Source organism: Pedobacter sp. GSP4 (assembly GCF_051857575.1).
Classification (GTDB): domain Bacteria; phylum Bacteroidota; class Bacteroidia; order Sphingobacteriales; family Sphingobacteriaceae; genus Pedobacter.
Genome location: NZ_JBPZIR010000011.1, coordinates 1 through 206,895, shown reverse-complemented (window position 1 = coordinate 206,895; position 206,895 = coordinate 1). Strand labels below are relative to the sequence as shown.

Here is a 206,895-nt window from a genome sequence, read left to right as displayed (position 1 = left end):
AGCGCTCAGAGTTGCAGCAGTTATAAAAAACCAGGAGAGCTATAAAAACAATTATAATATAGCTGCTTAAAATTTGTTTTTATCATAACAATCATTTCGAGCGGACCCGATAGCTATCGGGTGCAACGTAGTCGAGAAATCTGTAACTATTGATTTCTCCATTTCGCCGCCAATGAAAAATTGGCTGGCTGCATCCGATATCTACCGCATCGAAATCACGAGCCTTGTATGCACGCTGTCAATGGTAGCAGTAGTGAAGCGAACGCTACAAAGTAAATTTATTTCGGGATCCATCTTGTAGAAAAGAAGCTGATCCAGAACAGCATGATGATAGCACTAATAATTTAAAATGGCCCATGCTGGGCACGGGCCATGAAACGAATATTTACACCCGATTATTTTCAATCAGCTGCTTTGTTTTCAGTTCGCGCTGCGTTTTATCTTTCCTGATGAAATACCTTACTGCAAAAAACACCCCAAAGCTCGCCAGTATCAGCATCCACAGGTTAGAAATAGCAATAATGATTTCCTTAAAAATGGTCCAGCCATTTACTACCTCTAACCACAGCCTGTTTACAAATGCCGGGCGGTAATCGTACAGGTTATCATTGGCCACAATCAAAGTTTTAACGGTATTATCCTGATAAAAATTAAGCGTGATGGTGCTAAATTTTACCCGGCTATCAATCTGCATATTCTCCATTTTCTTATCTACATAATCATCTTTGATGTAAAGCGAAGATTCGACATTTGCGCTCTTCTTGGATGCTACTTTATTGATTTTGGCAATTGCATCTACCCTGTTCTGTGCTTTTAGCTTATTGGCCAGGTAAGCAATGCTCTGATCGTCCATCTTCATGGATTGGTTATCTACAAATACCGCCATTTTTGCAATGGTATTGGTAAACTCATCCAATTTCTCGGACGGGACCTTGGCCACCAGATAACCTTCGGTACGGTAAGAAGTGATTTCTTTTAACGAATCGGTAGATTGTTTAACCTTATCGGTTTCTTGGATAGCACTTTGTATAGAAAACTCGGCAACGGTACCGCCCTCGGCTTTAATGGTTTTACTGAGCGCTTCTTTGGTATGCTGCACGTTTTTTACGCGGAAGCGCATATCGGCAGTTTTAATGATTTTTTCGGCAGCTGCAGGTAATCCTACCGCTGTACTATCGGCCAAAACCTCGTTACTGGTACTGGCGTAGTCTTTTTTCTCAGCATTACAGCCGAAGATTGCCAAAATTATGGCCATAGCAATGATATTCCTTTTCATGATTGTGTGGTTCTAAATAAATAATCATTTTAAATATTTGCTTCAAATGGCCATGAGAAGTTTAGCGCTTTGGTTAGTATGTAACGCTGTATTTCTCCTTAATACCACAATCTTATTTAGGTAACCCAATGCCCCGTTTGGAGCTGAGCGAGGGCGGTTTGGAGCAAATCTGGATCGACTGATAGCCAAGGCTTCTAAAGTTTGAAAGGCCAAAGCACAGCGGAACTTCAAAAGTCTGTTGGGAAGTAAACCCCGCTGATCAGGAAAAAACTTAAAGCCGAAAACTGTAAAACGATAACTGTAAACTGATCTGGGCGTTACCTCAATCCCGATGAAAATCGGGAAAAGGTCGGGCTTTTCAGGGCTGCGCTGCGCTCCGGTACCGATGAAGGATCGGTACTGAACCCTTACAATCCCTAACGCAAAATCAACCGGTTTAAAAAAGACCTCGAAGGTTTTTAAACAGCGTAGCACTCAATGAGGCCTTTAAAAACAAGATTAACATCGAATTAAACCTTCGAGGTCTGATCGGATTCTTTCGCGTCCCAAAAACCTCTGGCTTTGTTAATAAACCTGATAGAACGGAAAGCCCACAGCGAGGCACGAGCGAGGACTTGGAGGGATAGCAGGGCTGCACTATGCGATCAACGTAGAACCGCTCATTTTCAAAAAAATTGAGGCTTAAAATTTCTATTTTAAACCACGCAGGTTTTCGAAACCTGCGTGGCTTGGACGGGATAAAACAAAAAAGCCGCTCCGATTAACATCGGAACGGCTTTATATCTTGATTAGCAAATGGCTTATGCGTCTAAAATTTTGAATACACCTTTGATGGCAATAATTGCACCGATGAACAAAACAATCCATGATGCCAATGATACCTGCCAAGAATCGTAAGCGAAACGTGCATAAGTACCCACCATACAAACCAGTACACCAAAAATCATTAATTTATAAATTCCTGGCTGGTTAGCCGTTTGCATACTTTCTGTATTGTGCTTTAATTCGTTGTTCTCCATAATGTTTATTTTTATGATGCAGCAAAAGTAATACTTATTGCTGAATAATGATAAAAACTTAGTAACTTTTTAATCGTTCTAATCTTTGTTTTGCTTTATCCTTATCGCTCAGCTTTTCTCCTTGATACAAAGGCTTTTCCCAATCGCCATACATAGGGTTTGGCAATACAATATATTTTACGCCAAATAGATACTGGTTTCCGTTTACCTGCTCAAAGGTATTCTTCTGTTCGCGGTAAAAAACATTGCTAAAATCGCTCAGATTATCTCCGCAGAGCATTAAAATATTGTGCGTTTCTGCAATTTTCTGTCTACGGGGTTCTTTATTCGATGTGCCCTTCGCAACCACCAAATGGGCATCGTCGGCATAAGGAAAACCAAACTTCTGCAGGTTTTTAAGTGTAGCGGCATAATCTTTTTCATCGCGGTTACTTACATAGAAAGTTTCGATATTTTTGGAAGCCGCAAATTTTAAAAAAGATAAAGCACCCGGAACGGTATCTGCCTGCGCTAAACTGGTCCATTCGGTCCAGTCTGCCGGCGCATAACTTAAACCTTTTTTAATTTCGTGTCCCTGAAAAGCTGAATTATCCAGAACTGTTTCATCAATATCAACAATTACACAGTTCGGTTTCTTGCTGGTATCGGCCCACAAAGCTTCTTTTAATGATAAACGGGCAAAATTGTAAGCCTGAAAACATAACGCCCTGTACTCGCCCGAAGTTTGCTGCCAAAGCACCGCATTGGTATAATCGCGTGCAGGATTTTGCGCAGCAGCCAGAAAGGGAATGAGCGATAAAAAGATCAGGATGTGTTTTTTCATGTTATGAAATTATACCGCAAAGATATTAAAAGAAGGTGATTAACCTGAGTAGAAAGGGTGATGTAAAATGTAAGCTATAAAACGGTATTAGCATGCCTTTTTTATCAATTAAGTTTTTAGTTATACAAATTTGATTAGTTTTGGGTACACACAAATAAAATCAATTTAATATGAACACCAAAAGATTACTTGGGCTAGCTATAGCCTTGTTTTTCTTTGCGGCCTGCAAGAAGAACGATCCCGTTACCGAGCCACCAATTAAGCCTCCGGTAGAAAAACCCGATCCCTTAGAACTGTTAAAAGACTCTGCTTCTTATACATTAGATGGGCAAAAAATTATCTTAACAACAACTATTACCAGGGGCGTATTAAATGGACAGGCAAATAAAAAACTAGACTCTGTTGTTAAAAACGTGGAGTATATATCGGATGATAAGAACACCGTGATGTTTGGGCGCTTTTATACTTTAAGTAACGATAACAGAAACGGTATCACGATCACTTTTTTGAAGAAATACAATAAAAGTTTAACAAGCCCCACCCCCTCAGCCATACTATTTGAGCCCATAGATAAACTCGATCTATTTTCTACAGGCGAACGAAAATTTGCAATGGACTTTACCAGGAACAATTCTCAGAACGGTATTGCCTTAGAGTTAATTGGGAGTGATTATGGATTACAAACATACGGTTACAGTAGCCTGGTTTATCACCCACTTCTTGATCCTGAGTTGCAAAAGCAATCTAAATTTGAAATAACAAGCTTACAAAAACTAAAATCTGGCAAATATCTAGTTGAGGCTAAGTTTAATGCATCCGTATATCGTGGAGACGGGACCCATATTAAAAAGATTGAAAACGGTTACCTAAGATTGAGGATAAATACAGAAAGTATCTATTTTTAACACGAAGAAGCCCATTTCAAACAAAATGGGCTTCTTTTAACTAATATATTAAATATCCAAAAACCTAGCCCTATCCGTTTTTGATAAGATCAATGTTTCAGCTTCGGGATATGCTTGTGTAAAAGTAATGGGGATTTTATTTGTAGCTCTTAAAACATAATAATTTTGGATTACGAATATTGAGATCAATAAAAAAGCCTATCTCAATTAAGAAATAGGCTCTATATTATCTCACTAAAGACTTGCGACTCTAAGCTTACACTTATCCGTTCAATGCTGCTGCACCACTTACAATCTCGGTTAACTCAGTTGTAATTGCTGCCTGACGTGCTTGGTTATATGAAAGTTTTAAGGCTTTTAATAACTCTCCAGCATTTTCAGTTGCCTTATCCATTGATGTCATACGTGCACCGTGCTCAGAAGCGTGCGAATCTAAAACGGCTTTATACAACTGAATTTTAATTGATTTAGGAATTAGCTGTTCAACAATCTCTTCTTGAGAAGGCTCTAAAATATAATCAACGTTGGTTGTTTTCTTATCTGTTTTCACCTCTGCTGCCTGTTCTGCTTTAGGCAGCGGCAACAACTGTTCGGTAGTAATAAACTGTACAGCTGCGTTTCTGAAACGGTTATACACAACCTCTACCTTATCAAACTCACCTTTAACAAAGCCTGCCATAATCGCATCCGTAATTTGAGTTACGTTTTCGAAAGTCAGTGCTGAGTATACTTCATTATTGTTGCCAATAACATTGTATTTGCGTTTTTCGTAAAAATCCTGAGTTTTCTTACCGATAGAAATAATGCTCACATTTCCGTTTTTCAACTGTTCGCTATATTTTTCAGCAATTAAATTGTTGGCCGCTTTAATTACGTTCATGTTAAAAGCACCAGCCAAACCACGGTTTGATGATACAGTAACAATTAAAACCTTATTGGGTTCACGCTCTTGGATAAAAGGTGATGACGATCCCTCTAAACTGGCAGATAGATTACCTAAAATCTCTTTCAGTTTAGTTGCATAAGGACGTAAAGCGATAATTGCATTTGTAGCACGTTTCAACTTTGCTGCCGAAACCATTTTCATAGCTTTGGTAATCTGCTGGGTTGATTGTACCGACGCAATCCGGTTTCTTACTTCTTTTAAATTAGCCATTCTTATTAAGGGAAAAGTATAAAGCTAAAAGCAAAAAGCTTTGAACTTTCTGCTTTTAGCTTTCAACTCTATTAGTATTTACTTGAAATCTCTTTTGCTACTGTATCTAAAACACCAGTAATGGTATCATCGAATTTACCAGCTTTTAATGCTGCTAAAGTTTCTGGATGACGCAATTCCAATTGAGTTAAGAATTCAGTTTCAAATTCTTTAACCTTGTTAACCGGAACACTACGCATTAAGTTTTTAGTACCAGCGTAAACAATTGCAACTTGTTTCTCTACAGTGAACGGAGAGAATTGCGCTTGTTTCAACATTTCCACGTTACGTGCACCTTTATCCAATACAGATTTAGTTGCAGCATCTAAGTCAGATCCGAATTTAGAGAAAGCCTCTAACTCGCGGTATTGAGCCTGATCTAACTTTAAAGTACCTGCTACTTTTTTCATCGATTTAATCTGCGCGTTACCACCTACACGTGATACCGAGATACCTACGTTAATAGCCGGACGTATACCAGAGTTGAACAAGTTCGACTCTAAGAAAATCTGACCATCGGTAATCGAAATTACGTTAGTTGGGATATATGCAGATACGTCGCCCGCTTGGGTTTCGATAATTGGAAGTGCTGTTAATGAACCGCCACCTTTAACGATATGTTTAATCGACTCTGGTAAATCGTTCATGTTTTTAGCGATATCATCGTTAGCGTTGATTTTCGCAGCTCTTTCTAACAAACGGCTGTGTAAGTAGAAAACGTCACCTGGATATGCCTCACGGCCTGGTGGACGACGAAGTAGTAGAGATACCTCACGGTAAGCTACAGCTTGTTTAGATAAATCATCATAAACAATTAAAGCTGGTTTACCTGTATCACGGAAAAACTCACCAATTGCAGCACCTGCAAACGGAGCATAAAACTGCATTGGAGCAGGATCTGCAGCCGAAGCAGCAACAACAACTGTATATGGTAAAGCGCCGTTTTCTTCAAGTGTACGTACAATGTTCGCTACAGTAGAGTTTTTCTGACCGATAGCTACATAAATACAGAACACAGGCTGGCCTGCTTCATAAAATTCTTTTTGGTTGATAATGGTATCGATACAAACGGCAGTTTTACCAATCTGACGGTCGCCAATAACCAACTCACGTTGACCACGACCGATTGGAATCATTGCATCAATTGCTTTAATACCAGTTTGTAAAGGCTCATTTACCGGCTGACGATAAATTACACCTGGTGCTTTACGCTCTAAAGGCATTTCGTAAGTTTCACCTAAGATTGGTCCTTTACCATCTAAAGGCTCTCCTAATGTGTTAACTACACGGCCAAGCATACCTTCACCAACTTTAATAGAGGCAATTTTTTTGGTACGTTTAATTGTATCTCCTTCTTTGATCTCGTCTGAAGCACCCAAAAGTACCACACCAACGTTATCTTCTTCAAGGTTTAATACAATACCTTGCAAGCCGTTTGCAAATTCAACTAATTCTCCCGATTGAACTTTAGTTAAACCGTAAACACGGGCAATACCGTCGCCTACTTGCAACACGGTACCAACTTCTTCCAGTTCGGTTTCTGATTTGAAGCCCGCCAATTGCTGTCTGATAATTGCCGATACTTCGTCTGGTCTTACCTCTACCATAATTTTACTTTATATCTTTTTATAAATGTTTAGTGCTTAGCGCATGGCGCTTGGCATTTATTCGCCACCCGCTTATCGCAATACTCTTTGTGTTTGGCGGTTTGCGTTTGGCGTTTTACCGCTATACGCTTATCGCCTAGCGCTTACTGCGCAAATTCTTTTTTAAGTTTACTTAAACCGCTGGCAATACTCGCATCAAATTGCTTATCGCCAACTTTTAATATAAAACCACCAATCAGTTTATCATTAACTTTTTCGTTAACAATTACTTCATTGGCGCCTAGTTCTCTTTTTACAATGGCAACAATCTGTTCTTTTGCAGCTGCACTTAAAGCAGTAGCTGTAGTAACATCAGCAGTAACAATACCTTTAATCTGGTTGTATTGTTGCACAAACTGTTTTGCAGTAGCAAACAAAATGGCCGAACGGCCCTTGTTAACTACAATTTTGAAAAAAGCAAGCGTTAATTTCCCTACTTTATCAGCGAAGATACCGTTCAGGATACCAGTTTTTTTATCTAAAGGTACAATCGGGTTTTTCAATATCGCTTCCAGCTCAGGGGTTTCATCAACCACTTTCTCAAACAATACCATATCATTATAAGATTCGGCTAATCCGTTATTTTCAACGGCTAGATCGATTAATGATTTGGCGTATCTGCTTGCAACTTTAATTTCTGACATATTTATTCGGGTTGGCGCTTAGCGTTTGGCGTTTTGCACGCTTACCGCTTTACGCAATACGCTTAGTTTAATTCAACGTCTTTTAACAAGTTCGCTACTAAAGCTTCCTGTTTAGTTTTATCATCTAATTGAGTACGTAAAACACGCTCAGCAATTTCTAATGATAAAGAAGAAACCTGGTCTTTAACTTCTGCTAAAGCTGCTTTCTTTTGGTTCTCGATTTCGATTTTAGCTTTCTCGATTAATTTAGCACCTTCTACCTGAGCTTGTTTTTTAGCTTCGTTTAAGATACCATCTTTTAAGGTTTTAGCTTCCTTCAAAATTTCATCACGTTCTGCACGTGCCTGTTGCATTAAATCTTGATTTTGGCTGGTTAAACGGGCCATTTCCTGTTTGGCTAATTCCGCTTTGTTAAGGGCCTCATCAATGCTTTGCTCACGTTCGTGAATAGCACCTAAAATAGGTTTCCATGCAAATTTTCTAAGTAATATCAATAAGCAGATGAATGCTAAAGCGGTCCAAAAAACCAATCCTATGCTTGGGGTTACTAAATCCATTTTATCTAATTTTTCTTATTCTTAATCTTTTTAATAAGGCAAGGTAAATAACCAACCGTTAAATACCTTACCTAAATTTTTCAGCTTGAATTATTGAGGATTGTTACCTAATAATGCAACTACCACACCGAATAAAGCAGCACCCTCGATAAGGGCAGCAGCGATAATCATTGCAGTCTGAATTTTTGATGCAGCTTCTGGTTGACGAGCAATACCTTCCATTGCTTTACCACCTACTTGACCGATACCGATACCTGCACCGATTACTGCTAAACCGGCACCAATTGCCGCGATTGAACCTACCATAACTAATTTAATTTATATTAATTTGTAAAAAATAGTTTTCTATTAATGATGCTCTTCTACTGCCATACCAATAAACAAGGCAGTAAGTAATGTAAAAATAAAGGCCTGTAAAAATGCCACCAGCAACTCAAGCACATCCATAAACAATACGAATGCAACTGAAACCGGAGCGATAGCCAATGTTTCGAAAATAAAAATTAACGATATTAAACTTAATACAATAATGTGCCCAGCTGTGATGTTCGCAAATAAACGGATCATTAATGCGAAAGGTTTAGAAACAATACCGATTAACTCTACAGGAATCATAATTGGATACAACCACCAAGGCACATCTGGTCTGAAAATATGTTTCCAGTAATATTTATTACCGTTGAGATTAACAATAATCATAGTACCGAAAGCCATTACAAAAGTTAAGGCAATATTACCCGTAACGTTAGCGCCACCAGGAAAAATAGGAACTAATCCTAATAAGTTATTAAACCAGATAAAGAAAAATACGGTTAATAGATATGGCATAAATTTAGCGTATTTATGACCTATGTTCGGCTTAGCAATATCATCCCTAACAAACACAATAATCGGCTCTATTAGTGACTGCAAGCCTTTAGGCGCCTTACCAACACGCTTTTTATAAGCTCCTGCTACAGAAATAAACACGATAAGGATTACAAAAATCGCAACGAACATGGCCGCAACGTTTTTGGTAATAGAAAAATCAAGAACAGATTTACTTGCTTCTTCATCAATTTTACCATCAGCACCAACCACTTTAACGTGATCTTCTTCTAAACGGTAATTGTTGTATTTACCATTATAATCGTGCTCACCATGGTGAAAATTACCAGAAGAGAAAACCTCCAAACCTTGAGAAGTGTACAAAATTACCGGAAGAGGCAATGAAGTATGCCCCCAAAGGTGCCACATATGCGAATCGGCAATGTGCTCCATAATCACTTTGGTTGGCTCAAATTTCTCTTCACCGTGTTTAGCTTCAGCGCCGTGCTCACCAGAAACCGCATGAGCAGATTCGGCAACAGCACTATCAACAGGTACAACAGCGCTATCAACTTGAGCGAAAGTATCAATTTTGATAGATAAAAACGCGATTAAAAGCGTAAAAACAATAGTTAGCCTTTTAACTTTAGACACAAAAACTCGGTTACAATCCATTTATTGGCAGTTTTTTACTTTAAATTTTGGTGGCGCAAGTTACGTAACAAACAGTAAATTTCAAAGGCCGTAAACAATAAATATAAAGAAAAAAAATTAAGCAGAAATACAAGCCCAATTCCCTTTGCTTTTATACTGTAAATCAGCACAAAAGCCATACAAAAAATCATCTTCACTGCAATTGATCCCATAATAGCCATTACACCTACCTCTGGATCACGTTTTATACCAATATCAACAAGCATATAAGCCACATAGGTTATGCCTGCCAAAAAGCCAAACATTACCCAAAAATTAGTTATAAATAACTGTTTATCGGGAAATATTAAGGGCAAAACGGCAATAACACCTATTAATAAGCCTACAAAAATGAAATAGATACTGGTAAATTTGGCTAGAGTCAATTTATATTTTTCTTAGCAGATAAAAACTTTTGCAAAGATAAGGTTTTTAAAATCAAGTAACTAGTGGGAAAGAGAAATTATTGGTTGAGTGGTTTATTTGTTCATTGGTATTGGAAACTGTAGAATGGTTAATCGGTTAAATGTTGAAATTGGTTAACTGGTTCCAAACTCCAACTAATTGGTTCATTGGTCATTTGTTCATTGGTTGCTAACTGTACAAGGCTTAATGTTCTTAACTCCTTACTGGTAAAAAATATTATGGTTAATTGGTAACTGAGTTCTATAAGAATAATCGAAAACTTAATGTTCTTATTCCTTAATGGGTCACGTGAGAATGTAAGCTGCCCATTGCAAACTGTAAATGGTTAATCGGTTAATTGTTGAAATTGGTTAACTGGTTCCAAACTCCAAACTAATTGGTTCATTGGTCATTTGTTCATTGGTTGCTAACTGTACAAGGGTTAATCGGTTAACTGTTTAAACTGATTAACTGCTGAGCGAAGAGTAACTTAATGTTCTTAACTCCTTAATGGTAAAAAATATGGTTAATTGGTAACTGAGTTCTATAAGAATAATCGAAAACTTAATGTTCTTAATTCCTTAATGATCATTATAAATGTAAACTGTAGAATGGTTAATCGGCTAATTGTTTTTAGCAACTGAGAACTGTCAACTGAAAACTAATTCCTGGTAACCTGCCTAATAGCCTGGTAAAGGGCAATGCCTACCCCAGCTAGGGCGAAAGCGGCCGTAATTAAATTAGTCTTACTGTCCCTGTGCTCATCAATCTTGTAGCCAATAAAGGTAAGCAGGCCAATGGTTGCAATCATCTGAAAGCCTATGGCCGAATATTTGGCAGCGGCATTTACCTTTTTCTTTGTATCTTCCTCTTTCGGATTTTCCATTTTTTAATGCAATAATTAGATTAACTTTGAATAATTAAAATTTGTTTCCAATAAAATATTTTGGCTTACAATTTGTTTATATGTTGTACTAAACAGATCTACCATACTTGAAAAATTACGCTAGCAGAAACTCATATACTCTCCTCTTCATTTTCGGCCTGCTTTTTATATGCGGCTGCGTGGCCAATAAGGATACGGCCGTAGATAGAAGGTTTCAAAACTTAACGGCAAGATATAACTATATATATAACTCAAATGTTTTATTAACTGAATATAACGAGAGTTTATTACAAAGTTATGCAGATAATTATGAAAAAACACTTCCTGTTTATTTAGACCCCGAACCTCAGGTAAACCTGGTTTTAATCACCGGGGCTCCCAATAAACAGCTTGATGAAGTAATAACCAAAAGCCAGACCATAATCAACGATAAAAGTTTCAGTAACTATATCGACGATGCCTATATGCTTTTGGGCAAGGCTAATTACTTAAAGGGAAATTATTTTATTGCATCAGAATATTTCGATTATACAGCAAAAACCTACAGTAAAGACCTGAAAACGTTTATCATGGCCATGAACTGGAAAGCCAGGAGCCAGATGGAGCTGAACAACATGGCTTTGGCAGATAAGATTCTCGATACCATGCTGCGCGCTTCTGATGAACTGAAAAAAGACCTTGCAGAGCCGTTGGCCACCGCGGCCCAGATGCGCATCTATCAAAAGCGGAATAAAGAAGCCATTCTTTTTTTGGAATCGGCCATTGCCCTGCCAACCGAACAGCAGCAGCGCATACGCTGGCGCTTTATTCTTGCCCAGCTACAGGAAAAAGAAAACAATATTCAGGATGCTTATGCCAATTTTACCAAGGTAGAAAAAAGCAATGCACCATTTGAAATGTATTTCCATGCCAATTTAAACCGCATTAAACTGCGTGCCTTACTAAGTGGCGAAAAACTGAATAAGGAGCAACAACTGCTTGCCCTACTAAAAGACGACAAAAACTTTGATTATACTGACCAGATTTATTATCAGGTAGGTGAACTTTTTTCGGCAGAGGGCAACTTTGTAAAGGCTGAAGAAAATTACCATAAATCTGTTGCCAAAAGCACCAGGAACCAAAACCAAAAGGCATTATCTTATTTAAAGATTGCTGATTTAAATTTTAAAGAATTCAACAACTATATCAAAGCCAAACTGTATTATGATAGTACAGTAATGATTTTGCCAAAGAATTTTCCCGATTACGAAAACATTGTTAAAAAAGCCGATAACCTGAAATACTTAACCGATAGGTACACCATTATCGCTAAAGAAGATACAGCACAAGCCATTGCCAAACTCCCTGCAAGCGAGCGCGAAGCAAAGGTAAAAGCCTACTTAACCCCAAAAGTTGAAGTGGCCAATACGGGTGGCGTTATTAACAATCAATATTTAAACGACCCCGATTTCCCAAATCAATCGTTAAATTCATCGAATAAAACGGCTGGAAATACTTTCTATTTTAGTAATAATGCAGCTATCAGCAATGGTTTTGGCGATTTTAGAAAACGTTGGGGCAATAGGCAGCTGGAAGATAACTGGCGTCAGAGTGTACGTTCATCAGCACAGGAAACCAGTCAGGTTTTAGCCGGTGGAAATATAGCAACTGGAATAACACCCGCCAATGGCACAAACACACAGGCCTCAACCGACCAGACCTCTATAGAAAAACAGTTTTTAGATGGGCTGCCAACTACCCCTGCCCTTCTGGCCACATCCGATCAGAAAATTATCGATGCCTATTTTGAAATTGCGAGTTTCTATCAACAGGAACTTAACGATAAAACAGAAGCCAATAAAATATACCTCGAACTGTTAAAAAGATACCCGGAAAACAACCATCTGGTAGCTATTTATTATAGTTTATACCTCAACTACAAAGGTGTTGAGGAAGCAAAATCAGATCAGTATAAACAACTGGTGATTACGAAATTTCCGGAATCTAATTTTGCCAAGAATATTTTAGATCCGTCTTATTCAGCCAAGCAGAGCCAAATGGAAAACATTGCCATTAATAACTACAATGTAGCTTTTGATGCTTATGCCAAAAAAGATTATCCAGCTGTGGTAAAACAGGCTGATGATAACATTTCAGCTTTCCCAAATAATGATCTTGCCCCCCAATATGCTTATTTAAAAGCAATTGCCGTGGGCCGAACAGCAAAGGTTGACGCACTGCTCACCGAATTTAACCTGATTACAAGCCTTTATCCGAACGATAAGATTATTACCCCGCTGGTGCGCGACCATTTAAAATATATTGAAGCCAATTTAGAAGAGTTTAAACAAAGGCCATTGGCACTTGTTGATTTCGATGCAAACGAACCACGTTTCGTGAGTCAAGCTACTGCCATTCCTGTAGCTGCAAAGCCTTTGGCAACAGAGAACAACACTGTTAAAACAGCTGAACCAGTTGCAGCAAAACCCGTTGAAGTTAAACCGGCTGATGCGGCCAAGACTGTCAGCATTTTCAGTGCAGCAAAATCTGAAGAATATTATTACGTTATCGATGTGGCTGATGCCAGCTTAACCCTCAGTTCATCGCGCTTTGGGATAGGCCAGTTTAACCGCGGCAACTACCCTGACAATGATCTGGTACATAAATTGGTAGAACTGGATAACGATCAGCTGATTTATGTAACAAGTTTTATCGATCTGGAAGATGCTAAAATTTACGAGGCCAGCATTACAGGACAATTAAAGAACATTATGAAGGTGCCGGCTAACTTATATAAAGGTTTTATCATCAGTAAAGAAAATTTCGAAAAGCTAACAGACCGATCGCGTATTAACGAATACTTGGAGTTTTTAAAAGACAATTATAAATAGAAGAAGGTGAAAGCTGAAAGCTAAGGTGTGCTTAGACGAAAAAAGTAAAGCTGAATGCTACGATGATCTTAGATGACTTAGGTGGTGAAAAAGCGGAGAGCTATGCTGCGCTTAGTTATTTGAGGTGTTAGGTTGGCCAAAGTTGAACCCAAAATTTGATTCTATAAAAAATTAATAAATTTGCACCAATAATCACCTATCCCGGCGGTTATTGGAAAATAACAACAAAATGAATAAATCCCTTTCTGCACAAGAAATAAAAAGATACAGTTTAATCATCTGGAAAATATTGATCGGGGGAATTGCCCTCTTTGCCATTTTCATTTCGATGATCGGCTTAGGCCTTTTTGGGGCGCTTCCATCTTTCAGAGATATCGAACACCCTAAAAGTAACCAGGCTTCAGAAATTATTGCCGAAGATGGCCGCCCTTTAGGTACCTACTTTGTGCAGAACAGATCGAACGTTACCTATAAGGATATTTCAGAAAATGTAATCAATGGTTTAATTGCAACTGAAGATACCCGTTTTAAAGAGCACTCTGGAATAGATTTTAAACGTACTTTTACCATTATCGGCTACAATTTAATCGGTAAAAAACAAGGAGCCAGTACCATTACACAACAATTGGCCAAAAACCTGTTCCCAAGAGAATCGAACCTTAATTTCTTCTCACTGGTATTAACCAAGTTTAAAGAGTGGATTGTAGCGGTTAAACTAGAACGCAATTACACCAAAGAAGAAATCATTACCATGTATTTAAATACGGTTGATTTTGGCAACCAGGCTTATGGCATTAAATCGGCAGCACGTGTTTATTTCAATACCACACCAGATAAGTTAAGCTTAACCGAGGCGGCAACATTGGTAGGCATGCAGAAAGGCATTACCATGTACTCGCCTACCCGCCACCCAGAGCGTTCAAGAGACCGCAGAAATACCGTAATGGCCATGATGGTAAAATCAGAGCTGTTAAGCCAACAGGAGTTTGAAGCACAAAAAGACAAACCCTTAAACCTGCATTTTAATGCCGCAACAGTTAACGATGGTATTGCCCCTTATTTCCGTTCGGTATTGAAGAATGACATCAAAAATATTTTTCAGGAACAATCTATCCTTAAACCTGACGGAACACCATACGATTTAGACCGCGATGGATTAAAAATATATACTACGCTTAATTACGACATGCAGATTTATGCAGAAGAAGCACAAAAAGAATATATGAAGATTCTGCAGGCCCAGTTTATCAACAGCTGGAAAGGCCGCAATCCGTTTAAAGATAAAAGCTTACAGATTGAACAGGGTATTAAACGTTCAGACCGCTACAAATCGCTTAAACTCGAAGGTAAATCTGACGATGAGATTAAGGAAGATTTTAATACCAAAACAGAGATGACCATTTTTACATGGAAAGGCAATATCGATACGGTAATGAAACCTATCGACTCTGTACGTTATTATAAAATGCTTTTGCGCAATGCCATGATGGCTATGGACCCCACCAATGGCCATGTGAAAGCTTGGGTGGGCGGCATCAATTACGAACACTTTAAATACGATCAGGTAAAAATGGGAACCAGACAGGTGGGTTCAACAGCGAAACCATTTACTTATGCTGTTGCTATCGAAAACGGTTATTCGCCTTGCTATACAGTTCCTAACGTTCCGGTAACCATTGAAGGTTATGGCGACCCATGGACACCACGAAACTCGGGCAAACCCTTACCGGGAAGTATTACACTGCAAAAAGCCCTGGCTTACTCGCAAAACTTTGTTACCGCTTATTTAATGAAACAGGTTGGTCCGGTAGCCGTATCTACATTGGCTACCAAAATGGGTATTCCCAATGTTCCGGCATTTCCATCTATCTGTTTGGGTACTTTTGATTCGTCTGTATACAATATGGTTGGGGCTTATGGGGCTTTTGCCAACAAAGGAACCTACACCAAGCCAATTTATTTATTGAGGATTGAAGATAAAAATGGCGTAGTGCTATTTTCGCAAAAGGAAATACCTAAGCCCATTATGAGCGAAGAGGTAGCCTATGTAATGACGCGGATGCTGAAAGGTGTGGTTACCAACGGAACGGGATCAAGGTTAAACTACAAGTATAAAGTGAATGCACCGATCGGGGCAAAAACAGGAACAACCCAAAATAACTCTGACGGTTGGTTTATGGCCATTACCCCACAACTGGTAACAGGCATATGGACCGGCTGCGAGGATAGGGCTTTTCACTTTATCAGTACCAACCAGGGTGAAGGTGCCAATACGGCCTTACCTATTTTTGCAGGCTTTATTAAACGGGTGTACGCCAATCCGGCCTTAAAAATTAGCCATGCTGATTTTGAAGCGCCAAAATCGGGGGTATCGATTACCTACGATTGTAACCAATACCAGCAGCAAGAGGAAGGCACAACAGAACTGGATGAAAAGTTGGGATTTTAATCACCAGCTCCTGCGTGAAGGATAGTAGCGGAAATCCTTTTGTTGCCATTTGAACGCAGTGGAAATGCAACAAAAGATTGTAGCGGATAGCCTGACCCTTTGCGCAGCTTAGGGGCACGCCCAAATCATAAAGGCTGTAAATCGGATCATTTAAATCAGAATTTTCCATCTCGAATCTTATTTTTGTAAATAATGAGCAGTTTCGACCATAAAACAGCATTAACGGCAATTCCGCATAAGCCTGGCGTTTACCAATATTGGGATGCGGACGGGAAGTTAATGTACATTGGTAAAGCGAAAGACCTGCGCAACCGTGTGGGCTCTTATTTTAACACCGATAGGAACCAGTTTAATGGTAAAACCCGCGTACTGGTTTCAAAGATCCGCAAAATTACCTTTACCATTGTTGATACCGAAATTGATGCGTGGCTGCTTGAAAACAGCTTGATCAAAAAGCATCAGCCTAAATTTAACATCAATTTAAAGGATGATAAAACCTATCCATGGATTATTGTTAAGAACGAAAATTACCCACGCATATACTGGACAAGAAAAGTAATTAAGGATGGTTCTACCTATTTCGGCCCCTATGGTTCGATAGGGATGATGCACACCATTTTAGACCTGATTAAAGAAACCTACCCTTTGCGCACCTGCAGTTTACCCCTAACGGAAAAAAACATAGCCGAAGGAAAGTTTAAGGTTTGTTTAGAATATCAGATTGGCAACTGTAAAGGGCCATGTCAAAATTACCAATCCGAGCCAGATTACGATAAAAATATTGGGGAAATCAAGGAGATCCTGAACGGTAAGATCGGGAATGTAATACGCGATGTTAAAAATATTATCAAATCAGCTTCTGAAGACTTAAATTTTGAGCTGGCGCACCAATATTCCCGCAGGTTACAGGTTTTGGAGAAATACCAGAGTAAATCGACCGTAGTAAACAGCGCCATTACCAATGTGGATGTGGTAAGCATTGCCTCGGATGAACGTTATGCTTTTGTAAACTACCTAAAGGTAATGAATGGAACAATTATCCAAACGCAGACCATTGAGGTGAAGAAGCAATTGGATGAAAGTGATGATGAAATTTTAACCTTGGCCATGCTCGATTTCAGGACCAAGTTTAGCAGTACATCGAAAGAAATTATTGTTCCTTTTGAGCCATCGCTGGAAGATGAAAGTTTAAAATTTACGGTGCCAAAACTGGGTGAAAAGAAAAAGCTCTTGGAGCTTTCGCAAAAAAATGTGCTCTTTTTAAAAAAAGAAAAATTAAACCAGTACGAAAAGTTAAATCCGGACCTGCGCACCGACCGGATTTTAACTACCATGCAGAAAGATCTGCGCTTAACGCAGCTGCCCAAACATATTGAATGCTTTGATAACTCTAACTTTCAGGGCAAATATCCGGTTTCGGCCATTGTGGTATTTAAAGATGCTAAACCATCCAAAAAAGATTACCGCCATTTTAATGTTAAAACTGTAGAAGGGCCTAACGATTTTGCCACCATGGAAGAGGCCGTTTTCCGCCGCTACAGGCGCATGTTGGACGAAGACCAGCCTTTGCCTCAACTTATCATTATTGACGGCGGTAAAGGGCAGCTTTCATCGGCAGTTAAGAGCTTAAAATTACTGGGTATAGAAAACAAGGTAACTGTAATCGGTATTGCCAAGCGTTTGGAAGAACTTTTCTACCCTGGCGATTCCTTTCCACTGTATCTGGATAAGAAATCGGAAACCTTGAAAGTTATACAACAACTGCGAGATGAGGCACACCGTTTCGGGATCACCTTTCACCGTAAAAAACGCGATCAGGGCACACTTAAAACCGAACTGGAGCAGATTGAAGGCATAGGTAAAACAACAGCTGATAAATTGCTGACCCATTTTAAATCAGTTAAAAAGATTAAAGAAGCCACAGAGAAAGAATTGGCCGTGGTGCTGAATAAAAAACAGATGGTAACGTTGCAGGAATACTTTAAAAATGCATAGTTCCCTCTATCAAGTTTTTGATACAGGAGTATTTTTCCGTAATTGATAATAGCCGAAAGAGAAGATTCAAACTATACCAACAGTACCAAAATCTTTTAAACCAAAAAAGGCTCCGATTTTCATCGAAGCCTTTTTGATATTTTAGTATTCCCAAAGTCCTTGCTCGTAATCAAGAACAGATTTTTTGATTCTTTCTGATTCGTAAAGTCTTTCTCTAGGATCTGTTATGATATCCCTGATTTTGTTATCTCCAGGATTAGATTCTTTTACAATATAGCTACTGAATAACCTACGGATAAAGAAATCATCAAAACTTAAAGTAGATGCATCATTATTCGTATTGATTAAGCGTTTCTTGGTTAAAAGTTCACGTGCTTCTGGATAATATACCCAAAATACCGGTTGCCATTGTTTAGAAACTTCATTGTATTTTAAAGGAGCAATACCAACAATCCTAGGTTCAAAAATAGAACGTTTGGTATCAAAAATCCAATCCTCCTTAATTCTGAATTTTAAGAAAAGTTCAGGATTAAAATCATTAACTACTGTAGTAACCGTGCCTGTTTTGTTGTTCGAAACCTCAGCTGTTCCCAATGCCGATTTTGCTGCAGAATCTGCCGACATCGGATTAAGGAAAGCATCATCTTCATTTAACGCACTATCAATTGGGGAGTACGCTGTTAATTCTTCTGTCTTGATTGCCGCAATTAAAACATCGATCAATCTCGATTTAGGAGATTTTAATGCCGAATTAACGGTATCACGCAGATCAATTTCTCTCCAGATGCGTTTAGCATAAAAAACGTCCTCTTCGCGTACATCAGCCAAAGGAACCATTTCCGTACTATCAATATCCTTACGGGCATAGAAACCATCTTTTGGTGGTACCTTAAGTTTTTTCTTAGCTGTTTTAACAGGAGCTTTAACCGTATCCACTACAGGAGCAGCAACAACTGGCGCAGCTTTTTTCGGAGCTAACTTGGTTGGCTTTTTTTGTGCAAAAGCGAACGTGGTTAACAAAACTAAAATAGCAATACTTAAAATCCTTTTCATCTTTTTCTTATTTAACACTAAATGCTAATGAAGGTAAAATTTTCTGACGGCCATCTGGACCAATAGAAACGATATCTTCAAAAAATACCCTTGTACCAGGGGTAATTGAGTTGATAGCACCCTTAACAGCACCAGCAAAACTTCCACCTGTACCAGGGATGGTAACGGCATCAGAACGTGGCTTGATAATGGTTAACTTATAACGCTGTATTTTAAACTTCACATCGAAAGGGAAATCATCAAGATCTGCCTCAATTTCCGATTCGCTTTTTAATTGTACCGATGCGATATCGCCTCCAGCACGGCCACCAACTTTAGCCACTGGAGCCGGAATACCTTTAACCCTGAATTTTTGCGAGCCCAGGCTTACGGTTTTACCTGCATTGTTTGCAGAAACATTGATTGATACATCCTGACCAACCATACTTCCCGGAACGTTAACGGTGAAGTTTCCATTGCTACCACTCATTGAACCACCAGAAATAGAAGCACGAACGCTCTCTAACGGGAAACCTGCAGCCGATACAGTAAACGGATTTGGAATACCAGCATAAATTACATTCAGTTTTGTTGAAGAAACAGATGCTGATGGTTTCGCAACCTGGTAAGTTTGTGGCTGGGTTTTGTATTCCTTAATCTGCCCATCTGTTTGACGGACCCTAACTGTACCTACCCAGGTAAACTGACCAACGCTACCAGTACCACCGGTATAAGTTCCTTTACCATCTTTTACAGATAATTTGCTTCCGTTAACGGTAATATCAGGTGTTGATCTCGAATCGCTGGCTGTTAAAAATACTTCAGCAGTATAAGGCTGACCCTGAATTACATAAGAAGTAGGTGCAACAGCAACAGCCGCAAACTGATCTAGGTTTACCTGTGCTTTATCCATGTTTCCGAATAACTTTTTAACCACCTCTGCTTCAGCATTTTTTGTATCTGTTTGCAATTTGGTTAAAATAGTCATTGCAGCGGTTAATGGCGTTCCCTCACCGAAGTAAGTTTCCTGCCAGTTTCCCTTTCTTTTTCTAGCAGGATCTTTAGCTTCAAGGGAGAATGAAACATTGGCCCTATCCGCAGGATCTAATAAAGAGATTAATTTTTCGCGTGTAGCGTTAATTCTCTTCTTTAATTCGTCTGCTTTCTTTTGATTGATCATGATATTCTGAGCAATATCCTGATTTGATCTATTTACCAGATCGTCGGTTTCCGGATCAATTCCATCGCCTGCCTGGGTAAATTCTTTTTTAATGCCATCAATGTAATTATTCAATTCATCGGCTGCCTTTTGCGCTTGCTTGGCTCTATCATAAATAGGTTGTGCACGTGCCGGCTCCTCTTTCAACTTTGAGTTTTCAAAGGCAGAAAATAATTGATTAATACTGGTATTTACATTGTTTTTAGAAGTATCCAAACTATCGTTGATATTTTTGAATGCATCTAAAATAGTATCTGATACGTTTAAGGCAAGCATGGCCAACAATACCAAATACATGATATTGATCATCCGCTGCCTTGTTGTTTCTTTTCCGCCTGCCATGTGTGATGTAGCTTTTCTTTAAAAATTAAAAACTAAACAGATTATACACGTGGGCTATTCATAGCCGATAACATATTGCCATAAATTGCATTAAGCGATGATAAGTTTTTAGCCAACTTGTTCACCTCTTCTTTAAACTGCTTCGAATCTTCCATCGATTCGTTAAAGTTCTGCATGGTTAAAGATAAGTTTGAATAGAATTTATTCATTGATTTCAAATGCGCGCTCGAATCCTGTAATTCCAATTCATAAACTGCATTTAATGCCGATAAATTCTTAGCTAGGTTATTCACCTGATCGTGATAAGCCTGCGAATCTACATTACTCTCGCCCATGGCTTTCAAATTAGCCGTAGCTTTTTCGAAAGAAGCACTTAAACTATCAAAACCTGCCGATGCAGTTTTAACTTTTCCGGTAAACTCATTGGTTGCTGTAGAGGCATCTGCAACATTAGAAATAGTTGCAACTTTATCGCCAAAAGTACGTAAGCCAGTACCTAAGCTTTCAATTAATTCAGGACCAATTTTAGCATCAGATAACATTTTATCTAAAGCTGCTGTATTTGACGATCCTACCGCTGCTACTGGTCTGGCCGAAGCTGTTGGCAATTGGCCTTTAAAATCTTCTTTAAGTTCTGGATAAACTCTTTCCCATGCTGGTTCTGGTTCTGGTGGGAAAAATCCGGTTAAAAAGAACAAAAATGCTTCTACTCCAAGACCAAGCCCAATCATGTAGTTACCCACAATTCCACCAATGTGTAGAATCTTAAATAACGCTCCGATAATTACAATACTTGCTCCCCATGAAATCGCTACGTGTAACCAGCTTGGTTGTTTCTTTGCTGCCATAAAATTTTGATGTTTTTCTTTAGTTTTTAGTTGTTTGGTTTATCTTCTTAAATCGGTACCAGGGTAAGATGAAACGCATCTGAAACCGATATAGGATCTTTGTGTATCTTGGTATTCGTATGTAGCTACCGCATTCTGTAAAAAGTAGCCTGTATCTTTCCACGAACCTCCTTTTACTACTTTTCGTTTTTTATACTTGCTATCCGTAGCGCTGGCCACATAAGTAAAGTTAGGGTTCAAATCGTGCAACAATGGAGAAGCACCTTTATTATAAGCAGTTAAAGTCCATTCTGCAACGTTACCGGCCATATTGTAAAGCCCATAATCATTCGGGAAATAAGACCTAACGCCAACAGTATAAATACCACCATCGCTTGAGTAATCTCCACGGCCCGGTTTAAAGTTGGCCTGTAAACAACCTTTTGTATTGCGGATATAAGGACCGCCCCAAGGGTATTTTGTTTTGGTATTGCCACCCCTTGCTGCATATTCAAACTCAGTTTCAGCTGGTAATCTATAATCAGAGCGCGATCCTACAGGTAATTTTCTTGCCGTAGCTACTCCATCATACAATCTAGTTCTCCAATGAGAGAAAGCTTTCGCCTGCTCCCAGCTTACACCAACTACCGGATAATCATCATAAGAAGGGTGGTTGTAATAACCGCGCACCATCGGATCGTTTTGAGAGTAAGAATAATCTGTTTTCCAAACCATAGTATCAGGATAAATAGCAATGGTATAGCGGTCTATGTAGTCTTGACGTTTACTGTTAGGGTCTTTATGGCCCAATGCAGCTTTATCCATGTTCAGTTCGGCGTAAGTATATTCAAATTTACGTACATCAAATTCTTTTTTTCCCGGAAGCGCATCTAAGCCAGAGTAATACATCCCATCTAACTGGCTCGCCTGTGCACCAGCACCGCCTTTGCCTTTATTGCGCCAAATGTTTGCACCATTAGGCCCAACCGCTTTCCAGTTAATATATTTTTCTCCACCAACAGCTGCAGCAGCATTTCCTTTCGGCGTGATCATAAACTGCTGAGGATTACCCATCATAGCGATCGCAATCGAATCGCGCACCCAATTGGTAAACTGACGATATTCGGCATTGGAAATTTCAGTCTGATCCATGAAGAATGCGCTGATTGTTGTCATCCTGCTCGGACCATTCTGAGAGAAGGTAATATCTTCATCAGAGCCACCCAGTGGGGTATGGCCCGGCGGTATGTATACCATTCCCAACGGGATTCTATCGTTTTTGAATTTTCGGTTATAAGCACCCACTAGCTCGCCTTGGCCACCATGACCACAGCTTGCCAGCATTAATGTTATACCTACAATAGCTAGAAGGTAAATTTTCTTCATATTTTTTATAGTGTGCAAAGCACGATAAGGAGCAATTTTATCAAAAATCACTGAAATTATCAACAAAAGCAAATATTTTACATTAAATCATTATGCAAAGCAAATTAAAGTTAGATTAACGGTTATTTAACCCACCATTACTGTACAATAATAAATGCGTAACTTTCTTAATAACAGCAAAGTTACACATTTATTGTTATGACATAAAATAAATTATTGATCGTATTATTTATTAGATATTTTGATGTAATTCTCTATGGCCATCGTCATAGAAGGCACGCCAGGGGTTGGCGCAGCAATATCAACAATCAGATCCATATCGGTACAGGCCTTGCTGGTATTAATGCCAAAGGCTGCGATACGGGTATTGTTCTGCTTAAAATCAGGGAAATTTTTAAACAGCGACTGAATACTTGAAGGGCTAAAAAATGCGATAACATCGTAAAACACTTCAGCTAAATCAGATAAATCGCTCACAACTGTTCTAAACAATACAGCTGGAGTGAAATTATATCCGCTTTTTTCAAGGAATTTCATGGTATCCTCTGTAGCCACATCAGAACATGGGTACAAGAACTTCTCTCCGGCATGTTTTTTAAGCACTTCGGCCAAATCTGCCGCAGTTTGCTTGCCGAAGAAGATTTTACGTTTCCTATACTGGATATATTTTTGAAGATATAATGCAATTGTTTCAGAAAGGCAGAAATATTTTAATTCGGCCGGCACTTCGTAACGCATTTCTTCACAGATCCTAAAGAAATGATCTGCTGCATTACGGCTGGTAAAAATAACCGCAGTAAAATCCGCCAGGTTAATTTTATCCTTTCTAAAGTCTCTTGCGGGTACACCCTCCACATGGATGAAAGACCTAAAATCAACCTTTAAGTTGTGTTTTTTGGCCAAATCGTAGTAAGGAGATTTTTCAGTTTCAGGTTTTGGTAAAGTAACCAAAATACTTTTTACTTTGCGGATTCTAGAGTCGTTCTTTTCTTGCATTTTCCTTTTTCCTGCTACAGCCCTATCGTTTTAATTAGTATTAGGATAGGACATATTTCGAGGGCGCAAAAGTACAAAATTAAATGCATTTTAGAAAACTTATTATTAGAAAGTATAGTAATACCTGCCCTTAATAGCTGAAAAGTAAAAATAACACCTAACAGCAAGAATGCCAATGTGATATATACAGCGCCATATTTGAGCGGTGTAAAGGCAAAAGCAACCACCAGGGGAATAAAAAGCAGTGATGCATTAAAGTAACTGAGGTATAATATGGAGATATATTCGCCCACAGGTTTCTGAACGTTGAACAAATATCCCAAGAACCTTAAAATAATCAGTTTCAAGGCATAAAACACAATTATGGTAATAGAAATACTGAAGAAAAACTTAAAACCATCTTTGGCCTGATACATATCATTCCATTGTGCCACTAGGAAAAAAAACATCCCAAATACAAAACCAAACTGCACAAAAAGGAGCAGGAAAGGCCAAGAGCTGAACAGGTTATCTTCTTTATTGATGTTATTCAATATCCTATTGCTAAAAAATGACTGTACAATAGCCGACAGCTGCTTCGAAAACGCATTTTTTAAAATCGCAAAAATAACGAGCATACCGAAAATAAAACCTAGCAGACCAACATTTCCCTTGGGTATTTTTGTGCCCAATTGGTAAGGATTTGCCTTTTTCTTTAAATGCTGGTATTTCTTTTGCCAGGCCAGTAAATCCAACTTTGGAAAAAGGTATTCTTTCTCAATGGTATCCAGCAGTGCATTTTTATCAATTAAACTATCTGCAAGCACCCAGGTGTGGTGCACAATTGAATCGGTTACAAATTTTTGCCGGGCCAGGGTTGCCGAATCGGGGCGGTACCTTCTGTACTGAAATTGATTTACAACAGCGCTATCGGTTTGAACTGGAATTTGTTGAGCTGCCAAAAAACCGGCAGACAATAAAAACGCAAACAGGATAAAAATGAATTTCGGCATGCTGTAAATCAAAACTTAAGAATACAAAAGTAACCGAATAATCATTGTTTACCTAAAGAAAAAAATGGATTTAGAATATGCTGATCTGTTACGATCTCGCAAATAAAACAAGCGCAGTATAATCTCCCTTGTCTGCCAGTTTCAACGAATCAAGATACCTAGTTCTACTTTCGCATTCCTTTGAAAGATTTCCAGCGCCCCAGGTAAATACAGGTCCATCAAATAATTTTTCAACAATAATATCTGCCAATAAGCGGCTATGCCTTCCATTTCCGTTAGAGAAACAGTGTATACTTACTATCCGATACTTGAAGCGGATGGCTATTTCATCAGGAGGAAAAGTATCATTCTCTATCCAGAACCAAGTATCTGCCAATAAAACCTTTAACTCAACCGCAACCCGCCATCTATCTACCCCGATATTTTTATTTGTTTTACGGAATGTACCGGCCCATTGCCAAACATCCTTGTACATGCGTTTATGCATATCTTTAATAAATGCTTCGGTTAATAATTTTTCAGATTTAAATTTCCTGCCCAAAGTCCATTGTATAGCGTCTTCGATATTCTGTTGCTCAAATTCATCAAGTTCTTCTCTTGTTGCTATAGTAGGGATAAGTAGACCTTCTTTCTCATCTTCATCCAAAGGGGTTTGTCCATCAATATAAATTAAATCTAATCCCATAAAATTTTAGGCATTTCTCTTTTAATTTCCTCAGCCCTTTCTTTTATAGCCATTTCAATCCTTTCTTTAGAATTTTCTTGATCTTCTAGTTTCATACTATTCGATGTACGGAGTACAATTTTCGTTGCCAGTTCGTTCGCTTTTTTTTCAACCATAGCTTCCAATGATCCATCATTAGGTACAAAACCATAAACCAATTCCATATCTAAAACCCTACCTAATTCCCTTAGCGATTTTATAGTAATTGAACCATCCGCCTCTCTTTTTTCCATAGCCAAAACAGCTTGCTTACTTATTGATAATTTATCTGCCAATTGCTTCATAGACATACCAAGTCCATTCCGGATTGCTTTAATCCAACCACTTGCAGGAATAGCAACATTGTTTAATGTAGCGAAACTTAAAAGCCTCCTGTTTAATTGCTGAAACAATAATGATTTCTTTCCCATGACACCAAAAGTAAACTTATTTGTTTACTATATAATATCAAAAGTAAACTAATAAGTTTACAAAAACAACTACAAAGTAAATCTATTAATTTACTTTAAATAGAAATAAATTGTTTCTTCACTCATATTTTATGACAATAAAGCAAAATTATCTTCCCTATCTTTGCAGCAATGTCTGGCATCTATATCCATATTCCCTTCTGTAAAAAGGCCTGTCACTATTGTGATTTCCATTTCAGTACCTCATTAAAATATGCCGACGAAATGGTTGAGGCTATATGCAACGAAATTAAACTGAAAAAGGACCGGATTACCGGGCAGGTTGGCAGCATCTATTTTGGCGGTGGCACGCCTTCCATCCTACCGCAGGCCGCTTTGCAGCAGATTTTCGATACCATTAACCATACTTTTTCGGTTAATGCAGATGCTGAAATCACCATCGAAACCAACCCGGATGATTTAACCGGACAAAAATTAAAGGAACTAAAGCAACTTCCTGTTAACCGCTTTAGTGTGGGTATTCAATCTTTTTATGATGAAGATCTGATCTGGATGAACCGGGCCCACCAGGCCATGGAAGCCGAAGATTGCATCAGGAGAAGCCAAGATGCCGGTTTTGAAAACCTTACACTCGACCTGATTTATGGCTATCCGCTTTTAACAGATCAGAAATGGCTTAACAATATCCAAAAAGCAATAGAACTGCAAGTGCCGCATATTTCTGCCTACGCTTTAACTGTTGAGCCACGCACCGCCTTGGCCCATGCCATTAAAGTTAAAAAGCAGCCCCCTGTAAGCGACAACCAAAGTGCAGCGCAATTTGTAATACTGATGAATAAGCTGGTTGAAGCTGGTTTTGAGCATTACGAAATATCTAATTTTGCCAAACCGGGCCATTATGCCATACACAATACCAATTACTGGAAAGGCATAAATTATATCGGTATTGGCCCATCGGCACATGGTTTTGATGGACGAAACAGGTATATGAACCCCGCCAATAATGCAATGTACATAGAAACGCTGGCACAGCACAAACTTCCGGAAATTGTTGAGGAACTGAGTTTGAATGATAGGTTTAATGAGTATATTATGACCTCTTTAAGAACCATGTGGGGAACTGATCTGGAAAAAATAAATGCTGATTTTGGTAAAGATTTTTTAGATGAAACGAAGCATAACCTTAAAAATTTTGAAGATAAGGATTGGCTGATTACCGAAGCCAACAAAATCCGATTAAGCGAAAACGGAAAGTTATTTGCCGATCATATTGCTTCAGAATTGTTTATAGTAGAGAACGATTGAATGAGAGAATAATTGAATGGTAGATGACCATCTTATGTGATAGAACATTCAATCATTCAAAACTCAATCATTCTCTCATTCAATCATTCAATAATTAAAAATATATGTCGAAAATTGTATGGATTACGGGCGCTTCATCTGGCATTGGCGAAGCCTTGGTTTACGAATATTTTAAAGCTGGCCATAAACTGATTATTTCTGGCAGAAACCGCGATGAGTTATTCAGGGTAAAAGGAAACTGCCAAAACTCTTTCAATGTGCACGTTTTACCTTTCGATTTAAACGAGATAGCAACACTCGAAAGCAAATCAACAGATGCCATCCGGATTTTCGGGAAAATAGATCTGCTCATCAATAGCGGTGGTGTGAGCCAAAGGAGTTTAGCTTTAGAAACCAGTAATGAAACTGAACAGCAGATTATAAATACCAATTTTTGGGGAACAGTAGTGCTTAGCAAAGCTGTTCTGCCTTTAATGATTGACAACGGCGGAGGGCAGATTGTTGTAATTAGCAGTTTGGTGGGTAAGTTCGGCACAAAACTGCGCTCTGCCTATTCGGCATCTAAACATGCCCTGCATGGCTATTTCGATTCGCTACGCTCGGAAGTTTACGATAAAAATATCGACATCACCATCATCTGCCCAGGTTTTATCAAAACCAATGTTACCTATAATGCTTTAACCGGCAACGGAAATCCATTAAACATGATGGGTGATGCACATGAAAATGCCATGACCCCGGCCGAATGTGCCAAACAAATTGTACAGGCTGTAAAAGGTAAAAAAGAAGAGGTTTACATCGGCGGAAAAGAGACAAAAGCTGTGCTGCTGAAGCGCTTTTTCCCAAATATTTTTTCAAAAAAAATTAGGACTGCCAAGGTGAATTAGACCAGTGTTTTTCGGTACCTGTTAAATCTTAACCTGCATCAATTTTATCGTCATGTTGAAGGTAGCAAAATAGCTATTAAATGATGCCATGAAATCGGGATCATGTTTTCAAGAGGGTATATTTTTTTAAAACAAAAATTAAACAACTCATAATCAACGTTTTAAATATTAATTTTCATTTCTAAAAACCAAGCATCTGTAAGTCGTCGTAAATGGAATCAAACAACAGAAACTTAAAAATTAGAAATAATGAAAAAATTAATCTTATCTGTATTTGCCGTAGTTACCATGGCATTTACCACTCAAGTTTACGCTCAAAAAAACCCTATGGTTGGTGGAGCTGCAATGTATCCTACTAAAGATATTGTAGACAACGCCGTAAACTCAAAAGACCACACCACACTGGTAGCAGCGGTTAAGGCAGCAGGCTTGGTAGAAACCTTAAAAAGCGCTGGACCATTTACTGTTTTTGCACCAACAAATGCAGCTTTTGATAAACTTCCTGCCGGAACAGTAGATAACCTGGTGAAACCAGAAAACAAAGCCACCCTTACCAAAATTTTAACTTACCATGTTGTTGCCGGCAAAATGGATAGCAAAGCAATTGCGGCAGCCATTAAAGCTGGTGGCGGCAAAGCAGAACTAACCACAGTACAGGGAGGTAAATTATGGGCTTGGATGGAAGGCAAAAAATTAGTGTTGAAAGATGAAAAAGGTGGTATGAGCACGGTAACCATTGCCAATGTGTATCAAAAAAATGGCGTTATCCATGTTGTAGATACCGTTTTAATGCCTAAATAACATTACATCAAACTACTTTGATAAAACATAAAACGTTCTGGTTTTACCAGGGCGTTTTTATTTTTTTTAAAAAAAATCATTTAATCAAAAACCAAGGTTAATTTTTTCCCGTACATACACACATAACAAGAAAATATCCTTATTAAAAACATATATCATGTTCCCGTGTGATTATTTTATTAACGCTCTTTCCTAACGGTAAGGGCGTTTTTTTATTCCATTAAATCATACTTTCTGACTTTTTTTGATGAATTGTCAGCCATTTTTAATCTTTTCTGATTTGTAATGCTTACAGCTTTTTAACTATTTAATTTTGCTTTATTAATAGTTATTTAACATGAAATTCAATTTATCTCCGATAGATGTAGTTGAAGACATATCTAAATCAGATTTTGAGCTGAACTACCTCAAACCACGCAGGCCATTGGTTATAAAAAACATGGCGAAAAAGTGGCCAGCATATCAAAAATGGACAATGGAGTATATGAAAGATGTTGTTGGCGATAAAGTTGTTCCACTGTATGATAGCGCAAAGGCAGATCCCTCTAAACCTATAAATGCATCGGTTGCAGAAATGAAGTTTAGCGATTATATAAACCTGATCAAAGAAACACCGACCGACCTGCGTATTTTTTTATTCGATCCGATAAAGTTTGCGCCAGAATTGCTGGACGATTATATTGCACCCAAAGATTTAATGGGTGGTTTTTTAGATCGTTATCCGAATATGTTTTTTGGCGGAAAAGGCTCTGTTACATTTTTGCACTACGATATTGATCTGGCACATATTTTCCATACCCATTTTAATGGCCGCAAACACGTAATCCTTTTTGATTATAAATGGAAAGAGCGTTTATACCAAATTCCGTATGCCACATATGCACTTGAAGATTATGATGTAGAAAATCCTGATTTTGATAAATTTCCGGCTTTAAAGGGCATACAGGGTGTTGAAGCTTATTTAGAACACGGCGACACCTTATTTATGCCAACCGGTTACTGGCATTGGATGAAATATCTGGACGGATCTTTCTCTATCAGCCTAAGAGCTTGGGATAAAAGCTGGGCTGTAAAAGCAAAAAGCTTGTATAACTTAACTTTACAGCGTAAATTTGACGACTTTATGAAAGCAAATTACCGCGAGCGCTACATGAAGTGGAAAGAAGAACTTGCGGTTAAAAGAGCAAATAAAGCATTGGAAAGAAATTTACCAAAATAAATAATTGATAGCATGAATAAGCTTTAAGCATCATGCCAATCTACTAAATCAATCATCCATATAAGTACTCGATCGTCCCTTCATTCAATCATTCCCTCATTCAATCATTCAATCATTCAATATGCACCCTAACATTATAAAAATCCAAGATGAAATTGAGCTGCTCAGGCAAGAAATCATTAACCATAAAGTGTATTCGGCCATTAGCGAGTTAGCAGATCTCCAGATTTTTATGGAGCACCACATTTTTGCCGTATGGGATTTTATGTCGCTGCTTAAAGCCTTACAGATTAACCTAACCTGTACAACATTACCTTGGTTTCCGGTGGGTGATGCCGTTACCCGGCAATTAATTAATGAAATTGTTGCCGGTGAGGAATCGGATGTGGATGCAGATGGAAATATTAAAAGCCATTTTGAACTGTATTTAGATGCAATGGATCAATGTGGGGCAGATACAAAACCGATTAATGATTTTTTAAATGCCTTAAAAAACGGTAAAAGTTTTAATGAAGCGTTTGATGTTGCAAATGTACCTGCAGCTGCCAAAGATTTCGTGAATGCTACATTCGAAACCATTAATAGCGGCAAACCACATTTACAGGCTTCAAGCTTTACGTTTGGCCGCGAAGATCTGATCCCGAACATGTTTTTTAGCATGGTTAACGATTTAAACAGTACCCAACCAGATCAGGTTTCTATCTTTAAATACTACTTAGAAAGACATATTGAAGTAGACGGCGACCACCATAGCCACCTGGCACTGGCCATGACAGAAAAACTTTGCGAAAAAGATGAAGGTTTTTGGGCCGAGGCAGAAAAGATCACAAAAGAGGCGCTGGAGAAAAGAATAGCGCTTTGGGATGCCGCTTACAGCGAAATTGTTAAAAACAAAACAGAAGCCCAGTTATTAAATTGTTAACTATTTACTAATTTTAGATTACGTGATTTTAGTCACATTTACCTGTTAACTTCAATTTTGTAAAATAAAATTTACACATTTGTTGTTCGGCACAAATAACCGATTTAAGCGCATGAGTTTCATTTTAAAACCTGTTGATATTGTCGAGAATATCACTCCCGAAGATTTTAAGAAAAATTATCTGAAAACTAAACGTCCGTTGGTAATCAGGGGCCTTACCAAAGATTGGCCTGCAAGAGAAAAATGGACAACTGAATATTTGAAAGAAATTGGCGGCGAGCTCGAAGTTCCACTTTACGATAACTCGAAAGCCGATCCGTCAAAGCCCATTAACGCGGCTACAGCACATATGAAATTTGGCGATTACCTTGACTTGATTAAGCGCGAGCCAACTGAGTTGAGAATATTCTTTTTTAACCTGTTTAAGAAAGTGCCAAGCTTAATCAACGATGTAAAAATCCCTAAAGATTTAATGGGCGGTTTTATCGAAAGTATGCCTGCTATGTTTTTTGGCGGTTCGAACTCGGTAACCTTTTTACATTACGATATTGATCTGCCCCATATTTTCCATACGCATTTTGGTGGCAGAAAGCACATTGTGCTGTTCGACAATAAATGGAAAGACAGGTTATATTGCTTACCAAATGCAACCTATGCTTTAGAAGATTATGACGTTGCCAACCCCGATTTTGAAAAATTCCCAGCATTAAATGGTGTAGAAGGTTACGAAGTCTTCTTAGAGCACGGCGATACCTTGTTTATGCCTACCGGAATGTGGCACTGGATGAAATATCTGGACGGTTCGTTCTCATTAAGCTTAAGGGCATGGGATCAATCGATTAGCCGTAAAGTAGCCAGTGTTTGGAGTTTATTTACACACGGTGCGATTGACAGCTTGATTAAAATGACCTTTAAAGAAAAATATGCAAACTGGAGAGAGAAAAAAGCAGTTAAAATTGCAGAAAGAGCTTTAGCTAAAGGCAGACCATAAATTGGTTAACCAGTTAACTGTTTGAACTGGTTAATTGCCACAAATAGTGACTGAATTGATCAGCTAAACATGAAATAAAATGGGACATCGGTAACGATAGTCCCGTTTTTGTTATTATTGTGCTGTAAGCCTAAATGGTTTGCCTTAAGTTTTAATAATTGTACTAGAAAAATGGATCGAAACATAGTTACCGAAAAACAAAAGATGCTGGCCGGCAAAGCTTACCAGGCCGGCGATGCAGAACTGGCTAAAGAAAGACTAAAAGCACGCGAAATTGTTTTTGAGTTTAACAACCTGGCGCCAAAATTTATCAAACAACGGAAAGAGTTACTAAAAAGGCTTTTTGGTAAAACCGAAAAGATGTTTTATATAGAACCGCCGTTTAGGTGCGATTATGGTTACAACATTGAAATTGGCGATAACTTTTATGCAAACTTTAACCTTGTTATTTTAGATTGTGCAAAGGTTAGCATCGGCAATAATGTTTTTATTGCACCCAATGTTGCCATTTACACTGCTGGGCATCCTATACATTCGCACCTGCGCGATCAGGAATATGAATGGGCACAGGAAATTACCATTGGCAATAGCGTTTGGATTGGCGGCAACGTGGTGGTTAACCCAGGGGTAAAAATCGGTTCGAATGTGGTAATTGGCTCGGGCAGTGTAGTTACCAGGGATATTCCGGATAATGTTTTTGCAGCCGGAAATCCGTGCAGGGTAATCCGCCAACTCACAGATGAAGATAAAGACTATTACTATAAGGATTTTAAACTGGGAGAGTAAACTAGAATTAATTTTCAGGCCAATCACCGTCCCGATTTGCAATCGGGATGGATGAGAAAGGCGATTTTATCTCCATTGATCTGTTTAGAACAATACGTCATCTTACATTTTCCATCTCACTTTCTCCATCTTACCTTCCACATCTCACCTTCTCCATCTTATCTTACCCCTTTTCCATCTTTAACTGCTATGATCGGCAACTACTTTCCATTCCCCTTTAATTTTTTTGATTAGAAGCGTAAAATATCCTTTCAGTTCGTCCTTTTCCCGTTTAACATTCCAACTGCCCAGCACAAAAGCCAGATCAGGATTTAAAAAATCGACCTTTTTAATTCCGAACACGAGAAAGCCCATGGCCGATTTATCGGGATAGTTCTTTTTGTAATTATCGAGCGTTTTCTGCCAACCATAAGTTGCACCGTTTTTACCCACAAATAATAAACTGTCTGACTTTTCGTAACCCTGCATAAAAGCTACAACATCGCCCTTGTTCCAATCCGTGCGCTGTTTTTCGAGCAGATCGAGTATAGCTTGTTTATCGGTGCTTGTTTGCGCAAATGCGGCAACAGAAATAAATAGGAATGCGATGGTTAGTAGTTTTTTCATGATGTTTTTATAAAGCTTAAAATAAAGGTAAGAAACAAATTATTTTGTTCGACCAGTAAAAATCCTTTATTTACATTTTTATTTAATCTACATGCAAAATAAAGTTATCACAATTGGCGAAATACTTTGGGATGTTTTCCCAGAGGGCAAGAAAGCTGGCGGTTCGAGTATGAACGTTGCCCTCAATCTGCATAAACAGAATATTGAAAGTAATTTCATCAGCGCCGTTGGCGACGATGATAATGGCAGGGAACTATTGTCTTTTTTAAAGGATAACCATTTTGATAGCGCACTGATTCAGACAAACAGCGAACTGCCCACCAGTACAGTTGTGGTTCAGCTCGATCAAAACCATCAGGCCACCTACACCATTAAACAGCCGGTAGCCTGGGATGATATTAAAATAACCGACCAGAATGCAGAAGCTGTAAAACAAGCAGATGCCCTGGTATACTGCAGTTTAACCTGTAGAAACGAAGCCTCAAAAAAAACAGTTTTGGCCTTATTGGAAAATGCCAAAACAAAAATTTTCGACATTAACCTACGTGCTCCTTTTTATGAGAAAGAACTGATTGGAGAGCTTTTGGCTAAGGCTGATATCTTAAAAATAAATGAAGATGAAATTGTGTGGGTTAAAGAGTCGTTCGGTTTAACAGGCAATACCGATGAGCAATTGCTAAAACAGCTTTCCAGCCAGTTTAATATTGAAATGATCTGCCTAACCCTTGGTGATAAAGGGGCCTGTGTATTAAAAGATGGTAAACTGTATAAGCATAAGGGTTATAAAGTACAGGTTGCCGATACCGTTGGTGCCGGCGATGCCTTTTTGGCCACATTTATTGCTTGCTATCTCCAAGGCTTCCCTATGGAAACTACACTTGATAACGCCTGCAAAGTGGGCGCATTTGTAGCTTCGCAGGTGGGTGCCAACCCGGAGTACAACAAAAAGATTTACCATATGGCGCTTTAACACCTTAAAGGTTTTCTAAACCTACAAGATATGATCTAAAACGGTGGGTTTTGCGTTAGGGATTGAAAGGGTTCAGTACCGGTTTTTCACCGGTACCGGAGCGCAGCGCAGCCCTGAAAAGCCCGCCCCTTTTTCCCGATTTCATCGGGATTAAGGGAACGCCCAAATCAGTTTACAGTTGGCAGTTTGCAGTTAGCAGTTGGTAGTATCAGTTAACAGTTTAACGACGCTTTGATCTTTCTGCTTATCCCCAAATATGACACCGCGCTTAAATTAATCCAAAGCGAAACTTTTATCTTCGGTAATCCGTTTATAAAAGCACATGAGAGGTTTTCGTTTTTCTGATTATAAGCCTGGCGATACGCCAAAAGGTGGGTTTGATGAGTTGCTGAAATTGTTTAGCGAACTGCTCAATTATACGGCTGGCGATGCTGCCGAAGCATTAAGCTGGCTAAATGAGCTTGATAAGCAATATAAGCTCACCAATAACGATTATGGTATCGGTAATTTTATCGACGATTTGAAGGATAAGGGCTACCTGACAGAAGACAACCAATCGGGAGAGTTTAAGATTACAGCCAAAACCGAACAAACTATCCGCAAATCGGCCCTGGATGAAATTTTCGGGAAACTAAAGAAATCTGGCAGGGGTAACCACAACAGTAACCAATCGGGCATTGGCGAAGAAAAAAATGCAGATCGGCGTGAGTATAATTTTGGCGATAGCCTGGATCAGATCGATATGACGGCTTCGATCCAAAACGCACAGATTAACCATGGCATTGGCGATTTTACCTTAACCGACCGTGATTTGGAGGTGGAAGAAAAGGATTTCAAAACCCTAACTTCTACCGTGCTGATGATTGACATTTCGCACTCCATGATTTTATATGGAGAGGACAGGATTACGCCTGCAAAAAAAGTGGCTATGGCACTGGCAGAACTGATTAAAACCAAATATCCGAAGGACACGCTTGACATTGTAGTTTTTGGTAATGATGCCTGGCCAATTACTTTAAAAGACTTGCCTTATTTACAGGTAGGCCCTTACCATACCAACACCTACGCCGGGCTAGAGCTGGCTGCCGACCTGCTGCGCCGCAGGAAAACGCATAACAAGCAGATTTTTATGATTACGGATGGAAAACCAACCTGCCTGAAAGAAAATGGCAAATACTACAAAAACAGTATGGGTTTGGATAGAAAGGTAATTAATAAAACCTTAAACATGGCCGCACAGTGTAAGCGGTTAAAAATTCCGATTACCACATTTATGATTGCCAAAGACCCTTACCTACAGCAGTTTGTTAGGCAGTTTACCGAAATTAATGGCGGAAGGGCTTTTTATAGCTCATTAAATGGCCTAGGCGAATACATTTTTGAGGATTACATTAAAAATAGAAGAAAAACAGTTAAATAAGGTTGAAGGTAAAAGGCGTAAGGTAGAAGGCTCCAACACATGTGGGAAAAAGCTAATCTTAAAAACTAAGTGTAGCAGTATTCAACCTTGCTTTATATCTTAAAACCGATTAAAAAGGAACAGTTTATAAAATAGGTTTGTGCATTTTGAAAACGTTACACCTTAAACCCTAAGCCTTAAACCCAATTTAAAAGATGCAAAATATAACATTAGGCCAGTTAAAGGCTACAAATTATACTTCAAGAAGCGTTAAAGAAGAGCTTAGAGAAAACCTGATTAAGGTTCTCCGTGATAAAAAAACTGAATTTGAAGGCATTATCGGATACGATGAAACAGTAATTCCCGAACTTCAGACTGCTATTTTATCGCGCCACAATATTTTACTTTTGGGCTTACGCGGTCAGGCAAAAACACGTATTGCCCGCCTAATGGTTAACTTATTGGATGAGTACGTGCCCTATGTTGCCGGTAGTGAGATTTTTGACGACCCGTTAAATCCAATTTCGTGGTTTGCCAAAAATGAAATAGCCACCAAAGGCGATGCTACAGAAATTGCCTGGCTCCACCGCAGCGAACGTTATACCGAAAAACTGGCTACACCCGATGTTACGGTTGCCGATTTAATCGGTGATGTTGACCCTATTAAGGCCGCCACGCTAAAGCTGACATATAATGATGAACGTGTAATCCATTTTGGACTTATTCCGCGTGCACACCGCAGCATTTTCGTAATTAACGAGCTTCCGGATTTACAGGCCCGCATACAGGTGGCCCTGTTTAATATGCTGCAGGAAAAAGATATCCAGATCCGTGGTTTCAAACTGCGCCTGCCTTTGGATATCCAATTTGTATTTACAGCAAACCCTGAAGATTATACCAACCGCGGGAGCATTGTTACGCCTTTAAAAGACAGGATTGAAAGTCAGATTTTAACGCACTATCCAAAAAGCATAGAAATTTCGCGCAAAATAACCTTTCAGGAAGCCAGGTTAACAACCGAGCAAAGAACCAATATAGAAGCCGATGGCCTGGTAAAAGACCTGATAGAGCAGATTGCTTTTGAAGCGCGCAAGAGCGAATATATCGATCAAAAATCGGGCGTTTCGGCCAGGCTAACTATCTCTGCATTCGAAAATCTTATCAGTACTGCTGAAAGAAGGATGCTGATTTCGGGCGAAAAGAACACCTTTGTGCGCTTATCTGATTTTGCAGGGGTTATCCCAGCCATAACCGGTAAAATAGAACTGGTTTACGAAGGCGAGCTTGAGGGGCCGGCGCATGTAGCCACAACCTTAATCGGTAAAGCGGTTAAAACTTTGTTTGCGCGCTACTTCCCTGATCCTGAAAAGGCCAAGAAAAGTAAAACCGCTAATCCTTATACCGAAATAACCGGATGGTTTACCGATGGCAACAATGTTGATGTAACGGATACGCTAAGCAATGCCCAGTATAAAAAAGCATTGATGCTTGTGCCAAGTTTATACGATACCGTAAAAAAATTCCACCCTAAATTAAGTGAAAACCAGACCTTGCTTTTAATGGAATTTGTATTGCATGGTTTGGCCGAGTATTCGCAACTGAGCAAAAACTTTTTAAATGGGGGCTTCGGTTTCTCTGATATGTTTGGCAGCTTATTCAACGCCGAATTTGATGAAGAGGAAGACGAAGACGATTTCAGATAATAGCTATAATATTTTTTTTAATTTAGGCAGGGCTAAAAAACCTGCCTTATTTATTTTACCACATTAACATCCTACCCATGGGAAGATTACCATTTATAATTGCTGCCTGCGTTTTCATCATCGCTTTTGATATTTATTGTTTTAAGGCAATTGTTTCGGTATTTAAAAAATGGAAGCCCTCCACTAAAAAAGTATTTGGCATTTTATATTGGAGCTATAGCTTCCTCTTAATTCTTGGTGTTTTTTGCGGCATTTACCTCAACCTCTTTCTTACGTTAAGGGCCATTATACTCGTAGCTTTCTTTTTAACCGTTGCCTGCAAGCTGGCCATGTTGCCATTTTTGGTACTGGATGATTTACGCAGACTGTTCATCAAAGTTTTTAGAAAAAAACAGGAAGCAACCACAGCGGTACCTCAGGATTCCACTAACGGAGCAGATCAGATTTCGCGTTCAGAGTTTTTGGTTAAGGCCGGCCTGGTGGCTGCTGCTGTTCCGTTAACCTCTTTAAGCTGGGGTATTATTTCTGGCGCTTACGATTATCAGGTTAGAAAGGTTAATTTAATCCTCCCAAACCTGCCAAAGGCTTTCGATGGCATTACCATGGCACAGATTTCGGACATCCACTCTGGCAGTTTCTACAATAAAACAGCAGTAAAAGGCGGTGTAGAAATGCTTTTGGCCGAGAAACCTGATTTTGTATTCTTTACCGGTGATTTAGTAAACAACCTAACCAACGAGGTGAGAGATTACCAGGATATATTTGCAAAGGTTAAAGCGCCATTGGGCGTATATTCATCGTTAGGTAACCATGATTATGGTGATTATTATTTTGGCAAGGAATCTTCTCCGGCCAAGGTAAAAAACCTAAAAGATATGGTTGATGTACATAAAATAATGGGCTACGATCTGCTCATGAACGAAAACCGCCGTTTAAAAGTAGATGGCGAGGAAATCGGGATTTTAGGTATCGAAAACTGGGGTATGGGCCGTTTTCCGAAGTATGGAAAAATGGAACTGGCGGTTAAAAACACAGATGATCTACCTGTAAAGTTGTTGTTAAGTCACGATCCATCGCACTGGCGCGGAGAGGTTTTACAAAAATACCCCCAAATAGATGCCATGTTTAGCGGACATACCCATGGGATGCAGTTTGGCGTGCGCCTTAAAGAATACCAGTGGAGCCCTGTACAATACATTTACAAAGAATGGGCCGGTTTATACCAAGAAAAACAGCAGCAGCTGTACGTAAATGTTGGCTATGGCTTCCTGGGTTATCCTGGCAGGGTAGGTGTTTTACCAGAGATTACGCTATTTACCTTGAAGAGGGCTTAAATAAAAATGATTGAGTTTGGAATGATTGAATGAGAGAATATCGGCATTACGCCTAAACACCCACTAATTCAATCATTCTTTCATTCAACCATTCTTTCATTCAATAATTATTTCTACCCCGCATTAAACCTATACCCCACGCCCCTAACGGTTTGTAACAGCTGTGGATTATCAGGATTGAGTTCTATCTTCTTACGCAAGCGTACAATGTGCATATCGAGCGTACGGGTATTTACATCAGAATTATAGCCCCAAACTACAAGCATCAATTCATCGCGGTTAATTACCTTGCCCGGGTTACGCAAGAAATAAAGCAGAATACGGTTCTCCAATATAGTCAACTCAATTTTCTTACCATCTCTAAACAAAGTGTGGATATTCGGATGGTGCTCCATATTGCCAAAACGGTGTATTTCGGCGGTATCTTTATTTACAATAAATTTTACTTTACTCTCTAACATGGCCACTAACACATCCATATTAAATGGCTTGGTAATGTAATCAGATGCGCCAAAGTTGTAAGCATCAATTTTATCTACATCCTGGGCCTTGGCGGTCATCATAATAACCAGGTTTTCGAAACCCTGTTTGCGTACATTCTCGCAAACTTCGGCACCTTGTTTACCCGGCATCATCCAATCCAATAAAACGATATCGGGCTGATCGGCCAAAATCATTCTTTCGCCAGCTTCGCCATCATTGGCCTCGAGTACAATATAACCCTCGGCTTTTAAACGGTGAGCCACAAGAAAGCGAAGATTTTCATCATCTTCTACGATTAATATTTTTACTTCTTTAGACATTTATGTGTGTATTAATTCAGTTGTAAGGTTGAAAGGTTATAAAGTTGAAAGGTTTAACATTTTAACCATTTTAAATTTAATTATTATATGGCAGTACAATTTTAAACTCTGTACCATTGCCTACTTTACTCTTTACAGAGATTTCTCCATCCATAAAGTTAACCAGTTCTTTGCAGAATGCCAAACCTAAGCCAACGCTTCCCATCTGGTTATATTCATTCTGGATGCGGAAAAACTTTTTAAATATATTGTTTAATTCTGATGCAGCTATGCCAATCCCTTTATCGGCAAACCTGAACACCAAAACCCCTTTAATAAGCTTTGCACTAATGTGCAGTTTCTTTTGGTCAGGCTTGGAGTATTTATAGGCATTTTCGGCCAGGTTATCGAACAAACTCCCCAATAACACCGGGTCGGTAATAAAGGTTTTAAAGCCCACCACCTCGTAACTGATATTAAAATCGGGGTGTTTTAATGTGTGCGATTCGATGGTACTTTCAATAAAATCGACAATATTAACTTCTTCCTGATTAAGCTTAATGGCTTTGTTTTCGATCTGGGTAAATGCCAGCAGTTTATTCATTAAACCATTCAGCTTATCGGCTTCTTCATCCAGTATTTTACCATAAAGCTGCTGCTCGCGCTGGCTTAGCGCTGTTGCGCTCTTAATGTTGTTTCCAGCAATTTTAATTACGCTAACCGGTGTTTTAAACTCGTGTGTGAGGTTATTTACAAAATCGTACTGTAGCTTAAACATTTTACTGTTGATGTTCAGGTTACGGTAAATTAAAAAGGCCACCAATAAAAGCACGCCGTACACCAGTAAGAGTACCAGTGCAATGGGCATAAAGTAAATGAATATTTCCTTTTTGATGTAAGATTTAGAAGAAACGAAGTAGAGTTTAAAGTCGGAAAAAGCACCCGGAAGCGCTATTTCGGTATTCATATTTTCTTCCGAATTATCAATCGGATCGTAGGTAAGCGGCTCAATACGGATGTGCTGGTAGAGCAAAGGCCTTGTATTTACGATTTTGATGTGGTGCGCATCGAGCTTAAAAACCAGTACATCCTGCTGGTAAACCGGAGAGGGATTTAACTTGCGCTTCATCATCTCCTTATAGTTTTTTAAATCTTCGCGGCTTGGAATATTCAAATAGGTGATTTTGTTATCGCTGGCATTCACCACCGAAAAGTTCGTAAAAAGCTCTTCCTGAGTGGGGACAGCGGTTGTATCCAATTGATCGACAAAAGTGGCCAGTTTGTAAGCCATGGCATTAAAATCATCACCCACATTAAAAGAACCGGGATCATCTTCTGAGTATACTTTTATCGAATCGGCACTAATGCCCTTGCCGAACTGGTAAATGGATTTTGGGCCAATACCCAAGTGGTTGGCATTTATCCCGTCCCTAACCGGGGCTACCTTTACTTCGGTATCGTAAAAGGTAACCTTCGAAATAAATGGGTACTTTAGCATTACAGTATCTACAAATTTCGAGGCTGTAGCAGAATCCAAAAAGCCATTGTAGTAAGAAATTTCGGGCATTTTGTTCTGAAAGAAATCGTTATACGGCTTAATACTCTGCTCAAGCACATTTACTTTTTCTGAAACAAAATCGTTTTCTATCGATTTCTTGCTATAGTTAAATGCCAAGAACAGCGATAATATAAAAAGAATGGAAATGAGTACAATAAAGGTTACACCGAGCGAAAAGTTTTTACGATAACCACTTTTTTTATCTAAGGCCATACCCTATTTTTTACCCAGGTTTTCTTGTAAGAATTGTTCCAACGCCTTATACAGAGCGGTTCGGCCCTGTTGGCGCATAATCGGATTTGGCCCCTCTTCTTTTTCGATATAGGTTACCTGTACATTCCGTTTTTTAAGCTCTTTAATAAACTGAACACCCTCTGCTACATTAACACGTGGATCTTTGGGGTTTTGCGCAATAAAAATAGGCGATTTAAAACGGTCGGCATGGAAAACAGGCGAAGCAAAACGCATATAATCTGTATCGGTTACCGGATTGCCCACAATTTCGTAATACATCTGCAAATTGGCTTTTAAAAACGGCGGGATTGTTTTCAGGTAACTGAACAGGTTAATTACGCCAGAGTTTGATCCACCACATTTATAAAGATCGGGATTTTTATACAAACAATTTAATGCAATATAACCTCCAAAACCATTGCCATAAATGGCTATCTTTTTGGGGTTGGCAATTTTCTTTGCAATTAACCATTTTACACCATCGTTAACATCTTCCTGTATTTTATCGCTCCATTGTTTAAAACCGGCTGCATAAAAAGATTTTCCATAACCGGTAGATCCACGGTAGTTAACCTGCAAAACTGCATAGCCACGGTTGGCCAAAAATTGTACGTCGGCATTGTATCCCCAGCTGTTTCTTCCACCCGGACCATTATGGGGCAGTACCACAACCGGTAAATTGGCTGCCTTTTTATTTTTTGGAAGTGTTAAATACCCATTTATTGTTAAGCCATCGCCACTTTTAAAGCTAATGGGCTTCATGGCACTCATATCTTCCTGTTTAATGGAAGGACTTATATCGGTCAGTTTTTTTAATTTGTTATCGCCAGCGGTATATAAATAATAAGAACCCGGATTTTTATCGGTAAATGTTCTCACCACAAACACCTTATCCATTTTATCCTTGTCCATAATTTTCCATTCTGTGCCAGGCAACAGCTGATCTATTTTGGAATAGGCAAGCTTGGTACTGTCATCTAAATAGTATTTTTCTTTTTTCCAGGTTTCGCAGGTTACAAAAAGCATTTTCCGCTGCTGCCGCGAGTATTTGGCATCTACTACATTTAAGGTATCGTTGCCAAAAAGCACCTGTTTCTCTTTCCCGGTTTTTAAATCGAGTGCAACCAATGCATTTTTATCACGGTTTACATTCGAAATGGCATACAGAATGTTGGCTTCATTTTCGGAAAAGGCTACCGGCTGTAAGGTGGTTTCAAAATTATTGCTAATTACGGGTGCAAATGGCTGGTTTTCATTTTCACGGTACATCAAAGTTTCGTTAACCCCATCGCTGGCCACTGCAATTTTCAGTACACCTTTGCTATCGGTCATCCACTCTGTAATATTACCTGGGTTTTTAGCGGCAATATCCATCCTGCCATTACGCACATTTAACCGATAAACATCAAACACGGTCGAATCGCGCTTATTGGAGGCCACAATAATATACTTATCATCAATCAACTGATCTTCTATAACCCTTAAACGGTTTTTTTCGTTGGCGCTCAGCTGCACCTGCTTACTTCCATCTTTATTGATGACGAAAATATCAGATTTACGCTCTTTGGATGCGTCTTCTGTATAATAAATTAGCTCGTTATTGCTTGTCCAGAAATGGAAACTGATACTTTTCTCGTTCAAATGGGTAAGCTGAACTACGTTTCCGGTGGCCAGGTTTTCTACAAAAAGGTCTAATTTTTTATCCTGGAATTTTAAATAAGAAAGGCTTTTTCCGTCCGGAGAGATCCGGTAAAACGCTTTATCCTGAATTTTAAAAAAGTCATCTACAGGTATAGTGTCATCATTTGAGCCTTTACAGGCAAAAATAAATGCAACCATCAACAATAGAAAAATCCTTTTTAGCATAAATAAAATCCTTAACGGGACAACAAAAATAAAGCATCGGTACAACTTAACTGTGGTTTACACCAACAATGTTACTTATGCATGCAATAATAAGTTGTGGGTCAATTTAGTATTTATAACATATACACAAAATAAAATACAGGTAACATTTAAAATACGTTTTATACAAACCGAAGCTTTAGCTAAAGAGGTATTAAAATGTTACATTTAAAACTTATAATTTAGGGTTTATGAACCGCTTGCTTTTCATCATATTCTTATTGTTTAACCTAGGGGCAAATGCACAGATTTTCCGCTCCAACCAACCGGTTTCGCCCGATGAAAGTACTCTGGCTATTCAATACTATCAGGATGGGGATTTTGAAAAGGCCGCTGTGCTGTTGGAGAAACTATATGCCATCCCAAATAATGAAGCTTATTTCGACCTTTATTTTAATACGCTGCTGAAATTGAAGAGATATGATGCGGCAGAAAAACTGGTAAAAAAAGAAATCAAAAAAAATCCGCAGGGCGATATGTACCCTATTGCGCTGGGCAAGCTATATCAGGAAAAAGGCGATACTCAAAATGCAAATAAGATTTTTAGCGAGATAATTACCAAGCTTCCTAAAGATGAATTTAAGATCAGAAACCTCGCCAATAACTTTTACCGGTTCGAGAATTACGATTTTGCCGTTCAAACCTTTAAACAGGGCAGGAAAATTTTGGGCAACGAACAGCTTTTTACCTTTGAACTGCTGAATATTTACCGCTTTAAAAAAGACAAGCCCATGCTGATGCAGGAGTATTTAGATGCCCTTGCCACCATGCCACAACTTTTACCGCAGGCAGAAGCCGTACTTGCCTCCATTTTTGAAGATAAAAACGATTATCAAACTTTTCAGGCTGCCATTTTAAAGAAAGTACAAAAACTGCCCGATGCCGAAATTTACATCCAGTTGCTTACCTGGAACTATATCCAGCAACAGGAATTTGATATGGCGCTACGCCAGCTAATTGCCTTTGATAAGCGCACAAAAGCAGATGGTGGAACCTTATTTAATGCCATTTATACTTTTGTAGAAAACAGCGCCTATGAAACAGCCATTAAAGCTTACGAATATCTTTTAACCAAAGGGAAGGATAATCCATACTATCTACCGGCGAAAATAGAAATGCTAAATACCAAGTATAACCTCCATACCAACGGAAAATATACGGTGGCCACACTCGATTTATTGGCAAAAGATTACCAGACTTTACTAAACGAAAACGGTAAAAACAGGAATACGCTTTTTGCGATCAAAAAACTCGCCAACCTGCAGGCCTACTATTTAAACCAGCCTTCAATGGCAGAAAAGGAGCTTGAAGAGACCATAAAAATGCCTGGGGTTAACGATCAGGATGTGGGCCAGCTGAAATTGGATTTAGGAGACATTTACATCCTGACCAACCAGCCGTGGGAAGCATTTTTGGTTTACGAACAGGTAAGCAAGCAATTTGAGGGGCAGCCAATTGGTAACGAAGCACGCTTTAGAAGCGCCAAACTTTCTTTTTACCAGGGCAATTTCGAATACAGCAATGGCCAGTGCCTGGTACTTAAGGCCGCTACCTCGCAACTTATTGCAAATGATGCCCTAAACCTGAGCTTATTGATTAGTGATAACATTCAAACTCCATCCGATAGCAATGCGCTAAAAATGTATGCCGATGCAGAAATGCTATTGTTTAGGAATCTGCCAGAAAAAGCAATCAAAAAAATGGACAGCATAGCCATTGCATTTCCACAGAATAGCCTTAGCGATGCGATTATGATGAGCAAAGCCAGGATATTCATCAAATCGAACGATTTTCAGAAAGCTGCAGATATACTAAAAAAAGTAACCGAAGAGTTTAAAGAGGGTATTTGGACAGATGATGCGCTTTTTACCTTGGGAGACCTGTACGAAAAGAAACTTAACGATATTGCACAGGCCAAAATTTATTTCCAGAAACTGATTACCGATTACCCCGGCAGTATGTTCAGCGCCGAAGCCCGGAAAAGATTTAGGAATTTACGCGGGGATGGGGTTTAACTGAACAGAAATTTGAAGATTAAGGGCGAAATGCCGATTAAAAGATTAAGTATACTTTACAAATCGGTATGCCACTAAAACAATAAGTAAAAAAACACCTATAATCAGTATTCTTTCCCCCTGTGCCCGATCTGCTGTTGAGTAACCAAAAACACGTTCTCCATTAGGTAGCGTTTTTTTATGGTTTCTTAAATAGGTGCCGATCAATATGGCTACGGGCGCGCAAATAAATGCTAGAATATAACCTGCAGTAATAAGGGATTTTGGACTTTTATCTGGCTCAGCCAGTTCATCTATTCTTTTTAGTTTAAACGCCTGGATCTGCTCGATATTAATGTCAACACCCCGTTCACGCAATATTTTTTGAGCCAGCAAAAAATCTAAACTGCTCCACTCATCCTGTTTTTCAATAATTTCTTTTAATTCATCATTGCTGAAATCAAAAATATAGTAGTCAGGATCGATATCTGCCAGATCCTTTATAGCCAATTGTTGTAATAATGAATTGGCGGCTTCAAAATCTTCCGGCTTTAATTTTACCCTGTAGTCCTTATCTATTTCATTATTGGCGAAAGTAATATCAAAATTGGCGGAAACATCTTCGAGCTCAACCGCCATATTATTTTCCTTAAATATTTCTGCCAATTCTATAGCCGCCGCTTGATCATTAAATCTTCTAAAGGTTACAAAATCAGTTGCCATAAATATTGGTTAAGGTGCTGCTGTTAAAGAGTTAAATATCTATTTTCCAATCCCAAATTACCACATTCCATTCTACCCCACTATTGTCGTTATAAGTGTAAATTACTTTAAAGCCAATACGGCGATGTGCATTCATTGAGCGTAAATTAATGCTCGCAATTTCTGTTATGGCAAAATCATAATTGTTTTTAAAATGATCTTGGTAAGCCTGGTAGCAGCGGTCGAACAAGCCTGCTCCACGGTAATCTTTATTAACACAAACCTGCCCAACCACAATATAATGATAATCGGAAACAGATTTGCCTTTATATTGGATATGATCAAAGCTTTCGTACAGCTCTACCAAGCGCGGGATATCGCCTTTGGATTTTTCGGTCATGCCCAAAACATAAGCAATCACCTTATCGCCATCTTTCGCAACGATATTTTTTTCGTGGAGGTGCATTTTCTCCAGATCATCCAACCTATGCGAAACAGTAACAAAGCCCTGCCCGCTTATTTCATCGGGAGATAAATACTGCTTCAAGTTTTGTTTCTGAAGCTCAAGAATACCTTCAAGATCCCCGATATTAGCCGAATGGGTAATGTTAATCATTGTTCTGATCAATTAAGCATCTAAAGCGATAATGGTTAAAGTAAGTAAAAGAATAAAACAGATGGTGGCTAAAATTAATATCCTGGCGCCATGCTGCCGATCGGTTAAAGTATAGGAGAAAACTTTTTCCCCGCTTCTCAATACCCGTTTCTTCCTCATCAGGTCCCAGCCTATTACCAGACCTAAAAAGCCACCAAATATTGCTGTTAAATAACCAGTATAAATGTAATTCCGGGTAGAGTTGTCAATTTTTTGAGAGTCGTTAGTGCGTATCATACTTAAAAAAAAAGGGAAGCGCAAATTTAATTGATTGCCACCACTTAAAAGAATAAAAAACCGATATCTCTACTTTTTTAACCTTTATATATTTACTTATCTTTGCAATATGTTTTTATATAATGTTACGCTCATTTTAGAAGATACAGCTGCCGAAGAATGGTTACAATGGATGCAGGAAGTTCATATCCCGGGAGTAATGGCCACAGGTATGTTTGTTTCTAACCGTTTATTAAAAGTTGTAGATTCTCCAAATGAGGGTGTTACTTATTGCGCCCAATATGTTGCAGAAACACTCGCTCAGTACAATCAATACCAGGAAGAATTTGCACCAGCATTACAGGCCGAGCTAAACGAGCGGTTCAAAAACCGTTTTGTAGCCTATAGAAGTTTGATGGAGTTTATCGGTTAGTTTAATGAGAGAATGATTGAATGAGAGAATGATTGAATGAGAGAATGATTGAATGTTAACAATAATTAAACAATCTATAATTCACTCATTCCATAATTCAACAACTTACTTAAGTTTCTCATTATTCTTATGCCTATCGGCATCGCGGATGCTTTTCTTTTCGAGGTTCTTTTCTAAGGCTTCGGTTAAGTTAATACCTGTTTGGTTGGCCAGGCAAATCAGCACAAACATCACATCGGCCATTTCATCGGCTAGGTTTACGTCCTCATCGCTTTTTTTGAAAGATTGCTCGCCGTACTTGCGGGCCATGATGCGCGCAACCTCTCCAACCTCTTCCATCAAAATGGCGGTATTGGTCAATTCGTTAAAATAGCGGATTCCGGTGGTGTTAATCCAACGGTCTACAGTTTCCTGTGCTTCGTTAATGGTCATGTTTTTCTTCTTCTATTTCTGATTGTATCCTACTGTTAATATCGATACTAGCATCTTCGAGCAAAAAAATACTTGCTCCTTTTTCTCGGGCGTAAGGTGTTTTTACTTCCCCGATTTTGGTAATCTTACCAAAAAATGGTTGCTCTTTTTTGCGCTGCGGATCTTCTTCCCGGGGTTCTCTGATTAAAATCAAATGCTTTATCGGCTTATCCATTTTAAACCAGTATAAATAATCGGCATTGTAAGCAACGGCATTCATATTTTTGAACCTCGAATAATAATTTATTGCACCGGCCTCGCCATAGTTATCGGCACGCACCAATACCGCCGATTTATCTTTTACCCTAGCATAGGCCATATCAGTTAAGGCAGACATTTCTTTCCAGCCCTGCATATCGGCAAAATCCTGGGGCAAATCATGCTGCAAACCATCTTCCCAGCGCAACACCCCAATTTTAGCAAACTTATCGTGTTTTGCCATTATTTGCTGTGGACTTAAAATTGGGTAAGCGAATTTAACGGTAAGGCAGAACAAGGCAATTGGCACCACTATCATTACCCCCTTTAAGTATTTTTTCCACCCATGGGCCAGCCAAAAACTTAAGCTTGCACAACCCGCAGCAATAATTACCGGGTATAAACCTACGGCATAGTATGCTTTTGCCCTAAACCAGGTAAACAACAGCAATGAAATGATAAAACTGAAAACAATCCACCTGAAATTTGTAAAGAACTTAGCAAAAAACAAGGCCAAAATACCTGCTAAAACAATAAAAATAACATTGAAGTAATACAGTAGCTGCTCTTTTAAAAAATCAATACGGTTAATTTTATCCAGCTGTGTGGCGGCCAGTTCTTTCATATGCCCAATAACCGGAAAATGATGGGTATACTGCCAAATTAGGTTGGGCAGCATGATCAGCAAGGCAACAATACTGGCAAAATATACATGTTTGTTAAAGAAAATTTTTCGTTGATTGGATATCAGCATCGCTGGAATTAAACCTGCAGCTAAAAAAGAAATGCTGTACTTATTTAAAAAACCAACTCCCAGCGCAACCGCCATAAAGTACAGGAACTTATTTTCTTTGGTGTTAAAAAACCTGATTAAAAAAAAGTAAACGGCAGTCCAGCTGAGGATATCAAATGCATTTGGCTGGAAAAGTAAATCTAACCGCCCAATGGCACAACAGATTAATGCAACGGCCGAAAGCACCCTGGCAAATAAACGCCCCTTGAACTCAGCAACAATTTTCCAGGTAAAAATTAATGTTGCTGCGCCAATACTGCCCGAAACCAACCGAACAACACTTTCACCGCCACCCAATAACTTAATCAGAACTGCAAATATGGAAGTTACCGGTGGAACAGACTGAAAGCCCCAGGCCAAATGATTGGCCTGATCGAGATGCAAAAATTCATCGCGGTGCAAACTGTATGCTGCATTAACCAAAAAGAAAGGTAAAGCGAGTTTTAAAGCAACGAATAAAATAAGTATCCCTAAATCCTGCTTGGCTAATTTTGTACCGTTAAAGCTTGTGTCGTTTTGCATAATCTTGAATGGCTAAACTAAACTTTTCTAATATCAATTTAAGTTGATTTTAACTTAAAGCACTTCCCAATTACTCCTTATTTTTGGTATCGATCAATATTGTTACTGGCCCATCATTTAATAGCGCTATTTTCATATCAGCCCCAAAAATTCCGGTCTTTACCTGCTTACCCAGTAAAGCCGACAACTTCTCAATCATTTTTTCATACAATGGAATGGCAACATCAGGCCGTGCTGCCCGGGTAAAACCTGGTCTATTTCCTTTTTTTGTTGCGGCAAACAAGGTAAACTGACTAATCAGCAAAATATCTCCTTCTACATCTGCTAGCGCTCTGTTCATTAATCCGTTTTCATCGCCAAATACCCGCATGCCCACAATTTTCTGGGCCAACCAATCTAAATCTTCCAAAGTATCGGCATCCTCAATGCCCAAAAGCACCAAAAATCCTGTTTCAATGGCTCCGGTTATCTGGTTATCAACTGTACAGCTTGCCTGTGTAACTCTTTGTAAAACTGCCCGCATTTTATATTACTTTGATCGATAAAATTGATATGCGCAAGATAAGTATTTTAGTCATTTCTGTATTTCTCTTCGTCGGTTGTAAGCAAAAATCAATCACCCATCCCAAATTTTACTATTGAAGAACAGATTATCAGAACAAAAATGCAGAAACCGATTATCTTGATCAGTTTAAATCAAAATCGCTTTATGTGCGGATTATGGATGTAGATTTTAATCCGGGTGGGGTTTTATCAGGGCTAAAACTAAAAATAGGTGTGATGACCACTAAGAAATTAAGGTACATTTTTTTGAACTACCTTAATTTCTTAACGGTAAATAAATCACAAAGGGATCTAAAAGAGCATAGTTATTTATAAAACTAAAACCTACCACCTAATCAGTGCGCTGGCCCAGGTAAAGCCCGAGCCGAAGGCTGCAAGGCAAACCAGATCGCCATCTTTAATTTTACCGGCTTCCCAGGCTTCGCATAAGGCAATTGGTACAGAAGCGGCAGTAGTATTGCCGTATTTTTGAATATTATTAAAAACCTGTTCGTCTTTTAACCCTAAAAGTTGTTGCACATATTGGCTAATCCTTAAATTAGCTTGGTGCGGCACTAGCATATCAATATCTTTCTCGCTTAGGTTGTTGGCTGCCAAAGCCTCTTTAATCACTTCCGGAAACTTTACCACCGCTTTTTTGAAAACTGACGGGCCATCCATATAAGGCAGAGCAGCCCCACTTTCCAAAATTTCAGGCGTCATAAACAAACCGCCCAACTCTTGCTCAGGGTACGCAGGTTTATCCTTTAACCATTTATTGGCATGAGAACCCGGATAATACATGGCCAAAATTTCGGCATCGGCACCATCGCTGTGCAAATGGGTACTTAAAATCCCTTTGCCAGGTTCATCGGTAGGCTGTAAAACAACAGCACCGGCACCATCACCAAAAATAACCGATACGTTGCGGCTCCGTGTTTCGAAATCCATAGCGAACGAATGTTTTTCACTTCCAACAACCAGAACATTTTTATACATCCCTGTTTTCACAAACTGATCGGCTACCGAAAGGGCATAAACAAATCCCGAACACTGGTTACGGATATCTAAAGCACCAATTTCGCCCATTCCCATTTCGCGCTGCAACAACACACCACAGCCTGGAAAATAATAATCGGGACTGAGTGTGGCAAAAACAATAAAATCTACATCCTTAACGGTAATACCAGCCCTTTCAATTGCAATTTTGGCAGCTTCGATGCCCATTGTGGTGGTTGTTTCTTCGTTACGGTCGGCAAAACGGCGTTCCTGTATGCCTGTACGTTCTTGAATCCACTCATCGCTCGTTTCCATAAAACGGCTTAAATCATTATTGGTATATATATTTTTCGGAACGTAGTAACCTATTCCGGCAATTTTAGACTGGTGCATACTCGTATATTATTTGGTTAACAAATGTATTAAAAGGGATGTAAGAATAGGAAAAATGTATGATGTAAGCTATTTTACTACCCTATTCTATTGCCACTCATCTATTTTACCTCTTCCATCTTACATTAAAACTATTACATCTTCCATAAAAATAGTTATTTTTGCGCCATGTCTACAGAAACCAAAGAAGAGACCTTTACCCTCGAAGAAATTTTAACTTCCCTTAAAACTGTACATCGCCTTATTTTGTGGAATGATGACATTAACACTTTCGATCATGTAATTTACTGCATGATGAAATACTTGGATTATAACGAGTCGCAGGCTGAAAAAATTGCCTGGAAAGTGCACAACGAAGGTAAATGCCCGGTACTTGAGGGATCTTTTACCGAAATGGAAGTGTATCGTAAAATTTTACAGCAGGAAGGTTTAACTGTTTCTGTTGATTAGTATGTGACTTTTTTTTAAAGAAATAAAATCACTATATTTAAATAAGTAATTAGACTTATGCAAGTTACATTGGAAATAAAAGATGATAATGCTTTTTCAATTTTAGAAACATTGAAGAGTATTAAAGGGATTAAGATTAAGCACATTGAGCAATCAAATGAAAAATATCTTAATGATTTAGCCAATGCTTACAAGGAAACAGAATTAGCAGAAAAAGGAAAGATAAAATTAAAAAAGTTTGAGGATTTAATAAATGAAATTTGATGTATTTACATCATCCCTATTCAATAAAGAATTCAAAAAACTCTGTAAAAAACACAAATCTGCTAAAAGTGATATCATTACTTTTGTAGAAAACCTTAAGACAAACCCTATTCAAGGTATTCCTATTGGCAACAATTGTTATAAGATAAGAATTGCCATTTCTAGTAAGGGAAAAGGTAAATCGGGTGGCGTTAGGTTGATTACTAATGTACGCGTTGTTAACGAAAGAATTTATCTTTTATCTATTTACGACAAGGCGGAGCAAGACTCTATTTCAGAAAAACAACTTGAGGCTGTTATAAGATCAATTGAGAATAATTAATCCTCCAATCCATCCAATAGCGCGGTTAACTCGGCCTGCGTAGTTTGCGTTTTATCCTTTGCATACCAACCGTGAAGTTTTTCTGCTACAACCAAAGCATCAGGAATTTCTTTTTTCCACTCCTTTAAAAGTGCCTGTAAAACCTGTGGTCGAGGTGCCCATGTGGCCAAAACCTGATCTGCAGCTTCGTTCAACACAATTAAAACCGGGATGGCCCTTCCACCGTTGGTTAAATGTGCATCAATTAAAGGGATGTTTTGATCACGTAGCACAAATTTCAAATCTATCTTACCCAGTGATGTTGTTGCAATTTTATTAAAAATGGGAATAATCTGGGCCGCATCGCCACACCAACCTTCGGTAATGACCAAAAATTTATAATTTCCCTTTAGGTTCCCAATAACAGCACTCAGTTCTTCGGTCAGGTTTGCGGTTTTATCAACCCTGTTCATGCGCTGCACATTCATTTTGCTGTAATGCAACATCGCCTCCGAATGATCTGGGCCTGTGGTTTTGCCTTCCAATAAAAGCTGATCTACCAATGCCCGGTAAGTTAAATAATCGATACCTTTTCCGTCAAAAATTTCGCGATAATCTATCATAAGAATCCGTTAAAATTACAGCGCAAAGGAAAGGAGAAATTCAGTAAAAATAATCACGGCTTTGCAAGAATACTTAGGGCGGTTGACTGTACAGATTATAGGATTACACTGATTTAATTCCTCTTTATCTTGTTGTCATTCTGAACGCAGTGAAGAATCTCAAAAGATGGTAAAATCTAACCATGAGGATTAATAACCAGGGTTTATACCTCAATACTGGTTTAAAAAAAAATATACTAATAATTAAACCGCCATCAATTTACTAACGTGCTGTGTTAATGCCACGAAATCGGCCACCGTTAATTGTTCTGCACGTTTTTCGAAATAAATATGATCGTCCATTTTATCTTTTGGCATTACTGCAGAAACAGCATTGCGCAAAGTTTTTCTCCGCTGGTTAAAGCCTGCTTTTACTACACGCCAGAATAATTTTTCATCGCAGTCTAAAGCCTCCACTTCGTTCCTTGTTAACCTGATTACCGCCGAATTTACCTTTGGCGGTGGATTAAAAGTACCCGGCTTAACCGTAAACAGGTATTCGATTTTATAATAAGCCTGAAGAAAAACGCTCAAAATGCCGTATTCCTTATTCCCGGCAGGTGCTGCACAGCGTAACGCTACTTCTTTCTGGAACATGCCAACCATTTCAACCACTTTGTTTCGGTTATCTAAAATCTTAAATAGAATTTGAGAAGAGATATTGTAAGGAAAGTTCCCGATAATGGCAAAAGGCCCGGGAAAAATCGTATCAAAATCCAGTTTTAAAAAATCGCCGTTAATCAACCTATCACCAAGCTGAGGGTATTTTTCATTCAAAAAGTGGAACGATTCGGTATCGATATCAATCAGATAGGTTTGTAAATCCTCGCGTTGCAGCAAAAAATCGGATAAAATCCCCATCCCTGGTCCAACTTCTAAAACCTGCTTGTATTTATCGGTATTTACCAATGCCTCAACAATGCGGTTGGCAATGCCCTTATCGGTTAAAAAATGTTGACCTAAATGTTTTTTCGCTTTTACTAAACTCATATCTCAATAATTTGTCGGATATCTTAACCACAAAGGTCACTAAGATCCGGCCTAAGCATGCAAAGATAGGCTTAATATTTCTATGCGAATCACTTTGCCTGCGTTGCGGTTTCATTTTTTTTAAAGGGTTTAATCGAAAATCAGTATTTTGCGCTAAAATTTTCCAGTAATTATGAGCAATAAACTTAAAATAGGTATCAGTATAGGCGATGTGAACGGCATAGGTTTAGAGGTAATCATTAAAACATTATCCAACCCTGCTATTTTAAATTACTGCACACCAATTGTTTACGGCCACACCAAGGTTTCATCTTTTCATAGAAAGGCAAATAACCTTGGCGATTTTAGTTTTAATGTGATCAATCATGCCAACCAGGCTCAATTGAAAAAAGCCAACATGATTAATTGCTGGGAAGAAGATGTAAAAATCGAACTTGGCCAGGTAACGTCAACCGGCGGAAAATATGCGCTTCTATCTTTAGAGAGAGCTACAGCCGATTTGGTAAATGGCGATATTGATGCTTTAGTTACTGCGCCAATCAATAAACACAATATCCAATCGGAAACTTTTGCATTTCCTGGTCATACAGAATATCTGCAGGAAAAAAGCGGCAGTAAAGATGTGCTGATGTTTTTAATCAGCGAAAACCTCCGTGTGGGTGTAGTTACAGGGCACATTCCGGTAAAAGATGTACCGGCCTCAATTACGAAAGAGAAAATCGTAAGCAAATTAAAGCTGATTAACGAAAGTTTGAAAAAAGATTTTTGGATAGAAAAACCAAAAATTGCGGTTTTGGGCTTAAATCCACATGCCAGCGACAATGGTTTGTTGGGTAAAGAAGAGGCCGAAATAATTTCGCCGGCTATACAGGAAGCTTTTGATAAAGGCATTGTTTGTTTTGGGCCCTACCCTGCCGATGGCTTTTTCGGCAATGGCAGCTATAAACAGTTCGATGCAGTTTTGGCCATGTACCACGACCAGGGATTGATCCCTTTTAAAACCCTTGCCTTCCACAACGGTGTTAATTATACAGCCGGCTTAAACTTCGTCCGCACCTCTCCCGATCATGGCACAGGTTACGATATTGCCGGAAAAGATTTGGCAGATTCTACTTCGTTTACCGAAGCGCTATTCTCAGCCATCCATATTGTGAAAAACCGTAGGGAGCAGGAAGAAATGTTGAGCAACCAACTGCGCACCGGCGGCAAAGTGGTAGAAACGCAGTTCGACATTAAAGATGACGCTTCTTAGAGGGTAAAAGGTTTAGGGTATAAGGTGGAAGGCTTTAGAGCAGAAAGACTAAAGCGGAAAGACTAATAGGAATAAACGATTAGATTATAGCAACCAAGCTTCGGACATCTGACCTCGGACATTCTAAAAACTGAGATGTACTCAGATGGCTTAGCTGGCCGATATTTTTTTTTTGCAAAGCAAGGCCTGTTTTTCATCGGTTCCGAAAGCCCTGCTATCCGTTACAATCTTTTTTGCGATGGTTATGCTGTGCTGTTAAATTACTGCAACAAAAAAGGATTTCCACTTCTATCAGGTTTATTTTAGCTAAAATTGTGCATCAAATTAAAAATGAGCAGCGCTAAGAAAACCAGTTACATCCTACCGATAATTGTTATTGCGCAATTTTTGTGCACGTCTTTATGGTTTGCGGGAAATGCCGTATTGCCTGATATTGTTAAAAATTTCCCGCTTGAGCATAACCTTTTAGCTAATCTTACCAGCATGGTACAGTTTGGCTTTATCAGTGGAACCTTGGCATTCGCCTTTTTTGCCATTTCAGATATTTTTTCGCCCTCAAAAGTATTTTTCATCTGTGGAATTGCAGCCGCACTGTTTAATCTCGCCATCTGCCTCGAAATAACCGATGTAAGGTTATTGCTTTTGTTTCGCTTTTTAACCGGGTTTATGCTCGCCGGGATTTATCCTGTAGGGATGAAAATTGCTTCCGATTATTTTAAGGATGGACTAGGTAAATCACTAGGTTTTTTGGTCGGGGCTCTGGTATTTGGCACCGCTTTTCCACATCTACTAAAAACATTCACTGCAAATTTCCCTTGGCAATACGTCATTTTCGCTACATCTACGCTATCGGTAACCGGCGCGCTTGCCATTTTATTGTTGGTACCCAATGGTCCGTTTAGAACAGCGGGACAGAAATTTAACATCCGCTCTTGCTTTGATGGTTTTAAAAATCTAGGGTTCCGCTCGGCAGCTTTCGGTTATTTCGGCCACATGTGGGAGCTCTATACTTTTTGGGCTTTTCTACCGGGTATGTTATTGCTTTTCAACAGCAAGCATCCTTCTTCCAATTTAAATATCCCATTATTTTCATTTTTGGTTATTGCATCAGGCGGAATATCCTGCATGATCGGTGGCCTCTTATCGCAGCGGTATGGCGCAAAAAGGATAGCTACCATAGCCCTGGCCATTTCGGGTGTATGTTGCCTGCTCTCTCCTATTTTCCTTTTTAGCGGCTCGGTTTATCCTTTTCTTATCTTTTTATTTTGCTGGGGCTTATCGGGCACGGCAGATTCGCCCTTATTTTCTTCCCTCATTGCCCAAAATGCACCCGAAAGTTTAAGGGGAACTTCGCTCACATTGGTGAATTGTATCGGCTTTGCCATTACCATTATCAGTATCCAGGTGCTCAACCTTTTATCAAAACAGCTTAACGTTCAATATCTTTACATGGTACTGGCCATTGGTCCGGTTTTGGGGCTCTGGGCTTTGGTAAGGAAAAAATCTCATTAGGCCCGATTTCCAAAATCTCTTATATTGCAAAAGCTTTGAGCGGAAACAGTATTATAGCATATGGAAAATAAATTATCACCCATTATAAAACCCGAAGAATTAACCTGGTTAAATCAGGATGAAGAAATTATAATTATTGATGCCAGTGCCGGTTCAAAGGCCAGATATGATGAGCAGCATTTGGCCGGTGCACTTTTTGCCAATGTAAATGAAGATTTGGCCAATATCGGAAATTTTGAAAACGGAGGAAGGCATCCCTTACCAACTGCAGCACAGTTTTCTGCCGTTTTACATAAACTCGGAATTACCAAACACAGCCATGTAATTGTGTACGATGATAAAAATGGCAGCAACGCCGCTGCAAGGCTTTGGTGGATGCTAAAAGCCATTGATCATGAAAAAGTACAGGTAATTGATGGAGGCTTTCAGGCGGCTGTAAAAGCAGGTTTCCCAACCACCGATAAAGTGGAGATTCCAAAATCCGTTGATCCTTACGAAGTAAAAGCGTGGGATTTACCGCTATCTGACATCAAAGAGGTTGAAACGGTGACCAAAACCGACGATTATATTGTAATTGATGTACGTGATGCCAACCGCTTTGCAGGCTTAACCGAGCCAATTGATTTAATTGCAGGGCATATTCCTGGTGCAACCAATATTCCTTTTACCGAAAATTTAGATGCAACAGGGGCTTTTTTGGCACCAGGACTATTGAAAGAAAAATATACAGAAGCCCTGGCGCATGTAAAGCCCGAAAATGTAATTGTGCATTGTGGCTCGGGCATTACGGCCTGCCATACGCTTCTGGCCATGGATTATGCCGGCTTACCTATCCCCAAGCTTTATGTTGGCTCGTGGAGCGAATGGAGCAGAAACAACAAAGAAATGGTGCTGGCTGGCTAGTCGTACACAGACCTTGGAGGTTTTAAAAACCTCTAATGTCTAAAAATCAAGATTTAACATCAACAATTTTTAAAAAACATTTTTTATCTAATTATTTTATCCCTACATTTGCAGGCTAAAATTTTACAGTACTTTGAACCCACTAAAACAATTTTCATTACCGTTTACCGGATTAAAATTGGGAACTCATCAGTTTGATTATGAGCTAGATGACCGCTTTTTTAATGCTTTTGAGTATTCGTTAATTAAAAGTGGAAATTTAAAAGTAGACCTGGAACTTGAGAAACAAGAGACCATGATGCTTTTAAAATTCAAAGTTATTGGTACCGTAAACTTAGATTGCGATAAATGTTTATCTGAGTTTTCATTACCGGTAAATCTTTACGAAAGGCAGATTATTAAATTCGCCGAAGATGAACTGGAAAGCGATGATGAAGAAATTATCACTTTAAGCCGCAAAGAAACCGAAATTGATATATCGGGGCCTTTATACGAAATGATTAACGTAGCGGTGCCCTATATCAAAAACTGCGAACAGGCTGATCAGGATTGTGATCAGGAAATGATTGATCGTTTAAATCAATTATCCATTGATGAGCAGGCAAAAGAAAATGAACAAACAAGCGACCCACGTTGGGAAGCCCTTAATAAGTTAAAAAAATAATTAGATTATACACCAATGGCACATCCAAAACGGAAAATCTCGAAACAGAGAAAAAATAAAAGAAGAACACACTATAAAGCTGTTGCTCCTTCTTTAGCAACATGCTCGGCAACAGGTGCTATCCACGTACCTCACCGTGCTTACAACGTTGATGGTAACTTATACTACAACGGCAAACTGGTTATCGAAAATACTCAGATTGGGTAATTTTCTTAAAAAATTGTTTGTGTTTTCAGCGGCTTTAGTCATACCTTAGTCAACTGAAAAATTCAGGATTACACCTGACTTAACACAAACAGATTTTTTCTATGAAAATAGGCCTCGACATAATGGGCGGAGACTATGCTCCCAAAGCAATTGTTTTGGGAGCAATAGCTGCTCATCAATCGCTTAACGCTGGAGAGCATTTAGTTCTTATTGGCGATACCGAACAGATTAAACCCATTCTTGCAGAAGAAGGCTTTAATCCAGATCATTTTGAATACGTTCATACTGATGAAGTTATTGGTATGGGCGAACATCCCACCAAAGCAATCGTTCAGAAACCGAATTCGAGCATAGCAGTTGGTTTTAACCTTTTAAAAGAGGGGAAAATTGATTCTTTTGCAAGTGCCGGTAACTCTGGAGCCATGCTAGTTGGCGCTGTATTTAGCGTTAAAACTATTCCGGGCATTATCCGCCCTTGTTTATGTACAATCCTTCCTAAAATTAAAGGTGGCACTGGCCTGCTTTTAGATGTTGGCGCAAATGCCGATTGTAAACCTGATATTTTATTGCAGTTTGGCGTTCTGGGCAGTTTATATGCAGAAAATCTTTTGCAGGTAGAAAATCCAAAGGTTGCCCTGATGAATATTGGCGAGGAAGATGAGAAAGGAAATATGCTCAGCATGGCCACTTTCCCATTGATGAAAGACACTAACTTATTTAACTTTGTTGGCAATGTTGAAGGACGGGATTTATTTAACGATAAAGCCGATGTGATTGTTTGTGATGGTTTTACAGGAAACGTGATGCTAAAACTAGCAGAATCTTTTTATGTGCTTACCATTAAAAAAGGGCTTAAAGATGAGTTCTTCGATCGTTTTAATTATGAACAGTACGGTGGAAGCCCAGTTCTAGGTGTTAACGCTCCCGTTGTTATCGGACATGGAATTTCTAGTCCGCTGGCTGTTAAAAACATGGTTCTCCAATCCAGGGAAATGATTACCACCGGATTGGTAGAAAAAATTAGAATGGCATTTAAATAATTTATAAAATTCTTAAAATGAGTAAAATTCACGCTGCTATTACTGCAGTAAATGGTTACGTCCCCGACTATGTGCTTACAAACGCAGAGTTAGAAACCATTGTTGACACTTCGGATGAATGGATTACCAGCAGAACAGGGATCAAAGAACGTAGAATTTTAAAGGGAGAAGGTTTAGGTACTTCCGATATGGCTGTTCATGCTGTAAACGGTTTGCTTAAAAAGAGAGGAATTGATGCTAAAGAAATTGAACTGATTATCTTTTGCACCACTACTCCAGATTTTACTTTCCCTGCTACAGCAAACGTTTTAGCCGATAAAGTTGGTGCGACCAATGCATGGGGTTACGATTTACAGGCAGCATGTTCTGGCTTTATTTTCGGATTATCAACCGGTGCGTCGTTTATCGAATCGGGCAGACATAAAAAAGTATTGGTAGTTGGAGGCGATAAAATGTCGTCGATTATCAACTACGAAGATCGTACAACCTGTATCATTTTTGGTGATGGCTGTGGCTGTGCTTTATTGGAGCCAAACGAAGAAGGCCTAGGTATCCAGGATTCGATTTTAAGAACCGATGGTGCCGGAAGAGATTTCTTAGGGATGAAAGCCGGTGGTTCAGTTAAGCCTGCTACCCATGAAACCATTGATGCCAGAGAACATTTTGCTCATCAGGAAGGACCAACTGTATTCAAATTTGCTGTAACCAATATGGCCGATGTTGCTGCCGAAATTATGGAGCGCAACAGCCTAACCGCTGATGATGTTGCCTGGTTGGTGCCACACCAAGCCAATAAACGCATTATAGATGCCACAGCAAACCGCATGGGTGTTACCACCGATAAGGTAATGATCAATATTGAGCGTTACGGAAACACCACCAACGGTACCATCCCATTGTGTTTATGGGAATGGGAAAGCAGGTTGAAAAAAGGCGATAACATCGTTTTAGCCGCCTTTGGTGGAGGTTTTACCTGGGGTTCGGTTTACCTTAAATGGGCTTACGACTCTAATTAATTGAGTGGAGCGCTTAGCGTTGAGTGTTAATCCGCGGCTTAATAAAGCATCGTTGCCATTAACCATCAACGATAAAACCATCAACCTTAAGCGGTTGCAAAGAAATTTAAAACAAAAAAAGTATAACTTAGTTAATTCAATAAACACTATTTTTTACATAACTAGCCTAAAAAATGGATATCAAACAAATACAGGAACTGATTAAATTTGTTTCTCGTTCTGGAGTAAACGAAGTTGCTATTGAGCAAGAGAACTTCAAAATCACGATCAAAACAAACCAAGCACCTACAGTTGTGCATGCTACCGTACCACAAGCTCCGCTTGTACAGGCTGCTGCCCCAGTTGCTACAGCTCCTACTGCCCCGGTTGCAGCAACACCTGCTGTACCTGCTGCAGAAGACACCTCTAAGTACTTAACCATTAAGTCGCCGATGATCGGTACTTTCTACCGTTCAGCTAGCCCAGATAAACCAATGTTTGTTAACGTTGGAGATGAAATTCGCTCAGGTAAAGTGGTTTGCATTATTGAGGCAATGAAACTTTTCAACGAAATCGAAAGTGAAATCTCTGGCCGTATTGTTAAAATCTTGGTTGATAATGCATCGCCAGTTGAGTACGATCAACCATTGTTCTTAGTAGAACCTATTTAAATATTAACGTCACCCTGATCCGATAGCTATCGGATTTATTTCAGGGATTCTTTTTAAATGATGCTGGTTTCCAGTACATCAAGTAAAAATATATAAATGGTTCGTGGCAACACGAACCATGGCATTTAATTTAAAATTTGATCTATCGGCTTATATTACGCTCATAATCAGTGTATTCATATAATCGGTACAATCATCAATTAAAAAATTATGTTTAAAAAAATACTAATTGCCAACAGGGGTGAAATCGCTTTGCGTATTATCCGTACCTGTAAGGAAATGGGCATCAAAACGGTTGCTGTTTATTCTACCGCCGATCGCGAAAGTTTACATGTACGTTTTGCTGATGAGGCTGTTTGTATTGGCCCCCCACCTAGTAAAGATTCATATTTAAATATTCCAAATATTATCTCGGCTGCAGAATTAACCAATGCTGATGCTATACATCCAGGTTATGGTTTCTTATCAGAGAACGCTAAGTTTTCTAATATCTGCCGCGAGTACAACATCAAATTTATTGGTGCTACACCCGAGCAGATTAACGGCATGGGTGATAAAGCTTCGGCAAAAGAAACCATGAAAATTGCTGGTGTTCCAACTATCCCCGGGTCAGAAGGCTTGCTTACCAGTGTTAAAGAAGGTATTGCCATTGCCAACGAAATGGGCTATCCGGTTATCCTAAAGGCAACTGCCGGTGGTGGTGGCCGCGGGATGCGCGTGGTTTGGAAAGATGAAGATTTCGAAAATGCATGGGACAGCGCACGCCAGGAATCGGGTGCAGCTTTCGGTAACGACGGATTATATTTAGAAAAATACATCGAAGATCCACGCCACATCGAAATCCAGATTATCGGAGATCAGTATGGTAAAGCATGTCACTTATCTGAACGCGATTGTTCAATTCAACGCCGTCACCAAAAATTGGTAGAGGAATCGCCTTCTCCATTTATGACCGATGAACTCCGTGTAAGAATGGGTGAAGCAGCTATTAAAGGTGCTGTTGCCGTAAATTATGAAGGAGCAGGAACAATCGAGTTTTTGGTTGATAAACACCGCAACTTCTACTTTATGGAAATGAATACCCGTATCCAGGTAGAGCACCCGGTTACCGAAGAGGTAATTAATTTCGATTTAATTAAAGAGCAGATTAAAGTTGCTGCAGGTATTCCGATTTCGGGCAAAAACTACACGCCAGAAATGCATGCTATCGAATGCCGTATAAATGCAGAAGATCCAGCGAACAACTTCCGCCCTTCTCCGGGAAAAATCACGAATTTTCATTCTCCAGGTGGCCATGGCGTTCGTGTTGATACACACGTTTATGCAGGATATTCAATCCCTTCTAACTACGATTCGATGATTGCAAAATTAATCTGCGTAGCACAAACGCGTGAAGAAGCCATTTGTACAATGGAGCGTGCTTTGAGTGAGTTCGTAATCGAAGGGATTAAAACAACCATCCCTTTCCATTTGCAATTAATGAAAGATCCTAACTTCAGGGCAGGAAATTTCACGACCAAGTTTATGGAAACGTTCGAATTTTCAGAATAATAAAAGTATTTCTTTAATAATGAAAAGGCTATTCAAACCAATTGGATAGCCTTTTTTATTGCTTTTTAGATTTCAACTATGGCTGGCTAAATGCCTGATAATTAATATTTAACCATCACTGTAGCGTTTAATTAATTACTTTCGTTTAATAACAAAACACTCCGATTATGAAAAAAAATCTAATTAACGCATTACTTCTCCTATTTGCGTTCGCGGTATTTACCGGCTGTAAAAAAGACGAGTATGAAAAGGTACAGATTGTGAAAATGATTTCTGTTCAGCAAATGAGAGCTTTGCCTGTAGGAATGACCAAAGCTACGCAAGCGAAAAAAACAGGAAAAATATACCTTTACAACGATTATCTATTCATTAACGAACCCAATGAAGGCATTCATATCTACAACAACACCAATCCAATTGCCCCTGTAAATGTGGGTTTTCTTCAAATTCCAGGAAACGTAGATCTAGCAGTCCGCAACAATATCCTTTACGCCGATAACTTTATTGATTTACTGGCCTTTGATATCTCAAACATGAGCAATATCAAACAGGTTAAAAGAGTAACTGATGTTTTCAATCAATTGTATACCCCCGGTGCTCAAAAATATCTTTACTACTATAAGGATACCCTAATCAAAAAACAGACAAACAAGGAAAAACTATATTACGACGCTGCCACTTACAGCAGCAGTAATGCTTCTGGTCAGGGTGGCTCGATGGCCAGATTTACCTTGATGAACGACTACTTATACACTGTTGGGATGAATAATTTAAGTTTGTTTGACATTAAAAATGCCTCAAACCCAACTTTTTTAAAGGCAATTAGCCTAGGTTGGGGTGTTGAAACCATCTTCCCTTACGAAAGCAAATTATTTATTGGTACGAATCGAGGTATGCATATTTTTAGTGCTGCCGATCCGGCCAATCCCGTACAACTTTCTACCTACAGCCATATTTTTGCCTGCGATCCTGTTGTGGTACAAGGAAAATATGCTTACGTTACTTTGCGTACAGGCAACATGTGCAGGCAAGCAAGCAATCAACTAGAAGTTGTAGATATAGAAGATCCAACCAAGCCGAAACAGGTTGCGGTTTATCCCATGCAAAATCCACATGGCCTAAGTACGAGTGGAGATAACTTGTTTCTCTGCGAAGGTGCCTATGGAATAAAGAGCTTCAGCATTGCTGATAAAACCAAAATCGGCAACAATATGCTGCAGCACTTAAGTAATATCAAAAGTTTTGATGTTATTGCTGGCCCTAAATCTTTAATCGTTACAGGAGAAGAGGGCGTATACCAATTTAATTATACCAATGCTGCAAATTTAAAGCAACTGAGCATAATTACAGGGCAACCTTAAAATTACAGCCAAGGCTATATTCTATTTTTTGAAGCATTTCTCATAATAATATAAACTATTTCTATATTTAACACGTAAATACCATTCTATTCAAATAGAATGGTATTTTTGTTTTCAACATGAGCGACACTAAAAAAAATCTACTTACAAAAGCTATCGGACAAAAGAGCACCACATTAGAGGCAGAAATGTCTTTCTTCGATCACCTGGATGTTCTCCGCAAACACTTAATCAGAGCCGTAATTGCCATCGCCGTTTTTACCGGTATCGCTTTCTACTTTAATGAAGAAATTCTGGATAAAATTATCTTCGGCCCAAAGAAACCTGATTTCTGGACCTACCGCATGATGTGTAAGCTGGTAGAACACTTTCCATCCTTAGGTAAGGATATGTGTATTACCAAAATTAACGGCGAAATTATCAATACCGAAATGGCAGGTCAGTTTAACCTTCAGTTAAATGTTTGCGTAATGTGCGGTATCGTGGTCGGGTTCCCTTACCTGTTGTGGGAAATATGGCGCTTTATTAAACCGGCCCTACATGATAATGAACGTAAATCGGCCAGCGGTTTTGTTTTTTTTGCATCTATCCTTTTCATCGTAGGTATCTTTTTTGGCTATTTTGTAGTTTGCCCGTTATCCGTTAACTTTTTAACAGGTTATACGGTAAGTGCCGAAATCAAAAATACCTTCACTGTCGATTCATACCTTTCATCAGTTGCTACCCTAACTTTGGGTACAGGCATTATCTTTGAGCTTCCGGTAATTATTTTCATCCTATCGAAGCTGGGTTTAATGACCCCAAAATTAATGAGATCGAGCAGAAGATATGCCGCCGTAATTATCTTGATTATTGCTGCCATTGTTACGCCAACACCTGATATTATGACCATGTTAATCGTAGCAACTCCTTTGTTCTTGTTGTACGAGCTTAGTATTTTTGTTTCTGCATACATTGAAAAAAAGAAGAAAAAGGCCGAAACTGCTTTCTATGCTAACTAACAAAAACATTACGAACAGATTTCATAATTCTCTATAAATTTGACAATGTCTGATACAAAAATAAAAATTGCTATTGGAGCGGATCACGCCGGGTTTGAGTACAAAGAAATATTAAAAGATTTTTTGAAGGATTACGAAGTCAAAGATTTTGGTCCTTATTCAGACAGCTCTGTTGATTACCCGGATTTTGCCCATCCGGTTGCTTCAGCGGTAGAAAGTGGAGATTTTACCTATGGCATTTTACTTTGTGGTTCGGCAAATGGTGTAGCCATAACCGCAAATAAGCATCAGCACATTAGGGCTGGCTTATGCTGGGAAAATGAGGTGGCTTCGTTAGTGCGCAAACATAATAATGCAAATGTTTTGTGTATTCCAGCAAGATTTGTATCGGCAGCATTGGCAAAAGAAATTACGGATACCTTTTTAACTACGGAATTTGAGGGCGGTCGTCACCAGAACAGGGTTGAAAAAATTTCGTGTTAACAAGAAACTCAACTAACTATTATCATAAATGAATAAAAAATTTTTAGCCCTTGGCGTGGCTTCGCTTGTAACAGCGAGCTGCTTCGGCCAGATTAAACCACTCGTTCCCAATAAGGATGCGATAAAATTTAGTAAGGCCATTAACCCAGAGAATGCCTACAAACACCTATCGGTATTGGCATCTGATGCTTACGAAGGACGTGAAACCGGTACTAAAGGCGCTTGGATGGCGGCAGATTACATCCGCGATTATTTTAAATCACTCGGTTTAAAAGGCCCTGTTGATGGCGGTTATTTTCAGAAAATTGATCTGGTTAATGTTACTTTGAAAGAGAGTCATGTAACAGTAAACGGACAGCCTAAAGAATACCAGAAAGATTACGTTGTATTGCCTACTCTGATCAGCGATAAAGGTTTTACTTTTTCTACCGACCAGGTGGTATTTATCGGTTACGGAATAAAAAAGGATAACTATAACGATTTTGCCGGAACAGATATTAAAGGAAAAGTGGTTATGATGTTCAATGGCGGCGATCCAACCCTTAAACCAGGTGCAAGGATTGATAGGGCTGCCAATCGTGCCATGCTTGATGCCAGAGCGAAATATTTTGCCGAGAACAATGTTAAGGCTATCATTTTAATCGATCCAAGTGTTGACCGGATTACCGAAAGTTCTAAACAAGCGCAGAACAAAGGCCGCGTAATGGTTAAAACCAATGCTGCTATCGAAGCTCAAAAACAAAATGAAATTCCACGTATTTCAATATCAGTTGCAGTAGCCAACGATCTTTTAAAAGCAACCAATACAACTGTTGCCGATTTACAAAAGAAAATAACCGAAAGCGTAACTCCTGCTTCACAGGTTTTGAGTGTTCCATTTTCTGCAAGCGCTGCAAAAACTGAAACACCGGTTAGATGCGAAAATGTTTTAGGTTATTTAGAAGGTTCTGACCCAGTACTTAAAAAGGAAGTTTTGGTTCTTACAGGCCACTATGACCATATTGGCTTAGTAACCGATCCAAATGCAACAGATAAAGTAAACAATGGTGCAGATGATGACGGATCGGGCACAACTGGTGTTTTATTAATGGCAAAAGCATTTACCGATGCCAAAAAAGCTGGTAAAGGCTCTAAACGCAGTATTTTATTTATGACTGTTGTTGGAGAAGAAAAAGGCCTTTGGGGTTCTGAATGGTACTCTGAGCACCCTGTTTTCCCAGTAGAAAATACAATTGCTGATTTAAATACCGATATGATTGGCCGTACCGGCGAAGAATATTTGGGTAAACCAGATTCTGCAAACTACATTTATTCGGTAGGTTCTAAAATGTTGAGCAGCGATTTAGCTAATATCAGTGAGCAGGTTAATGCAACTTATACCAAAATGAAATTGGATTATAAATACGATGATCCAAAAGATCCTGAGCAGATTTATTACCGTTCAGACCACTATAACTTTGCAAAGTTAGGTATTCCGATCATTTTCTATTATGATGGAATGTTACAGCAGGACTACCACAAACCAGGTGATGAAGTAAGTAAAATTAACTTCCCGCTTTTGTCAAAAAGAGCAAAGTTAACCTATTTTACCGCATGGGAATTGGCCAACAGAGCTAAACGTCCGGCAGTAGATATGGATGGAAAAGGCAATCCGAAGAAATAATAAAGTAAAAATACCAAGCCCCGGCAAAATATCGGGGCTTTTTTTATGCTTGAACTCCTCCATATTATAACCTGAGTTTGACATTCATACATACTTAGAGGTCTACTTTAACATCCTAGATAATAACCGTCACCCTGAATTTATTTCAGGGTCTATATTACAGGAAAGATGCTCATCCTAAATATTTGGGAAAGTATGACAATCGAACTCTTTATTTGGCCATAAAATTAATGGCCCTAATAAATACTAATCGAATAGAGGTTATATTTTAAAATCAAAATGTTATTTTTAACAAAACAAGTTTATGGACCATTTGCATATACTAGAAAAAATCAAAATGATTCCTGTTGCCAACCAACAAGAGGTTGAAAACTTTATTGATTTTATTTTGCAAAAGGCAGCAAAAAAACGTGATATAGAACAAAAAACCAGAAAACTTGGCTTACTAAAAGGAAGGATGAAAATGAGCGATGATTTTGACGAATTACTTAGCGATTTTAAAGAATACACCTAGAAAACATGTCTTTTTTTTCAGCATGGCTTAATTTTTCTAAAAATAAACTCAATAGGGTTTCCTATCTTTGGTTTTTATAACGAAGAGGCTAAAACTAAAATTAGCTAATAGTCGTTACCTATTACAAAAACCACAATTGATGAATATAGCCGAAGAATTTTTAGAGAAATCTGATGAGAAAGCTTTCGATTTACCGCATCGTAAAACCATAAACTACAATATTGGTAAATACAATGCAGCTGTTGAGCGCGGCTTATCAAAATTCGAAAATTTAGAGGCATCCAAAAAAAAGGCACACGTGATCAAATGGCGTGTAATGGAAAACCTGGATAAATTTTTACCCGAGTTCGAATCCAATTTTCAACGTCGGGGTGGTAAAGTAATCTGGGCCAACGATGCCGAAGAAGCCCAACAGGAAATCCTCAACATCATTAAAAGAAACAACGGTAAAACAGTTATCAAATCAAAATCGATGACTACCGAAGAAATTCACCTGAACGATTTTTTAGAGAAGAACAACATCGAATCTTTAGAAAGTGACCTGGGTGAATACATTGTTCAGTTGCTTGGCCAGGCACCATATCATATCGTGACACCAGCCATGCATCTCAGTGCGGCCGATATTGCCCAACTGTTTCACGATAAATTTGGCACCCCTATTGATTCCACACCACCGCAACTGGTACAAAAAGCAAGGGAATTACTAAGAGATAAATACTTAAATGCCGACATCGGAATTAGTGGCGGTAATTTTCTTATTGCCGATACGGGCAGCATTGCCATTACCGAAAATGAAGGAAATGCGCGCTTAAGCACAACTTTCCCTAAAATTCATATTGCTATTGTTGGTATCGAAAAGGTAATCCCATCTATTGCAGACCTGGATCTTTTTTGGCCGCTGCTGGCCTCGCATGGAACCGGACAGAATTTAACTGTTTATAACACCATTTTGAGTGGTCCACGCCAGCCCAACGAGACTGATGGTCCCGAAGAAATGTATGTCATTCTTCTGGACAATGGCCGCACCAATTTATTGGCACAAAAAGATCAGAGGCAGGGCTTATACTGCATCCGTTGTGGTGCATGCTTAAATGCCTGCCCAGTTTATAAAAACATTGGTGGCCATACCTACAATACTACTTACAGTGGGCCTATAGGATCGGTAATTACACCGCATTTAAAAGGCATGGAGGAGTTTAAGCACCTAAGCTATGCATCAAGCCTCTGTGGCAAATGCTCGGAAGTTTGCCCCGTTAAAATCGATATCCATAAAATGTTACTGCTTAACCGCCGAGATGCTACTGCAGGCCATGAAAATGGCAAAAAAGAAGAAATTGGTTGGAGTATGTTCAATAGGATGATGCAAAAGCGCAAGTGGATGGATTTCTTTGGCGGTAAGTTTAAAAACTTTATGCTTAAAACTTTTTTTAAAAAGAGCTGGGGCAAATACCGGGAAATGCCAAAAGTTGCCGATAAATCTTTTGCCAAACAGTGGGAAGAACTGAAAAAGAGCAAGGAATCTTAAGTCCGGAAAAAATAGTCAAAATAGCCAGATATGCATTTCAACCGACGAGATAAAGACGACAAATTCTTACTGAATTTATATAAAAGACTTCTTTACCCCCGAATGGTTGAAGAAAAAATGCTCAAGCTTTTGCGCCAGGGAAGAATTGGCAAATGGTTTTCGGGCATTGGCCAAGAAGCAATTGCCGTAGGCAGTACTTTGGCCATGCAAAGCAATGAATATATTTTGCCCATGCACCGCAATTTAGGTGTTTTTACCTCGCGCGATATTCCCTTAAAAAAATTAATGGCCCAATGGCAGGGTAAAACAACAGGTTTTACCAAAGGCCGCGACCGCTCTTTTCATTTCGGCACGCAAGATTATAAAATTATAGGGATGATATCCCACCTAGGCCCGCAAATGGCCTTGGCTGATGGCATTGCGCTAGCCGACCTACTCGCCAATAAACAACAGGCCACCTTGGTTTATACCGGCGAAGGCGCAACCAGCGAAGGCGATTTCCATGAAGCCATAAATGTCGCTGCCGTTTGGAACCTCCCCGTAATTTTCTTGATCGAGAACAATGGATACGGACTTTCTACACCAAAATCAGAACAGTTTAGGTGTAAAAACCTGGTTGATAAGGCTATTGGTTATGGCGTAGAAGGTGTTCAGATAGATGGAAATAACATTTTAGAAGTTTACCACACCATTAACCAGCTGGCCATGGAAATCAGAAAAGATCCAAGACCGGTTTTGGTAGAATGCCTTACTTTTAGGATGCGCGGGCATGAAGAAGCTTCGGGCACCAAATATGTTCCCCAAGAGCTATTTGATGAATGGGAAAAGAAAGATCCGTTAAGTAATTATGAAGCTTATTTAATTGAGCAGGGTGTATTAACATCCGATTCAGTTATCGATATAAAAATTGAGGTAAAAAAGGACATTGAACTGGAAGTTGAGGAAGCTTTTAACGAACCCGAACCTGTAGCCGATGCGGCGCAGGAAGAAGCAGACATGTACTTTCCTTACCAACAGGAAGTAATCGATCCCGATCAAACCACAAGTGAGAAAAGATACCTTGATGCAATTTCTGAAGCATTGGATTTAGCTATGGAAAAATATCCAAACCTCGTTTTAATGGGACAGGATATTGCAGATTATGGTGGGGCTTTTAAAATTACAGATGGCTTTACGGCCAAATATGGCAAAGCTAGGGTCCGCAATACCCCTATTTGCGAATCGGCCATTGTAGGCGCAGGTTTAGGCCTTTCCATAAACGGCTATAAAGCTGTTGTAGAAATGCAGTTTGCCGACTTTGTAACTGTAGGTTTTAATCAGATTGTGAACAACCTTGCCAAAACACATTACCGCTGGGGCGAGAAAGCTGATGTGGTAGTGCGAATGCCAACAGGCGCTGGAACTGGCGCTGGGCCATTTCATTCGCAGAGCAATGAAGCCTGGTTTACCAAAACACCTGGTTTAAAAATTGTTTATCCAGCTTTCCCCCAAGATGCCAAGGGTTTGTTATTGGCGGCCATTGAAGACCCAAACCCTGTACTTTATTTTGAGCATAAGTATTTGTACCGAAGTTTATCGGCCCCTGTTCCAGATGGTTATTATACCACCGAAATAGGCAAGGCGGTTACTTTAAAAACCGGGAACCAGTTTTCGCTGATCACCTATGGTTTAGGCGTACACTGGGCTTTAGATTATTTAGACAGCCATCCCGAATTAGCCGCAACCTTGATTGATTTACGCACATTACAGCCTTGGGACAAAGAAGCCGTTAAAGAAGCAGTTAAAGCAACGGGAAGAGTTTTAATTCTGCACGAAGACACCTTAACCAATGGTTTTGGAGCAGAAATATCGGCATGGATAGGAGAGCATTGCTTTCAATATCTGGATGCACCAGTAATGCGCTGTGCAAGTTTAGATACGGCAATTCCAATGAGTAAGGTTTTAGAAGATGATTTCCTGGCGAAGGCTAGGCTAGCAGAAACGATAGATAAATTATTGAATTACTAACACTTATCGTCATGCTGAATTTATTTCAGCATCTCTGAGCTAAGATCCTGATCCCGATGTTAAAATATGGAAAGGATGACGACGGTTAAACACAAAGAAATGAGCACATTCAAAGTCGAAGGGAACATAGTCAATATCACAAAGCGAAATATTTTCTTTGGCGAAGTGGAGGTTGAAAGTGGAAGGATAAAATCAATCACCAAAATTGCTGAGCAGCAGGAAGGAAGTGGATTTATCATCCCCGGATTTATCGATAGCCATGTGCACATTGAAAGCAGCATGTTAATTCCGAGTGAATTTGCAAGATTGGCCGTGGTGCACGGCACTGTCGCTACCGTTAGCGATCCGCACGAAATTGCCAATGTATGCGGCATGGAAGGTGTTGAGTTTATGATAGAAAACGGAAATACCGTTCCTTTCAAGTTCAATTTTGGCGCTCCAAGCTGTGTTCCGGCAACTGTTTTCGAAACTGCAGGTGCTGAGTTGAACCATACAGATGTCCAAAAACTTTTGGAACGTCCGGAGATTAAATACCTAAGCGAAATGATGAATTTCCCAGGGGTACTCTATAAAGATGAAGAGGTATTAAAAAAGATAGCTGCCGCCCATAAGCTAGGTAAACCGGTTGATGGGCATGCACCGGGCTTACGTGGTGATGCCGTTCAAAAATACATCAATGCAGGCATTTCTACCGATCATGAGTGTTTTACTGCCGAAGAAGCTTTGGATAAACTGCAGCGCGGGATGAAAATCCTGATCCGCGAGGGCAGTGCAGCCAAAAACTTCGAAGCATTGATTGATCTGCTTAACGATTGGCCAGAAATGATGATGTTCTGCAGCGATGATAAACATCCGGATAGTTTGGTAGAAAATCATATTAACGAAATCTGCGCAAGGGCAGTAAAAAAGGGCATCGATGTTTTTAATGTGCTAAAGGCTGCCTGTATTAACCCTATTCTTCATTACAAGCTGGAAGTTGGCGCTTTACAGGTAAACGACAGTGCAGATTTCATTGTAATTGAAGATCTTCAAAATTTTAAGGTTAAACAAACCTATATTGATGGTGTACTATTGGCCGAAAATGGCAAAGTGATTGGCAACTGGATAAAACATGTAGAAGATAAAGAATCGGTAAACCATTTTGACTGCAACTTAAAAAAGGAAGAAGATTTTATTTATCCCTTCAGCGGGCAAAAGGAAATTCCGGCAATTGAAGCTTTAGACGGTCAATTGATTACGAATAAACTGTTTGTTGTCCCTAAGGTTGAAAATGGAAACATCATTAGCGATATAGAAAATGATGTATTGAAAATGGTTGTGGTAAACCGTTATCACGATGCGCCAATTGCGGTTTCTTTTGTTAAAAACTTTGGCTTAAAAACTGGTGCTATCGCCTCAAGCGTTGCACATGATAGCCATAACATTATTGCCGTTGGTGCAGACGACAAAAGCATCTGCGAGGCTGTAAATTTAGTAATCCAGGAAACCGGAGGTGTAGTTGCGCTCGGAAATGGGAAAGAAGAAGTTTTGGGCTTGCCAGTTGCCGGCTTAATGAGCAATGAGAATGGCTACAAAGTTGCAGAAAGTTATACATCTATAGATCAGTTTGCCAAAGATTTAGGCTCAACATTGCTTGCACCGTTTATGACGCTATCTTTTATGGCACTCTTGGTGATCCCTCATTTAAAACTGAGTGATAAAGGCTTGTTTGACGGCGATGAGTTTAAGTTTGTGTAGATAGGGAGGCCGTCACCCTCAATTTATTTCAGGGTCTATTTAGCTGGAAGGATGCTGAAACAAGTTCAGCATGACGATCATGAAGATTACTCCTCCACAAAAACCTCAGCCAAAGGATTAAATAAATACAAACGCTTATCATCCAGGCATACACATCGATAACGTTTCCTAATCCTTTCGCCTTTTGTAAAACGTCTGCCATCTTTAATTTTGAAAGTAGTATTGATGGGCAATTGTTCTAAATGTAATGTTTCTGTTTTATCACTGTCGTACTTTTTTAAAGCCCGCGATAAATGTAAATCTGAACAGCTTGAAGCTGCTGGATTTGACATATAGTTATCAATCGCTTTATGGATATCATCAGGAAAAATATTCATCTCAAAGAAAGGGACCATCATCCGCTGAAAATTCTTTTTCCACTCCGAGCCATGGGGTTTTACCTTATTCTTAAAATCATTCCAGGTAAGTAAATGGGCAAATTCATGCACAGTGGTAACCAAAAAAGCGTAGTGATTGAGGTTGAAATTAACTGAAATACGGTGTCCCTTACCTTGGTAAGGATGCCGGTAATCGCCCAGTTTTGTAGAACGGGTTTTGGCTATCTTAAATTCACACTGAAAATAATCTATCCACTTTGCAATTAGCGGTGCCGCTGGTTCGGGCATATACTGCGCTAAAACTTTAACCTTTTCCACAAATGCTAAGATAAATATTTTTAGGTTTTTAATCACCGCATGCACAAATATTTACCTAGATAACAGAATTTTATGGTTGAGAACCATAGCCTGCACGGGATTTAGATAAAGGCTCTTTGATTACCATTTAACACGTTCTAAAAATTAATTTGCCATTAGAATAGCCTATTTTTTCTAAATATTCAAATATAGTCGTCACCCTGAATTCATTTCAGGGTCTATTTTGCAGGAAAGATGCTGAAACAAGTTCAGCATGACGAATCGTTTTAAGCAAGTGACTAAAAATTTATTTAATATTAGATTACAATACAAATACTCCTTTATAAGGATATTCCACATCCTAAATAATTATGAATATATATAGCCAATCCAATAATAATTCTTGTTAATAAGTCTTCTTCCATTTGCACTTATATTTATTAATAAATTGCGTGCATAATACTCGGTTTTCTCTGCGCCTTGTCTTCGTGAACTCTGTGGTAAAAAATCACCTTACTCCTCCGATGGAAACAACGAAGCCAACACCAGTTTAATCTCGCCAAAAGAATAATCCTTCCCTAAAAACTCCCTGATGGTAGCCATAGATTTTGTTTTCTGGCTTTCAACGGCATCGGTAATATTCCTGATTTTATTGGCTTTCACCATTTTGCTTACATCCAATTGTTGGGTAGAAACGTAATATGCCAAATGCCCTTCAATGGTACCTACAGAAAAACCACGTTCTTTGGCTATTTCCTCGATGGTTTTACCCTGCTCGTAAAGCTCGAAACTAACCAGTTTGGTATCTACTTTGGGTTCTTTCTTTTTCTTTTCAGCAGCCGATTTCACCTTTAAGGTAATTCCTTTTAACTGTATGGCCTTTTGCAATTGTGCATTGCGCTCGGATGTATTCAACAAGGCATCGGTATCGGCTTTACTAAATTCTTTACCCTCAATAATGGCCTGTAATAAAGCTTTACCCTTGTGCATTTTTTTGAGCTGTTCATATACCAAAATCTCCAGTTCAAGCAATTCGGTTAAATAGGTTTTAATCTGTTTTTCTTCTTTTATTGCCTCAATATGGGCTAAAAACTGATCAGAAATACCTTTTACCAAAGGATTGAAATATTTCAATGCGGCATCTACCCTTTTCGAAACATTAAATAGCGTGTGCTCCGTTTGTTGGGCAAACAGATTTTTAAGCTGGTTGATAAAAGTATCGGCCGTTGCGGTAATTTTCTGGAAATCCTTATAAAGATCCATCGTCCAGCTATCATAACGCTGTTTTGTCGATTTTGCTTCGCTTTTATCAAAAGTCTGCATGTGTTCTTTAAAGTAATAACGCACCAGATTCAGATCAAAGGCCGATAATAAATAGGTTCTGATGAAATCGTAACTTTCGGCACTAATCTGTTGATTCAGCACCTCGGAAGTTTGCTTTGTTTTAGAAAAATAGTGGATATTCTGATCCTGCTGCAAACCGCTATCACGCAGGTGGGAAGTTAAAACCAAACCTTTAAGCGAGCGTAAACGCGAAAGTGCGACATAGGCCTGTCCAGGGGCAAATGCATCTCCGATATCAATAATGGCTTTATCGAATGTTAAACCCTGACTTTTGTGCACCGTAATGGCCCAGGCCAGTTTTATCGGATATTGGATAAATGAGCCGGCAACATTTTCATCAATTTCATTAGTGGCCTCATTCAGTTTGTATTTTACGTTTTCCCAGGTATAGGGCGAAATCTTGATGACTGTTTTATCCTCCGGCAGTTCAATTTCTACGGTATCCTTTTCAATATGGTGTATCACCCCGATTTTACCGTTGTAATACCGCTTTTCGGCGGTCATATCATTTTTGATAAACATTACCTGCGCACCAACCTTAAGTTCCAAACTTCTATCATTTGGGTAGGCATACTCGTTAAATTCACCCTGCACTTTGGCTTCAAAAAAGTACGATTTGGTTTGGAGCTGGGTTAAGCGTTCCCTGTTTATGGCGTCGGCTTTATTGTTGTGGGTAGTTAGGGTAATGTAATTTTCATGTGCAGCAGGTTTGAAATCCTGTTTAAAGTGCTGTTTTAACAAGGCAGTATCTTCGGCAGTAATGGTATTGTTCCTCAAATTATTAAGCAGATCGATAAATACCGAATCATCCTGACGGTAAATTTTATCCAACTCAATATAAATTGGCGGATTATCCTGCAAAGCCAATGCATCAAAAAAATAAATGCTTTTATAAAAACCGGCCATCACCCTCCATTCGTCGTTTTTTACCACCGGAGGCAACTGGTGCAGATCGCCTATAAACAAAAGCTGAACACCACCAAAGGGCACATTTCTATTTCTGCGGATGTAGCGCAATGAAAAATCAATTGCATCCAGCATATCGGCCCGCAGCATACTTACTTCATCAATCACCAATAGTTCCAACTCCTGGATCATGCGGCGCTTATTGCCCTGCATATTAAGATGCTTAACAATTGTACGGGGCGTATTGAAGTTAAATGTAATGTTCTGATTAATAATACTGCCAGCAGCATCAGGGAAAAAAGCACCAAAAGGCAACTGAAAAAGCGAATGGATGGTAACCCCTGCCGCATTGATGGCTGCAATGCCTGTTGGCGCACAGATCATTGCTTTTTTATGCGTAAGCTGGATAAGTTTGCGTAGAAAAGTTGTTTTTCCAGTTCCCGCCTTTCCGGTTAAGAAAACATGTTTCGACGTGTAATTTACAAATTTAGCCGCAATTTCTGCGGGCATAGAAGTTTCTTCTAAAGTGGGCATCAGCAGTAAAATTTTAGTTTGCAATAAACGGCGGGATGAATAAAGCTAAACATTTTAGCACAAAAATAGGTATGATTTATAAAATTTCAGGATTATTTTGTTTTTTATCTTTAAGCTATCGACGTGGGTTTAAACCTTGGCCAATTTCGTGAGATGGTTTTAAACCCTGGGCGATAGTGCAATTAGCCAGTTTTTCGTATCTTTGCAACCTCATGGAGCAAAAATCTAAAATTCTTCTTTTAGCAAGATTTCTTTAACGCTTCCGCCTATCTTATAATTTCCTTTTTATTATGCTTAACCCTGAAATAGAAAAACGTAAAACCTTTGCCATTATTAGTCACCCCGATGCGGGCAAAACCACATTGACAGAAAAATTTCTGCTTTTTGGTGGTGCCATCAATACGGCCGGTGCGGTTAAAAGGAACAAAGCCAATCAAAGTAACACCTCCGATTTTATGGAGATTGAAAAGCAACGTGGCATTTCGGTTGCAACCTCTGTTATGGGTTTCGAATATAGCGGAAAACGCATCAATATTTTAGATACACCGGGTCACAAAGATTTCGCTGAAGATACGTACAGAACTTTATCTGCTGTAGATAGTGTGATTTTAGTGGTTGATTGCGTGAAAGGTGTAGAGGAACAGACCGAAAAACTGATGTCGGTTTGCCGCATGCGTAATACCCCTGTAATTATCTTCATCAATAAAATGGACCGTGAAGGTAAAGAAGCATACGATTTATTGGATGAAATTGAAGAAAAACTGAATATTAGCTTATGCCCACTTTCTTGGCCAATTGGGCAAGGGCATACCTTTAAAGGGGTTTATAGCATTTACAATAAACATTTAAATCTTTTCAATTCAGATAAAACCAAAGTAACAGATTCGGTTGTGGCGGCAAGCGATTTAAACGATCCATCTTTGTTGAATTACCTGAAAGAAAACGAAATCAACACGCTAAAAGATGATGTGGAGCTGGTTGACGGCATTTATGGTAAGATTGATAAAGATCTGTACACCGATGGTTTAGTTGCTCCGGTATTTTTTGGCAGTGCCATCAACAACTTCGGTATTAAAGAACTTTTGGATACTTTTATTGACATTGCCCCTAGTCCTAAGCACCGTGAGGCCGAAGAGCGTGATGTATTGGTGGAAGAAAAAAACTTTAGTGGTTTCGTATTTAAAATCCACGCCAACTTAGACCCCAAACACCGCGATAGGATTGCTTTCTTGCGTATTTGCTCGGGTAAATTTGAGCGCAATAAATTTTATTACCATACCCGTCAGGATAAGAAGCTGAAATTCTCCAACCCGATGGATTTTATGGCCAATGAGAAAAGTATTGTAGAAGAGGCCTGGCCTGGTGATGTGGTAGGTTTATACGATAGTGGCAACTTTAAAATCGGCGATACTTTGACCGAAGGCGAAAAACTGCAGTTCAAAGGAATCCCAAGTTTCTCTCCATCTATTTTTAAAGAAGTAGAAAACATGGACCCAATGCGTACCAAACAATTGGAAAAAGGCATTGAGCAATTAACGGATGAGGGAGTTGCGCAATTATTTGTAATGCAACCCGGAAACAGAAAAGTGATCGGCGCTGTTGGTGAGCTACAGTTTGAGGTAATTAACTTCAGGTTAGAGCACGAGTATGGCGCTAAATGCCGTTTCCGTACCTTGAGTTATACCCGATCGAGCTGGGTAACCTCTGCCGATAGAAAAAAACTGGATGAATTTGTAAAGCGTAAGCAACAGCATATCGGCTTTGATAAAGAAGCTAATCCTGTTTATTTGGCCGATAGTGAATACATGATCAACTTAACCAAACAGGATTATCCAGATATCGATTTCCATAAAACAAGCGAGTTTAAGAGTTAAGTTATAACCTTGTCCAATAAAAAAACCTCTTCAAAATTAATTGAAGAGGTTTTTCTTTATGCGTTATAATTTATTTCAACTTACTTAAAGCTGTTTTAATTCTTGGCAGCATATCTTTAATATCCTGTAAGGTACAGGCGCCAACCGATGCCCTGAACCAAGGCATGCTATGTTCGTTACCGAAAGCTGAGAATGGTACCAAAGCAGCACCTGCTTCTTTAATCAGGTAGAAATTTACATCTGCACTATCTTTTAAAAGCTGCCCATCTTCGGTAGTCTTTCCAATATAGTCGATTTTAATGGTCAGGTAAATTGCACCCATTGGTTCAACTGCATCTACGTTAAAACCTTCAGCTTTTAACTCGTTAAACCCATTATACAATGCATTTAAACTGTCTTGAATCTGAGCTTTAAAACCAGTTAAGAAAGCATCTACCTGTGCTTTATCATTAAAATAGTTAGACATGGCTACCTGCTCGGCTTTTGGCGCCCAGGCACCCATATGGCCAACCAAAGCTTTCATTCTATTTACAATGTCTTCTGGACCAAATCCCCATCCAACACGTACGCCGGTAGCAGCCAAACATTTCGAACTGCCATCAACAAAAATGGTAAACGGTTTCATTTCCGGGCGTAAAGAAACCGGATTTACATGCTCTTTTCCAAAGGTTAGTAAAGAGTAAATCTGATCGTACATCAGGTACAAGGGCTTTTCATCGGCACCACGGTTTGCATTTTCTTCCAGCACAGCATCACAGATCTCTGCCAACGAATCAGCATCGAACATGGTTCCAGTTGGGTTTAAAGGCGAACATAAAGCCAATAAAGTAGCCCCTTTTAAATGTGGTTTTAACTGCGCCGCAGTTGGCATAAAGTTATGGGCCGCATCGGTTTCTACCGCAATTGCATTTGCCGAAGTAAGGTGGCAGTAATGGTTATTGTTCCAAGATGGTGCAGGGAAAACAACGGTATCTCCAGGATCGATCAATGCTAAGAAAGTAGCGTAAATCAACGGGCGCGAACCTCCTGAAACCAGGATACTGTTGGTGTTATAATCTAAACCAAACCTGTCTTTCAATAGTTCAGAAACTGTTTCCCTTAATGGCAAAACACCATCAGCAGGTGGATAGTTGGTTTGATTGGCATGGTATGCCTCAACTATACCCGCTTTTAATTCAGTGGGAATTGGGTAAATATTCGAATCAAAATCGCCGATCGTTAGGTTAGCAATTGATGCACCTTTGCGCTTCATTTCGTTAACCTCGTTACCGATTTTTATAATTTCTGAACCAATTAATGAACTGGCTATTACTGAAACTTTCATATTATGCTATTAAATCTTCTATTGCTTTATTCACTTTTCCGAAACCAAACTGTGATAAAACAGCCTGCATAGCAGCCGATATCTGTTCGTTGCAAAGGTTGCCTATGCTACCTTCGTGTGTATGATGTATTTGGCTCGATGGGGCAAAAGTACCATTTTCAATCTGTTCGCCAACAATTTTATAGGCTTCTCTAAATGGTACACCCTGCAAAGCCAGATCATTTACTACTTCAACGCTAAACAGGTAATCATATTTTTTATCCTTTAAAATATCATCCTTGATGGTAATGTTCTGGAACATAAAAGTGGCGATTTCCAAACATTCGTTCAAAGAAGTGATTGCCGGAAAAAGGTTTTCTTTCAACAACTGTAAATCGCGGTGATAACCTGATGGCAAATTGGTAATCATCATGGCAATTTCGTTCGGTAAGGCCTGTATTTTATTGCAGCGCGAACGGATCAGTTCAAAAACATCCGGATTTTTTTTGTGCGGCATAATGCTCGAACCTGTGGTAAGCTCGGCCGGAAAACTGATAAAACCAAAATTCTGGTTGATGAACAAACAAACATCCATAGCCATTTTGGCTAAAGTTGCTGCAACAGCGCTCATGGCCTGCGCCAAAATCCTTTCGGTTTTACCACGTCCCATTTGGGCATAAACTACATTATAATTTAAGCTCTCGAAGCCTAGTAATTGGGTGGTTAAGGTTCTGTTTAATGGAAACGATGAGCCATAACCAGCAGCAGAGCCCAAAGGGTTTTTGTTGGTAATTTTCCAGGCCGCAAGCATCAGTTCTAGGTCATCGGCCAAGCTTTCGGCATAAGCACCAAACCATAAACCGAATGATGATGGCATCGCAATCTGCAGGTGTGTATAACCTGGCATTAATTTATCTTTATGCGTATTGCTCAGCTCGATTAACTGGTTAAACAAGGTTGAAGTTTGGTTTACCATATCTTCGATACAGGCCCTGAAAAAAAGTTTTAGATCAACCAGAACCTGATCATTACGCGACCTGCCGCTATGGATCTTTTTCCCAGCTTCGCCAATGCGCTGGGTAAGCAGCCATTCTACCTGCGAGTGAACATCTTCAACTGTATCTTCGATGGTAAAGTTTCCTGCTTCAATTTCAGCATAAATGTTTTTAAGCTCCTGCTGAACGGTTTTTAATTCATCCGCCGTGAGCAAATTAATGGTCTCGAGCATTTGGGTATGGGCCAAAGAGCCCAAAACATCAAACTTTGCCATTTGCAGATCGAGCTCACGGTCTTTACCCACGGTAAAGCTTTCTACAAACTTGTTTACATCTATATTTTTTTGCCAGATTTTCATTATAGTCTTTATTTTTTAATGGGCCATGAAGCTTGTTAAGCAGGTTTCATATTTCATTATTTACTGAAGTTCTAAACAAGAAAACTCATCTTGTTTTATAAAATCATCTATTAATTCCTTTTTCTCTGCTAAGGTTTTTGCAATTCCATTAGTGGTATTATTTCCAAAGCGAAGCCAGATTATTTTGGGAGGATGCCCATATAAGTTAGAAAATTCGTAAAAATCTGCATCAAAGGTTACAATCACATAGCCATTCTGACCAGCAAAAGTCCAGATTTCTTTATCTGACCTATTTTCTAATTTTAAACGTCTTATTTGATCACAAGCTGGAAAATCAGCCAATAAAAGTTTTGTTATCCTATGTGATATGTTTTGATCGAACAATAGTTTCACTAGGCAACTCTTATGTTATGTTCCCGATCTGCAGAGTAAGCCAGACAGGCCAATACTTCTTCTTCTTTAATTTCAGGAAAATCTTCTAAAATGTTCTGAATAGTCATTCCGTTAGACAACCAACTTAAAACATCATAAACGGCAATTCTGGTTCCTTTTATACAAGGTTTACCAAAACGTTTATTGGAATCAATTTCTATGAAAGTAGAATAAGTTTTCATCATGTAAAGATAAACAATATTATAAGATTTTTTTCATAAGACAACTTAAACCTTTGATTTCTAACATTTAACCTTCAACAACCGGCTTCAACATATTTACATAACCAGCAACTCCTTCGGCTACTTCCCTAACGTACAAAAACTCATCAGCCATGTGTGAGCGGCCCGAAAAACCTGGACCAACTTTTACTGATGGGATATCCAATAAAGCCTGATCTGATGTTGTTGGTGAACCGTAAGTTGTTCTGCCAAGCGCAACACCAGCCTGAACTACAGGATGATTTTTATCAATGCTCGATGGTTTTAAGCGGATGGACCGTGGCGTAACATCACAATCAACATTTGCCCGGATAATCTCTAAAACTTCCTCGTTGGTGTAGGCATCGGTAACACGTACATCAACAGTAAAAGTACAGTTGGCCGGTACAACGTTATGCTGCGAACCTGCGTTGATAATGGTAACAGTCATTTTTAAAGGACCAAATACCTCCGATACTTTCGGGAACTGATAATTTCTGAACCACTCGATATCTTTTAAGGCTTTATAAATGGCATTTTCGCCTTCTTCTCTTGCGGCATGGCCAGCTTTACCATGAGCAACACAATCCAGCACCAACAAACCACGCTCGGCAATGGCCAAATTCATTTCTGTAGGTTCGCCTACAATTCCGAATTCCAGTTCGCCTAAATCAGGCAATACCAGTTCTAAACCATTGTTGCCCGATATTTCCTCTTCGGCAGTTGCGGCCAAACAGATGTTGTATTTTAAGTTTTCCTGTTCGTAATAATATAAAAACGTTCCGATCAGCGAAACCAGGCAGCCGCCGGCATCGTTACTGCCCAAACCAAAAAGTTTGTCGCCTTCAATTGCGGCATCATAAGGGTCGCGGGTGTAGCCAGAGTTTGGTTTAACCGTATCGTGGTGGGAATTTAGCAGCAAGGTTGGTTTAGCGGCATCAAAATGTTTATTGTAAGCCCAAACATTATTCATTTTACGCTGGGTCTTTACGCCCCTCTCTTCCAAAAACTGTGCAATTAAATTTGCTGTTCTATCTTCTTCTTTGCTAAAAGACTGGATACGGATTAACTGCCGCAACAAATCCAGACTTTCCTTTTGTATATTTTCTATTAACATAGTATCGAGTAATTAGCAGTAAGCATCAAGAATTAACCCATCTTTAAACTTTCTACCTTTTATTTTGCCTTTAGCTTATTCTTTCGGCTTTTAGCTCTCTTTGGTATACAGATTTCCTGCTTTTAAAGCCGAGAGTTTAATCCCTTTTATCAATGATGAGCTAAAACCATTGTGCTCCATTTCATTTAAACCTGCAATGGTACAACCTTTCGGCGAAGTTACCTTATCTATTTCTGATTCTGGGTGCGTTCCATGTAATAAAAGTAAATCGGCTGCTCCTTTTGCTGTTTGAACGGCCATTTTTAAAGCCTCATCGGCGTGGAAGCCAATTTCTACCCCACCTTGTGATGCCGCCCTGATAGCCCTTAAAAAGAAAGCAATACCGCAGGCACAGAGTGCGGTTGCCGAAGTCATTAAATCTTCGTTGATTTTTACAACTGATCCAACGGTTTCGAACATCCGGGTAACATCTGCAATATTTTCGGCCGATGCATTATCGCTGGCCATACAGGTCATAGATTGGCCAATGGCAATGGCTGTATTCGGCATTACGCGAACCACTTCTACATCATCGCCCAATTTCTCGCGAACGGCAGCACAGCTCACACCCGAAATCACAGAAATAACCAAATGTTTAGCCGGGTTTATCGAAGGTTTAATCTCATCCAAAACCGTATTTAGCTGTTGCGGCAGTACTGCTAAAATCACAACATCAGCAGCTTCTACCGCCTGTTTATTGTTGTTGCTAACCGCAAAGCCAGCCTCGGCAAACGATTTTAAATGGTCAATATTTCTACGGGTAAGCGCAATGTCTACCGCTTTGGCAAAATCGGCCTTAACCAATCCTTTGGCTAAAGACAAACCGATATTTCCGCTTCCGATTATGGCTATTTTTTTCATTTTGTGGTTCGTTTTATTGTTTCTGGTTCGTTTAATTTCGCAGACTATTAGATTGCACCGGTTTCTGTTTTATTCAAAAAATCAATTGCATCATGCTATTGATGTCCAGTCCTGCTATCCGCTTTACTCCGTTACACTCCGTGCCCGCTACTATCAGGTTTATAGGGCAATAACAGTATATTATCGGTTACTTTTCCATGCAATGGCTCACCTCTACCTTCAACCTTATTACCTTCCGCCTTATTTTAGCATTTTAGTCCCAAAAGTGCCTTCAGCAAGTTCGGCAAGTTCATCGGCTTTGCCAATATACACTGCCGAAACACCTTTTTTTATGGCTTCAAAAGCATTGTGCAATTTTGGGATCATTCCTCCCTGCACGGTTCCATCAGCCTTTAAACCATCAAATTCATCAGCTTTGATTTCTCTTACTACAGAGCCATCATCATTCACATCCTTAAGTACCCCTTTTTTCTCAAAGCAGTATACCAAACGTGTTTCGTATAAAGATGACATGGCTACTGCAACCGAAGAAGCAATGGTATCGGCATTGGTATTTAAAAGCTGTGTTTCGCCATCGTGCGTAATGGCACATAAAACAGGCACCAAACCCGCTTTCAACAAACTATCTAAAGTTGATGAAGAAACAGCATTTTCATCCAGATCGCCCACAAAACCGTAATCAATTTCTTTTACGGGCCGTTTCTTTGCCTTAATCACATTTCCATCAGCACCAGTTAAACCAATGGCATTGCTGCCCTTTGCCTGAAGCTGTGCAACCATATTTTTATTAATCAACCCTGCGTAAACCATGGTAACGATGCGCAGGGTTTCAATATCGGTAATCCGGCGACCTTCAACCATTTTGGCTTCAATACCTAAACTTTCACCTAATTCGGTAGCAATTTTACCTCCACCATGTACCAAGATTTTATCGCCAGGCAAAGCAGTAAAATCAAGTAAAAACTGGTGCAGGTTTTCTGAATTATCGATTACGTTTCCGCCGATTTTGATGATAGTGAGTTGTTTCATATTGCTAGCATTTCCGTAATTGAGAGCAACAAAGCAATCTTACAACTATTGGTGGGTATTTTCTACCGCATTAAGATTGCTTCGTGCCTCGCAAAGACGAGTATTAATTTCTTTAAGTAAACGATCAAATTAATAACAATACCAAGCTATTTGTGTCGGCACTGTTGTCACAAATTGATCGGCCTCATTATCGACATTTTGAAATTGCATCACCACTGGTGACACATTTATTTTAATTCTTCCAACATGGCCTTAATTACCGCTTGTGCTGCCCATAAGCGGTTACCAGCTTCGTGGATAACCAAAGAGTTTGGCCCATCTAAAATTTCAGATGATAATTCCAGGTCACGGCGTACAGGCAAACAGTGCATCACTTTGGCATCGTTGGTAAACTTCAGTTTTTCGTTGTTCATCATCCAACCATCCGGGTAGGTTAAAACCTTACCGTATTCTTTGTAGCTGCTCCAGTTTTTTACGTAAACGTAATCGGCACCTGCCAAGGCCTCTTCCAAATTGTATTGGATATCTGCATTTGGGGTAAAATCTGCCGAAAGTTCATAACCTTCTGGCTGGGCAATTGTAAAATCAATCATTGCTTCGGCCTGGGCTTTGCACATCCATTCGGCAAAAGAATTTGGTACGGCCTGTGGCAATGCCTTAACATGCGGGGCCCATGCCAAAACCACTTTAGGCTTGCGGCCATCCGGCTTTTTTGTCCAGGTTTCGTGTATGGTAATAATATCGGCAAAACTTTGCAAAGGGTGGCGGGTAGCGCTTTCTAAACTCACTACGGGCACAGCACAATACTTAACAAATTTGTTAAAGAAATCTTCACTGTAATCTTCCTCGCGGTTGTTCAGTTTCGGGAAAGAGCGCAGGCCTAAAATATCACAATACTGTCCCATAACGGCAGCAGCTTCTCGGATATGCTCAACAGTAGAGCCATTCATTACTACACCATCCTGAGTTTCCAGTGCCCATCCCTCTTTATCCAAATTCATCACCATCACGTTCATACCTAAATTCAAGGCCGCTTTTTGCGTGCTTAAACGGGTACGTAAACTCGGATTCATAAAAACTAAGCCTAGGGTTTTGTTCTTACCTAAATCTTGATGCGCGTAAGGGTTCGCCTTTAGTGCAAGCGCATCATTTACAAACTGTTTGATGCTCGGAACATCATGTACGGAAGTGAACAAGTTCATCTTTTTTGAGGTTAAAGGTTGAGGGCTGAAAGGCAAAGGTTAAATTTCCTGATCTTCATGCCCTCAAAATTTATAAAATGCGATAATATTCGCTTGATTAATGTTATTTATTACAGCTACCTGCCTTTGTACCCAGACCTTTCAGCCCTCTACCTTCCTGCCTTTAGCTATTTCACCAATTTACCAAATGCGGCCAAAAACTCATCGGCATGTGCTTTGGTTAAATTTAAGGCGGGCAATAAACGGATTACGTTAGGTTTGGCCTCGCCTGTAAAAATATGGTGGTTAAACAATAGTTCTTTTTTAACGTGCGCCAGTTCTTCTGGCAGTTCAATACCGATCATTAAACCACGGCCACGAACTTCTACCACCTGTTCGAATTTCTTCAGTTCGGCAATTAAATAGTTCCCAACTTCTTCGGCATTTTTGATCAGGTTTTCTTGTTCCATTACCTCCAAAACAGCCAAAGCCGCAGCACAGGCCAAATGGTTGCCGCCAAAAGTTGTGCCCAACTCTCCGTGCCAAGGCTTAAATTTAGGTGCAATAGCAATTCCCGCTACCGGAAAGCCGTTGCCCATTCCTTTTGCCATAGTATATACATCAGCCTCAACACCGGCATAATCATGCGAGTAGAATAAACCTGTACGGCCATAACCACACTGCACCGAATCGGCAATGTAAACGGCATTATATTCATCACAAAGTGAACGGATTTTTTGCAGGAAACTTTTCGAAGCTTCTTTGATTCCGCCAACGCCTTGAATGCCCTCAACAATTACGGCGCAGATTTCGTTGCCCTGTGCTTTAAAAGTTTCTTCTAAAGCCACCTCATTGTTATGCGGCAGGAAGATTACATTTTCTGTCTGATTAACCGGAGCTACAATTTTCGGATTATCGGTTACCGCAACGGCTAACGATGTACGCCCATGAAAAGCACCTGTAAAAGCAATTACTTTTTTTCTTCCATTGTAAAAAGAGGCCAGTTTCAAAGCGTTTTCGTTCGCCTCGGCTCCAGAATTACATAAAAAAAGCTGAAAATCCTTTTTACCAGAAACCTCGCCAAGTTTTTTGGCCAGTTGTACCTGTAAAGGAATTTTAACTGAATTAGAGTAAAATCCCACTTTGCTTAACTGGTCAGTTAAACGGCTTACATAATGTGGATTGGTATGTCCTATTGAAATTACAGCATGACCACCGTATAAGTCCAAATATTGTTGTCCGTTGGCATCCCAAACATTGCTGCCTGCTGCCTTGGTTATTTCTATATCGTTAAGTGGGTAAACGTCGAATAGTTGCATATTTTAAGGTGTAAGGTTTGAGGTGTAGGGTTTAAGGTTTTTTCCCTCCACTTCTCAAAAATTTTAAAAATGAAATTAGCATCGCCCTAACTTCGTTAATTGATTGGTTCACTTTCAGATAATCTTCTTCACTTATATACTTTAATTCAGAAGCACATAAGCAACAGTAGTCAATCTCATTTGCAGAACCTAAGGCATTATCGAGAAAATGTGCAAAATCTTTATCGGTAAACCTTCCACATCCTTCAACAATATTTAAGGGAATAGATAAGGAAGCTCTGGTAAGTTGTGAGGTTAGTTCAAATCGCTCTTCTTTTGGAAATTGAGTTGCAATATTCTTTTTGATGAAAATATTCAACTCATGTGCTTTTTTCCAAACGTCAAGTTTTTTATAATCTCTCATGTTTTACCTTACACCTTAAACCTTAAACCCTTTACCTTAATTAGAAATTGGCTGCCTTCAACTTAAGTCCCGCTATTTCATCCAGGCCGAACATTATATTCATATTCTGAACCGCCTGGCCGCTGGCGCCTTTAAGCAGGTTATCAATAATGCTGATGATAAATAATTTGCCGCCATGCTTCTCTACATGTATCAACGCTTTATTGGTGTTAACAACCTGTTTTAAATCTATATTTTTCCGGCTTACATGCGTAAACGGATGTTCGCTATAATATGTTTCGTAAAGGTTTTGTGCTTCTTCTAAAGTCAAATCACTTTCCAGATAAATGCCAGCCAAAATGCCACGCGTAAAGGCACCACGCTGTGGAATGAAATTTAAAGTTTCTGCAAGCGCCGGCTGTAACTGCAACAGGCTTTCGCTGATCTCGTTTAAGTGCTGGTGCTCAAAAGCTTTGTAAATAGACAGGTTATTGTTTCGCCAGCTAAAGTGAGAAGTAGCAGCAAGGCTTTGTCCGGCACCGGTTGAACCTGTAGTTGCATTAATGTGCACTTCTTTATTAATTAAACCTTTGGCTGCCAAAGGCAGTAGGCCCAATTGTATACAAGTAGCAAAACAACCAGGGTTGGCAATATTTTTGGCCGATTTAATTTTATCGCGGTTTAATTCAGGAAGCCCGTAAACAAATTCACGGTTTTGAAATGTAGCTTTTTCATGCAACCTGAAGTCTTGGGATAAATCTATTACTTTTATGTTTTCGTTAATTGGATTTGCGGCTAAAAACTTCTTTGCATCGCCATGGCCAACGCAAAGAAAAAGCACATCAATATCCTGCGGAATATCATTTACGAAACGTAAATCGGTATCGCCGATTAAATCAGTATGTACATCAGATATTAAGTTGCCAGCATTACTGGTACTGTTTACGAAAGCAATCTCAACATTCGGGTGGTTAACCAAAATACGGAGCATTTCGCCACCGGTATAGCCTGCGCCACCAATTATCCCTGCTTTAATTTTACTCATCTCTATTTATTTAATGCTATTTTATAAAGAAAAAAATCCGTGTCTGCCGCCTGTTTTACAAAACCAATATTTTCGTACAGATGTTGTGCGGTAAAGTTATCAACTGCGGTTTCGAGCTGCACAAAGGTAGAACCTTGCTTTTGGGCAAAATCCATTGCGGTTTTAATCAGCTTTTCACCAATCCCCTGTTTACGGTAATCTGCGGCAACGTATAAATCATTCAAGATCCAGTTTTTGCTTAACCTCACCGACGAATATTTTGGATATAACTGCGTAAAGCCAACAGGTTGTTGTGTATCGCCATCAACAGCTACAAAAATGATCGATTCGCGATTTTGCAATCTTTCCTCCAAAAAGGCTTTAGCCATTCCCAAATCAGAAAACTGACCATAAAATATACGATACTGGTTAAACAGGCCCACTACTAGGTGCAGTTCTGTACTGTCAATCTGTTTTATCGTTATATTATTCACAGTCGGTTCTGTCATTTTGGGTAGATGGATATGAAAAAAGTATAAATTCTAAATCATCAATACCCTTGTTCATGATTTTATGTTTATCGCCGGCTTTAATCTTTAAACCGCTATTGGCCTTTAACGTAAAAGTTTCGCCTTCTATTAAAAACGTAGCCTCTCCTTTCAATATGTAGAAAAACTGTTCGGCAAAAGTATGAAAATGCAATTTCTCAGCTGTTTGTGCAGGCATTAGCTCTTGTTTAACTGCCGCCTCCGGTTTGCTGATCAAATTCCATCCATCACAATTATCGCCCCATTTGTAATGGCTTAAACAATTATCTTTTGAAAGGATTCGGTTCATTTTTAGTATCAGGGATTTTAGTGTCGAGACGCTAGTGTCAAGATTTTAGTATTAAGAAAAGGTAATTTTACATCTTACCTTTTCCATCTTAAAAATTAAGCCTCTCCGTTTACTTTATGCCAGATCATTACCTGGTTACCAAATATTTTAGAGAAACCTTTAACATCTTCTCCGCTCCAGGCATTGTTCATTTCGCCATAGCTACCAAATTTATTGCTCATTAAATCGTGGTTAGATTCAATTCCGATAATCTGGAAACGGTAAGGCAAAAGCTCAACAAATACTTTACCGCTAACAAATTTTTGGGTATCGGCTAAAAATGCTTCGATATTCCGCATAATTGGATCGTGGAACTGACCTTCGTGCAACCAGTTGCCATAGAAAGAAGACAATTGTTCTTTCCAGCTTAACTGCCATTTGGTTAAGGTATGTTTTTCTAAAGTATGGTGTGCTTTAATGATGATAATCGGACCCGCAGCTTCGAAACCTACACGGCCTTTAATCCCGATAATGGTATCGCCAACATGGATATCGCGACCAATACCAAATGGCTGAGCGATAGCCTGCAATTTCTGGATAGCCCTAACCGGAGCCAGTTTCTCGCCGTCAATGGCAACCAGTTCGCCTTTTTCGAAAGTTAATTCAACTTTACGCGCTTCTGTTTCCGAAACCTGGGTTGGCCAAGCACTCTCAGGTAAAGTTTCGTGCGAGGTTAAAGTTTCCTTTCCGCCTACCGAAGTTCCCCATAAGCCTTTGTTAATCGAATATCTTGCTTTTTCAGCACTGTATTCAACACCATGTCCGGCTAAATATTCTATTTCCGCTTCGCGTGATAATTTTAAATCTCTGATCGGTGTAATGATTTCTACTTCTGGAATCAAGATGTTAAAAATCATATCAAAACGAACCTGATCGTTACCTGCACCGGTACTACCGTGGGCTACATAATCAGCGCCGATTTTTTTCACATAGTTGGCAATCGCTGTTGCCTGGCTAACGCGTTCTGCACTAACAGAAAGTGGGTAAGTAGCATTTTTTAATACGTTACCAAACACCAGGTATTTGATGCAACCCTCATAATAGCTTTCTGTTTCATCTACCACAGCGTGAGATTTTACACCTAAAGCATAAGCCCTTTTCTCAATTTCTTGCAACTCCTCATCAGAAAAACCACCAGTATTTACAATTACAGAGTGAACCTCAAGTCCGCGGTCCTGTGCCAGGTAAATACAACAAAATGAGGTATCAAGACCTCCGCTAAAAGCTAAAACAACTTTCTTCTTCATTATTTATTAAATAATAGGGTAAATAAAAACATCAATACTTTTAAGCCCGATTTAGGCTTCGGTTTTACAACTAAACGTTGTTTGATGCGCATAAAACGCTCGTATAATTTGGGTTTCTTTTGCAGTTCTTCAGCAAATTGCTTAGCTACCTCGTGTTTCTTCTCAGCCGGATCGTAAAGCATTGCGGTACACATACAGTTTTTGCGTTCCTTCATCTTTAAAATCTCGAAGTTTACACAGCTTTGGCAGCCTTTCCAAAATTCTTCATCCTGGGTAAGTTCACTGTAGGTTACGGGTTCGTAGCCTAAATCGGAATTGATTTTCATTACGGCCAAACCTGTAGTTAGCCCAAATATTTTTGCCTTTGGGTACAACCTTCTCGATAAACCGAAAATTTCATTTTTAATGGCTTTGGCCAATCCCGCTTTGCGGTATTTCGGACTTACTACCAAGCCGCTATTGGCCACAAACTGTCCGTGGCTCCAGGTTTCGATATAGCAAAATCCAGCCCAAGAGCCATCCTTGTGGAAAGCAATCACCGATTTGCCTTCTTGCATCTTATTGGAAATGTATTCTGGCGAACGTTTAGCAATACCGGTTCCACGGGCTTTTGCAGATTCTGCCATTTCTGTTACGATTTCTTCTGCAAATACACGATGTTCAGGAAGTGCAACCTGCACTATAAATTCGTTAATATCCATTCGTTTTCTAACGAAAAATTATAAGTATTCTTGTTAATTGGGTTTTTAGAGAGGATCAATTCCTCGTTACGTTTAGTCTGAGTACTAAATACGCGGAGTAAAAATTTGCCGGCTTGTGGGATAATAAAATGCGGGCTGAAAATGATTAATAAACAGACCTTTCGCAGACACCATTTGTGCTGTGAAAACAGAAAGTTTATGTAAAAATTGTTTAATCATTTCTTGCGTATTAAAACGGCTTTAACTCTATTGAGGTGCAAAGGTTTAAATAAAAATCGAGTTACACAATAATATCATCATTTTTTTATGCAAAGCGCTCAATTTTATTAAACTAATTTGACTTAATCTTAACATGTAGTCCTTTTAGCTAAAAAATTGTTCCTGCCAATTTTAACATTGTTAAAATTCGAACCCAAAGTTTAACATCCGCTTAACATCATTTAACAATAGGCAATGGGGTTTAAACGCAATATTTGTAGGTCTGTAGCGAATGCCATACCGCTATCGTTTTATGGGTACTCTCTTAAACATATCAATCACATTTTAAAACAGTATGAAGAATTTTACTCCTTTTAAACTCAAATTTGCGCCTTTATTTGTCCTGGTTATTTTTACTGTGCTGGCTTCTTGCAAAAAAGAAGAAACCGATACCAGCATTTCCTACCATAGGGTAATTAATGCTTCGCCATCTTTAGCTACTTACAATGCTTATTTTAATGGTGCAATGGTAAATTCGGCAGCATTGCCTTTTGGTGGTTCGGCAGCTTATGCTTCATATTCGCCAGGTTCGTACAGCTTAAAGTTTACCACAGCCAGTAGTGCAGAAAGCTTATTAACCAAAACCATCAGCTTAGGTGCAAGCACATATTATTCTACCTACCTTATTAATAAACCTGCTGCTTTAGATACGTACACCATAAGCGATGACTTGAGCATAACGGCAACAGATAAGGCTTATATCCGCTTTATCAATCTCTCGCCAGATGCACCTGCTTTAGATTTGGCAAAAACCAGTGCTACCACATCTTGGTTCACCAATAAGGCATTTAAAAGTGCCAGCGGTTTTATCACCATTGATGCAGGAACCTACTCAATTGATGCAAAAGAAACCGCAACCGGCACCATTAAAACTACTTTGGCCAGCACCACCTTCGTAGCAGGCTACCACTATGATATTGTTTGCGGCGGCTTAATTACACCTGCCAACGATACTGAACGCCCTTTAAGCCTACAAGCAATCTTAATTAAGTAAACAACTTTCTCTGTTTATAACGAACGTCTTATGCTTTTGCATAGGGCGTTTTTTTTTGTCTGTATTAAAAAGATGTACAAATATCTTACAAAAAACAGGTAAGAAGCGGTTTTACATCAATATTTCGGATGAAACAGGCTATAAAACAGGTTGATCTAAAATTTAACATTTTTCTTATTTAGAATTATTCAAGATAATTTGGATAATCCGATTTTCTGATGTTATTTTGCAGCTGTTTAGAATTAATCCAAATAAAAACATAGCAACTTTAAAAAAGCATTTAACCCACCAATTTTCTTATAAACAATATATAAATATCAAAAATGAATAAAATTAAACCCATTAGCTTAACGTTCTTACTCTCTCTTTTCAGTCTGATTTCTTTTGCACAACAGTTTGGCACAATAAAGGGAAAAGTTTCAACCTCTAATGGAAAGCCTGCTGCTTTTATTTCAATCGGCTTAAAAGGCAAAGGCTTAGGAACTACTTCGGATGAGATGGGAAATTACACCATTAACCGCGTTAAAGCGGGCACCTATACTATCGTTGCCTCATCAGTAGGGATTAAAGCTTCCGAACAATCAGTAACCATTACAGCTGGAGAAAACAAGATTGTAAACTTTACACTGGTAGAAACCGACCAGGCGCTTGAAGAAGTTACAGTAGCGGGTATTAACAAAAAATATAAAGTGAGCCTGCCTTCTGCAACCCTGAGGTTAAACGAACCTTTGTTGGAGGCTCCTCAAAATATCCAGATTGTAAGCAACCAGGTATTGAAAGACCAGCAGATTATTAGCATGAGCGATGGCTTGATCAGAAATGTGAGTGGCGCTGTACGCCTTGAACACTGGGGCGATCTGTATACCAACATTTTAATGCGCGGATCGCAGATTCAGGCCATGCGCAACGGATTTAATGTGGTTTCATCTTATTGGGGTCCACTTACCGAAGATATGAGCTTTGTTGATCACATCGAGTTTGTTAAAGGTCCTGCTGGTTTTATGCTGGGCAATGGCGATCCAAGCGGAATGTATAATGTGGTAACCAAAAAACCTACCGGCTTAAACCAGGGTGAAGTTTCGTTTACTGCCGGAAGTTTCGATTTATACCGCACAACAGTCGATTTTGACCATAAGCTTACTGCAGATGGTAAATTCTTATTCAGATTAAATGCAGCTGCCCAGAACAAAGGATCGTTTAGGCCATATGAAAAAAACGACCGCTATAGCTTTGCCCCTGTTCTCAGCTACCAAATTACCCCAAGCACCAAAATTACAGCCGAATACACGCTGCAAAATGCTAAAATGACCGAAGTTGGTTCTTATTACATTTTTAACCCTGCCGGATATGCGAGTTTGCCGAGAGATTTTACCTTAACACAGCCAGGTGTACAACCTACAAGGATTAACGACCATAGCGTAACCTTAAACTTAACACAGCAACTTGGTCAGGACTGGAAATTAACTGCGCAGGCCGCTTACTACAAATACCTTCAGGTGGGCACAAGCTCATGGCCATCAGCTGTAAATGCAAATGGTACTGTAATTAGAAATGTAGGTATCTGGGATGCTGAAAGCAGCATGAAACTGGCCCAGTTGTTTATTAACGGTCAAGCCAAAACATTTGGCATAAACCATCGCATTTTAGCCGGTTTTGATGGGGGTAAGAAAAGCTACATGGCAGATTGGGGCCAATCTCATGATCTAGACCTGGCCAGTTCCCCGTTCAATTTATACAACCCGAATTACGGTTTCCCATCAAATGGCTATCCAAACTTCGATCGTACCACACCGCTTGAGCAAAGGGCAATTGCAGCTGGTGGCTTAATGGATCAAAAATACCTGAGTGCTTATGTGCAGGATGAACTTGGATTTTTTAACAACATTGTACGCTTAACCCTTGCGGGCCGTTACACCTATGTAAGCCAATCGGCCTGGGGCGGTTCTCCTGATAAAGCCAAACATGTTACCCCAAGGGTTGGCTTGAGTGTATCAGTAGATAAAAACACTTCTGTGTATGCGGTTTATGATGAAGCCTTTACCCCACAGACCGGGTTTTTACGTGATGGATCGACTGCAAAGCCCATTACCGGAAACAATAAAGAAATCGGCATTAAAAAAGACTGGTTTGATGGCCGTTGGAACACCACCTTATCGGTTTATAGAATTATCAAACAAAATAAAATTACCGGCGATCCAAGCAACAAAGCCGGTGAAACTTATAGCATCGTAATTGGCGAAAAAAGAGCACAGGGCGTTGAGTTTGATTTACGTGGAGAACTGGCCAAAGGTCTAAACCTGGTGGCCAATTATGCCTACACCGATGGTAAAGTAACAAAAGCCACAGAAGGTGTACCTGGTGTTTATGTTGGGCAGGTAGTACCAGGTTTTTCAAAACACACTACTAATGCGTGGTTAACTTATTCGTTGCAAAACGGCCTGTTAAAAGGCGCCGGAATTTCTGGAGGATTTACCTATTTGGCGGGTAGAGCCGTAGGCACGTACAGCGGTGAAAATGCCAACGAAAACCTGCCTGATTATTTCAAACTGGATGCTGGTTTATTCTGGGCAAATAAAAAAGTAAAAATAACGGCCAATGTATTCAACATTTTAGACAAATATTTATACAGCGGTGCGTATTACACCAATTATTGGAATGCACCAGATTATAACCAAGCGGTTTACTCGTGGCAGGCCGAAGCACCAAGAAACTACAGGGTAAGTATAGCCTATAAATTTTAATCCTATTTACCGTTAGCCACTGGATCAGATCAGCGGCTAAGGGTTTTAAAAACCGAAAACATGAAAACTAAAATCTCATTACTATTATTCTTCCTTGCTTTTAGCCTCTCGGGTGCATTTGCACATGCTTTATGGATAGAAACCGCTGCAACCGGAAAAAAAGGACAAACACAGGATGTAAAAATCTTCTTCGGAGAATATGAACACAATGAGCCTGATACGGCTGCCAAATGGTTCAGTAACCTAAAAGATTTTAAATTGGTTTTAACAGCTCCGAACGGAACAACCCAAGTTTTAACCGCTTCGCCGGATGTACTTTTTTATAAAGCGAGCTTTACGCCAGATCAGGATGGAACCTACAAACTTTCTATTGTGCACGAGGTGGCTGCAGTTTACGAAAAAGCAAAAATCGAATATTATGCCTTTGCCGACGTTGCTGTTAGCACACTAAAAATAAACACTGTTTTTCCAACGGATGCAGTCCTAACCATCAGACCAGACAAACATGCACTAAAAGTGGGCGAATCGTCAGTCCATCAGGTTATTTACAACAAAGCACCTTTTGCCAACCAAAAATTAACTGTGGTAAACCCTGATAAAAAAGCACAACCTACAGAAACTGATGCCAGTGGAAAATTTAATTTCAAACCGCAGCAGAAAGGAAGCTATTTTATCGAGGCCTTTACCGAAGATAAAACAGCAGGCCAACTAAATGGAAAAGCCTACGATAAAATCTGGCATTTAGTAACCTATACAACTGAAGCTAAATAAACGCTTTTACCAAAGAAATTACACACCAATTGGCAAAAACGGCCAATTGGTTCTTTTATTAAAAACAGCTTAATGACGCTAACAAAACCTGTACAGAAAAAAAATAAAAAATCGCGACTGAGAAGAATTAGCGATTGGCTACACTTATGGCTAGGTATTGCCTCGGGTCTGGTTGTATTTCACCTCGGTGTAACTGGCTGCATCTTCGCTTTTCAAAAAGAAATTACCGAATTTATCCACAGCAAGCAGATTTTTGTTGATGTTCCTGTAAACCCAAAAACGGTTCCACTAAGTACATTAACCGCAACTGCAGAAAAAGCCCTCGGTGGCAAGAAAAAAGTTTCGTTCATTAACACCTATACCCAAGCAGATAGGGCCTGGGAATTTGGAACTTACAAACCTGGTGATGCAAAGGCATTTTGGTATTTCGATTCTATCGATTACTATGATATGGTACTCATCAATCCTTACACCGGAAAAGTTACCGAAGTATCAGATTATAAATACGAGTTTTTTGGCATCATTAAAATGCTGCATTGGAGCTTTTTAATTAACCATCCCATTGGCCAGCAGGTTATAGGTTGGGCGACCATTATTTTCGTTTTTCTGTTAATATCAGGGATAGTTATGTGGTGGCCGAAAAACCTCAAAAAATCAAACTTCGACAAGAGTTTCAAAGTAAAGTGGAAAGCCAAGTTTAAACGTGTTAATTACGATCTGCACAATGTACTTGGATTTTATGTCATGATGATTTGCCTCGTGCTGGCATTAACCGGATTGGTTTGGGCCTTTCAATGGTTTCAAGCAAGCGTTTATGTAGTAGCATCGGGAAGCACTACGCCACCGGCGCAACGGATAGTAAAGTCAGATTCAACCCAGAAAATTAAGGCCATCCCATTTGATATTGCCTTTGAAACCGCTAAAAAATCTTTCAAAGATATAAAGCGGATTGGCATGTCGCCCGCCGAAGGTACAAGTGCAACCATATACGCAACAGGTTATAAAGGAGAAGAAACCTATTGGAATTTCGACGTATTACAGTTTGATCAATACACAGGTAAATTGCTCGATCGTAAAAACCAGGCGGATAAAAACCGTGGCGAAGCCCTTATCGGCATGAATTACGATATCCATGTCGGCGCAATTTTAGGCCTGCCGGGAAAAATCCTGGCCTTTTTTGCCAGCCTTATTGCGGCCAGCCTGCCCATTACCGGCTTTATCATCTGGTGGGGCAAAAAGAAAAAAAAAGAAAAACCCCGCGCTTGCGGAAATTTAGTATAACCCTCAATTTAAAAAAATGAAATATTTAAACCTAATCTTGGTATTAGCTGGTTTAATTACAGTTAATGCCAGTGCGCAAACAAAAGTTGATTCTCCGGAAGAAAAGTTAGAGAAAGATAGAAAAGCCATCAAATCTTTAGCTGGTTTTTACGAAGTGAATTTCAATTACGGAGAAGTAACTGCTCCAGATCCAAACTACAAATTCAGCAAACCATACGAAAGCCATGGTAGCGAATGGGCAGAGATTATTGTTGATGAGCCCAAAAGAATTGTAATTCAGCATATGCTGGCCATTAATGATACTACAGTTATTAAACACTGGCGCCAGGACTGGACTTATGAAGATACCAACATTATGCTTTACACGCAGGATAATGCCTGGAAAAAAGGAAATGTAACCGCAGCTGATGTAAAAGGAAAATGGACGCAAAAAGTTTATCAGGTCGATGATAGTCCGCGTTACCAGGGTTATGGCACATGGAGCCATGTGGGCGGCCACGATTCTTGGTCGAGTGAAACAGATTCTCCACTGCCAAGAAGAGAATCGACCGTGCGTAAAGATTACAATGTACTAACCCGCGGAAGCAAGATTACCATTACCAAAGATGGTTGGATGTTTGAGCAGGACAATAAAAAAGTAATCCGTTCAGCTGCAGGTGATAAATTATTGGCAGTTGAAAAAGGATACGAGGAATTTACCAAAATAGATCCTAAAACCTTTGCTTATGCGCAGAAATCGTGGGCAAACCAACACGCTTACTGGGCTGATGTCCGCAGTGTTTGGGCCGATATCATTGGATCGGGTGATACTTTTAAAGTAAAAACCATGGCAAACGGAAAGTTGCTTTACGAAACACTTTTCAGTCTTGGAGATCAATCTATCAAAGAAAAATGGACTGCTGCGCAAAATAAAGAAAAAGTTAAAACAGCTTTGCAACCGTATCTGGCAAAGTAAGAACATTTTGTTCAACGTATAATGGTTGGTGGTTAATAGCAATGCGGTTAATCATCAACCATTTTTTTTAGCGATTGGATGTTAGTCAGGATTTGGAATCCCGACTTGATGAACCGTGGATTTATAATCCAGCAGATGAATCATTCAAAGGCTGGATTACAACCCCCAGACCAGCGATTATCCCAACCAACAAAAGGGTTGTAAGAACATCAACTAAGTCTTATATTAGCAAACATCTAATATTAAATCTCATGAATTTTTTCAAAAACTTTTTTTTAGCTGCGGGCGTTGTTTGGACTTTATCTGCTGTAGCAATACTATTGTTCCAATTAAATCTTGGTCCACAAGAAATTATTATCAGCTTAATATTTTCTCTGGCCTATGCCATCATCAGGCTATTTGAAAAATCTAACCAATCCAATAAAGTTGAACAAAGTCAATTTTAACTCTATGCTATGTATAAGAAAGGATTGATTGTAATTTTAATGATGTTTGCAGCCTTTAGAGGCTTAGCGCAAGATTCTACTTATACTCGCAATGTAATTAATACCCTTACCGCAAAAGAATTTTGGGGCCGTGGCTACACCAAAGATGGGATGAAAAAAGCAGCAGATTTTATTGCTGCAGCCTATCAGAAAATTGGTTTAACACCCATGGGGCAGGATTATAAACAATCATTTAATTTTCCTGTAAATACCTTTCCCGGTAAAATGATGGTTGCCATTAATGGTAAAAAACTTATTCCCGGTAAAGATTTTATCATTAATAACGAAAGCCCGGGCATTAAACTAAAAGCAGATTTGACTCAAATAGATAGTCTGAAATACCAATCCTCAACCAACCTTCAGTTACTTTTAAAAGATAAACTTACCTGGTCTGTAGCTACAGAGGTTAGCGGCCCCACCATAATCCAGGTTAACAAAAAAAGTATAACGAGCCGGCCCAAAACCATTGATGTTGATATAGAACACAAATTTATTGCAGATTTTAACGCTGCAAATGTATGCGGCTTTGTTAAAGGAACCCAGTTTCCCGATTCTATTTTAATCCTCACTGCGCATTATGATCATTTGGGTGGTATGGGTGCAGACACTTATTTTCCCGGCGCAAACGATAATGCTGCCGGTGTGGCCACGCTATTAAGCCTGGCTAAATTTTATGCTGCAAACCCTCAGCCCTACTCCATTGGTTTTATCTGCTTTGCTGGCGAAGAGGCTGGTTTATTGGGCTCGAGGTATTTTGTAGAAAACCCATTGGTACCTTTAAGCAGGATCAAATTTTTGATCAACTTGGATCTGGTGGGGACTGGAGAAAGCGGGATGACGGTTGTTAACGCCACAGTGTATCCAAAAGCCTTTGCCGAACTCAATAAAATCAATAACGAATACCATTATATTTCTAAAATCAATCCAAGGGGAAAGGCTGCCAATAGCGATCATTATTTCTTTACAGAAAAAGGAGTGCCTGCATTTTTTATCTATACCCAGGGAGGTCCAAGCGCTTACCATGATGTATTTGATAAACCCGAAACCTTGCCTTTAACCGAGTACAATGATCTGTTTAAACTCATTTTAGGCTTTAACAAAAAGTTAATGGAATAGCCTTTTTTGATATCAAAACCCTGAATCATTATCCCAAACCGTAATTTCCCACCACCAAGCCCTTATTTCTTTGCAGGCTGTTTGGGATAATATTACAGGCCATTGGGATAATTAAATATGGCGCAAAAACTTTGTTATGCACTTTTGAACCAACAAAAACGAAAAAAGGTTCATTATGAAAAGTATATTAAATCTCAGCTTGGCATTGGCACTTCTAATGGGTGTTTCAAATCAATCAAATGCCCAAAAACAGATCGAAATTGTAATTGTGGGTTCGGCCCACGACAATGCTAAATCGACAGTAAATTTTCAGGCCATTATTGATAAGCTAAAAAACTTTAAGCCCGACATGGTTTTCGGTGAGTATTTACCTGAAAACGACTATGCCAAACTGGAAGAAGATAACTGGGCAAAAAAAGCGTTTGGAAGAGGACACGATTATTTAGAAAAACTGAATCCAGAAACTGTAAAGAATATTAAGGCTCAGATTAGAAAAGATAAAAAAGCACTGGCTTCCTTTGCCTATTACCACAAAACCCGTATGGATTTAGCTGTAAACTACGCTAAAAACTGGGACCGTGGCAATGCAGATTATCAGATTTTCGTATTGGAAAACTACATGAAAAATAGTTTTGGCAAGGAAGAGCGGGCCATTTATGCCCAGATGTTCGGCAACACCGATTCGTTAAAAAAAGCAGGATTATATAGACCTGGAAGCGAGTACGCCAAAATTTATTTCCCACTTATCTACCAGCTGAAACAGGATCAGATTTACAATATGGATTGCCAAACCTATGATAAACCATGGAGCGAAGCCTGGGCCAAAACCGATTCTCTGTACAAAATCATGACCGCAAAAGCCAAAGCCGACAGCACATCTGCCGAAGCCGCAACAGTTAAGGCACTGGAAGCCTACTGGAATTACTCGCCCAATGAAGCGAAAGCCTTTAATGCCGATCCGTATGCAGGAATGAACACCGTAAAATACGGCGAACTGGACGAGGCCTGGAACTTTTACGGGGGTCGCCACTTTTACGGTTATGCAGGCTTTCCAACCGAAACCGTTAAAGAAATGATTGCCCAATGGACATTGAGAAATGAAGGTATGTGCAAAAACATTATTGAACAGGCCAAAGCTAAAAATGCAAAACGCGTTGTGGTTGGTGTTGGTGCCTCTCACCGCAAATGGATGGAAGAAATTTTAGCCAAAAATCCAGGTGTTAAAATCATCAACTATAACGATCTGCACTAAATTACAGCATATCTTAAGCCTCATTGCTGAGCAATGGGGCTTTTTTTAGTTACGGGCGATGTAATTTTTTTGTTTGTATTTGCAAAATCAATCTGGCAGCGCTATTTTTACCTAAAAACTTAGTTAATATAAAAACACATGCAACATCCATTGAAATTAGCTGTCTATTAAAAATAGGGATAAACGTTTTACCCATCACATTTTTAAGGATGTTCATCACATTTATCTCAACCAAATAAAAATAGCCAATAATTTTAGGTCCCTTATTTAAGCATATACATGAAGAAACACTTACTTTCAATCGCATTTTCCTTAATTTTTCTTAATCTCTTTGCACAGAAAAACGGAAGTATAACCGGTATTTTAGCTGATAGTGCCAATCATAAAACCACATTAAACTACTCAACCGTTTCTGTTTATAAAGCTGGCGATAGTGTTTTAACAACCTATAAATTATCGGATGATAAAGGCATTTTCAAAATCAACAACCTGGTTACGGGGATAAAATACAGGTTGGTAATAACCGCCTGGCAATATGGCACCTACCGGAAAGAGGTTGAAGTTTCTGCCCAAAGTCCTGCAGTAAACCTGGGTACGGTTTATTTATCAACCAAAGCGAATGATCTGAACGAGGTGGTAATTTCGGCAGAAAGACCGCCAGTTATTGTACGTAAAGATACCATTGAATTTAATGCCGAATCATTCAAAACCCTACCATCGGCAGTTGTAGAAGATTTATTAAAGAAACTACCTGGTGTTTCTATCGCTGCCGATGGTTCGATACAGGTTAATGGTAAAGCTGTAAGCAAAATATTGGTTGATGGGAAAGAGTTTTTTGGCGGCGACCAGCAGATTGCAACAAAAAACCTGCCCGCCAATATTATTGATAAGGTACAGGTTGTTGATGATAAGCAGGCAAAAAGGCGCGATCCGGATTTAACCGCAGCAGAGATACCACAGATTATTAACCTAAAACTTAAAAAAGCGATTAAAAAAGGTGCCTTCGGAAAATTATATGCCGGTGCAGGAATAAAAGACCTCTACCAGGCCGGCGGTTTGATGAATTTTTTCAGGGATACCACACAGGTAAGCGTTTTGGCATATGGCAATAACATTAATCAACCTGGATTTAACCCTAACGATGTACAAAGGATAGGCGGTTTTAACCGCAGTGGGGTAAACTCGATGATGATGAGTTCGGGAGGTTATTTCGAATTTAACGGCATTAGCTTTGGTGGCGCCTACAATGGCGTGCAGGCATCTTCTGGAGGAGGTTTTAACTTCAATACCATCACCAAAAAAGGACTTAAAATAAATACCCAGTATTTCTTTGGCCGATCTGATAACCTATTGGAGAAGCTGACCAATAGCAACCAAACTTTGGGTTCCGACCGCCTGATTACCAATTCAAACGAAAATACAAGTGCACTGACACTAAAGCACAATATTGCAGGAAAAATAGATTGGCAGATTGATTCATTAAAGCAATTAACCATAGAACCCGCAGTTATTTTAAACGCAAACAATTCGGTAAGCACTACATTTTCGAGCAATAATAATGCAGCTGGCCAGCTCATAAGCGCCCTTCAAAACCTGAACGATAGAAATTCATCGAGCAATAAGTTCCAGTTGGTTGCCGATTACAGCCAGGATTTTAAAAAAACAGGCCGTGCTTTTAACCTGGGTGCCGATGCTTCCTATAGTCCAAACCCAATTTTAAATTATAACCGCAGCAATAGTTTATTTTTCCTTACTCCATCCACATCAGAGGTAGACCAAATGCGGAACAACGATATTGAAAACTTCAGGGCTTACCTCTATGCCAATTATACTGAGCCGATAAGCAAATCGCTTAATTTTAAGGTCGATGTAAGTGGAAACATCATCAACAATGAAAATGCATTAAGCACCTTTTACCGGAATCCGGCCAACCAGTTATATGATATTGCGATACCCAACCTAAGCCAAACCGTTAAGCAATCGGGCTATAAAACCAATACCAATATTAGTCTGCGCTATAAAATCACCAAAGACCTGTATGTGCAGCCGGGCTTTGTGCACAACTACATTTCGTTAGATAACCGTTTTACCAATAACAGCAATATCAACCAAAGGTTTAATTTTATTTGGCCAACTTTTACCTTGAAGTATAAAATTTTTACGATTAATTATACAGCTAGATTTACGGAACCAAATGTAAATTATCTTCAGCCCGTGGCCGATAATACCAATGCTTTTTACATACGCAATGGTAATCCGAACCTTTTACCTTCACGGAGCCAGGGTTTAAACTTTAACATGTATAAATACGACCCAAAAAGCCTCATTAACTATAATTTATATGGCTATGGTAATTTTACTAAAAATGGGATTGTTAATGCCATTACCATCAATAATGGTGTTCAAACCGTTAATCCAATTAATGTGAGCGGAATAATCAATTTTAATGGGGGAGCCAATGTATCGAAAGATTTCAGAAAGGATAAAACTAGCTTAAAGGTTGGACTTGGCTTTTGGGCTAATTTTGATCATACACCAGTTATTGTTAATAATATCCGCAGCAATGCCGATGTTTTTTACGTCGGCCCAAATGGTAGTTTAAGACTAAACCTGAATGATAAAGTAGAAATTAACCAATCATACTCCATCAATCTGAACCGTAGTAAATACGACGACAGTTTTTACACCAATATTAGCTACAATACACATCAGAGTACCTCTGAACTGATTATCCGTTACCCTAAAAAGCTGGTTTTCGAAACCAATTATGCCATAACTATTAATACACAAACCATTCCAGGATATAACAACAACATCAAATTTTGGAATGCCGCGGTAACCTATCTGTTTATGAAAAACGACAGGGCACAACTTAAATTTTCGGTGAACGATATTTTACAGAGTAATGTGCGCAGGAATATCCAAATTACCGGCAACAGCATTATTGATACGCAAAGCAACAATTTAGGAAGATATGGAATGGTAACGCTGACTTATAATATTCAAAACTTTGGCCAAAAAGTTGGTGGAAGACAAACGTTCTTTAATTTTTAGTTTGAAGCGATTCCCTAAAAAAAATCAAAACCGTGGTATGTGTCCTTTCCGTGGTCTGTGTCCCGACAGACCACAGGGATTTCCTTATAAAAATTTACTGCAACAGCTTTTACAGAAACACATCTGCCAACAATGCATAAGATTTTATTTCCGTGGTCTGTGTCCCCACAGATCACAGGAATTTCCTTATAAAAATTTACTGCAATAGCTTTTACAGAAACATATCTGCCAACAATGCATAAGATTTTATTTCCGTGGTCTGTGTCCCCACAGACCACAGGAATTTCCTTATAAAAAAATTTACTGCAATAGCTTTTACAGAAACATATCTGCCAACAATGCATAAGATTTTATCCTATCTTCAAAGTGTTCGGTAATGGTTACCGCCATCAGTTCATCAACATTATAATCGCTTGCCAATTGGGTTAATTTTTTCATCACTATTTCTGGCGTGCCATAAATCATCCGGGGTTTATTGGCGTTAATGCGTTCCTGCTCGGCAGCATTGTAGGTAATATGCTTAATGTCATCCCAACCGGTAGCAGTTAAACCACCACCTTTTTCGAGCTGCAAGAAGCGATAGCTCATTAATGCTTCCTGTTGTTTAACTTTTTCTTCATCTTCCGAACAAAAAACAAAAAACGCAACGTTATCTATTGGCTGGACCAAATCAACCGAGGGTTTAAAATGTTCGCGGTAATACTGCACAGCCTGTGGTCCACCGTGTGGATTAATAAAATGTGCAAAAGAAAAACCCAATCCAAAATGTGCAGCAAATAACGCACTTTGTCCGCTACTGCTCAATAGCCATTGTGTGGGTACGGTTTCCGAAATCGGGATGGCTTTAATCTTCGATTGAATTCCACCGTCGGATGTATCATGCAAATAATGCTGCAGATCGCGCAATTGCTCCATAAAATCCTGTTCGCTCCAATTATTAGAGGGATTTAGCATGGAAGCTGTAATCCTGTCGGTTCCCGGTGCCCTGCCCATTCCTAAATCGATACGGCCAGGATGCATTACCTCGAGCAAACGGAAACTTTCGGCAACTTTTAGGGCACTATGGTTGGGCAACATAATCCCGCCCGAACCTATACGTAAGGTTTTGGTATGGTTAGCCAGATGGGCGATAAGGATTTCGGGTGTAGAGCCCGCCAAACTGGTAGAGTTATGGTGTTCCGAAACCCAAAAGCGGTGGTATCCCAACCGCTCGGTTTCCTGAGCCAAAATAGTGGTTTCTTCAATGGCTCTCCTTGCGGTAACGCCCTTGCGCACCGGAGATTGATCTAAAACGCTTAATTTAATTTTCGTGCTGCTCATTTCAACAAATGTAGCTGACAGTTAATTCAATTAATCTATACGGGAAGCTTTATGACTTTTAAATTATTGCAGGGGTGTCAATTTTACCAAATACTGATCTTCACCATCATCAAAAATAAGCTCGCAGTGCCAACCCGTTTCTTTTGCCGTATGCTTAATGGTTTCCTCGTCGATGTAAATCCAGTTAAACCAATTGCCTTTTTCGCCTTTATATTCGTATTGGTAGGAAACCTCTCCATAATAATGGTTTTGAGGCTTAGGCATATCTTCGTATAAATAGGCAATATCAGACGAATCGAAAATTACCTGCCCATTGGGATTGATAAGATCTTTTAACTTGATCAAAAAATCTTTAAGGCCTGGCAGCGTACCGGTTAAACCAATACCGTTCATGAGCATAATAATGGTATCGAATTTTTCGCTGTAGGTAAAAACATCCTGTAAGAAGGCTTTTTTAACGCCACGGTCTTTCATAATATTTACCGCAGCTTCAGAAATATCAATTGCGGTAACATCGATGTTAAAAGCCTGTAACAGTAATGCATGACTGCCTACACCTGCCCCAATATCCAAAACTCTCCCTTCGCACATGTGCAAGGCCTGCAGTTCCAAAACCGGCATATCCTCATCATCACGGAAGAAAAATTCTAATGGCATTTCTTCTGGTTCGCCATATGAGTTATGCAGCCAGAGGGTATCTGCCTCGCCAGTTCTGTAAATATCGGTCAGTGCTTTACCAAAAACATCCATGGGGCAAAGATAGTGAGGAAAGCTGAAAGACTGAAGCGAAAAGCGTGGTATGGCGGGTTAGCCACACGAGTTAGTTGGGATTTTAAATCCCGACTTTTAATAATCCTATATAGATTAGCTAAGATCTGGATTACAAATCCAGACCAACATAAAGAGTTGTCAACTTTAATAACCAGTTTGTTAGAAAGTTGACAACTCTCAACCCAAAACAAATTCCTGATGGTATTCAGGAATGGCCACATGTTTAAAACCAGCATTTTTTAACCTTGTGGCAAAATGCTGCTGAACTTCATATTCGCCATGTACCAGAAACAGCTGTTTTACTTTTGCGGGGTCCTGGCAGGATAAAAAATGTAGCAGATCTTCATAATCGCCATGGGCACTCATTGATTTTATGGCACGTACTTCGGCTTTAACCTGGTATTCGTCCCTAAAAATTTCGACAACTTTTTGCCCGGCAATTAACCGGCCACCCAATGAATTTGGTTCGCAATAGCCAACCATTAAAATCGTATTTTTATCACTGCCAATATTATTGCGGATATGGTGTTTTACCCGGCCAGCTTCGGCCATGCCCGATGCAGATATAATTACACAGGGACGTGGATCCTGATTTAATGCCTTCGATTCTTCTACACTTTCAACAAACCGCAATCCTTTAAATGCAAAAACGTCGTGATCAACTTTTAAGGTTTCTTTAACCCCATTGTTGTAAACCTCAGGGTGTTTTTTAAGAATTTCTGTTGCTTTTGATGAGAGTGGGCTATCTACGTAGTAAGGAATATCGGGCAGTTTACCTTTAAGTTCCAAACCATTTAAAGCATAAAGCAGTTCCTGTGTACGGCCCACTGCGAAAGCGGGGATGATCACTTTGCCCTTTTTTACTTTACAGGTATTATTGATAATTTCTAACAGCATATTCTCGATAGGATCGAGATCTTTATGCAGTGAATCGCCATAGGTAGATTCCATCAAAATATAATCTGCCTGATCGAACTGTTGAGGGCTTTTTAAAAGCAGATCTCCATAACGGCCAACATCGCCAGAAAATGTAATCCGCGTAGCTTTACCATCTTCGGTAATGGTAAGGTGCACTGCAGCACTGCCCAAAATATGGCCGGCATCAGTAAATTTTAAACAGATTCCAGGTTCGATCTCAAAATCTTCTTCATACTCCACAATCTTCATCTGGCTCATGGTTTTTACCACGTCATCTTCTGTATAAAGCGGTTCTTCCATTTCTTCGCCCTCGCGTCGGTGTTTGTTGGAAAATTCTGCATCCTGCGTCTGGATTTTTGCAGAATCCATCATTAAAATCCGCGCCAGATCCATGGTGGCCGAAGTACAGAAAATTTTCCCATTAAAACCTTCTGCAACCAATTTGGGCAATAAGCCACAATGATCGATGTGTGCATGAGATAAAACGAGATAGGTAACTTTACCGGCATCGAAGCCGAAATAGTCATTCAGTTTCTCGGTTACATGGCCCATTCCCTGAAACAGGCCACAATCTAATAATATTTGGGTATTATTTTTTAGGGTAATAAGGTGCTTACTCCCTGTAACTGTACGGGCAGCACCATGAAAAGCAATTTTCATTCAGGTGGTTGTTAGAATTGTATAAGAATAAAAATGCCGGATATTTCCGGCACTTCCAATTCTTTAAGCATTTATTTCTGCTATTTTATCTTTAACCTTGTCGGCAACGCCTGCGGCCTTATCCGTTAAACCTGCTAACTTATCTTTCGATGCATCTAAAAGATCGGCGAAAAAGTCTGATACTTTGCTTTTAAGATCGCTGGTAGAATCTGATGATAACGCTAATGCGATGGTTGCTCCTAATGCTGCTCCGGCCAATACGCCTACTATAATTTTTGTCTCTTTTTTCATGATCTTAGTGATTTACTTATTAAACATATTTAATGCATAGGTGTTTTTATTTTTTTCATCTTACAAAAACCAATCCATAATGAAGCGTGTATTTTTTATCGACCTTGACAATACCATTTACTTTACCAAGCCGAACGAGGAACAATTAATGGGCAAACTGTATCTTTTCTTGGAAAATTTGGATTTAGGGATCAGTGATGAAGATTTTCTGCTCGCCAAACAGGAAATGCTGCGGACGCCCTTTCAAAAAGTGGCTAAAAAATATGGTTTCAGGGAAGCAGCAATGCCCGAAATACTCGATTACCTGCGGAACAGGGAAGTAACAGTGCCATTAGAGCCTAGTAAAGATTACCCTTACATCAAAAGCTTAAAAGGACGGAAGTTTATCGTAACTGCAGGTTTTTTGAAACAGCAGCGCTCAAAGGTAAAAATGTTGGGCATTATGGATGATTTTGAGGAAGTGCATGTGGTAGATGTTTCAATTACGAGCAAAAAAGAAGTTTTTGAATCGTTAATAGAAAAACACGGGCTGATAAAAGAGGAAATTTTAATTATTGGTGATGATGCCGAATCGGAAATTAAATTTGGGCTTGAACTGGGCATCGATACTTTTTTGCTCGATCCTGAAAATCTCCATCCAGATGCCGAAAGTACTTTTAGGGGTATTGATTTGAGCACTTTGCCTACAGCAGCAAAGCAGGTCTTGTAATATTGCAAAAGAAAATAGTTTTATAAATACCTTTGCAATTCCATTATTGGACTAAAACGCTCATGAATGATATAGAGATTAAATTTAAATACATATACCTCAGATATTTAATTATTTCAGCCGGTACACTAATCTTTTACTCTTCGTTTAATATTCTTTTTTTTCAAACAGAAATTATCCTCTTAAACGAGGGTTGGCAAGAGCTGCTTATTCCATGCTTACTACCTTGGCCAGCGCTTATATTTTGGTTAAGGCCGAGATTGAAATTACTTAGATTTAACAGGACCGGACAAAATGATCCATTGACTTTTTATATTATTGTTGCAGCGGTATTTGTAATTGTTCCTGTTTGCATAGTACAAACGTACATCTCAGCGGTGGCTGGTAAAATTTCTTCGATTAAAACCATAAATAACCTGGATAAAAATCATCTTACTAAATTTTATAAGATCGATCATTACTACTTGGATAAACTTAATAGTGTCATAGAAATAAACCAAAAGGTTTCAGGAAAGCATAATGAGTATCTGAATTTTGAAGTTTACGTAGCTATCCCCATTTACGATAGATATATACCCACACTGTGGGATTCGCTAGCAACAGTGCGGTTACCCGACACTAATAAATTGATCATTTTAGATGGATTGCCCATTTCAAGAAATAAGCTTTCTACTATTTCGCCAAAATTGATAGCATCTGTTAATAACTTATCTCCGGAACGTGGTTATCAACTTTACAGAATAGCTGGAGCCAATGGTGTTTTACAGCTATTCAGTAAAAAAAATGGAGTTCAACCCTATAACAAAGGTTTATTAGGTTACCGACGGCCAAAGGCATGGTTGGGATGGAAACAAACAGAACAGATTAGTAATAAATTAAGCACTGATTCTAAAAAAATTTATTTCAAACAGTTTCTAAAAAATTCGGAGCAAATATTTGAAAAGACTGACTTAAACGGGTTTACTTATTTAGCAAAAACCGGGATTAACAACGACCGAAAAAATTATACAAAGGCCATTTTAAATGCCGACTTATGGGAACTCAAAAAACCTGTAATTTTTGAGCCTAAATACTCAGCTTTTGAAGATCGGGGAGGCAATAAACTTGCGTGGATAATCTTTACCTTCTTATCTGGTTCGATTATATGGTTTATGATGATCGCCTTCCGTTCGTTGATCCACACAAAAGCTAAATTATTGGTAAACCGTATTGCATAAAAAAGTCCCGATTTTCATCGGGACTTTATCAATCTATCCTCTACCACCTCTCGATGGCCTTCCTCCTTCAGAGCCACTTCTTTCGCCTCCTCCTCTTTGTTGCGGCGGAGCTTCTGATCTTCTTTGTTCTTGTCTTTGTTGCATTTGCTGTTGCTGTTGAGCCCTTTGTTGTTGGGCCTGAGCATCACGCTGAGCACGTTCTTGCTGTTGTTGCTGCGCCTGTTGTGCACGTTGCTGCTGCATCTGCTCATTACGTTGTTGTTGCACTTGAGCATCGCGTTGAGCACGTTCCTGCTGCTGTTGCTGTGCCTGTTGTGCACGTTGCTGTTGCACCTGCTCGTTACGTTGTGCCCTCTGCTGATCGTCTCTACCACCCTGTTGCATCTGTATCTCACGCTGAGCCCTTTGTTGATCCTGACTTGCACGATCTTGTTGGCTGCGTTGTTGGCGCATCTGCTCAAAACGTTGTTGATTTTGGCTTCTATCTACATTATTCTGATCCGTTCTGCCATCAACACCGTTAGCTCCTCCACGGCTTGCCCTTCCATTTGCATCTCTGTTATAAACCTCGCCCCTATTGTTTGGCTGGTTGTTGTTATCTCTACCTATATTGGCATCATTACGCCTGTCGGGCTGCCCCATGCGGTTATCGTTTCTAGACCCAAAACGGTTATCGTTATTGTTTCCGTTTCTTTGCTCGCGGTTGCTATATCCTTCATTTCTTCCGTTTCTGCTAAAACCAGCATTACCCTGTTCAAACTTTCTAGGTGCTGCGCTACGGTTATCTACGCCGTTACGTTCTGGTCTTGGTCTATAAATTGAAACCTCTCTGCCTCCAACCCTACTGGCTCCCGGCCTGTTGCTCTGCGCATATCTGTAAACGGTTACATCTCTATTGGTTGCACGTCTAATATCTTCAATTCTTGGTCCGCCATAATAATTTCTTCTGTTATACACATAAGTGTTGTTAATAATGGTGGTATTGCGGATATAGATATTGTTGCGGCCGTAATCGTATCTAGGGAAACTGTTAATGTAAATGTTGCGCTGCGGAATAAAGTTCCAGCAAAATTCTGGTACCACATAACGGCGGCCAAAGCTTAAGTTAATGCTAATGGTTGGAGCCATTGGTGCCCAGCCGTAATAACCATCGCCACTTCGCCAATCTACCCACGCCGGCCCCCAATTGGTATCGGGTAGCCAGATCCATTGCCTATAGCTGTTAATTACCCAGCGGCCGTAGTGGAAAGGCGCCCATCCCCAATCGTAATTAGAAACCCAGGTGTTACCATACTCAGTCATTGCCCAACGCCCATTGGTGTAATACGGACGGAAATCGCTCTGATCTACATCCGGACGCCAAACATAGCCATACTGTGGGTCCTGAATCCAGGTACCGTAGGGAGAAAGTTCGTCGTAAAAAGTTTGCAAAGAAACATTGCCAGTGCTGTAACCATCATCCTGGTAATCGTTTTGATAGTCTTGTGCCCTGACAAGGGTTGTGGTTCCGGCAAGGAGCCCAAAAAGCCCCAGCACAAGTGCCGTAAATTTCAGTGTTTTCATTTGTGTGTTTTATTTTAATAACCTAATGTGTGTGTATCAATTAGAGAACCAAAAATATAGATGGTTTAATATGCATGCATAGTTTTTGGGTTTTCCCTCAAATTATTGCCTTAAAGGCCATATTTAACTATTATTTAACGTTTTAAGCCAAGTTTAATTGTGCTGAAAAGAAGTCAGTTAGAAATAAAATTTGCTACACCACTGTTTACAAAAGAGATTATATTGTAACTATGGTAAACTTTAAAACTTAAATCCTATTTATTGTAAGTATTTTTGCCTTATGCAAACAGGCACTTTATACCTCATTCCAGTACCATTGGCCGAAGAGGTGGCACACAAAACTTTTACTCCTTATTTGGTTGATACCATTAACCAGATTGATACTTATATTGTTGAAAACAGCAAAACCGCCCGTAAATTTTTAAAGGAAGCGGGCTTAAAAACGCCTCAAAAAGATTTAATCGTGCACGATTATGGCAAACACAATAGAAATGACCTGGGCCAATTCTTTGTTGAGCTTGCCGCAGGAAAAGATGTAGGCTTAATGAGTGAAGCGGGCTGTCCGGGTATTGCTGATCCGGGTGCCGATATTGTTGCCGAAGCTCATAAACGTGGTATTAAAGTGGTGCCTTTAGTTGGTCCAAGTTCTATTTTATTGGCTTTAATGGCATCGGGCTTTAATGGCCAGAGCTTTGCTTTTTGGGGATATTTACCTATCGATAAGGAACAACGCACCAAACGGATTAAAGACTTAGATTTATCGGCAAGCCGTTATAAACAAACACAGATTTTTATCGAAACGCCTTTCCGCAACAACCAACTGTTTGAAGAGGTATTAAAAAGCTGTAAGCCCAATACCCAGGTTTGCGTGGCCTGTAACCTAACCGCCGAGGATGAGTTTATTAAAACCCAAAGTGTTTACAACTGGCGCAGAGAAGAAATAGATCTACATAAAAAACCTACTATATTTTTGCTTTATTAGTCTATTGGCACAATGGTTAACTGTTTTAATTGGTTAATCGGTTAACTGTAGATGGTAATTATAAATTGGTAATTGATCATTAGTTCATTGGTTAGCATGATGCAGAAAATTATGTAGCTGCATACAGCCTAAATACTTTAAAAAATTTGCATCCGTGCCCTGTGGTGAAAAATGATGTATTGACGGATATTCAAACAAAATCAAAACATATCCAAATTCCATTGGTTGTTAATATAGCGCTCCGCATAATTATTCACTAAATTTTAGAGTTATGAAAAATATGAGCACACCAAAAAACAATCCAACAGTTCAGGGCAGTTCTATTGCTGATAGAGCTAACCACGATGTTAAAACTGATAAAAAGATACAGGGCATAACCAATGGTGGTGGCCAAAGGTCAGATCAAACTTCCAATAAAGACAACCAACGGAAGTACGACAATAAGAAATAATAAAAAGGTTGATGATCTTGCAAGATCATCAACCTTTTTTAATAAGCGCCTAATCCGCTGGATGTGCGGGATAATAACCATCAGTAGCAATAATGTATATTGCACCTTCTACCGGTGAGAGTTTAGGCAGGGCAAAATTCGAAATTCCATCGCCTCCATAAGTAGTTTTCAATACAGAAAACAATTTTACATTTTTACTGATCGATAGCAATGAGCCATCGCATATGGCAAATCCTACCGGCGCATAGTTGCCAGCAAAAAGGGTTATTGCCCCCAACATTAAATTCATAGCGTAATTATTTAGTTTTTAAATACTACTAAAATAAGCTATGCAATTCTACTTCGCCATAATATTATAAAAATTGTAATCCGTCATCGGCGCACCGGTAATGCCTAGGTTATGGCAAATGGTAATTACCTGGCCCCTATGGTAAGTACTGTGGTTAAAAACCTGCATTACATATTCAAAATTCTGCAAATCGCAGCTAAACCACGGACTTTCTACCAACGTATTTTCTTCCAATTTATCTGCTCCCAAGTTAGCCACATAATCGGAAAGCTGCTCTGACTGTTTTAGCAGTTGGTCAAATATTTCGGTTAAACTGTTCCGTTCCTTCATTACAAAATCTGTTTTGCTAAGAATGGAAAACCAATATTCCTGTGTTTGTAAAATATGGGCCAAGGTTAACTTTACACTTTTAAAGCTGGATAGTGCCTCTTGCTCCAACAATTGTTCGGGATGCGTTTTTAACCAATTGATAAGGGTTAAATTGGCCCAAAAATTATAGTTGGCATAATTTTTCATTAAATAAACAATAGTTGTTTCTTTTTCCATTGTTTCTGCAGTTTGTTGTTCTTGTACCATGATGTTTTGCTTTTGTTTAACAAAGAAAACAACAGGCACTGACAACCCTATGGCAGTGTAAAAAGCTAATGCAAAAAATATTTTGTTTTTTTATACATGGCTGGCTAATTGTGTATCTAACTAGCTGCTTATCCTAATTTTAGAGCCACAGATTTTAATATGGCATAAAAAAAGAGCAGTGTTTAGCTGCTCTTAAAATTATCTTGCACTTGGGCCTTTCATCTGATAATCTTTAGGTGGTTCTGCACCTAAAAGATGTTGTACAAAGTAATCCCAACGGCGGCGCATCATGTATGGCGAATAAGCTCCATAACCATGGGCACTGTTAGGGAAAATAACCAGATCAAAAGATTTGTTGGCCTTTTCTAAGGCTTCTACAACCAATAAAGTATTGTATGGTGGAACATTATCATCCATCATACCATGTACCAACATCAGCTTACCTTTTAGGTTTTTAGCATAATTTTGATTGGCCTGAGCTTCGTAATCGGCATTTTCTACCAAACCGTTGTAGCGTTCGCCCCAATCATCCTCATAATTCCGGTTGTCGTGGTTTCCAGATTCTGAGATACCTACTTTGAAGAAGTCTGGATAACGGAACATCGCAGCTGCAGTTGCGAAACCACCGCCTGAATGCCCCCAGATGCCAACTTTTGTCGTATCAATCGGATATTTTGCCGAAAGCTGTCTGATTGCAGCAATCTGATCTGGCAGTGTGTTTTCGGCCATATTGCCATAGCTCATGTCGTGGAAGCTTTTAGAACGGTCTGGATTACTCGTTCCTTCAATTACCACAACTATAAAACCCAGTTCGGCCAAAGCCTGATTATCGCCGCGCGACGCTGAGAATGCCCAGCTACCAACACTTCCGCCCTGCGGACCTGGGTAAATGTAATCAATAACAGGATATTTCTTTCCGGCATCCATTTGCGTTGGTGTAAAAACCAAGCCATAAATATCGGTTTTACCATCTTTAGCCTTTACTGCAACAGGCGTTGGGGCTTTCCAGCCTGTAGCCGATAACCTGGATACATCTGTTTTCTCCAAGGTGTTAATCAGGTTTCCTTTAATGCTTCTAAGCACGGTAACTGCCGGAACGTTTGGCTGAGAATAACTGTCTATAAAATATTCGAACGATGGAGAAAAAACAACCTGGTGGTTCCCTTCCTCAGGTGTTAACGAAACCAGGTTTTTACCGTCGAAACCAATTTTATATAAATGGCTGAAATAAGGGTTTCCAGCTTCACGGCCATTTGCAAAGAAATAAAGTGTGCGGGTTTTCTCATCTACCTTAACCAAACGGGTAACCACCCAATCGCCTTTGGTAATCTGGTTTTTCACCTTTCCTGTTGTGGCATCGTATAAATAAAGGTGGCCCCAGTTATCTCGTTCCGAATACCAGATAATTTCTTTAGATGCTGGCAGATAACGCCAGTTAATGGCACCCTGACCAGATTCGTACTGTGTTTTTACAGTTTCTTCGAAAACTTCCCTTACTGCACCGGTTGAGGTATTCGCAATGCGGAATTTTTCATTCTTGTGGTCGCGCGAAGTAGATAAAAATGCCACTTCAGATCCATCGGCTTTCCAATCAATATCATCAAAAGTTCCACTGCTCGAAATATCATCGCTCATTGTGGCACGGTGCGGATCGGCCGGAATATTAAGCGAAACAACCTTTGGGTTTTCTACATCAATTACCACTCTTCTAATTGTAGCAATCTGTTTATCACCTGGCAATGGGTATTTCCAGGCTTTTAAAACCGGCGCACCAACATTGGTGGTAACCAGGTACATATCCTTCGAATTCCGTTGATCCTGCTGAAATGTGGCTATTTTTTTTGAGTCAGGAGACCAACGTAAAATCGGTGCATCACTATGTTTCCATCCTGCGTTATCGGTAGCATAGCCGTAATCTTTAACCCCATCTGTTGTTAATTGCGTCAAGTTTCCGGTAGCTATATCCTTAACAAAAAGATTATAATCTTTAATCAAAATAGCCTTTTTACCATCAGGAGATAAAACTTCGTTGCGCCCACCAAAACGGCGTGAAGGAGCAGAACCATTTTTATACTCGGTGGTTAATGTTTTGGTTTTCTTTACCGGATCTACCAAAAAGGTTTCTTCCGTATTTCCTGCTTTGGTGGTGTACCAGAATTTGTCGCCTTCAAGCCAGTTGGGCTGCACACCAGCATGATCGATGTACTTTGCTGTGTTGTAGCTCATAAAGCTTTCTGCCCTTTCGTAATCTTTAGTGGTTAAAGTTTTCTGTTGAGCATTTGCTGTAATGGCCAAAGTACAAGCCGTTACGGTAAGCCAATGTTTATTCATCATCTGTTAGTTAATCTTTGCGATAAAAATAAGACTGTTTTATGAAATGATTGGTATTAATCATGATACAAATTACCATAACCATTATGAACCTATTACCCATAACTGATTTGATGACCAGCAATTTAGGTTACCAATAGGCCGAAAGAAATATGGCTTTGTTATATAGCTTAAATTAGGAAAAGCTTTTATGAGTAGGCCCAGTCAATAATCTGTTTAAGGGTTTTCTTTATTTCGGCCTGTGCTTCTTCTTTTCTGATGTCGATGCCACAGATCAGGCCATTGTTGGTGTGGGCAAGTAAGGTAATGTAATAAATGCCGCCAATTAAGAGCGCGGCAACAGGTCTAATATCTTTGTCTTTATTTTTGAAATACGCATCAGTAATCTCTTTAAAAAACTGTTCTCCCAAAAACTCCCGTTTCTCATTCAGCTCCTCCAAAACCTTCGAACTTTCGGATACGCCCCAGCTGATGATCTTGCGCATTTCTTCATTCGCGATTAACGAATTGAGCTGGTCTTCCAATAAGTGGTAAGCCATTTCTTTGCCAAAATCGCCTTTGCTTTGCTCAATCAGTTCTGTACTATGATCTACATTTACGGCCCAATAATCGCGGCTGTTCAGGTATTCCTTTACCAAACCTTCCATGCTACCGAAATAATCATAAACCAGTTTGCGGTCTACCTTGGCCCTTAAAGCTACCTGACTTACATTTAGGCCTGTAAAACCATCTTTCTTTAAGATTTTACCAACAGCGGCCAATAGTTTTTTCTTTGTCCGTTCCTTATCTCTGATAGGGCCACTGGTAATTTTTCTGTTCATTTTGGCAACAATAAATCGGTTTTTATTGATCAATCAAAGATTATAAACACCCGCCCTTTTAGAAAAGGTAACATTGGCGCAATAATTCTCCTCTGCATCAAGTACAAATATAGCAACACGAAGTTTCCTACCCATCATAATTCTTCACTTCTAAACCCATTAAATTTGAAAGCTTATGTCCTATTTTCCCTCAGTACCATTGGGTTTATTGTTCCCTTAAAAAAGTTTTGACCGAAAAATACATCCCTTATAGCACAAATACCCAACAAACTAAAAACCTATTAAAATCTCTAAAAATCAGCACGTTAATCATTTTAAACTTTTCAAAAGTAAATTAAACAGCGCTAAAATGCAAATTTATATCACAAATATGTGATAAATTATTATTGATTTCACGAAAGATCCAAGCATATAAATAGTTAAACCGATAAAAATTTGAAAGTCACGCTGGTTTATATTAACTTTGAAAAACAAAGCGCTTTTTAAAAACAATGGATATATCTGCCCAATTTCAGCAATTTTACGATGATGCGAAACGCAATAAATGGTTCCGTGTTTTTACGATATTCTGTCGTGTGGCACTCGCCGCCAGTTTTATTCCCTCAGGCATTGTAAAAATCATGGGCGAACGGTTTACCGCACTCCCCAACAACCATCCTTTGGGGCATTATTTCGATGCCCTGCATGCTACTGGCTATTATTATAATTTTATTGGGGTTTCACAACTGGTTATCGCATTGCTACTGCTTATCCCCCGTACGGCTTTACTAGGTGCCTTGGCCTATTTGCCGGTGATTATAAATATTTGTGTGCTTACCTACGCTACGCGCTTTGAGGGCACCCGTATCATCACCATAATGCTATTGGCAAACGTTTACCTGTTGTTCTGGGATTATAAACGCTTACGTGCTATCGTGTGGACGGAGCGCTTACCAAAAGAGCCGCTGGGCAGCAAATTTCCCTTGGTTTTTTTAGGTTTCATAGTGCTGGCAATTGCTGCGGTGATTATTTCCAATCAATTTCTATATGAAATCAGACCAGGCAACTCTGTGGCCGAATGTCAAAATCAGAGTGCCGGCAACAAAAATCCCAAAGGCTGCAAAATTTTCTGCGATTGCATTTACAGGGATGGTAAGCCACTCGATACTTGCTTAAAAATATACGAAAAGGCTAAAGTACGGGGGAAACAATGAGAGGGAAGGGCAAAAAAGCCTATTCATTACTGAACAGGCTTATCTAATTTGAAAAACTAGTGTTATTCTTGGCGGAGAGGGCGGGATTCGAACCCGCGGTACCTTGCAGTACACACGCTTTCCAAGCGTGCTCGATCGACCACTCTGACACCTCTCCAAGTGGATTGCAAAAGTATATTTTTTATTGATAAAAAAAATGCTCCCAATATTAAAATCGGGAGCATTTTTGTATGTGTTATTGGAAATTAATCTATAACCGTAATTTTTAACATATTGGTTTTACCTTTTGCCTCAATTGGAATAGCAGCCGTGTTGATAATGATATCGCCTTGCTTCACCAATTTTTTGCTTTTAAGGAATTCATTCACTTCAATGATGGTATTATCAGTGCTTTCCCACTTATCGTAGTAAAAACCCCTAACGCCCCAAAGTAAGCTCACTGCATTCAATAAAGCCCTGTTACTGGTAAAAATAAAGGTTAAAGCTTCTGGGCGGTGGCTCGAAATTTCGAAAGCAGTATAACCGCTTAATGTCATCGATACAATACCTACAGCATTGGTTTGTTTAGCTAAGAAGCAGGCCGAATCGCAGATTGCATCACTTAAAAACGATGGAGATTTCGGTTTTAAGAATTTATCAGGGTTAAATGGATAGTTGTTCTGCTCAATGTTCTGGATAATTTTCTGCATCGTTTCGATTACGATCAAAGGAAATTCACCAACAGAAGTTTCGCCGCTCAACATTACTGCATCAGCTCCATCTAAAACAGAGTTAGCTACGTCGTTTACCTCAGCACGAGTTGGGCGAGGGGTAGTAATCATGCTCTCTAACATCTGTGTAGCTACGATTACAGGTTTAGAAGCGGCCCTACATTTAGCAACGATCATTTTCTGTAACAATGGCACTTCTTCCATCGGGCACTCAACACCCAAATCGCCACGGGCCACCATAATACCATCTGTAGCAGCGATAATTTCATCGATGTTAGCAATGGCCTCTGGTTTTTCGATTTTGGCAATTACACGGGCTGTTTTACCACGATCAGCAATTATTTTTTTAAGTTCGATAATATCTTCAGCCTTGCGCACAAAAGATAAACCGATCCATTCTACGTCATTTTCAAGAACAAACTCTAAGTTTTCGCGGTCTTCTGGTGTTAATGAAGGGATAGAAACTTTAGTATTTGGCAGGTTTACCCCTTTTCTTGAAGTTAAAATACCTCCGTGAACAATTTCGCAGGTAACTTCATCTTTAAGGTTTGTAGATAAAACTTTCATTTGAAGCTTTCCATCATCCAAAAGGATAATTTCGCCAGCCTGTACATCCTGAGGGAAGTTTTGGTAAGTGATATAAATGCGTTCTTCGTTACCGATACATTCGTTGGTGGTAATTACCGTGGTTTTACCGTTAATCAGGTTAATACCACCTTCTTTTACTAAACCGATACGGATTTTAGGTCCCTGTAAATCGGCAAGGATACCCACATTATAATCGTACTTTTTATTTAAATCGCGGATGGTATCTAAAACCGCTTGGTGATCTGCTTGCGATCCGTGTGAAAAGTTTAGACGGCAAACATCTAAACCTGCGTTAAACATACTATATAATACATCTGGTTTCGCTGATGCAGGCCCAAGCGTGGCCACAATTTTTGTGCGGGAATGAAAAGGTTTCATTTAATTAATTGATTTTAGCAATGCAGTTTAGAAAAACGCTAATTATTATCTAAAATAATTAAACTGCATTAAATTTTATATATTTTGTTTTTTAGTTCGTTGTTTATAACCCTCAAATATAGTGTATTTAATACACCAAGTATATAATTTTTATATTACCAAATTCTCCCTGCTCTTTAATTTGGTGGGATCTATCTTTGCAGCAACCTGTATATCAGGCAGTTTATTCAAGCCGTTTATCAGATAATTCAAATCTTCTTTATCTATAAATTCTTTAATAATAATAAAAAAATCGACCTTATTCATCTCCGGAATCAGAAATCCATCGCTACTTCTGTTGCTGATTAAGTAGTATTCTACCTCACCTTGCTCTACAAAAAAGTAATATTTTGAGAAAGACCATGCCGGTTCGTCAATGTTAAAAAATATTTCATGGTCTTCAATTTTCTCAAACTCTGTATTTAACCGCGTATTAATTTTGTGGCAAAGCACATAGTCTTTTAGCGGTGCTGTGATCGCAATTAGTATAAAATCAAGGTCTAAGGTTAGCTTTAGGTAAGTTCTATTCAAAGCGAAATAAAATTATTTACAGAACGAAATTAAAAAACTAATTCTATATTCGCTGTGTTATTTAGATACCAAAAATACGTATCGAAATAAAAACATTTGAAAATTGTAAGAATTTATTTTTCTTTGCACAGAATTATTTAACCATTAAATTATAAAATTATGTCTGATATTGCTTCAAGAGTTAAGGCTATTATCGTAGAAAAACTAGGTGTTGACGAAAGCGAAGTTACGCCAGAGGCTTCATTCACCAACGATTTAGGTGCAGATTCTTTAGATACCGTAGAATTGATTATGGAATTTGAAAAAGAATTCAATGTAGCTATTCCTGATGATCAGGCTGAAACCATCGGTACAGTTGGTCAAGCGATTGCTTATTTGGAAAAAAACGTTAAATAGAATTACGCTTTTTCAGTATAAATGGAATTAAAAAGAGTAGTAGTAACAGGGTTGGGTGCGCTCACTCCTATAGGCAATAATGTTCCTGATTTTTGGGAAGGATTGACTAACGGGGTGAGTGGCGCTGCTCCTATTAAGGGTTTTGACACTGAAAAGTTCAAGACCAAATTCGCGTGTGAGGTTAAAAACTTTAATCCAGAAGATTTTTTGGATAGAAAAGAAGCCCGCAAGCTAGATCCGTTTGTACAATATGCTCTTGTAGCTACAGATGAGGCTGTGAAAGATGGTGGTTTTGATTTTGAAAAACTAGACACCAACCGAATAGGCGTAATCTGGGGTGCAGGCATAGGTGGATTGAAAACTTTCTTGGATGAGATTTCAAATTTCGCCAAGGGAGATGGTACGCCAAGATATAATCCATTTTTTATCCCTAAAATGATTGTTGATATTGCTCCCGGGCATATTTCGATCAAATACGGCCTGCGTGGGCCAAATTTTGCAACTGTTTCGGCATGTGCTTCTTCTACAAACGCAATGATTGATGCATTTAACTATATCCGTTTGGGTATGGCCGATGTAATTATCAGTGGCGGTTCGGAAGCCATTATCAACGAGGCAGGTATGGGCGGTTTTAACGCCATGCACGCATTATCTACACGTAACGATGATCCGGCAACAGCTTCACGCCCTTTTGATAAGGACCGCGATGGCTTTGTAGCTGGTGAAGGTGCAGGAACCATTATTTTAGAAGAACTTGAACATGCAAAGGCAAGAGGTGCAAAAATTTATGCAGAACTTGTTGGCGGTGGAATGAGTGCCGATGCTAATCACATTACAGCACCACATCCTGAAGGTTTAGGTGCCAGAATGGTAATGACAAATGCGCTAAAAGACGCTGGTTTAACAACTGCTGATATAGATTATATCAATGTACACGGAACTTCAACGCCACTTGGCGATATTAGTGAAACCAAAGCCATTGGTACATTATTTGGTGAAGATGCGTATCGATTGAATATCAGCTCAACCAAATCAATGACTGGCCACCTATTGGGTGCAGCTGGGGCTATCGAAGCAATTGCAGCAATTCTTTCTGTACAAAATGATATTGTTCCTCCAACAATCAATCACTTTACAGATGATCCTGCATTTGATCCTAAATTGAATTTTACATTTAACAAAGCGCAAAAACGTACAGTTAGGGCCGCGTTAAGTAATACATTTGGTTTTGGCGGTCATAACGCTTCTGTGATTTTCAAGAAATACGAAGATTAATTTAAAACAGCCCTGCTATATAATTTTGTATGCTAATTAAAAATAGATAACTTAGTTAAATATGCTGATTAGCCGTTAATTTGTGTTATTTATTTAATGCCGATATTAAAATTATATAAACTCTATCTCTCTCCCGAAAAGGAGTTTGTGAAAAAGCTGAAAAATATTTTGGGCTTTATACCAGGCAATGTTACGCTTTATAAAATGGCGTTCAGGCACCGTTCTGTGGCAAAAGTTTTAAAAAATGGAAGCAGAAGCAGTAACGAAAGGTTAGAGTTTTTAGGCGATGCTGTTTTAGGATCGGTAATAGCTGAATTGCTTTTCAAACATTATCCCTACAAAGAGGAAGGTTTCTTAACAGAAATGCGTTCGAAGATTGTGAACCGCGCCAATCTGAACCAATTGGCTAAAAAAATTGGTTTTGATAAGCTCATTCAATTCGACCAGCGCTCAGTAAGTATCCAAACCAAACACAACTCTATGTTGGGCGATGCTTTTGAGGCTATTATTGGCGCCATTTACATGGATAAAGGCTACAACTTTACCAAAGAATTTTTGCTTCGCAGAATTGTAAAGCCCCATATCGATATCCATACCCTAGAACTAACCGAAACCAATTTTAAAAGCAAACTTATTGAGTGGTGCCAACGCCATGGTAAGGACGTAATGTTCGAACTGGTACAGAACAATGAAGGCGAAAGCGCTAAATTATTTACCATTACGGCCATAGTTGAAGGTGAAAAATACGGTACCGGAAGAGATTACAATAAGAAAAATGCTGAAAAACTGGCTGCAGAAAAAGCTTGTGAAGCGTTGAGTATTTAGAGGTTCATTCGTTCACTGGTCATTAGTTTATCCGTAACTGTAAACCGCCCCTGCAAATTGTATTGTGAAATTGGTTAATCGTATGAACTGGTTAATTGGTTAACTGTCTGTGAGGTCAAACTTCGAAACTTGGACTTTCCCAACTCCCAACTCCCAACTATTTCCCCTTCCCCAAAGTATCCGTAAATTTCTTTGAAGATTCTTTAATGTATTTAATGTAATCGTAACTGTTCCAATACTGGGCTTTATCAAATTCTGGGCGGCAGTTGAGCATATATTTCTCTAGGGTATCGCCCCTCAGTTCGGTATTGTTTTTAATAATGCTCTGGTTAAAGTATACATCAATTTGCGATTGCTTGATTTCATTATCCGCATACCGGCCAAATCTTCTGGCATTTTTCGGATCGGTACCAAATAAATTATACAGTGCATTCAGCGGACTAAAGATAGCCGATAATATGGTCGTTTTTCCGCCATTATATACGCCCTTGTTTTTAAACTCTCTTTTAATTTCATCCAGATCCTGCTTTTTTGTATTTCCCCTAATGGTTACATCATCCAAAGTTGTACTGCCACGTACCAGATATACCACAAAATCTTCGGCATTTTTGACCACCACCCGCTGATCGATCAGATTTCTTTTGATAACCAGCAACGTATCGCCAATTTTAGCCTTTAGCTGGAACATGCCAATATCATTACTCCCTACCCCAATGCCGGTACGCAGATTGGTAATCTCAGCCAATGCAACGCGGATGTTGGAGCCTTTTTCGATCACCACTCCCTTTACTATAAAATCCTGCGCATTCGCAATAAAGCCAATTGAACTAAGGATAAGGACCAGGACTGCTATTTTTAAGTTTTTCATTGTGTATTAATTTGTGTGCCTCAAAGTATCGGTATACTTTTTTGCCGATTCTTTGATGTATTTAACAGCATCGTAATTATTCCAATTGCTTGTTGTGCTGCTGCTCGGATAATAGTCGAGCAAAAATTTATCCAGTTCTTTTCCTCTTAGTTTGGTATAACTGGTTACCAAACTCTTATTAAAAAACTTATCTACTTCAATAAGGCCGAGCTCTTTTTTATAATAACGGTTAAAGTTACGGGCGCGGGCCGGTGTTTTTCCAAAAAGTTCGTAAAAAAACGTTAATGGGCTTCCACCAAAAGGATTTAACAGGATTAAAGGTGGCTTACCCGCATAAAATGAACCATTATGTTTTAAGTCTCTTTTAATATCTTCCATTTCCTGCTTTTTGGTTTGTCCCTTAACGGTAACCTCTTCGAGGGTAGTGCTTCCCCTAACCAGATAAACAACCAAGTCACCATCAGTTTTAACTACAATTTTCTGATCGGTTAAATTCCGTTTTTTCACCCAAAGCGTATCGCCAACCCGGGCACTTAATTGAAACATGCCAATATCATTGCTCGCTGCGCCCATTTTAGTACGGATATTAGTTATTTCGGCCAAAGCAATCCGCACGTTCGATCCTTTTTCAATTACCACTCCCTTCAGCGCAAAATCCTGCGCTTTCAATTGTAAGCCCTGTACTAGTCCAAGCAGTAAAAGTAAAAGTTTTAAATGCTTCATGGTTCTAAAACGGGTTGCTTAAGGTATCTAAATACTGTTTTGCCGATTTTTTGATGTAACCAGCGGCATCATAAGTATTCCAGTTTTTAATCTGTTCGTATTTTGGCCTATAGCCTAACATAAACTTTTCCAGTTGCTTATCTGTTAAGCCAGTATTATTTTTCACCAGGCTAAGGTTAAAAAACCGGTCTATTTCTAATTCTTTTAACTCGTTTTCGTAATAACGGTCAAACCGTTTTGCATTTTTCCGCTCTGCACTCAACAGTTCCATTATCGCCGCGAGGGGATAACGCAAATAATGCAGTGGATTTCTTTTCTTTCCGTAAAAATAAGTTTTCTTACGGTGCGCTAACCTAACAGCTGATAGGTTTTGTTGTTTGTTCTCTGCCCTAATTGTTACATCCTCCAATAACATATCGGCCCTCACCAGGTTAATTACCAAATCGCCTTGCTCAGGCACCACCACAGTGTAATTCTCAAAATGCCGCTTCGTAATCATCAAAGTATCGCCAGTTTTGGCTTTAACCTGGAAAAATCCCATGTCATTACTGCCTACCGATTGTTTATTACTGATATTGGTTACTACAGCTAGGGCAATCCTGATCTGCGTTCCTTTTTCTAAAATTACTCCTTTAGCTGATGTATTTTGAGCAAACGTTTTTTTAGATATGGTAAGCAATAGTAATGAAAGTGAAAAAGTGGTTAAAAATGCTTTCATATCTATAAGATATTTTTTGTAAAATTAACATTTGTTAACCTTGCAAACTGTTAAAGAAACGTTAATACCCATGAGAAAACTGCTTGGCGGATTTTATTTACTGTACTCGGCAATTGTGTTTTTTGTATTCATGGTTATCGTTTGCCCTTTTATTATCATTTGTACAGGGCTTTTTAATGAGAAAAAAGGGCGGAAAATCTCTTTTTGTTTCCTAAAATTCTGGGCTTTGGGTTTTAGCACATTCACCTTTTTATGGTTTACAGCAAGCGGGCAGGAAATTGATACTTCACGGGCCTATATTTATGTGGGCAACCATAGTTCGTTTTTAGATGCCGTTGCCATTGTAACCTGCATACCACAGGCATTTAGTCCGCTGGGGAAGATAGAAATGCTTAAAATCCCAGTATTTGGATGGATTTACAAACGTTTGGTGGTAATGATTGACCGAAGCAGCCGTGAAAGCCGAGACCATTCTGTAGCCGAATTGCTCAAAGACCTCGCCGAAGGACAATCGATTCTGATTTTCCCTGAAGGAACCATGAATAAATCAGATCAGCCTTTAAATCCATTTTATGATGGTGCATTCCGCCTGGCCATCGAAACCCAAACACCCATTTTACCTTTTGCAATTTTGAACAGCAGGGCGCATTTGCCCCGAACAGATCCGCTGTTAATAAAACCCGGATTAATTAAAACGGTATTTGGCGAAGCCATTGAAGTGAAAGGTTTGGTAGCAGAGGATTTAGAAGGGCTGAAGCTAAAAACTTTTGAAGCGATTTTAACCCTGATGGAAAAGTAGCATCATTTTTAATTATTAGAAAATGAACATTCGGGTACTTTTGGCCAAATCAGTCCTGCTGTCCGTTTTATCCCGATGAAAAATCGGGGATGCCACTCTCATCAGGTTTAAAAACCAAGGTTCTGCACTTTGTAGGGGACAGCCCGCCCAAAAGCTACAGGCCCCAGTAAATAAACCCGATCCGATAGCAATCGGATGAAATGAAAAGCCCACAGCGCAGCGCGGACTTGTAATGAAAAGCGCGACTGTTTCTGCGATGAAAAACTGAACGTTGGTTTCAGCATATCGGCGATATTGTTTTTATTTGCAACTATCCACAATTCTGAGGCACTGCCCATTATTATTTCTCCTTTCGGCTTAAAACCCTATCTTTGCGCATGATAAAATCCATGACAGGATACGGCTTAGCAACAGCCGATTATGCAAATGCAAAGTATAGTGTCGAAATCAAATCGCTCAATAGTAAGTTCCTGGAGCTGAATTTAAAATATCCTAAAGCTTTTTCTGATAAGGAGTTGATTTTGCGCAACATCTGCAGCAAAGATATCGAGAGAGGAAAGGTAAGTTTAAGCATCAATGTAGAGCGCACCAATGGCGAGGTAACTGGCGCCACCATCAATACTGCATTATTAAGCCACTATTATAAACAGCTAATTGCCGTTAACGACGAATTGGGCGCTGGCAGCAGCAACCTGTTGCAAACTGCCCTAACCTTTCCTGATGTAATCAGTTACAAGGAAGAAAGCGTTAGCGAGGATGAGTGGAACCACTTATACCAGATTTTTACCGAAGCCTTGGCCAACTTTAATAAGTTTAGAGAAGACGAAGGATCCGTTTTAAAGGCAGATTTAGAACTGAGGATTAAAAATATTCTCTCTTACTTCAAATCTGTAGAAGAACTGGAACCAAAGCGGATTGCCGCAATCCGCGATAAGTTTACCCAGTTTTTGGATGATGCCGTGGGCAAGGTAAATATTGATCAGAACCGTTTTGAACAGGAACTGATCTATTATATCGACAAAATTGATATCACGGAAGAAAAAACACGCTTAAAAAGCCACTGCGATTATTTCTTGCAAACACTGGCAAGCAAAGAAGCAAATGGCAAAAAAATGGGCTTCATTTCGCAGGAAATAGGCCGTGAAATTAATACCATGGGTGCTAAGGCAAACGACGCCCAGATGCAGCAATTTGTGGTTGGCATGAAAGAAGAGTTAGAAAAGATAAAAGAACAATTATTAAACGTATTATAAAAAGCTTAGAGCTTAAAGACTGAAGACTAAAGCTTTGGCCTTTCTGCTTTAAGCTTTATGCTTATAAAAATGAAACAAGGCAAATTAATCATATTTTCGGCACCATCAGGAGCAGGTAAAACTACCATAGTACATCATTTATTAACGAAATTTCCTGAGCTGAGCTTTTCTATTTCTGCCACAACCCGCGAACTGAGAGGCGCTGAAACACATGAAAACGATTACTATTTTATTAGTAAGGAAGAGTTTTTGCACAAGGTAGCCCGCCAGGAATTTGTGGAGTTTGAAGAGGTTTATAACGGAACTTTTTATGGCACATTGCGTTCAGAAATTGAGCGCATCTGGAACGAAGACAAACATGTTATTTTTGATATTGATGTAGAGGGCGGTATCCGTTTAAAACGAAAGTATGAAGATGATGCTTTGGCTATTTTTGTTCAGCCACCATCTTTAGAGGTATTAAAAGAACGCTTAAGCGGCCGCGGAACAGATAGCCCTGAAAAACTACAGGAACGTTTTATCAAGGCTGAAAAAGAGCTGCTTTATGCTGATAAGTTTGATGTAATTTTAAAAAACTTTGACCTGGCAACAGCTTGTGCGGAAGCAGAGAAATTGGTGGGTGATTTCCTAAAACTTAGCAGTTTGTAGTTTCCAATTTTCAGTTTTAGGTGTATAAGGGGGATTATTATTATAAAAATCAATTATGGGCGATTTTTCTGATTTATTAGCATATAAAAAGTCTTTTGAATTGGCCATGGATATTTTTGAGATTAGTAAGGCTTTCCCTAAAGATGAAACATACTCGCTAACCGATCAGATCAGGAGATCCTCCCGATCAACAAATATCTGTCTGATTGAAGCATATAGAAAGCGTAGATACAAAGCCCATTTTATCAGCAAGCTTTCAGATAGCGACATGGAGAATAGTGAAACTAAAGGTTGGTTAAAATTTGCGTTCGAATGTAAATACATCCTTAAAGAAAAGTACGAGAAACTAACGGCTCAAAGTGACGAGGTTGGAAAATTATTAAATCATATGATCAATTTCCCCGAAAAGTATGGTGTTGTTTAAAGAATTGTCAATTCGTATAATCCAGATGAAACCGCAAACTGTTAATTGAAAGCTGAAAAATGTCAACTGAAAACCGCCAACTGAAAACTGGACTCTTCTTCGGTTCGTATAACCCCATTCATACCGGGCATTTAATCATTGCCAATTACATGGCCAACCATACCGAACTGGATGAAGTATGGCTGGTGGTTTCTCCGCACAATCCATTAAAAGATAAAAGTGGTTTAACCAACATGTACGATCGGTTGGAGATGGCCAAACTGGCTACCGAAAATGCAGCGCATATCCGTGTGAGCGACATTGAGTTTGCCCTTCCGCAGCCATCATACACAATAGATACCCTAACTTACCTGCACGAAAAATACCCCGATAAAAAATTTGTACTCATTATGGGGGCTGATAACCTGGTATCGCTCAAAAAATGGAAAAACTACGAGGTACTTTTAAAAAACTACCAGATTTATGTTTATCCAAGGCCTGGAGCCAATGTTGCTGAGTGGGAAAACCATCCGTCCATTACGTTTACAAAAACACCTTTAATGGAAATTTCTTCAACATTTATCCGTAAAGCCATTAAAGACAAAAAGAATGTTCAGTTTTTCCTGCCCGATGCAGTGGTCGATTTTATCGAAGGTAAAGGTATGTACAGTTCTTAAACCACACACTTTTCTTAAAACCTACTGTATTAAATCGATTAATGGACTGGTTTTTGTTTAATTCGCCTTTTGATTATTAATTTAGCAGCAGCTGATACAACAAAACACGTGAGAAAAAATTTATTGATCCTTATTGCCCTTTGTGGCACCACATTTTCTGTAGGTGCACAACAAAAAACCTATTTAGAATTACTGGCCAATCAACCCAAATGGGTAGATTCGGTTTTTAATAAACTTAACCGTAGAGAACGCATTGCACAGATGTTTTTTGTACGGGCACATACCAATCTGGGTAAAAAATATACCGATTCGGTTGGAGAGGTAATTAAAAAAGAACAATTGGGCGGGGTAATCTTTTTTCAGGGCGGCCCGGGCAGGCAGGTTTTAGCTACCAATGCTTACCAAAAACTAAGCCGTGTGCCCTTAATTGTAGCCAACGATGGCGAATGGGGCTTAGGCATGCGCTTAGACAGTACCATTGCCTATCCTTACCAAATGGCCCTTGGTGCAATACAAAATAAGGAGCTATTGTATAAAATGGGCCTAGAAGTAGCCAAAGATTATAAACGGATGGGGATGCAGATGAACCTGGCTCCTGATGCTGACATCAATAACAACCCCAAAAATCCTGTAATAAACTACCGTTCTTTTGGCGAAAACAAATATAACGTAGCTACAAAAGTTGCTGCTTACATGAAAGGCATGCAGGACGGTGGCTTGCTAACCACCTTAAAGCACTTTCCAGGTCACGGCGATACAGATGTAGATTCGCATTACGATCTGCCTCAGCTAACCTTTTCAGCTACACGTTTAGATACGTTAGAAATGTATCCCTTTAAAGAACTGATTAAGCAGGGCGCATCGGGCATTATGATTGCACACATGAACATACCATCGCTGGATAATACACCAAACCTGCCATCTACGCTTTCTAAACCGATTGTTACGGGTATTTTAAAGCAAAAGCTAGGTTTTAAAGGATTGATCATTTCTGATGCCATGGATATGAAAGGTGTGGTTAAATATTTTAAAAACGGAGAGGCCGATTTGATGGGCATCATTGCCGGAAATGATATTTTAGAACTTTCGGAGAACAGCGATAGAGCCATTAAACTGGTACGCAAGGCTGTTAGGCAAGATCGGGTGAGCATGGAACAAATAGACCAGAGTGTGCGCAAAATATTAACCGCTAAGTACTGGGCTGGATTAGCAAAACGCGATACCATTGTTACCCAAGGTGTGGTTGCAGCGGTAAACCGCAGTTCGAGCAATGCATTGATACAAGAGCTGGCCAATGCATCGGTAACGCTGTTAAAGGGTAAAGATTACATCAAACGCCTCATTCCAATTAGAAGAACAGCCATTATCAGCATCGGTGTGCCTTCGGTTACTACCTTCCAAAAAGAAATTATGAAAGGTTACTACAATTCCGTTTATTACGTGTTGGACAAGGATGCAACAGCGACCCAAATTTCAAATATTGCCCGCGAAGTGGCAGCCTTCGATCAGGTTATTGTAGGTATTCACGATAGCCGTGCAAGACCAGCAAACAACATCCCATTAAATGCTGGCGTAAAGAACTTCATCAAAGAGTTATCGATGAAAAATGCCGTTTTCGCTTTATTTGCAAATCCATATAACTTAGCCGGTTTACCAGGTTTAGAAAACAGCAAAGGTTTGGTTGTTGCTTATCAGAAAGAAGATTATATGCAGATTTCTGCAGCGGCAGTAATTAATAACCGATTGGTGCCAACAGGTAAATTACCCGTAAGCGTAGCGCCGTTTTATAAATTTGGCGATGGAATGTAATTTGTAACCACAAAGACAAAGAAGACACAAAGAATTGGGTTTTGAATGATCGAATGTTTTGGGTATCACCCCATTCACTCATTCAAAATTCATTCATTCCAACATTCAAAATTAGCGATGACACGCTTTATTCTTTCAGCTTTGAGCCTTTAACTTTTTAGTTTTTTCCAAAACAATTATCGCATCAAAACGATTATCTAATCATAAAACCTCAATGTTATGATAGATCCAGAAGATGACAATTATTCAAACGATCCTAATGATGCTTTGCGCAGGGAAGACGATGTAGAAAATATCAATGAAATTAGTGGCGACGACACCAGCATCGAACACGATAAAGATTTGTTGGAGCAAGCCGACGAAGCATCAAGAGCTTCTTATGAGCTAAACCTTGATGATGAAGGCGATGAAGATGAATTAGATGATTAAAAAAAGCCTTGCAGATTTTATATCCGCAAGGCTTTTTGCTTTCAGGATTAAGATATTACCCTATTTAGCCTTGGCTTTATACGTTTCTGGATCAACAGCAGTGGTTGTCCATCCTTTTAAAAAAGAGGTGATTTTCTTTACATCATGTCCAACTTTCTTTTTCCCATTGGCCGCAACTTCTTCCGTTTCTAAATAAGAAGAGTTTTCTATATGCAATACTTTTCCTTTTCCATCTAAAATTAAAAATACCGGAAAACCGAAACGCTGTGGATAGCCAAGACCGGCTAAAACGCTTTCATTTTTATTTTCAGGGCTATAATTAACCAAAACGGTTTCAAAATTATCGTTAATGTATTTTTTTAGCGTAGCAGTGCTGTCCACCAGATTATGAAAAGCGATGCACCAGGTGCACCAGTTACCGCCAACCTGTAATAATACATGTTTATTTTCTTTAGCTGCCTTCGCAACCGCAGCAGCAATCTCTGCCTTGGCATCGGCCTGTGGATTGTAAATATGAACGCCTTCTTTTTTTGCCTGGCTAAAGGCCGCAGTAGAAATTAATACTGCTGTTAATAATATGACTAGTTTTTTCATGTTTTTTAGAATAATATTCAAATGTAGTAAAGTCTAGTATTATTGTAGATTATTCGCAAATTCTTTACAGAGCGGATACATTTTTGGCTCATAGTTCATAGTTCATAGTTCATAGTTCATAGTTCATAGTATGGAAAGTCTTGCTGGAGAAAGGTTTAATCATCAACTTCCATCATCCATCTTACATCCTACATTTTCCATCTTCCGTTTCTATCCTATCTTTGTAGTTAAATGGATTTTTTAGACATACATACCCATAAAGCTGCTACTCAACCTGGGGTAATCAGCATTCAAAGTTTATCCTTAACCAGCGATATCTTTTTGGCCATGCCTAAATCAAAGCCCATTTCGGTTGGCCTTCACCCTTGGTACGCCACAATGGAGAGGCTAGACTTACAGATGAAATATCTGGATGTTTTAGCCCGACAGACCAATGTAAAACTTATTGGAGAATGTGGCCTGGATAAAATTAAAGGTGAAAGTGTAGAAAATCAAGTCCATATTTTAGCACAGCAGATAATGCTTGCTGAAAAAATCAATAAGCCATTAATCCTCCACTGCGTAAAGTGCTTTTCGGAGCTGATGGCCGTTAAAGATAGATTAAAAGTAAAAGTACCGATGATTATCCACGGTTTTAATAAAAATGAAGCGCTTGGCAAACAATTGTTAGCTAAAGGTTTTCTGCTTTCTTTTGGTCAGGCTGCTTTAAAAAAAGATTCTGGTGCAGCAAAGCTGATTCAAAATACTGATCGTTTTTTCTTAGAAACCGACGATGCTGCTATTTCAATACAGGAAATTTACCAGGCTGCAGCCATTTTAAAAAAATGTACGGTTGATGAGCTTAAAGCTCGTATTTTTGCAGACTGGAACAAATTGAAACAATAGCCACGGAGTTACAAAAATTATACGGTTTAAAACCGTACTTCATTGGCAAAAAATAACTACAGCTTAACACTGATAGACACAGAGAAATAAATAGCTGTGTTCATCCTTTTTATCTGTGGTAAAAATAAATAGATATATGTCTGATGTTAGCTGGCTTTCGCGCTCTGCCCTCCTTGTTGGAAATGATGGAATAGAAAAACTCCAATCCAAGCACGTTTTAGTTATTGGTTTAGGCGGTGTTGGTTCTTTTGCAGCCGAATTTATCTGCCGTTCTGGAGTTGGCGAAATGACGATTGTTGATGGTGATGTTGTTGACCCAACGAACCGCAACAGGCAACTGCCGGCACTGGCCACCAATCATGGAGTAAGCAAAGCAGCAATTATGAGCGAAAGGTTACTCGCCATTAACCCTGAGTTGAAACTTCATGTGGTGAATACTTTCCTTACACCAGAGAAATGCAGGGAAATTTTAGAATCGAAATTCGATTACATTATGGACTGCATTGATAGTGTAATGCCTAAAATTACCTTGCTTTCAACAGCTTTGGAGAAAAGCATCCCAATTGTAAGCTCAATGGGTGCCGGTGGTAAAATGGACCCCACCAGGTTGAGGATTACCATGCTTCCTGATACCTATCAATGTGTTTTTGCCAGCTATGTACGCAAAAGACTAAATAAACTTGCCAATGCCGAAAAGATCAAAGCAGTTTTTTCGACAGAGCAGATGGATAAAAAATCGATGATCATGACAGATGGCAGTAACTTTAAACGTTCGGCCTATGGAACAGTTTCTTACCTGCCAGCAGCATTTGGTGGGGCATGTGCATCAGTTGTAATCCGCGATCTGCTTGGCCTCCCTGTCGAAATGGCCGAACGGCCTGCAAGGATCAGTCATAAAACCCTGGCCAAAAAGAAAGGCAAAAAGACCCGTTCTTAATGTGCTGTTGATATTATGATTTCGGGAAAATTTTAAATTGTTGTAAGTTTAAAATTCGAGAGAAATTATATTATGCCCAAGCCCCTTAAAATCCTTCAAGCATCTGCAGGTTCCGGTAAAACATTCAGTCTTACCGCACATTACCTTACACTGCTTTTCAGCGGCGAAAATAAATACCGCGAAATTTTAGCGGTAACTTTTACCAATAAAGCTACTGAAGAGATGAAAACCAGAATACTGGAAGTTTTACTCGGACTGGCAAAAGGAAACCCATCAAAAAAAATTGACGATTACCGAAAACTTGTACTACTGGCCTACCCAGCATTAAGTTCACAGGACCTACAGCTTAAAGCCGATAAAATTTACCGTAAAATTCTGCACGATTATAGCCGTTTCTCGGTAAGTACGATTGATGGTTTTGTGCAAAAAGTAATCCGAGGCTTTGCTTTTGAGCTTGGGCTCAATGCCGATTATAATTTGGAAATGAATTATGATAAGGTAAAAGACGATCTGGTGGCCAAACTGGATGAAGCACTCGACCACAATAAACAGCTCTTGCAATGGATTATCGACCTGGCCATAGAACGCATTAGCGATAACAAAAGCTGGAACTACAAATTTGAGCTCTACAACCTCATTGGAGAGATATTTTCGGAACGTTTTCAGATTTTTGAAGACGCTGTAACAGCCTTGGGCTTGGAAAATATCGACGAGCTTTTTAAAAAATACATCAGTGTAACCAAAGCGGAGATCAAAAATTTTGAAGAAGAAATTATCCGCATTGCTACCGATGCACACGAGGCTATGGGCGTTACAGGTGTAGAGACAGAACACCTAAAAGGCAAATCGCGCAGTGCGCTGGCCAAAATAATACTCGTTGCCCGTGGCGACTTTTCCAAAACAGAACCGCTCTTTAATCTAATTGATGAACCAGACGAGTGGTTTCAAAAAAATGCAAACTTTCCTGACACCTACGATATCGTTAATCCACTTTTAAAACAACTTAAAGCGCATTATTTAACACATTTGCCCAATTACAGTCTCGCTATAGCTTTTAACAAAAACCTATATTATTTGAGGTTGATGCAGGAGATTGCCATTTTGTTAAAAGAATACCGCGCCGAGAATGATAACCTGCTTATCAGCGATGCGCAGAAATTAATTTCGGGAATTACCGAAGATGCCGGCGACAACCCTTCTTTCATCTGGGAAAAAGTGGGCAACAGATACCGCAATTTCCTGTTCGATGAATTTCAGGATACCTCTACCAGCCAGTGGGGAAGTTTTAAATCGCTCTTAACGAATGCCATGGCCACGCCAAGTCAGGAGTTAATAGACCATTTAATTGTTGGCGATACCAAACAATCCATTTACCGCTGGCGCAATGGCGATTGGAATATCCTGCATAAACATGCCAAACGGGATGTTGGAATAGAAAATGTGCTCGAAGATAGTTTAGCAGAAAATTACCGGAGTGCAGAAAACATCATCACTTTTAATAATGTGCTTTACCGCGCCATACCGCTGACTTTACAAAATGAGTTAAACCAGAACCTGCTTACCAAGCCGCAGCTTATTTCCTCCTGGTGGGAATCGGAAAACTATAACCACATCATTACCGATATTTATGGGGCATCTACCCAGAAGTTTGCCACCAGTACTTTAAAAGGCGGAACCATAAAAATCAAAAAGTTCGGCAAAGAAAATGCACCCAACGAAGCACGTTTTACCGAAACAGTTTTTAGGGATCTGGCCTTAGATGATGTGATTGCAGAAATTAAGCAATTAAAAGAAGAGCAAAACTATGCCTTGAAAGATATTGCCATTTTGGTGCGGTCGAACAGTGAGGCTTTATTAATCGTAAAAAAATTAATGGAGCATAAATTACCCGTTTTATCCGGCGATGCTTTATTGATTTCGAACAACTCGGCCATACAGCTTATCATTAACACGTTAAAAGTGCTGATCGGCCTTGAGTCGCAAACGGCTTTGTACAAGGCCAACTGTATTGCACTTTATCACTCGCTGCACGAAAAAGACATAGATGCCAATTACTACCTAAACCTTAGCATTAAGCCATTAAGTACTTTAAAAGATACTTTACCGGCTTCCCTATGCGAAAACTGGCAGAGCTGGTTGCAGCTTCCACTGCCCGAACTGGTAGAAATTTTGATAGAAAACTATGGCTTAAAAAACCTTACCGCACACCTACCTTATTTGCTTGCTTTTAGAGATCTGACGGCTTCGGCAGGCAAGCTAGGCGAAAAAGGCATTATTTCATTTTTAACCTGGTGGGAAGAAGATGGCATTAAAAAATCATTGCCCTCGCCAGAAGGCGCAGATGCCATACAGATTATCACCATACATAAATCTAAAGGTTTAGCCTTTAGGGCTGTTTTTGTTCCTTTCTGTAACTGGGAAATTAAGGGCAAGCCAAATGGTACTTTCTGGGTTTCATCAGAAGAAACTGTTTACAAAGAACTTAAGGGCATTCCGTTGAAATATAATGAGGCGTTGGCCGATTCGGCAATTGCAAAGGCCTATTACGAAGAATTGCTTTATAATAACATGGATGCACTTAACATGCTTTATGTGGCCACCACCCGCTCAAAAGACTATCTCTACCTAGCAACCATGGCAAAGAAAGAATTTAAACTTTCGAACATGGGCGATGTGATTAACCTCACTTTTGACGATCAGTTTAATGAAAATGGCGTGTATGAAATTGTTGATTTTGTAACAGCTGAAAGTAAATCCGAAGATTCAAATTTTATTGATTTAAAAAGCTACCCAACCACTGCCCGCTTATCTGAGCTTTATATCCCATCAGAAGATAAACACCTTAGGCATTTGGTCAATATTGAAAAATCAGGCAGAAAAGGTTCATTGCTCCACGATATTTTGGCCAATGCCAGTAACGTGCAAGAGGTTGATAATTATATTGCCACTCTAGTTTTAGATGGGATTGTGCAGGAAGATGAACAGCCTGACCTGAAAGCAAAAGCATTGGAAGTACTGGAAAATGCCGACCTGAAAGCCGTTTTGGATAAAGCCACAGGCAGCATAACCGAAAAAAACATTATCGATGCTAAAGGCAAACTTCACCGGCCTGACCGCATTTTGTTCAACAATGAAGAAGTGATTATACTCGATTATAAGTTTACACTTAACGAAAGTGATAAACACCTCGAGCAGGTAGAAAACTATAAAAACCTACTTTTGGATATGGGGCATACTCAGGTTTCGGCCTATTTGTTTTACGCCATCAGTGGCAAATTAAAGTTAGTATAAATGATTAAGCCTTTTTTACAGGAAGTAGCCGAAGATTTAATTGAAAAATTTGGATCCGATATCCAGCATTGCGCCATTGTTTTCAACAATAAAAGACCGGCAGCCTATTTACAGAAATATTTTGCCAATCTGATTAAAAAACCTTTTTTCAGTCCATCATTTTATACTATACAAGAGTTTTTTGCTTCTGCCACCAAGCATAAAATTGCCGATTTCTATCTACAGTTTTTCACCTTACATAAAATCTATAACCAGCTTTTGGCCGAAGAGGGCCTTGAACCGATTTCGAGCCATAAGTTTTTCCCGCTGGCCAAGATTATCCTAAGCGATTTTACCCAGATTGACAACGATCTGGTTGATGCTGAAAAGCTATACCGCGATCTGGAAGATATTTCAGTGATCAATAAAGATTTTGATTATTTAAGTTCAGAGCAATACGAGTTTCTGTCACAATTCTGGACCTCCTACTCAGAAGGGAAGCACAAAAAGCAGCAAGAACTTTTTATTAAAATGTGGCGCAGAATGCCTAAGCTTTACCATAAGTTTCATGCCACGCTTAAGCAGCAGGATTATTTAACCAACGGTTATGTTTACCGCCATTTGGCCGAAGAAATTGAAGATCAGCAGCATTTACCAGTAAATTTTGAGAAGGGAAAAATCATTTTTGTGGGTTTCAACGCCTTAACTAGTGCCGAAACAAAAATTTTTACCAAACTGCAGGAAACCGACAAAGCTTTATTCTACTTTGATGCAGATGAATATTACGTAAGCGATACTTCGCAGGAGGCAGGTTTATTTTTAAGAAAGAACCTAAATCAACTGGGGTTAAAAAATGTATTTGAGAACAGGCCCAGCCTGATGAAATCAGAAGCGCACCAGGTAAATGTTTTCAAGGTTCAGGGGCAATCGGCGCAGGCCAAAATATTAAATAATATTTTAGAAGAAGATTATGCAGCCCAAACAGCTATAGGCAGCACTGTTGTGGTGCTGGCGGATGAAAGCCTTTTAATGCCTGCTTTGCAAACCATTCCTACCACATACAACCAAAAACAAGTCGATTTAAATATTACCATGGGCTTTGCCCTGGCCACATCGAGCATATTTGGCTTGGCCGATTTATGGTTTTCGAGCCAATTGGAAATCCTGCACAGCTCGAAGGTGAGTTATAAAAATGTAGAAGCATTTTTAACGCACCCTTTAACCGGTCTGAGCCAGAAAATGCGTGATAAGATCCTCACTGCATTACTCACCGAAAATGAAGTAGAAATTCAGCACGAACGTCTGTTAAGGCAAAGTGGCCTGTTTGAAGTATTTTATAAAAAAATTGATAGCCCGAAGCAGGTTGTACCTTATTTGCTGGATGTTCTGGATTTTATTCTAACCCGCTTATCGAATGCCAAAACATTAAAGAAAATTGATGCGGAACTTTTTGTAAAAACCATACAGGAATTAAACCGCCTGCACGATACTTTTGGCAAACATATTGGCGAGGAAGAAATTCCCTTTGTAATTTATCTGGTTCAAAAATCACTTCAGGCTATTGCAGTGCCGCTTTCTGGCGATCCTTTAAACGGGATTCAATTGATGGGTTTATTGGAAACCCGGAACCTGAATTTTGATAAAGTGGTTATTTTGGGCTTTAATGAGGGTATTATTCCAAAATCATCTATCGGTAACAGTTTCATACCCGATTCCATCCGCCGTGTTTACGGACTGCCCGTTTTAGAAAACCTCGATGCCATTTCATCTTACATGGTTTACCGCTTAATGCAAAGGGCAAAGCAGATCAATTTTGTTTACAACAGCTTAACCGACGAATCTACATCGGGCGAAGCCAGCAGGATTTTAAAGCAACTGGAATACGAAAGTGGTTTCAGTTTTACCTATAATGAACTCAATCTAGAAGTAAAAACGGAGGCTTTTAAAGAAGTAAGGATCGAAAAAACCAATAATGCTTTTATCCAGGAAACCTTGCAAAAATACCTCGATAAAAAGAAGGTACTTTCCCCATCGGCGCTTACACAGTATATTTCTAATCCAATCGATTTCTTTTTCAATTACATTGCCGGAATTAAAGAACCTAAAGAAGTTAGCGCTGTGGTGGAGGCCAATGAAATCGGTTCTATTTTACACAAAGTTATGGAGTATTTCTATCAGGATTTGATGAAGGCAGAAGTTACCAAAGAACGGATTACTGAAAAACGCAAGCAGGTGCCGGCACTGATCCAAAAAGCTTTCAATGCCGTGATGTTTAACCATCCTGATAAGGTAATGGAATACAAGGGCATGCAAAAAGTAATCTTATCCATTGTAGATGCCTATGTAAATATCATTTTAAATCAGGATGAAAGCCAAGCCCCTTTTCAGATCATTAGTTTAGAGCAAAAGGTAGAAGCCGAAATCAGTTTTCCGTTAAAGGGGAAAGAGGCCAGCGTTAAAATTTTTGGTTATATAGACCGTGTTGATGTAAAAGACGGGGTTACCAAAATAATCGATTATAAAACCGGTAGCGATAAATTAACTTTTAAAGATGTTCCCGAGCTGTTTAACTCCGATGGCAAAAACATTAACAAGGCACTGGTTCAAACCCTGCTTTACACCTATGCCTACGAGCAGTTTTCGGGCAAAACCTTTGTTGAGCCAAATTTATATGTAGTAAAAACAATGACAGTAGATGGCGTATGGTTTAAATCGGGCAGGCAAACACTTTCAGGCGAATATCTTGAAGAGATTAAACCAGAATTTCTTTTTGAACTTCGAAAAAAACTGACGGAACTTTTCGAAGCTCCCTATTTTGTTGCCAGTGCTGTTGATGATAATTACAAATATTCTATCTATAAAACTTTGTTTGGGAAATAATTTGGCTAAAGCCAATAATGATTTTTAATTGGCTGTTGGCTGAAGCCAACAACCATGAATTAAAAGCAGATGCCAACTAATTGGTTACACTTCATTTTGCCGTCAGCCTTCGCTGATGGGAAACAATAGGCATTCAAACGGCTTTAGCCACATTCATTATCCTATTTTAAATTCATTGCGATCCGCTTCAGTGGATGGCAAATATTAGTGATTCAAACGGCTTTAGCCACATTCATTATCCTATTTTAAATTCATTGCGATCCGCTTCAGCGGATGGCAAACAATAGTGATTCAAACGGCTTTAGCCACATTCATTATCCTATTTTAAATTCATTGCCATCCGCTTCAGCGGATGGCAAACAATAGTGATTCAAACGGCTTTAGCCACATTCATTATCCTATTTTAAATTCATTGCGATCCGCTTCAGCGGATGGCAAATAATAGTGATTCAAACGGCTTTAGCCACATTCATTATCCTATTTTAAATTCATTGCGATCCGCTTCAGGGGATGGCAAATAATAGTGATTCAAACGGCTTTAGCCACATTCATTATCCTATTTTAAATTCATTGCCATCCTTCAGCGGATGGCAATTTTATATTTCCCATATCAGATAAAAATTGTATTTTGGTTTAGTTAAACTTTAAATTATGTCGTATGTAAGAATTTGGGTACACCTGGTGTTCTCAACTAAAAACCGACATCCCTATTTAACTAAGAATATCCGTTATAAAATCCATAAACACATTATGGATAACTGTAAAAACAAATCCATTTTTCTTCAATCGATAAATGGATTTACAGATCATTTACATTGTTTAATTTCGCTTGGGAAAGATCAGTCTATCGCGAAAGTTGCTCAGTTAATTAAAGGAGAATCATCCTTTTGGATTAACCAGAACAATTTAACCGAAATCCCATTTATATGGCAAGGGGAATATTATGCAGTTTCGGTAAGCGAATCACAATTAAGTTCAGTTATAAACTACATCAAAAATCAAGAAATCCATCATTCAAAAAAATCATTTGCCGATGAAGTAAAAGAATTTGAGGATAAATATAAATTTGTATTACTAAAAGAAACCTGATGCTAACGATAAATTTCACCAAATTCCCAAGCTTAGAAACCGAGCGTTTAATTCTCCGTGAGCATCAGTTATCGGATGCGGAGAACTTATTTGCCATGCGCACCAACGAAACAGTGATGAAGTACATTGATAGAGAAAGGCCTAAAGATTTGTTGGAGATAAAAACCTTCATCACCAAGTTTAATGAGGGTTTCGAAAACGGCGATAATCTAGCCTGGGTCATCGCATTGAAAGAAGATCCTTCTCAAATGATTGGTTCTATCGGGTATTGGCGAACGGATTATGCCAACCACAGGGCCGAAATTGGTTACATGCTGCATCCCGATTATTGGCGGAAAGGAATCATATCCGAAGCCTTGAAAAGAACCATCGATTTTGGCTTTGTGGATATGAACCTGCACAGCGTCAAAGCAAACATCAATGTAGAAAACAATGCTTCAAGGCAGATGCTTATTAAACACGGCTTTGTAAAAGAGGCTCTTTTTAAAGAAGATTATTATTTCAGAGGCCAGTTTCTTGATAGCGAGATATATGGATTATTAAATCCAAATCATTAAAATTCTTATATTTGAATATGTACCGTTTAGATAGGACAGCATTTAGTGCACAAAAAGCAACAGAAGCCAGTAAAAAGGATCGGATTTATTATCAAAATCTCTCATGGCAAGAACGCTTAAAAATTGTGAATTACTTAAATAGCGTAGCTTTCAATTACCCCGAGAATAATCCCCCAAGAATGGATAAAACCATATTTTCGGCTCGAAGCAGAAAATAATGGGAAATATTTTCAATGATGATTTCCGCGAGTTCATCCAAGCCCTAAATAATCAGGCGTAAAATATATTCTGGTTGGTGGATATTCCGTAATACTCCACGGATACTCCCGAACAACAGGTGACATGGATATTTGGGTGGAGAGATCAGAGGAAAATTATAGTAAGATATTTCATGCTTTTTTTCAATTTGGCATGCCTGTATTTGACATGACCAAAGAAAACTTTCTCCATCATCCGGATTGGGAAGTTTTTAGTTTCGGAAGACCACCGGTTTCAATTGATTTAATGATTATTGTTAAAGGATTAAGTTTTGAAGAATGCTATACAAATTCAGTTTTCTTTGAAGAAGATGGTTTAAAAATAAGAACTATAAATTATAATGATCTGATGCTTGCAAAAAAATCAGCAGCACGGGCAAAGGATCTTAATGATTTAGAAAATCTTTAATCTAAAAACCACGGCTTTGTAAAAGAGGCTCTTTTTAAAGAAGATTATTATTTCAGAGGCCAGTTTCTTGATAGCGAGATATATGGATTATTAAATCCAAATCATTAAAATCAATATACTTTTATTTCTCACCATCTAATTTCAAAAAAAATATTTCGATAAATGGTTAAACTTTGATACAATACCAACTTTTATCAACACAAAAGCACAATTATATTTCCCTTATTCCCAATAAGTAAAAATCAAGCATAAAAACCGCCATAATCAACCACAATTATTACAAAACACACATATTATTGCCTTTGGTTTCAACGCGATTAATAATTATATTTGCCACCGTTATTAAAATTTACAATGAGAGAAATCCAATTTAGAGAAGCACTGCGCGAAGCCATGAGCGAAGAAATGCGTAAAGATGACCGCGTTTTTTTATTAGGTGAAGAAGTAGCAGAATATAACGGTGCATACAAAGTAAGTCAAGGTATGCTTGATGAATTTGGTGCAAAACGTATTATCGATACCCCTATTGCCGAATTAGGTTTCGCAGGTATTGCAACTGGTGCCGCAACAGCTGGCCTGGTTCCAATTGTAGAGTTCATGACATTTAACTTCTCTTTAGTTGCAATCGATCAGATTATCAACGGAGCAGCTAAAATCTTATCGATGAGTGGTGGTCAGTTCTCATGCCCAATGGTTTTTCGTGGTCCAACAGGTAACGCAGGCCAATTAGGTGCACAACACTCTCAAAACTTCGAAAACTGGTTCGCAAATACACCAGGCTTAAAAGTAGTAGTTCCGGCTACTCCTTATGATGCGAAAGGATTATTAAAGCAATCGATTATCGATCCAGATCCAGTTATTTTCATGGAATCGGAAGTAATGTACGGCGATAAGGGCGATGTTCCTGCTGAAGAATACTATATCGAACTTGGTAAAGCTAAAGTAACCAAAGAAGGTACCGATGTAACTATCGTAACTTTTGGTAAAATGTTAACACGCGTGGTAAACCCTGCGGTAGAAGAATTAACAAAAGAAGGAATCAATGTAGAAGTGATCGATTTACGCACAGTCCGTCCTATCGATTACGATACCATTATTGCTTCGGTTAAGAAAACAAACCGTTTGGTGGTAGTAGAAGAAGCTTGGCCTTTAGCATCTCTTTCTGGAGAGATTGCTTTCATGGTACAAAAACAGGCATTCGATTATTTAGATGCACCGGTTTTACGAATCACTTGTGCCGATGTTCCACTTCCATACTCACCAACCCTAATTGCAGCCAGCTTACCAAATGCCGAGCGTGTAGTTAAAGCGGTAAAAGAAGTAATGTACGTTAAAAAATAAATTGTCATTCTGGGCATAGCAAAGAATCTCATAAAATCATAGAATCCTCCAAAGCAATTTGGGGGATTTTTTATGTCTGTTTTTAAAGCTTTCAGGTATGAGCACTATATTTAAAATTGTATTTAAGGATAATATTGAATAATATAGTAATCAAATGCGCGAAAAAATTAATGATATTCTAACAATTGTAATCATCATTCCGATTGTTTTGCTTTTTCTTTTGTTTTTCTTGCCATTTGTTCTTATTGATAATATCAACTGTTATTTCAAACAAAAGAAAACAGACAAATTATACATAGACTACCTTCGGCAAATTGATGGACATAAACTCTTTTGTTATAATAATAGAAGACACGTACAGGAATTTATAGAGAAACAGGTTATACCAACTTTGCCCAAAGATGTAAAATTGATTTTTCTTGATGGGAAAACTCCAAAATCAGAATATTCGGATAGACTTGCCTCCACAATTTTGTATCGTATCCAAAATCAGGTAGGCTTTCCTTATCTTCTCAAAATTCAGGATGGTATTGTTCACGAAAAATCGATCAACAATGAACTTTATAATAACTTAAACCAGGGCCATGACATTAAGCCATTGTATGATGCAATAAATAAATTTTATCAATAACTATATCCAATATCAGAATATCATGCCTGAATACATTGCCGATCAAACCTTCGAAAAAGCCGATTTTACGCTACGCGCACTCCCAAAAGTAGAATATGAAAACTGCAAATTCATCAACTGCGATTTCTCTGGCTCAGACCTCAGCGGAATTAAATTTTTAGATTGTGGGTTTAGCGCCTGTAACCTCAGTTTAACCAATATTTCCAAAACTTCCTTTAACGACATCGATTTTAACGGATGTAAAATGCTTGGCTTAAGATTCGAAAACTGCAACGATTTCGGGTTGGCATTTAGTTTTGACCACTGTAAATTAGACCACTCTTCCTTTTACAAACTGAAGCTGAAGAAAACAGCTTTTAAAAACTCACAATTGCACGAAGTAGATTTTTCGGAAACTGATCTGGGCAACGCGCTTTTCGACAATTGCGATTTATTGAGTGCAACATTCGACCGAACAATCCTTGAAAAAGCAGATTTTAGAACAGCTTACAATTATTCAATAGATCCCGATAACAACAGGATTAAAAAGGCCAGGTTTTCTAAATCAGGAATTGCAGGCCTTTTACAGAAATATGATATCGTGATCAGCGAGTAGTTTATTCCAGTTTTTTCGTAAATTCATAACAAGACCTATAATGTTATGGAACAACCAAAAGCACAAAATATCGACGAATATATTGCAGATTTCCCTGTAGCAACACAAAAAATACTGCAACAGGTACGCGAAACCATACACCTTGCCGTACCCGAAGCCAAAGAAGTAATCAGCTATGGGATGCCGGCCTTTAAACAAAATGGGGTGCTCGTTTATTTTGCCGGTTACGCCAAACACATTGGCTTTTACCCTACCGGTTCGGGTATCGAAGCCTTCTCGGCTGAATTTGGTGATTACAAATGGAGTAAAGGCGCCGTGCAATTTCCTATTGATAAACCAATGCCTTTAGATCTGATTACCAGAATTACCAAATTCAAAGCTGAACGCGATATGGAGAAGACTAAGAGAAAGAAATAACTGCGCTTTCAGGCCCTCCGCCCTTAATTTCTAAAGAATTTACTCACACATTTCGGTGGAAAACTTCATGCTAAAAATCCTTTATTCTTAAAAATCCTAATTAGCTTTGGTCTTTTAATTTTAGGATATGTTAACCCACCATAAAATAATTGCAGCCGAATTAAAAGTTGCAGAAAAACAAGTAACCGCAACCATAAGCCTTTTGGATGAAGGTGCAACAGTACCTTTTATCTCCCGTTACCGTAAAGAAGCAACCGGGAGTTTAGATGAGGTTGAGGTTGCAGCCATCCGCGATAGGGTACTGCAATTGCGCGATCTGGATAAACGCCGCGAAGCGATCCTGAAATCCATGACCGAACTAGGTAAGCTAACACCCGAACTCGAAAAACAGCTTAATGAAGCAGAAACCATTTCGCTGCTGGAAGATATTTACCTTCCTTATAAACCGAAACGTAAAACACGCGCATCGGTTGCAAAGGAAAAAGGTTTAGAGCCTTTGGCCCTTCAAATCTTCGATCAGAACAGTTTCGATCTAGATACAACGGCCGATAAATTTATTGATGCAGAAAAAGGCGTAAATTCGCTTGAAGAGGCTTTGGCCGGAGCCCGCGATATCATTGCCGAAATGATTTCAGAAAATGCCGAGGCCCGTACAAAAATGCGAACATACTTTCAAGAGAAAGCTGCTTTTAAATCAGAAGTAATTAAAGGGAAAGAAGAAGAAGGCATTAAGTACAAAGATTATTTTGAATGGAATGAGCCTGTTAAAACCGCTGCCTCACACCGTGTTTTGGCCATGCGCCGTGGCGAGAAAGAATTAATTCTACGCTTAGATGCACTGCCTCCAGCCGAAGATGCCCTTGCTATTTTAGAAAACCAATTTATTTTGGGCCATAACGCTGCTTCAAAACAAGTTCAACAGGCTTTAGAAGATGGTTATAAACGTTTGCTGGAACCAGCAATGGAAACCGAACTCCGTGTGTTAACCAAACAAAGAGCAGATGAAGAAGCGATCCGCGTTTTTGCAGAAAATGCACGCCAGTTATTGTTGGCTGCACCAATGGGGCAGAAAAATGTACTGGCCATCGATCCAGGTTTCCGGACTGGCTGTAAAGTAGTTTGCTTGGATAAACAAGGGCAGCTGTTAGAAAACACAGCCATTTATCCACATACTGGGCAGGGAAATGTAAAAAATGCCGAATTCACCATCCAACAGCTCTGTGAAAAACACCATATCGAAGCCATTGCTATTGGTAACGGTACAGCTGGTAGGGAAACTGAAGCTTTTGTACGCGGATTAAACTTGCCGCACATTACCATTGTAATGGTGAATGAAAGTGGTGCCTCGATTTACTCGGCTTCGGAAGTTGCCCGTGAAGAGTTTCCTACACAAGATATTACCGTTCGTGGTGCGGTTTCAATTGGCCGCCGTTTAATGGATCCATTGGCCGAACTGGTAAAAATCGACCCGAAATCTATTGGCGTTGGCCAGTATCAGCACGATGTTGATCAACATAAATTACAGGCCAGTTTAGATGATACAGTTATCAGTGCCGTAAATGCTGTGGGTGTAGAGTTAAATACGGCATCAAAACAGATTTTAGCCTACGTATCTGGCTTAGGACCAACATTGGCCCAGAACATTGTTGATTACAGAAATACAAATGGTGCGTTTAAAAACCGCGAAAGCTTGAAAAAGGTTCCTCGTTTGGGCGATAAGGCTTATGAGCAGGCTGCGGGTTTCTTACGCATCCGCAATGCAGAAAACGTATTGGATACCAGTGGTGTACACCCTGAGCGTTATGCTGTGGTTGATAAAATGGCTAAAGACCTAGGCACTACGGTTTCTGCCTTGATGAAAGATACACAGTTGCAAAAACAGATTAAGCCACAACAATATGTATCGGATGAAATCGGTTTACCAACACTGAACGATATATTAAAAGAACTTGCCAAACCTGGCCGCGATCCACGCGAGCAGTTTGAGGCCTTTAGCTTTACCGATGGGGTTAATGAAATTGCAGATTTAAGAACCGGCATGAAACTGCCTGGGATTGTAACCAACATCACCAATTTTGGTGCCTTTGTTGATATCGGTGTTCACCAGGACGGATTGGTACACACCAGCCAATTGGCAAACAGGTATGTAGCAAACCCTAACGATATTGTTAAGGTACATCAAAAAGTAGAAGTTACTGTAATGGATGTTGATGTTGCACGCAAAAGGATCTCGCTATCAATGAAAACTGAGGTTAGTCCGAAGTCGGAAGTCCGCAGTCAGAAGCCTAAAGAGCAGAAACCGAAGCAAGACTATAAACCGAACAATAAACAAAACTTTAAGCCCCGTAATGAACCTAAAGACGCTGATGGTGATCTGCAGGAAAAATTAGCCAAGCTGAAAGGTATGTTCAAATAATCAATCAGTTAATAAAAGGATCGTCATTAAAAGGGATCGTCATTTCGAGCGTACCCGATAGCTATCGGGTGCAATGCAGTCGAGAAATCTATAATAATCCATCTATAGATTTCTCCGCTACGGTCGAAATGACGGGTTCTTTCCTGTTACAATTTTTCCATATCTTTTTTACCCAGGTCTGTGTCTCCACAGACCGATAAAAGCGTTTTCTACGATTTTCCCATATCCCTAAACTCCAGCCTTTTCTTCGGCAAACTTTCGCTGAAATTATTCTGGATAAATGTAATCATCGCTTCTCTTACGTAGCACCTTAAATCGAAAGCCCTCGAAGAATTAGAAGCACTCATTAAGAAACGTACTTCGATTGCGCCATCTTTCGTGCTGTCGGTAACCTGAACAACATTTACCCTTTTATCCCAAAGTGGGTTTGCATTTAACAACCTCGACATTTCCTCCCGTAATGGGGCTACCGGGATAGTATAATCCAGGTAAAGAAAAACTGTACCCAACAGATCAGCCGATACCCGGGTCCAATTCTGAAAGGGTTTTTCAATAAAATAGGTGATTGGCAAAATTAACCTGCGTTGATCCCAGATGTTAACCACCACATAAGTTAAGGTAATCTCTTCTACCTTCCCCCATTCCCCTTCAACTATTAAAACATCATCAATACGGATAGGCTGCGTAAAAGCAATCTGGAAACCGGCGAGTAGATTACCCAATGATTTTTGTGCAGCAAAACCAATAATAATTCCTCCAATACCAACACCAGTAAGCAATCCTGCCCCTATTTTACGCATGCTTTCAAAACTCAATAAAATAATTGCGGCTGTAATCAAAATAATAAGCGAAACAATGAATTTCCTAACAAACTGCAACTGTGTTCTGATCTTGCGTTCTTTAAGATTGTTTTCTTTGTTTAGGTCGTATTTTAGATAAAAATAATCTTCTAAAACATTGATTAACCTGATCAATATCAGGGCAAATGTAATGGTTAAGGCCATTTCCAATGCTTTTGTAACCGGCAACCTGATTGCAGGTGACATTTCCATCAAGGTTAAAGAAAAATTCAGCAATAACAGTGGAATAAAAACCGCAACAGGCCTTCTTAGATGTTTAATGGTCGATTTTATAATGATGAAATCCCACCAGCGTGAAAGCAGGATAAAAGTTTTATGGATGATAAATTTGATAAGAACGCCCAACAACACTGCAATTAAACCAATAATGAGGTTCTTAAAAAACAAAGGAATTGGATAACCGAAAAGCTGGTCGAGAAACTGCATACAAGAAATTTGGTGGTTAACAAATAAGACCCGAAAGGTTACTAGATAATTTATTAACACGGTTATTCCCATTTTGTTTCTGCACCCAGAAACCGCAGCACAACGATAAATTATATACTTTAGGGTTTTGAATTTGAAAACAACATTTGCGTATGGATTTTTTTGATGCCCACAGTATATTTTTTACCATTCTTGGCTATAAAATGAGTTATCTGGAATTTTCTGCAGTAATTACAGGGATTATTTCGGTTATTCTTTCAGCGAAAGCCAGTGTTTGGAGCTGGCCTGCAGGTATTGTAAATGTATTTCTATCGGCCTTTTTGTATTATCAAAATCAGCTTTATCCCGATATGTTTTTAATGGTTTTCTTTTTTATAACCAACATTATGGGCTGGTGGCGATGGACCAACCCAAAGCCTGAAGAAGAAGATAAAAACAAAGAACTCAAAATCAGCTTTATGCCGGTAAAACAGTTTTTAATGTTACTGGTTATCGGCGTTGTTGGAACATTATTGATGGGTACTTTGGCCAGTCAGCTGCACAATTGGCTGCCCTTCCTGTTTAGCCTTCCAAGCGCTTATCCCTTTGTAGATTCGTTTATTTTTGTGATGAGCGTAATCACCACATTTTTAATGATACAGAAAAGGGTAGAATGTTGGATTATCTGGTTAATTATCGATGTTGTGGCTACTTACCTATATTTTTTAAAAGGCATTAAATTTATGGGGGTAGAATATTTAGTTTTTACCATTATCGCGGCCTTCGCACTTTGGCATTGGATAAAAGAATATAGAAGCTACGCCGAAACAGCATGAAAAGAGGTTTAGTAATTGGTAAATTTATGCCGATCCATAATGGGCACATCGCGCTGATTCATTTTGCTGCGGCACATTGCGACGAACTGATTGTTTCTATGAGTTTTACGCCCAGTGATAAAATTGATCCGGTTTTGCGTTTCGAATGGATCAAATGCATTTTTAAAAACCAACCAAATATCAAACCTGCAATTATTCCTGATGATTTTGATGATGAAACCCTCCCATTGGATGAACGGACAAAGATTTGGGCCATAAGGATGCGCGAGGTTTATCCAAAAATCGATGTCCTTTTCAGTTCAGAATTTTATGGAGACCCTTTCGCCATTAATTTACAGGCCGAGCATATCCTCTTTGATGAACCCAGAAAATACACACCCGTTTCTGCAACACTGATCAGAAATAACCCATTTCAATATTGGGAATTTATTCCGGTTGAAGTCCGCCCGTATTTTGTAAAGAAAATCTGTATCTACGGACCAGAAAGCACCGGCAAATCCACCATGGCCGAAAAAATGGCCCTACATTACAACACCGTTTTTGTTCCCGAAGTTGCACGCGAGTTAATTACCTCTAATGATATTTCTGTGGATGACATTATCAGAATCGGGAAGGCACAAACGGAGCGGATAAAAGAAAAAACGATCATCGCCAATAAAATTGTTTTTTGTGATACCGATTTAATCACCACAAAAATATATGCGCAATACTATTTAAATGAAGTTCCCGATCTGCTTAACGATCTTGAAAACGAGATCAAGTACGATTTATATTTCCTGATGGATATTGATGTGGAATGGGTAGCCGACCATCTCCGCGATTTTGGCGACAGGCGTTTAGAAATGTTCAATTTATTTAAAGCAGAACTCGAAAAGCGTGGTATGCATTATATCCTGATCAACGGTACCTATAAAGAACGCGAAGAAAAGATTGAAAAAATTATAGATTCAATGTTGGTATAGATCCATCTTATTTAGTATCTTCAAATCAAATCCAAAATGATATGACAGCTAAACAAATGCTTCCTATCATCCCTGACAATGTTGTAGTTAATAAAATTTACGAGCTAAGAGGCCTTAAAGTGATGCTTGATAGCGATCTGGCTGAGCTTTATGATGTAGAAACTAAACGCCTCAACGAGCAAGTTGGTAGAAATCCTGATAGATTTCCGGAAGATTTCATGTTTCAACTCTCTGATGAAGAGTGGTTAAACTTGAAGTCGCAATTTGCGACTTCAAGTTGGGGCGGAAGAAGAAAACTTCCATTTGTTTTCACTGAACATGGGATACTGATGCTTTCGAGCGTTTTAAACAGTAAACAAGCCATACAGGTCAATATTCAGATTGTTCGGGTCTTCTCCCGCATCCGCCAGTTTATTCTCGATAACGGTGAGCTTAAACTCGAAGTTGAGGAAATCAAACAAAAAGTAAACAATCAGGATAAAAACATCGAACTGGTTTTTAACTATCTCGATAAGCTGATCGATAAGAAAACTGGACCAAGGAAAAGAATGGGTTATATGCCTGATGATCTGTGATTTTATGCTTTGAAACCTATAAAATCTTTGAGGAACAAATTTTGACCACAAAATAAATTGTAAATCTATAATTAACCGTTAATTGTAGCGCTTTACTCAAATTGCCTAAATGGGATTGTATTGGTGTCCTTTTGAATCTGCATTGGCTTTATTTCACAATTTCAAAAGTATTTAAATATTTAGCGTAAAGCCCGAAGACTACAGGCCTGCTTTCCAAAAAAAAAATAATTAGGGCCCAAAATGCTGCGCCCTTTGTAATGACGATATTTTTATATCAAAAATTTTCTCTCCAACTATTTGATAATAAAAGTATTCTATCTATCTTTGCAGTCCCAAATTTAATGGGAATAATAAATTGTTTAATAAATTAAATACAAGCAAGTGAATACGTTAAGTTACAAAACTGTCTCGGCCAATGCGAAAACTGTTAACAAACAGTGGATTGTTGTTGATGCGCAAGGCGAGATTTTGGGGCGCTTGTCATCGAAGATCGCTATGATCATCCGTGGTAAAAACAAGCCTGAGTACACCCCACACGTAGATTGCGGCGATAACGTGATTGTTATCAATGCAGACAAGGTTAAATTGACAGGAAACAAATTCAGCGAAAAGCAATATGTTTCTTATACTGGTTATCCAGGTGGTCAACGTTTTATCTCTCCAAAAGAGTTAATGGCGAAACACCCTCAACGTGTAATCGAGAAAGCGGTACGTGGTATGTTACCGAAAACTAAATTGGGTAAAAAATTATACACCAATCTTTTTGTGTATGCTGGTGACAAACACCCTCATGCAGCTCAATCTCCAAAAACCATTAAACTTTAAGAAATGTCAGTTACTAACACTTCAGGAAGAAGAAAAACAGCTGTTGCACGTATCTACTTAAAAGATGGTGCTGGCGCAATTACCGTTAACGGTAAAGATCACAAAGTATATTTCCCAACTTTACCTTTGCAATATATCGTAAACCAGAGTTTAGAAGTTTCTGAGCTTGTAGGTCGTTATGATATCACTGTAAACGTTCAAGGCGGTGGAGTAAAAGGACAAGCAGAAGCTGTTCGTTTAGCTATTGCTAAAGCGATTGTTGAACTAGATGCGGAGAAAAAACCTGCATTACGTGCTAAAGGCCTAATGACGCGTGATATGCGTATGGTTGAGCGTAAGAAACCAGGACGTGCTAAAGCTCGTAAGAAATTCCAATTCAGTAAACGTTAATCACAGGAGGCAAAGACAATGGCAAGAACAACTTATCAAGACTTATTGGATGCAGGTGTACACTTTGGTCACCTTACCCGTAAATGGAATCCAAAAATGGCTCCTTACATTTTCATGGAGCGTAACGGAATCCACATTATAGATTTAAATAAAACCTTAACTAAAACTGAAGAAGCTGCGGCTGCGATTAAACAAATCGTAAAATCAGGACGTAAAGTTTTATTTGTATCAACAAAAAAACAAGCTAAAGGAATCGTAGCTGAACAAGCTAAGAAAGTAAATATGCCTTTCGTAACCGAGCGTTGGTTAGGTGGTATGTTAACCAACTTTGCTACTGTTCGTAAGTCAATCAAAAAGATGTCTAACATCGATAAAATGACTAAAGACGGTACTTATGCTATCCTTTCGAAAAAAGAGCGTTTAATGATCCAACGTGAGCGTATTAAATTAGAATCACTTTTAGGTGGTATTGCTGATTTAAACCGTTTACCTGCAGCTTTATTCTTAATTGATGTTAAGAAAGAGCACATTGCGGTAACTGAAGCGTTAAAATTAAACATCCCTACTTTTGCGATGGTTGATACTAACTCTGATCCTTCTAACATCGATTTCCCTATCCCAGCGAATGATGATGCTACAAAATCTATCTCTTTAATTACTGATGTAATTATCAAAGCGATTGAAGAAGGTTTAGACGAGCGTAAACGCGAAAAAGATGATGAGGCAGAAAAAGAAGCAGTAGCGGCTAAAGCAGCAGCTGATGCTCCTGAATCAAAAGAGCCAAGACGTAAAAAAGCTGCTGAAGCAGAAGTTGAAGCGTCAGCATCAGAAGAAACTAAAACAGAAGAATAGTAATATTTTTTAATTGCAGGTTACTGGTTTCAGGTTTTAAGTTGGCTTAACAAGAGTTTAACTTAGCGCTTGTAACTTGTAACCTGTAATTGTTATAACAAGATTTTAAACTTTAAAAAGGAAATAAAATGTCTACAGTACAAATTTCTGCAGCAGATGTAAATAAACTACGCCAACAAACTGGCGCTGGTATGATGGATTGCAAAAAAGCTTTAGTTGAAGCTAATGGCGATTTCGAAGCAGCTGTTGATTTATTACGTAAAAAAGGTCAAAAAGTATCTGCAGCCCGTTCTGGTAATGCTACTTCTGAAGGTCTGGTATCAATCGCTGTTTCAGCAGACGGTACAAATGGTAAATTAGTTGCTTTAGCCTGCGAAACCGAGCCGGTTTCTAAAGTTGAAGATTTCCGTAATTTGGCTCAGGCTGTTTTAGCTGCAGCAGTTGCTAACAATCCTGCTACTGCTGAAGAATTATCAGCAATTACTTTAGAAGATGGACGTACAGTTGCCGAAACTATTACTGAATTAACCGGTAAAATCGGAGAGAAAATCGTTATCCAAGAGTATGCAAACGTATCTGGTGAAAAAATCGTTTCATATATCCACTCTAACGGTAAAATGGGCGTTTTAGTAGTATTCGAAAATACTAACGGTGCAGATATTACTGAAGCTGGTAAAGATGTGGCTATGCAGATTGCTGCAATGAGCCCAATTGCTGTTGATAAAGACGGTGTTGATCCTGCTACTATCGAGCGTGAAATCGAGATTGCTAAAGACGTTATCCGTCAAGAAGGCAAACCAGAAGAAATGGTTGAGAAAATTGCTGCTGGTAAATTGAATAAATTCTACAAAGACAGTACTTTATTAAACCAAGAGTTTGTTAAAGATAGCTCAATCGATGTACGTAAATTTTTAGATAACACTTCTAAAGGTTTAACCGTATCTGCTTTCAAACGTGTTCAATTAGGTGCATAAGCACTCATAAAACATATTTAAAAAGCCCCAATTCTGGGGCTTTTTTTATGCACTTTACTTCAATAACATCCGTCATCTCGACCGAAACGCAGTGAAGCGGAGAGATCTAACTCAAAAGCGCTCTCTAGATAGATTTCTCGGCTTCGTTGCACCCGATAGCTATCGGGTCCGCTCGAAATGACGGTATGTGGAGCTTCGTTACTTCCTCAAAGCGGTATAAGCCCCTACTTCCTTGCCCGAATCATCGAGCATACTTACCACGACCTTATTTTTATCTGCTGTTATTTTGGTAATGGTTCTGTTGCCTTTTTGCGGCCCGCCACCAATAATTAAAGGATAATGATTTAATGCCTTATCAGGCTGATGTACCATATACTTGTGCGTATGGCCACTCAACACCAAATCTACCTTTCCCTCGTTCAATAAAGGCTCAAACAATTCAGTACAGTGTTTTGGACCATGGGCATCGCCCGAAAAACGGGGTGGGATATGCATCAGCACAATCCTGAAAGGTGCTTTTTTAAATGCTTTCGAATTCACTTCTGTTTTAAGCCACTCTGCCTGCTGAATCCGATAATCATCAAAGTTTACAATACCTGCGTAAACCGGATGCGCATCTTCTTTATCTTCTCCAGTATCGATAATTACAAACCGAACCGGCCCTAAAGTAAAAGCCGCGTGGCCAACATGCATGTAATATTGAGCAAATTCACGGGCAAATTTACCCCGTGTTTCATGGTTTCCACGCACGTAGATAAATGGTGTATGCTTAGCAAAACGATCTACACAGGGCTGTAACATATGATCGATAATCTGCTTTTCATCTGTTTGATAATCGAAAATATCACCATTAAAGAAAATGAAATCCTGCTTAACATCCGGAACCAGCCCCAAAAGGTGCGGAATAGATTCAGGCCTATCGTGTATATCGTTCAGCATTAAAAAAGAAACCTCCGATTTATCAGTATCTGCATTTAAGAATGTTTCAACAGCACTGCTTACTGTTTCGCCATAAGTTAATTTATAGGGCTGGAAGTCTTTAATCTCTTTCGAAACAATTTTATAGTGGTACTTTGTTCCAGGTTTCAAATTGGAAAGGGTTACCGCATTAAGCATACTGTTGGCCTGCATTAAACCCAGCTCAGCTTTTCCATATGCTTTTTGGTTTAATTGATCGGCCTGTTCCCCAAACTCCACCCACCCTGCAGCATTCTTGTTGGTTAACCACAAAATAGTCATCGAGTTATTAAAATTGGTTTGCAGATAGGGGCCAACAGCAATTTTAAACCCATCTTCCTGAGCCGGCAAATTGGCAATTGCGGCCGATGGCGCGACCAATGTAGCAGCACTTAAAGTTAAGCCCACCTTTAAAAAACTTCTCCTATTCGACTGATTTTCATTCATTTGATTAGCATGATCTTATTAACCAAATATATCGTTACAATATTTAACTTTGAATGTGTAAGATTAAATTTACTCAAACGTTTGATATGTCTAAGATAATCCCAAATACCTCTTATTACGATAACGATAACTTAAAAACCGGTCAGCAGATTGAAATTGATGGTGCTAAAATTGTAAATATCAGCCCGGTTACAGCAGAAAGCCAAAAAGAATCTATTACCATTCCCGGCTTTATTGACCTGCAGATTTATGGTTCAGGCGGCCGGTTATTCTCTGCCGATCCAACCATCGAATCGCTTACCATCATGGAAGATGACCTGCTGAAAAAAGGAACAACGGGCTTTCTTGCCTGTATGGCAACAAATTCTGCCGAAGTTTTTAACCAGTGCATCAAAGTAGCCAAAGCGCACCGCCCAACGGCTAAGAATTGTTTAGGCTTGCATCTCGAAGGTCCCTTCTTAAACCCCAAACGTTTAGGCGCCCATGTTCCTGCATTTGTACGCAAAGCTTCATTGGATGAAATAAAAAAACTGATCGATTTTGGCGATGGTGTAATTAAAATGATGACCATTGCACCCGAGCTTCAGGATGATGATGTAATCGAATACCTCTTAAATAATGGCGTTGTGGTTTCATTAGGGCACAGCAATGCCACTTTCGAAGAAGCTACAGCTGCTTATAACAAGGGTATACAAACCACCACGCACCTTTTTAATGCCATGAGCCCTATCCATCACCGCGAACCGGGAATTCCAACGGCTGTTTTCAATCATGATAAGGCAATGGCCAGCATTATTGCCGATGGGCAGCATGTAGATTTTGAAGTTGTAAAATTTGCGCAGAAATTATTGAAAGAACGCTTATTCCTGATTACAGATGCTGTTACCGCCTGCACAACAGGGCCATACCAACATATTCAAGAAGGCAACAAATACGTAATGCCCGATGGAACGCTTTCCGGTTCATCGTTAACCATGTTGGCCGCTGTAAAAAACTGCGTAAGCCATTGTGGTATTGATTTAAATGACGCGGTTAAAATGGGAACACAGTATCCTGCACAATTAATCGGGATGGAAAACCTTACCGCCATAATAGGTGTTGGAAATACAGCCAATTTACTGGTACTCGATCAGGAATTAAGCTTAAAGGAGGTGATATTTAAAGGCGAAACTATTTCTATTTAAATATTTACATCAATTGTTAAAAAGCATAGCTAGGTATTAAAAAATTGTTGATATTTTTGGGGTCATGAAATACAAACGCATCCTACTAAAGCTTAGCGGAGAATCGCTAATGGGCGACAAACAATATGGCATTGATAATGAACGCGTTAAACAATACGCAGAAGATATCAAAGCTGTGCACGATAAAGGTTTAGAAATCGCAATCGTAATTGGTGGAGGAAATATTTTTAGAGGTTTAAGTGCCGAAAAAAGTGGGATGGACAGAGCTCAGGCCGATTATATGGGCATGTTGGCTACGGTTATCAACTCAATGGCCTTACAAGATGCCTTAGAAAAGGTCGGCATTAAAACCCGCCTGCTTACCGCGATTAAAATGGAGCAGATCTGCGAGCCGTTTATACGCAGAAGAGCTGTACGCCACTTAGAAAAAGGCCGTGTGGTTATATTCGGCGCCGGTACCGGTAACCCTTATTTCACTACCGATTCTGCAGCAGCTTTACGTGCAATTGAAATTAAAGCCGATGTAGTTTTAAAAGGAACGCGTGTTGATGGAATTTATACCGCAGATCCTGAAAAAGATCCAACAGCAACCAAATATGGTGAAATCTCTTTCAGGGAAGTTTACGATAAGGGCCTTAATGTAATGGATATGACGGCTTTTACCCTTTGCGAAGAAAACCAAGTACCAATTATTGTGTTTGATATGAATAAACACGGTAATTTCATGAAAATAGCCAATGGCGAACCTATCGGAACCTTGGTTAAATAAGCCTATTAAAAAAATTAATTTGTAGAAATACACACAGTTATGAACGAACTCATACAATTACAATTAATGGATGCCCAATCTTCAATGGATAAGGCCATCGATCATTGTGAAGCTGAATTAACTAAAATTAGAGCTGGTAAGGCATCTGCAGGGATGTTAGATGGCATTTTCGTTGATTATTATGGTGCTTCAACTGCCTTGTCTCAGGTGGCAAGCATTAATACACCTGATGCGCGGACCATTGTAATCCAGCCTTGGGAAAAATCGCTGCTAACCGCTATAGAAAAAGCAATTCAGGTGGCCAATATTGGTATTAACCCACAAAACGATGGCATTGTTATCCGTTTGGTTGTACCGCCATTAACAGAAGAGCGCAGAAAAGACCTTGTAAAAAAGGTTAAGGAAGAGGCCGAAAGAGGCCGTGTTACTGTTCGTAACATCCGTAAAGACGCGAACGAAAAGATTAAAAAACTTAAAGGCGAAGGTGTTTCTGATGATGAAATTAAAACCGGCGAAGCTGAAGTTCAAAAGCTAACCGATGCATACATTATCAAAGTTGATAAGCATGCTGAAGCCAAAGAAAAAGATGTAATGACAGTTTAAGCTGTTCTAAACATATTTATAAGGGGAATGGATTTTAATTCATTCCCTTTTTTTATCTACTTTTTTACGCTTGATCCGCGTACGTTTAATATTGTTGGAAGCGATAGCTGTGCGTTTTCTACCGGTTGCCCTGCCCTTTTTAGCCTGTTGAGCAAAACCTTCATAATATTCTCGGCAATCGCTTCTAATGGCTGGGCTATCGCCGTAACGGGCGGCTCGCAAAACTCCAAAATTTCAAAATCATCGAAAGATACCACAGCAATATCTTTATGGATGCGGATACCCGATTTTCTAAATGTCCTCAACCCATCCAAGCAGATATAGTTGGCGGCAAAAATTACTGCATCCAGTTGCTTCTCTGCCTTAAAAAATTCGGTCATTTCTTTAATAGATTCCGCTGAATTAACATAGTTTATTTTTTTGATCAACTTAGGCAGGTTATATTGTTCGATAGCCAGTTCATATCCCGCTAAGCGGTCAACCATCTGGTGTTGCACCGTATCGATGGTAACAAAGCCAATATTTTTGTAATTATTTTTAATTAGGTGTTCTGTAGCTTCGAAAGTGCTGTTTTTATTATCGACGATTACATAATCGGTTTTTACATCAGGTACATAACGGTCAAATAAAACCACAGGCGCATCTGTTTGGATCAGTTTTTTCACTTCTTCTTCCAGGCCTTCGGGTAGGGCCATAATATAACCATCAACATGCCGGTCTTCAAAAATCTGCAGCAATTCAATGGCTTTACCGGTATCATTCCGGGTGCTGCTAAAAAGAATTTTATAGCCAAGGTTAGAGGCAATTTCGTCGATATGGCGTGCAATACCCGAAAAAAACGGTTCAGAAATGTCATCAACCAAAAAGCCTATAATTTTCGTTTTCCCCGTTCTTAAGCTCGTGGCAAGGGCATTGGGCTGGTAATTTAGCTCGGCAACAAGATCCAGCACCTTTTTAGTAAGTGCTTCGCTGATATTTTTTTCCCGGGCCTTTCCATTAATTACGAACGACACTGTTGTAATAGAGATTTTTAATTGTTTTGCTATATCTTTAATTGAAACTCGTTTCTTCATTACTACCAATTACACAGGTTGAAATATTTAAATGGTAATATAACAATATATCTAGAAAGATATAATTGATATTTAAAAATTGCGCTATAAACGAAAAAAGAGCAACCTATCCAGGATTGCTCGATTAACTAACTTATTATTCATAAAAAATGCTGTTGGGGAAGGAGTCGAACCTTCAAGGGGTAGTTAGCTACAGTTCAAAAAATTAATTTGTGGTCAACCCAATAAACTGCGTTTGTCCCATTATTCCCCACCACCGAGACAAGGAGGCGTGTCTGCCAATTTCACCACCCAACATTTCAAAAGTTAACAGTTTTGAATTCCTAGTTTTCAGTTAAACTGCTCACTATAAATTGCCAACTGAACTGGCTGTAGGGGAAGGAATCGAACCTTCAAGGAGTGGTTAGTACTGTTGCCAGTATATTCCCATTATTCTCCGCCACCGAGACAAGGAGGTGTGTCTGCCTGTTTCACCACCCTACATTATGTTATGCAATTTTGAAAGAACGTTTCCTTTTTGTTAATTGCTTGATACAAATGTAAAGGAACAACCAATACCTTGCAAATATTTTAAACATTTAATTTTATTTTTATAATATTGATAAATATTTGTAAATTCGCTTATCATAATTCAAAAATATGCTTAAAAAAGACAATTCCAATTTAGAAATTGACAACCTCGACATCGACATATTGAAACAATTGATGCAGGATGCCACTAAACCTTATACAGAAATAGCTAAAGATCTGATCGTTTCTGGCGGTACCATACACGTACGGATGAAGAAATTGCAGGAAATGGGCATTATTAAAGGTTCTCATTTAATTATCGATCCGCAAAAAGCTGGTTACGATATTTGTGCTTTTTTGGGCATTTACCTGGAAAAGGGAATCCAGTATAAAGATGCGGTTGCACAGCTCAGCAAAATTAAAGAAGTGGTGGAGTTACATTATACAACCGGTGCGTACAGCATGTTTGCAAAAATAATCTGCAGGGATACCAATCATTTGCGCCACGTTTTAAACGAAGAAATACAGGCCGTTAATGGAATCCAGCGTACTGAGACATTAATCTCCTTAGAAGAGAGCATTAAGCGTCAGATTGAGCTAGGATAGGTAAAGACCAAAGCTGAAAGAATAAAGCTGAAAGAGCAAAGCTGCAAGAATCAAGCTGAAAGCAGGAAGACGAAAGCTGACAGATTAAAGGTTAATAGGCTAACAACATTTAAAGCACCTGTGCTTAAGTAACTGATATGCCTAAAAAGATCAGGGCTTTAATTTGAAAACGGACGTACAGTAGCCTTTCGGTAACTAAGCCCCGTTATCCGCTGTAGTCCCGAATTGCAATCGGGAGCTGCCGCTTCTACCGGGTTTATGTAACAAAGTGTGGTGCAAAAAACGGCAATTTGCCCATAACCTTCAAATCCGTTTGGGGGTGTTATTAGGTTTATTTCAATAATTGATAGGCAACAAGCGCAGCAACGTAAGCCATGGCCGTCATGTAAGCCAATTGAATTACCGGCCATTTCCAGCCTTTAGTTTCGCGGTATACAATGGCTACGGTGCTCATACATTGCATGGCGAAGGCGTAAAAAAGCATCAACGAAATACCAGCAGCAAAGGTGTAAACCGGCAAACCTGTTTTATTGTTTACCGATGCAGACATCCTTTCCCTAATGGTTGTAGTATCTTCATCTCCCCCATCAACGCTATAAATGGTCGCCATGGTGCCTACAAATGCTTCGCGGGCGGCAAATGAGGTAATTAAACCTATCCCAATTTTCCAATCGTAACCCAAAGGGCGGATTGCAGGCTCGATCCAGCGGCCAAGAATACCCACATAAGAATTTTCGAGCTTTTCGGTAGCCACCAAGGTTTTAATATGATCGGTATTCTTCGTTGTATCGCCCAGAGCAGTTTCGTATTTCTTATCGATACTTTCAAAACGGTTCCCTGGCCCGAAAGAAGCCATCACCCAAAGGATAATAGAAATGGCAATAATTACTTTACCAGCCTCAAAAACAAAGGTTTTTGATTTCTCGTACATAGTGTAAAACACATTTTTCCAGCGCGGCATGCGATATACCGGCAGCTCCATAATAAAGTACGAGCGCTCTTTGGTTTTAATGATGAATTTCATTACCCAGGCCACCAGTACCGCAGCAAAAATACCTACCAGGTACATAACCATAAGGGCTAAACCCTGCAGATTAAAGATGCCCAAAACAGTTTGCGAAGGGATTATTAACGATATGATCAGGATATATACCGGAAGCCTTGCAGAGCAGCTTACCAAAGGTGTAACCATAATGGTAATCATCCGATCTTTCCAGTTTTCGATATTTCTGGCCGCCATGATAGATGGAACGGCACAGGCCAGCCCCCCGATCATGGGCACAACCGATTTGCCGTTAAGGCCAACCTTACTCATAATCTTATCCATCATAAAGGTAACGCGGGCCATGTAACCCGTATCTTCCAAAATGGATATAAATGCAAAAAGAATGGCAATTTGTGGAATAAACACAAAAATACCGCCTAAACCTGCCACAACACCATCGAGCACCAGATCGGTAAGCATACCGCTGGGCAGGTAATTATGCCCTGTTTCTGTTAGCCAGCCAAAACCCTGTTCAATCCAGTCCATAGGATAAGATGACCAGGCAAATATGGCGTTGAAAATGATAAAGAGGATAAATATGAAAATGGCGAAGCCCCAAACTTTGTGGGTAAGTATCGAATCCAATTTATCGCTAAAGGAAAATTTCTTTTCTGTTCCATTGTCAATTACCACATCAGATAAAATGGTGCTGAGGTGCTTATACCTTGCAATGGTTTCGGCTGCCTGGGCCTTTGAAGATTCGAAATGGTGCGATTGCTCTATCTCCTCGATTTCTTCCTGTTCTTTATCGGTAAAAAACGTTAAATGTTCATGCTGGTGCAAAACCTGCAGTGCAAAATAATCGTTGGTAGAATTAAGTTTCGATTTAATGGCATTGATAGCCTCTGGGGCTAAAAAATTCACATCAACATCCTGAAACTGGGTTGCTATTTTATTGGTATTTGTGATTGCATTTTTAAGCTTATCGATACCAATATTGTTGCGTGCAGATATGGATATTACCTGTATCCCCAATTTTGCGGCAAGCTTATCCAGATTAACCTCTATGCCCTGCTTGGCTGAAAGATCGATCATGTTTAAAGCCAGCACCATCGGAATGCCCAGATCGGCCACCTGCGAATACAGCAGCATATTGCGTTTTAGGTTCGATGCATCTGTAACGAGTACAATTACATCGGGGTGACTGCTGTTTTTTTGATCAGCTAAAACCTGAAAAACGATGCTTTCATCGGCACTTTTAGGGTATAAACTGTAGGTGCCCGGCAAATCGATAATTTCGGCCTCCCTACCGTCGGTAAGTTTGGTAAAACCTGTTTTCTTATCAACAGTAATACCCGGAAAGTTTCCTATTTTTTGATTTAAACCTGTTAAACGGTTAAATAATGTAGATTTACCTGTATTGGGATTACCAACTAATGCAACTTTAATATCCAAACCCAGCTTATTTATTGAATGATAATCACATCAGCTTCACTTTTACGCAAACAAAGCTGATACCCTGCAACACGAATGGCCATTGGATCGCCAAGGGGAGCAAAACGCTCAACTTCAACCATCTCACCTGGCAAACATCCCATTTCCATCAACTTTACAGACATGTCTAAATCTGTAAAAGCTACGATTGTTCCCTTTTCCCCTACTTTTAGATGTGAAAGTTTCATCTGTGTTTATTTATATTTTTAATAGTCAGATGGAGCCTTACGGATTCATGTGCTAAATTGCCTGCAAGTTAGCCTTTCTTTAGATTTATTCCAAATAGCATTGCCTTATCATTGCGGTGTAAGGGTAGGTTTGACCAAATAATGATTTAGTTTCTTTGACGGCCGCCACCAAAGCCGCCACCACCGCCACGGTTCCTGCCTCCGCCGCCACCTTCTTCATTGCCACGTATCCTGTTTTTGCCTCCCATTCTGTTTAACGAATAAGTAAAAGAAAACATAAAATAACGCTTTAATACATTATAACTTTCATCACGGATGGTATTGTTATTTGCTGTTCTGCTTACGCCCTGGTTTTCGTTCAGCAAATCATTTACCGAAGCCTTAAATGTACCGCGGTTTTTGAAAAACTGCTTACTTAAATAAGAGTTTACCAAGGTAAAATGGGTATCAAATCCTTCCCCACGCCCTGTATTTTGATTATAATCGGCATCTACTGACCAGCGGATGTCGCCAGGGAACATGTAACTTACACTAATATTGGGGCTAAAGGTATAGTAGCGGGTATTTGAACTTGAGTTAACAGAGTAGGTTGCGCGGTTAACTGAGCCATTAACACCGGCTGTTAAATCGAGCTTATCCAAATTGGAAACCAGGCGGTAGCCATTGGTAACCGACCAGCTGTTGGTAATATTTTTCAGCGACCGGGTAAAATTCACATCCCTGTCGTAACTGCCACTCACATTGATGTGAAAATTCAACTTATTATCGGCCATAATGGGCAAACTGAGCGAAGACGAAACCGATCCAGAATAAACGCCATTCACATTAACAGGAGTAACGGCAAGTTTCCCCTGATCAGGCCCACTATCAATCAGTATGCTACTATTTGCAATCCGGTTAGAAGTTTGGGTAAGGTTCAGGTTTACAAATAATGATCTGTTTTTACCAACCGTAAAAGTATTGTACGCTACACGTAGCGTATTGTTAAATTCGGGTTTCAAATCCGGATTACCAATGGGAATGCTCGAGGTATTGGTGTTGTTGCGGATGGGCTGCAACTGTTGGATGGTTGGCTGATTGGTGCTTCCCCTGTAATTGAACACCAGGCGTTTGCTGTTGCTAAAATTATACCTGAACATGGCCGATGGGGTATAATTGTAAACATTCTGTTTCAGCACAAAACCTTTGCTGATGTTGTTATTGGTCCTATCTGTATTCTGTACCGCCATACCTACGTTCCAATTGTACTTTTTAGCCATTTTATTAAAGCTAAAACCTGCAGAATTGGTGATAATGGTATTTTCGTAGGCATTACTATAGGTTTCGTCCAACAAATCGTAAGCTAAAGTGGCCGGATTAAAGTTATAGGTAAAACGATCGGAAGTATTGTGGTTATAACCGTTCTGATAATTAAATTCCAGACTTAAGGTTTTATCCAAAGGTTCGGTATATACCAACCTCGTATTCTGATTCAGCGACTCGCTTTCCTGATCGTTAAACTGATCTATTGTGGTGTTGGTTACAAGACCTGGTGCTGTTCTGGTTTCAGGATTGGTATTGTAATTATCAGCATCGTTATTGTTAATGTTCGTATTTAAGTTTAAGGAAAGCGTTCTTCCCCTGCGCATAAATTTTTTACGGAGCAAAATATTGTTGCTGATGGATGGTGCAGTATTGTGGTTCCTTAACGTTTGTGTTCCGGTAATCATGTACCTGTTAAAATCGCGTGTATAGCTGCTGCTGTTTAAGCTTTCATTGTCGGTATAACTTAAATTTGGCTGGATACGCAAGGAGGTTAACGAATCGAGCTTGGTATCGACCATAAAACTTAAACGGTGGTTTAAGCGGTCGGAGTTATTAACCTGGCTGTTGTTAAAAACTGTGGTTTCATCGCCCAAAAAATTCTGCGTTATGCTGTTCCTCAAAATCAGGTTATCGGATTTATTGACAAAATAACTCAAATTGATTTCAGTCTGATCGGCATAAATATCCGAGAAGTTGAAACCACCGGCTTTGGTATCGGTAATCCCTCCACGGCCGCCATTGCCTCCACCGTTGCCCCCACCTAAACCGCCGCCAAAATTTTGCTTGTTTACGTTATTGAACTGCGCAATAACGCTCAGTCTTTTATCCTGCTTAAAATGATTAATATTCGCATTAACATCATAGCGGTCATCAGATCCATAACCAGCGGTGCTATTTCCGAAATAACCGTTTTTCTTGTCTTTTCTGGTGGTAATGTTAATGATCTTGGTTCTCGATCCATCGTCTATCCCGGTAAACTGCGCCTGATCGGAGAGTTCGTCGATAATCTGGATTTTATCGATCATATCGGCCGGAAGGTTTTTAGTGGCCAATAGCGGATCGTTGCCAAAAAACTCTTTCCCATCAACCTTAACTTTGGTAATGGTCTCTCCCTGCGCCTTTACGGTACCCGCTTTATCTACCTCTACCCCCGGTAATTTTTTCAACAGATCTTCTACTACGGCATTCTCCACCACTTTAAATGAACTGGCATTGAACTCGAGCGTATCTTTTTTAACCACAATTGGGGGGATCTCCGCTTTTATATCAACAGTTTGAAGATCAATAGCACCGCCTTCAAGTACAATATCGCCCAAAATCACATCTGCTTTCTCGGTAGTAATGGTAAAATCTTTTGTGGTGTTCTTTAAACCTAAAAATGCCGCATATACCCTGTAGGTTCCGGGCTTTAGGTTCCTGAAAACGAATTTGCCATCCTCTGTGGTGCTTACTGCGCCAACCATGCTCGAATCGGATAGGTTTTTAACCGCTAAAGAAGCATAATCAATAGGTTTTTTATCTTTTGATTGAATAACCCTGCCACTTACCGACCCGGTTTTCTGGGCGTAGACAAAAAAAGATGAAAGGAGGAGAATAAGCGTAAAAATTTGTTTCATTCGGTTAGTTTGGTTTATACTACAAAGACTACCGACTTTTATAAAGGTTTATTTCCCTTTAGTAACAATTGAAATACATAAATGTCAGGTTAACATTTAATAGCTGCCCTGCTTACAAAAAAGGCCCCATTCAAAATGGAGCCTTTAAAAAATTTGATGTGATTTACATTCTCATGCGCATACCACCGCCACCCTGGCCCGGCATCTGCATATCGCCGCTCATGGTTCTACCACCTATACGGGTTAACGAATAGGTAAACGAGAACATGTAGTAACGTTTTAAAACATTATAGTTTAAATCGGTAATCGAAGTACCTGAAGTGGTTCTCGAAATACCTGTATTTTGATTCAATGCATCATTTACAGAGAATTTAAAGGTTGCCCGGTTTTTAAAGAACTGACGGCTGATGTAAGGATTAAGAATGGTATATTCCTGGTTATACAGATCGCCACCGCCAAAATTCCTGAAATAATCGATATCCATGGCCAGCCTGATATTTGCAGGCAGTACATAACTTACATTAAAGCTAGGGTTAATGGTGTAATATTGTGTATTTGCCGATTGCTGCGCTGAAAAGGTTGAGTTGGTATAGCTACCGGTTATACCACCGGTTAAATCAAATTTATCAACGTTGGTAACCAGTTTATAGCCATTTGAGATGGTATAACTGTTGGTTACATTTTTAACAAGTTCGGTGCTCGCATTAGGCGCAATAAAGTTCACATTTCTGCTATACGAACCATTACCCGAAATATTTAAGGTAAGCTTACGTTCAGGCATTAAAGGTAAAGACCACGTAGCATTGGCATTACCAGCGTAAACGCCATCCACATTGATATAACTAACTTGCTGAAGGCCGCCCGATATTGGAACTACTGTATTACCAATACTGTTAAAGGTCTGTGTAAGGTTTAAGCCAGCAAAGAAGAAACGGCCACTTTCGATATTGAAATTGTTGAAGTTAATCCTCAACTGGTTATTGAATGAAGGTTTTAAGTTCGGATTACCTACATAACGGGTTTGCGAATTGGTATTATCCGGTATAGGCTGAATCTGATCGATAGTTGGCTGACTGGTTGAACCACGGTAATTGATAAACAATCGTTTACGGTTACTGAAATTGTACCTGAACTGTGCCGATGGCGTAATGTTAATAAAGTTCTGTGTACGTCTTAAACCTGTTGTTAAATTGGTATTTACCCTATTGGTCTGCTGTGCAGCTACACCAATATTCCAGTTGTATTTTTTCTCAGTTGTGGTAAAGCTAAAACCGGCTGCATTGGTTAAAGTACGGTTGTTATAAATATTCGAATAGGTATTATCTACTAAATCGAATTGCAGGGTAAGGGGATTATAATTAAATACATCTCTCTGCGAATCGTTGTTTGAATAACCGTTCTGATAATTAAACTCTACGCTTAAAGTTTTATTTAAAGGCTCGGTATACACCAACCTTGTAGTATTGTTTATCGCATGGCTACTGGTATTGTTTAACTGGTTGGTTAACGAATCTCTCTTCACCCCATTTTCCGTAATATGATCTAAACGGTAATTCTGATTGGTACCATCGTTATCGTTTATACTGGTGTTTACATTTAGGGAAAGGGTACGGCCTCTACGTTTAAAACTTTTACGGACTAATAAATTGTTGGTAACAGCAGGCGTAGCAGCAGTAGTTGTATTTTGCTGGCTTCCATCTGTGATGCTCGTTACATAATTCCTATAGTACTTGGTAAAGCTATCGCCCTCGCTTTCTGTATAAGTAAAGCCTGGTTGGATTTTAATAGACAATGAAGGATCGATCTTGGTATCCACCATAAAATTGAAACGGTGATTAGTACGATCGGTAGTATTGTTTAAATTCTGCGTAACATCTGTAGTAATACCCCCAAAAAGGTTTTGGATATGTGAGTCCTGAATAATATCGGCAGTTGATTTATTAAAGAAATAACTGGCCTGGAACTGAGTCCCGTCTTTGTAGGTATCGGCAAAGTTTAAACCTGCAGCATTGGTTGTCGTAATGCCACCGCCACCGCTGGTGTTTCCACCACCGCCGCCGCCGAAACCGCCACGGCCACCACCGCCTCCGCCACCAAAACCATTTCCTACGCCACCACCTTGACCAAAGTTTTGTTTATTTACGTTGTTAAACTGACCGATAAAACTAATTTGGCGGTCATCATCAAACTTGTTTACGTTTAAACTGGCGTCGTAACGGTCGTTAGAACCATAGCCCACGGTACTGTTGCCAAAATAACCGTGTTTCATGCCATTTTTAGTGGTAATGTTCAGGATTTTATTTCTGGTTCCATCGTCAATACCGGTAAATTGTGCCTGTTCAGAAAGCTCATCAATTACCTGGATTTTATCGACCATATCGGCTGGTAGGTTTTTAGTTGCCAACAAAGGATCATTACCAAAAAACTCTTTTCCATCAACCTTAACTTTGGTAACGGTTTCGCCCTGCGCCTTAATACTTCCGTCTTTTGCTACTTCAATTCCAGGCACTTTCTGCAATAAGTCTTCCACTACGGCATTTTCACGCACTTTGATTGATTTGGCATCGAACTCAAGGGTATCTTTCTTTACCACGATGGGTATAGTTGCTGTAACATTAACGGTATTTAAATCTACACCATCATCGCCCATGGCAATTTCGCCTGCACTTACCGCAGCCTTGGCCACTTCTACATCTTTAGTAGCTGTTTTTAAACCTAAAAAAGCTGAGTAAATTCTATACTTGCCTGGCGCAATTGCCTTAAAACTGAAAGTCCCATCAGGATTGGTCTGCCCTGAGGCCACCACACTCGAATCTTTTAAGCTCTTGATTGCAATTGTTGCAAAATCAACCGGCTTTTTATCCTTAGCGTTAATCACCTTTCCGCTTATCGAGCCAGTATTCTGAGCCTGGGCGATGTATCCACAAAATACGAGCACAATGAATATTGCCCTCTGAACGTTTTTTTTCATCAAAAAATTAGATAATATAATACAAAACTAAGCTATCAGACTAGAGAAAAGCCGAAAGGTTTGTTAAGAGGTGTTAAAAGCTTGGTAACATTTTAAATACAGCCAATAGATGGCCAATTAAAATGCAAAAGGGCAAGAATAGCTTTGTGGCCCTTATTTTTGTGCTGAAGGGTAATTTTTGTAATAAACTTTTGGGCAGTTGCAGTTCTTTTTAAAAATACTGCATCCACTTAAACTTATTACGATTAATAGGCAGGAGATGCTAATTATCTTTTTCATAGGTTTAATTTTATTTTAAATTGCAATGATGCTTTTCGGAATACATTAATTGTTTTTGGTTAGCGGTGTATTCGTCATGGTTTCATCGAAACTTAATTTATGAAGCAATACATAACTAAAAACGGCCATTGAAGCGCCCAACATATCGCAGGCAAAATCCCACCATTCGGCAGATCGGTACGTAAAAACCTTCCACTGCAACAGTTCTATACCGCCACCAATAATGGCATTGATAAGCAATATTTTAAAAATAGTTAAGGTTCTGAAAGCAAAGGTATGCTGGTACCTTATTTTGCCGAAAAAGAGCAATACCGATAAAACAAAGAAAAACCCAAGATGGGTCATTTTATCAAAACCCTCGAAAAAAAAGCCATGCCCATTTGAATCGGGCATTCGTATATTACAAAGCACTAAAATAACTAGTGTCCAAAATATGGCCCATTTTTGTTGTTTTAGTGCTTTGTACAAAATATATCAGTATTAAGCGCCTACCAGTTCTTGATAAGCTTCTGCAGTAAGTAAGCCATCAATTTCGGATAAATCTGATAATGATACTTTTACCATCCAACCTTGTCCATAAGGATCAGAGTTAACCAGTTCAGGGTTATCATTCAATTCAGCATTAACTTCTACTACCGTTCCAGTAACAGGCATGTATAAATCAGATACTGTTTTAACAGCTTCTACAGTACCAAAAACTTCTTCTTTTGCTACTTCGCTACCTACAGTATTGATATCAACATAAACGATATCGCCCAATTCGCGCTGTGCGAAATCAGTTACGCCGATAAAAGCTTCATTACCTTCAACTCTAACCCACTCGTGGTCTTTAGTGTATTTTAATTCTGATGGAAAATTCATTTGTTCTAAATTAGTTTTGTCAAAGTTAATCAGGATTTTTGAGATTTACAGGATGTTAATTCATTTTGCAGATTCACAATTCTGCTACATCATATTAATTAAGTGTAAACCTTAAACTAAAGCCAAAATTACTGAATGAGGTGTTAAACGTTTGAGAAGTATAAGGTTTTGTAATGTTCGAATCGTAAAAAAGCTTAATATTAAACTTCTGGTTTAACACATAATCTACACTTGGCCTAAGCGTAATGTTTTTTGCCCCCGATGAAACCTCGGCCTCGGCAATATCTGCACGGTAAATAACCGTTTTATTGTCGCGGATGGCTACATCCAATTTAAAATCCATGTTATTGTCCATCTTCAGGCTCTTAAACCATCCAAATGGGAAACGGAATTTATTGGTTCTGTAACCCAAGCCTAAAACCATGTTGTTTTCTGATAGCTGCGCCAGCTGGCTGTTTGCCAAGCTTAAGCCCAATAAACGCGACCTGTTGAGCTCGAAAGAGGCCGTTAGGTTATTTTTAAAGCGGGTATCTACACCTACCAGCGGTGCAAAATATTCGGATAACGTAACCTGTGCAAACTGGTACTGCGGCAAAAAGTTGTTGTTAACATCCCTGCTGCTCGAAAAACCATTGGTTTCCTGGTAACGCAAAAGCGAATTAAAACCATTAATGTTATAAGCAGAACGGTAACCATGCCTAATATCTACCGAAGTAAATTTATCGGCAATGAACGGTATGCGGGTTAAGCCACTATAAGTTAAATTCCAGTTTGGAAGCGGGATTTTAGGGAATGAATTCATTCTCATCTTCCCTGCATCTTTGCCTGAATACGCCGCCATAAAGGCCGAGATAATTACATCCTGGCTTTCTTTGCTGTAACCATCGGCATAGCCTCCATTTAGACCTGCCGAATTGGGGTTTTGTGCTCCTAACCTCCGCGAAATAATAATGCGGTTGGCCATAAACTGGTTAAACAGCGCAGAAATCACATTCGAGTTACGCTCTTTAAAGGCTGTACCCAGCGCAATGTATGAAATACTATAATCGCCCGTTGTAATGGCACTTAAATTCTCGAATGATGAGGTACTGGCCACATACCTAAAGTTGGTAGAAAAATTTCGGGTTTGTGCTTTGTTTGCTTTTAACGTAATCCTTAAATCTTTAAATGGCTCCAGCTGACCGGTTAACTGAAAATCTTCTCTCAGTGTATTCACATACAGCTGGTTCTGCAGGGTATCGGTAGTTAACCAGCCATTGTTCAGTGCCATTTCGCGGATATCGCGCTGGCTACCAAAAGCAAAACCTAAGCCTGGTGCACCGGTTGCATTATCAATACCAAAATATTTAGTGGTAGGCAGGTAGCCCGGTAAGAAAATACCTTTGGTTTGCACAAAGCTTGCGTTAACATTTTTTAAACTCGTTAATAAATTGATAAAAAAGTTTTTGGCCTTGTTGCCTTCCTGGTCATTCCCCGCGTTTCTGATAAAGCCGAACTTATTGTATAAAGTGCTTAGGTTTAAAGTTGGATTAACCTGAACAGTCCTGCTGTTCTGTACGGTATTGCCCAAATTAATATTCGGATCGCGCAGCGTAGAAAGCGGTTCGGTTTGCCAGTTAAAATTGGTTCCGTAACGGGTTTTAACTGTAATCCAGTTTAGACCTGGTATTTTATCAATCGGCAGGTTGTACGTTACATTTAAATTGTGGTTGTAATCTGTAGTACGGCCCAGGCGTTTTAGGTTTTCCCAAACAGTATCGCGTTTTAACCCTTCAATCCTGCCATCCGGTTCGTCGATAATGGAATAATTGGTTGCATTAAAATCCAGTTGTAAAGACCGTGTAAGGTTCCAGGCGATACCATAAATACGGCTCATGGTAAAGTTTTTATTAAAGGTAGTACCGTAACCACTTTGATAAACGCCAATGGTATTGTTAGGATCGTTGTTGCGGAGTGTATTTTCTGAATACAAACGGTCTACATCAATCCTGAAATTAATGGCACTTGGGAAAATGCTAAAGTTAAAATCTTTTAACAACGCGAGCATGTTCGATTTGATGATCTTCTCAAACGGCGCTATGGTTTTGGCCTCTTTCGAATAACTATATTGAAGCGATGCCCTATAGGTATTTTGAATACTGCTCTGATTGATAAAATCGCGGTGGTTATACTGTGTATAAGCATAACTTGCAGCAAAATTCTCTATATCCCAAAGCCTAACCGGTTTTGAGTTGTTGGTGCGCTCTTTTCTTACGTTGGTAAAGTTGATCCCCCGGCGCACCGTATAATCCTGTGCAAAGTTTAAAATAGAATCTTTTTGTGCCTTGGTAGATTGATCTAAAGCATTTTTTAGTTCAATATCCGGTGTACGCGGATTATACTGCGGGGTAGAAACCTGTTTGGAGTAACTTACGAACATCGGGATTTTAACACCCGATTTTTGCGGCAGGAATTTACCCAGCTCCATGGCTGATGAAACATCTAACAGTACATTATCGGCACGGTTACGCTCACTTACTTTCGAATCAATTGATCCAAAACCGATGGTTGATTTGCTACCCGAAATATTTACATCGGCAAAATCTGCCAGCTTAAGGTTTAACCTTCCTGTTGCAGCCCATCCGCCTTTTTCGTCAAATTCCGTCAGCCTTAATTCGTTAAACCAAACCAGGGCATTTTTATCAAGGCCATCGTCATTCCGCTCATCATTGGCGGCACGCAATGGATTTTTAATACCCACCATGTAAACCCGCACCTTGCTCATATCCGGCTGCCCCTTAACCACAATGGTTCTCGATCCATCTGTATAAGTAAAAGGAACGTTGGTAGGCCAAGGCTGTCCGTTGGCCATTTTGGCTACATTACGGGCCAGCTTAGCATTTTGGAAAAGGGTTAAATCAATATCCATCCTGTTGGCTTCGGGCCAAATGGCATCCGGATCGCTGGTGCCCGGATTGGTAACTTTTAACGGGATTACATATTCGTAGTAATTGTCCTGATTATCTGTTCCGATCCTTAAAAACGCAGCAACATCATTATCATTTAAAACCTGGTTATTAACCGCCTCGGCGTGAATAAACATTTCCAAATGCTTGTATGACCTGAAATCGCTATAGGCTGTTTTGAAAGCCGCGCGGCCATAGCCATCTCGTAAGTTTTTAACGGTTACCGATAACGATTGCTCATTTAGCCTGGTATCGCCACGGTAGTTGCTGTAATCCCGCTCGCGCAAAATACCCGGAGGGGTAACATAAGGAATCGGTAAGCGTTTACCATTTTCTTCAATGTTTACGGTAGATACTTCGATGGTAGAATTATCTGGAGTAAGGGCAGGTAACGATGGATCGACAATAACCTGTGCTGCCTGGTTGGTGGCATTGTATTCTCTCCATTCTCCGCGGATCAACTGCAGTTTAGCAAAACGCATAATTGCGGTATCGGCGAAATTGGTCATAAACATCCTGAAGAAACGGATGGATTTAAAATCCTGGATACCGCCAACTTTTTCCTGGTACTGACCAATCGGAATCCTGAACTGGTACCACGATACCGCCTGTGTATTGCCATTGGCAAGCCTTACCTGCGAGGTTACTTTATCGGTTATAAAATTCTGTCCAACATTTAAATCACCCGGACGCATAGAAACTTTGTACTGAAAATACTCGTCGCTTTGGGTCATGTTGTTATCACGGTTAATATCTTCGCCATCGGGCAATGAAGTTGAAGCCGAGTTTTCCAGGCCCAGTTCTTCCTGCGATTGCTGAGAGGTTTTAGAGTTACCCTCTGTTCCGTTATATTTTTCGTAGCGTTTAAGGATGCCGGCATTGATCTGATCTAAAGCCGGCCCCCTAAAATAAGTGTAATTATCAGATGAAGGATCGGCATCAAGTGCGGTAGAAGCCGTGGCATTCAATTGTGCTTTGATCTGGTTGATAGCCGTGGCAAATTTTGTCCGCTCATCAGCATCCGATAAACCATCCAAACCAACATCCTGCGCCCTGCGCGAACTGGCATTGTTATCAAAAGCCTGTACTACCGGCTGTAACCTTGGTACGCGGCCCCAAGCCGTTTCTTCATATTTGCTCGGATCGTTCGTATCACGCAAACCATTCTCTAACGATTTTCTGCCATCTTTAAGGATATCTTCCGATATGTTTCCAAGGTTGAAATACATATCACCACCAGCCGAATTCGGTTTATAGATAAATGGATCCATTACCCAAAATTCAATAAAGCCAACGTTTAAGGCTTCAAAATCGTTGGTTTCGATCTTCCGTTGAAAACCGCCCCAGTTATTTTTAGGCAATAGCAAGCTTCCATCGGGTTTAAAATCGGTAGTACGGTAATTATATGGCCCCCTCACCGTTGGATAGTAGGCCACATCCAATGTAGTAATGTTTAAGGCCTGGCCGGTGGCTGTTTCTTTAAATGGAAAAACCTCCTGCTCAATTACTTCCCTTACGTAATGGTTAGAAAGTTCGGAGCGGTTGTTTCTGATATTGGCCGGCGTGGTTGATGCGGCCGAATTGTAGAAAGTAGGATCGATATTGTAAAAGGCTATCCTGGCCCTGTTGTAACCATAAGACAGGTCGTTAACCCGGTCGTGTTCCTGAAATAACTGCGGTGTTCCGGATAGCTGCCACGAAATGGCACTTTTTAAATCAATTACCGATCTTGAAGCTTCAAAATCATCCAAATAACTTACCCCATTTTTACTGCCTGCAAAATTCAGTGCTCTTGGGTGTCCAGGTATCAACTGGGCAAACTCACCATAAAAAGTAACACTTGATGGTGCTTTTGTAGATAAAAACGGAAGTTTATCAACCAGTTTGGTTAAAAATCTGGATGGGGAACTATAATTGATATCTGCTCCCCAAATGGTATTTGAAATCGGTTCTTCGCCAATATTTACTTTTTGGGTTAAAGGTTTTTCGGTCAAATTCATTATCGTACCGCCCAGGTTCAGCTTATTGTTTACACGGTAATCCAAACGGGTTCCGAAAAGCGACCGCTGCTGCAAACCGAACAGCTCATTATTTTCTGTAGTGATACGAATAGGCTGGCCCGAAATTAAAAGGGCCTGATTGATGATACTTACACGGCCGCCCTGATAATCGACAGTAAAATCTACCCCCTCAGTTAAGGGCATGGTACCTGCAAAAACCTTTACCGATCCTTCGGGAACGTTAATGGCATTTAAACTAAATTCAGAAGAAATATCAGATTGGTAATTCACCTTAATTACATACCTGTTCTGGTTCTGGAACAGTTGTTTGGCAATGGTCTGGGTCGAATCGTAAAGCGCCGTAAAGCTATATTTATTGATCAAGGCCTGCTCACTCGGTAAAAACCTTGCGGCCAGATCTTTTCCAAACGGTTCAATTACCGGGAAAATGATCCTTCCGTTTGCCGGATCGATGGTAATATAGCCCGAATTGGTATTGGTAATTAACGAGGTTTGACCATTACTGCCCGTACCGAATAAACTGGCCTGGTTGGCGTTGCTGGCGGTTGAATATGATCCGAAAGCATTATTGGCGGCCACAAAATCGAATATCCCATCAGGTTTCCGTTCGTTCTGTTGATTTAAGCGGTCAAATTCTGTTAAGGCAATCCACTGTTTATTGGCAGTATTCTGCCCTTCGGTCATCACCGGGTTATCTACCCCTGTTTCATTATCGATACGGTAAATATCCAGTTTAAAATTCTGGCTACTGATCTGATATCCTCCAATAGAATAGATATTTTTCATCATCAGATCCCAGGTAGGCAACTGTATTTTTGTGGTTTCGTTCTTTAACAACTTGGCATAAAGCACCTTTGGGTTTGCTGCATCGAAAGGAATATCGGTAGAAAACTCACCCACCTGATACTCTACGCCATTGTAGGTATAGCGGTAGGCCACGGCCAGCACCTCATCAGCATTTAGCGGATTGTTTAAGGATACATAACCCAACTGGGGCTGAAAGGTAAACTCGCGCTCGGTTAGTTTTCTGGCGTAGGTAAGTTTGGCAAAGTTATCGGTAACACCGGTTGATTGGAAAAATGAAATAATGGCGTTTGAATTGGTTAACCTTGCTGCTCCGCCCTGGTAACTGCCCAACTGCGCAATCAGGTTGTTAGATTGTTGCGGAAAACCTGTTGCGGTAGTTCCTGCTGGTAAGCCAGAGGTTCCGCCGGTAATTAAAGTGTTGTTATACGGTGCGTTTTCGCCCAGATCCAATAAACCCAATACATCTCTCGAGTCGGTAGTGTTACCCGCTTTGTTGGTAATCCAAACCTCAATTTTGGTAATCTGGATCGGCGAAGTGATAATTGGCGCATTGGCCAGGTTTTTATTGTAGTTGTTCCTGAAATACTGCGATAAGAAATAATGCTTATTGGCCTCGTAACTGTCTACATTTACCGTGGTTGTATTTTGCTGCGCGCCATTGGTAATCTTAATTTCCCTCGATTCTGATTTCTGTTGCGTATAAACACTCGTTACGTTTAACCGCCCGAATTTTAACTGTGTTTTAATCCCAAAAAGGGCCTGTGTTCCGGTAATTAATGAAGTATTTAAAGGCAAACTCACGTTACCGGCCTCAATTTTCTGAATAATATCGTCAGCACCGCCAGTATAATCGAGTTTAATCTGATTTTCGAAATCGAACTGTGCCTCGGTATTGTAATTGCTCTTAATTTTAAGCTTGGTTCCAATGTTACCCACAAGATCCATCTGAATCCGCTGGTTAAAATCGAAATTGGTCTGTACCCGCTGCCTTTCGTTAAAAAGCGGATTTTCGTTTTTGTTTACGCGGCCCAAAAAGGTAAGTTCTGCCTCTCCACGGGGCTGGATATCAATGGTTGTTCCTCCGAATATTTTTTCGAAAGCCTTGCTGTTGATCTGTATCTGCGGAATAATACCCGTGCTCCTGAAATCGCTTACCTCTGCATTGGAGATGCTGCGCCAGTTACCGCGCTTAATTTCACTGTTTACCAAACGCTGGTATTCATCAATGGTTAGATATTGTGTGTTGAGCACAAAATTATCGCCAATAAGTTCTTTAACAACATAGCGTTTATTTTTGGCATCGTACTCTACAACACGTTTAAGGTTGCTGGGTGCTGGGTAAAAAGGGCTGGTAGAAGGACCAAGCCCTAACCGGGCTTTTTCTTTTAACCCAAAATTATTTTTGGTGGTAGCTGTATCTGTTTTGCTTGGAACAACTTGAGAGAAAGCGTTTTGAGAAGCAATTAAAAAAATCGGAATGAGAAACAGAAATGTAGATATTCTCTTCAAAGGCAGTAGATCTATAAGGTTTTCAAAGCTTGTTTAATTAGTTGCTCTACCGAAAGCGTTCCCTCTGTCACTTTTAAAATCTGATCTATTGTTTTTTCGGCGGTTTGTTTGCCAAATCCGAGCATTACCAATGCTGATAACGCTTCATCTTTAACAGTATTGTGCAGGGGCATAGAAATTAATGAATCGGCCCCTTCTTTTTTTAATTTGTCCTGTAGTTCTAAAACCAGGCGTTGTGCGGTTTTGGCACCTAGCCCCTTAATCCTTTGAATTAAAGGCAAATCGGCCTTAACTATTGCGGTCTGGATTTCTACCGGCGTGATAGATGATAAAATCATCCTGCCTGTGTTTGGCCCAATTCCCGATACTGAAATAAGGTGTAAGAATAAACGGCGTTCGCCTTCATCAGCGAAGCCGTATAAGGTATGCGCATCTTCTTTTACATGCAGCCAGGTGTATAGCTTACACCTTTCTGCATCGCCCAAAGCGCTGTATGTATTTAATGAAATATTGATATGATAGCCTATACCTCCGGCCTCAACCACAACATATGCTGGGTTTTTAAATGTCAATCTACCGTCAATATAGGCGTACATGTAATTCTACTTCTTGGTTGTTTTTGTAAATATACCTTTTCGTTTCGAAGTTTCAGCAATTTCTTCTTGTGCCTGAACATCTACCACTGCAATAGTAACCATATTTACGATTTCGCGCACCGAACTTCCTAATTGAACAATATGAACAGGTTTATTCAAACCTAAGAGAATAGGTCCAACGGCTTCTGCGCCACCCAGTTCCTGTAACAATTTGTATGCAATATTCCCCGATTCCAAATTAGGGAACACCAAGGTATTTGCAGGCGCATCGGCAAGGGTACTGAAAGGGAAATTGTCTCTCAACAGTTCGTTGTTTATCGCAAAGTTTCCCTGCATTTCGCCATCTACAACTACTTCTGGATGCTTTTTATGCAGCAAGTTAACCGTTTCCCTTACTTTGTTCGGGGTTACCCCATCGTTCGAACCAAAGTTTGAATACGATAAAAGTGCAATGCGAGGTTTGATGTTAAACTGTTTAACCGATTTATCCAATAACAAGGTAATATCTACCAGTTCCTCTGCCGTTGGATCTACGTTTACCGTAGTATCGCCAAAAAATACCGGACCTTTCTTGGTCATCATCATGTACATACCCGCCACACGTTTAACACCAGGTTTTACACCGATTACCTGTAAGGCAGGTTTAATGGTAGCGCCGTAGTTTTTGGTCAGGCCCGAGATCATGGCATCGGCTTCGCCAAACTCAACCATCGATGCGCCGTAGTAATTACGGTCTCTCAGTAGTTTGGTTGCATCGCGCATAGAAGAAACCCCTTTACGCTGGCGTTTTTTGAAAAGCGCTTCGGCGTATTGTTTGGTTTTATCAGGGTTCTGCATCTGATCGATGATTTCTACACCTTCAAGTTCAAGGGCATGTTCATCAATAATGGCCTGTATTTTATCTTTATTGCCCAAAAGGATCGGAATAGCAATATTCTCATCTTTTACAATCTGGGCAGCTTTTAAAATTTTATAATTATCAGCCTCGGCAAATACCACACGTTTAGGGTCCATTTTTGCTTTGGTTGTTACGGCCCGCATAATGGCATCATCTAAACCTAAGCGTTTTCTCAGTTCCTCGTTGTAGGCATCCCAATCGGTGATAATTTTTCTGGCCACACCACTTGCTATCGCTGCTTTTGCCACTGCGGTAGAAACTTCGGTAATTAACCTAAAATCAACTGGTTTTGGAATGATGTAATCTTTGCCAAATTTAAGGTTACGGGCATTATAAGCAAGGTTAACGGCTTCTGGAACCGATTTTTTAGCCAATTCTGCAATCGCTTTAACCGCAGCAATTTTCATCTCTTCGTTAATGCTGGTAGCCCTCACATCCAATGCGCCACGGAAAATATATGGGAAACCCAGTACATTGTTCACTTGGTTGGGATAATCAGAACGGCCTGTAGCCATAATGATATCTTTACGGGTTTTGATTGCCAGTTCGTAGGCAATTTCTGGATTTGGGTTGGCCATGGCAAAAACGATAGGGTTTTTGGCCATGCCTGTTAACATTTCGGGCGAAATTACGTTGGCAGCAGAAAGTCCGATGAAAACATCAGCCCCTTTCATGGCCTCGCCAATATTCGAAATGCCTTTTCTGGTGGTAGCAAAGCTCATCCGGATATCGTCCAGATCGGTACGGTTGGTATCAATTAAACCATTGATATCGAACATCACCAAATTCTCTTTCTTAACCCCTAAACTCAGGTACATTTTAGAACAGGAAACAGCTGCAGCGCCAGCGCCACTTACCACAACCTGGATTTTATCGATTTTCTTTTTCTGGATTTCGCAGGCATTTAACAATGCAGCACCCGAAATTATCGCTGTTCCATGCTGATCATCGTGCATTACAGGGATATTCATCTCCTGTTTTAAACGGCGTTCAATTTCGAAACACTCAGGCGCTTTAATATCTTCAAGGTTAATACCGCCAAAGGTTGGCTCCAATGCTTTAACGATTTTTACAAAATCATCAACATTTTCGGTATCCAGTTCCAAATCGAATACATCGATATCAGAAAATATTTTAAATAAAAGGCCTTTACCTTCCATTACAGGCTTACCGGCCTCAGGACCAATGTTGCCAAGGCCCAAAACGGCAGTTCCATTACTGATTACTGCAACTAAATTTCCTTTAGCCGTGTATTTATAAACATCTTCCTTATTGTTTGCTATTTTTAAACACGGTTCCGCAACTCCCGGAGAGTAGGCTAGTGTTAAATCTCTTTGTGAGGTTGTAGGTTTAGTAGGTACAACTTGTATCTTTCCTGGACGGCCTTGCGAGTGATAATCCAACGCATCTTGCTTTCTATTCGTATTACTCATTAAGTAACTTATTAGTGACGGCGCAAAGGTACAATTCTTTTTATGAGGCATAAAATAAAAAGCCCTCCAAAAAAAGTTAAATCAGGCTCAGGCCAGTTAGCCGATAGAATTTATCAAACGGCTATCTGCCCTGAAAAACAAGCTTATACTTTACCCATCACCGGATCAGTATAGCTTTCATTACCGGTTTCTATCCTGCCGGCAAAACGTTGCCTAAATACCTTATCGGCTGTTTTAACCTCAAAATCGTACCAGCCATAACTCGATTTTAAATCGAGTACCACAGTTGTTTGTCCGCCAGGTATTACACTTTTTTCCTGCTGACCTGATTTATATCCCAAATCATTTATGCTAACTTTTATCGGGGTTTTACCTCCGTTTTTTAAGGTGAGCTTAATATTTCCGGTTGCGGCCTTGGTTAAACGGTTCAGATCATTTTCGGCCGTAATGGTTAAAAGTGGATCGTTAACCGAACCCATAAACTCGCGGTAAAAACCATTCGGACCATTTAAACGCAGGTGATATTCGTTGTGCTCAAACCTGGCCAACGGCCAATCGTATTGCAATTCATCGTTCACTTTAACAGCGAAAGACCAGTTTCTGCAGATTTCTTCGGTTGCACCATCGGCCTTGAATTTTACCGGCGCATACACCGTAAAGGGCGAGCCAACAGCCTTGCTTCCAAACAGCTGGTCGCTGCTCGACATCCTAATCTGAAATTTCTTCTTGTCAGCATCAATTGCACCATGGACAGCCAATTGATAAGGCAATGCGCAGGATTTACGGATGCCTTTTTCCTGCTGCGACATAACACCCGCTCCTGCATCGGGTTTATTGATATCTGCATCGGAAATTGCTTTAAATCCGCTTGGCTCGCTTTTAAATTTGGCATTGAAAATCCCTTCAACAAAAGCATCTCTGTTCAAAAAGGGCAGTTTCTCCGTCTTCGGATCGAAAGGGGTAAATGCCGAAGTTAAATTTCCGGAAATGGTTCTGCGCCACTGGCTGATGTTATCCAGATGGATATTCTTTTTATATTTCTTATTTACAAATTCTTCTAAAAACTGTAAGGTAGAGGTATGCTCAAAAAGCTGCGAACATACTTTGCCTCCTCGGCTCCAAGGCGAAGCAATCAGCATGGGCACACGGAAACCTAAACCAATTTGCGCTTCTCTTGCCCCTTTTTCAGGAACACCCTGTTTAAGCTCATTGGCCAAACGCACATGTTCAATTTCGGTATCAATCCCTTTGGATACTTTTCCGGTTTCGGGTTTGTTTTCATCTGGAATAGAATATGGCGGAACATGGTCATAGTAACCATCGTTTTCATCGTAGGTAACAATGAAAATTGTTTTTTTCCAAACCTCAGGATTTTTGGTCAGAATATCCATTACTTCCGAAATATACCAGGCGCCGTACCACGGTGCACTCGGATGGTCGGAAAAATTCTGCGGCCCGGCAAGCCACGATACAGTTGGCAGTTTGCCCGTGTTTACATCGGCCCTAAACTGATGCAGAACATCGCCTTTTGGTACCGTAGCTTCACGTGTTTGACCATTATCATCGTATTTAATTGAACTGATGCTTCTATAATCGGGATCATTTTTGTTGACCACAAAAGCCCGGTAAAACAAGCTCTTTTCCTGATCGGATAATTGATCAAAGTTTTTCCTGCTCCATTTTTCCAGTTCAGCTGCAGCGTCATCCAAAGCTTTCATTTTATTGGCCAGATCGGTTTTGATCTTCTTGGCTGCAGCATCGCTCGATGGGCTTGCTTCTTGTAATTTATTGATTTCGCCCGGAAGGGTTTCTACCAGTTTTTGTAGATTTTCTACATATTTATCTTTAAACTTAACATTATAGGCTTTAAAAAACTCTAACAGATTGCAGCCAAAATTGGCCAACCAGGCTCTTTCTTCTCCTTTAAAGCCACCACCACAACTGGTTTCATTCTGATAAAATTTCCAGCTTACTTTGCTCTCTTCTAAAAGTTCGGGGAAAGTTTTCCAGGGCTGTTTACCATAGGCAAAGTCATCATTGCGGATATTGGCCTTGGGTATTCCGTTTTCATCGTGGGTAATTTTTCCGGTCCAGAAAAACGAACGGTTTGGCGTAGTACTCGTCATGGCCGAGCAAAAATTCTGGTCGCAGATGGTAAATGCATCGGCCAGCGCATAGTTAAAAGGAAGATCTTCGCGGATATAGTGCCCCAAAGTAAGGGGCATATGTGCATAATCTTTATTGCCCGATTTTTTAGCCGATAACCATTTATCGTATTTGCCATTGTTATTGGCATCTACCTGACTGGCGCGCGAGTGCGGTAACGATCCCATCCAGGTAACCTTTGTATCTTTAATGTTTAACCTAAATGGAGCATAAGTATTGCCCGCAGCATCGGTTTGAAACCATACGGGCTTTTGGTTTGGCAGACTGATTGCCCGGGGATCATTAAATCCGCGTACGCCCTGTAATGTTCCGAAAGTATGATCGAAAGAACGGTTTTCCTGCATCAAGATCACAATATGTTCGGCATCTAAAAAGGTACTACCTACTGCTGGATCAATGGCTAAAGCACGTTCAATGGAGGCTGGCATCACGGTTGCTAAGCCCGTTGCGCCCGAAAGCAATAATGATTTGCGAAGAAATTCTCGTCTGGTATCCATTTTGTTAAAATAATTAAAGCAAGTTTAATTTATTTCAACACTACTTTAAATAAAATTAAAGTTAATTATAGGTTAATCGATGATAATGTTACAGTAAAGGGTTCTGTATTGCAAGGCAGAAGTGACCGCGGGTTTAGATCTTGACGAAGCAATCAATCTGTAAATAACAGTGCTCCCCACAACTATAGTCTGGCTGACAGAATTTTTTCGATAAAATTGAAACGGATTGCGACTAAAGGATTTTATCCCTTACTGATTTTTAACACCATACCAACCTGCAAACCAGCCTTTGATAAGCGGTTATCTCTTTTGATGCTCTGTACAGTTGCGCCATCAAATTTTTCAGCGATTTCGGATAATGTATCGCCCATTTTAACCTTATAGCTTAAAAATGAAGCAGGTGCTTTTAGCGCAGTACGGTTTTTGGCGTAAATTTTAAGCCGCTGTCCTGGTACAATACTTTTGCTTTTTAATCCGTTCCAAACCCTTAAATCCTGTACCTCTACGCCGTATTTATTGGCAACAGTGGTTAGATTTTGGCCAGAAGTTACTTTATGGTAAACAACAGCAGTTGTGCTAATGGTCTTGGTCTTTTTCTTTCTTAAATCCCGAACATCATCTGTACTGGCCTGTATTACCTGCATATTCATATCAACATCAACATTGTTAAGCACCTCGTATACCCCAGCATAATCTATATCCTTTAGCTTTGGCATTACAATGCGCTTCGGTTCGTCGTCGGTACCATTTACAATTTTTTTCTTGTAAGATGGATTTAAGGCGAACATGGCCGATTCTTCTACATTTAAGGCTTTGGCCAAAGTGGCTAAAGATACAAAGCGTGTGGTTTGAACGGTATCCGTTTTCAAGAACATGTTGCAGGCCTGACCATTAATCTGATGTTTATTCGAATAATTCATTACGTACACGGCAGCGATAAATGCGGGTACATAATTCCGGGTTTCTTTAGGCAAAAACTGCCTGATTACCCAAAAATCCCTCGATCCGGCTTTATCTATGGCGCGGGTAACATTGCCTTTTCCACAATTATAGGCAGCTATGGCCAAAAGCCAGTCGCCCAGTTCTTCAAAAGCATCTCTAAAATAAGCAGCAGCGGCGTAGCTTGCCTGTATCGGGTCTTTCCGCTCATCCACAAAATTATCCATTTTCAAGCCGTAGGCTTTACCCGTACCGAACATAAACTGCCAGATACCTGTTGCCCCAACGCGCGAAATGGCATGCGGGTTCATCTGCGACTCTACAATGGTGAGGTATTTTATTTCCTGCGGAATATTATAATCTTTTAAAGCCTTATCAAAAATCGGGAAATAGTAGCTGGATAAGCCGATCATTTTACCGAACATATCTTTGCGCTTGGCATAAATATCGATATACTGCTGAACATACTCGTTATAAGGGAGCGGAACTGTTTTGGCAATAGAATCGAGCCTAAGTTTATAGATAAAGTTTTGGCCCATCATCAACGGATTTTCGTTAACCAATGGAACGGCTACGGTATCTGTATTCACGAAAATATTGTTTTTACCTTTCGGAAGGCTATCAAGCTGGAGGGTTTGTTGTGCGGAAGCTGCAGAAACTGATCCTAAGAAAGCACAAATTGAAGCAAAAAGTAATTTTTTAATCATGGGCTATTGGTTTAAACTTCCATTGGCCGTGGTTTGTGTTGCCACAAACCTTATACAAATCCCTTCTCTTTTTCCGTTAAACGAACCCAGAACAGCAATTTGATAATTTCTAAACGATGTTTAGAAAACAACTCATGAAATTGCCATTGCCATACTTAACGATAATGCTTTTTTGCATTAAGTTTGCTCCGTACCCCGCAATGACGATAATACTATGATAAAAAAGCCTGAGAAAAAGCCAGAAGCTTATCTTCCTCAAAATGTTTGGCTGTAAATTGAATACTTAACGGTAAACCGGCTTCATTATTGCCCAAAGGCAAAGCTATTGCTGGGTTGCCGCTTAACGATGGCAGTACGGTAAAAATATCGGCCATGTACATAACCAGCGCATCCTGAACATTATCGCCAATTTTAAAGGCTGTTGTTGGCGCTACCGGAGATAAAATCAGATCGTAATCAACAAAGAGTTTATCCATTTTTTCTCTGATTAACCGGCGTACCTGCTGTGCTTTTTGATAATAAGCATCGTAATAACCAGCACTCAACACAAAGGTTCCCAAAAGGATCCGGCGTTTAACCTCCTCACCAAAACCTTCCGCACGCGAGTGTTTATACAATTCGTTTAGCGATTTTGCTTCCATATTGCGGTGCCCGTAATGAACGCCATCGTAACGCGAAAGGTTAGAAGAAGCCTCGGCTGTGGTTAGAATGTAATAGGCCGGAACCAGGTAATCCAAAAGATCGAAAGATACATACTCAACGGTATGCCCATCGGTCTTTAGTTTTTCTATCGCTTTTAAAATAGCCGATTTAATTTCCGGATCGAGCGCGTCGCTCTCGATGGTTTCTTTTAAAACGGCAATTTTTTGCTTTTTGGAATCGTTTAAATGGGCGGGATAATCTGGTACAGCCAAAGCCGACACCGTAGAATCCTGATCATCAGCACCGGCCAAAACCTGAAGCAACAGGGCTGCATCTTCTACTGATGAAGTAATAGGACCTACCTGATCGAAAGATGAGGCATAAGCAATTACACCATACCTAGAAATGCGCCCATAGGTAGGCTTTAAACCAATCTGACCACAGAAGGCCGCTGGTTGCCTAACCGAACCACCGGTATCGGTACCTAAAGCGGCCAGGCACATATCGGCCTGTACAGCAACAGCCGAACCACCAGATGAGCCACCCGGAACAAGCGCAGTATCTGCTGCATTTTTTACTGCTCCGTAATAGGAAGTTTCGTTTGAACCGCCCATAGCAAATTCATCGCAGTTTAAACGGCCAACAATTATGGCATCTTCCTGCAACAAACGCTGTACAACGGTAGAGGAGTAGGGAGAAACAAAACCATCGAGCATTTTTGACGATGCGGTAACGATATGGCCCTCATAACAGATATTGTCTTTAATGCCAATAACCATGCCTGCAAGCTTACCTGCAGTTCCATCTTCTATTTTTTGCTGTACCGCTTGAGCTTGAACTTCGGCCGATAAAAAAAACACCTCATTAAATGCATTGAGGTGTTCATTGTTTTTAATTTGCTTAAAATAATAAGCCAACAAATCGGGTAAAGTTAATTGCTTTTGCGAAATGAGCGCTTGAATCTCCTTAAGAGAGCTGTATTTCTTCAAAACTAAAAATTATTGCAATTAAACAGTTTTATCACGGTTAGATGGATCTACCTGATCTCCATCAACACCATCTTTACCATCTTTAAATTCTTTAACACCTTTTCCCAAGCCTCTCATCAGTTCAGGAATTTTTTTACCACCAAATAATAACAATACCACTACTGCAATAATGATAATTTCTGGTGTTCCAAGCATTGCTGCTATTGTTGTATTTAACATAACTTTTTTTGTTTAAACTTTTTGATTGTCGTTTGCAACTTTATCATCAACCGGTGTACTGGCAGGTGTACTTGCACTTGCCTCTACCTTTTCATCAACAGGCGGTTCTTCTGTTGGATGATGGCGCTGATTGTGATTGTTAACTGCTGTTTCTTCTGCATCTTCCTTATCTAGATCCATCGCATTGATGTTTCTGTGGATTTCGCGTTTAACACCATCAGATGCATCTTTGAATTCTCTGATCCCTTTCCCCAATCCTCTTGCCAGCTCGGGTAATTTTTTACCTCCAAACAGCAACAGAACCACCACTAAGATGAGCACGATCTCCGATCCACCCATGTTTAAAAACTCTAATAACGTGCCTTGATACATCACTAATATAATTTATACAAATATAGACATTTTAACTTGTCTTAACTTTATTTACTAATCCAGGCTTCTGGATTTAGAGCGGCCTGCCCTCTTCTAATCTGAAACTTCAATACTGCGTCATCACCGGTATTTGCAACAACACCTATTGTTTGTTTGGTATCTACCGAATTACCCACACTCACATTAACCGATCTTAGATTTTGATATACGGTAAAATATTCCCCGTGGTTAATCAGCACCACTGTCCGGCCCATTACTACCTGTACCGCGGCAACCTTGCCTGCAAACACAGCCCTAACAGCTGCACCATCTGCTGTTGTAATATCTATACCGTCGTTGGTATAACTGGCTAAATCTACCTTGTGCAGTCCAAACCTTTCAGTTATGGTTCCGGTAGCTACCGGCCAAGGTAAGCGCCCCCTGTTGTTTTCAAAACCTGCTGATAATCTGGCTGCTTCTGGTGTAGCAGTTAATAACTCACTGGTTGATTTTGCTTTTGCCGTTGGCGCTGTCGGTGCAGTTGGTACCGGCCTATTCTCGGCCCTTGCTTTATCTGCTGCAGCTTTAGCCTCTGCCGCTGCCTTGGCCGCTGCAATTCTGGCTTCTTCAATAGCCTTTCTTCTAGCGGCTTCAATTGCACGCTGAATGGCTGCCTTTATCGCTGCATCTATCTGCGCCTGTTGCTTTTTACGGCTGTTAATATCCTGTTTAAATTGCTTCTCCTGTTTGCTAAGCTGATTTAACACTACAGCCTGTTCATTTTTATTTTTTCCTAAACGCTCACGTTCTCTTTCCTGCTCTTTTAACAGATCACTTTTTTCCCTAAGCGTTTTATCGAGTACTTTTATCTTCCCGTTCAGGTCTTGCTGTGTATTTTCTATATAACCAGCCTGTTTTTTACGGTATTGACTAAACTGCTGTAAATATTTTATCCTTTTATACGCCTGGTTAAAATCTTTTGCAGCGAAAATAAACATCATCTTGTCGTACGAGTTTCTATTGCGCTGCGCAAAACGGATCATTCCGGCATACTCTTTTTTAAGGTCGCCTAACTGACCCTGCAACGTATGTACGGTATTAGTGTTCTGAGAGATTTGATTATCCAAGTTTTTTATTTCGGAGTTGATGGTTCCGATCTTATCCTGGCGCAGCCTGATCTGGGCATTTATGGTATTAATCTGCTGGATGGTTAGCTTTTTACCACTGGCAGTTTTGTTTAAATTCTTTTGAAGTTGTTCAATTTCGCGTTGTATAGCTTCTTTTTTCCTTCTGAGCTGGCTTTCAGTTTGTGCTGCCGCCGAGAGGGTCAACACGCTTAAAAAAAGGATAAATAGGAGTTTCTGTAGCTTCATTAAGCCAAAAGTATAAAAATTTTGCAGTAAAAAATATTAAAATCGAGATACTCAGATCATAATTACTTATAACAGAACAGTCTTCACCCAATCTTCATGCTCATGGTTGATCGGAAGATGAGCAGCCCTGTTTGCAAAAATTATCCGGTTTTATTTTACGATGGCGAATCTCTTTGGTACAGTAAACGGAAAATCTACCGGAACATTGCCGTCAATTTTCACAAACTGAAGGTCGATATTTATTTTCTTCGCTTTAGAAAGTGTTTTGATCTGCATGGCGCTCGGAAACAGCGATTCGTTCAGTTTTTGGTAATCGGTGTAGGTAACCTTTAAGGCCTGTCCGTTCTTGGCATCGTTTAAATTGGTTTCCGATACTTTAAAAAGGGTATTAAAAAGCAATTTGTAATCCAGTTCCGATTTGCTGCCCGAAACCACCCAAACACCGTTTTCCTGTTTAACATCCGATTGTTGCGTTAAAAATTCGCCCATGGCATTACCGGTTAAAATAGCCTGCAGCGTATTAAAATTTACCTGTTTATTGGTAAAATTATAAATGTAACTAAACGGCTTTTTAAGGTACTCGCTTTTTATCCTGTTCATAATTTTAATACTATCAGGCGTAATTATGGCCCTCGCCACCTCTGCCATTCCACCCAGGGCGGTAATGCTTACCCAAATGGTTTCCTTGTCTTTCATTTTGAAATTCATGGTTACATCATTGGCATCGCCCGCAATATCCAAAGTTGCTTTGGCCTTTAATGCAAGGGTATTAAACTTAAGCTGCTTACTGTTTAATAGCGTTAGGGCTTCGGCTTTAGAATTATCGGTTTTGGTTTCTGTTTTGGTAGGCGGCGCTACTACAATTTCCTTTTTGGGTTTGCAGGCCGAAACAAAAACCACTGTTCCCAATATCAATACGCTATTTAAAATATTTCTTTTCATTTATCTTTTTATTTAATACTTCTGAGCCGTTGCCAGCATCTTTTGCTTTTTGCCACTGGATTACTGCCGCTTCCTTTTCACCTTTCATAAAAAGGATATCGCCATATCGCTCCAAATAAACACCGTTCTTACTGCTATTGTTTTGCAGCGCTTTCTCTATCCAGGTTTTTGCCAGATCATACTTTTGTTGTTTAAACAGAATAAAAGCATAGGTATCTATAATAGACGCATTATTGGGCATTGCATTGGCAGCTGTTTCTGCGTATTTTGCAGCTTTGCTTAAATCGTCGTTTCTTAACGCTAAATAATAGGCATAATTATTCATGATCAGGTAATTATCCGGCTCAATGGAAATCGCTTTTTCAAAAGCAGTTTTGGCCTGTGCAAAATTATTCTGATTGATAAAAATATCACCCTGCAAAGCATAAATCTGTGCCTGTAAACTTTTATTTTCTACATCCAGCTGCAGGGAAGTTTTAAGGTTGCTCAAAGCAGTATCATATTTACCGGTTTTAAACAAAGCATAAGCCATGTAATAATATAAACTGGCCTGATTTGGATAAATGGTTAAAGCCTCATCTCCAACTTTTACCGCTTCATCATAATGGCCGAGCAAAGTTTGTATATTAATTACCTGTTCCCAAACGATGTACACCTGTTCGTTAAGTTTTAAAGCGGCCTGATATTGAACCAACGCCTCGTTTAATTTGTTCTGCTGGTAAAGTACATCGCCATAAAGCGCCAGTGCCTTGGCATCTGTTGGATTTTTTTCGGCAACTGTTTTACTCAGTTCGGTTACATTTTTGGCTACAACCGGCTGGTTAAGCTTTGAAAAAAGCGCTGCAATAATTTTAACTTTTTCGGTAAGCGGCATTTCACTGCTTTCGAAAGCCATTTTTAATGCCGAAAATGCTGCTTCATCATTTTTTTGCCTGCGGTAAATATCGGCCAGGGCCAGGTTTACCTCAAAATTATTCGGCTCAAGCTGCTGTGCTTTGGTTAACACTTTCAACGCCTCAGCATCGTTGCCTTTTTGCAAAAGCAGGCCAGCAGCATAGAGGTAGTTTTTTACATCGGCCTGGTTGCCTTCCAGCAATTTTACAATATCGCTATCTGTAGCACTACCGTTTGATTCCAGTCTTCTCTTGGCAACAAGGAGCTCTTTTGATTCGCCAAACTTGGCCTGAATTTCATTATATGTTTTTTTTGCCGCATCTACCTGGTTGGATAAAAACTGCGCATTGGCTTTATCAAAATAATAGGCATCGTTTTCTGGCTCGATACGGATCAATGAATTAAATACCTCAACCAGTTCGGGCATTTTATTGTTCCGCTTGTACACCTCGCCCAGTAAACGCCAGTACCATACATTGTTGGCATTTATTTTTATGGCCTGTTTGATATTCTGTTCGGCATCCGAAAGTTTATCCAAACGCAGGTTGGCATTGGCCAGCTCAAAATAAGCGGCATGGTTATTCGGATCTAAGCCAACAATTTTATTGAAGTTGGTTGAGGCCACCACATAGTTTTCAGACATTTTTTCGCGCAGCCCCGCAAAGAACAATTGCTTTACCATATTGCTATCGCGATTGGTAGCCGGTAAAGTCGTTCCCTGCCCAAAGGCCTGAAAGCTAAATAAAGTAGCCCCGACAAGAAAATGCACTTTATATTTCATACCTTTTATTCATCAAAAAGTTAACTCCAGACTGAAACTGCAAACTGAAAATTGCAAACTTATTTACCCGTATGGCCATAACCACCTTCGCCCCTTGCAGTTTCGCCAAGCTCATCAACGGCATTCCAGCTAACGGTTTCGTGTTTGGCCACTACCATTTGCGCAATCCGGTCTCCATTAACGATCTTAAAATCAGTATCAGATAAATTTACCAATAAAACCTTTACTTCGCCACGATAATCTGCATCAATTGTGCCAGGTGCATTTACTATGCTGATGCCATGTTTATACGCCAGCCCACTTCTAGGCCTGATCTGCGCTTCATACCCAACAGGTAATTCGATAAACAATCCGGTTGGCACCAATAGGCGCTGCAAAGGTTTAAGGATAATTTCTTCGGCAATAGCCGCCCTCAAATCCATCCCCGCGGCATGGGTGGTTTCGTACTGTGGCAAAGGGTGTTCGGATGTATTGATGATTTTTATTTCCATTTGTATTGATTAATGCTTGATGGATCGTTAAGGCAAAGTGCCGGTACAAAAAACTAGCTTTTTTTCAAAACTTTCATCAGCTCATTTTTTTCAAAATAGGCAATACCTGCAACAAAAGCAATTAGCATGGCATTACCGATATAAATGTTTCTGTTAAAGATAAAGAACGACGAAAACACCAGTACGATTGAGATGATTAAATACGCTAAAATCTTTTTTAAATTATAGGGTATAGGATAATATTTTTGGCCAAGGATATACGAAATAACCATCATGGTACCATAGGTGGCCATCGAAACCCATGCCGAACCCATATAACTGAATTTAGGGATCAGGATGATGTTAAAAACAATGGTAATAATGGCGCCAACCAAAGAAATATACAGCCCAAAACGCGTTTGATCGGATAGCCTGTACCAAATAGAAAGGTTCATATAAATACCCAGGCATACATAACCAACCAATAAATAGGGAACAGCAGGTAAACCAACCCAGTACTCGGCAAGGTGCTTGGCATCGCGGCTGATAAAATATTTCAGGATTTCGATATTGGCTGTTAGGGCAACAAAAAGTATAGAAAGTGCAATCACAAAATACTCCAATATCTTTGCGTAGGTAACTTTGGCATTCTCGTTTTTGGCATAACTGAAAAAAAATGGTTCGGCTCCTAGCCTAAAAGCCATGTTGAAAATACTCAGAAAGATAGCCAGCTTGCAAACGGCTCCATAAATTCCCACCTCTGCTTCGGTAGTATAACGGTCTAACAGTATTTTATCTAAATTTTCGTTAATAATAAAAGATAAATTTGCAACGAGTACAGGCCAGCTGTAAGAAAGCATCTTTTTAAATAAATCCCTGTCGAATTTAAATTGAACCTTTAAAAATTCAGGGATTAAAAGTGCAAAAGTGAGCGCGCTGGCAATCAGGTTGGCAATAAATACATATCCAACCCATTTATCCCTAAACCAGCTCTGAAAAAAGCCAGCGCCAGGCAAATCATGTTTAATAATAAGCGGAATGCCATAAATAAAAAACAGACTCAGCACTACATAGCTTAAAATATTTACAAACTTGATAATGCTGTACCTAAAAGGTTTTCCATCGGCCCTGATCCTTGCAAAAGGAATTACACAAACCGCATCAGAGAACAATAACCATAAGAAATACTGTACATACCTTTTCTGATCCTGATAGTGTGACATGTTATTGTTTAACAGCCATTTGGTTATGGGCTGGGTAAAAACAAGTCCGGTGATTAGAAAAAGCGTGGCAATAAAAGCAACAATTAAGAACGAATTATTATAAACCTGCTGTTTTTTATCCTCGTGTTTATTCAGGTACCTAAAAAAGGTTGTTTCCATACCAAAAGCCAAAATGGCATTGATCATAGACGCATAGGCATACATTTTGGTAAAAACGCCCAATGCGCTTGCGCCATAACTTCTGGTAAATATTGGGGTTAATATGAAGTTGAGCAACCTCGAGGCAATGGTACTGATACCATAAACCATGGTTTGCCCAAGAAACTTTTTATATACAGACATTCGTTTTAATCAGGATAAAAGTATCGGGTATAAGATCTCAATTAATTGGTGGTTCGTATTCCGCGTTGAGATAAGCTCCTTGCCGAACAATATTAGCAATTCAATAACCCAGCAATTTATTTTCTTAAGATTTCAAAATTACGATAGTTTTTTACTTCGCCATCGCTTACCGCAACATTTTCTACCCTCGCACGGTCGGGGCCTTCGTGGCACCAGTTTACAAATTCTTCTAAAAAAATTTCTTCTCCTTCTGCTTCGATGTAAACCGAACCGTCTTTTTCATTTCTTACAAAACCTGTAACCATCATCTGATTGGCAATAATTTTGGTGGTCTCCCTAAAGCCTACGCCCTGCACTTTACCGGTTACGGTTATATTGAGGTGTTTTACCCCTAAATTTTGTTCGCCCATATTAAAGCTTAATATTGAAATGTTCTACTTTGCAAAGTTAGTAAACCAATTTTGTATCGTTGTGTTTATAGATCCAATTCGTTGGGCAAACTGCTAAATCTTTGCAGCTCCGTTCTAAAACTGTTCCAAATATCTTCGAGTATTACTTTAGCTGGTTTAATCTCCTTAAGCATGGCCGAAACCTGTCCAATTTCGAGCTCGCCATTTTCCATATCGCCTTCAAACATGCCCAGTTTGGCTCTTGCCCGGCCTAAAAGCTCCATCAGCACGCTCCTATTGGCGCCATCTGCTTCGGCCATTGCAACCGCATCGGCAAATCCATTTTTCAGTAACCTAACAGGAACCAGTTTTTTCATGGCCAGTTTAGTATCACCTTCATCAGCTGCGATAATTTTATGTTTAAAGGCCGAGTGTGCAGATGATTCTTCGGCTACAGCAAAGGCCGACCCGACCTGAACGGCATCGGCTCCCAATGCAAAGGCTGCGAGCATGGCCCTTCCGCTTGCTATGCCACCAGCGGCAATGATGGGCACCTGCACTATATCCTTTAACATGGGTATTAAACACATGGTGGTGGTTTCTTCGCGACCGTTGTGCCCGCCAGCTTCAAAACCTTCGGCAACAATGGCATCAACCCCGGCAGCTTCAGCCTTTAGTGCAAATTTTGTATTCGCAATAACATGAACAACTGTAATCCCTTTGGCTTTTAGTGTGCCGGTCCATGTGGCTGGGTTACCCGCTGAGGAGAAAATAATTTTCACGCCTTCTTCCAGTACCACATCAATAATTTCCTGAATATTGGGGTAGAGCAAGGGAATGTTAACCCCAAAAGGTTTATTGGTAGCCATTTTGCATTTTTGGATATGTTCGCGCAAAACCTCTGGGTACATGGAACCCGCACCAATAATGCCCAAGCCCCCGGCATTAGAAACTGCAGAAGCCAATTTCCAGCCACTGCACCAAACCATGCCAGCCTGTATAATAGGATATTTGATATGGAAAAGTTTACAGATTGGATTCATAGTTATATTAACCGCTTAACTTGATCATTTTCAATTTTAAAATCGGCCGATAACTGGATCAGGTTCAGCCCTGGCTTCTTGCCAATTGCCATTGTTCCCAACTGCTCTTCTAGCCCTAAAAATTCTGCCCCGTTTATCGTGGCCCAGCTCAAAAGCTTTTCAAAGCTAACCTGCTTTTGGTTTTGCAGTGTTATCATTTCTGATAAAATGTTAAGTTGATGGTTACTAGCCAAACTATCTGTTCCGAGGGTAATCTTAACGCCTTCCTCAATGAGCAGATCTACATCAGGCAATGTATTTTCGATGTATAAATTGGCCTGTGGACATAAACACCAATATAGATTATTATTGTTCAGTTTGGCAAATTCAATATCCTGCTTGTTGGTAACGGTGTTGTGCACCAATAATGCTTTTTGTTGCTTAATATAAGGCAACCAGCTTTGCAGGGATGATTTATTTGTAGGCTCAAAAAAAGAGATGTCCATGCCTAAAAACTCATAAAGTTTTAAAAATCCACCTGTTTTGTTTTCAAAAAAAGCATTTTCATTATCCGTTTCCTGATTGTGCACGCTGATAAACGCACCTGCTTTCTCTGCTTCCGCTCTTATCAATTCGAATAATTCGGGAGATACCGTGTAAGGTGCGTGCGGTACAATCGCTGTTGGCAGGGGTTCAAAATCCAGTTGGATGCCCTTAACATAATCCATTATGGCTCCTGCACGCTCCGGATTAAAACCCAATGCTTCTATAAAGGTGTGGTAATGGATTTTACTTGTTTCTTTTACTGCTTTGGAAGAAATCTGGTTGGAAATATCGCCAACGGCTACAATTCCATTTTCGAACATTTGCTGATCAGCCTCCTGCATGGCCAATTTAATTTGCTCAGCATCGCCCTGTCTTTTCTTAATAATATGCTGCACAAAAGCTACGAGGCCTGTTTTTTCTGGAATCTGTCCCAACATGTGCGAAAGCTCCAAATGGCAATGCGTATTGATAAAACCAGGAACTATTGCCCCTTTATATTGAACAACGGCCTGCCCCAGGTGAACAGCCTCTTTGGCGGTAAGTATTTCTTTGATCTCTCCATCGGCATTTACCGCTACTACACCATCTTGAAGAGGTGCACGGTTTACCGGAAAAATCCAATCGGCCGAAAAGTATTTAAGCATACCTGCAAATTAAGCGGAATAAACCAAGGCTTCAAAATATATGGGCCGCTAAATCATAAAATGTAAATTGACTGGTATTTCCTAATCGAACTTAGAAAGAGAAACGAAAAAAAGAGCCTCCTATCGGAATCGAACCAATGACCTACTGATTACAAGTCAGTTGCTCTACCAGCTGAGCTAAGGAGGCTTTTATTCGGGCTGCAATGATAGAAAAAAAACTTCTTTTTTAAAAATTGGCGATTATTTTTTTGTTCCGTCTGATGTTACCATCTGATAATTAGTGCCGAATAATTTATTGAACACCATTAAAACCCACTCTTTTTGGGCTGGTACCACCCACAAACATATTGCAGCCCCTACAAATAACTGCAAAACTTGTAGTCAATCGCCCCAAAGTGTGGAGAAACTCCACAATCTGGTTTTTCCATCAAAAACATAAAACACTAAAAATCAATAAATTAATTAACCGTGCCAGTTTTGGCACCATTATGAAACCTTAGCAAGTATTGTTACACAAATTAAATTTTAAAATACATACCATGAAAAAATTCGTTTTAGCAGCTACAGTATTAGCATTCGCAGGATTCTCAGCAGTACAAGCAAGTGATGTAAAAGATTTTAAAACTACTGCAATTGTTGCAGTTCAAGATAGCGCAGTAAAAACTCCAGTAAAATTAGAAGAATTGCCTGAGCCAGTAACAACTGCTCTAAAATCTGACGCCTATAAAGGTTGGACAGCTACTGAAGCTTGGTCTGTTAAAGAAGGTACAAAAGAGTATTATTTAATCAATGTGAAAAAAGAAGCTGAAACCGGTTCGGTAAAAATCGATAAAGACGGTAAGCCAGTTCAATAATCAATAAATTAACGTTCCGCAATTAACAAGTATTTAACACGTAACGAAAGTTACCAATCATATTTTAAAACACAATATCATGAAAAAGATCATTTTAGCCGCTACGTTAGCATTCGCAGGATTCACAGCAGTACAAGCAAGTGAAGTAAATACAATCAAAAACGCTGCAATTGTTGCAGTTCAAGATAGTGCAGTAAAAACTCCAGTTAAATTGGAAGAATTACCTGAGCCGGTAACCACAGCATTAAAATCTGATGCTTACAAAGGTTGGACAGCCACTGAAGCTTGGTCTGTTAAAGAAGGTACAAAAGAGTACTACTTGATCAACGTTAAAAAAGAAGCAGAAACCGGTTCGGTTAAAATCGACAAAGACGGTAAACCTGTTCAATAATCACAAATATATAATCGCCTTTAAGGCATAATTAACATAAGCGTGGCCATAGTGCCACGCACAACTTAAAAACTACAATAATGAAAAAATTAATTTTATCAGCTGCGTTCTTAGCTTTTGCAGGATTCTCAGCAGTACAGGCAAGTGAAGTAAATACAATTAAAAATGCAGCAATTGTTGCAGTGCAAGATAGCGCAGTAAAAACTCCAGTTAAATTGGAAGAATTACCTGAGCCAGTAACCACAGCATTAAAATCTGATGCTTACAAAGGCTGGACAGCTACTGAAGCTTGGTCTGTTAAAGAAGGTACCAAGGAATACTATCTAATCAATGTTAAAAAAGAAGCAGAAACTGGTTCGGTTAAAATTGATAAAGACGGTAAACCTGTTCAATAAAACCCCAAATTATTACATCTACCTAATACAAGAAAGCCGGATTATGTCCGGCTTTTCTTATTTTTGTTAAATGGCGAGAATCCTGATTTTAGAAGACGATACAACTTTTGCTCAATTACTTGAAGGTTTTTTAACAAAAAACAGGCATGAAGTTACCCTTGTAACCCATGTAAAGCAATCATTTAAACAGATCGAAAGCAACGAATTTGATCTGCTTTTAATCGATTACCGCCTGCCCGATGGAACAGGTTTCGAAGTACTTAACCATATCCGCGATCTGGGACTTTCTATCCCGGTAATTATCATGACGAGTTTTAACGATGTGAGAACTGCCGTTAAATCTATCCAGCTAGGGGCTTTTGATTACATTACCAAACCGGTAAATCCCGACGAGCTGTTAATGGTAATCAAAAATTCTTTATCTAAAAAGGATCAAAAAAACACTGAGCCCAAAGAAATAAACAGCGATTTTATAAAAGGTAAAAGTGCCATTGCCGATAAACTGTATGAACATATCAATCTGGTAGCCCCTACAGATATGTCGGTAATTATTCAGGGCGAAAGCGGAACGGGGAAGGAATTTGCCGCCAGAACCTTACATCAGCAAAGTAAACGTGCAGATAAGCCTTTTGTAGCGATAGATTGTGGAGCTTTATCAAAAGATCTTGCCGCAAGCGAATTATTTGGGCATGTTAAAGGTGCTTTTACAGGTGCATTAAATGATAAAAAAGGGCAATTTGAGGCTGCAAATGGAGGCACCTTATTTTTAGATGAAGTGGGTAACCTGAGTTACGAGGTGCAGATTAAATTGCTGAGGGCCCTGCAAGAAAGGGTTATCCAGCCTTTGGGCAGCACCAAACAGGTTTCGGTTAATGTGCGCATTATTACCGCCACCAATGATGACCTGGCCAACAGCATGCAACATGGCGAATTTAGGGAAGATTTATACCACCGGTTAAACGAATTTAAAATCCAGCTTCCACCACTGCGCGATAGAGGTGGCGATTTAGAATTATTTATCAATCATTTTATACAACTGTCCAACCGCGATTTAGGCCGGAATGTAAAAACGGTTTCTGCCGAAGCCAAAGCATTACTGCTTAATTATGATTGGCCCGGAAACCTGCGTGAGCTGAGTAATGTAATTAAACGGATGGTTTTGTTAAGTCCGGGCGAAACTGCACAGGTAGAAGCCTTACCCGATGAGATGATGATTGCGGTTCATCAACAATCGCAGCCAGGAGGATCATCTGACCTAAAAGCAGTTAACGAACAAAATGAGAAGGCCTTGATTACCGAAACCCTGATCAAGGTGAGACACAACAAATCAAAAGCTGCCAAAATTTTAAACATCGACCGCAAAACGCTTTATGCCAAAATGGAGCGCTACGGTATAGAATAACTATCCGGCACCAACATGATCCATTTCTTCAATAAACGCAATCAGATCATCCAGTTTTTTAAGCTGTACCAACACAGCTGCCTGGTTGCTTTCTGTTAATCCTTTTTCAGCAATTTCTATTTCCAGTGTACGGAATGCATTGGCCAGTGTTTTAGCCCCCATTTGAGCGGTACGGCCAGCAAGGCGGTGAACCAATAACCTGCTTTTCTCCTGATCCTTTTCAGTCAAATGTTTTTTCAGCGCTTCAGCATCGTCTGCAGAATCCTGCTTAAAACGGTTCACTATTTTTTCCAACAGCTGCTGATCGCCAAAAGTCATTTTTTCGATGGTAGAAAAATCGAATTCAGGCTGTTCCGTTAAAATTGCTGTTTTATCGAAAATAGATAAGATATCTACAGCCCTAAACGGTTTCATAATCAAGCCATCAAAACCTTCGCTTAAAACCATGTCGCGTTCTTCGGGCAAAACCTGTGCGGTAATGGCATAAAACTTAGTATGTTCAGGTAGTTTTTTCTTCAACAAATGGCAAAGTTCAAATCCCGTCATCTCGGGCATGCGCATATCAATCAGCACATACTTTAAATCAGGTTCTGGCTGCGCATGTAAAATATCGGCAACCTGGGTAAAGCTCCTAAAAGGTATTTTGTTTTTCTCGAAAATCATTCCGCACAGATCAAGGATCAGCTTATCATCATCAATTACCCAAACTGTGCCCGGATTTACAACGGCGTAATGCGCTAAATCCAGTTCATCATAAACCCGCTCGGTGGTGTTTTCATATTTCAGGTAAATGTTAAACACGGTGCCCTTGGCCGGCTTACTTTTTACGTAAATGCGGCCACCCTGTGTTTCAATCAAAGATTTAACAATGGGCAAACCCAATCCGGTTCCAGTTTGGTTGATAATGTATTTCTCCGGCGATTCTATCTGTTCAAATTCATTAAATATTTTGGAAATATCTTTTTCATCGAAACCGATTCCTGTATCCATTATCGTAAAATGAAAATGCAGATCGTTGCCCTGCTTTTTATATGAAACCGATAATTTGATTTCGCCCTTTAAAGTAAATTTTACAGCATTGCCCAATAAGTTAAACAGAATCTGCTTTAGCCTAAAAGCATCTCCCTTTACAAACTCCAGGTTGGCAAGGTCTAGATCTGTATTCAACTGCAATGCTTTTTGCTCGGCCAATGGGCGCATTACCGAAACCACTTCTTCTAAAACCTTTCTGATATCGAATACCTGGTTGTTAAAACTAAATTCGCCCGAAATAATGCGGTTGTAATCCAATACCTCATTAACAATCTGCAGCAGGTGGATAGATGACTGGTAAATGGCATCAATATCTTTTTTCTTGGGCACATCCTGCTGTGTAATCAGTTCGGCATAGCCTAAAATAGATTGCAATGGCGTTCTAATTTCGTGGCTCATGTTAGAAAGAAAGCGCTGTTTGGCCTTACCATGGTATTCGGCCTCATCTTTAGCCTGCTCAAGGGCTTTTCTATATTTATTGCTGCGTGTAATATCCGTCAGAATTAAATAGAGCAGAATAACCGTGAGCAGAAAAAAGGCAATAATGATAATGGTTATCTGGGTAATGCCATCATTTACCACTTCTTTTGCCTGTATACCGTTTAAATCTACCTGCGCTACCGCTTCACCTTCAACTTCCCGTAAAATCTGGAGCATTTTTGCTGTTAATGCATTACTGGCATTGGATAAATCGGCCTCCCGTTTTAAAAACTTCTGACTTTTTTGGCGCTGCTCGAGTTCGATGTTTTTTAGCGAACCCGTCATACTCTTCATAATGCTATCTTCTGCCTTGGCATTTAAGGTATCGCGCTTTACCTTAAACTCTTCATTGATGATTTTATAGACATCAGATTTCTTCTTTCCGAAAAGCTTCGAAAAAAAATTCCTCGATTTCTGCTCCTCTTCAGGCGCAACCGTGGTGGTAGATGTGGTGGTTTCGGTAGTTAATACGGCACTATCGGTTTGCCTCGTGCGGGTGGCCACAAGCTCGTTCAGCTTTTTTACTTCATCAGAAAAAGATTTCGTATTTACCAGCGTTTCCCTAACTTTCAGGTAGTTTACAAACTGCTTATCACGGTCTGAAAGCAGATTTTTAATCGATTTTATCCGCGCCAGCTGCACTGAATCTCCACGGTATAACCTGCGCAACGTATCTAAGCTCGACCTCAACTTGCGCGATTCTCGAAGGAAACTATAATTGCCCTGCTTGTTAAAAGCTTCATCGCGCTGCAGCTGATCCAGTCTCGCTATTTTATGCGAAAGATCGTTCACAATCCGCAAACGGTCGTTGGGAGCCGAAATTTCTTCTACCGTATCCAGCATACGCGTAAAAGCAAACTTGCTTATACCCCAAGCCAATAGCAGAGCGAAACAGGCAAACAGAAAACCTATAATTACTTTACTTTTTATTGCCCGGAAAAAACGCTTTTGGATAACAGCCGCCATTTAAATCTGATTATTATGCTAAACCACTATCATAAACGGTTTAACAGCTAATATTGATATCTTTTTATTGGTTACAAATAACGTACCACAAGAAAATTGCTTAAAAAACTTTAATTTTAATCGCATTAAAAAACTAAACATGAACCGTATCGACCGCCTTTTTGGAATATTAACCTTACTACAATCAAGAAAATACATTTCAGCAGAAAAAATTGCGGAGCGGTTCAATATGAGTGTACGCACAGTTTACCGCGATATTAAAGCACTGGGCGAACAGGGCATACCGGTAAGTTTTGAGCAGCACAAAGGCTACTATCTGGTTCAGGGATATTTTCTGCCTCCTGTTTCCTTTAATATGGAAGAAGCAAATGCGCTGCTTTTGGTAGAAAGCCTGGTAAAAGGATTTGCCGATCAATCTATCCGTTCGCACTATAGTACCGCATTAACCAAAGTAAAAGCAGTTTTAAAAACAAGCCAGAAAGAGAAACTGGAAACGATGAACCAGCACATTAAGCTGCAGATTCCGGAAAGGTTAAATTTCAACTTCGAATACCTTTCGCTCATACAGCAGGCCATTGCCGAAAAATGTATCATCGAACTCGATTACAAGAACAACAAAGAAGAAGTGAGTAAAAGGGAAGTAGAACCTATCGGATTAATCTTTTATGCGTTTAGCTGGCACTTAATCGCCTGGTGCCACTACCGGAACCAGTACCGCGATTTTAATCTCACCAGAATTATCTGCCTACGGAATAAGGAGATTTCTTTTAAAAAAACAGAACACATGGCTTTAAGCGAATATATGCACCTATTACCTGTTAATTATTGAGGCTCAATAATTCCAGCGTCTTTCAAATGCTGTATAACATCTTCAATATTTACAGATGAGTGCTCGCTTTTTAGGTATATTTCGGTAAGATAAACTGTTTCATCGATAACAACCACATAGGTAATAATCCTTGCCCCACCAGACTTTCCTTTATTGGTGCCTGAAATAGAAAGTCTGTGTTTATAGATATTCTGCCCGAGATGAATCCCTAGAGTTGGATTAATTTCTAAATCTTTTATGAATTTTAGCAGGTCAGATTTTATGCCCCGATGTTTCTTAGCGATTTTTTTTGCTTCCTTTTCAAAATTAGGAACCGTTTTAACCCTAAAGCTCATCTAAAAAGTCTTTGGCATCACGAAGTTCTATTTTGCCTTCCTGATGAAGCTTGATTTGCTCAAAAGAATCTTTTAGGCGAGTATAAATTGCCTGTTCAGTTTTCTTTGGCACTTTTGTTTTAACATTAGATGCAACTTCGTAGTTCAAGCCCAAGGCATCAAGAATAGCCTTTACAGCTTTTTCAGATTTCTTGTTTTCAATATTTACAGTTAACGTCGTCATTACCACAAAAATACGTTTTTTTGAATAAAACATTTTTCAATTGAAATTATTTTTTTTCACACTGCCATAGGGTTGTCAGTCGGGCCTATTTTCTTTGTGTAAACAAATACCAAAATCATGAGCATAGCCGATTTATTACTTATGGACTTAAACACATTAGAAAAAACAAAACAGAAAAATATGGATATCATTAAATCATTATTGAAAGAATTAGCCGCAGAATTTAATACCACAAAAAAATTCTTGGCCCTTGTACCAGCAGATAAATTTGATTGGGCACCGCACGAAAAAAGCATGAAGATGAAATCGTTGGCCAGCCATATTGCCGAGTTACCAAGTTGGGTAGCCATGGCCTTAACAACCGATGGACTCGATTTTGCCTCCGCTCCGTACGAAGAAAAACCTATCGAAAAGGCTGCCGATCTGATTAAATTATTGGAAGAAAGCTATGACAGTGCTAAAACCGAACTGGAAAAAGCCAAAGAAGATGTTTTAGAAAACAAATGGACATTAAGGAACGGCGACCAGATTTTAGCCGATTATACCAAGTATGAAACCATACGCCATTCTTTCAGCCAAACCACCCACCACAGGGCGCAATTAGGCGTTTATTTAAGGTTATTAAACATCCCAATTCCAGGCAGTTACGGCCCAAGCGCTGACGATCAGAATTTTTAATTCATAAATCACCGTCATTTCAGGCAGAGCAGTATTTGGTGCATTTCTGCAACAAGCCCGAAATGACGGTTGTATTACCTATCCATATTTGTATTCTTTCTTCACTTTGCTACATTTAAGGATGAAGAAAATATTTGCCATTTGCGGCAGTACCAAGCTGGCATCAACCAACCAACTGTATATTACGGCCATTACAGATCTTTTAGGCACAGCTTATACCCTAATCAACTTATCTTCTCTTGCAGATATTCCACATTTTAATCCCGATCTCGATACTAAAGAATGCCCACCTGTGGTTGAAAGCCTTAGAGATCAGATTAAACTGGCAGATGGTGTTATTATTTCAACTCCCGAGTATGCCATGGGTTTACCTGGATCATTAAAAAATGTACTCGATTGGACGGTAAGTTCAGCATCCTTTTCCCAAAAACCTGTTCTGGCACTTGTTGCATCTTCGCAGGGCGAAAAGGCCTATCAATCCATTATCGATATACTCACTGTAATTGAAGCGTGCGTATCTGCACAGCTTATCCCCTTTGCAAAAGCGAAGATCAACGCTGATGCCGTCATTGTTGATACCGAAACACTTGCCGAGCTGAAAAGTACTATCCAATCATTTGTTGGCCATATGGAAAATGAATAACACAATTTATTTCCGTAAAATTGCACCATGAACAATAACTCTGCCACCCGATTAAATAAATTCATTAGCGAAAGCGGATTATGTTCACGCCGTGAGGCAGACCGCTATATCGAAAAAGGAACTGTTTTTATCAATGGGAAGCGGGCTAAAGTGGGTGATCAGGTATTTGCCGGCGATAAGGTAATGGTTAATGGCCACAACATCGAACCTAAAGAAGAGAGCAACTTTATCCTGCTTGCCTTTAACAAACCTGTAGGCATTACCAGTACTACAGAGAGCAGTGTTCGCGATAACATTGTGGATTACGTGAACCACAGTGAAAGAATATTTCCTATTGGCCGCTTGGACAAGGATTCATCGGGCCTAATTTTCCTGACCAATAATGGAGATATCGTGAACAAAATTTTAAGGGCAGGGAACAAGCACGAAAAAGAATATATCGTTACCGTAAACAAACCAATTACCGAAGATTTTATTTTCGAGATGGGCAACGGCGTTCCAATTCTGGGTGTAAATACACGTAAATGCAAAGTGCGCCAAATCAGCACCTTTGTCTTCAATATTATATTAATTCAAGGCCTAAACAGGCAGATACGGAGAATGTGCGAGCATTTCGGCTATGAGGTAACCAAGCTGGAACGTACAAGGATTATGAACATTAACCTTAAAGGCATTCCAACTGGCGAATTTAGGGAACTTACCGAAGCGGAGATGAACAGCATTACCAAAAGCATCGAAAATTCATCTTCAGAAGCGAAAACGAAGACTAAAAGCCCAGCTAAGAAAAAGCCCAACGCTTGGGAAGAAATTCCAGAGTTAAGGGAAGAGCAGCCTAAAAAACCGTTTAAGCCAAAACCGGCAGGTCAAAAATCAACGGGTAAAAAGAATAACAGTCACTCCAGTTCAAAACCTACCGGAAAAGCTAATGCCGGTAACCGAAATTCGAGGCCAGCCAAAGGCAAACCGGCAAGCAAGTCAAACACAAGAGGCAGAGGAAGATAAGCCAACAGATTGTAAAATTTGGCCCTATCTAACTACCTTATGCCCTCTACCTTTTTACCTTCTAGCTTTTTTAAGTACCTTTGCAACAAATGGTAACAGCAAAAAAAACCGATATCCGTGCACTAGATCTGCCTCAATTGCAACAACACCTTGTGGCTATGCAACAACCTTCATTCAGGGCTAAGCAGATTTATCAGTGGCTTTGGGAAAAATCGGCTACAAGTTTTGAGCAAATGAGCAATCTTTCCAAAGATCTGCGAAAAGCACTCGACGAAACTTTCGCTATCAACGCTGTTCAGGTCAATAACTCTCAGTTTAGTAACGATCATACCATTAAAAATACATTCAGGTTATCAGATGGTAATATTGTTGAGGGCGTATTAATCCCTTTAGAAGACCGGATGACTGCTTGTGTAAGCTCGCAAGTGGGCTGTAGCTTAACCTGCAAATTCTGTGCAACGGGCTACATGGACCGTAAGCGCAATTTAAATGCTGATGAGATTTATGATCAGGTTGTACTGATTGATAAACAGGCCAAACAAAACTACAACAATCCCCTTACCAATATTGTGTATATGGGCATGGGCGAACCATTATTGAACTATGCCAACGTATTAAAGTCTATCGAGCGGATTACTGCTCCAGATGGCTTAAACATGAGCTATAAACGCATTACGGTTTCAACGGCTGGTATTGCCAAGATGATCAAGAAACTGGGCGATGATGGAGCTAAATTTAACTTGGCCCTATCGTTACATGCCGCCAATGATAAGAAGCGTAACGAAATTATGCCAATTAATGAAGCCAATTCGTTAAAAGCCTTGGCCGATGCCCTTAAATACTACTTTGCTAAAACCAAAAATCCGGTAACTTACGAATACATTGTTTTCAATCATTTTAATGATGAGATTTCGGATGCTATGGATTTAGCCAAATTCTGTAAACACATTCCTTGCAAGGTAAACCTGATTGAATATAACCCAATCTCTTTTGCCGATTTTACCAATGCAGAAGGCGATAAGATTGATGCTTTTTCAAATTATCTGAAAAGTCAGGGCATTAATACCAACATCCGTCGTAGCCGTGGTAAAGATATTGATGCCGCTTGCGGTCAGCTAGCTGTTAAAGAAGAAGCTAAAGCTTAGATCAATATTACAAACTCCATAACAATTTAAGTATTAAAATCAGAAGCGCAAAACCTGTGCTCATGGTAAGGGTCTTGTCCTGCTGTGCGTTTCAATCCTTTTGGAGGTTTTGTGTGTAAACGGGTTTATTGCCAACCAAAAGGGATTTCCACTGCCATCAGGGCTATTTAACTTCTGATGGGCTGAATATTTACGGAATAAGCTTTGTGGTGATCAGCCTAACCTGAGGGAAAACAACGGTAAAAGCTATTCATTGCTCCCGTTGACCATTAAGGAATTAAGAACATTAAGAAAGCCTGCCGTATCAGCCTAACCTGTGGGGAAACCAATAAATATTAACGGATTGCGCAGCCTCCGACCATTAAGGGATTAACGAAATCAGGAATATTTAATAACCTGCGCTGTTAAACCTGAGAAAAAACTTAACCTTCTTAACTACTTAATGGTTTAAAAGATTAAAGGAAAAAGACCAGGGCCTAAAGCAGTTGTATTCCATTTTTCGCTTTAGTCTATGCTTTAGTCTTTAAGCTTTCCCCTCAAATGCCATAAAACAAGAAAACCCTTCAATATTGCTATTCTGACAATTAAAGGGATTAAGGACATTAAGATATTTCATCACCTGCGCTGTCAAAGCTGAAAACCAACTTAATCTTCTTAACTACTTAATGGTTTAAAAGCTTAAAGGAAAAGACCAGGGCCTAAAGCTGTTGTATTCCATTTTTTGCTTTAGTCT

The 206,895-nt window shown here is 39.5% G+C and carries 186 protein-coding genes and 4 tRNA genes; 94 read left to right on the top strand and 96 right to left on the bottom strand.

Going from position 1 to position 206,895, the window contains the following annotated elements:
• Nucleotides 1–385: 385 nt before the first annotated feature.
• The 3 genes from ACS5PU_RS22650 to ACS5PU_RS22640 all read right to left on the bottom strand — a co-directional run bounded on the left by ACS5PU_RS22650 (nucleotide 386) and on the right by ACS5PU_RS22640 (nucleotide 3,118).
• On the bottom strand, nucleotides 386–1,276 hold the full coding sequence (locus ACS5PU_RS22650) for a DUF4349 domain-containing protein (protein ID WP_439461435.1): 891 nt from the start codon (nucleotides 1,274–1,276) through the stop codon (nucleotides 386–388).
• 800 nt (nucleotides 1,277–2,076) lie between these two features.
• Nucleotides 2,077–2,295: a hypothetical protein gene (locus ACS5PU_RS22645; protein WP_124560565.1), complete on the bottom strand. Its 219-nt coding sequence runs from the start codon at nucleotides 2,293–2,295 to the stop codon at nucleotides 2,077–2,079.
• Between the two features lie 58 nt (nucleotides 2,296–2,353).
• The gene (locus tag ACS5PU_RS22640) at nucleotides 2,354–3,118 is read right to left on the bottom strand and encodes a 5'-nucleotidase, lipoprotein e(P4) family (protein WP_439461434.1); all 765 of its coding nucleotides are present in this window, start codon (nucleotides 3,116–3,118) and stop codon (nucleotides 2,354–2,356) included.
• A gap of 170 nt (nucleotides 3,119–3,288) precedes the next feature.
• Here ACS5PU_RS22640 and ACS5PU_RS22635 point away from each other — a divergent pair, with 170 nt between their 5' ends.
• Nucleotides 3,289–4,023: a hypothetical protein gene (locus ACS5PU_RS22635; RefSeq protein WP_439461433.1), complete on the top strand. Its 735-nt coding sequence runs from the start codon at nucleotides 3,289–3,291 to the stop codon at nucleotides 4,021–4,023.
• A 262-nt stretch (nucleotides 4,024–4,285) separates the two neighbouring features.
• On the opposite strand, the gene atpG is transcribed toward ACS5PU_RS22635, so the two are convergent.
• The 8 genes from atpG to ACS5PU_RS22595 form a co-directional block, all read right to left on the bottom strand.
• Nucleotides 4,286–5,179 carry an ATP synthase F1 subunit gamma gene (atpG, locus tag ACS5PU_RS22630; protein WP_439461432.1) on the bottom strand — a complete coding sequence of 298 codons (894 nt, stop codon included), beginning with the start codon at nucleotides 5,177–5,179 and terminating at the stop codon, nucleotides 4,286–4,288.
• Between the two features lie 71 nt (nucleotides 5,180–5,250).
• The gene (gene atpA, locus ACS5PU_RS22625) at nucleotides 5,251–6,825 is read right to left on the bottom strand and encodes a F0F1 ATP synthase subunit alpha (protein ID WP_344852541.1); all 1,575 of its coding nucleotides are present in this window, start codon (nucleotides 6,823–6,825) and stop codon (nucleotides 5,251–5,253) included.
• A 143-nt stretch (nucleotides 6,826–6,968) separates the two neighbouring features.
• Complete coding sequence (gene atpH / locus ACS5PU_RS22620) at nucleotides 6,969–7,508, bottom strand: ATP synthase F1 subunit delta (protein WP_439461431.1); 540 nt, start codon at nucleotides 7,506–7,508, stop codon at nucleotides 6,969–6,971.
• A 62-nt stretch (nucleotides 7,509–7,570) separates the two neighbouring features.
• A complete protein-coding gene (locus ACS5PU_RS22615; RefSeq protein ID WP_219076001.1) occupies nucleotides 7,571–8,065 on the bottom strand; it encodes a F0F1 ATP synthase subunit B in 495 nt (164 codons plus the stop codon).
• A 90-nt stretch (nucleotides 8,066–8,155) separates the two neighbouring features.
• Nucleotides 8,156–8,371: an ATP synthase F0 subunit C gene (gene atpE, locus ACS5PU_RS22610; protein ID WP_056087863.1), complete on the bottom strand. Its 216-nt coding sequence runs from the start codon at nucleotides 8,369–8,371 to the stop codon at nucleotides 8,156–8,158.
• A gap of 42 nt (nucleotides 8,372–8,413) precedes the next feature.
• Entirely contained in the window at nucleotides 8,414–9,547 is a 1,134-nt protein-coding gene (atpB, locus tag ACS5PU_RS22605) for a F0F1 ATP synthase subunit A (protein ID WP_439461430.1), read from the bottom strand.
• Nucleotides 9,548–9,561: 14 nt separating this feature from the next.
• A complete protein-coding gene (locus tag ACS5PU_RS22600; protein ID WP_439461429.1) occupies nucleotides 9,562–9,831 on the bottom strand; it encodes a hypothetical protein in 270 nt (89 codons plus the stop codon).
• 800 nt (nucleotides 9,832–10,631) lie between these two features.
• Nucleotides 10,632–10,856 carry an AtpZ/AtpI family protein gene (locus tag ACS5PU_RS22595; RefSeq protein ID WP_439461428.1) on the bottom strand — a complete coding sequence of 75 codons (225 nt, stop codon included), beginning with the start codon at nucleotides 10,854–10,856 and terminating at the stop codon, nucleotides 10,632–10,634.
• A gap of 107 nt (nucleotides 10,857–10,963) precedes the next feature.
• On the opposite strand from ACS5PU_RS22595, the gene ACS5PU_RS22590 reads away from it, so the two are divergent.
• From ACS5PU_RS22590 to uvrC, 3 genes are all read left to right on the top strand, one after another.
• On the top strand, nucleotides 10,964–13,726 hold the full coding sequence (locus ACS5PU_RS22590) for a tetratricopeptide repeat protein (RefSeq protein WP_439461427.1): 2,763 nt from the start codon (nucleotides 10,964–10,966) through the stop codon (nucleotides 13,724–13,726).
• A 229-nt stretch (nucleotides 13,727–13,955) separates the two neighbouring features.
• Nucleotides 13,956–16,175: a transglycosylase domain-containing protein gene (locus ACS5PU_RS22585; protein WP_439461426.1), complete on the top strand. Its 2,220-nt coding sequence runs from the start codon at nucleotides 13,956–13,958 to the stop codon at nucleotides 16,173–16,175.
• A gap of 192 nt (nucleotides 16,176–16,367) precedes the next feature.
• On the top strand, nucleotides 16,368–18,170 hold the full coding sequence (uvrC, locus tag ACS5PU_RS22580) for an excinuclease ABC subunit UvrC (protein WP_439461425.1): 1,803 nt from the start codon (nucleotides 16,368–16,370) through the stop codon (nucleotides 18,168–18,170).
• A 141-nt stretch (nucleotides 18,171–18,311) separates the two neighbouring features.
• Here uvrC and gldN read toward each other — a convergent pair whose 3' ends face one another.
• The 8 genes from gldN to ACS5PU_RS22540 form a co-directional block, all read right to left on the bottom strand.
• Nucleotides 18,312–19,223 (bottom strand): gliding motility protein GldN, encoded by a 912-nt coding sequence (gene gldN / locus ACS5PU_RS22575; protein WP_439461424.1) that lies wholly within the window; start codon nucleotides 19,221–19,223, stop codon nucleotides 18,312–18,314.
• Between the two features lie 7 nt (nucleotides 19,224–19,230).
• On the bottom strand, nucleotides 19,231–20,763 hold the full coding sequence (gene gldM / locus ACS5PU_RS22570; RefSeq protein ID WP_439461423.1) for a gliding motility protein GldM: 1,533 nt from the start codon (nucleotides 20,761–20,763) through the stop codon (nucleotides 19,231–19,233).
• A gap of 41 nt (nucleotides 20,764–20,804) precedes the next feature.
• Nucleotides 20,805–21,611 (bottom strand): gliding motility protein GldL, encoded by an 807-nt coding sequence (gene gldL / locus ACS5PU_RS22565; protein ID WP_439461422.1) that lies wholly within the window; start codon nucleotides 21,609–21,611, stop codon nucleotides 20,805–20,807.
• Between the two features lie 39 nt (nucleotides 21,612–21,650).
• Nucleotides 21,651–22,976 (bottom strand): SUMF1/EgtB/PvdO family nonheme iron enzyme, encoded by a 1,326-nt coding sequence (locus ACS5PU_RS22560; protein ID WP_439461421.1) that lies wholly within the window; start codon nucleotides 22,974–22,976, stop codon nucleotides 21,651–21,653.
• A gap of 225 nt (nucleotides 22,977–23,201) precedes the next feature.
• A complete protein-coding gene (locus ACS5PU_RS22555; protein WP_439461420.1) occupies nucleotides 23,202–23,972 on the bottom strand; it encodes a uroporphyrinogen-III synthase in 771 nt (256 codons plus the stop codon).
• Nucleotides 23,973–23,986: 14 nt separating this feature from the next.
• Nucleotides 23,987–24,964 (bottom strand): DUF4271 domain-containing protein, encoded by a 978-nt coding sequence (locus ACS5PU_RS22550; RefSeq protein WP_439461419.1) that lies wholly within the window; start codon nucleotides 24,962–24,964, stop codon nucleotides 23,987–23,989.
• A gap of 88 nt (nucleotides 24,965–25,052) precedes the next feature.
• Nucleotides 25,053–25,649: a mobile mystery protein B gene (locus ACS5PU_RS22545; protein ID WP_439461418.1), complete on the bottom strand. Its 597-nt coding sequence runs from the start codon at nucleotides 25,647–25,649 to the stop codon at nucleotides 25,053–25,055.
• Nucleotides 25,640–26,098, bottom strand: a complete 459-nt coding sequence (locus ACS5PU_RS22540; protein WP_439461417.1) for a mobile mystery protein A — start codon at nucleotides 26,096–26,098, stop codon at nucleotides 25,640–25,642. The genes ACS5PU_RS22545 and ACS5PU_RS22540 overlap by 10 nt, the downstream gene beginning before the upstream one ends.
• A 171-nt stretch (nucleotides 26,099–26,269) precedes the next feature.
• Here ACS5PU_RS22540 and hemW point away from each other — a divergent pair, with 171 nt between their 5' ends.
• From hemW to ACS5PU_RS22505, 7 genes are all read left to right on the top strand, one after another.
• Nucleotides 26,270–27,403, top strand: a complete 1,134-nt coding sequence (gene hemW, locus ACS5PU_RS22535) for a radical SAM family heme chaperone HemW (protein WP_439461416.1) — start codon at nucleotides 26,270–26,272, stop codon at nucleotides 27,401–27,403.
• Between the two features lie 104 nt (nucleotides 27,404–27,507).
• On the top strand, nucleotides 27,508–28,290 hold the full coding sequence (locus tag ACS5PU_RS22530; RefSeq protein ID WP_439461415.1) for an SDR family oxidoreductase: 783 nt from the start codon (nucleotides 27,508–27,510) through the stop codon (nucleotides 28,288–28,290).
• A 249-nt stretch (nucleotides 28,291–28,539) separates the two neighbouring features.
• Complete coding sequence (locus ACS5PU_RS22525) at nucleotides 28,540–29,091, top strand: fasciclin domain-containing protein (RefSeq protein ID WP_439461414.1); 552 nt, start codon at nucleotides 28,540–28,542, stop codon at nucleotides 29,089–29,091.
• 337 nt (nucleotides 29,092–29,428) lie between these two features.
• Entirely contained in the window at nucleotides 29,429–30,310 is an 882-nt protein-coding gene (locus tag ACS5PU_RS22520; protein WP_439461413.1) for a cupin-like domain-containing protein, read from the top strand.
• A 121-nt stretch (nucleotides 30,311–30,431) separates the two neighbouring features.
• Nucleotides 30,432–31,232, top strand: a complete 801-nt coding sequence (locus ACS5PU_RS22515) for a DUF3050 domain-containing protein (RefSeq protein WP_439461412.1) — start codon at nucleotides 30,432–30,434, stop codon at nucleotides 31,230–31,232.
• A 112-nt stretch (nucleotides 31,233–31,344) separates the two neighbouring features.
• On the top strand, nucleotides 31,345–32,223 hold the full coding sequence (locus ACS5PU_RS22510) for a cupin-like domain-containing protein (RefSeq protein WP_439461411.1): 879 nt from the start codon (nucleotides 31,345–31,347) through the stop codon (nucleotides 32,221–32,223).
• A 171-nt stretch (nucleotides 32,224–32,394) separates the two neighbouring features.
• Nucleotides 32,395–33,009, top strand: a complete 615-nt coding sequence (locus tag ACS5PU_RS22505; protein ID WP_439461410.1) for a sugar O-acetyltransferase — start codon at nucleotides 32,395–32,397, stop codon at nucleotides 33,007–33,009.
• Between the two features lie 180 nt (nucleotides 33,010–33,189).
• Here ACS5PU_RS22505 and ACS5PU_RS22500 read toward each other — a convergent pair whose 3' ends face one another.
• Nucleotides 33,190–33,615, bottom strand: a complete 426-nt coding sequence (locus tag ACS5PU_RS22500) for a YybH family protein (RefSeq protein ID WP_439461409.1) — start codon at nucleotides 33,613–33,615, stop codon at nucleotides 33,190–33,192.
• A gap of 91 nt (nucleotides 33,616–33,706) precedes the next feature.
• Here ACS5PU_RS22500 and ACS5PU_RS22495 point away from each other — a divergent pair, with 91 nt between their 5' ends.
• The 4 genes from ACS5PU_RS22495 (at nucleotide 33,707) to ACS5PU_RS22480 (ending at nucleotide 39,021) form a co-directional block, all read left to right on the top strand.
• Nucleotides 33,707–34,585: a carbohydrate kinase family protein gene (locus ACS5PU_RS22495; RefSeq protein ID WP_439461408.1), complete on the top strand. Its 879-nt coding sequence runs from the start codon at nucleotides 33,707–33,709 to the stop codon at nucleotides 34,583–34,585.
• A gap of 322 nt (nucleotides 34,586–34,907) precedes the next feature.
• Complete coding sequence (locus tag ACS5PU_RS22490; protein WP_439461407.1) at nucleotides 34,908–36,005, top strand: vWA domain-containing protein; 1,098 nt, start codon at nucleotides 34,908–34,910, stop codon at nucleotides 36,003–36,005.
• A gap of 194 nt (nucleotides 36,006–36,199) precedes the next feature.
• Complete coding sequence (locus ACS5PU_RS22485) at nucleotides 36,200–37,687, top strand: magnesium chelatase (RefSeq protein WP_439461406.1); 1,488 nt, start codon at nucleotides 36,200–36,202, stop codon at nucleotides 37,685–37,687.
• 77 nt (nucleotides 37,688–37,764) lie between these two features.
• Nucleotides 37,765–39,021 (top strand): metallophosphoesterase, encoded by a 1,257-nt coding sequence (locus tag ACS5PU_RS22480; protein WP_439461405.1) that lies wholly within the window; start codon nucleotides 37,765–37,767, stop codon nucleotides 39,019–39,021.
• A gap of 113 nt (nucleotides 39,022–39,134) precedes the next feature.
• On the opposite strand, the gene ACS5PU_RS22475 is transcribed toward ACS5PU_RS22480, so the two are convergent.
• The 3 genes from ACS5PU_RS22475 to ACS5PU_RS22465 all read right to left on the bottom strand — a co-directional run bounded on the left by ACS5PU_RS22475 (nucleotide 39,135) and on the right by ACS5PU_RS22465 (nucleotide 43,461).
• Nucleotides 39,135–39,824, bottom strand: coding sequence for a response regulator transcription factor (locus ACS5PU_RS22475; RefSeq protein WP_439461404.1), 690 nt, complete (start codon nucleotides 39,822–39,824; stop codon nucleotides 39,135–39,137).
• A gap of 76 nt (nucleotides 39,825–39,900) precedes the next feature.
• Entirely contained in the window at nucleotides 39,901–41,574 is a 1,674-nt protein-coding gene (locus tag ACS5PU_RS22470; protein ID WP_439461403.1) for a sensor histidine kinase, read from the bottom strand.
• A 3-nt stretch (nucleotides 41,575–41,577) separates the two neighbouring features.
• Nucleotides 41,578–43,461, bottom strand: coding sequence for a S9 family peptidase (locus tag ACS5PU_RS22465; RefSeq protein WP_439461402.1), 1,884 nt, complete (start codon nucleotides 43,459–43,461; stop codon nucleotides 41,578–41,580).
• Nucleotides 43,462–43,691: 230 nt separating this feature from the next.
• On the opposite strand from ACS5PU_RS22465, the gene ACS5PU_RS22460 reads away from it, so the two are divergent.
• Nucleotides 43,692–45,515 (top strand): tetratricopeptide repeat protein, encoded by a 1,824-nt coding sequence (locus ACS5PU_RS22460; protein WP_439461401.1) that lies wholly within the window; start codon nucleotides 43,692–43,694, stop codon nucleotides 45,513–45,515.
• A gap of 45 nt (nucleotides 45,516–45,560) precedes the next feature.
• On the opposite strand, the gene ACS5PU_RS22455 is transcribed toward ACS5PU_RS22460, so the two are convergent.
• The 3 genes from ACS5PU_RS22455 to ACS5PU_RS22445 are packed head-to-tail and all read right to left on the bottom strand — an operon-like array spanning nucleotide 45,561 to nucleotide 47,088.
• The gene (locus ACS5PU_RS22455) at nucleotides 45,561–46,217 is read right to left on the bottom strand and encodes a hypothetical protein (protein ID WP_439461400.1); all 657 of its coding nucleotides are present in this window, start codon (nucleotides 46,215–46,217) and stop codon (nucleotides 45,561–45,563) included.
• A gap of 31 nt (nucleotides 46,218–46,248) precedes the next feature.
• Nucleotides 46,249–46,812 (bottom strand): GNAT family N-acetyltransferase, encoded by a 564-nt coding sequence (locus ACS5PU_RS22450; protein ID WP_439461399.1) that lies wholly within the window; start codon nucleotides 46,810–46,812, stop codon nucleotides 46,249–46,251.
• Nucleotides 46,813–46,824: 12 nt separating this feature from the next.
• A complete protein-coding gene (locus ACS5PU_RS22445) occupies nucleotides 46,825–47,088 on the bottom strand; it encodes a hypothetical protein (protein ID WP_439461398.1) in 264 nt (87 codons plus the stop codon).
• Nucleotides 47,089–47,197: 109 nt separating this feature from the next.
• Between ACS5PU_RS22445 and ACS5PU_RS22440 the strand changes: the two genes are divergently transcribed.
• Entirely contained in the window at nucleotides 47,198–47,500 is a 303-nt protein-coding gene (locus ACS5PU_RS22440) for a DUF4286 family protein (RefSeq protein ID WP_439461397.1), read from the top strand.
• 105 nt (nucleotides 47,501–47,605) lie between these two features.
• Here ACS5PU_RS22440 and ACS5PU_RS22435 read toward each other — a convergent pair whose 3' ends face one another.
• The 4 genes from ACS5PU_RS22435 to ACS5PU_RS22420 all read right to left on the bottom strand — a co-directional run bounded on the left by ACS5PU_RS22435 (nucleotide 47,606) and on the right by ACS5PU_RS22420 (nucleotide 51,419).
• Nucleotides 47,606–47,932 (bottom strand): nucleotide pyrophosphohydrolase, encoded by a 327-nt coding sequence (locus ACS5PU_RS22435; RefSeq protein ID WP_439461396.1) that lies wholly within the window; start codon nucleotides 47,930–47,932, stop codon nucleotides 47,606–47,608.
• Nucleotides 47,922–49,484 (bottom strand): glycosyltransferase family 39 protein, encoded by a 1,563-nt coding sequence (locus ACS5PU_RS22430; protein WP_439461395.1) that lies wholly within the window; start codon nucleotides 49,482–49,484, stop codon nucleotides 47,922–47,924. The genes ACS5PU_RS22435 and ACS5PU_RS22430 overlap by 11 nt, the downstream gene beginning before the upstream one ends.
• 70 nt (nucleotides 49,485–49,554) lie before the next feature.
• The gene (dtd, locus tag ACS5PU_RS22425; RefSeq protein WP_439461394.1) at nucleotides 49,555–50,007 is read right to left on the bottom strand and encodes a D-aminoacyl-tRNA deacylase; all 453 of its coding nucleotides are present in this window, start codon (nucleotides 50,005–50,007) and stop codon (nucleotides 49,555–49,557) included.
• A gap of 365 nt (nucleotides 50,008–50,372) precedes the next feature.
• Entirely contained in the window at nucleotides 50,373–51,419 is a 1,047-nt protein-coding gene (locus ACS5PU_RS22420; protein WP_439461393.1) for a 3-oxoacyl-ACP synthase III family protein, read from the bottom strand.
• 168 nt (nucleotides 51,420–51,587) lie between these two features.
• Between ACS5PU_RS22420 and ACS5PU_RS22415 the strand changes: the two genes are divergently transcribed.
• The 3 genes from ACS5PU_RS22415 to ACS5PU_RS22405 are packed head-to-tail and all read left to right on the top strand — an operon-like array spanning nucleotide 51,588 to nucleotide 52,455.
• Complete coding sequence (locus tag ACS5PU_RS22415) at nucleotides 51,588–51,869, top strand: ATP-dependent Clp protease adaptor ClpS (RefSeq protein ID WP_025143968.1); 282 nt, start codon at nucleotides 51,588–51,590, stop codon at nucleotides 51,867–51,869.
• A 57-nt stretch (nucleotides 51,870–51,926) separates the two neighbouring features.
• Entirely contained in the window at nucleotides 51,927–52,133 is a 207-nt protein-coding gene (locus ACS5PU_RS22410) for a hypothetical protein (RefSeq protein WP_439461392.1), read from the top strand.
• Nucleotides 52,123–52,455 (top strand): type II toxin-antitoxin system RelE/ParE family toxin, encoded by a 333-nt coding sequence (locus ACS5PU_RS22405; RefSeq protein WP_439461391.1) that lies wholly within the window; start codon nucleotides 52,123–52,125, stop codon nucleotides 52,453–52,455. The genes ACS5PU_RS22410 and ACS5PU_RS22405 overlap by 11 nt, the downstream gene beginning before the upstream one ends.
• Here the strand turns inward: ACS5PU_RS22405 and ACS5PU_RS22400 are convergent.
• Nucleotides 52,452–53,057, bottom strand: a complete 606-nt coding sequence (locus tag ACS5PU_RS22400) for a thioredoxin family protein (protein WP_439461390.1) — start codon at nucleotides 53,055–53,057, stop codon at nucleotides 52,452–52,454. The two genes, ACS5PU_RS22405 and ACS5PU_RS22400, sit on opposite strands and share 4 nt — an antisense overlap.
• A gap of 243 nt (nucleotides 53,058–53,300) precedes the next feature.
• Nucleotides 53,301–54,086: a 16S rRNA (adenine(1518)-N(6)/adenine(1519)-N(6))-dimethyltransferase RsmA gene (gene rsmA / locus ACS5PU_RS22395; RefSeq protein ID WP_439461389.1), complete on the bottom strand. Its 786-nt coding sequence runs from the start codon at nucleotides 54,084–54,086 to the stop codon at nucleotides 53,301–53,303.
• Between the two features lie 172 nt (nucleotides 54,087–54,258).
• Between rsmA and pdxA the strand changes: the two genes are divergently transcribed.
• The 17 genes from pdxA to ade all read left to right on the top strand — a co-directional run bounded on the left by pdxA (nucleotide 54,259) and on the right by ade (nucleotide 73,172).
• Nucleotides 54,259–55,338, top strand: a complete 1,080-nt coding sequence (pdxA, locus tag ACS5PU_RS22390; protein WP_439461388.1) for a 4-hydroxythreonine-4-phosphate dehydrogenase PdxA — start codon at nucleotides 54,259–54,261, stop codon at nucleotides 55,336–55,338.
• A gap of 330 nt (nucleotides 55,339–55,668) precedes the next feature.
• A complete protein-coding gene (locus ACS5PU_RS22385) occupies nucleotides 55,669–56,850 on the top strand; it encodes an MFS transporter (protein WP_439461387.1) in 1,182 nt (393 codons plus the stop codon).
• Nucleotides 56,851–56,910: 60 nt separating this feature from the next.
• Nucleotides 56,911–57,753 carry a sulfurtransferase gene (locus ACS5PU_RS22380; protein WP_439461386.1) on the top strand — a complete coding sequence of 281 codons (843 nt, stop codon included), beginning with the start codon at nucleotides 56,911–56,913 and terminating at the stop codon, nucleotides 57,751–57,753.
• Nucleotides 57,754–57,931: 178 nt separating this feature from the next.
• Nucleotides 57,932–58,417, top strand: a complete 486-nt coding sequence (locus ACS5PU_RS22375; protein WP_439461385.1) for a YceD family protein — start codon at nucleotides 57,932–57,934, stop codon at nucleotides 58,415–58,417.
• A 15-nt stretch (nucleotides 58,418–58,432) separates the two neighbouring features.
• Nucleotides 58,433–58,624 (top strand): 50S ribosomal protein L32, encoded by a 192-nt coding sequence (gene rpmF, locus ACS5PU_RS22370; protein WP_039480510.1) that lies wholly within the window; start codon nucleotides 58,433–58,435, stop codon nucleotides 58,622–58,624.
• A 101-nt stretch (nucleotides 58,625–58,725) separates the two neighbouring features.
• Nucleotides 58,726–59,664: a phosphate acyltransferase PlsX gene (plsX, locus tag ACS5PU_RS22365; protein WP_439461384.1), complete on the top strand. Its 939-nt coding sequence runs from the start codon at nucleotides 58,726–58,728 to the stop codon at nucleotides 59,662–59,664.
• A 17-nt stretch (nucleotides 59,665–59,681) separates the two neighbouring features.
• Entirely contained in the window at nucleotides 59,682–60,680 is a 999-nt protein-coding gene (locus ACS5PU_RS22360; RefSeq protein WP_124560611.1) for a beta-ketoacyl-ACP synthase III, read from the top strand.
• A 173-nt stretch (nucleotides 60,681–60,853) separates the two neighbouring features.
• On the top strand, nucleotides 60,854–61,330 hold the full coding sequence (gene accB, locus ACS5PU_RS22355; protein WP_439461383.1) for an acetyl-CoA carboxylase biotin carboxyl carrier protein: 477 nt from the start codon (nucleotides 60,854–60,856) through the stop codon (nucleotides 61,328–61,330).
• A gap of 210 nt (nucleotides 61,331–61,540) precedes the next feature.
• The gene (accC, locus tag ACS5PU_RS22350; protein WP_439461382.1) at nucleotides 61,541–62,881 is read left to right on the top strand and encodes an acetyl-CoA carboxylase biotin carboxylase subunit; all 1,341 of its coding nucleotides are present in this window, start codon (nucleotides 61,541–61,543) and stop codon (nucleotides 62,879–62,881) included.
• A 167-nt stretch (nucleotides 62,882–63,048) separates the two neighbouring features.
• On the top strand, nucleotides 63,049–64,242 hold the full coding sequence (locus ACS5PU_RS22345) for an LVIVD repeat-containing protein (protein ID WP_439461381.1): 1,194 nt from the start codon (nucleotides 63,049–63,051) through the stop codon (nucleotides 64,240–64,242).
• Between the two features lie 119 nt (nucleotides 64,243–64,361).
• Nucleotides 64,362–65,243 carry a twin-arginine translocase subunit TatC gene (gene tatC, locus ACS5PU_RS22340; RefSeq protein ID WP_439461380.1) on the top strand — a complete coding sequence of 294 codons (882 nt, stop codon included), beginning with the start codon at nucleotides 64,362–64,364 and terminating at the stop codon, nucleotides 65,241–65,243.
• Between the two features lie 45 nt (nucleotides 65,244–65,288).
• Nucleotides 65,289–65,726 (top strand): ribose 5-phosphate isomerase B, encoded by a 438-nt coding sequence (gene rpiB / locus ACS5PU_RS22335; protein ID WP_439461379.1) that lies wholly within the window; start codon nucleotides 65,289–65,291, stop codon nucleotides 65,724–65,726.
• 28 nt (nucleotides 65,727–65,754) lie between these two features.
• Nucleotides 65,755–67,389, top strand: coding sequence for a M28 family peptidase (locus ACS5PU_RS22330; protein WP_439461378.1), 1,635 nt, complete (start codon nucleotides 65,755–65,757; stop codon nucleotides 67,387–67,389).
• A 304-nt stretch (nucleotides 67,390–67,693) separates the two neighbouring features.
• A complete protein-coding gene (gene vapB, locus ACS5PU_RS22325) occupies nucleotides 67,694–67,903 on the top strand; it encodes a type II toxin-antitoxin system VapB family antitoxin (RefSeq protein ID WP_439461377.1) in 210 nt (69 codons plus the stop codon).
• A gap of 139 nt (nucleotides 67,904–68,042) precedes the next feature.
• A complete protein-coding gene (locus ACS5PU_RS22320; RefSeq protein ID WP_439461376.1) occupies nucleotides 68,043–69,428 on the top strand; it encodes a LutB/LldF family L-lactate oxidation iron-sulfur protein in 1,386 nt (461 codons plus the stop codon).
• Nucleotides 69,429–69,458: 30 nt separating this feature from the next.
• Nucleotides 69,459–71,435, top strand: a complete 1,977-nt coding sequence (locus tag ACS5PU_RS22315; RefSeq protein ID WP_439461375.1) for an alpha-ketoacid dehydrogenase subunit alpha/beta — start codon at nucleotides 69,459–69,461, stop codon at nucleotides 71,433–71,435.
• A gap of 99 nt (nucleotides 71,436–71,534) precedes the next feature.
• Nucleotides 71,535–73,172, top strand: coding sequence for an adenine deaminase (ade, locus tag ACS5PU_RS22310; RefSeq protein WP_439461374.1), 1,638 nt, complete (start codon nucleotides 71,535–71,537; stop codon nucleotides 73,170–73,172).
• Nucleotides 73,173–73,258: 86 nt separating this feature from the next.
• On the opposite strand, the gene ACS5PU_RS22305 is transcribed toward ade, so the two are convergent.
• The gene (locus tag ACS5PU_RS22305; RefSeq protein WP_439461373.1) at nucleotides 73,259–73,867 is read right to left on the bottom strand and encodes a SprT-like domain-containing protein; all 609 of its coding nucleotides are present in this window, start codon (nucleotides 73,865–73,867) and stop codon (nucleotides 73,259–73,261) included.
• Nucleotides 73,868–74,359: 492 nt separating this feature from the next.
• Nucleotides 74,360–76,630: a helix-turn-helix domain-containing protein gene (locus tag ACS5PU_RS22300; RefSeq protein WP_439461372.1), complete on the bottom strand. Its 2,271-nt coding sequence runs from the start codon at nucleotides 76,628–76,630 to the stop codon at nucleotides 74,360–74,362.
• 290 nt (nucleotides 76,631–76,920) lie between these two features.
• Here ACS5PU_RS22300 and ACS5PU_RS22295 point away from each other — a divergent pair, with 290 nt between their 5' ends.
• Nucleotides 76,921–78,504 carry a peptide chain release factor 3 gene (locus ACS5PU_RS22295; protein WP_439461371.1) on the top strand — a complete coding sequence of 528 codons (1,584 nt, stop codon included), beginning with the start codon at nucleotides 76,921–76,923 and terminating at the stop codon, nucleotides 78,502–78,504.
• A 70-nt stretch (nucleotides 78,505–78,574) separates the two neighbouring features.
• Here the strand turns inward: ACS5PU_RS22295 and ACS5PU_RS22290 are convergent, their stop codons facing one another.
• The 15 genes from ACS5PU_RS22290 to ACS5PU_RS22220 form a co-directional block, all read right to left on the bottom strand.
• Nucleotides 78,575–79,828, bottom strand: a complete 1,254-nt coding sequence (locus tag ACS5PU_RS22290; RefSeq protein ID WP_439461370.1) for a pyridoxal phosphate-dependent aminotransferase — start codon at nucleotides 79,826–79,828, stop codon at nucleotides 78,575–78,577.
• A gap of 1 nt (nucleotide 79,829) precedes the next feature.
• Entirely contained in the window at nucleotides 79,830–81,161 is a 1,332-nt protein-coding gene (argH, locus tag ACS5PU_RS22285) for an argininosuccinate lyase (RefSeq protein WP_439461369.1), read from the bottom strand.
• A gap of 60 nt (nucleotides 81,162–81,221) precedes the next feature.
• Nucleotides 81,222–81,554: a DUF5615 family PIN-like protein gene (locus tag ACS5PU_RS22280; protein ID WP_439461368.1), complete on the bottom strand. Its 333-nt coding sequence runs from the start codon at nucleotides 81,552–81,554 to the stop codon at nucleotides 81,222–81,224.
• A complete protein-coding gene (locus tag ACS5PU_RS22275) occupies nucleotides 81,554–81,778 on the bottom strand; it encodes a DUF433 domain-containing protein (RefSeq protein WP_439461367.1) in 225 nt (74 codons plus the stop codon). Before ACS5PU_RS22275 ends, ACS5PU_RS22280 begins: the two co-directional genes overlap by 1 nt.
• 64 nt (nucleotides 81,779–81,842) lie before the next feature.
• Nucleotides 81,843–82,910 carry a M20 family metallo-hydrolase gene (locus ACS5PU_RS22270; RefSeq protein WP_439461366.1) on the bottom strand — a complete coding sequence of 356 codons (1,068 nt, stop codon included), beginning with the start codon at nucleotides 82,908–82,910 and terminating at the stop codon, nucleotides 81,843–81,845.
• Between the two features lie 90 nt (nucleotides 82,911–83,000).
• Nucleotides 83,001–83,810, bottom strand: coding sequence for a pyrroline-5-carboxylate reductase (gene proC, locus ACS5PU_RS22265; RefSeq protein ID WP_439461365.1), 810 nt, complete (start codon nucleotides 83,808–83,810; stop codon nucleotides 83,001–83,003).
• Nucleotides 83,811–84,050: 240 nt separating this feature from the next.
• The gene (gene argB, locus ACS5PU_RS22260) at nucleotides 84,051–84,839 is read right to left on the bottom strand and encodes an acetylglutamate kinase (protein WP_439461364.1); all 789 of its coding nucleotides are present in this window, start codon (nucleotides 84,837–84,839) and stop codon (nucleotides 84,051–84,053) included.
• A 227-nt stretch (nucleotides 84,840–85,066) separates the two neighbouring features.
• Nucleotides 85,067–86,041 carry an acetylornithine carbamoyltransferase gene (locus ACS5PU_RS22255; RefSeq protein ID WP_439461363.1) on the bottom strand — a complete coding sequence of 325 codons (975 nt, stop codon included), beginning with the start codon at nucleotides 86,039–86,041 and terminating at the stop codon, nucleotides 85,067–85,069.
• Between the two features lie 167 nt (nucleotides 86,042–86,208).
• Complete coding sequence (locus ACS5PU_RS22250; protein ID WP_439461362.1) at nucleotides 86,209–87,339, bottom strand: aspartate aminotransferase family protein; 1,131 nt, start codon at nucleotides 87,337–87,339, stop codon at nucleotides 86,209–86,211.
• Between the two features lie 31 nt (nucleotides 87,340–87,370).
• Nucleotides 87,371–87,742, bottom strand: coding sequence for a four helix bundle protein (locus ACS5PU_RS22245; protein WP_439461361.1), 372 nt, complete (start codon nucleotides 87,740–87,742; stop codon nucleotides 87,371–87,373).
• A gap of 40 nt (nucleotides 87,743–87,782) precedes the next feature.
• Nucleotides 87,783–88,766: an N-acetyl-gamma-glutamyl-phosphate reductase gene (argC, locus tag ACS5PU_RS22240; RefSeq protein WP_439461360.1), complete on the bottom strand. Its 984-nt coding sequence runs from the start codon at nucleotides 88,764–88,766 to the stop codon at nucleotides 87,783–87,785.
• Between the two features lie 2 nt (nucleotides 88,767–88,768).
• Entirely contained in the window at nucleotides 88,769–89,239 is a 471-nt protein-coding gene (locus tag ACS5PU_RS22235; RefSeq protein ID WP_439461359.1) for a GNAT family N-acetyltransferase, read from the bottom strand.
• Nucleotides 89,232–89,582 (bottom strand): cupin domain-containing protein, encoded by a 351-nt coding sequence (locus ACS5PU_RS22230; protein ID WP_439461358.1) that lies wholly within the window; start codon nucleotides 89,580–89,582, stop codon nucleotides 89,232–89,234. Before ACS5PU_RS22230 ends, ACS5PU_RS22235 begins: the two co-directional genes overlap by 8 nt.
• A gap of 95 nt (nucleotides 89,583–89,677) precedes the next feature.
• Nucleotides 89,678–90,868 (bottom strand): argininosuccinate synthase, encoded by a 1,191-nt coding sequence (gene argG, locus ACS5PU_RS22225; protein WP_439461357.1) that lies wholly within the window; start codon nucleotides 90,866–90,868, stop codon nucleotides 89,678–89,680.
• Nucleotides 90,868–91,569: a GNAT family N-acetyltransferase gene (locus ACS5PU_RS22220; protein WP_439461356.1), complete on the bottom strand. Its 702-nt coding sequence runs from the start codon at nucleotides 91,567–91,569 to the stop codon at nucleotides 90,868–90,870. The genes argG and ACS5PU_RS22220 overlap by 1 nt, the downstream gene beginning before the upstream one ends.
• A gap of 553 nt (nucleotides 91,570–92,122) precedes the next feature.
• On the opposite strand from ACS5PU_RS22220, the gene ACS5PU_RS22215 reads away from it, so the two are divergent.
• The 9 genes from ACS5PU_RS22215 (at nucleotide 92,123) to ACS5PU_RS22175 (ending at nucleotide 104,476) form a co-directional block, all read left to right on the top strand.
• On the top strand, nucleotides 92,123–92,821 hold the full coding sequence (locus tag ACS5PU_RS22215; protein ID WP_439461355.1) for a DUF4397 domain-containing protein: 699 nt from the start codon (nucleotides 92,123–92,125) through the stop codon (nucleotides 92,819–92,821).
• A gap of 323 nt (nucleotides 92,822–93,144) precedes the next feature.
• Nucleotides 93,145–95,562, top strand: coding sequence for a TonB-dependent siderophore receptor (locus ACS5PU_RS22210; RefSeq protein ID WP_439461354.1), 2,418 nt, complete (start codon nucleotides 93,145–93,147; stop codon nucleotides 95,560–95,562).
• 60 nt (nucleotides 95,563–95,622) lie between these two features.
• A complete protein-coding gene (locus ACS5PU_RS22205; RefSeq protein ID WP_439461353.1) occupies nucleotides 95,623–96,333 on the top strand; it encodes a DUF4198 domain-containing protein in 711 nt (236 codons plus the stop codon).
• 72 nt (nucleotides 96,334–96,405) lie between these two features.
• Nucleotides 96,406–97,614, top strand: a complete 1,209-nt coding sequence (locus ACS5PU_RS22200) for a PepSY-associated TM helix domain-containing protein (protein WP_439461352.1) — start codon at nucleotides 96,406–96,408, stop codon at nucleotides 97,612–97,614.
• 16 nt (nucleotides 97,615–97,630) lie between these two features.
• The gene (locus ACS5PU_RS22195; RefSeq protein ID WP_439461351.1) at nucleotides 97,631–98,569 is read left to right on the top strand and encodes a DUF6607 family protein; all 939 of its coding nucleotides are present in this window, start codon (nucleotides 97,631–97,633) and stop codon (nucleotides 98,567–98,569) included.
• Between the two features lie 74 nt (nucleotides 98,570–98,643).
• Nucleotides 98,644–99,015 carry a hypothetical protein gene (locus ACS5PU_RS22190; protein ID WP_439461350.1) on the top strand — a complete coding sequence of 124 codons (372 nt, stop codon included), beginning with the start codon at nucleotides 98,644–98,646 and terminating at the stop codon, nucleotides 99,013–99,015.
• A gap of 9 nt (nucleotides 99,016–99,024) precedes the next feature.
• Nucleotides 99,025–100,170: a M28 family metallopeptidase gene (locus ACS5PU_RS22185; protein ID WP_439461349.1), complete on the top strand. Its 1,146-nt coding sequence runs from the start codon at nucleotides 99,025–99,027 to the stop codon at nucleotides 100,168–100,170.
• Nucleotides 100,171–100,345: 175 nt separating this feature from the next.
• Complete coding sequence (locus ACS5PU_RS22180; protein ID WP_439461348.1) at nucleotides 100,346–101,422, top strand: DUF5694 domain-containing protein; 1,077 nt, start codon at nucleotides 100,346–100,348, stop codon at nucleotides 101,420–101,422.
• 279 nt (nucleotides 101,423–101,701) lie between these two features.
• On the top strand, nucleotides 101,702–104,476 hold the full coding sequence (locus tag ACS5PU_RS22175; RefSeq protein WP_439461347.1) for an outer membrane beta-barrel protein: 2,775 nt from the start codon (nucleotides 101,702–101,704) through the stop codon (nucleotides 104,474–104,476).
• A 315-nt stretch (nucleotides 104,477–104,791) separates the two neighbouring features.
• Here the strand turns inward: ACS5PU_RS22175 and ACS5PU_RS22170 are convergent, their stop codons facing one another.
• The 4 genes from ACS5PU_RS22170 to ACS5PU_RS22155 all read right to left on the bottom strand — a co-directional run bounded on the left by ACS5PU_RS22170 (nucleotide 104,792) and on the right by ACS5PU_RS22155 (nucleotide 108,436).
• Nucleotides 104,792–105,796: an LLM class flavin-dependent oxidoreductase gene (locus ACS5PU_RS22170; protein ID WP_439461346.1), complete on the bottom strand. Its 1,005-nt coding sequence runs from the start codon at nucleotides 105,794–105,796 to the stop codon at nucleotides 104,792–104,794.
• A gap of 63 nt (nucleotides 105,797–105,859) precedes the next feature.
• Nucleotides 105,860–106,546, bottom strand: a complete 687-nt coding sequence (locus tag ACS5PU_RS22165) for a class I SAM-dependent methyltransferase (protein ID WP_439461345.1) — start codon at nucleotides 106,544–106,546, stop codon at nucleotides 105,860–105,862.
• 198 nt (nucleotides 106,547–106,744) lie between these two features.
• On the bottom strand, nucleotides 106,745–108,145 hold the full coding sequence (locus ACS5PU_RS22160) for an MBL fold metallo-hydrolase RNA specificity domain-containing protein (RefSeq protein WP_439461344.1): 1,401 nt from the start codon (nucleotides 108,143–108,145) through the stop codon (nucleotides 106,745–106,747).
• Nucleotides 108,146–108,208: 63 nt separating this feature from the next.
• Nucleotides 108,209–108,436 carry a YtxH domain-containing protein gene (locus tag ACS5PU_RS22155; protein WP_439461343.1) on the bottom strand — a complete coding sequence of 76 codons (228 nt, stop codon included), beginning with the start codon at nucleotides 108,434–108,436 and terminating at the stop codon, nucleotides 108,209–108,211.
• 79 nt (nucleotides 108,437–108,515) lie between these two features.
• Here ACS5PU_RS22155 and ACS5PU_RS22150 point away from each other — a divergent pair, with 79 nt between their 5' ends.
• Nucleotides 108,516–109,145 (top strand): HAD family hydrolase, encoded by a 630-nt coding sequence (locus tag ACS5PU_RS22150; RefSeq protein WP_439461342.1) that lies wholly within the window; start codon nucleotides 108,516–108,518, stop codon nucleotides 109,143–109,145.
• Between the two features lie 62 nt (nucleotides 109,146–109,207).
• On the top strand, nucleotides 109,208–110,362 hold the full coding sequence (locus tag ACS5PU_RS22145) for a hypothetical protein (RefSeq protein WP_439461341.1): 1,155 nt from the start codon (nucleotides 109,208–109,210) through the stop codon (nucleotides 110,360–110,362).
• A gap of 33 nt (nucleotides 110,363–110,395) precedes the next feature.
• Here the strand turns inward: ACS5PU_RS22145 and ACS5PU_RS22140 are convergent, their stop codons facing one another.
• Nucleotides 110,396–111,925, bottom strand: coding sequence for a DUF6600 domain-containing protein (locus ACS5PU_RS22140; protein ID WP_439461340.1), 1,530 nt, complete (start codon nucleotides 111,923–111,925; stop codon nucleotides 110,396–110,398).
• 280 nt (nucleotides 111,926–112,205) lie between these two features.
• On the opposite strand from ACS5PU_RS22140, the gene ACS5PU_RS22135 reads away from it, so the two are divergent.
• Nucleotides 112,206–112,907, top strand: coding sequence for an SAM-dependent methyltransferase (locus ACS5PU_RS22135; RefSeq protein ID WP_439461339.1), 702 nt, complete (start codon nucleotides 112,206–112,208; stop codon nucleotides 112,905–112,907).
• Nucleotides 112,908–113,178: 271 nt separating this feature from the next.
• The gene (locus ACS5PU_RS22130; protein ID WP_439461338.1) at nucleotides 113,179–113,358 is read left to right on the top strand and encodes a hypothetical protein; all 180 of its coding nucleotides are present in this window, start codon (nucleotides 113,179–113,181) and stop codon (nucleotides 113,356–113,358) included.
• A gap of 49 nt (nucleotides 113,359–113,407) precedes the next feature.
• Here the strand turns inward: ACS5PU_RS22130 and ACS5PU_RS22125 are convergent, their stop codons facing one another.
• The 4 genes from ACS5PU_RS22125 to ACS5PU_RS22110 form a co-directional block, all read right to left on the bottom strand.
• Nucleotides 113,408–113,647 (bottom strand): phage tail protein, encoded by a 240-nt coding sequence (locus ACS5PU_RS22125; protein ID WP_439461337.1) that lies wholly within the window; start codon nucleotides 113,645–113,647, stop codon nucleotides 113,408–113,410.
• 48 nt (nucleotides 113,648–113,695) lie between these two features.
• Nucleotides 113,696–114,223 carry a DinB family protein gene (locus tag ACS5PU_RS22120; protein ID WP_439461336.1) on the bottom strand — a complete coding sequence of 176 codons (528 nt, stop codon included), beginning with the start codon at nucleotides 114,221–114,223 and terminating at the stop codon, nucleotides 113,696–113,698.
• A gap of 198 nt (nucleotides 114,224–114,421) precedes the next feature.
• The gene (locus ACS5PU_RS22115) at nucleotides 114,422–116,557 is read right to left on the bottom strand and encodes a DPP IV N-terminal domain-containing protein (RefSeq protein ID WP_439461335.1); all 2,136 of its coding nucleotides are present in this window, start codon (nucleotides 116,555–116,557) and stop codon (nucleotides 114,422–114,424) included.
• A 185-nt stretch (nucleotides 116,558–116,742) separates the two neighbouring features.
• Nucleotides 116,743–117,375 (bottom strand): TetR/AcrR family transcriptional regulator, encoded by a 633-nt coding sequence (locus ACS5PU_RS22110; protein ID WP_439461334.1) that lies wholly within the window; start codon nucleotides 117,373–117,375, stop codon nucleotides 116,743–116,745.
• Between the two features lie 491 nt (nucleotides 117,376–117,866).
• On the opposite strand from ACS5PU_RS22110, the gene ACS5PU_RS22105 reads away from it, so the two are divergent.
• Nucleotides 117,867–118,568, top strand: coding sequence for a hypothetical protein (locus ACS5PU_RS22105; protein WP_439461333.1), 702 nt, complete (start codon nucleotides 117,867–117,869; stop codon nucleotides 118,566–118,568).
• A gap of 69 nt (nucleotides 118,569–118,637) precedes the next feature.
• Here the strand turns inward: ACS5PU_RS22105 and ACS5PU_RS22100 are convergent.
• From ACS5PU_RS22100 to ACS5PU_RS22090, 3 genes are all read right to left on the bottom strand, one after another.
• Nucleotides 118,638–118,725, bottom strand: a tRNA-Ser gene (locus ACS5PU_RS22100).
• A gap of 88 nt (nucleotides 118,726–118,813) precedes the next feature.
• Nucleotides 118,814–120,244, bottom strand: a complete 1,431-nt coding sequence (gene pyk, locus ACS5PU_RS22095; RefSeq protein WP_439461332.1) for a pyruvate kinase — start codon at nucleotides 120,242–120,244, stop codon at nucleotides 118,814–118,816.
• Nucleotides 120,245–120,394: 150 nt separating this feature from the next.
• Nucleotides 120,395–120,814, bottom strand: coding sequence for an IPExxxVDY family protein (locus ACS5PU_RS22090; protein ID WP_439461331.1), 420 nt, complete (start codon nucleotides 120,812–120,814; stop codon nucleotides 120,395–120,397).
• Between the two features lie 159 nt (nucleotides 120,815–120,973).
• Here ACS5PU_RS22090 and ACS5PU_RS22085 point away from each other — a divergent pair, with 159 nt between their 5' ends.
• From ACS5PU_RS22085 to rnc, 3 genes are all read left to right on the top strand, one after another.
• Nucleotides 120,974–121,210, top strand: a complete 237-nt coding sequence (locus tag ACS5PU_RS22085; RefSeq protein WP_008508386.1) for an acyl carrier protein — start codon at nucleotides 120,974–120,976, stop codon at nucleotides 121,208–121,210.
• A 21-nt stretch (nucleotides 121,211–121,231) separates the two neighbouring features.
• Nucleotides 121,232–122,485, top strand: coding sequence for a beta-ketoacyl-ACP synthase II (gene fabF, locus ACS5PU_RS22080; RefSeq protein ID WP_439461330.1), 1,254 nt, complete (start codon nucleotides 121,232–121,234; stop codon nucleotides 122,483–122,485).
• Between the two features lie 96 nt (nucleotides 122,486–122,581).
• The gene (gene rnc, locus ACS5PU_RS22075) at nucleotides 122,582–123,310 is read left to right on the top strand and encodes a ribonuclease III (RefSeq protein ID WP_439461329.1); all 729 of its coding nucleotides are present in this window, start codon (nucleotides 122,582–122,584) and stop codon (nucleotides 123,308–123,310) included.
• Nucleotides 123,311–123,467: 157 nt separating this feature from the next.
• On the opposite strand, the gene ACS5PU_RS22070 is transcribed toward rnc, so the two are convergent.
• From ACS5PU_RS22070 to ACS5PU_RS22060, 3 genes are read right to left on the bottom strand one after another with little or no spacing between them, the layout of a single operon-like run.
• Entirely contained in the window at nucleotides 123,468–124,178 is a 711-nt protein-coding gene (locus ACS5PU_RS22070; RefSeq protein ID WP_439461328.1) for a hypothetical protein, read from the bottom strand.
• Nucleotides 124,179–124,184: 6 nt separating this feature from the next.
• On the bottom strand, nucleotides 124,185–124,901 hold the full coding sequence (locus ACS5PU_RS22065) for a hypothetical protein (protein WP_439461327.1): 717 nt from the start codon (nucleotides 124,899–124,901) through the stop codon (nucleotides 124,185–124,187).
• A 4-nt stretch (nucleotides 124,902–124,905) separates the two neighbouring features.
• Complete coding sequence (locus ACS5PU_RS22060; protein ID WP_439461326.1) at nucleotides 124,906–125,619, bottom strand: hypothetical protein; 714 nt, start codon at nucleotides 125,617–125,619, stop codon at nucleotides 124,906–124,908.
• A gap of 70 nt (nucleotides 125,620–125,689) precedes the next feature.
• Here ACS5PU_RS22060 and ACS5PU_RS22055 point away from each other — a divergent pair, with 70 nt between their 5' ends.
• From ACS5PU_RS22055 to ACS5PU_RS22025, 7 genes are all read left to right on the top strand, one after another.
• Entirely contained in the window at nucleotides 125,690–126,418 is a 729-nt protein-coding gene (locus ACS5PU_RS22055; protein ID WP_439461325.1) for a lysophospholipid acyltransferase family protein, read from the top strand.
• A gap of 389 nt (nucleotides 126,419–126,807) precedes the next feature.
• Nucleotides 126,808–127,671, top strand: a complete 864-nt coding sequence (locus ACS5PU_RS22050; RefSeq protein WP_439461437.1) for a YicC/YloC family endoribonuclease — start codon at nucleotides 126,808–126,810, stop codon at nucleotides 127,669–127,671.
• Nucleotides 127,672–127,740: 69 nt separating this feature from the next.
• Nucleotides 127,741–128,319, top strand: a complete 579-nt coding sequence (gene gmk / locus ACS5PU_RS22045) for a guanylate kinase (RefSeq protein ID WP_439461324.1) — start codon at nucleotides 127,741–127,743, stop codon at nucleotides 128,317–128,319.
• A 55-nt stretch (nucleotides 128,320–128,374) separates the two neighbouring features.
• Nucleotides 128,375–128,743 carry a four helix bundle protein gene (locus tag ACS5PU_RS22040; protein ID WP_439461323.1) on the top strand — a complete coding sequence of 123 codons (369 nt, stop codon included), beginning with the start codon at nucleotides 128,375–128,377 and terminating at the stop codon, nucleotides 128,741–128,743.
• A 59-nt stretch (nucleotides 128,744–128,802) separates the two neighbouring features.
• A complete protein-coding gene (nadD, locus tag ACS5PU_RS22035) occupies nucleotides 128,803–129,399 on the top strand; it encodes a nicotinate (nicotinamide) nucleotide adenylyltransferase (protein WP_439461322.1) in 597 nt (198 codons plus the stop codon).
• Nucleotides 129,400–129,507: 108 nt separating this feature from the next.
• The gene (locus ACS5PU_RS22030; protein WP_439461321.1) at nucleotides 129,508–131,208 is read left to right on the top strand and encodes a glycoside hydrolase family 3 protein; all 1,701 of its coding nucleotides are present in this window, start codon (nucleotides 129,508–129,510) and stop codon (nucleotides 131,206–131,208) included.
• Nucleotides 131,209–131,427: 219 nt separating this feature from the next.
• Nucleotides 131,428–131,637 (top strand): hypothetical protein, encoded by a 210-nt coding sequence (locus tag ACS5PU_RS22025; RefSeq protein ID WP_439461320.1) that lies wholly within the window; start codon nucleotides 131,428–131,430, stop codon nucleotides 131,635–131,637.
• Between the two features lie 60 nt (nucleotides 131,638–131,697).
• Here ACS5PU_RS22025 and ACS5PU_RS22020 read toward each other — a convergent pair whose 3' ends face one another.
• Nucleotides 131,698–132,231, bottom strand: coding sequence for a thioredoxin family protein (locus tag ACS5PU_RS22020; RefSeq protein ID WP_439461319.1), 534 nt, complete (start codon nucleotides 132,229–132,231; stop codon nucleotides 131,698–131,700).
• Between the two features lie 231 nt (nucleotides 132,232–132,462).
• Here ACS5PU_RS22020 and ACS5PU_RS22015 point away from each other — a divergent pair, with 231 nt between their 5' ends.
• From ACS5PU_RS22015 to ACS5PU_RS21960, 12 genes are all read left to right on the top strand, one after another.
• Nucleotides 132,463–133,116 (top strand): TatD family hydrolase, encoded by a 654-nt coding sequence (locus tag ACS5PU_RS22015; RefSeq protein WP_439461318.1) that lies wholly within the window; start codon nucleotides 132,463–132,465, stop codon nucleotides 133,114–133,116.
• A gap of 136 nt (nucleotides 133,117–133,252) precedes the next feature.
• Entirely contained in the window at nucleotides 133,253–134,053 is an 801-nt protein-coding gene (locus ACS5PU_RS22010) for a tRNA threonylcarbamoyladenosine dehydratase (protein ID WP_439461317.1), read from the top strand.
• Between the two features lie 72 nt (nucleotides 134,054–134,125).
• The gene (locus tag ACS5PU_RS22005) at nucleotides 134,126–137,344 is read left to right on the top strand and encodes a UvrD-helicase domain-containing protein (protein ID WP_439461316.1); all 3,219 of its coding nucleotides are present in this window, start codon (nucleotides 134,126–134,128) and stop codon (nucleotides 137,342–137,344) included.
• The gene (locus tag ACS5PU_RS22000; protein ID WP_439461315.1) at nucleotides 137,345–140,203 is read left to right on the top strand and encodes a PD-(D/E)XK nuclease family protein; all 2,859 of its coding nucleotides are present in this window, start codon (nucleotides 137,345–137,347) and stop codon (nucleotides 140,201–140,203) included.
• Between the two features lie 651 nt (nucleotides 140,204–140,854).
• The gene (gene tnpA, locus ACS5PU_RS21995; protein ID WP_439461314.1) at nucleotides 140,855–141,292 is read left to right on the top strand and encodes an IS200/IS605 family transposase; all 438 of its coding nucleotides are present in this window, start codon (nucleotides 140,855–140,857) and stop codon (nucleotides 141,290–141,292) included.
• On the top strand, nucleotides 141,292–141,849 hold the full coding sequence (locus ACS5PU_RS21990) for a GNAT family N-acetyltransferase (protein WP_439461313.1): 558 nt from the start codon (nucleotides 141,292–141,294) through the stop codon (nucleotides 141,847–141,849). Before tnpA ends, ACS5PU_RS21990 begins: the two co-directional genes overlap by 1 nt.
• A gap of 285 nt (nucleotides 141,850–142,134) precedes the next feature.
• Nucleotides 142,135–142,515 (top strand): hypothetical protein, encoded by a 381-nt coding sequence (locus ACS5PU_RS21985; protein WP_439461436.1) that lies wholly within the window; start codon nucleotides 142,135–142,137, stop codon nucleotides 142,513–142,515.
• 354 nt (nucleotides 142,516–142,869) lie between these two features.
• The gene (locus ACS5PU_RS21980; RefSeq protein WP_439461312.1) at nucleotides 142,870–143,856 is read left to right on the top strand and encodes a pyruvate dehydrogenase complex E1 component subunit beta; all 987 of its coding nucleotides are present in this window, start codon (nucleotides 142,870–142,872) and stop codon (nucleotides 143,854–143,856) included.
• A 154-nt stretch (nucleotides 143,857–144,010) separates the two neighbouring features.
• Nucleotides 144,011–144,487, top strand: a complete 477-nt coding sequence (locus tag ACS5PU_RS21975) for a hypothetical protein (RefSeq protein WP_439461311.1) — start codon at nucleotides 144,011–144,013, stop codon at nucleotides 144,485–144,487.
• Between the two features lie 22 nt (nucleotides 144,488–144,509).
• The gene (locus ACS5PU_RS21970; protein WP_439461310.1) at nucleotides 144,510–145,082 is read left to right on the top strand and encodes a pentapeptide repeat-containing protein; all 573 of its coding nucleotides are present in this window, start codon (nucleotides 144,510–144,512) and stop codon (nucleotides 145,080–145,082) included.
• A gap of 45 nt (nucleotides 145,083–145,127) precedes the next feature.
• On the top strand, nucleotides 145,128–145,499 hold the full coding sequence (locus tag ACS5PU_RS21965) for an iron chaperone (RefSeq protein ID WP_439461309.1): 372 nt from the start codon (nucleotides 145,128–145,130) through the stop codon (nucleotides 145,497–145,499).
• A 127-nt stretch (nucleotides 145,500–145,626) separates the two neighbouring features.
• Nucleotides 145,627–147,915 (top strand): Tex family protein, encoded by a 2,289-nt coding sequence (locus ACS5PU_RS21960; RefSeq protein WP_439461308.1) that lies wholly within the window; start codon nucleotides 145,627–145,629, stop codon nucleotides 147,913–147,915.
• 209 nt (nucleotides 147,916–148,124) lie between these two features.
• On the opposite strand, the gene ACS5PU_RS21955 is transcribed toward ACS5PU_RS21960, so the two are convergent.
• Nucleotides 148,125–149,201 (bottom strand): mechanosensitive ion channel family protein, encoded by a 1,077-nt coding sequence (locus ACS5PU_RS21955; RefSeq protein WP_439461307.1) that lies wholly within the window; start codon nucleotides 149,199–149,201, stop codon nucleotides 148,125–148,127.
• A 152-nt stretch (nucleotides 149,202–149,353) separates the two neighbouring features.
• Here ACS5PU_RS21955 and pnuC point away from each other — a divergent pair, with 152 nt between their 5' ends.
• The 7 genes from pnuC (at nucleotide 149,354) to tsf (ending at nucleotide 154,594) form a co-directional block, all read left to right on the top strand.
• Complete coding sequence (gene pnuC, locus ACS5PU_RS21950; RefSeq protein ID WP_439461306.1) at nucleotides 149,354–150,016, top strand: nicotinamide riboside transporter PnuC; 663 nt, start codon at nucleotides 149,354–149,356, stop codon at nucleotides 150,014–150,016.
• On the top strand, nucleotides 150,013–150,978 hold the full coding sequence (locus tag ACS5PU_RS21945) for an AAA family ATPase (RefSeq protein ID WP_439461305.1): 966 nt from the start codon (nucleotides 150,013–150,015) through the stop codon (nucleotides 150,976–150,978). The genes pnuC and ACS5PU_RS21945 overlap by 4 nt, the downstream gene beginning before the upstream one ends.
• Before the next feature lie 41 nt (nucleotides 150,979–151,019).
• Entirely contained in the window at nucleotides 151,020–151,553 is a 534-nt protein-coding gene (locus ACS5PU_RS21940) for an ORF6N domain-containing protein (RefSeq protein ID WP_439461304.1), read from the top strand.
• Between the two features lie 381 nt (nucleotides 151,554–151,934).
• Nucleotides 151,935–152,378 (top strand): 50S ribosomal protein L13, encoded by a 444-nt coding sequence (rplM, locus tag ACS5PU_RS21935; RefSeq protein ID WP_115402292.1) that lies wholly within the window; start codon nucleotides 151,935–151,937, stop codon nucleotides 152,376–152,378.
• A 3-nt stretch (nucleotides 152,379–152,381) separates the two neighbouring features.
• On the top strand, nucleotides 152,382–152,768 hold the full coding sequence (gene rpsI, locus ACS5PU_RS21930; RefSeq protein WP_029279076.1) for a 30S ribosomal protein S9: 387 nt from the start codon (nucleotides 152,382–152,384) through the stop codon (nucleotides 152,766–152,768).
• 18 nt (nucleotides 152,769–152,786) lie between these two features.
• Nucleotides 152,787–153,620, top strand: coding sequence for a 30S ribosomal protein S2 (rpsB, locus tag ACS5PU_RS21925; RefSeq protein WP_113947542.1), 834 nt, complete (start codon nucleotides 152,787–152,789; stop codon nucleotides 153,618–153,620).
• A gap of 128 nt (nucleotides 153,621–153,748) precedes the next feature.
• On the top strand, nucleotides 153,749–154,594 hold the full coding sequence (tsf, locus tag ACS5PU_RS21920) for a translation elongation factor Ts (protein WP_293307494.1): 846 nt from the start codon (nucleotides 153,749–153,751) through the stop codon (nucleotides 154,592–154,594).
• 198 nt (nucleotides 154,595–154,792) lie between these two features.
• Here the strand turns inward: tsf and ACS5PU_RS21915 are convergent, their stop codons facing one another.
• The gene (locus ACS5PU_RS21915; protein WP_439461303.1) at nucleotides 154,793–155,998 is read right to left on the bottom strand and encodes a metallophosphoesterase; all 1,206 of its coding nucleotides are present in this window, start codon (nucleotides 155,996–155,998) and stop codon (nucleotides 154,793–154,795) included.
• Nucleotides 155,999–156,084: 86 nt separating this feature from the next.
• Here ACS5PU_RS21915 and nagA point away from each other — a divergent pair, with 86 nt between their 5' ends.
• The 3 genes from nagA to frr all read left to right on the top strand — a co-directional run bounded on the left by nagA (nucleotide 156,085) and on the right by frr (nucleotide 158,554).
• Entirely contained in the window at nucleotides 156,085–157,182 is a 1,098-nt protein-coding gene (nagA, locus tag ACS5PU_RS21910) for an N-acetylglucosamine-6-phosphate deacetylase (protein WP_439461302.1), read from the top strand.
• A 64-nt stretch (nucleotides 157,183–157,246) separates the two neighbouring features.
• On the top strand, nucleotides 157,247–157,951 hold the full coding sequence (gene pyrH, locus ACS5PU_RS21905; protein WP_439461301.1) for a UMP kinase: 705 nt from the start codon (nucleotides 157,247–157,249) through the stop codon (nucleotides 157,949–157,951).
• 39 nt (nucleotides 157,952–157,990) lie between these two features.
• Nucleotides 157,991–158,554, top strand: a complete 564-nt coding sequence (gene frr / locus ACS5PU_RS21900) for a ribosome recycling factor (RefSeq protein WP_439461300.1) — start codon at nucleotides 157,991–157,993, stop codon at nucleotides 158,552–158,554.
• A 56-nt stretch (nucleotides 158,555–158,610) separates the two neighbouring features.
• Here frr and ACS5PU_RS21895 read toward each other — a convergent pair whose 3' ends face one another.
• The 3 genes from ACS5PU_RS21895 to ACS5PU_RS21885 all read right to left on the bottom strand — a co-directional run bounded on the left by ACS5PU_RS21895 (nucleotide 158,611) and on the right by ACS5PU_RS21885 (nucleotide 160,110).
• Nucleotides 158,611–159,627: a LacI family DNA-binding transcriptional regulator gene (locus tag ACS5PU_RS21895; protein WP_439461299.1), complete on the bottom strand. Its 1,017-nt coding sequence runs from the start codon at nucleotides 159,625–159,627 to the stop codon at nucleotides 158,611–158,613.
• A 152-nt stretch (nucleotides 159,628–159,779) separates the two neighbouring features.
• A tRNA-Asp gene (locus tag ACS5PU_RS21890) sits at nucleotides 159,780–159,924 on the bottom strand.
• Between the two features lie 69 nt (nucleotides 159,925–159,993).
• Nucleotides 159,994–160,110, bottom strand: a tRNA-Asp gene (locus tag ACS5PU_RS21885).
• Between the two features lie 156 nt (nucleotides 160,111–160,266).
• Here ACS5PU_RS21885 and ACS5PU_RS21880 point away from each other — a divergent pair.
• On the top strand, nucleotides 160,267–160,743 hold the full coding sequence (locus ACS5PU_RS21880) for an Lrp/AsnC ligand binding domain-containing protein (RefSeq protein ID WP_025145395.1): 477 nt from the start codon (nucleotides 160,267–160,269) through the stop codon (nucleotides 160,741–160,743).
• 331 nt (nucleotides 160,744–161,074) lie between these two features.
• Here ACS5PU_RS21880 and feoB read toward each other — a convergent pair whose 3' ends face one another.
• From feoB to ACS5PU_RS21765, 23 genes are all read right to left on the bottom strand, one after another.
• Nucleotides 161,075–163,183: a ferrous iron transport protein B gene (gene feoB, locus ACS5PU_RS21875; protein ID WP_439461298.1), complete on the bottom strand. Its 2,109-nt coding sequence runs from the start codon at nucleotides 163,181–163,183 to the stop codon at nucleotides 161,075–161,077.
• Nucleotides 163,184–163,194: 11 nt separating this feature from the next.
• Nucleotides 163,195–163,410, bottom strand: coding sequence for a FeoA family protein (locus ACS5PU_RS21870; RefSeq protein ID WP_439461297.1), 216 nt, complete (start codon nucleotides 163,408–163,410; stop codon nucleotides 163,195–163,197).
• A gap of 146 nt (nucleotides 163,411–163,556) precedes the next feature.
• A complete protein-coding gene (locus ACS5PU_RS21865) occupies nucleotides 163,557–166,331 on the bottom strand; it encodes an outer membrane beta-barrel protein (RefSeq protein WP_439461296.1) in 2,775 nt (924 codons plus the stop codon).
• Between the two features lie 163 nt (nucleotides 166,332–166,494).
• On the bottom strand, nucleotides 166,495–169,302 hold the full coding sequence (locus ACS5PU_RS21860; protein ID WP_439461295.1) for an outer membrane beta-barrel protein: 2,808 nt from the start codon (nucleotides 169,300–169,302) through the stop codon (nucleotides 166,495–166,497).
• A 324-nt stretch (nucleotides 169,303–169,626) separates the two neighbouring features.
• On the bottom strand, nucleotides 169,627–169,974 hold the full coding sequence (locus ACS5PU_RS21855; protein ID WP_439461294.1) for a VanZ family protein: 348 nt from the start codon (nucleotides 169,972–169,974) through the stop codon (nucleotides 169,627–169,629).
• An 87-nt stretch (nucleotides 169,975–170,061) separates the two neighbouring features.
• Nucleotides 170,062–170,442: a glycine cleavage system protein GcvH gene (gene gcvH, locus ACS5PU_RS21850; RefSeq protein WP_439461293.1), complete on the bottom strand. Its 381-nt coding sequence runs from the start codon at nucleotides 170,440–170,442 to the stop codon at nucleotides 170,062–170,064.
• 94 nt (nucleotides 170,443–170,536) lie between these two features.
• Nucleotides 170,537–177,724: a cell surface protein SprA gene (gene sprA, locus ACS5PU_RS21845; protein WP_439461292.1), complete on the bottom strand. Its 7,188-nt coding sequence runs from the start codon at nucleotides 177,722–177,724 to the stop codon at nucleotides 170,537–170,539.
• Nucleotides 177,725–177,735: 11 nt separating this feature from the next.
• Complete coding sequence (gene ruvA, locus ACS5PU_RS21840; protein WP_439461291.1) at nucleotides 177,736–178,320, bottom strand: Holliday junction branch migration protein RuvA; 585 nt, start codon at nucleotides 178,318–178,320, stop codon at nucleotides 177,736–177,738.
• 6 nt (nucleotides 178,321–178,326) lie between these two features.
• On the bottom strand, nucleotides 178,327–180,651 hold the full coding sequence (locus ACS5PU_RS21835) for an NADP-dependent malic enzyme (protein ID WP_439461290.1): 2,325 nt from the start codon (nucleotides 180,649–180,651) through the stop codon (nucleotides 178,327–178,329).
• Between the two features lie 143 nt (nucleotides 180,652–180,794).
• Entirely contained in the window at nucleotides 180,795–183,314 is a 2,520-nt protein-coding gene (locus tag ACS5PU_RS21830) for a phosphocholine-specific phospholipase C (protein ID WP_439461289.1), read from the bottom strand.
• 242 nt (nucleotides 183,315–183,556) lie between these two features.
• Entirely contained in the window at nucleotides 183,557–184,960 is a 1,404-nt protein-coding gene (locus tag ACS5PU_RS21825; protein ID WP_439461288.1) for a transglycosylase SLT domain-containing protein, read from the bottom strand.
• 212 nt (nucleotides 184,961–185,172) lie between these two features.
• Nucleotides 185,173–186,591: an Asp-tRNA(Asn)/Glu-tRNA(Gln) amidotransferase subunit GatA gene (gene gatA / locus ACS5PU_RS21820; RefSeq protein ID WP_439461287.1), complete on the bottom strand. Its 1,419-nt coding sequence runs from the start codon at nucleotides 186,589–186,591 to the stop codon at nucleotides 185,173–185,175.
• A gap of 18 nt (nucleotides 186,592–186,609) precedes the next feature.
• Entirely contained in the window at nucleotides 186,610–186,810 is a 201-nt protein-coding gene (locus ACS5PU_RS21815; RefSeq protein WP_029986031.1) for a Sec-independent protein translocase subunit TatA/TatB, read from the bottom strand.
• A 12-nt stretch (nucleotides 186,811–186,822) separates the two neighbouring features.
• On the bottom strand, nucleotides 186,823–187,182 hold the full coding sequence (locus ACS5PU_RS21810; RefSeq protein ID WP_439461286.1) for a Sec-independent protein translocase subunit TatA/TatB: 360 nt from the start codon (nucleotides 187,180–187,182) through the stop codon (nucleotides 186,823–186,825).
• Between the two features lie 47 nt (nucleotides 187,183–187,229).
• Nucleotides 187,230–188,534 (bottom strand): murein hydrolase activator EnvC family protein, encoded by a 1,305-nt coding sequence (locus tag ACS5PU_RS21805; RefSeq protein ID WP_439461285.1) that lies wholly within the window; start codon nucleotides 188,532–188,534, stop codon nucleotides 187,230–187,232.
• Between the two features lie 150 nt (nucleotides 188,535–188,684).
• A complete protein-coding gene (locus ACS5PU_RS21800; RefSeq protein ID WP_439461284.1) occupies nucleotides 188,685–189,476 on the bottom strand; it encodes a DUF4292 domain-containing protein in 792 nt (263 codons plus the stop codon).
• Complete coding sequence (locus ACS5PU_RS21795; RefSeq protein WP_439461283.1) at nucleotides 189,454–191,151, bottom strand: tetratricopeptide repeat protein; 1,698 nt, start codon at nucleotides 191,149–191,151, stop codon at nucleotides 189,454–189,456. Before ACS5PU_RS21795 ends, ACS5PU_RS21800 begins: the two co-directional genes overlap by 23 nt.
• A 59-nt stretch (nucleotides 191,152–191,210) precedes the next feature.
• Entirely contained in the window at nucleotides 191,211–191,642 is a 432-nt protein-coding gene (gene dut, locus ACS5PU_RS21790) for a dUTP diphosphatase (protein WP_439461282.1), read from the bottom strand.
• Nucleotides 191,643–191,695: 53 nt separating this feature from the next.
• A complete protein-coding gene (locus tag ACS5PU_RS21785; protein ID WP_439461281.1) occupies nucleotides 191,696–193,186 on the bottom strand; it encodes an oligosaccharide flippase family protein in 1,491 nt (496 codons plus the stop codon).
• 116 nt (nucleotides 193,187–193,302) lie between these two features.
• On the bottom strand, nucleotides 193,303–193,596 hold the full coding sequence (locus ACS5PU_RS21780) for an acylphosphatase (protein WP_439461280.1): 294 nt from the start codon (nucleotides 193,594–193,596) through the stop codon (nucleotides 193,303–193,305).
• Nucleotides 193,597–193,661: 65 nt separating this feature from the next.
• On the bottom strand, nucleotides 193,662–194,618 hold the full coding sequence (locus ACS5PU_RS21775) for an NAD(P)H-dependent flavin oxidoreductase (RefSeq protein WP_439461279.1): 957 nt from the start codon (nucleotides 194,616–194,618) through the stop codon (nucleotides 193,662–193,664).
• 2 nt (nucleotides 194,619–194,620) lie between these two features.
• Nucleotides 194,621–195,787: an amidohydrolase family protein gene (locus tag ACS5PU_RS21770; RefSeq protein WP_439461278.1), complete on the bottom strand. Its 1,167-nt coding sequence runs from the start codon at nucleotides 195,785–195,787 to the stop codon at nucleotides 194,621–194,623.
• A 114-nt stretch (nucleotides 195,788–195,901) separates the two neighbouring features.
• Nucleotides 195,902–195,974, bottom strand: a tRNA-Thr gene (locus ACS5PU_RS21765).
• A gap of 352 nt (nucleotides 195,975–196,326) precedes the next feature.
• Between ACS5PU_RS21765 and ACS5PU_RS21760 the strand changes: the two genes are divergently transcribed.
• From ACS5PU_RS21760 to ACS5PU_RS21745, 4 genes are all read left to right on the top strand, one after another.
• Nucleotides 196,327–196,641 carry a hypothetical protein gene (locus ACS5PU_RS21760; RefSeq protein WP_439461277.1) on the top strand — a complete coding sequence of 105 codons (315 nt, stop codon included), beginning with the start codon at nucleotides 196,327–196,329 and terminating at the stop codon, nucleotides 196,639–196,641.
• Nucleotides 196,642–196,720: 79 nt separating this feature from the next.
• Nucleotides 196,721–197,032 carry a hypothetical protein gene (locus ACS5PU_RS21755; protein ID WP_090982910.1) on the top strand — a complete coding sequence of 104 codons (312 nt, stop codon included), beginning with the start codon at nucleotides 196,721–196,723 and terminating at the stop codon, nucleotides 197,030–197,032.
• A gap of 80 nt (nucleotides 197,033–197,112) precedes the next feature.
• A complete protein-coding gene (locus ACS5PU_RS21750; protein WP_116169014.1) occupies nucleotides 197,113–197,427 on the top strand; it encodes a hypothetical protein in 315 nt (104 codons plus the stop codon).
• A gap of 70 nt (nucleotides 197,428–197,497) precedes the next feature.
• Nucleotides 197,498–198,829: a sigma-54-dependent transcriptional regulator gene (locus ACS5PU_RS21745; RefSeq protein WP_439461276.1), complete on the top strand. Its 1,332-nt coding sequence runs from the start codon at nucleotides 197,498–197,500 to the stop codon at nucleotides 198,827–198,829.
• Here ACS5PU_RS21745 and ACS5PU_RS21740 read toward each other — a convergent pair whose 3' ends face one another.
• Complete coding sequence (locus ACS5PU_RS21740) at nucleotides 198,830–201,307, bottom strand: ATP-binding protein (RefSeq protein ID WP_439461275.1); 2,478 nt, start codon at nucleotides 201,305–201,307, stop codon at nucleotides 198,830–198,832. It abuts the gene before it with no gap.
• Nucleotides 201,308–201,446: 139 nt separating this feature from the next.
• Between ACS5PU_RS21740 and ACS5PU_RS21735 the strand changes: the two genes are divergently transcribed.
• A complete protein-coding gene (locus tag ACS5PU_RS21735; protein ID WP_439461274.1) occupies nucleotides 201,447–202,136 on the top strand; it encodes a helix-turn-helix transcriptional regulator in 690 nt (229 codons plus the stop codon).
• On the opposite strand, the gene ACS5PU_RS21730 is transcribed toward ACS5PU_RS21735, so the two are convergent.
• Entirely contained in the window at nucleotides 202,130–202,471 is a 342-nt protein-coding gene (locus tag ACS5PU_RS21730; protein ID WP_439461273.1) for a type II toxin-antitoxin system RelE/ParE family toxin, read from the bottom strand. The two genes, ACS5PU_RS21735 and ACS5PU_RS21730, sit on opposite strands and share 7 nt — an antisense overlap.
• Nucleotides 202,461–202,727, bottom strand: a complete 267-nt coding sequence (locus ACS5PU_RS21725; RefSeq protein ID WP_439461272.1) for a hypothetical protein — start codon at nucleotides 202,725–202,727, stop codon at nucleotides 202,461–202,463. The genes ACS5PU_RS21730 and ACS5PU_RS21725 overlap by 11 nt, the downstream gene beginning before the upstream one ends.
• 147 nt (nucleotides 202,728–202,874) lie before the next feature.
• Here ACS5PU_RS21725 and ACS5PU_RS21720 point away from each other — a divergent pair, with 147 nt between their 5' ends.
• From ACS5PU_RS21720 to rlmN, 4 genes are all read left to right on the top strand, one after another.
• The gene (locus tag ACS5PU_RS21720) at nucleotides 202,875–203,372 is read left to right on the top strand and encodes a DinB family protein (protein WP_439461271.1); all 498 of its coding nucleotides are present in this window, start codon (nucleotides 202,875–202,877) and stop codon (nucleotides 203,370–203,372) included.
• A 121-nt stretch (nucleotides 203,373–203,493) separates the two neighbouring features.
• Nucleotides 203,494–204,015, top strand: coding sequence for an NADPH-dependent FMN reductase (locus ACS5PU_RS21715; RefSeq protein ID WP_439461270.1), 522 nt, complete (start codon nucleotides 203,494–203,496; stop codon nucleotides 204,013–204,015).
• Between the two features lie 27 nt (nucleotides 204,016–204,042).
• A complete protein-coding gene (gene rluF, locus ACS5PU_RS21710; RefSeq protein WP_439461269.1) occupies nucleotides 204,043–205,017 on the top strand; it encodes a 23S rRNA pseudouridine(2604) synthase RluF in 975 nt (324 codons plus the stop codon).
• A gap of 89 nt (nucleotides 205,018–205,106) precedes the next feature.
• A complete protein-coding gene (gene rlmN, locus ACS5PU_RS21705) occupies nucleotides 205,107–206,162 on the top strand; it encodes a 23S rRNA (adenine(2503)-C(2))-methyltransferase RlmN (RefSeq protein ID WP_439461268.1) in 1,056 nt (351 codons plus the stop codon).
• Nucleotides 206,163–206,895 lie beyond the last annotated feature (733 nt).

What these genes read in the sequence shown, in the direction of transcription:
- ACS5PU_RS22640 (WP_439461434.1), bottom strand. Translation starts at nt 3,118, where the DNA reads ATGAAAAAACACATCCTGATCTTTTTATCGCTCATTCCCTTTCTGGCT.
- ACS5PU_RS22450 (WP_439461399.1), bottom strand. Translation starts at nt 46,812, where the DNA reads ATGATTAACATTACCCATTCGGCTAATATCGGGGATCTTGAAGGTATT.
- ACS5PU_RS22210 (WP_439461354.1), top strand. Translation starts at nt 93,145, where the DNA reads ATGAATAAAATTAAACCCATTAGCTTAACGTTCTTACTCTCTCTTTTC.
- ACS5PU_RS21880 (WP_025145395.1), top strand. Translation starts at nt 160,267, where the DNA reads ATGCTTAAAAAAGACAATTCCAATTTAGAAATTGACAACCTCGACATC.
- ACS5PU_RS22510 (WP_439461411.1), top strand. Translation starts at nt 31,345, where the DNA reads ATGAGTTTCATTTTAAAACCTGTTGATATTGTCGAGAATATCACTCCC.
- gcvH (WP_439461293.1), bottom strand. Translation starts at nt 170,442, where the DNA reads ATGAATTTTCCATCAGAATTAAAATACACTAAAGACCACGAGTGGGTT.
- ACS5PU_RS21825 (WP_439461288.1), bottom strand. Translation starts at nt 184,960, where the DNA reads ATGATTAAAAAATTACTTTTTGCTTCAATTTGTGCTTTCTTAGGATCA.
- ACS5PU_RS22405 (WP_439461391.1), top strand. Translation starts at nt 52,123, where the DNA reads ATGAAATTTGATGTATTTACATCATCCCTATTCAATAAAGAATTCAAA.
- ACS5PU_RS22645 (WP_124560565.1), bottom strand. Translation starts at nt 2,295, where the DNA reads ATGGAGAACAACGAATTAAAGCACAATACAGAAAGTATGCAAACGGCT.
- ACS5PU_RS22420 (WP_439461393.1), bottom strand. Translation starts at nt 51,419, where the DNA reads ATGCACCAGTCTAAAATTGCCGGAATAGGTTACTACGTTCCGAAAAAT.
- ACS5PU_RS22055 (WP_439461325.1), top strand. Translation starts at nt 125,690, where the DNA reads ATGAGAAAACTGCTTGGCGGATTTTATTTACTGTACTCGGCAATTGTG.
- nadD (WP_439461322.1), top strand. Translation starts at nt 128,803, where the DNA reads ATGTCAACTGAAAACCGCCAACTGAAAACTGGACTCTTCTTCGGTTCG.
- ACS5PU_RS21795 (WP_439461283.1), bottom strand. Translation starts at nt 191,151, where the DNA reads ATGAAATATAAAGTGCATTTTCTTGTCGGGGCTACTTTATTTAGCTTT.
- ACS5PU_RS21965 (WP_439461309.1), top strand. Translation starts at nt 145,128, where the DNA reads ATGGAACAACCAAAAGCACAAAATATCGACGAATATATTGCAGATTTC.
- ACS5PU_RS21770 (WP_439461278.1), bottom strand. Translation starts at nt 195,787, where the DNA reads ATGCTTAAATACTTTTCGGCCGATTGGATTTTTCCGGTAAACCGTGCA.
- dtd (WP_439461394.1), bottom strand. Translation starts at nt 50,007, where the DNA reads ATGCGGGCAGTTTTACAAAGAGTTACACAGGCAAGCTGTACAGTTGAT.
- ACS5PU_RS22530 (WP_439461415.1), top strand. Translation starts at nt 27,508, where the DNA reads ATGTCGAAAATTGTATGGATTACGGGCGCTTCATCTGGCATTGGCGAA.
- plsX (WP_439461384.1), top strand. Translation starts at nt 58,726, where the DNA reads ATGAAAATAGGCCTCGACATAATGGGCGGAGACTATGCTCCCAAAGCA.
- ACS5PU_RS22550 (WP_439461419.1), bottom strand. Translation starts at nt 24,964, where the DNA reads ATGCCGAAATTCATTTTTATCCTGTTTGCGTTTTTATTGTCTGCCGGT.
- ACS5PU_RS22115 (WP_439461335.1), bottom strand. Translation starts at nt 116,557, where the DNA reads ATGATGAATAAACATTGGCTTACCGTAACGGCTTGTACTTTGGCCATT.
- ACS5PU_RS22275 (WP_439461367.1), bottom strand. Translation starts at nt 81,778, where the DNA reads ATGATGAAAACTTATTCTACTTTCATAGAAATTGATTCCAATAAACGT.
- ACS5PU_RS22290 (WP_439461370.1), bottom strand. Translation starts at nt 79,828, where the DNA reads ATGAAAGTTTCAGTAATAGCCAGTTCATTAATTGGTTCAGAAATTATA.
- ade (WP_439461374.1), top strand. Translation starts at nt 71,535, where the DNA reads ATGAGCACATTCAAAGTCGAAGGGAACATAGTCAATATCACAAAGCGA.
- ACS5PU_RS22555 (WP_439461420.1), bottom strand. Translation starts at nt 23,972, where the DNA reads ATGCAAGAAAAGAACGACTCTAGAATCCGCAAAGTAAAAAGTATTTTG.
- accB (WP_439461383.1), top strand. Translation starts at nt 60,854, where the DNA reads ATGGATATCAAACAAATACAGGAACTGATTAAATTTGTTTCTCGTTCT.
- fabF (WP_439461330.1), top strand. Translation starts at nt 121,232, where the DNA reads ATGGAATTAAAAAGAGTAGTAGTAACAGGGTTGGGTGCGCTCACTCCT.
- ACS5PU_RS21940 (WP_439461304.1), top strand. Translation starts at nt 151,020, where the DNA reads ATGACAGCTAAACAAATGCTTCCTATCATCCCTGACAATGTTGTAGTT.
- rnc (WP_439461329.1), top strand. Translation starts at nt 122,582, where the DNA reads ATGCCGATATTAAAATTATATAAACTCTATCTCTCTCCCGAAAAGGAG.
- ACS5PU_RS22380 (WP_439461386.1), top strand. Translation starts at nt 56,911, where the DNA reads ATGGAAAATAAATTATCACCCATTATAAAACCCGAAGAATTAACCTGG.
- ACS5PU_RS22180 (WP_439461348.1), top strand. Translation starts at nt 100,346, where the DNA reads ATGAAAAGTATATTAAATCTCAGCTTGGCATTGGCACTTCTAATGGGT.
- ACS5PU_RS22185 (WP_439461349.1), top strand. Translation starts at nt 99,025, where the DNA reads ATGTATAAGAAAGGATTGATTGTAATTTTAATGATGTTTGCAGCCTTT.
- tnpA (WP_439461314.1), top strand. Translation starts at nt 140,855, where the DNA reads ATGTCGTATGTAAGAATTTGGGTACACCTGGTGTTCTCAACTAAAAAC.
- dut (WP_439461282.1), bottom strand. Translation starts at nt 191,642, where the DNA reads ATGGAAATAAAAATCATCAATACATCCGAACACCCTTTGCCACAGTAC.
- ACS5PU_RS22140 (WP_439461340.1), bottom strand. Translation starts at nt 111,925, where the DNA reads ATGAAAACACTGAAATTTACGGCACTTGTGCTGGGGCTTTTTGGGCTC.
- ACS5PU_RS22490 (WP_439461407.1), top strand. Translation starts at nt 34,908, where the DNA reads ATGAGAGGTTTTCGTTTTTCTGATTATAAGCCTGGCGATACGCCAAAA.
- ACS5PU_RS22385 (WP_439461387.1), top strand. Translation starts at nt 55,669, where the DNA reads ATGAGCAGCGCTAAGAAAACCAGTTACATCCTACCGATAATTGTTATT.
- ACS5PU_RS22050 (WP_439461437.1), top strand. Translation starts at nt 126,808, where the DNA reads ATGACAGGATACGGCTTAGCAACAGCCGATTATGCAAATGCAAAGTAT.
- ACS5PU_RS21835 (WP_439461290.1), bottom strand. Translation starts at nt 180,651, where the DNA reads ATGAGTAATACGAATAGAAAGCAAGATGCGTTGGATTATCACTCGCAA.
- ACS5PU_RS22615 (WP_219076001.1), bottom strand. Translation starts at nt 8,065, where the DNA reads ATGGATTTAGTAACCCCAAGCATAGGATTGGTTTTTTGGACCGCTTTA.
- ACS5PU_RS22085 (WP_008508386.1), top strand. Translation starts at nt 120,974, where the DNA reads ATGTCTGATATTGCTTCAAGAGTTAAGGCTATTATCGTAGAAAAACTA.
- ACS5PU_RS22230 (WP_439461358.1), bottom strand. Translation starts at nt 89,582, where the DNA reads ATGAACCGAATCCTTTCAAAAGATAATTGTTTAAGCCATTACAAATGG.
- ACS5PU_RS22120 (WP_439461336.1), bottom strand. Translation starts at nt 114,223, where the DNA reads ATGGTACAAGAACAACAAACTGCAGAAACAATGGAAAAAGAAACAACT.
- ACS5PU_RS22515 (WP_439461412.1), top strand. Translation starts at nt 30,432, where the DNA reads ATGCACCCTAACATTATAAAAATCCAAGATGAAATTGAGCTGCTCAGG.
- ACS5PU_RS21805 (WP_439461285.1), bottom strand. Translation starts at nt 188,534, where the DNA reads ATGAAGCTACAGAAACTCCTATTTATCCTTTTTTTAAGCGTGTTGACC.
- argC (WP_439461360.1), bottom strand. Translation starts at nt 88,766, where the DNA reads ATGAGTAAAATTAAAGCAGGGATAATTGGTGGCGCAGGCTATACCGGT.
- pyrH (WP_439461301.1), top strand. Translation starts at nt 157,247, where the DNA reads ATGAAATACAAACGCATCCTACTAAAGCTTAGCGGAGAATCGCTAATG.
- ACS5PU_RS22175 (WP_439461347.1), top strand. Translation starts at nt 101,702, where the DNA reads ATGAAGAAACACTTACTTTCAATCGCATTTTCCTTAATTTTTCTTAAT.
- ACS5PU_RS21800 (WP_439461284.1), bottom strand. Translation starts at nt 189,476, where the DNA reads ATGAAAAGAAATATTTTAAATAGCGTATTGATATTGGGAACAGTGGTT.
- ACS5PU_RS21715 (WP_439461270.1), top strand. Translation starts at nt 203,494, where the DNA reads ATGAAGAAAATATTTGCCATTTGCGGCAGTACCAAGCTGGCATCAACC.
- ACS5PU_RS22025 (WP_439461320.1), top strand. Translation starts at nt 131,428, where the DNA reads ATGATAGATCCAGAAGATGACAATTATTCAAACGATCCTAATGATGCT.
- ACS5PU_RS22195 (WP_439461351.1), top strand. Translation starts at nt 97,631, where the DNA reads ATGAAATATTTAAACCTAATCTTGGTATTAGCTGGTTTAATTACAGTT.
- ACS5PU_RS21915 (WP_439461303.1), bottom strand. Translation starts at nt 155,998, where the DNA reads ATGAATGAAAATCAGTCGAATAGGAGAAGTTTTTTAAAGGTGGGCTTA.
- atpH (WP_439461431.1), bottom strand. Translation starts at nt 7,508, where the DNA reads ATGTCAGAAATTAAAGTTGCAAGCAGATACGCCAAATCATTAATCGAT.
- nagA (WP_439461302.1), top strand. Translation starts at nt 156,085, where the DNA reads ATGTCTAAGATAATCCCAAATACCTCTTATTACGATAACGATAACTTA.
- tatC (WP_439461380.1), top strand. Translation starts at nt 64,362, where the DNA reads ATGAGCGACACTAAAAAAAATCTACTTACAAAAGCTATCGGACAAAAG.
- ACS5PU_RS21955 (WP_439461307.1), bottom strand. Translation starts at nt 149,201, where the DNA reads ATGCAGTTTCTCGACCAGCTTTTCGGTTATCCAATTCCTTTGTTTTTT.
- atpE (WP_056087863.1), bottom strand. Translation starts at nt 8,371, where the DNA reads ATGGTAGGTTCAATCGCGGCAATTGGTGCCGGTTTAGCAGTAATCGGT.
- ACS5PU_RS22480 (WP_439461405.1), top strand. Translation starts at nt 37,765, where the DNA reads ATGGGAAGATTACCATTTATAATTGCTGCCTGCGTTTTCATCATCGCT.
- argH (WP_439461369.1), bottom strand. Translation starts at nt 81,161, where the DNA reads ATGAAAATCTGGCAAAAAAATATAGATGTAAACAAGTTTGTAGAAAGC.
- ACS5PU_RS22635 (WP_439461433.1), top strand. Translation starts at nt 3,289, where the DNA reads ATGAACACCAAAAGATTACTTGGGCTAGCTATAGCCTTGTTTTTCTTT.
- ACS5PU_RS21780 (WP_439461280.1), bottom strand. Translation starts at nt 193,596, where the DNA reads ATGGGCGAACAAAATTTAGGGGTAAAACACCTCAATATAACCGTAACC.
- ACS5PU_RS21760 (WP_439461277.1), top strand. Translation starts at nt 196,327, where the DNA reads ATGAAAAAATTCGTTTTAGCAGCTACAGTATTAGCATTCGCAGGATTC.
- ACS5PU_RS22040 (WP_439461323.1), top strand. Translation starts at nt 128,375, where the DNA reads ATGGGCGATTTTTCTGATTTATTAGCATATAAAAAGTCTTTTGAATTG.
- ACS5PU_RS22300 (WP_439461372.1), bottom strand. Translation starts at nt 76,630, where the DNA reads ATGCCCACTTTAGAAGAAACTTCTATGCCCGCAGAAATTGCGGCTAAA.
- ACS5PU_RS22170 (WP_439461346.1), bottom strand. Translation starts at nt 105,796, where the DNA reads ATGAGCAGCACGAAAATTAAATTAAGCGTTTTAGATCAATCTCCGGTG.
- ACS5PU_RS22250 (WP_439461362.1), bottom strand. Translation starts at nt 87,339, where the DNA reads ATGCAACTATTCGACGTTTACCCACTTAACGATATAGAAATAACCAAG.
- ACS5PU_RS21755 (WP_090982910.1), top strand. Translation starts at nt 196,721, where the DNA reads ATGAAAAAGATCATTTTAGCCGCTACGTTAGCATTCGCAGGATTCACA.
- ACS5PU_RS22435 (WP_439461396.1), bottom strand. Translation starts at nt 47,932, where the DNA reads ATGACCATTAACGAAGCACAGGAAACTGTAGACCGTTGGATTAACACC.
- ACS5PU_RS22005 (WP_439461316.1), top strand. Translation starts at nt 134,126, where the DNA reads ATGCCCAAGCCCCTTAAAATCCTTCAAGCATCTGCAGGTTCCGGTAAA.
- ACS5PU_RS22135 (WP_439461339.1), top strand. Translation starts at nt 112,206, where the DNA reads ATGCAAACAGGCACTTTATACCTCATTCCAGTACCATTGGCCGAAGAG.
- ACS5PU_RS22595 (WP_439461428.1), bottom strand. Translation starts at nt 10,856, where the DNA reads ATGGAAAATCCGAAAGAGGAAGATACAAAGAAAAAGGTAAATGCCGCT.
- rpsB (WP_113947542.1), top strand. Translation starts at nt 152,787, where the DNA reads ATGGCAAGAACAACTTATCAAGACTTATTGGATGCAGGTGTACACTTT.
- pnuC (WP_439461306.1), top strand. Translation starts at nt 149,354, where the DNA reads ATGGATTTTTTTGATGCCCACAGTATATTTTTTACCATTCTTGGCTAT.
- ACS5PU_RS21960 (WP_439461308.1), top strand. Translation starts at nt 145,627, where the DNA reads ATGTTAACCCACCATAAAATAATTGCAGCCGAATTAAAAGTTGCAGAA.
- rpiB (WP_439461379.1), top strand. Translation starts at nt 65,289, where the DNA reads ATGTCTGATACAAAAATAAAAATTGCTATTGGAGCGGATCACGCCGGG.
- gldL (WP_439461422.1), bottom strand. Translation starts at nt 21,611, where the DNA reads ATGGCAGCAAAGAAACAACCAAGCTGGTTACACGTAGCGATTTCATGG.
- rluF (WP_439461269.1), top strand. Translation starts at nt 204,043, where the DNA reads ATGAACAATAACTCTGCCACCCGATTAAATAAATTCATTAGCGAAAGC.
- ACS5PU_RS22330 (WP_439461378.1), top strand. Translation starts at nt 65,755, where the DNA reads ATGAATAAAAAATTTTTAGCCCTTGGCGTGGCTTCGCTTGTAACAGCG.
- ACS5PU_RS21735 (WP_439461274.1), top strand. Translation starts at nt 201,447, where the DNA reads ATGAACCGTATCGACCGCCTTTTTGGAATATTAACCTTACTACAATCA.
- ACS5PU_RS21730 (WP_439461273.1), bottom strand. Translation starts at nt 202,471, where the DNA reads ATGAGCTTTAGGGTTAAAACGGTTCCTAATTTTGAAAAGGAAGCAAAA.
- pdxA (WP_439461388.1), top strand. Translation starts at nt 54,259, where the DNA reads ATGAGCAATAAACTTAAAATAGGTATCAGTATAGGCGATGTGAACGGC.
- ACS5PU_RS22360 (WP_124560611.1), top strand. Translation starts at nt 59,682, where the DNA reads ATGAGTAAAATTCACGCTGCTATTACTGCAGTAAATGGTTACGTCCCC.
- ACS5PU_RS22125 (WP_439461337.1), bottom strand. Translation starts at nt 113,647, where the DNA reads ATGAATTTAATGTTGGGGGCAATAACCCTTTTTGCTGGCAACTATGCG.
- ACS5PU_RS21865 (WP_439461296.1), bottom strand. Translation starts at nt 166,331, where the DNA reads ATGAAACAAATTTTTACGCTTATTCTCCTCCTTTCATCTTTTTTTGTC.
- ACS5PU_RS22020 (WP_439461319.1), bottom strand. Translation starts at nt 132,231, where the DNA reads ATGAAAAAACTAGTCATATTATTAACAGCAGTATTAATTTCTACTGCG.
- ACS5PU_RS22430 (WP_439461395.1), bottom strand. Translation starts at nt 49,484, where the DNA reads ATGCAAAACGACACAAGCTTTAACGGTACAAAATTAGCCAAGCAGGAT.
- ACS5PU_RS22455 (WP_439461400.1), bottom strand. Translation starts at nt 46,217, where the DNA reads ATGGCAACTGATTTTGTAACCTTTAGAAGATTTAATGATCAAGCGGCG.
- ACS5PU_RS22410 (WP_439461392.1), top strand. Translation starts at nt 51,927, where the DNA reads ATGCAAGTTACATTGGAAATAAAAGATGATAATGCTTTTTCAATTTTA.
- ACS5PU_RS21785 (WP_439461281.1), bottom strand. Translation starts at nt 193,186, where the DNA reads ATGTCTGTATATAAAAAGTTTCTTGGGCAAACCATGGTTTATGGTATC.
- hemW (WP_439461416.1), top strand. Translation starts at nt 26,270, where the DNA reads ATGTCTGGCATCTATATCCATATTCCCTTCTGTAAAAAGGCCTGTCAC.
- ACS5PU_RS21860 (WP_439461295.1), bottom strand. Translation starts at nt 169,302, where the DNA reads ATGAAAAAAAACGTTCAGAGGGCAATATTCATTGTGCTCGTATTTTGT.
- ACS5PU_RS22560 (WP_439461421.1), bottom strand. Translation starts at nt 22,976, where the DNA reads ATGAAGAAAATTTACCTTCTAGCTATTGTAGGTATAACATTAATGCTG.
- ACS5PU_RS21970 (WP_439461310.1), top strand. Translation starts at nt 144,510, where the DNA reads ATGCCTGAATACATTGCCGATCAAACCTTCGAAAAAGCCGATTTTACG.
- ACS5PU_RS22475 (WP_439461404.1), bottom strand. Translation starts at nt 39,824, where the DNA reads ATGTCTAAAGAAGTAAAAATATTAATCGTAGAAGATGATGAAAATCTT.
- ACS5PU_RS22155 (WP_439461343.1), bottom strand. Translation starts at nt 108,436, where the DNA reads ATGAAAAAAGAGACAAAAATTATAGTAGGCGTATTGGCCGGAGCAGCA.
- vapB (WP_439461377.1), top strand. Translation starts at nt 67,694, where the DNA reads ATGGACCATTTGCATATACTAGAAAAAATCAAAATGATTCCTGTTGCC.
- gldM (WP_439461423.1), bottom strand. Translation starts at nt 20,763, where the DNA reads ATGGCAGGCGGAAAAGAAACAACAAGGCAGCGGATGATCAATATCATG.
- ACS5PU_RS22320 (WP_439461376.1), top strand. Translation starts at nt 68,043, where the DNA reads ATGAATATAGCCGAAGAATTTTTAGAGAAATCTGATGAGAAAGCTTTC.
- ACS5PU_RS22270 (WP_439461366.1), bottom strand. Translation starts at nt 82,910, where the DNA reads ATGTTAATAGAAAATATACAAAAGGAAAGTCTGGATTTGTTGCGGCAG.
- ACS5PU_RS22200 (WP_439461352.1), top strand. Translation starts at nt 96,406, where the DNA reads ATGACGCTAACAAAACCTGTACAGAAAAAAAATAAAAAATCGCGACTG.
- frr (WP_439461300.1), top strand. Translation starts at nt 157,991, where the DNA reads ATGAACGAACTCATACAATTACAATTAATGGATGCCCAATCTTCAATG.
- ACS5PU_RS22110 (WP_439461334.1), bottom strand. Translation starts at nt 117,375, where the DNA reads ATGAACAGAAAAATTACCAGTGGCCCTATCAGAGATAAGGAACGGACA.
- atpG (WP_439461432.1), bottom strand. Translation starts at nt 5,179, where the DNA reads ATGGCTAATTTAAAAGAAGTAAGAAACCGGATTGCGTCGGTACAATCA.
- ACS5PU_RS22015 (WP_439461318.1), top strand. Translation starts at nt 132,463, where the DNA reads ATGGATTTTTTAGACATACATACCCATAAAGCTGCTACTCAACCTGGG.
- ACS5PU_RS21895 (WP_439461299.1), bottom strand. Translation starts at nt 159,627, where the DNA reads ATGAAGAAACGAGTTTCAATTAAAGATATAGCAAAACAATTAAAAATC.
- rpsI (WP_029279076.1), top strand. Translation starts at nt 152,382, where the DNA reads ATGTCAGTTACTAACACTTCAGGAAGAAGAAAAACAGCTGTTGCACGT.
- ACS5PU_RS22505 (WP_439461410.1), top strand. Translation starts at nt 32,395, where the DNA reads ATGGATCGAAACATAGTTACCGAAAAACAAAAGATGCTGGCCGGCAAA.
- ACS5PU_RS21745 (WP_439461276.1), top strand. Translation starts at nt 197,498, where the DNA reads ATGGCGAGAATCCTGATTTTAGAAGACGATACAACTTTTGCTCAATTA.
- ACS5PU_RS21810 (WP_439461286.1), bottom strand. Translation starts at nt 187,182, where the DNA reads ATGTATCAAGGCACGTTATTAGAGTTTTTAAACATGGGTGGATCGGAG.
- tsf (WP_293307494.1), top strand. Translation starts at nt 153,749, where the DNA reads ATGTCTACAGTACAAATTTCTGCAGCAGATGTAAATAAACTACGCCAA.
- ACS5PU_RS22500 (WP_439461409.1), bottom strand. Translation starts at nt 33,615, where the DNA reads ATGAAAAAACTACTAACCATCGCATTCCTATTTATTTCTGTTGCCGCA.
- ACS5PU_RS22650 (WP_439461435.1), bottom strand. Translation starts at nt 1,276, where the DNA reads ATGAAAAGGAATATCATTGCTATGGCCATAATTTTGGCAATCTTCGGC.
- ACS5PU_RS22165 (WP_439461345.1), bottom strand. Translation starts at nt 106,546, where the DNA reads ATGGATGTTTTTGGTAAAGCACTGACCGATATTTACAGAACTGGCGAG.
- ACS5PU_RS22585 (WP_439461426.1), top strand. Translation starts at nt 13,956, where the DNA reads ATGAATAAATCCCTTTCTGCACAAGAAATAAAAAGATACAGTTTAATC.
- rlmN (WP_439461268.1), top strand. Translation starts at nt 205,107, where the DNA reads ATGGTAACAGCAAAAAAAACCGATATCCGTGCACTAGATCTGCCTCAA.
- ACS5PU_RS22000 (WP_439461315.1), top strand. Translation starts at nt 137,345, where the DNA reads ATGATTAAGCCTTTTTTACAGGAAGTAGCCGAAGATTTAATTGAAAAA.
- atpB (WP_439461430.1), bottom strand. Translation starts at nt 9,547, where the DNA reads ATGGATTGTAACCGAGTTTTTGTGTCTAAAGTTAAAAGGCTAACTATT.
- ACS5PU_RS21830 (WP_439461289.1), bottom strand. Translation starts at nt 183,314, where the DNA reads ATGGATACCAGACGAGAATTTCTTCGCAAATCATTATTGCTTTCGGGC.
- rpmF (WP_039480510.1), top strand. Translation starts at nt 58,433, where the DNA reads ATGGCACATCCAAAACGGAAAATCTCGAAACAGAGAAAAAATAAAAGA.
- ACS5PU_RS22160 (WP_439461344.1), bottom strand. Translation starts at nt 108,145, where the DNA reads ATGAAAATTGCTTTTCATGGTGCTGCCCGTACAGTTACAGGGAGTAAG.
- ACS5PU_RS22315 (WP_439461375.1), top strand. Translation starts at nt 69,459, where the DNA reads ATGCATTTCAACCGACGAGATAAAGACGACAAATTCTTACTGAATTTA.
- ACS5PU_RS21975 (WP_439461311.1), top strand. Translation starts at nt 144,011, where the DNA reads ATGCGCGAAAAAATTAATGATATTCTAACAATTGTAATCATCATTCCG.
- ACS5PU_RS21815 (WP_029986031.1), bottom strand. Translation starts at nt 186,810, where the DNA reads ATGTTAAATACAACAATAGCAGCAATGCTTGGAACACCAGAAATTATC.
- ACS5PU_RS22520 (WP_439461413.1), top strand. Translation starts at nt 29,429, where the DNA reads ATGAAATTCAATTTATCTCCGATAGATGTAGTTGAAGACATATCTAAA.
- ACS5PU_RS21725 (WP_439461272.1), bottom strand. Translation starts at nt 202,727, where the DNA reads ATGTTTTATTCAAAAAAACGTATTTTTGTGGTAATGACGACGTTAACT.
- ACS5PU_RS22345 (WP_439461381.1), top strand. Translation starts at nt 63,049, where the DNA reads ATGAAAAAAAATCTAATTAACGCATTACTTCTCCTATTTGCGTTCGCG.
- ACS5PU_RS22295 (WP_439461371.1), top strand. Translation starts at nt 76,921, where the DNA reads ATGCTTAACCCTGAAATAGAAAAACGTAAAACCTTTGCCATTATTAGT.
- ACS5PU_RS22540 (WP_439461417.1), bottom strand. Translation starts at nt 26,098, where the DNA reads ATGGGAAAGAAATCATTATTGTTTCAGCAATTAAACAGGAGGCTTTTA.
- ACS5PU_RS21720 (WP_439461271.1), top strand. Translation starts at nt 202,875, where the DNA reads ATGGATATCATTAAATCATTATTGAAAGAATTAGCCGCAGAATTTAAT.
- argB (WP_439461364.1), bottom strand. Translation starts at nt 84,839, where the DNA reads ATGAAACAACTCACTATCATCAAAATCGGCGGAAACGTAATCGATAAT.
- ACS5PU_RS22255 (WP_439461363.1), bottom strand. Translation starts at nt 86,041, where the DNA reads ATGAACTTGTTCACTTCCGTACATGATGTTCCGAGCATCAAACAGTTT.
- ACS5PU_RS21945 (WP_439461305.1), top strand. Translation starts at nt 150,013, where the DNA reads ATGAAAAGAGGTTTAGTAATTGGTAAATTTATGCCGATCCATAATGGG.
- ACS5PU_RS22065 (WP_439461327.1), bottom strand. Translation starts at nt 124,901, where the DNA reads ATGAAGCATTTAAAACTTTTACTTTTACTGCTTGGACTAGTACAGGGC.
- ACS5PU_RS21990 (WP_439461313.1), top strand. Translation starts at nt 141,292, where the DNA reads ATGCTAACGATAAATTTCACCAAATTCCCAAGCTTAGAAACCGAGCGT.
- ACS5PU_RS22215 (WP_439461355.1), top strand. Translation starts at nt 92,123, where the DNA reads ATGAAGAATTTTACTCCTTTTAAACTCAAATTTGCGCCTTTATTTGTC.
- ACS5PU_RS22415 (WP_025143968.1), top strand. Translation starts at nt 51,588, where the DNA reads ATGTCTACAGAAACCAAAGAAGAGACCTTTACCCTCGAAGAAATTTTA.
- gmk (WP_439461324.1), top strand. Translation starts at nt 127,741, where the DNA reads ATGAAACAAGGCAAATTAATCATATTTTCGGCACCATCAGGAGCAGGT.
- ACS5PU_RS22245 (WP_439461361.1), bottom strand. Translation starts at nt 87,742, where the DNA reads ATGAGAGATTATAAAAAACTTGACGTTTGGAAAAAAGCACATGAGTTG.
- gldN (WP_439461424.1), bottom strand. Translation starts at nt 19,223, where the DNA reads ATGAAAAGGATTTTAAGTATTGCTATTTTAGTTTTGTTAACCACGTTC.
- ACS5PU_RS22145 (WP_439461341.1), top strand. Translation starts at nt 109,208, where the DNA reads ATGAATGATATAGAGATTAAATTTAAATACATATACCTCAGATATTTA.
- ACS5PU_RS22460 (WP_439461401.1), top strand. Translation starts at nt 43,692, where the DNA reads ATGAACCGCTTGCTTTTCATCATATTCTTATTGTTTAACCTAGGGGCA.
- atpA (WP_344852541.1), bottom strand. Translation starts at nt 6,825, where the DNA reads ATGGTAGAGGTAAGACCAGACGAAGTATCGGCAATTATCAGACAGCAA.
- ACS5PU_RS21855 (WP_439461294.1), bottom strand. Translation starts at nt 169,974, where the DNA reads ATGCCCGATTCAAATGGGCATGGCTTTTTTTTCGAGGGTTTTGATAAA.
- ACS5PU_RS21775 (WP_439461279.1), bottom strand. Translation starts at nt 194,618, where the DNA reads ATGAATCCAATCTGTAAACTTTTCCATATCAAATATCCTATTATACAG.
- ACS5PU_RS22440 (WP_439461397.1), top strand. Translation starts at nt 47,198, where the DNA reads ATGTTTTTATATAATGTTACGCTCATTTTAGAAGATACAGCTGCCGAA.
- ACS5PU_RS21740 (WP_439461275.1), bottom strand. Translation starts at nt 201,307, where the DNA reads ATGGCGGCTGTTATCCAAAAGCGTTTTTTCCGGGCAATAAAAAGTAAA.
- ACS5PU_RS22525 (WP_439461414.1), top strand. Translation starts at nt 28,540, where the DNA reads ATGAAAAAATTAATCTTATCTGTATTTGCCGTAGTTACCATGGCATTT.
- proC (WP_439461365.1), bottom strand. Translation starts at nt 83,810, where the DNA reads ATGAAAAAAATAGCCATAATCGGAAGCGGAAATATCGGTTTGTCTTTA.
- ACS5PU_RS22205 (WP_439461353.1), top strand. Translation starts at nt 95,623, where the DNA reads ATGAAAACTAAAATCTCATTACTATTATTCTTCCTTGCTTTTAGCCTC.
- ACS5PU_RS22130 (WP_439461338.1), top strand. Translation starts at nt 113,179, where the DNA reads ATGAAAAATATGAGCACACCAAAAAACAATCCAACAGTTCAGGGCAGT.
- ACS5PU_RS22470 (WP_439461403.1), bottom strand. Translation starts at nt 41,574, where the DNA reads ATGGCCTTAGATAAAAAAAGTGGTTATCGTAAAAACTTTTCGCTCGGT.
- argG (WP_439461357.1), bottom strand. Translation starts at nt 90,868, where the DNA reads ATGAAGAAGAAAGTTGTTTTAGCTTTTAGCGGAGGTCTTGATACCTCA.
- ACS5PU_RS22485 (WP_439461406.1), top strand. Translation starts at nt 36,200, where the DNA reads ATGCAAAATATAACATTAGGCCAGTTAAAGGCTACAAATTATACTTCA.
- ACS5PU_RS22010 (WP_439461317.1), top strand. Translation starts at nt 133,253, where the DNA reads ATGTCTGATGTTAGCTGGCTTTCGCGCTCTGCCCTCCTTGTTGGAAAT.
- ACS5PU_RS22070 (WP_439461328.1), bottom strand. Translation starts at nt 124,178, where the DNA reads ATGAAAAACTTAAAAATAGCAGTCCTGGTCCTTATCCTTAGTTCAATT.
- ACS5PU_RS22495 (WP_439461408.1), top strand. Translation starts at nt 33,707, where the DNA reads ATGCAAAATAAAGTTATCACAATTGGCGAAATACTTTGGGATGTTTTC.
- ACS5PU_RS22400 (WP_439461390.1), bottom strand. Translation starts at nt 53,057, where the DNA reads ATGATAGATTATCGCGAAATTTTTGACGGAAAAGGTATCGATTATTTA.
- ACS5PU_RS22445 (WP_439461398.1), bottom strand. Translation starts at nt 47,088, where the DNA reads ATGATACGCACTAACGACTCTCAAAAAATTGACAACTCTACCCGGAAT.
- ACS5PU_RS22060 (WP_439461326.1), bottom strand. Translation starts at nt 125,619, where the DNA reads ATGAAAGCATTTTTAACCACTTTTTCACTTTCATTACTATTGCTTACC.
- ruvA (WP_439461291.1), bottom strand. Translation starts at nt 178,320, where the DNA reads ATGTACGCCTATATTGACGGTAGATTGACATTTAAAAACCCAGCATAT.
- ACS5PU_RS22600 (WP_439461429.1), bottom strand. Translation starts at nt 9,831, where the DNA reads ATGTTTGGCTTTTTGGCAGGCATAACCTATGTGGCTTATATGCTTGTT.
- ACS5PU_RS22465 (WP_439461402.1), bottom strand. Translation starts at nt 43,461, where the DNA reads ATGCTAAAAAGGATTTTTCTATTGTTGATGGTTGCATTTATTTTTGCC.
- ACS5PU_RS22105 (WP_439461333.1), top strand. Translation starts at nt 117,867, where the DNA reads ATGGATATATCTGCCCAATTTCAGCAATTTTACGATGATGCGAAACGC.
- rsmA (WP_439461389.1), bottom strand. Translation starts at nt 54,086, where the DNA reads ATGAGTTTAGTAAAAGCGAAAAAACATTTAGGTCAACATTTTTTAACC.
- accC (WP_439461382.1), top strand. Translation starts at nt 61,541, where the DNA reads ATGTTTAAAAAAATACTAATTGCCAACAGGGGTGAAATCGCTTTGCGT.
- ACS5PU_RS21750 (WP_116169014.1), top strand. Translation starts at nt 197,113, where the DNA reads ATGAAAAAATTAATTTTATCAGCTGCGTTCTTAGCTTTTGCAGGATTC.
- ACS5PU_RS21980 (WP_439461312.1), top strand. Translation starts at nt 142,870, where the DNA reads ATGAGAGAAATCCAATTTAGAGAAGCACTGCGCGAAGCCATGAGCGAA.
- pyk (WP_439461332.1), bottom strand. Translation starts at nt 120,244, where the DNA reads ATGAAACCTTTTCATTCCCGCACAAAAATTGTGGCCACGCTTGGGCCT.
- uvrC (WP_439461425.1), top strand. Translation starts at nt 16,368, where the DNA reads ATGAGCAGTTTCGACCATAAAACAGCATTAACGGCAATTCCGCATAAG.
- ACS5PU_RS22545 (WP_439461418.1), bottom strand. Translation starts at nt 25,649, where the DNA reads ATGGGATTAGATTTAATTTATATTGATGGACAAACCCCTTTGGATGAA.
- ACS5PU_RS22220 (WP_439461356.1), bottom strand. Translation starts at nt 91,569, where the DNA reads ATGGATATTAACGAATTTATAGTGCAGGTTGCACTTCCTGAACATCGT.
- ACS5PU_RS21870 (WP_439461297.1), bottom strand. Translation starts at nt 163,410, where the DNA reads ATGAAACTTTCACATCTAAAAGTAGGGGAAAAGGGAACAATCGTAGCT.
- ACS5PU_RS22150 (WP_439461342.1), top strand. Translation starts at nt 108,516, where the DNA reads ATGAAGCGTGTATTTTTTATCGACCTTGACAATACCATTTACTTTACC.